This is a genomic window from Ruegeria sp. YTSA226 (assembly GCF_059609905.1).
The window spans coordinates 1-224524 of the sequence record NZ_JBXWMQ010000004.1; the positions used below are offsets into that span (position 1 = coordinate 1).

Consider the following 224524-nt stretch of genomic DNA (forward strand, 5'->3'; position numbering starts at 1 on the left):
CAATGGACGCTTACGAAGAAGCCGCAGAGTAAACAGACGACAACCAGATCAGCCCCCGCAATGGCCAGGGGCTGATCCATCCTGGGTCATATGCCTTTGCCTGTGGCCCAGGCATTTCAGCGGGGGAGACATGAAGCATTGCATCTTCGAAAATGACCTAGCCTATCTGGCTGAGCCAACCTCTGCTGCCTTCGTGCGAACCCACAACATCGATGTGATCGTGCGCGATAGTAGTGCATTTGCCTCGGCCGAGATGATCAGGGAATTTTATCATGCCCTGAGCGATCTGACCGGCGACCATTCCTATGTCGTTAATCTGCGTTTGGCTGGTGCGGGGTCTGTAGGAGGACCGCAGTACTGGACCGGAAGAGCGGCTGTTTTCTGGGGCGATTTTTCGGATTGTTGGACGTTGTCCGACGCCGAAAGAACATGGGTCTCACAAGTTCTGAACCTTTCGCCACGGACCGTTCTTGTCGGTGGTGCCGTGCTTGTGCTGGCCCAGATTAGATTGTCGGAAAAAACAGTCGCGGCCATTCACCCCAACTTCGATGCAGCAGCGCGTGAAGCAGGTTTGACCAACTGTGGTACAGGCACATATCTGGCGGCGCGCGGGCGCACGCATAGCGCGACGACACGTCTGAGTACGCTGCGTTTGTTGGCGGATTTTGTTTCGTTGGACCATGGTGAGAACATGGCAGATAACCTGCGCGGGTTTATCGGCCTGTCCGAACCCAAGCGGGACTGCGAAAGCCAGCTTGCCAATCGCTTGATCCATCGTGCGGGCGGGGATCACCTGGTTATGTCAGCGGTTGAGGCAATGCTGAACCATGTCGAAGAGCCACTCAGGATCACGGATCTTTCGAACATGGTCGGCACTTCAACCCGGCAGCTTCAGAGACGGTTTCTGAACAAGACGGGGGCAAAACTTTTGGCCACATACCGAGAATTGCGTCTGGAACGTGCGCATAGCCTGCTGCGGTTTACGGATTTGCCACAAATCGAGATTGCCACCGCCACAGGGTTTTCGTCTACAACGTCACTGAAACGTGCTTTTCGAGACCAGTACAAGACAATGCCGGAAGATATCCGCAGCCTCCGCTTTGCCGGTGGAATGGCGGATCGGGGGCTGGTGAACTGACAGCTCGCGCAGTGTGCCGATTAAGGCTCACGCATTTGAAATTTAAGTCCGCTTTGATTGGCGAATCGAAAAAACCCTGATCAGACCGAATGCAGGGCAGACCGACATTCGGGCTCAGTATGATCCTTTAAGTCTTTGAAACGCGGATTTCTGCATCCGGATTCTGATTCTGTTCTGCAACATTCTCGTGATTGCTGCAATTCCGTCCCTTTTCTGCCGGAATCGTCACTGATAAACCCTTGGCCATCGGGCAGTGATTTGTTGAGGGGTACGGGCGGTAAAATGAATACCGGGGTAAACGGTCGTGTTGCCATTTCATGGTCGCAGACAGAGATTGATGGATTAGAGGCGGCACCTCTGGCATTTTTAAATGTAGGGTCGGCCTGGTCCTGGCGCGGTCAGGCATCGATGCTAGCAGGCAGCGCTGAAGTTGTCGGGCGTAAAAACGCATTTGCATCAGGTACAATCGGGCGCGTTATTTCTGCCACGACTTTTTCGGATAATGTCGTCGGAACGCTCGAGCTTATGAACGGGGCGCAACGGTTTTCAGCGTTACTGGTCGTTTCCGATGATGATGAAAGCCCGTCGCTGGTGTTTGAAAGCGGCTGTCCTTCACGCGATCAGGAATTCTGGATCAGCGCATATACTCAGATCAAGCATCAGAGTGGTGAAGTTGCAGAGCAGGACGGAACTGTCGTCGCGTTTCATCGCAAGGCCACTCAGTTCCAGTACACTGGTGTCGCGAACCTACGCGCAACTGTAAACGGTGCCACTATAGCGGACTAAATCCCGTTAGTGGTGCCGTCTTTGAATCGAATTTCAGAAAGTTTCGGTTCCTTCCGTTCGGCATGTTGACTCTGCCAGCGCTGCGGATATAAGCGCGGCTTCATTGGTGTTGGTGGCCCCCGCAAGGGGAGGCCTGTCATGAGGGTAACCTCAAGAGGACAACGCCCTTCATAGTGGCCTATTAGGGCCTCGACCTTAAGAAGGAGATCAGCCGTGACTAAACGCACGTCTGCCAAGTACAAAATCGACCGCCGGATGGGCGAAAACATCTGGGGTCGTCCGAAATCCCCGGTCAACCGTCGTGAATACGGCCCTGGTCAGCACGGTCAGCGCCGGAAAGGCAAACTATCTGACTTCGGTCTGCAGCTGCGCGCCAAGCAGAAGCTGAAGGGCTACTATGGCGACCTGACCGAAAAGCAGTTCCGCCGCATCTATGCCGAAGCTGTTCGTGTCAACGGCGATACCGGTGAAAACCTGATTGGTCTGCTGGAACGCCGTCTGGACGCCGTCGTCTATCGCGCCAAATTCGTCGCGACCGTGTTCGCCGCGCGTCAGTTCGTGAACCACGGCCACGTCACAGTGAACGGCAAGCGGGTCAACATCCCCAGCTACCGTGTCAAAGAAGGCGACGTCATCGAAGTACGTGACAAGTCCAAGCAACTGGCCGTTGTTCTTGAAGCTGCTGCTCTGGCCGAGCGTGACGTTCCTGATTACATCGACGCCGACCACTCGAAAATGACCGCGACTTTCGTGCGCGCACCGGGTCTGGGCGATGTGCCTTACCCTGTCATGATGGAACCGAACCTGGTTGTCGAATTCTACGCGAAGAACTAATCTTCGCCGAAATCGAAATTCGAAAGGCCGCGCGGTTGCGCGGCCTTTTTCGTTTTAGGGGGCTCTGCCCCCAATCACGACCAGCCGCGATGCCCCCCGAGCAATTTTTTTGACCAAATAAAGAGCGGATCAGATTGGCAAGGGTCGTCCTTCTGCAATTGCCTCCATCGCGAAATATGAAGTTACGCTGTCCAGCTCGACTTTTTCGATGAGGCGTTGATAGACCTTGTCGTACGAAGCCATATCCTGCGTAACAACCTTGAGCTGATAGTCGTAGTCGCCGCCAATGCGGTGGAAGTCCACGACCTCTGGTATCGTCAGAACATGCCTGCGAAAGGCCTGTAACCACTCGGCCGAGTGGTGCCGCGTACGCAGCATGACGAAGACCACAAGGCTCAGCCCTAGTTTTTCGCGCGCGATTTGCGCTGTCGATCCGATGATGACGCCCTGATCATTCAGGGCCTTCAGCCGACGCCAGCAGGCGTTTTGCGACAGCCCGATGCGGTCGGCCAGTTCACGTTGGGACAGCGTAGCGTCGGTTTGCAGTTCACGCAGCAGGCGGTGGTCAATATGATCTAGATTTTTGGACATTCCAAATCATATGACGCAAGATTTATGAAAACCATCTAAAAATATGCATTATATACACAACACATATCAATCATATTTGTTGGGAAACTTCGGAGTCCGTATAATGACACTTTCCCAATTTCGTTCTGACATTGAAGCTGCTGTTCGTAGCGACACGTTGCGCGATGGCTTAATCGGCGAGAATGTTATGATCCCGGGGCTGCGCGGGGACATACCTTTGGTTTACGCGGATTATGTCGCGTCGGGTCGCGCATTGAAGCAGGTCGAGGATTTTGTGGCCGCGCATGTGTTGCCGTTTTATGCCAACAGCCACACCGAGGCGTCTTATTGCGGGGCCTACATGACCCGACTGCGCCGCGAGGCCCGTGCGGAAATCTCCCGGATTGTTGGCGCCGGGGAAAATGATGCGGTGATCTTTACGGGATCGGGCGCTACAGCGGGTCTCAACCGGCTGGTCAATCTGTTGGGGATCGAGGCTGCTGCACGACCAGTGGTAATGATCGGCCCATATGAGCACCATTCGAACATCCTGCCGTGGCGGGAAAGCAAAGCGCTGGTGATTGAAATCCCCGAAGCACCCGAAGGGGGTGTCGATCTGTCGGCTTTAGAGCGTGCCTTGGTTGAAAACGCGGATGCGGATCTGATCGTCGGATCATTTTCGGCCGCTTCGAATGTGACGGGCATAATCACTGATCCCGACCCGGTTACGCGGCTGCTTAAGGCTAATGGTGCTGTAGCGGTTTGGGATTATGCGGGCGGTGGGCCTTATCTGCCAATGGGAATGGGCCCCGCGGATGCGCGCAAGGATGCGATCGTGGTCTCTCCTCATAAATTTGCCGGTGGACCCGGCGCGTCTGGTGTATTGATCGTCAATCAAAACGTTGTGCAGCGCACATGCCCCAGCTGGCCCGGTGGTGGCACTGTGAGTTTCGTGTCCCCTTGGGGGCATGACTACAGCGCCGATCTTGCAACGCGCGAAGAGGCGGGAACGCCGAATGTCATAGGTGACATCCGTGCCGCGTTGGCTTTCATGGTCAAAGATGCAGTTGGCGCAGACGAAATCGCAAGGCGCGAGGCGCTTTACAACCAGATGGCATTGGAAGGGTGGGGAGATAACCCAGGTCTGACCTTGTTGGGCGCGGACAATCCACATCGGTTGCCGGTTTTTTCCTTTCTTGTTCATGACAGTAAAGGTCAGCCGGTGCACCAGCAGTTATTCACCCGGATGCTGAGTGATGTTTATGGCATTCAAGCCCGGGGTGGGTGTGCTTGTGCCGGGCCCTATGCCCATCGGTTGCTGGGTATTGATCGTGCAGCCTCGGAGCAGTTGCATGCGGCGCTTGGTGCTGGAGAAGAGTTGAAAAAACCCGGTTGGGTGCGTCTGAACTTTTCATATCTGATGTCCCAAGAGACTGTCCGCTTCATCATCGACAGCGTCAATGACCTGTCCCGGCGGACCGAAGAGTTTACTCCCTTTTACGACGCCGACCCGGCGACAGCCCGCTTCAAGGCGGCATAAGGGAATTGCCGCTTTTCTCAACGCTTTGAGACGGGTATGAGGGGCTTCTAAATACGGAGCCTCTTATGACCCAGATCACCCCTCAACCCGGCATTATGGACATCGCGCTTTATCAGGGCGGCCAGTCGAAGGTGGCGGGGGTCGACCATGTGATCAAGTTGAGCTCGAACGAAAACCCCTTTGGCCCCAGCCCCAAAGCGATCGAGGCAGTACGGGACAGTGCGGCCACCCTGAATCGGTATCCCAGTACAGATCACGCCAGTCTGCGTAAGGCCATTGGCGAACGCCACGGGCTGGACCCAGTGCGCATTATCTGCGGCGTGGGCAGTGACGAGGTGCTGCAATTCGTGGCACAGGCTTATGCCGGTCCGGGGGATGAGGTTATCTATACCGAACACGGATTTTCGATGTACCCGATCATCGCTCGGATGGCGGGGGCAACTCCGGTGATGGTGCCTGAAACCGATCGTCACGTGGATGTGGACAACATTCTTGCCGCTGTGACTGACCAGACCCGGATCGTGTTCGTGACCAATCCGGGCAATCCGACATCGACCATGATCCCCGAGGCTGATCTTATCCGACTGGCCGAAAGCTTGCCGCAGACTTGTCTGATGGTGATTGATGGCGCCTATGCCGAGTTTGTCGAAGGGTTCGACGGAGGCCGCGCTCTGGTGGATCGGTTCGAGAATGTGATCATGACGCGGACCTTTTCCAAGATCTATGGACTGGGCGGGATGCGGGTCGGTTGGGGCTATGCGGCGCAAGAGATCATTGATGTGCTGAACCGGGTGCGCCAGCCCTTCAACCTGTCGCTGACTGCGTTGGCCGCTGCCGAAGCCGCCATAAAGGACGAAGAGTACCTGACCTTTTGCCACAGCGAAAATGCACGCTTGCGGGTTTGGCTTTCGGCCCAGTTGTCCAAAATCGGCGTATCTTCGGATGCGTCCAGCACCAATTTTATTCTCGCCCGCTTTAAGGATCAGGCCGAGGCCGAAGCGTGCGACGATTACCTCAAGACACAGGGTTTGATCGTGCGCCGCGTCGCGGGATATAACCTGCCAAATGCTCTTCGGATCACGGTTGGGGACGAGGAGGCTTGTCGCCGTGTCGTTGCGGCCATAACCGCTTTCAAAGGGGGCGCCGCATGAGCCAGGTTTATGACCGCGTTGCGCTGATCGGGTTGGGCCTGATCGCATCGTCGATGTTCTGGGCGATTAAACGTGCTGGATTGGCCGCCGAAGTAACCGGCTATGCCCGGTCCGAGGCCACGCGCGACACCGCGCGCAAGATTGGCCTATGCGACCGGATCTGCGACACCGCGCAAGAGGCCGTTGAGGGCGCAGACCTTGTGGTTCTATGCGTGCCGGTCGGAGCGATGGGCGCAGTTGCGCAAGAGATTGCCCCTGTCCTGAAACCGGGCGCGACCGTCTCAGACGTGGGCTCGGTCAAGCGGCATGTCATTCAGGATGTCTCGCCTCATATCCCGCAGGGTGTACATTTTATCCCAGCGCATCCGCTGGCCGGGACCGAGCATTCCGGCCCTGAATCCGGATTTGCCGAGCTGTTCGACAATCGGTGGTGCCTCTTGGTCCCGGTTGAGGGCTCGGACCCGGAGGCCGTCGCGCGCCTGCGCTCATTGTGGACGGGGTTGGGGTCGAATGTTGATGAGATGGATGCCGACCACCATGATCTGGTTCTGGCGGTTACATCCCATGCGCCACACCTTATCGCCTATACGATGGTCGGCGTAGCGGATGATCTGCGCCGTGTGACCGATAGCGAGGTCATCAAATACTCGGCCGCGGGCTTTCGGGATTTCACCCGGATCGCGGCCTCGGACCCGACTATGTGGCGCGATGTGTTTCTGACCAACAAGGATGCGACGCTAGAGATATTGGGGCGTTTCACTGAAGAACTGTTTGCGCTGCAGCGGGCCATTCGTACAGGTGACGGCGATCAGCTGTTCGATTATTTTACCCGCACACGTGCGATCCGGCGCGGGATCATTGATGCCGGGCAGGATACGGACGCGCCGGATTTTGGTCGCGGGAAAACCAACCCATGAGGCGCGGCTGGAGCGTTCTGTCGATTGGGTGGTTGGTACTTGGTGCCACAATGGGGAATGCAACGCCATCTGAACACCTGTTGACCCCCGATGACCAACCGGTTCTGGCCTTTGCCGCTCCGGTCGGGATGCAGCCAGAGTTGCAACCGAATACGCTGGTACAGCAGGTGCTGTTCAAAAAGCGTAAGCTGCGCAAAACATCGGTCTGCGGGAATATCGAAATTCAGGGCAAGCCGGTGGGTAATGTTCCCGGCAAGATCAAAGCCTGCGGGATCAAGGAAGCGGTACAGATCACCTCAGTTTCTGGTGTGGCGCTTAGCCGTCCGTCCACCATGGATTGCGGCACAGCAATTGCGCTGAACCAATGGGTCGAGAAAAGCGTGAAGCCCACCTTCAAAAGGCGCGGTCCCGTTGTCGAACTGCAGGTCGCAGCCCACTACGCATGCCGAACGCGTAACAACCACAAGGGTGCGCGGATATCGGAACACGGTAAGGGCCGGGCCATAGACATTTCAGGTTTCAAGATGGCGAATGGCGAGGTTGTGACCGTTCTGAACGGTTGGCGCAAGAACCCGTCAAAGAAGCAACTGACCAAGATCTGGCGCGCCGCCTGCGGGCCGTTCGGAACGGTACTTGGCCCGAATGCGGACCGGTATCACCGGGATCATTTTCACTTGGACACAGCCCGGTATCGCCGTGGCCCGTACTGCCGTTAACGCAGGATCAACCGCGGGGCCGGACCAAGGGGTAGCGGGCCAAGCGCCACATAGCCCTCACGGAAGTTCAACTGCAGATCCAGCGCATCGGGATTGCCCCCCAAGCCAGCCATGAATTTCAGGGCACGTGTAACAGGGTCTACCGCCTGATCGGGCAGGGCCCCTGCCGCGTTGGCCATGGCAACCATCTCACGCCAATTTTCGGCCTTGATCGAAATCTCTCCGGTAGGAATACCCTGATCGTCCACGTCCAGCTCTCCGGCAGCGAACAGGCGCAAAGCACCCCATTTCATCTCAGCCAGACGCAGGTCGATCCGGGTGGGCTGAGGTCGGCTTTGTTCCAGTGCAGATCGGTCCCACGGTTTGTCAAAGGTGGCGACCATATCCATTTCCAGCGCATCGAATGTCTGGGGCAGTGTGGTGGCGGAATGCATCATGGCGCGCAGATCATCGCCGGGGGAAAAGCCATCGATCCGCGCGCTGATCGCATAGGCTTGAGGATTTTCGGTTTGCTCCATCACCAGACCAAGCGTGGTTCCCGCTGCTAGCAAATCAGCATCATTGGCAACGGACCATGGTCCGGCAGTCAGAGACATTTTCTCTAGCACCAGCGCGACACCAGGTTGCAACTGCAGCTCGGCCTGCAGGTCAGCTGCAACGATGGTCGACGTTTGATCGAAATAGGACAGCAGCTGCGGCGTTTCCGCGAAACGCAGAACCTGTCGACCCGGCCAGATCGCGGGGCTTTGGAATTCGATCCAGTCGGCGCTCCAGGCGGTGCCGTTGACCGGGTCGGCCAGTGCGGGGCTGTTCAGTCGGGTGACGTGGCTGAACGGATAGCCTGCTGTTGCTACATCCGAAAAATCGGCCAGCCAGCCTCTTTCTTGTTGGTTGTCGAACCATGTTGTGATCGCGTTGCGCAATCCATATCCGGCGACGAACCAATAGGCGCTCCAGATCGCAGTGATAAAAATGACTACTCGTATCAGCCCACGCATTGCTAATGGCCCTTTTTCCCGCCTTGAAATTGATGTTTATAGGCGCAAACGGGCAAGGACCAGTGCTATGACGATGTGGGTTTTCGGATATGGGTCGTTGCTGTGGAATCCCGGCTTTCCCGTGTCCCGCAGCGAACGCGCAACCCTGAATGGATATGCGCGGTCTTTCTGCATGAGTTCGATTCATCACCGCGGAACCGAAGAGAAACCCGGCCTTGTTCTGGCGTTGGATGAACAGCGTGACACCCTGTGCAAAGGTCTGGCCCTCGCCGTCGAAGCAGGCCACGAAGAGCGTACCTTGCATGAACTGCGCGAGCGCGAGCTGATCTCGTCGGCCTATGTCGAAAAGATGCTGGATGTGCATTTGGAAACGGACGAGGTCGTAACGGCTGTCACCTATGTTATCGACGCAGATCACGTGCAGTATTGCGGGGGCATGCCGTTGGAAGACCAGGCGCAGATCATTGCCCATGCTGTCGGCGGGCGTGGTCCAAATACCGAATACCTTTATAACACAGCTGAACATCTGACCGAGATTGGTCTGCGTGATCCCGATCTTGAGTGGTTAGCGCAACGGGTGCGAAGCATTACCTCATAAACCCTTGGCGTCACCGGCAGATATTAGGTAGATTCGCGTCAGAGCAGAAAAGAACCGGGAAAAACGCGCATGGCGCAGGCACAACAGGGCGCGAGACCGCATTTCTCGCAACCCATTCGTCAGATCGTAACGATGCTTGTGGCGATCGGCCTGGCTGGTATGGGCATCTTCATGGCGCTGCCTTACGTTTTGCCGGTTTTCTATGCAAACCCGTATCTGAACGGTTTTATCCTTCTGGTATTTTTCGTTGGCGTAATTGCCTGTTTTTATCAGGTGACACAGTTGATCGGTTCGGTGCGCTGGATCGAATCCTTCGTTGGTGGCGTTGTTCATGAGGACGCGCGGACGCCTCAGCTTTTGGCACCGCTGGCTTCGCTGCTGCGGGACCGGGGTGCGCGGTCGCAGATCAGTTCCAGTTCGACCCGGTCTATTTTGGATTCGGTGGCCGAACGGGTCGAGGAAGAGCGTGAGATCACGCGTTATATCACCAATGTTCTGATCTATCTTGGGCTTTTGGGAACGTTTTTTGGCTTGGCCACGACGGTCCCCGCTATTGTCGACACGATCCGCAGTCTCAATCCGCAGGATGGCGAAGAAGGGCTGGCGGTGTTCAATCGCCTGATGGTTGGCCTTGAAACCCAACTGCAGGGAATGGGCGTGGCCTTTGGGTCTTCGTTGCTGGGCCTTGCCGGATCGCTGATTGTGGGGTTGCTGGAACTGTTCGCGGGCCACGGGCAGAACCGGTTTTATCGAGAGCTCGAAGAATGGTTGTCCTCGATCACCCGTGTCGGCTTTGCAGCAGGCGATGACGGCAGCAGCACCGAACTGGCGGTTCTGACACCGGTTCTGGATGCAATGTCCGAACAGATGAACGCCCTGCAGGACCTGTTTTCGGCGCAGGAAGCCGACCGGGCCGAGCTGTCGGGCAAGCTGGGGCATCTTGTCGGCGCAATCGGAGATATGAACCAGCGTCAGTCTGAGACCGAGAATGTCACCGCTGCGCTGGAACGTGTCGCACTGGGGCAGGACGCTCTGCTGGATCATCTGCGGGAACAGGGGACCAGCGAAGGAATAGACGCAGAAAGCCGCATGCGCCTGCGCTCGATGGATGTTCAGTTGCTGCGTATCCTCGAAGAAATTTCTGCAGGCCGCCAAGAAAGCATGAGCGAGCTGCGCAAGGACATCGAACTTTTGGTCAAAGCTCTTACATTGCCCCGAGGCGCCGTTCGAACCGCTCCGGAAGGAGAGTAATCCATGGCTCTGTCCCGTCGCACAGGTCAGCGGTTTCAGGGGTCGGTCTGGCCGGGTTTCGTGGATGCGATGACTGGGCTGTTGATGGTGCTGACCTTTGTGTTGACCATCTTCATGGTGGTGCAATTCGTGCTGCGCGAGACGATTTCGGGGCAAGAGGATGAACTGACCGCCCTGTCCGGCGAAGTGGCGGCCCTTGCCGGTGCTCTTGGGTTGGAAGAAAGGGAAAACAGCCGCCTTCAGGCCCGGTTAGGAGCGCTGAATGCGACCCTGACGCAGGCCGAGGAAGATCTGGCGCAGGCGGAAACCAGGATCACGTCATTCGAAGCACAGGTCGCATCTCTGTTGGCCGATCAGGAGCGGTCGCTGGGGGTTATCGCCTCACTGGAATCTGCGCGTTCGGAATTGCTGAATGAACAAGAGGCCCTGAACCTGGCCCTTGCCCAAAGCCGTGCCGAGGTCGATGCCCAGGCCGAGGCCGCCCGGCTTGATGCTGCCCGCCGCGAAGCGCTTGAAGCGTTGGTGGCGGATCTGGAACAAAATGAGGCCGCGCAGGCCGCATTGGTCACCGAGCTTGAAGGCCAGCTTGACGCCGAAGAGGCCGCGCGCCTGGCCGAAGCTGCGGCTGCCGAAAACCTGCGCAATCGTCTGCAGGACGCGGATGCGGAACTGACCGCTATGACGCTGGCTCTGGAAGCGCAACGCAAGCAAGCCGAAGAAACCCTGACCCTGTTGGCCGCTGCGCAAGCTGCCAAGGCTGAGCTCGAGCGGCAATTTGGTGAACTTGATAGTCAGGAGTTGCAGGCCCAGCTGCAAGCGGCATTGGCCGCCCAAACCGACGCTCTGACAGCGGAGCAGATACAGCGTACATTGGCCGAAGAACGCGCAGCCTTGCTGGCCGTTGCGCGTGAGGCAATCTCTGCCGAGAAAGCCGTTTCAGCAAAGGCGCAGCGTCAGACTGCCTTGCTAAACCAGCAGATGGCAGCCCTGCGCGAGCAGTTGGGTGGATTGCAGGCCTTGCTGGACGATTACGAAGACCGCAACGCCGCCGCTGATATTCGTATTCAAACATTGGGTCAGGATCTGAACGCCGCACTCGCCCGCGCCGCTTCGGAAGAGCGTCGTCGTCGTTTGTTGGAAGAGGCCGAGCGCGCCCGGCTTGAGGCCGAGGCCGAAGCCCTTTCGGGCCAGAACCAAGAACTTACGGCGCAGGCCGAGGATCTTCAGCGATATCGCTCGGAATTCTTCGGTCGGTTGCGCGATGTGCTGGGTAATCAGGTAGGCGTTCGGATCGAAGGCGATCGGTTTGTGTTCTCGTCCGAAGTACTGTTCGATACAGGATCAGCAGTGCTGTCGCCCAAGGGTCAGCTTGAGATCGCCAAGGTAGCCAATATACTGCGCAGTGTCGCGGCTGAAATTCCCGAAGGCCTGAACTGGGTTATTCGCGTGGACGGCCATACCGACAATGTCCCGCTGGCCGGAACTGGCCGCTATCGGGACAACTGGGAGCTTAGCCAGGGACGCGCCTTGTCGGTTGTCCGTTATATGGTCGATGCGTTGGGTATTCCACCGCAACGTCTGGCGGCCAATGGCTTTGGTGAATTCCAACCCTTCAACCCCGCAAACACCCCAGAAGCGCGCGCTCAGAATCGCCGGATCGAATTGAAGCTGACAGAGCGCTGATTGCAGCAAGGGAGGCCCATTGTCAGAGTTGGGTGGTTTTCCGGGCGCCCCTGAGATTTTCTTTTGAGACAGGTGACTCGGCTCGGGCAAGAAAAAAGCCCGGCGTAGAAGCCGGGCTTTGATTTGATGCGCTGCTTTTAATCTGCAGTCAGAAGCGGGGGTTTGTCGCCAGGGATGCGCGGTTGATCGGGGCCAAAAATGTCCAGATCCAGCTCTCCCTTCTTGACCGAGACGCGAACGACACCGCCCTTGGCCAGCTTGCCGAACAGCAGCTCCTCGGCCAGAGGTTTCTTGATGTGTTCCTGAATGACGCGTCCCAATGGGCGTGCGCCCATCTTGTCGTCATAGCCTTTGTCGGCCAGCCATTCGGCGGCTTTTGGCGTCAGGTCGATGGTCACATTGCGGTCCAGTAGCTGTGCTTCAAGCTGCAGCACGAACTTCTCGACCACCTGCAGGATGACCTCTTTCGGCAGCGGCGCGAAGGAAATGACAGCATCCAGACGGTTGCGGAATTCCGGTGTGAACATACGTTCGATCGCGGCGGTATCCTCACCTTCGCGGCGGTCGCGGGCAAAGCCGATGGCCGCCTTTGCCTGTTCTTGCGCCCCTGCATTCGAGGTCATGATCAGCACCACGTTGCGGAAGTTCACCGTGCGACCATTGTGGTCGGTCAGCTCTCCGTGGTCCATCACTTGCAGCAGGATGTTGAACACGTCCGGGTGGGCTTTTTCAATCTCATCCAGCAGCAGAACGCAATGCGGATGCTGGTCGACGCCATCAGTCAGCAAACCGCCTTGGTCGAACCCGACATAGCCCGGAGGCGCACCGATCAGGCGGCTGACCGCGTGTTTCTCCATGTATTCCGACATATCAAAACGCAGCAGTTCCACTCCCAGCGTATCCGCCAGCTGTTTCGCGACTTCGGTCTTTCCCACACCGGTTGGGCCAGCAAATAGATAGTTGCCGATGGGCTTTTCCGGCTCGCGCAGACCGGCGCGCGCCAGTTTGATGGCGCTGGACAGCGCCTCAATCGCCACGTCTTGTCCGAAGACCACCCGTTTGAGCGACTTTTCAAGGTCTTTCAGAACCTCGGCATCGTCCTTGGTGACGTTCTTGGGTGGAATGCGGGCGATCTTGGCAACAACGGCCTCAATCTCTTTGACGCCGATGGTCTTGCGGCGCTTGCTTTCAGCAACTAGATGCTGGGCTGCACCGGCTTCGTCAATCACGTCGATCGCCTTGTCGGGCAGCTTGCGGTCATTGATGTAGCGTGCTGACAACTCGACCGCGGTTTTAATCGCGTCGGCTGTATATTTGATCTCGTGATGCTTTTCGAAATAGGGCTTCAGACCGCGCAGGATTTTTACGCTGTCCTCGACCGAAGGTTCGTTCACGTCAATCTTCTGGAACCGGCGGCTGAGCGCGCGATCCTTTTCGAAATGCTGGCGAAACTCTTTGTAGGTGGTCGAACCCATAGTGCGCAGTTTTCCACCCTGAAGGGCCGGTTTCAGCAGGTTCGAGGCATCCATTGCCCCGCCCGAGGTAGCACCGGCACCGATGACGGTGTGGATTTCATCAATGAACAAAACCGCGTCTGGGTGATCCTCAAGCTCGGTCACGACCGCTTTCAGGCGTTCTTCGAAATCACCGCGATAGCGGGTGCCCGCCAGCAATGCACCCATATCCAGCGAATAGATGGTGGTTTCTGACAGGACATCGGGGGCCTCGCCAGAGATGATCTTAAATGCCAGTCCCTCTGCGATTGCGGTTTTGCCAACGCCCGGATCACCGACCAGAAGCGGGTTGTTCTTGCGCCGGCGGCATAGCACCTGAATGCAGCGCTCAACCTCATCGGCACGACCGATCAGCGGGTCGATATCGCCCGCGCGCGATTTCGCGTTCAGGTCGATGCAGTATTTCCCCAGCGCGCTTTCTTTTTGCTCGCCATCGGCGGTGCTGGCCGGAGTTTCCTCTTCTGCCTGATCCGCGCCCGATACCGAACGGCTTTCGCCGTAGGCCGGGTCCTTGGCCACACCATGGGCGATGAAATTCACCGCATCGTACCGGGTCATATCCTGTTCCTGCAGGAAATAGGCTGCGTTGCTTTCGCGTTCGGCAAAGATCGCGACCAGAACATTCGCCCCGGTCACTTCGGTCCGGCCCGAACTTTGAACATGGATCGCAGCGCGCTGGATCACACGCTGGAAAGCGGCTGTCGGTACAGCCTCGGACCCGTCAATATCGGTGACAAGGTTCGACAGGTCTTCGTCGATGAATTCCACCAGAGTGCTGCGCAATTCGTCAAGATCGACGCTGCAGGCTTTCATCACGCGGATCGCATCGGGCTCTTCCAACAATGCCAGAAGCAGATGCTCCAGCGTTGCGAATTCATGTCGCCGTTCATTCGCAGCCGCCAGGGCCGCGTGGATGGCTTGTTCTAGTGTGCTCGAGAATGAAGGCACGCGGGTGCTCCTCTGTCTTGGGTCAGAAGGGGGCGGGCTGAAGGCCGGATCCCCATCCCAACCATGTCCTCATACTATTAGAGTTTGGTTGATCGGAGCCCGGCTTCAAGGGTTTTCTTGCTCTTGACAGTCACATTTGTTGTGACCGTGGCTGTGAAGTAGGTGAAATAGGTATCAAAACCGATCTTTTCTAGCCCTGATTTCAGCAAAAATTTTGGCTGGTTCGGCGCCTGCCATACCCAGATGTGCCTGAATCGCCGGGTCAGCAGCGCGCAGGAAGGGGTTAGTGGCCTTTTCCAACGCCAGAGTGGAGGGAACCGTAGGCTGTTGGGCGGCTCGGGTGCTGTCAATTTCTGCGACGCGTATCTGCAGCGCAGAATTTCCTGGATCGACGGTGAGAGCGAATTTGGCGTTGGACTGCGTGTATTCGTGCCCTGAACAAACCAGCGTGTCATCCGGCAAGGCGCTCAGTTTACACAGCGATTCCCACATCTGCGGTGCGGTGCCTTCAAACAGGCGTCCACAACCCATTGCCATCAGGCTGTCGGCGGTAAAGACCACCGCGCTTTGCGGCATGTGAAAGGCGATGTGACCAAGAGTATGCCCCGAAACGTCCAGAACAAGGACGGGTTCCCCGCCGATTTCAAAACTGTCGCCGTCATTGACCTGTTGATCCAAAGGTGGCAGGCGATGTGCGTCGGCTGCCGCGCCGATCACCGTCGCCGGGTGCTGTTCCAAAATGGCCGGCAACCCGTCTACGTGGTCGAAATGGTGATGCGTGAGCAACACATGAGACAAGCCCCAGCCACGTCGTTCCAGTTCTGACAGAATCGGGTCGCTTTCGGGCGCGTCGATTAATGCGGTGTTGCCGCTAACCGCGTCATGCGCCAGAAATGCGTAGTTATCGCTGAGACATGGGATGGTGACGATCTCAAGAGGCATGGCCTTTTGCCCTTTCGTTGCTAGACTGCGCTCAGCTAATCCGATTGGCCAGGTGTCCGCAATGCATCTTGATGTGCAGGATCTGAGGAATTTCTACTACCGCAGCACTCTTGGTCGTGCAGCGCAGGCGGCCATTCGTGGGCGAATGATTGATCTGTGGCCCGAGGCCAAGGGTCAAACCGTCGTAGGGTTTGGCTTTGCTGTGCCGTTGTTGCGGCCCTACCTGAAAGATGCGCGCCGCGTCATCGGGCTGATGCCCGGGCCGCAGGGGGTGATGCCCTGGCCTGCGGGAATGCCCAACGTATCTGTTTTGACGGAAGAGACCTTGTGGCCGATTGAAACGGGTCATGTGGACAAGCTGGTGGTGATGCATGGGCTTGAAACGTCACAACGTCCCGCCGAATTGCTGGCGGAATGCTGGCGTGTGCTTGGTCCCGGTGGACGGGCGCTTTTTATCGTACCGAACCGTGCGGGGCTGTGGTCACGGACCGATCGAACGCCATTTGGATTCGGGCGCCCTTATTCTGCCTCGCAGTTGGAAAGTCAGCTTAGAGCGCATCACTTTATGACGGATAGCTATCGTTCCGCCTTGTATTTGCCTCCGTCCTTCCGTCGGTTCTGGTTGAAATCCGGCAGCCTGATAGAGAAAACTGGCCAGCGTTTGCCGACGATCATGGCAGGCGGCGTTCTGATGGTTGAGGCGACAAAGCAAATCAGACCGCCCAGCGGAACCGTCACCAAAGCGACAGGGCGCCGTCAGATCAAGGCGCTGGATGGCCTGCTCAAGCCAGCCTAGCGCAACGCCTGTACTAGCTTCCATCATAACGCCGAAACACGCGAAAATGGCTGCAGGAATCGCAAAACCTTGCGGTTTGGTAACATTTTTCACCCTCATCAGTCGTATAAAAGGGTCGCACCCAAGCTAAGTATCTGAAATAGAACGCTTTGTGGATAAGGTGCCCATGGTGATAATATGTTGCTAGCTGGGTTTACCTCTGCTACATCCCCGTTGATTTTGATCCCCGGCCTTATGGACGGGGTTTCTTCACGCCCCCGGGTAGCTGCCGCAACGCGAATTCGGGGCCCAAAATATCGGAAGGGTGGACGTGTCCGAACCAGCTTCGATTTCCACAGGCATCGCCGAGCGCTATGCCACAGCGATTTTTGAGATCGCTAAAGAGAATAAAGACCTCGCAGGTCTGGAAACCGGAATCAACGATCTGGCAGCAGCATTGGGCGACAGTGCCGATCTGCGCGACCTGATCGCCTCGCCTCTGGTTTCGCGCGCTGAACAAGAAGGCGCGATTACAGCGATTGCCGACAAGATGGGTCTGAACGCCATCCTGCGCAACACGCTGGGTCTGATGGCGCAGAAACGCCGTCTGTTCGTTGTGCCGCAACTGGTGCAGGTTCTGCGCGACATGCTGGCCGAAGAGCGTGGCGAAGTGACCGCCGATGTCGCCTCGGCCAAGGCGCTGACTAAGACACAGATGGATAAACTGTCCAAAACGCTGTCCGAGCGTGTGGGCAAGACCGTGACAATAAATGCGACCGTTGATGGAAGCCTCATCGGCGGTCTTGTCGTTAAAGTGGGCTCGAAGATGATCGACAGCTCGATCCGCTCCAAGCTCAACTCCCTACAGAATGCAATGAAAGAGGTCGGATAAATGGGAATCCAAGCTGCAGAGATTTCTGCAATCCTGAAGGACCAGATCAAGAATTTTGGTCAGGAAGCCGAAGTGGCCGAAATCGGTCGCGTGCTGAGCGTCGGTGACGGGATTGCCCGTGTATACGGCCTGGACAATGTGCAAGCCGGTGAGATGGTCGAATTCCCCGGTGGCATCATGGGCATGGCGCTGAACCTGGAAAGCGACAACGTCGGTGTTGTTATCTTTGGTTCTGACCGTGACATCAAAGAAGGTGACACTGTTAAGCGCACCAACTCGATCGTGGACGTGCCAATCGGCAACGGTCTGCTGGGTCGTGTTGTTGACGGCCTGGGCAACCCGCTGGACGGCAAGGGCCCGATCGAATCCACCGAGCGCGGCGTTGCAGACGTCAAAGCGCCGGGCATCATCCCGCGTAAATCGGTTCACGAGCCGATGGCAACCGGCCTGAAATCGGTCGACGCGATGATCCCGATTGGCCGTGGCCAGCGAGAGTTGATCATTGGTGACCGTCAGACCGGTAAAACTGCCGTTGCTCTGGACGCGATCCTTAACCAGAAAGTGTACAACGAAGCAGCAGGCGACGACGAGTCCAAGAAGCTGTACTGCGTTTATGTGGCCATCGGCCAAAAGCGTTCGACCGTTGCTCAGCTGGTGAAGAAACTGGAAGAATCCGGTGCGATTGAATATTCGATTGTTGTGGCCGCAACCGCGTCCGACCCGGCGCCGATGCAGTTCCTGGCACCTTATGCCGCGACCGCGATGGCCGAATTCTTCCGTGACAATGGCCGCCATGCGCTGATCATCTATGATGACCTGTCGAAACAGGCCGTGTCCTATCGTCAGATGTCGCTGCTGCTGCGCCGTCCACCCGGACGTGAAGCCTATCCTGGCGACGTTTTCTATCTCCACTCCCGCCTGCTGGAGCGTTCGGCGAAGCTGAACGAAGATTTTGGCGCGGGCTCGCTGACGGCTCTGCCGGTTATCGAAACCCAGGGTGGCGACGTTTCGGCGTTTATTCCGACCAACGTGATCTCGATCACCGACGGTCAGATCTTCTTGGAAACCGAGCTGTTCTATCAGGGTATCCGTCCTGCTGTGAATACCGGTCTGTCGGTTTCGCGTGTGGGCTCTTCGGCTCAGACCAACTCGATGAAGTCGGTTGCCGGCCCGGTTAAGCTGGAACTGGCTCAGTACCGTGAAATGGCTGCCTTCGCGCAGTTCGGTTCCGACCTTGACGCCGCAACCCAGCAGCTGCTGAACCGTGGTGCGCGTCTGACCGAGCTGATGAAACAGCCGCAGTACTCACCGCTGACCAACGCTGAAATCGTATGCGTCATCTTCGCCGGCACCAACGGTTACCTCGACAAAATCGACGTCACCGATGTTGGCCGCTATGAAGCTGGCCTGCTGGCGCATCTGCGTGGCAAGCACGCGGATCTGCTTCAGTGGATCACGGACGAAGATCCCAAGATCAAGGGTGATGCTTCCGACAAGATCAAGGCTGCGCTGGACGAATACGCCGCAACCTTCGCTTAAGGGAGAGGCGGGCACATGCCAAATCTTAAGGATCTAAAAAACAGGATCGAGTCGGTCAAATCGACCCGCAAGATCACCAAGGCCATGCAGATGGTCGCGGCCGCAAAACTGCGCCGCGCCCAGGAATCTGCCGAAGCCTCGCGCCCCTATGCCGCACGGTTCAATGCCGTGATGGCGGGGCTGGCGGCATCGGTCGGGGGCAGCGACAGCGCCCCCAAGCTGCTCCGGGGTACGGGCAGTGATGATGTCCATCTGCTGGTTGTCATGACAGCTGAACGCGGCCTGTGTGGCGGCTTCAATTCGAACATCGCCAAGCTGGCCCGCGCCAAAGCATATGAGCTGAAGGCCAAGGGCAAAACGGTCAAGATTCTGACCGTTGGCAAGAAAGGTCGCGACGCAATCAAGCGCGACTTTGGCGATCTGTTCGTGGGCCATGTCGATCTGAGCGAGGTCAAGCGTTTGGGCTATTCCAACGCGCAGGACATCGCAAAAGACGTCCTGTCCCGTTTCGACGCGGGTGAGTTCGACGTAGCCACGATCTTCTACTCGAAGTTCGTCAACGTCGTAAGCCAGACCCCGACGGCACAACAGATCATCCCTGCCTCGTTCGAGGATGTCGAAGGGGACGACAGCGGCGCGGTCTTTGATTATGAGCCCAGCGAAGAGGCCATCCTGGCCGATCTGCTGCCCAAGGCGGTTGCGACTGCGATCTTCTCGGGACTGCTCGAAAACGGGGCCTCGGAACAGGGTGCACGGATGTCCGCGATGGACAACGCGACACGCAACGCGGGTGAGATGATCGACAAGCTGACGATCCAGTTCAACCGTTCGCGTCAGGCCGTGATCACCAACGAGCTGATTGAAATTATTTCCGGCGCCGAAGCGCTGTAGAGACAAACCGGAGACGAAACATGGCGAATGCAAAAGGCAAAGTCACTCAGATTATCGGGGCCGTCGTCGACGTGCAGTTCGATGACGCACTGCCTGAAATTCTGAACGCGCTGGACACCACCAACAACGGCAAGAAGCTGGTTTTGGAAGTGGCTCAGCACCTGGGCGAAAACACAGTCCGCACCATCGCGATGGACGCGACAGAAGGTCTTGTACGTGGTGCCGAAGTCACGGACACCGGCGCACCGATTGCGGTTCCAGTCGGCAACGCGACCCTGGGCCGTATCCTGAACGTTGTGGGCGAGCCCATCGACGAAAAAGGTCCCGTGGAAACCACCGAAACGCGCTCCATCCACCAGGACGCGCCGGATTTCGCGGATCAGGCCACTGAATCCGAAGTTTTGGTGACCGGCATCAAGGTTGTTGACCTGCTGGCCCCTTACGCCAAAGGCGGTAAGATCGGCCTGTTCGGCGGCGCCGGAGTTGGCAAAACCGTTCTGATCATGGAATTGATCAACAACATCGCCAAAGTGCACTCGGGCGTGTCCGTGTTTGCGGGCGTTGGTGAGCGGACCCGTGAAGGCAACGACCTGTATCACGAGATGATTGAATCCGGCGTTATCGTTCCCGACAAGCTGGAAGACTCGAAAATCGCGCTGGTTTACGGCCAGATGAACGAGCCTCCGGGAGCCCGTATGCGGATCGCTCTGTCGGGTCTGACCCTGGCGGAACAGTTCCGTGATGCAACCGGTGCCGACGTTCTGTTCTTTGTCGACAACATCTTCCGCTTTACGCAGGCGGGTTCCGAGGTTTCGGCTCTGCTGGGTCGTATTCCTTCGGCTGTGGGTTACCAGCCGACACTGGCGACCGACATGGGCGCGATGCAGGAACGCATCACCTCGACCAAGTCCGGCTCGATCACCTCGGTTCAGGCCGTCTATGTTCCTGCGGATGACTTGACCGACCCTGCGCCGGCCACCTCGTTCGCACACTTGGATGCGACCACCGTTCTGAACCGTGCGATCTCGGAAAAGGGTATCTACCCTGCCGTTGACCCGCTCGACTCGACCTCGCGTCTGCTCGACCCGGCCATCGTCGGTGAAGAGCATTATACCGTTGCGACCGACGTTCAGCAGATCCTCCAGCGCTATAAGTCGCTGCAGGACATCATCGCGATCCTCGGCATGGACGAACTGTCGGAAGAAGACAAACTGACCGTGGCCCGTGCCCGTAAGATTGAACGCTTCCTGTCGCAGCCGTTTGACGTGGCCGAAGTCTTCACTGGCTCGCCTGGTGTTCAGGTTCCTCTGGATGTCACCATCGCGTCGTTCAAGGCCGTTGTGGCCGGCGAATACGATCACCTGCCCGAGGCAGCCTTCCTGATGGTTGGCGGCATCGATGAAGTGATCGCCAAAGCGGAAAAGATGGCCGCAGAAGCCGCCTAAGGAGCACACCTGATGGCAAACACGATGCACTTTGACCTCGTCAGCCCCGAGCGGAGCCTTGCTTCGCTCGCGGTGACTGCGGTCCAGCTTCCCGGCGCGGACGGGGACATGACGGCGATGCCCGATCATGCCCCCACCATCACCACGTTGCGCCCCGGTCTGCTAAAGGTCGAGGCACCCGAAGGGTCCAGCGAATACCTGGTCACCGGCGGGTTTGCCCAGATCAATGGCGACAGCATGTCGGTTCTGGCCGAAAAGGCCATTCCGGTCTCTGAAGTGACCCGCGCGCATCTGGACGATCTGATCGCCGAGGCACGTGCGTCGCATGACGCGGCCAAAGGCGGCGACGATCAATCAGTCGTCGACGATGCGGCCAAGCTGCTGGCCGATATGGAAGCTCTTGGGACACATATGAGCCTGTAAGTTTCAGGACATGTAGATTTAGAAACGGCCCTGCCTGTGCGGGGCCGTTTTTTTGTGGTGATTTTGGATGAAGGGCGGTCTAAGGTTCCGTAATTCTTTATAAAAGACGACAAAATGCAGACTTTTAGTACCCATCCGATTGGTATCGACCAAGGCGAAGTTGTGCTGTTCTCCGACTTCGCAGATGGCGGTGACATGTGGACAGGCGAGGGGCCGCGCGAACGACGGTCGGACATAGAATTCAGCCAGCCATTCCGTTCCGCGCCTGTTGTGCAGATCAGCGTGTCACTGTGGGATGTTGATACATCTTCGGCATTGCGCGCCGAGGTCAAGGCCGAGGACATCACGCCCGAGGGATTTGCTGCGGTGTTCCGTACCTGGTCGGATACCCGCATCGCGCGCATCCGAATATCTTGGACAGCGTTCGGCGAGGTGCCGCATGAGGATGACTGGGATATTCTGTGAAGCCAGCCTTGGGTTTAGGACTCGTCCAATGCCTCTATCATGGCGACCCGGTGTGCATGCCGTCCGCCTTCGAATTCGGCTGACAGGAACGCATCCACTATATCCAGCGCCTGACCCTCACCCACGACCCGGGCGCCGACAGACAGCATGTTGGCGTCGTTATGCTGGCGGATCATGCGTGCGGAAAAGGCATCCGAGCAGACACCGCAGCGAATGCCGGGGACCTTGTTGGCCGCCATCATGATACCTTGACCCGTTCCACACAGAACGATGCCAAGCTGACAATCCCCGGAAGCCACTGCTTGGGCGGCGGCCTTGCCATGAACAGGGTAATGGGTGCTCTCAGGTGTCTTGGGGCCGATATCGACGACGTCCCATCCCTGGGCCGCAATATGAGAGGCAACCGCCTGGCGTAATTCGATAGCTGCGTGGTCGCTGGATAGAACAATGCGTTTTGAGGCTGTCACGGTAAACTCCGACCTGTATTGCAGAAAGAAAAGAGGCGGCCCCCGGGCCGCCGCGTTCGATCAATCCCTATGATACATCGACTCGTAGATCGGCGTCAGGGTCTTATCCTCGAACAGTGACGATACACTGGTGCCGTTCCAGATATTCAGGATAGCCTGCGTAAAGATCGGGGCTGTGGGCACGATGCGGATGTTCTTGGCCTTGGTTATTTCTTCTGTCGGCTGGATCGTGTCGGTCAGCACCAGAGATTTCATCACCGAATTGGTCACGCGTTCGACCGCAGGGCCGCTCATGACGCCGTGTGTGATGTAGGAATGAACTTCTTTCGCACCATTATCCAGCAGTACTTGCGCCGCTTTGCAAAGAGTACCGGCCGTGTCGCACATGTCGTCCACGATCAAACAGATCTTGTCTCTGACATCGCCAATTACGGTCATCTCAGCGACTTCGCCGGCTTTTTCGCGGCGTTTGTCCACGATCGACAGCGGGGCGTTGATCCGCTTGGCCAACTCGCGCGCCCGGGCCACGCCGCCCACATCGGGCGAAACGACCATAATCTCGTCGAGGCTGTCCTTGAACTGATGTTTCACATCCAGCGCAAAGATCGGCGAGGCATAAAGGTTGTCGACAGGCATGTCGAAGAACCCCTGAATCTGCGCTGCGTGCAGATCCATGGTCAGGATGCGCTCGATCCCGGCGCCAGTCAGCATGTTGGCCACCAGCTTGGCGCTGATCGGTGTGCGGGCCTTGGTGCGGCGGTCCTGGCGGGCATAGCCGAAATAGGGGATCACGGCGGTAATCCGTTGGGCCGACGAACGGCGCAGCGCATCAGCAATGATGAGCAGCTCCATCAGATTGTCATTGGCCGGGTTCGAGGTGGGCTGGACGATGAACATATCTTCGCCGCGCACGTTCTCGAACACTTCGACAAAGATTTCACCGTCGTTAAACCGTTCGACCCGGGCATCGACCAGACCCTGATCGACGCCGCGATACAGGCTCATTCGGCGTGCAATGGATTCGGCAAGCGGAAGATTAGCGTTCCCAGCGATTAACTTGGGTTCGTGAAGTGTCGGCATCGGCTGAGGTCCCCGGGCAGCAATGGCAAATGTGACAGATTCGTGATGTTGACACCGCTTAGCATGGCCTTACCGTCCAGCAAAGATAACGCTGCGGAGAAAGTGAACATGGCCCAAATTGACTACTATTTTGCGACACTCTCGCCATACACCTACCTGGCGGGACTGCGCCTGGAGGAGATTGCGGCCAAACATGGTGCGACAATCAACTACAAGCCGCTTGATATCGTCGCCCTGTTCGGACGTACGGGAGGTGTTCCGCCCAAGGACCGCCATATCTCGCGCATCGAATACCGGACGCAAGAAATGCAGCGACAGTCAAAAAAGCTGAGTATGGCGTTCAACCTGCAACCGGCCCATTGGCCCACCAATGCGGCGCCGTCCTCATACGCGATCATCGCCGCCATTCAGGACGAGTCAGGGGATGTGGGGCAGCTGGTGCATTCCTTTGTGCGCGCCTGCTGGGCCGAGGAAAAGGACATCGCGCAAGACGACGTGATCCGCGCTTGCCTGGCTGACGCTGGGTTTTCCCCGGATCTGGCCGATAGCGGCTTGCTGCTCGGGGCTGAGACCTATACCGCCAATCTGGAAGAAGCCGTGGAACGCGGAGTTTTTGGAGCTCCGTTCTATATAACGGAAGACGATCAGCGGTTCTGGGGCCAAGACAGGTTGGACGATCTGGACAGGCATCTGGCCGGGCTGAAGGGATAGGACAACATAATGGCCGTTGCGCAGAACCTGCATGTCACGCAGTTGGGGCAGGGTGATCGCCCTGTGCTGGCCTTGCATTGCACCATTGCTCATTCCGGGGTCTGGGCAGGCCTAGCCGCGGCGATGAAAGGGCAGGCAAGTTTTATTGCACCGGATATGCTGTCCCATGGGCGCAGCCCGGACTGGGATCGCCAGGGGGATCTGTATGACCGGCTGACCGAAGCCACACTTGAACATCTGACCGAGCCGATGGATCTGATCGGGCATTCCTTTGGCGCGGCGATAGCCTTGCGGCTGGCGGTCGAGCACCCAACATTGGTGCGCAGTGTCGTACTGATCGAACCGGTGTATTTTGCCGTGGCACAGCAGGATGCCCCGGACCTTGTGGCGGAATACGCGCATGTTGCCCAACCCTGTATGGACGCGCTTGCATCAGGCGACGAACCTTTGGCGGCAAGGCTGTTCAACCGGTTGTGGGCCGGAGATAGGGGACCGCGTTGGTCAGACATGCCCGAAACTGCATGGGCGGGGATGGTGCGTGGAATTCATCTGGTATCCGAGGTCGAAAACGAACTGATAATGGATTCCAAAGGCTTGCTACGGCCCGAGCGGATCGCACACGCCAATATGCCGGTATTGCTGCTGCATGGCGCGCTCACCCACCCAGTGATGGTCGCGATAAACTCTGGATTGAAATCCCGTCTTCCAATGGCCGAAAGCGCCGTGATCGAAGGGGCAGGGCATATGGCTCCGATCTCTCACCCGACAGAGACCGGCGCTCTGATCGAGGCTTTTTGGAACAGACTGCCTGCCACTGCCTGAAGCTTCGGGCGCGTCGTTACAAGAGCGAGATGAACCGATCAATTTGCGCAGGCTCGATGGACCAGTCACAAACCAGCCGACAGGCCAGAATTTCGCTGTCATCTGCCCCGTCCAGCTCTGCCCCCCACAGGTGGTAAACAGCACCTGCGGCATGCAGTTGCTTGTGTTGGGCGCGTGAAAACTGGGCAAAAATCATATTCGCCTGCGGCGCGTGCAGGAAAGAGGCACCTTTGGCCCGCAATCCCTCGGTCAGACGGGCGCAGTTGTTATTGGCCTGACGGGCCAGTGTCAGCCACAGATCATCCTGCAGATACGCCGCCATTTGAGCGGACAGATAGCGGTGCTTGGAGAACAGGTGCGCCCCGCGCTTGCGGCGCAATTCGAATTCCCAGGCTTTGCTTTCATCAAAGAAGACAACGGCTTCGACGCCCATTAGCCCGTTTTTGGTCCCGCCAAAACTGACCGCATCCACGCCTGCTTTCCACGTCATCTCGGCGGGTGAGCAGTTCAACGCAACGAGGGCGTTGGAAAAACGCGCACCGTCCAAATGGACTGGCAGCCCATACTCTTTGGCCACGGCGCAGAGCGCCTGCAATTCTGACAGGGTGTAAACAGACCCTCGTTCGGTCACCTGCGTAATGGATACAGGTCCGCGCTGCGGTCCATGCACGCCGCGTGTTTCTTCGGCCAGAATCGAGCCGCGCAGCGCGTCCGGCGCCATCTTGTCCGCGCCCGGAACCAGCGTCAGCTTGGCGCCGCTGTAAAACTCGGGCGCGTTGCACTCATCCTCGTGGATATGTGCCACGGGTGAGCAGAACACCGTCTCCCACGGCTGCGCCAGCGTCGCCAACGCCAGCGAATTCGCGGCCGTCCCGGTGGCCACCAGATACACGGCGGCGCCAGGTGCCTCGAACACCCCGCGAATGCGATCCCGGACCTCATTCATCAAGGTGTCGGTTCCATAGGCCATCTGATAGCCCTGATTGGCAGCATTCAGCGCTTCCATGACCGCCGGGTGAACCGGCCCCGAATTGTCAGAGGCAAAGTACATTAGCTGGGCTCCTCGATGATATGATCTTCCCACTCCTCCAGCGGAGTTTCGAATTCGGACACGGTCCGCCCCTGCACCGAGACTCCGGCGGCATGAACGCTGTCCGGTGTGCCCGAAATCAACGGGTGCCAATCGTGTAGGGGTTTGCCCTCCCACAACAGGCGATAGGCACAGGTCTGTGGCAGCCAATAGGCGTGATCGTTGATATTGCCCGGCGTCATCACGATACATTCCGGCACAAATTGGTGGCGGATATCGTATTGGGTGCAGCGGCAACTTTCGTCATCCAGCAGACGGCAGGCGACGCAGGTCAGGGCAACCTCGCCGGTGTCTTCATCTTCCAGTTTGTTCAGACAACATTTGCCGCAGCCATCGCACAAAGCTTCCCATTCGGCTTGGTTCATGCGGGTTAGCGGTTTTCGTTCCCAGAACCTGGGGGCCAGGCCGGTGCGGTCGATCGGATCCGTTGTCATCGGTCCGCCAGCAGGCCGCGGGCCTTGTCGCAATCGGCATCCATCTGCGCGATCAGGCCGTCCAGACCTTCAAAGGTCATCTCGGGGCGCATGTATTCTACCAGACCTACCGACAGGGTCGCGCCATAAAGGTCACCCGAGAAGTCGAACAGGAAGGTTTCGATATTGGGGACCTCACCATTGAACATCGGTCGCGTCCCAACCGAGGCTGCGCCCCGATAGCTGCCCAGATGAGGTCCATCCAGAACATCGACCAGAACGGCATAGACGCCGAATCTTGGCGGATGCAGCCCCTCAATGGACATGTTTGCGGTGGGAAATCCCAGTTCACGGCCCCGTTGTTCTCCTCCGATCACCTCGCCTTCGATCCGGTGCCAGTGACCCAGCATGGTAGCGGCATCCTGCGGGCGGCCCTCGGTCAGTGCAGTACGGATCGCAGTGGAAGAAACGACATTTTCGGACCGCTCCATCAACGGAGCGATGGTGACACCGAACCCCATCTCTTGCCCAAAGAGCACCAAGTCATCAGCGGTGCCGCTGCGGCCTTTGCCGAAACAGAAATCGGCACCGACGACGACATGCGACAGGCCGAGCCCGTCGCAGATCACGTTGCGGGCGAATTCCCTGGGCGTCAGGCCAGCCAATGCGGCGTTGAACGGCAGCTCATACAGCTTTTCGACCCCCAGTTTTGCTAACCGGTGCGCGCGGGCATTGCCGCGCATCAGGCGAAAGGGCGGGGTGTCCGGGGCGAAATATTCTCTGGGATGCGGCTCGAATGTCAGTACGCCCAAAGGTGCACTCGGCGCGGCGCTGAGGGCCAGTTCAATCACAGATTGGTGGCCGATATGAACGCCGTCGAAATTCCCGATCGCCACGCTGGCGCCGCGATCTTGGGGTTCGATGAATTGGAGGTCACGAATGATGCGCATAGCGACTGCCTAGCGGGACAGGCGCGCTTGTTCAAGGGTCTGAGACCCCCGGAAACGCTCAGTCGAATTTGCGCGACGGGGCCAGCACCATGGCTTCGCCGACCAGCACCTTCTTGCCATCCACTGCGCAGTGACAATCGAGCTTGACCCGACGCTTGGCAAAATCAATGTCGATCACCTTGACCTCGGCATAGACCATGTCACCCGGGCGAACAGGAGCGAGAAACTTCAGCGATTGCCCCATGTAAACTGTGCCGTGGCCCGGCAACTGCTCGCCGATCACGGCCGAGATCAGACCCGCGGTCAGCATCCCATGCGCGATGCGCCCCTCGAAGATCGTGTCGCGGGCGTAATCGTCGTCCAGATGTACGGGGTTTCTGTCGGTCGACACCTGAGCAAACATTTCGATATCCTCGTCCGTCACCACTTTGCGAAGGTGACGGGACATGCCCATCTCGATGTCTTCAATACAGATCGTGCCGCGTGGAAGATTATCCAACATGTTGCCCTCACTCGAATTCATCGGGCAACAAAAAAATCAAAGTCACCCCTGTTGGGAAACTTTATTACTTTGCAACTGCAGAAAATCAAGCCTTTTTTGACTATCTAAGGCGGCCGATCGTATAGGTCGGATTTATCTTTTCCTTTTGAATATAATCAGTTAGGGATTCATGATGCGGATGTGCCTCGGTTTTTGTCTCGGCCGCGGCTAGCCCGCCCGAGATGAAAAGAGAATCAATGCCTTCCCCCATTCCCCCCAGAATGTCGGTGTGCGGACCGTCTCCGATGACAAGAATGTCCCCATCGGGGAAGTCGTGGCCAAGTTCCTGCAACCTGCGGCGGGCAAGATCATAGATCGGCGGATGAGGCTTTCCGAAATATAGGCTTTCGCCACCCATTTCCGTATAAAGCCTGGCTAACGCACCAGCGCACCACTCCCGAACCTCGCCGCGGTCCACCACAATATCGGGATTGGCACAAAGCAGCTTCAGCCCCTTTTGTTTGGCGTACAGGAAATCAGCACGGTTCACGGACGGATCGGCCATAGGATCGAAGGGGCCGCAACAAGCAATGCCCTCTGCCTCGGCCAGCGGCACGCGCTCGATATGAATCGGGTGGTCCAACAACTTCAGCGGTTCAAAGAATCCCGCGTCCCGCTGCCATTCGCCCATGAAATAGACCTTTTCGCCCACTGCGCCCCGGAACATGGCCGACCGGGCCGAATCTCCGCTGGTTGCAATCGTGTCATAGGCGTCGTCTGGGACATTGAATTGCGCCAGCTGGGTGGCGACGCCAGCACGCGGTTTGGGTGAGTTTGTCACCAGGACAACAATGCCACCCTGCGCGCGATAGGCCTGCAGGGCCGCAACCGCTTCGGGGTAAGCGGTGATGCCATTGTGAACACAGCCCCAAAGATCGACGAACAGGGCCTTATACCGGCTGGAAACCTCGGGCAATGCGTGGATGATCTGCGTCATGATGGGCCCCCATTGATCTGGAAAGAGTGTCGTTTGAGCCTAAGACAGTGCGTGTGGTGTTTGGCCAGTAAGGGCAATGCCTAGCAAAAAAGGCGCCCGATCAAGGCGCCTTTGGTGATTTTGGAATCAGACCTTGAGGTTCGGAATGATCTGTTTCTTACGGCTCATGATCCCGGGCAGAACGACCACGTCGCCATCAACCGAGGCGTCAAAGCTTTTCTCGGCCACGGCTTTGACCAGATCGTTGGGAACCAGCAGGGTGGCTTCTTCGTTCAGAATATCGACCACGAACAGCAATACCTGATCGACACCGTCCTCTTTGGCTACGTCGGCCATCGAGCCCGCAAGGCTGTCTTTGCGGTCCAGCACGACACCCGGTGCTGTGGTTTCCAGAACCGAAACGCGGAATTTGGTGCCGTCGACTTCGTATTCCTTGCTGTCCATCCGGATCAGCTCAGCGTCCGAGAATGAGGACACATCTGATTTGGCCGCGAACATTTCTGCAGCATAGGCCGAGACGTCCAGACCCAGATCCGCGGCCAGTTTTTCGGCCACCGCGCGGTCATGCGCGGTTGTGGTGGGCGAGCGGAATTCCAACGTGTCCGACAGGATGCAAGTCAGCGCCGCGCCTTTGATGGCATCGGGCATTTTGGCGGCATCGTCGCCGATCATGTCAACCATGATAGTGGCGGTGCAGGCCAGCGGCCGCACGGTGATGTCGATCGGGCCTTTGGTTTCCAGACCGCCGACCAGTTTATGGTGGTCGATAATGGCGCGGATATCGGCGCCGTTGATACTGGCGGGCAGCTCGGCGGGGTTGTTCGTGTCGACAATAACAACCGGTGCGTCAGCCTCTACGTCTGTGATGATGCGCGGCTTGGGCAGGTCCCAGTGCTGCAGCATAAAGGCTGCTTCAGTGTTGGGTTCGCCCAGCAGGACAGGCTCGGCCTGTTCGCCTTTGATTTCGTTCATGTACCACGACCACAGGATCGGCGAACCGGTGGAATCAGTGTCGGGGGATTTATGTCCAAATACGAGGGTTGTCATTTCAGCGTCCTGAGGAGAGTAGATTTGGGCGCCTTATAGGGTGGTCTGGCACACTTGTCACCCGCCCCTGCGTAAACAGCGACGAAGGGTAAGGCCGGGCCTAAAAAGCGGCACGTTTCAGCGTGTATCCAGCCTGTTCCAACTGGTTCAACAGACCATGGTCATCGCCCAAATGTCCGGCGCCCACAGCAATGACCACCGTTTGGTCCTGAATGGCCAATATGTGCTGCATCCAGTTGTTGTTGCGCCCGACTAGAAGTTGCTGTTCGAAACTAGACCACTCTTCGTCGAAGACCTCTTGTGACAGACCGGATGTTTCAAGCCCTTGTAGTCTGGCAAATTGGATGATCTCTGCGTGCTTTTCTTCCAGATAGGCATTGACCATAGTCGCCAGCTGATCCTCGCTGCTTTCAAAGGCACTGGCCATGCGGATCAGTGATTGCACCTGCTTTTCGATCGGGTGCTGGTCAAACATCGCCATCAGATCGTCAATCTGCTCTAAAGAGTACTGGGGGATGTCATGGGCTTCGGCCATGTCGGTCAGGCGCGCGTCCATTCCATAGCTGGCTTCCGGATTCTCGGTCATGCATGGGGGGACACCCAGCATCATGCTCAGAAACCAGGGGCGCATTTTTGCAGCCATCCAACTGGGGATGCCACGCTCTGCCAGGCCGCTGGACAGGGCGGCCCAGTCCTCTTCCGGCATCAGCTCAATCAGGGTGGGACCTGAGGTTATCAGAACAGGGCTGAGGTCTTTGGCCAATTCCTGTTCAAATGCAGTCATTTCGTCCTGGGTCACTTCGAAATAGAACGCATCCGCCTGGCTGAGTGTCGGTTCCAGCCTTTCTGTGACGGCGTCCATACGCGGGTCGTTTGTGTGCAGCGTTCCTATCAGATGCAGAACTGTATCGCCTTTTGTCGCGATCCAGTGATTTCCTTCCGGGTACGGGAAGTCGGCCAAAGCCTGCTGCAAATCAGCTTGCGCCTCTGGACTTAGGTCAGACCTCAGGTCGCGCCCCTCGCAGGCCGCTTGGGCCGAGAAAGGTACCAGCAGACAAGCCAAAAAGATCAAAAAACGCATCGTACCATCCTGGTTGGATCAATCCCTATATGGGGTGCGACCTTGCCGGGGCCAAGGCCGGTGTTCAACCTGCCTGGATGGACACTGACCTGATCTGTGTCTGGCATTCCACAGTAATTCGAATAGCATGAGCCACATGGACCGCGAGCAGGATCTCTACCCCCCAATCAAGGCGCTGTTAGAGCGTCAGGGCTATACCGTCAAAGGCGAGGTCGGTGCGGTCGATGTCATGGCTGTTCGTGAGGGTGAAGAGCCTGTGATTGTAGAGTTGAAGTTGCGTTTCTCATTGGCGCTGTTTCACCAGGCAATCACCCGACTGAAGGTTACTGAAAATGTCTATATCTGTGTTCTCAAGCCCCGCGGACGCACGGCCAGGCGGGCGTTGAAGGACAACACGGCGCTATGTCGAAGGTTGGGCCTTGGCCTGATAACTGTTCGGGCGGATGGCGTTGTCGAGGTGCATTGTGATCCTGGGCCCTACGCCCCGCGAAAAGACAAGGCCAAAACAGCGCGGCTGCTGCGCGAGTTTGACAGGCTTGAAGGTGATCCGAACGCAGGCGGCGCCACACGCCACGGCCTCGTCACCGCCTATCGTCAGGATGCTTTGCGCTGTGCGGCGCATCTTGCAGAATGTGGTGCCACAAAAGGGGCAGATGTTGCTAAGGCAACCGGTGTTTCGATTGCGACCCGGCTGATGCGCGAAAACCATTATGGCTGGTTCGACAAAATTGCAAAAGGTGTCTACGCCTTGTCGGAATCCGGACAAGAGGGTCTGAAGCACTGGGCCTATAGCTGGGATCAGCCTGACTGAGTCCCAAGGATAAAAAATTCTTCACGCTTGTTGACTCAGGGATTTCGACCCCCTAGCTATACGCCGTTATCACTCGCAAGGGTCGAGTGCTAACGCCTCACCGCAAGGTGAGGGGAGGATAAATAAACTTTGAGCCCAAGGAGCTGCAAAGATGGCATTGAAACCGCTTCATGACCGCGTGTTGGTTCGCCGTACCGAAAGCGATGAGAAAACCGCTGGTGGTCTGATCATTCCAGACAGCGCAAAAGAAAAGCCCAGCGAAGGCGAAGTTGTTGCGACCGGCGAAGGCGCACGCAAGGACAGCGGCGAGCTGATCGCAATGGCTGTAAAAGCTGGCGACAAGATCCTGTTCGGCAAATGGTCGGGCACTGAGGTTCAGGTCAACGGCGAAGAGCTGCTGATGATGAAAGAAAGCGACATCATGGGGATCATCGAGTAAGCCCACGCGCTTCCTCTGATCTTCATCCCAATACATTTTCTCAAGGAGAAACGACATGGCTGCTAAGGACGTCAAGTTCGACACCGATGCCCGTAACCGCATGCTGGCAGGTGTGAACATCCTGGCCGACGCTGTCAAAGTGACCCTGGGCCCCAAAGGCCGCAACGTGGTTCTGGACAAATCTTTCGGCGCACCGCGCATCACCAAAGACGGTGTTTCGGTTGCCAAGGAAATCGAACTGGAAGACAAGTTCGAAAACATGGGCGCGCAGATGGTGAAAGAAGTCGCCAGCCGCACCAATGACGAGGCCGGCGACGGCACCACCACCGCAACCGTTCTGGCTCAGTCCATCGTCAAAGAAGGTCTGAAGCAGGTTGCAGCGGGCCTGAACCCGATGGACCTGAAGCGCGGCATCGACCTGGCAACTGCCAAGGTTGTTGAAGGCATCAAGAACGCCTCGCGTGAAGTCAAGGACTCGGCTGAAGTTGCTCAGGTTGGCACCATTTCTTCCAACGGTGAAACCGAGATCGGCCAGCAAATCGCAGACGCGATGCAGAAGGTCGGCAACGAAGGTGTTATCACCGTCGAAGAAAACAAAGGCCTGGAAACCCAGACCGATGTTGTCGAAGGCATGCAGTTCGACCGCGGCTACCTGTCGCCTTACTTTGTCACCAACGCTGACAAGATGGTTGCAGACCTCGAAGACTGCATGATCCTGTTGCACGAAAAGAAACTGTCCTCGCTTCAGCCGATGGTTCCGCTGCTCGAGCAAGTGATCCAGTCGCAAAAGCCGCTGCTGATCATTGCAGAAGACGTTGAAGGCGAAGCGCTGGCAACTCTGGTTGTAAACAAACTGCGCGGCGGCCTGAAAATTGCTGCTGTCAAAGCACCGGGCTTCGGCGATCGCCGTAAGGCCATGCTGCAGGACATCGCAATCCTGACCGGCGGTCAGGTCATCAGCGAAGATCTGGGCATGAAGCTTGAGTCCGTGACCATGGACATGCTGGGCACTGCCAAGAAAATCGAAATCACCAAAGACGAAACCACCATCGTCGACGGTGCTGGCGAAAAAGCCGAGATCGAAGCGCGTGTTGCTCAGATCCGCACCCAGATCGAAGAAACCTCGTCGGACTACGACCGTGAAAAGCTGCAAGAGCGCGTTGCCAAACTGGCAGGCGGTGTTGCTGTTATCCGCGTCGGCGGCATGACCGAAGTTGAAGTGAAAGAGCGTAAGGACCGTGTGGACGATGCTCTGAACGCGACCCGCGCTGCTGTTCAAGAAGGCGTTGTCGTGGGCGGCGGTGTTGCTCTGGTTCAGGCCGGTAAAGCACTGGACACTCTGCAAGGCGCAAACGCTGATCAGGACGCAGGCATCAACATCGTTCGTAAGGCAATCGAAGCGCCTCTGCGCCAGATCGCTGAAAACGCAGGTGTCGACGGTGCGGTTGTTGCGGGCAAAGTTCGCGAAAGCGACGATGTGGCATTTGGCTTCAATGCGCAGACTGAAGAATATGGTGACATGTTCGCATTCGGCGTGATTGACCCGGCCAAAGTTGTCCGTACCGCATTGGAAGATGCAGCGTCGGTTGCCGGCTTGCTGATCACTACCGAAGCAATGGTTGCTGACAAGCCGCAGAAAGATGGACCTGCTGGCGGCGGCATGCCCGACATGGGCGGCATGGGCGGCATGATGTAAAACGTCGAATTCGCTTAGGCGAATTCCGGCGGCCCCACAGGCGCTTGGCAGTATAGCCAAACTGCCCAGAGGGGAGCTGCAGAGCTAAGGAACGGGGTCGCCTTCGGGCGGCCCCGTTTCGTTTTGGCACGCCGCTTATAACTGAAACTGTGGCTCAAACTGTTCCGAGGTCGACGGTCTAACCGGTCCCTTCAGGAAAGTGAGTACCCAAACCGGTGTGAAACCGATATCGGGTTGATATGCGACTGTTCCTTCTGACCGCCCTCACCATGTGCGCCTTTGCAGCGAACTCCATTCTGAACCGGATGGCCGTTGAAGGCGGCGATAGCGACCCGGCGGGGTTTGCGGTTATGCGCGTTCTGGCAGGGGCGCTGATGCTGGCGGTGCTGGTTTTGATACGTGGCGGCAGCCTGCCGTTGCGCAGCCCTCGCCGGTTCATTGGCGCTGGCGCCTTGTCGCTTTACATGATCGGGTTCTCGATCGCCTATCTTACACTGGATGCCGGGCTGGGCGCCTTGATCCTGTTTGGGGTAGTGCAAATCACGATGTTCGTGGCCACTGCCGTGACTGGAAATTCACCGACACGACAGCAACTTCTGGGGGCGGCGATTGCATTGGGTGGCCTCGCCTATGTGCTTTGGCCGTCGGGCACGGTTCGCGTGGACCCGGTCGGAGCCGCTCTGATGTGCGCTGCCGGGATTGGCTGGGCAGCATATTCTCTGGCGGGACGGTCCGAGCCAAATGCGCTTGCCGGGACGGCGGCGAATTTCGTTATTGCCCTTCCGGTGACGGCCGGAGCTTTGCTGTTGCTCGGCGGAGGTTGGCAGATGACGGGCACCGGTTTGTTGCTGTCGGCAATATCCGGGGCGGTCACTTCGGGGCTGGGATATGCGTTGTGGTACCGTGTTTTGCCACAACTGGCACCGACCGTTGCAGCTGTAGTGCAGTTGAGCGTGCCCGTGATTGCTATTCTGGGCGGTGTCCTCTTGCTGAGCGAAACAGCAGAGGCCCGGCTTTTGATTGGCGCAGCGCTGGTGTTGGGCGGCATTGCGCTGGCGGTGCTGCGACGTCAGCGGGGGTAGGGCTTTCATCAGCGGCGCTAAGGCATTATCTGGCGCTTATGAAAATTTTGATCACCCTGCTTATCTTTCTGCTTCCTGCCGCGGCCAGCGCGAAATGCGTGGTCTTGTTGCATGGTCTTGCGCGGACCGAGGCCTCTTTCACCGTGATGGAGCAGCTGTTCAAGTCACATGACTATTCGGTTGTGCGCCCGGGCTATCCCTCGACCGAGATCGGTATTCCCGAACTGGCCGAACAAACCATTCCTGATTCCTTTGCGTCTTGTGGCGATGACACTGTCAATGTGGTGGCACATTCGATGGGCGGCATTTTGTTGCGCTATTGGCTCAAGGATCATAGCCCGGAAAACCTGGGTCGTGTCGTCATGCTGGGGCCGCCCAATCAGGGCAGCCAACTGGTCGATGAACTTAGCGCGTGGGAGGTGTTCGGCTATCTCAACGGACCTGCGGGCCTTCAACTGGGCACAGGCGCCGAAGGGATTCCGGGTCGTCTACCGCCGGTGGATTTTGAACTGGGTGTTATCGCAGGCGAGAACTCATTAAACCCGGTGTTTTCTTCACTGATTGATGGGCCTGATGACGGTAAGGTTTCGGTTGAAAGCACCAAGGTCGAAGGAATGACTGATCACCTGGTTCTGCCGGTGACGCATACGTTCATGATGAACAATCCGCGGGTCATAGCTCAGGCCCTGCACTTCATTGAATTCGGCCAGTTCGACCCGCAGATCACCTGGCTTGACGGGGTGATGGAAGCTATTGACGAGATCTGCATCAGACAGGATTGCTCGGAACCTGACTCGGAGTCCACGCAATGACCGCATTAAGCCTGACTCTGACCGGTGCAGAGGTTCTTCTGCCCGGCGAGGGGCTGACGGATGTCGATCTGACCATTGCCGATGGCGTGGTTCAGACAGGCCCTGCCGGGCAGCAGATCGACCTGTCAGGATATCTGGTTCTGCCCGGTATTATCGACCTGCATGGTGATGGGTTTGAACGGCACATCGCGCCCCGTCGCGGTGCCATGAAGCAGATGAACGAAGGGATCCTCTCGGTCGAGGCTGAACTGGCGGCCAATGGCATCACCACAGCCGTTCTGGCCCAGTTTTACAGTTGGGAAGGTGGGGTGCGCGGGCCTGAGTTCGCAGGGCAGGTGTTTGATGCCATTGCGGCAGTCAAGGACCACACCGTCACCGATCTGATGCCCCAGCTTCGGTTCGAAACGCATATGCTGGACGATTACGCCGGACTGGCAGAAAAGATTGCGGCTTGGCAGGTGCCCTATGTCGTGTTCAACGACCACCTGCCGCATGACCGTCTGGCTGAGGGGCGTAAGCCCCCGCGTCTGACCGGACAGGCGCTCAAGGCCGGTCGCAATCCCGAGGTGCATTTCGAAATGCTGCTGTCGATGCATGCTCGCCGGGATGAGGTGTCTACCGCACTGGATGTACTCTGTGCTGAATTGACAAAGCAGGGCGTCCGGATGGGCAGCCACGATGACGCCAAAGCCCAAACTCGTGCCGAATGGCGCGCGCGGGGCGCGCGGATTTCAGAGTTCCCCGAAACGCTGGAAGCCGCCGAGGCAGCCCGCACCGCCGGGGATCACATCATCCTGGGGGCGCCCAATGTAGTACGCGGCGGGTCGCATAAAGGGAATGTTAGCGCGCTGGACCTAATTGCGATGGGGCTGTGCGATGCGCTGGCCTCGGATTATCACTATCCCAGCCCGCGCCGGGCAGCCTTGATGCTGGCCAAATCCGGCCTTCTGGACATGGCGGGCGCATGGGCGCTGGTGTCGTCAGGGCCAGCCCGCGTACTTGGGTTGCAAGATCGCGGCACGCTCACCCCCGGGCAGCGTGCCGATCTGGTCATTCTGGAGGCAGATACAAACCGTGTCGCGGCAACGCTGGCTGCCGGGCGCGTCAGCTATATGGCCGGGGATATCGCCGCGCGGTTTGTCGGCTGATTTACCGCGTGATGCGGTTAAAATGACCCATCTTGCGGCCTGCCTTCACCTCGGCCTTGCCATAAAGATGCAGCGCAACATCACGTTCGGTCGCGAGTTCAGGTACGCGGTCCATATCGTCGCCGATCAGGTTCTCCATCACCACGTCTGAATGACGCTGCCCGTCGCCCAGAGGCCAGCCTGCCACGGCACGGATATGTTGCTCGAATTGATCCACCGCGCAGCCATTCTGTGTCCAATGGCCCGAGTTATGCACGCGCGGTGCGATCTCGTTCACGATCAGACCCTGCGGGGTCACGAACAACTCGACCCCCATGACGCCGACATAGTCCAAGGCGTTCAGGATATTTGCCGCCAACAGGATCGCATCTGTGCGCTTTGCTGCGGGCAGGCGGGCAGGGACGGAGGTGGTATGCAAAATGCCATCGCGATGCACGTTCTCACCGGGGTCGAAACAGGCGACCTGACCATCCAATCCGCGCGCGGCAATGATCGAAACCTCATGGCTGAAATCGACAAAGCCTTCCAGGATCGCAGGCGCACCCGCCATGTCTGCCAGAGCAGTTTCAGCGTCATCGGGGCTGCGTAGCCGGGCCTGTCCCTTGCCGTCATAGCCAAATCGGCGGGTCTTCAGGATGGCAGGGGTGCCGATCTGGTCAATCGCAGCCTTCAGGCTGTCCAGATCCGTGATATCGGCGAAGGGTGCGGTATTCAGGCCCAGACCTTGCAAGAAAGCCTTTTCGTTCAGTCGATCCTGACTGACCCGCAGCGCCTCGCGCCCCGGGCGGATGGGGCGGTGGACTTCCAGAATGTCCAGTGCTTCGGTGGGGATGTTCTCGAACTCATAGGTGATGACATCGACTGCTTCGGCAAAGGCCTTGAGGGCCTCGGCATCATCATAAGAGGCGGTGGTCACACGATCCGCCACATGACCCGCAGGCGGGGTCGCACCGGGTTCATAAATATGCGACACAAAACCCAGCCGGGCTGCAGCAACGGACAGCATACGGCCCAGTTGACCGCCGCCCAAAATCCCGATTGTCGCGCCGGGGGCAAGCATTTCCACCATTCTCAACTCTCCAAACGTTTGCCAATAGCGCCAAGTGCTGCGTGCAATGCCTTGTGCGCGCCCTGATCTTGCAGGGTCTGTGTCATTTGCAGGCTCAGCGTGCCGTCAGTGGCCAGCGCATCGCGTTCGGCCTCTAGGCGGCCTGCGGCCTTCTTATCCATCGCGTGCAGAAAGCCCGATACCAACTGGGTGGTGTAGAATTCGGCCCCGGCTGCGTCTCCGGTTGTGTCTCCCAGCCAAGTTGCTCCGGTCGCCATCAGGTCCAGAAGGCCGGGAACCATGGCGCAAATGGCGAAATGGGCGTTCAGTGCCGCCTCATCTGCGACCTTGATCACCGGGTTTTCCGGTGCGAACAAATCGGCCAGCAGTTGATCGTTGCCGAAAGCGACCAGCGGGCAGCCACCGGCTTCCAAAAATCCCAGCGGAATGGTTTGCACGATTGCCGGCGCCGGAGAGCAGAGCTCGGTTAGTTCATCTTTCGAAACTGCTGCCATGACCGAGACGATCTGATGGTCGGATCGAAACGTTAAGGCGGCCAGAACGTCCGCAGCGATATGTGGGCGCAGGCACAGGAACACGATCTCGGATGCATCAATCACGGCCTGTGGCGTCGTGACAGACACACCCAGTTCAGCCTTTAGCGCGGTTGAAACCTGGTCATTGCGTTCTGTCACGGAGATCTCGTGCCCTTTACGGGCCAAAAAACGCACCATCGGGGCCGCAATATGGCCCGTGCCGATGAATCCGATCCGGCTCATCCCTCGGGTTCTTCGGGGATTGAGGCCGATAGCGCGTCGCGCCAGGCATCCAGCCGGTCGGCCAGAGCGTTATCCTGCAGCGCCAGAATGCCAGCGGCCATCAATCCCGCATTGGCACCGCCTGCCGACCCGATCGCCATAGTCGCAACCGGAAACCCTTTGGGCATCTGAACAATGGAATAGAGCGAATCGACGCCAGACAGTGCCCGCGTCTGCACCGGAACGCCGATCACAGGAACGCGTGTTTTCGAGGCCATCATACCCGGTAAATGCGCGGCCCCGCCGGCCCCTGCAATGATCACCTGCAATCCGCGCGAGACAGCAGTCTTGCCATAGTCCCACAAGCGATCTGGGGTGCGGTGCGCTGAAACGATGCGTTTTTCATAGGCTACGCCCAGCTCATCCAGAATATCTGCGGCTTCTTTCATCGTGGACCAGTCTGACTGGCTTCCCATGATGATCCCCACTTTAACGTCGCTCATCCGCTTGCGTCCCTGCCTTCCGAAAGAGCGCGAACTATAGCCAAATCCGCCTTTGTGGCAATGCGGTTCAGATGTCTCAGGCGATGATATCCGGGGTCAGGCGGTCTTCGATCAGGCGAATGATGTCTTTCAGGCGCAGTTTCTGCTTTTTCAACCGTTTGATCGTCAGTTGATCCGAGGTGCCAGTGGCCTGAAGCGCCTCGATTGCTTCGTCAAGATCACGGTGTTGACGGCGGAAAACTTCCAGCTCTACCCGCAGAACCTCATCAGTTTTCATCGAAAGATCGGTGGGCGCGTTCATTGGCGACTCAGAGTTGTTGTGGTGCTTGTCACACAAGATAGTGTGTCAGGCTTGATCCGGCCAGACCTTGTGGACATCGCTGTATATTCCCATATTCTATTATACGCGGTTGCCAGAATGGGGCCGCACAACACGTCGCTTTGGCAATAAAGGACGAAAATACGTGTCTAAACTTACTCTGGGCTCATACCCGCATCTTTTGGGGTTCGAGCAGTTGGAACGCCTTCTGGAGCGGTCTGCAAAGGCCGGAAATGAGGGGTATCCGCCCTATAATATTGAACAGACCTCGAATTTTTCCTACCGCATTACCTTGGCCGTGGCCGGGTTTGCAGAAGAGGACCTGTCGATTACCATCGAAGATCGACAGTTGGTGATCCGGGGACGTCAGCGCGACGACAGCGAAGGACGTATCTTTCTACACCGTGGGATCGCGGCACGCCAGTTTCAGCGCATGTTCGTGTTGGCCGATGGGGTCGAGGTTGGCGAGGCGATCATTGAAAATGGTCTGCTGCATGTGGATCTGACCCGCGCCGTGCCCGAAACCGTGGTGCAAACGATCAACATAAGGAAGGGGTAAGAGCAATGAATACACCGTTTGAAATCAACGCCGAAGGTGATCGGATCGTCTATGTCAAAACAGTTGAAGTCGCTGATCTACCTCGGGAAGTTCGCGACCAGGCCGGAGATCTGAGCCTGCTATATGCGGTACACGATGCCGATGGCCAGCAACTGGCACTGGTTGCTGATCGCAAGCTGGCGTTTAACCTGGCGCGCGAGCATGATTTTTCACCGGTGGCCGTGCACTAAAGCGGCCTCCGTACGTTTTCCTCGTGACATCCATGGCCTGTCGGGCGAGACAGTCGAACCTATGATGGTTCGAATATCGGAGTGCACGACACATGAATTGGTTGGACTTTGACTGGGTAGACGCCTTCAGCGATCGCGCCTTTGGTGGCAATGGGTGCGCTGTTGTTCATGGTGGGGCAGCTCTGTCCGAAGACGTCTGCATGGCCTATGTGCGCGAGACGTCCTTGGTTGAATGCACCTTTACTGGCCCGTCCGATGTGGCCGATTTCCGGGTTCGTTATTTTCTGGCCAGTCGCGAAATCCCCTTTGCCGGGCATCCTACGATCGCCACCGTAGCTGCAATGCAGTCCAGAGGAATGCTGCAAGGCAATACCCTGACGCTTGAAACCGGCGCAGGGATTGTTTCGATCTGCATCAGCGGTGATGAAATCGAGATGACGCAGATTGCACCACAATTCGGCGCCTATGTTCCCGCCGAGCTGGTCGCCTCTGCCATCAGCCTGCCCAAAGAGGCGATCATCTCGCCACCGCAATTTGTTTCTACCGGGCTGCCCTTCTGTGTCACTGTTCTTCGTGATCACGACGCCCTGCGCGCAGCAACACTGGTCGAAAGGCCTTTGCGCGAGATTGCCGAAAAGGCGGGCTTTTCCGGCTCCGATATGGCCGAACCTTTTCTTGTAACGCTCAAAGGCGCGACCAAAGCGGGCGATACATTCTCGAGATTGCTGTTGGCCCCGCCCAGCCCGCCCGAGGATCCGTTTACCGGATCTGCCACAGGTGCGATGGCGGCGTATCTCTGGAAACATGGGCTGATGCCAAAGGACGTTTTTATTGCCGAGCAAGGCCATGATATGGGGCGCCCCGGTCAGGCGACTGTTACCCGAGCTGGCCCATCGGATGCGATGACAGGCATCAAGGTCGCCGGTCGCGGGCATATCCTTATGCGGGGTCAGGTTAATTTACCAGATGCCGGATGATGACAGAACCTGCAATCGCCATACTGCCCTATGGGCATCGGTTGGGGCCGAAACTGGCCACGGTTCCTTTGTCGGAACTGACTTGGCCCGAAGGTTGCCCGGATCGTCTGATCGGAAAAACAGTGGGCGATCTTGCGCACACGGACCATCTGATCATGTACCCCAATTCCACGGTACATCTGCGTCTTCGTCGGGGAACACGTGCGCGGATATCTTTGATGATGGGAGAGCCTTCGGCCATCCATGCCAAACATGATCGCATGTTGCGCTATACTTGGCGGCGGTTCTTCCGGGTGCTGACCTTTCATGATGTTTTGCTGCAAGGTATCCCAAACGCCGTGTTTCTGCCTTATGGCGTGACGATGGTGCCTGATTGGCGAGAACTTTTGGTTGAGAAATCTAAATCCTGTTCTCTGATCGCTTCGGCCAAACGTGATCTCGAAGGACATCAGCTGCGCCATTCCGTGATCGACTGGGTGCGAGAATCCGGAGCAGATGTCGATATTATGGGGCGTGGCTATACTCCGTTTGACCTGAAGTCTGACGGGCTGGCCCCATATCGCTATTCGGTGGTGATCGAGAATGTGCGGGAGCGGAATTACTTTTCGGAAAAGCTGACAGACACGATCTTGTGCTCGACTGTGCCGATCTATTGGGGCTGTCCCAATATTGGTGATTTCTTCGACACATCCGGGATGGTCCTGTGCGATTCCGAGGCCGACATTCGGAGTGCGATTCAAGCCGCTTCGGTCGATGACTATGCCGCGTGTCTAGATGCCCTGCGGGCCAGCCAGTCCAAAGCGGCGGAATTTGGTGATTTCGAAGGACGCGCTGTCGCCGCCATTCGGGCAGAACTATAATCCAACAGAAAAAGGCCCCCGGAAACCGAGGGCCTTTTGCTTGATTCTTTGCGCAGGTTACGATCCGGCGATCAAACCCATGCTTTCCAGCTTGAGCAGAACCTGGTGGGCACAGTTGTCTACGTCCACATTCTCGGTCTCGACGCTCAACTCAGGATTGGCAGGTACGTCGTAGGGATCGGAAATTCCGGTGAATTCCTTGATCTTGCCTTCACGCGCCAGCTTGTACAGGCCCTTGCGGTCGCGACGTTCGCATTCTTCGATGCTGGTGGCCACGTGAACCTCGCAGAAAGCGCCAAACGCTTCGACATCTTCGCGGACGGCGCGGCGGGTCGTGGCGTAGGGTGCGATTGGGGCACAGATAGCGATGCCGCCGTTCTTGGTGATCTCGCTGGCCACATAGCCGATGCGGCGGATGTTCAGGTCGCGGTGCTCTTTCGAGAAGCCCAGTTCCGATGACAGGTTCTTACGAACAATGTCACCATCCAGCAGGGTCACCGGACGACCGCCCATCTCCATCAGCTTTATCATAAGCGCGTTGGCGATGGTCGATTTGCCCGAGCCGGAGAAACCGGTGAAGAATACGGTGAAACCCTGCTGACTGCGCGGCGGTTTGGTCTTGCGCAGCTCGGTCACAACCTCAGGGAAGCTGAACCATTCTGGGATTTCCAGGCCTTCGGCCAGACGGCGGCGCAGTTCTGTGCCCGAGATGTTCAGGATCGTGACGCTGTCTTTGTCGGCGATCTCGTCATTCGGTTCGTATTGAGCGCGTTCCTGCACAAAGACCATGTGCTTGAAATCGACCATTTCGACGCCGATTTCATCCTGGAACTGGCGGAACAAATCCTGTGCGTCGTAGGGGCCATAGAAATCTTCGCCGGCTGAGTTCTTGCCGGGGCCTGCGTGGTCACGGCCGACAATGAAATGCGTGCAACCGTGGTTGGCGCGGATCAACCCGTGCCACACCGCCTCGCGCGGGCCTGCCATACGCATCGCCAGGTTCAGCAGTGACATCGAAGTTGTCGAGGCCGGGTACTTGTCCAGAACAGCTTCATAGCAACGCACGCGGGTAAAGTGGTCCACGTCGCCCGGCTTGGTCATACCAACAACCGGATGGATCAGCAGGTTGGCCTGCGCCTCTTTGGCGGCGCGGAAGGTCAGTTCCTGATGCGCGCGGTGCAGCGGGTTGCGGGTTTGGAACGCAACAATACGGCGCCAACCCAGTTTGCGGAAATAGGCGCGCAGCTCGTTCGGCGTATCGCGGCGGGCACGGAAGTCATAGTGAACGGGCTGTTGGATACCAACAACAGGGCCGCCCAAGTAAACCTTGCCCGCAGTGTTGTGCAGGTAGTTGACCGCCGGGTGGGCATCGTCATCTGCACCAAAGACCTTTTCCGCCTCACGTGCCTTGTTCGGCGTCCAGCGGTCGGTCACAGTCATGGTGCCCAAAATGACACCTTCCTGGTCGCGCAGTGCAATGTCCTGACCCAGTTCGATGCCCTCAGCGAAGTCTTCGCTGACATCCAACGTGATTGGCATCGGCCAAAGGGTGCCGTTGGCCAGGCGCATGTTTTCGACGACATTGTCGTAATCGGCCTCGCTTAGGAACCCTTTCAGCGGGTTGAACCCGCCATTCATCAGCAGTTCCAGATCACAGATCTGACGAGGGCTCAGGTCCCAGCTTGTCAGGTCGGCAGCTTCTACTTTCAGTTTCTGTGCGGACTCGTACGAAACATAAAGTTCAGAGATCGGCGCCAGATTGCTTAACATCGTCATGGGAATTCTCTTGTCGAAGGATGGATTGGCCAGTGATTCAGGGGCGTTTGCCGGGCATGTGCCCCGGCGGTCGGGTGAAGTCCAGATGGATTTATGAAACAAAGGACGATATGCGCGGTTTTTCTCCGGATTGGAAGGATTTTCCACATTTTGACGCGAAACCCGACGACAATCCCTTGGATCAAGGCCAAATAGACCGGTTTGAATGAGTGTGTTCTCAGGCGGCAATCTTGGGGGTGAGGTTGGATGCACGTTCGACCGGCAGGGCAGAAATTGGCCTTGTTACCCCACGCAACTGGAAGGGGCGCAGATCGTTCTGCCAACTCTCATGCCCCGCTGCCTTCAGCAGATCGCCCGAAACCAAAAGCTCGACACCCAACCCCTTGGTCTCGGCCTCCAATCGGCTGGCGACATTCACGGCGTCGCCGATAATCGTGCGGCTTGCAGTGCCCACGGCGCCGATTTCGCCCAGAACCAGATCGCCCAGATGTAACCCCATTCCAATGCGGATAAGCGGGCTGCCCTCGGTTTCGAGTTGTTCGTTGAACCGTTGCAATGCGCGGCTGACATTGGCTGCAGCTTTCATCCCGGCCCGTGCTGAACTTGCAGCATCGGCGGTTTCAAACACTGCCAGCAGCCCGTCACCCATATACTTGTCGACCACACCCCCATCCGAGGTGATGGCTGGTACGATGGCGTCAAAGAACCGGTTGAGCAGGAAAACGATGTCATAGGGCAACTGCCCGGTGGTCAGTGCCGTGAACCCGCGCATGTCCAGAAACAGCACCGCCAGTTTACGTTCCTGCCCCTGACTGGCATGGGCGCGATTGCGACCGCTACCGGGATTGTACATCCGAAAGGCCGTGATTGGCTCGGTCGGGCGGATCTGACAGGCCAGGCGTGCACCTTCGGGTGCTTTCACGGCAGCCAAGCTGCGGGCCTCGATCTCACTGGGGACGGGGAGCTGATCTGCACCATTCTCGACAATAACGCGACAGGTGGTGCAGCGCCCCTTGCCACCACATAGCGCAGTGTGGGGAATGCCGTTGGCCTGAGAAATCTCAAGCAGAGTCATGCCTTTTTCGGCCACAATTTCGGGGCCTTCCACATATTTGATGCGCACCGAATGCCGGCGTCGCAAAATTTTGCGCACCAGAAACACAAGCAATGTAGCGCCAACCGCCAGCCCGAATGCAAGCAGCGTATCTTGCCTCACACCCATCAGAGCCTGAAATGCCTCAGGCGATGGCCAGTTGTAATGTTCGATATACTGATCGCGCAGAAACGGGTCGGCGAAATCAGCCCAGATGCGTCGGCCCTCTGTCAAAAGACCTGCCAGAGCGAAAGACGGAATGAACACGGCGAGCCCGATCAAATAAGGCAGCGTCCTTTGCCACCAGGTTGTCAGGCGCAGCCACATGTGAAGACCGATGCAACTGTGGACCCAGACCACCAGCAAAAGCAGACTTTGAGTCCAGATTGCATAGCTGGGCCACATTAGCGCGATGATATAACCCATCTCATCATTAACCCCGAAAACTGCATGTGCGTATCGGGTGTGAACAAGGTGCGAGATCAGTTGCAGTGGAATCACAAATCCAAGCACCACCTGTAGCCCCAGACTGAAAGGCATTCGCATGGTTCTGCGCTGAGCTAACGAATACAGCGCCAGCCCAAAATGCACGAGCAAGGCCAGATATAGAATCGCGCTGCCGATGTTGTTGCGCGTAATGACATGGCGGCCTTTCTGCATTCCGTGGAGATAATCAGTATGAAACAGTCCCAGACCGATATTGATGAAGTGAAAGAAGGCAAAGATGAACAGGATCAGGCCGCTCATGATCCTCAGCCGGGTAGCCCACCCGCCTTGCCATAGTACGCTTTTCACTCGGTTCACCTGTGTTCGTTTTGCTCGCATCTCAGAGTCTGTAACGGCGCAGAGCGGGGGTCAAGCGAAGCCTCTATGCCCCGGCAACCAGGGATGCGGATCCCCATCCAGGCACACTACCTCTGGCGAGGTGCTAAACAAAACCGCATGACTGAGTTCTGGGCGGGATCGCGAGCTGTATAGCAAGCCGTCGGCGCCTTTGGCGCGGGCGTCATCCGAAAATAGCCAGGTGGGTGAGGCGCCTTCTTTTTCGTGGGTATCCTGCCATACGACCGAGGCTTCGCTGCGCCCCCGCAGATCTACCAGCCGAGCGCCGGTGATCCGGCATTTTTGAAGAATGCGTGGTGGATCGGATGGGCAGACATAGCGTTTGATGGCTATTTCGGCACCCTCAGCGCTCAGCGAAGAATAAAGCGCGAATTGGCCCGCATAATGAAAACGCCCCTCTGGCGCCCGTGCTGGGGCCAAAGGGGCGTCTATCTGTGACAGGAACAGAATTCTCCAGATCGGGCCGGAGAATTCGATCACCAGATTAATCCTGCTCGGCCAGGAACCGTTCAGCATCCAGCGCGGCCATACAGCCCATCCCGGCGCTGGTAACGGCTTGACGGTAGATGTGATCTGTCAGGTCTCCGGCAGCAAAGACACCTGGAATGGAGGTTTCTGTGGAGCCCGGTTTGGTGATCACATAGCCGCCCATATGGGTTTCCAGCGAGTCCTTGACCAGCTCATTCGCGGGCGCGTGGCCGATGGCGATGAAAACACCTTTGCAGGGGATTTCGCGAATCTCACCGGTTTTCACATTCTTGACGCGCACGCCTTCGACACCCAAAGGCGCGTCGGTTCCGGTGACCTCGTCCAGTTCGTGGAACCACAGGGGCTCGATCTTGTCGTTCTTCATCAGCCGATCCTGCAGAATCTTTTCGGCGCGCAATTCATCGCGGCGATGGATCAAGGTGACTTTGCTGGCAAAGTTGGTCAGAAACAGCGCCTCTTCCACGGCGGTATTGCCGCCGCCGATTACAACGATCTCCTGCCCGCGATAGAAGAACCCGTCGCATGTGGCGCAGGCGGAAACGCCAAAGCCTTTGAACTTCTCTTCCGAGGGCAATCCCAGCCATTTCGCGCGCGCGCCAGTGGCCAGAATGACCGCATCGGCAGTGTAGATGGTGCCGCTGTCGCCCTTGGCGGTGAATGGGCGTTTCGAGACATCCAGATCGCTGATGATGTCGCCGATGATTTCGCACCCCATCGCGGCGGCGTGCTCCTGCATCTTGATCATCAGATCAGGCCCCTGGACTTCGGTAAAACCGGGATAGTTCTCGACCTCGGTGGTGGTCGTCAGCTGTCCGCCCGGCTCGATGCCCTGAACCAGGATTGGTTCCAGCATCGCACGGCTGGCATAGACGCCCGCAGTATAACCGGCAGGTCCTGATCCGATTATCAGAACCCTGGTGTGTTTTGTTTCGGCCATGATACCCCCGACTCGATCTGCCTGATACGGGCCTGCGGCCCCTTGGCGAATGGATATAGCGACCCCCTTGAGGCGCTTAAAGCCCCTTCGTGCCGTATCGGAGAATCCGTTTCACAACTCGCGCTAGAAAAATACCTGGAAAACCAAAGAATATTGCGCAAACGCGAAACATTATTGCGCATCCCTTGGGTGCTGATATAACAACCGAAAATTCAGGAGCTTTTTATGGTCGCGACACGGCTGGACGAGATTGACCGCAAGATTCTGGCAGAATTGCAGGCAGACGGTCGCATGACCAATGTAGAGCTCGCGAAACGTGTGGGAATTTCCGCGCCTCCGTGCCTGCGGCGCGTGCGCACATTGGAGGACTCGGGCCTTATCCGCGGATACCACGCGGAAGTGAATGCGCGTGAGCTGGGTTTTGAGGTTCAGGTCTTTGCAAGCGTCGGACTGGAAAGCCAAGCCGAAGCCGAACTCAGCGCATTCGAGGAACGCTGCCGCGAGTGGCCACTTGTCCGTGAATGCCACATGTTGAACGGCGAAGTGGATTTTATTCTGAAATGCGTCGCTCCGGATCTCAGCAGCTTTCAGCAGTTTTTAACAGGCGAGTTGCTGACCACGCCAAACGTAGCCAGCGTTAAAACCTCACTTGTGATACGCGGCGCTAAGGACGAGCCCGGTGTACCGTTTGACGTCCTGGAAGAACGAATGAACCGGACGGCGTAAAGCGCATCCTTTTGTGACGGCTGGTGCACGGCGGCAGAATCGCCGTGACAACCAGAAACAAAACCCAACTAATTAAAATCTGCATAAAGCCCCCACTTTGCAGTACTGGTTAAAACTCAGGCAGTGATTGCGTCCACCTCTCCATCTCCGGCACGCGGTAACTGCAGCGGGCCAAAGTCATTTAGCGATTCGACATGCTCGAACAAGTTCAAATAGATTGAGCGAAGCGAATGGCTGATCATCCGAACCGCATTTACGCCTGGATGATATGATTCAAACTGTAATCCGTCTACCTTGATAACCGAATGGCGTTTCAGACAGATGTGAAACAATTCGATTGGGGTAGGCGGTAGCATCTCGATGACGCCCATCCCGTCTTGGAACTCGTGTGCGGGCGTCAAAACAGGAGATCCGCCATACAAGTGCCGCAGATGTGCTGGGGTGCCTAACAGGCGCGCAGCCGGACCGACAGTCACGCCTGACATCGGTTTTTGCATTCCGAAGGTATCCGCCATGATGCGTGTCAGCGGGCGCGTGCGACCACGCGAGTCTTCGCGACCGGGGATCAAAGTAACCGAGCCCTTCCAGACCACGGTTTCCGAAGTTCCATTCTGGGTCAAAACCGTATCGCCAGGTAAAAGATCTTCGATCGCTATCGGCCCGTTTTCGGTTTCGACAAGCGAACCCCGCGTAAAGGCACAAAACGCATCCTCGAACATGGGCAGCGCTGGCGCGATGTGGCGGGTTTGGGATACCTCGCCATTGCTCAACAATGAACTGACCTCATAGCGCCGCAGCTGCGCTTTTTGTTTTGTTGTATTTCTTGGAATCTCGCGCAGCATTGTCGACGTATCGACGGCGTTTCTTGCGGCGCGGGCCAAAGAATGTGGAATAGTCATACTAATTCCGTCCCCTCAAACATCCGCTCAGGAAGGCTGAACCCCCGTACAGGCCCACCTGATCGGTTTTCTTTGTCTTGAATGCTATGGCGACTTCGAGACGTCGGCTGTAACGGCCGCGCGGTGCGATGGAATTTCGCAAACTCTTGGTCAACACATTGACCCCCCAGACAAACTCACAACTCGCAGACGAAAATTGTCTACGCACACAAACTCCTAAACACATTCACAGAAAGCGTCTGTGAAGCGCCACACACCGGATCGGAGCACCCCCGCTGTGTGTCTTGACCCTCAAAGCCGGCAGAATGGCTTTGGTAGGCCTGTCTAATCAGCGTCGCGAAGCCAAACGGCGCGCCACACTGGCAGAACGGCTGGAAACCCGCTTCCACGGCATCTCCAGTTTTTGCTCTCTGGACGCTTTCAGAACAGCGCTGAGAAAGCGGGATCTTTGTTTCATCCTGTTGTCCTACTCGTTCAAGGCTTAGTGCCTAACGACCCAATCTGAGCCTAACGTGTCGCCATATTGAGGCGGCCATAAGGCTGACGCGGGTTGAATCTGGGACAAAAGAAAGTTGGTTGTTTCCTTTTCTTAATCTAGCCGCGCTCACATTCGGAAATATGCAGATAACCATCTGAGAGAGGGCAATAAAACCTAATTTTGGCGACTCATATAGACACAACAAATGTGGCGAAAAAGCGGCGATTTCGCCACAATCAGGGCGCGCGTCACAGTTTGATTGCGGAAATCAGGCGGCCGTAGTCGGCTTCTTTTGCATGAACCGATCGGCGGTACGAATAGAATCTGTTCGGGTCCGAATAGGTGCAATGACGAATCCACTCTGCATGCCCGACACCAGCCTGACGTAACCGGTGCAGCCCATAGGACGGGAGGTCAAATTGCATCCGATCACCCGTTCCATTTGCGAAGAATCGCAGGTTTTCTGATGATTCAGTGGCAAATTCTTCTAGGAACTCGGGTCCGACCTCATACGCAGTTTGAGAGATTGTGGGCCCTATGACAGCCACTGTATTCTCGCGCCGTGCTCCTAGCGCCTCCATGGAGTCCAACGTGGCCTCAAGCACACCGTCTAGCGCGCCGCGCCAACCCGCATGTGCAGCTCCTATCACTTTTGCGTGGGTGTCGGCAAAAAGAACAGGTTGGCAATCCGCCGTGAGGATGGTCAGCGCCAGCCCGGGATAGGCCGTAACCAACGCGTCTGCTTTAGGCTTTTCCCCGTCGATTGGACCATCAACAGTTATGACCGTCGGTGAATGCACCTGATGCACCCCGATAAGGGATCCGGGATCGACCTCCATCGCATCCGCTACGCGGTTACGGTTTATCGCGACAGCCTCGGTCTGGTCAGATGATCCATGACCGCAGTTGAGCCCTGCAAATATCCCGGATGAGGCCCCGCCTCGGCGGCAGAAAAAACCATGGCGTACGGATGACAAGAGATCCGAAGTCAGAATTTCCAGCGTCATGATTCCAGTCCCGGTGGTAATGCGGCATAAGATGGGTACAGGCCCAGTACTTTGAACAGGTTTCCCATTTCCTCTGGATGCGTCAACCGGCGATGTGCGGCTATCAACGCCTCAAGCTTGGACCCGCTGAGTGGTTTCGCCAATGCTTGCGCCCGCGCAGTGATGCCCAGCCGTTCCAGAAAAACGCCTTGGGGTGTCAGGCGCGAATGGGCGCAGCCCGCAGCTCGCGCTGCGCTCGCCAGAGGTTCGAAGTCCACATGGGCGGTCAGATCAGCTTGTCCGGGGCTGGAAAGCGGGTCTATCGGCTTGTGGGCATGTAGCGCTTGAAACGTATCCCCAAGCGAATGCCAGTCGCCATAATCCAGGATCAGTCCGGCTCCGCCATGGGTCGCGATCCGTCCGGCGATCACAGTGATGACCGGTATGGCCGAAGGGCAAAGCTCGACCAGATCCCCATCCTGCGTGTCCTCAAGCCGGTTCTTCAAAGCGATCTGTGGTGACCGCGGCCCCAGGCCAAAAGCCAGTGATTCGTCCTTCATCCCGATCAAACGTTCCCGCCAATCGCTGTCATCGCGGATGAATTGGCGAATGGGCAGAGCGTCAAAGAACTCGTTTGCCACCAGCAAAAGCGGGGAATCGGGTAGATCGGTGACCGATGTAATCCAGCGTGGAGCATAGGCATCCAGCGTCTTTGCCTGAATGGTGCGCAGGGTTGGTGAGGCCTCAAGCAGAACAATATCTGCCGCCGCGTGAAAGCCATCCACGCCCTGTGTTGCACGCAGTATGTCAGCCATCAGCGTTCCGCGCCCGGGACCCAGCTCCGCTAGCGTGAAACGGCCCGGACGCCCCTGGTCAATCCAGCATTGCGCAAGGCTGAGCCCGATCAGTTCGCCAAACATCTGGCTGATTTCCGGGGCGGTGATGAAATCGCCCTGCGGGCCAAGGGGGTCGCGGGTGGAGTAATATCCCAGTGTCGGGTGCAGCAGGCATTCGGTCATATAGTCGGCTACACTCATCGGGCCGTCTTGTGCGATACGTGCCTGTAAGAGGTTGGCGAGGGTCATCACTTGGCCTTAGCGCGTGATGCCAGCCAAAGGCCAAAGGCAATCATTGGCAAAGACAGTAACTGGCCCATGGTCAGGCCGTAGCCGCCCATTTGCCACGCAAGTCCAAGCGGATTTCCGGCCGAAACAAACTGTGCATCGGGTTGCCGGAAAAACTCGACAATGAAACGCGATGCGCCATAGCCCGCCATAAACACGCCTGTGACCAGACCGGGCCGTAGGAAAGCGTGGCGCCGATAGGCCAGCCACAAGAGCAAGGCACCCAGCAGCAACCCCTCAAGCGCGGCTTCGTAAAGCTGAGAGGGGTGGCGGGCGCAAAGACCAATAACCTCCGGGCAGTTTTGGGCGGCGGCACCGGGGAATACAAAGGCCCAGGGCAGGTCGCTGGGCCTTCCCCACAGTTCGGCGTTGATGAAATTCGCAACACGACCCAATAACAGCCCAGGCGGCACGGTATGCGCGATCAGATCAGCAAGCGGCAAAATCGAAATTTGGTGACGTCTTGCATAGATATATGAGGCCACGACGACGCCTAGCAATCCACCGTGGAAGGCCATGCCGCCCTGCCAGACCATCAGAATTTCGATCGGGTTCGAAAGGTAATAGGCTGGTTGATAAAACAGCACGAACCCAAGTCGCCCGCCCAGAATAACGCCCAGAATGATCCAGGTGATCAGATCCTCAAGCTGGGCGGGTTGCATAGGTGGCGCCTTGTCGGGCCACAGGGCGGGGCGCTTTAGGGCGATCACCCCCAGGCGCCATGCAATCACAATCCCAGCGATATAGGCGAGGGCGTACCATCTAAGTGCGAACTCCATCCCGAACAGCGAGATCGAGAAAAGTTCGGGCGACAGATCGGGGAAATTCAGAACAGCCTGCATGTGCGTCTCATTGCCCGGGCTTTGAGGGTTAAGTCAACCTTGAGCCTGCGCCAATCATTCCCCATATAGAGACCAACCGCCAAATCGGAGGATAACCATGCAAACCCGCAACAAGATTCTGGATGATGTTTCCCAACTCATGACCAACGCCATGGGTGTTGCCCAAGGCGCAAAGGACGAGGCGGAGAACGCCATGAAGTCGATGATTGACCGTTGGCTGGCTGATCGCGATTTCGTCACACGCGAAGAATTCGACGCTGTCCGTGCCATGGCTCAGAAAGCGCGCGAGGAAAACACAGCGCTCGAGGCGCGCATTGCAGCGTTGGAAGCCAAGCTGGGCGAATAATCCCCCGCGAAATTTTGGAAAAAGACAAACGCCGCGCAATCCGGTTCTGGGTTGTGCGGTGTTGTGCATCATGCCGTCTTGCGGGAATTAATCAAGACAAAGCTGCATCTGATGCCAATATTTTGATCCCCGTTGCCAGCTATCCACAACTTATTGCTGTTATCCCCAAAAATGGGGGTTGTCAGGCCACCACACACAGCGCACCATATTTAGTACAGGCCTATGGGGGAAGCCCGGCTTGTAGAGCAGGCAACTAGCGCTGGGGCGCTGCCAGCCCCGAAATGCTAGAAATTAGTGAGGTGGCATTATGGCCCTTTCCGAGCAGTTTCTTGAAGAAGACCTTCATCCGATCGACATTGTTGAACATCTTGCCGAACATCACGATTGGGACTTTGATCGGATCGGGGATGATCAGATCGCAATGGCTGTCGAAGGACAGTGGCGCACCTACTCAATTACGCTGGCTTGGTCGAATTATGACGAAACGCTGCGTATGGTGTGCTCGTTCGAGATGGAGCCACCTGAGGCGCGCGAGGCCGAGCTTTATGAACTGCTGAACAAGATGAACGATCAGTGCTGGGCCGGGGCCTTCACATACTGGGCCAATCAGAAGCTGATGGTTTACCGCTACGGTCTGGTTCTTGCGGGTGGTCAGATGGCCAGCCCGGAACAGATTGATACGATGATCACTGCAGCGGTCCTGAGCGCCGAGCGTTATTATCCCGCGATCCAACTGGTCACATGGGGCAACCGTACCCCGGAAGACGCGATGCAAGTCGCCATTGCAGAGGCCTACGGCCGCGCGTAAAGCTTTGCCCCGAGCCAAATAAGCGGAGGGGCAATCATGGACATGTCACGCGTCGCCGAACAGGGGCTGGTGCTTTTGGGATGCGGAAAGATGGGATCGGCCATGCTTGCCGGGTGGTTAGGGCATGGCCTTCCTGCCTCGTCAGTCTGGGTGATTGATCCTTTCCCGTCGGATTGGCTGAAATCGTCGGGCGTCAACATCAATACCCCGCTACCCGAAGCGCCTGCGGTAGTGCTGGTCGCGGTAAAGCCACAGATGATGGGCGATGCACTGCCCGCAATTACAGCCCTGGGCGGTGGGCGCAGCCTGTTCGTGTCGGTGGCGGCGGGCACCTCGATCTCCACATTCGAAGAGGTGTTGGGCCAGAAAACACCAATCGTGCGTGCCATGCCGAACACCCCGGCGGCGATCCGACAGGGAATTACGGCGTTGATTGGAAATTCTGCTGTTTCGGATGCGGATCTGGCCCTAGCCGAAAACCTGCTATCTGCGGTCGGTGAGACGGTCAGATTGCAGGATGAGGCGCAGATTGATGCCGTTACCGGGCTGAGCGGGTCCGGCCCTGCCTATGTATTCCACCTTATAGAAACGCTCGCTGCTGCGGGTCAGGCTCAGGGCCTGCCACATGATTTGGCGATGAGGCTGGCCAAGTCCACGGTCGCCGGGGCAGGGGCCTTGGCCATGGCGTCTGACGAGGACCCTTCGCAACTGCGCGTCAATGTCACTTCGCCTAATGGAACCACGCAGGCCGCGCTTGAGGTCCTGATGCACGACGAATTCGGTTTTCCCGACCTGCTGCACCGCGCTGTTAAAGCCGCAACTGATCGGTCCAAGGAGCTGTCTCGTGAGTGAAATTACATTCGACGATTTTCTCAAGGTCGACATTCGCGTCGGCGAGGTTATCCGCGCCGAGCCCTTCCCCGAAGCGCGCAAGCCAGCGATCAAGATGTGGATCGATTTTGGACGAGATATCGGCGAGCGGAAAACCTCGGCCCAGATCACTGCGCATTATGATCCCGCCTCATTGGTGGGCAAGCAGGTGATGGCGGTGATAAATTTCCCTCCGCGCCAGATCGGCAAGTTCATGTCCGAAGTGCTTGTGTTGGGATTGCCCGATGAAACTGGTGAGATCGTCCTGATCGGGCCGGATGGCAAGGTTCCAACCGGTGGGCGGATGCATTGATGCGTGTGTTCATTGCCCGACCGATGACCGCCTCTGTCGCAGCACGTGCACGCGCGGAGTTCGACGCAGAGATGCGCAGTGAAACCTTGCCGATGTCACTCAAGGAAATGGGGCATGCGCTGTCCGAATTCGATGTGGTGGTGCCGACCTTGGGCGACCTGTTCTCGGCCCAGATATTTGCTGAGGTGCCGGAACCGCGGTGCAAACTGCTGGCAAACTTTGGGGTTGGGTATAATCACATAGATGTGGAGGCGGCCCGTCAGGCCGGAATCGCGGTGACCAATACGCCTGGCGCTGTCACTGACGCTACGGCCGATATTGCCATGACATTGCTGCTGTCCACGGCCCGCCGCGCCGGAGAAGGCGAACGGCTGGTACGTTCAAACCTTTGGCAGGGCTGGCACCCGACACAGATGTTGGGCCATCACGTAACCGGCAAACGGGTCGGCATTGTGGGCATGGGGCGCATTGGGCAAGCCATCGCGCGACGTTGCCAATATGGGTTTGGTATGCACGTCGCCTATCAATCGCGCAGTCCAAAGGAGTTAGAGTTTCCGGCGGATTATGTCTCAGACCTCAAAGCTTTGGCTGCCGGTGTCGATTTCCTGATCCTGGCTGTGCCGGGCGGTGCCGAAACCCGGCATCTGATCAATGCGCAGGTGCTGCAGGCGATGAACGCTGCTGCCATCCTGATCAATATTTCTCGGGGAGAGGTATTGGATGAATCGGCCCTGATTTCGGCGTTGCAAGAAAAGCAAATCGCGGGTGCGGGTCTGGATGTCTACGAATTCGAACCCGCAGTGCCGCAAGCTCTGATAGATTTGCAGAACGTGACCCTGTTGCCCCACCTGGGTACCGCGACTGAGGAGGTCCGCAGCGCTATGGGGCACATGGCGCTAGATAATGTTGCGGCCTTTGTTCAGGGGCGCCCGCTGCCAAATCCGGTTTAGGTGCCCACGGCCTCGCGCCAATGCCTGCGGCACAGCGAGACATAGGTTTCGTTGCCACCAATTTGGACCTGAGCACCTTGGGTGATGGGATTTCCATTCTCGTCCTGACGAATCACCATTGTTGCCTTGCGGCCGCATTCGCAGATCGTGCGAACCTCACGCATCTCATCCGCCAGCGCCAGCAAGGCGGCCGATCCGGGAAATAGCCGGCCCTGAAAATCGACCCGCAACCCATAAGCCAGCACCGGCACGTTCAGGTCATCTACGGCGCGGGCCAGTTGCCAGACCTGATCTTCGGTCAGGAACTGGGCTTCGTCGATAAAGACACATGCAATTTTGCCTTGCGCCAGACGGGCTTCGATCATGGCGAAAACATCATCATCGGTGTCAAAAGTATCAGCCTCGGATGATATCCCAATCCGCGAGGCAATTTTCCCAGCACCGGCGCGCCCATCCAATGCAGCCGTCATCAGGTAAGTATCCATGCCGCGCTCGCGATAATTATGCGAGGCCTGCAGCAACACGGTCGATTTGCCCGCGTTCATAGTCGAGTAGTTGAAGTAAAGTTTTGCCATGGCTCGGGTCTAATTCGCCAGCCCCGCCTGGGCAAGCCATCTCATGTGGCGAAATGAGCGACGCCGCCGTTGTCCAGTTAGGGGATGAGCTCACGCTCTTTGGGGATGGAGCCCCTGCACTCACAACAGCGACGCCTTCGGCCTATAAGCGGCCTAAACGAAGCGGGGCTAATATGTGCCCCGCTATCACTCGCTACCGGCATTATTGCCGCCACTCACTCACAAAACCCTCGCATATCTGAGGGATAGCCAACATATCGCATTTCAATTATGAATCAGGTATGGGAAATTTCATTTCCCTTTCCCCCGCAATGGCAGATGTAGTGGGGAAGGCAGGTAGCAAAGGTAAAAACATGGCAGATATCGGGGCCTATCTCAAAAAGCACACCGAAGCGTTGGTCAAGGACGTTGGAATTGAGTCCGCGTGCGAGATCACGGGTAAATCCAAAGCCACGCTTGGCCGATATTATTCAGATAATGCAGAGCATGCTGATCGGTTCATGCCGGTTGATGCAGTTGCGCGCCTTGAAGCAGTGGCCAACTTTCCGCATGTGACGTCGGCTTTGGCCGACCTCAAGAACATTACGCTGTCATATGATGGCCGCAACACGGACGCTCCTCGCACCGGAGGTGTGAATTCGGATGTCATCGCGTTGAGCCAACGCTTTGCCATGCTTATGACCGAATACCAGTCTGCTATCGAAGACGGTATTATCACGGTGAACGAGGCCAAACGCCTGTTGAAGGAAACCAGCCTGCTGCAGCATGTTCTGATCGAGATGAAGCTGCACCTGGAAGAAGAAAGCGTGAGCTGAGGCAAGGGAAGCTGGGTGTCTTGATCCAGTTTGGTGTACGTACCGATACTCATGACATGCTAGGTCAAGCTTGACCCGATCTGAACGCTCGCATGCTGGGGCTTTTGCCGCTTGCCGCCGGACGGGGTGATGCCAGTACTGAAACAAGGATCAAACAACCAAGCCGGGTCGGATGAGCCCGGCTTTCTTGTACGAATTTGTGGTTGCGCGGAGTGTTGTCTTAACCGTGCCGTTTCACGATTACCGAACCCACGGAATACCCTGCTCCGAAGGAACAGATAAGGCCGATCTCGCCATCGGTGAAATCGTCCGAGTATTTCGAAAATGCGATGATCGACCCTGCCGAGGACGTGTTCGCATAGTCTTGCAGGATGTTTGGCTGCTCTCCGGGGGCGGGTTCGCGGCCCATGACTTTTTTACCGATGAAATCATTCATCGTTTTATTCGCCTGATGCAGCCAAAGACGTTTGAGATCGGCGTTGCTGATCCCTTCGGCGTCCATGTGATCGGCAATGTGTTTGCTGACCATTGGAAGAACCTCTTTGAACACTTTACGGCCGTTTTGCATGAACTGCATATCGCGGCGGTCGGTCAATCCCTCTGGCCGAGTGCGACGCAGGAAGCCATTATTGTTTCGGATGTTGTTGGAAAAATCCGTGGCGCAGCTGGTCGACAAAATCTCGAAATGCGGTCCGGTCGCATCCTCGATCCGTTCGATCACGGTGGCCGTTGCCACGTCACCAAAAATAAAGTGGCAATCTCGGTCACGCCATTCCAGGTGGCCCGTGCAAATCTCGGGGTTTACCACAAGCGCACATTTTACCGAACCGGACCTGACCATATCCGCCGCCGCCTGAATGCCGAACGTGGCCGAAGAACAGGCAACGTTCATGTCGAATCCGAACCCTTTGCATCCCAGCGCCTGCTGGATCTCGATCGCGATTGCAGGATAAGCCCGTTCATGGTTCGAAGCCGCGCAGATTACCAGATCAACATCGTCCCCGTTGCGCCCAGCCTGTGCCAGCGCTTTCTTGCAGGCGTCAACGGCCATTTCGGTCATGATGCCAGGTTCATCGTCAGAGCGCTGACGAAACAGCGGGTGCATCACGTCGGGATCCAGAACGCCCGCTTTGTCCATCACATAGCGGTTTTCGATTCCGGAGGCCTTCAGAATGAACTCTTCAGACGAATGCTGCATCGGTTCAACGTCACCAGCGGCAATCGCCTCTGCGTTCTGGGTGTTCATCTTGTCGGCATATGCATTGAAGGCCGAAACGAGCTCGGCATTCGTAATGACATTATCTGGCGTGAAAACACCCGAGCCGGTGATTGCTGGCGTATACATGTTGGGTCCTGGATTTCTGGATTCACCCAAAATGCCGTTATGATTGGTATTGTTCAAGAGAGATTGACCCCAGGGAATGTTAAGCTTGGTTGGAAATTGAGCTTCAGTTCTTGAATAGTTCGTTTTTCGAAGTATATACGCGTCAAATTCTGCAAGGAATCATCCCATGGCCCATGATCATAACACTCTGTTGCATCGCTTAAGCCACGAGATGCAGGCGATGATGGGTGTGTATGCGCTCTATTGGAAGCTCGAGGAGAGCTTCGATGCCATCGAAATAGAGCTGAGCCATCAGGAATGCCATATGGTGATCAAATTGGATCAGCCCAGGCGCATGGGCGTTTTAGCGGCTGACATGCTGTCAGTTCCTTCGACAATCACGTCGACCGCCGATGCCTTGGAAAAAGCGGGCTATCTGAGGCGCGAACGCGACCCTGAGGACCGCCGTGCATGGCTTTTGGTTTTGACCGAAAAAGGCACAGAAACACGCCAGATGCTTGTGGCCCAAGCGGGCGCCCTGTTTCAGCGCGCGTCCGGACTGACCAAAGATGAAACGGCAGAATTCGCAAGACTGGCCCGGAAGATCCGGGAAAACATACTGAAAACTGGAATTCCCGAGGGACTGAAGAAATGAAACTGATCTCTGCTTTGGGCGTGGCCCTGACCATTCTCTCCAGCTCAATCATGGCTGAAGAAGCTGCCAAGCCGGTAAAGCTGATGGTGGTAAAGGAAACCACACCTGGGTTCACACGTCAGTTCTTTGGTCGCGTCGCTGCGCGGCAAACGGTTGATCTGGCCTTTCAGGTGGCTGGACAGATCATTGAAATGCCAGTGGCTGAAGGATTTGTCATCCCCAAGGGTGAGCTGATCGCCGAGCTGGATCGCGAGCCGTTCCAGCGCCGCTATGATCGTGCCGTTCTGCAGAAAGATCAGGCGGATCGGACCCTGGCCCGCCTGTCTCGGCTGCGGGGAACTGCGGCCAGCCAAGTGGCTGTGGACGACTCTGAGACTGCGGCGCAACTGGCTGATATCGCTGTGCGTGACGCGCTATACGACCTGGAACAGGCGACATTGACGGCACCGTTTAACGCGCTGGTGTCCAGCCGGGCGGTCGAGGCCTTTACCACTGTTTCCGCAGGTACCCCGATCGTGCGCATCCATGATATGTCCGAACTTCGGATTGAGGTCGACGTACCCGAAATTTTGTTTCAACGGTCAGGCCAGCAGGATGACATCACCATCACCGCGAAATTTCCGGTGAGCGACGAAGTCTTCCCGCTTCAGATCCGCGAATTCGATGCTGAATCTTCAAGTGTCGGTCAAACCTTCCGCATCCAATTTGGCCTGACACCGCCTGAAGGGCTGCAAATTCTGCCTGGTTCGTCGGCTACTGTGACCGTTCGGGTCAAGGACCAGAAACGGGGGATCTTTGTTCCGCCTACAGCCATTGTGGCCGATGTCGAAGGGGCGCTGGGCGTAATGGTGTTTTCTCCGACTGGGGCTGACCAAGGGACACTGCGCCGCGTCCCCGTTACCATCGAGCCCACGGAAACTGGTGATGTCAACGTACTGGACGGCCTAAGTGACGGGGAAGAAATCGTTGTCGCCGGCGGCGACGTTTTGATTGACGGTCAGGTGGTGCGCCGCTTTACCGGCCTTGCCAACTAAGGGGCGGATTGATGAACATCGCACGCGCATCCATTGATCGCCCTATCTATACATGGCTGGTCATCCTGATCGCCTTGTTCGGCGGCATCTGGGGATTTCTGTCGCTTGGCCGTCTGGAAGATCCAGCCTTCACAATCAAAAACGCCGTCATCGCTACCCAGTATCCGGGGGCAACGGCTGAACAAGTGGCGCTGGAGGTTTCAGAGCCACTGGAATCCGCCATCCAGCAGATGGGCGAGGTCAAGACAATCACATCAATGAACCAGCCCGGTTTTTCGCTGATCGAGGTCGAGATTAACTCAGCCTATGATGGGACCGAGCTACCGGAGATCTGGACCAAATTGCGCGCCAAAGTCCGTGACGCCTCACGGGAGCTGCCATCGGGGGTGGGTGAACCGCTGGTCAATGACGGGTTTGGCGATGTGTTTGGCTTGTTTTATGCGGTCACGGCCGAGGGCTTCTCGGACGCTGAAAAACATGAGCTTTCCACATTTCTTCGGCGCGAACTACTGACGGTTGACGGTGTCGCGGATGTCGAGGTGATGGGGCTGCCGCAAGAGGCGATCTTTATCGAACCCGACCTGTCTATTTCGGTGAACCAGAACGTGCCTCTGCAGGCGCTTACCGACGCGATTACAAATGCGGACTCGGTAAACTCGTCGGGGTCATTGCGATCAGAAGATGGCCGGACCGCGATATTAACCGCCGAAGGGTCCGATACGGTTTCCGCCATAGCTGGCCTTTCTGTTGGATCGCAGGGCCAGGTTATCAACCTGTTCGATATGTCGAATGTACATCGTGGTCGCCTAACCGATCCCAATGTCATCATCCGGTTCAACGGGACCGAAGCCTTCACTCTGGGTATCGCTGGGCTTTCGACTGATAATATCGTTGAGGTCGGCAAGCGTGCTGACGCGAAATTTGCCGAGTTGGATTCTCAGATCCCCTATGGTGTCGAAATCCTGCCGATTTACCAGCAGCACGTTGTTGTTGAGCAGGCATCGAACGATTTTCTGGTGAACCTCGCGCTGTCGGTCTCTATTGTTGTTGCGGTTTTGGCGCTGTTCATGGGTTGGCGCGCGGCTGTGGTTGTGGGAACAACTCTGTTGCTGACCGTGGTTGGCACGTTGTTGTTCATGGCATTGTTCTCGATCGAGATGGAACGAATTTCGCTGGGCGCTTTGATCATCGCGATGGGTATGTTGGTGGACAACGCCATTGTGGTGGCCGAAGGAATGCAGATTGCAATGCTGCGCGGCAAGAATTCGCGCGATGCGGCGGATGAGGCTGCGGCCAAAACGCAAATCCCGCTGTTGGGAGCAACGGTGATTGGCATCATGGCTTTTGCCGGGATTGGTCTTAGCCCTGATGCGACGGGTGAGTTCTTGTTTTCGCTATTTGCTGTTATCGGGATATCGCTGCTGCTGAGCTGGACCCTGGCGCTGACGGTGACTCCGATGCTTGGGCACTATTTCTTCAAGCAGGGCAAAGAAGGTGAAATTGATGCCTATGGCGGGATCATGTTCCGTGTTTATGGCGCGATCCTAAACTGGGCGCTGCGGTTCCGTTGGATGGTGATTGCAATGCTGGTGGGCATTACGGTGGTCTGTTTCGCAGGATTTGGCTTGGTCAAACAACAGTTCTTTCCAGACTCGAATACACCGCTGTTTTTCGTGCATTACAACCTGCCGCAGGGCACACCCATTGCGCGCACCGCCGAGGATATGGCTGTTTTCGAAAACTGGCTGGCGGATCGGGACGATGTGGTATCTGTCACGACATTTGTTGGGCAAGGAGCAACTCGTTTTTTGTTGACCTACTCTTCGGAAAAACCGAACCCCAGCTACGGTCACATGATCATCCGGACGGAAACATTGGATGACATTCCGGCTTTGCGGGCGGATCTCGAGGCGTTTGGCTCGGCGCAGTTCCCCGAAGGCAAGTTCCGCACCAAGCGGCTGGTCTTTGGTCCTGGCGGCGGTGATCCAATTCAGGCCCGTTTCTCGGGAAGCGATCCGGCGGTGCTTCGGCAACTTGCGAATGAGGCTGTGCAGACGATGCGCGCGGCCTCGCCCAATGCGCTGAACGTCTATCACGACTGGCGCGAACAAGGGCTGGCTGTCCAGCCAATTTATGCGACCGAACGGGCGCAGACCGCTGGGGTGTCGCGCGAAGATATCGCGGCGACTCTGCAATTCTCGACCGATGGGATCACCGGTGGTGTGTTCCGCGAGCGCGACCGCCTGATTCCGATCATCTTGCGCCGCCCGGTGGACGGGGATTATTCGATCGTGGATCAGGTTGTATTCTCGGACCAGTCGCAGAAATTCGTACCGATCGAGCAGATGGTCGACAGGTTCGAATATAAGGCACTCAATACGCTGGTTCACCGCCGGGATCGTGTGCTGACCATTACGGTAGGGGCCGACATCCCGCCGGATTTGACAGCTGCGCAGGTTCATTCCGAAGTCCGCACAGCCATCGAAAGCATGGAGCTGCCAGCGGGCTATCGACTGGAATGGGGTGGAGAGTTCGAGAATGCTGGCGATGCAAATAAAAGCCTGGGTCGTCAGTTGCCGTTGAGCCTGTTGATCATGGTTCTGATTTCGGTGCTGATATTCAACGCCATTCGTCAGCCGATCATTATCTGGCTGTTGGTACCGATGTCGGTAAACGGAGTGGTGATCGGTCTGCTGGGCACGGGTCTGCCGTTCACATTTACGGCGCTACTGGGACTGCTTAGCCTATCGGGGATGCTGATCAAGAATGGTATCGTTTTGGTCGAAGAGATCGATTTGGTACGTGCAACCGGGCAGGGGCTGCGTGAATCGATCATCGAGGCTTCGGTCTCGCGTTTGCGCCCGGTGATGCTGGCCGCAATCACGACGATTTTGGGTATGGCTCCGTTGTTGACGGATGCGTTCTTCAGGTCGATGGCGGTGACCATCATGGGTGGTCTGGCCTTTGCCACGGTCCTTACCATGGTGGCGGCCCCCGTGTTCTACATGGTGTTCTTCCTGCCGGAGGAACGGCGCAAGAAACCACCGCAGCCGGTTGTCTAAATGAAAAACCCCCGGTCATGGACCGGGGGTTTTGCTTTATTCTGGTGTAGTGGGAGAAGGTCAGCCTTGCAGGGACCTGACCTCGACATCACCCTCGGCCTGCGCCTTTATCGCCAACGCGGCAGCGTGGCTGGCGGCGGCGGTGGTGAAATATGGGATCTTGTCATAGAGCGCGATGGACCGGATGGCCTTGCTGTCCTCGACCGCCTGTGCACCTTCGGTGGTATTCATCACCAACTGTACCTGACCATCTTTAAGCATGTCAGCCACGTCGGGGCGACCTTCGTAGACCTTGTTGACCAGATCACAGGCAATACCGTGCTCGGCCAGCCAGCTTTGCGTTCCGCGGGTGGCGACAAGGGCAAAGCCCTGTGCGGCCAGAACCTGTGCGGCCTCAAGCATGGCAGGCGTCTTGTCGGCATCCTTGATCGAAATAAACGCACGTCCCGAGGATGGCAGCACCATTCCCGCACCCATCTGTGCTTTGAGGAAGGCGCGGGGGAAGTCGCGGTCCCAGCCCATGACTTCTCCGGTCGAGCGCATCTCAGGCCCCAGAATAGTGTCGACGCCGGGGAACCGGGCGAAGGGCAGCACCGCCTCTTTCACCGAGAACCACGGCATATCCGGGTCTGCCAGTGTCATCTGGTCGGCGATCTTGGTGTCGTCCACGGTCTTGTAAGCCGGGCGCAACGGGAAATCCGCGAGCTTCTCGCCGGCCATCACACGCGCGGCGATGGAGGCAATGGCGCTGTCCGTGGCTTTGGCCACAAATGGCACGGTGCGTGAGGCGCGCGGGTTGACTTCGATCAGGTAGATATCGTCATCCTTGATCGCAAATTGTACATTCATCAGGCCGACAACGTTCAACGCCTTGGCCAGCTTGAAAGTCTGATCCTTGATCCGGCCAATGACCTCTTTCGACAGCGAGTAGGGCGGCAGCGAACAGGCGCTATCGCCCGAATGCACGCCAGCCTCTTCGATATGCTGCATGATGCCCGCGACATGTACATCCGTGCCGTCGCACAGGGCGTCGACATCCAGTTCAACCGCGCCCGCCAAATAGCTGTCCAGCAGCACGGGGCTGTCGCCCGAGACCACCACGGCCTCGTTGATATAGCGCCGAAGCTGGTCCATATCGCGCACGATTTCCATCGCGCGGCCACCCAGTACATAGGACGGGCGGATCACCAGCGGGAAGCCGATATCCTCGGCGATTTTCAGCGCCTGCTCGTCGGTCGAGGCAATGCCGTTATTGGGCTGTTTCAGGCCCAGATCGTTGACTAGCGCCTGGAAGCGTTCACGGTCTTCGGCCAGATCGATGGCGTCCGGCGTGGTGCCGAGGATCGGGATGCCTTCCTCTTCCAGCGCATTTGCCAGTTTCAGCGGGGTCTGACCGCCGAACTGCACGATTACTCCGTGCAACGTGCCGTTTTCTTGTTCCTTCGTCAGGATTTCCATCACGTGCTCGAAGGTCAGAGGCTCGAAATACAACCGATCCGAGGTGTCGTAGTCGGTCGACACGGTCTCGGGGTTGCAGTTTATCATGATAGTTTCATAGCCCGCTTCAGTCAGTGCGAAGCAGGCGTGACAACAGCAATAGTCGAATTCGATCCCCTGACCGATCCGGTTGGGTCCGCCGCCCAGGATAACAACCTTCTTGCGATCACTCGGGCGCGCCTCGCACTCAACATCACCCATCATAGGGGCTTCGTAGGTCGAGTACATATAGGGCGTCTGCGCCTCAAACTCGGCGGCACAGGTGTCGATGCGTTTGAACACTGCGTTAACACCCAGATTGCGGCGGGCGCGGCGTACATTGCCTTCGTCACGGCCTGTCAGGTTGCCCAGGCGCGCATCGGTAAAGCCAAGCATTTTCAGCCTGCGGATGCCTTCTTCGGTCACCGGCAGGCCGTCTTTGCGCAACTGACGCTCGGCCTCGATGATCTCGCGGATGCGGGCCAGGAACCATGGGTCAAATTTGGTGACCCCAAAAATCTCATCATCGGTCAAACCGTGACGCATGGCCTGCGCGATGGTGCGCAGACGGTCGGGGGTTTGCTTGCTGATCGCTTTGATCACCGCGACTTTGTCACTGACCTCGTCCCAGACACCAACGTTCAGGCCGGGGATTTCCACTTCATCAAAGCCAGTCAGGCCGGATTCCATCGAGGCCAGCGCCTTTTGCATCGATTCGTGGATCGTGCGGCCAATGGACATGGCCTCACCCACCGATTTCATCGCCGTGGTCAGGTAAGGTTCAGAGCCGGGGAACTTTTCGAACGCAAATTTCGGAATTTTTGTCACGACATAGTCGATGGTTGGTTCGAAGGAGGCGGGCGTGACCTTGGTGATGTCATTGTCCAGCTCGTCCAGCGTATAGCCAACAGCCAGTTTGGCCGCGATCTTCGCAATCGGGAACCCGGTCGCCTTGGACGCCAGCGCGGACGAACGCGACACGCGGGGGTTCATCTCGATCACGACCATTCGGCCGTCTTCGGGGTTGATCGCCCATTGTACGTTCGAACCGCCAGTCTCGACCCCAATCTCGCGCAGAACGGCGATGGAGCCGTTGCGCATGATCTGGTATTCTTTGTCGGTCAGTGTCAGGGCAGGGGCCACAGTGATCGAGTCGCCGGTATGCACACCCATCGGATCGATATTCTCAATGGAACAGACGATGATGGCGTTGTCGGCCGTGTCGCGTACCACCTCCATCTCATACTCTTTCCAACCCAGCAGGCTCTCATCGACGAGGATTTGGTTTACCGGCGAGGCATCCATGCCCGAGCGGCAGAAGTGAATATAATCCTCGCGGTTATAAGCCACACCGCCGCCGGTGCCGCCCATGGTAAAGGCGGGGCGAATGATGGCAGGCAGGCCGATGTCTTCCAGATCGCCCAAGGCAATCTGGACGCCAGCATCAAGATCGGTGGAGCCGTCGTCGCGCTTGGGGGCGGTAACAATGGTGGCCTTGGGGTTTTCGATGCCCAGCCGATCCATCGCTTCGCGGAATAGTTTGCGGTCTTCGGCCATTTCGATGGCGTCGCGGGTCGCACCGATCATCTCGACACCGAACTCGTCCAGTACGCCCATCTCTTCCAGTGCAAGTGAGGTGTTCAGTCCGGTCTGCCCACCCATTGTGGGCAACAAGGCGTCGGGGCGTTCCTTCTCGATGATCTTGGCGACAACTTCGGGCGTGATCGGCTCGATATAAGTGGCATCAGCCAGACCGGGATCGGTCATGATTGTCGCCGGGTTTGAGTTTACCAGAATGACCCGGTATCCTTCTTCGCGCAGGGCTTTACAGGCCTGTGCGCCTGAATAGTCGAATTCGCAGGCCTGACCGATGACAATGGGGCCCGCCCCGATGATCATGATCGACTGGATGTCGGTTCTTCTCGGCATAGCCTGTTTCCTTCGGTTAACTGCGAGTCAGGGCACCGCCCGCGTGCCCAAATTGTTCTGCGTTATAGGGACCGCGCCAAAAGGTTCAAGAGGTATCGGAAACAGGGGCGAAATTGCCGCTTTCCCCTCTTTCCCTTACCGCCGTATTGTCTATACCGCGCAGCACGACAAATGAGGATGCACGTGCGTATTCGTTTTGATCAGGGGCCGGCCGGATCGGGAACTTATTTCGAACGGCCAGACCGGGTGATCCGCGCAGACAAAGCGGAAGACGTGCCACAGGCTTTGGCGGCGCTGGATGAGGCACGCGCGGATGGGGCCTGGCTGGCCGGTTATGCAAGCTATGAGCTTGGATATGCGTTGGAATCCCGCCTGTTGGACCGGATGCCTGCTGACCGCCGTCTGCCACTGCTGTGTTTCGGCGCCTATGATGCGCCAGGCCAGTGCGATCTGCCCGCACCGCTGGGCGGTGTTGCCGAATTCACGCCGCGCTGGGACGAGGCAAGATATGCACGTGCCTTTCAGCAGGTCCACGATGCGATCGGGGCCGGGGATATCTATCAGGCCAACCTGACGTTCCCCATTGACCTGACATTGCAAGGGGATAGCGCCACGCTTTATGCCGCACTGGCAGCAGGCCAGCCGGTCGGTCACGGAGTGCTGGTTCAACAGGATGGTTTGCCCGATTTGCTCAGCCGCTCGCCAGAGTTGTTTTTTCGCACCGGTGCAGATCGGACGATCGAAACCCGCCCGATGAAGGGCACACAACCCCGCAGCGAAGACATGGCCGAGGACGCGCGCCGCCGCGATTTCTTGTCGAGAGACGAGAAGAACCGCGCTGAAAACCTAATGATCGTTGACCTTCTGCGCAATGACATCAGCCGGGTTGCGCTGCCGGGGTCCGTGAAGGTACCCGAGCTATTCAAGGTCGAAACATATGCAACCGTGCATCAGATGATCTCGCTGGTGCAGGCGCAGCTGCATCTTGGGGCTGAACTTTCCGATATCCTAAACGCGTTATTTCCCTGCGGCTCGATCACAGGCGCGCCCAAAATTCGCGCGATGGAGATTTTGACCGATCTCGAACCCTGGCCACGCGATATCTATTGTGGTGCTATCGGCTGGGCCGCGCCAGACGGGCGATCCGAGTTCAACGTGGCTATTCGTACGCTGATGGTCGACGGCAACAAGGCCACGCTGAATGTGGGTGGGGGCGTCGTCTGGGACAGCACAGCCCCATCCGAATATGAGGAAGCGCTATGGAAGGCACGTTTCGCCCACCAGCTGACCCTGACTTCCGTCTGATCGAAACGCTGGCATTCCGGCCAGAGAGCGGGTTTGTGCGTGTTGGAAAACACCTGGCCCGGATGGAGCGTTCGGCACGGGCATTGGGGCTTCCTTTCGATGCAGGGCGCGCGATTGCAACGCTTGACCAAGTTGCGGGTTCAACCTCGTTGCGCTGTCGATTGACGATGGACATCAGTGGCGGGTTTGGCGTGACAACTGGTGCACTGGCGGATAACCCGTCCGTCTGGCGGGTCGCAGTTTCCAATACGAGGCTTGCCGCCTCTGATATCTGGTTGCAGCACAAGACGACGCAGCGCGATGTTTATGACCGGGCCCGGGCGGCACTGCCCGAGGGCGTAGATGAGTGGCTGTTTCTGAATGAGCGTGACGAAGTGTGCGAGGGCACCATTACTAACATCTTTCTGGACATGCCCGATGGTCGTTGCCTGACGCCGCCCTTGTCCTCCGGCTTGCTTCCCGGAATTTTGCGCGAAGACTTGCTGGAAAATAATAAAGTCAGCGAGGCGGTGCTGACCATGACCGACCTGCAAAGCGCGGAATGGTTCTGGATGGGCAATTCCTTGCGAGGCCTGATCTGGGCAGAATTGGCGGTACTGTGAACAGGCAAACCGATTGGGCTGAAGCCGCAGCACCTTCCCGTTGGTTGCGACTGGAATTCGGTTTGTTCTTCATCGCCGTACCTGTGCTGATTGCCGTACTTTTCCCGCCCAACTGGATGTTTCCATCGCTGTTTACCTTTACGGCCATCGGGATCGTGTTGTTGCATTTCACGCACGGATTTGCCTGGGCGGAATTGCGATATAGCTGGCGCAACTGGTCCTGGCCCGAAGTCGCCGGCTTTGCTGTGGGAATGACACTGTTTTGTGTTGCGCTAGTACGAGTGGCCCGTCCCGAAGCTGCCTTTTTCCTGTTGCACAACCAACCCGAGCTGCTGGCGATGATTTGGGTGTTTTACCCATTCGTTTCCGCCCTGCCGCAAGAGCTGCTGTTCCGGTCGCTGTTCTTTCGTCGTTACCACACGATCCTGCCCAATGGACGCACAGCTTATTTACTGAATGCATCGCTCTTTTCGCTTGCGCATTTGATGTATTGGAGCTGGATCGTAGCTCTGATGACATTTGCCGGAGGGTTGCTGTTCACCTGGGCCTATCGCAAACGCGGATCGTTTTTCTATGCGGTTCTGCTGCATGCCATCGCGGGGAACATCATCTTTGCGGTGGGTCTGGGCATCTATTTCTACTCAGGCAACGTGCAAAGGCCGTTTTGACGGTGCGACTTGCCTTGACTTTCCCAGTCTGACGCGGTGTATCGGCCCGACCAATTCTGCGCCCGAAGGGATATGATCCATGCACGCCTATCGCAGCCACACCTGCGCCGCTCTGACCGCCGCCAATGTCGGTGAAACCGTTCGCCTGTCTGGCTGGGTGCATCGGGTCCGAGATCACGGCGGCGTTCTATTCATCGACCTGCGCGATCATTTCGGCGTCACACAGGTTTTGTGCGACGGCGACAGCGCGGCATTCGCCGAACTGGAAAAAGTCCGCTCGGAATGGTGTATCCGTATTGATGGCACAGTCAAAGCGCGCGCCGCTGATCTGGTGAACGCGAAATTGCCCACGGGCGAGATCGAAGTTTACGTGCGCGAGTTGGAAGTACTGGGCGCCGCTGACGAGCTGCCGCTGATGGTGTTCGGCGATCAGGAATACCCTGAGGAAACGCGCCTGCGCTATCGCTATCTGGACCTGCGCCGCGAAGTGATGCAGCAGAATATGACCTTGCGCTCGGACGTTGTTGCCTCGATGCGCCGCCGGATGTGGGATCAGGGCTTCCGCGAGTATCAGACGCCAATCATCACGGCGTCCTCGCCTGAAGGCGCGCGCGATTTCCTCGTTCCGTCACGTCTTCACCCGGGCAAGTTCTACGCGCTGCCGCAGGCCCCACAGCAGTTCAAACAGCTGATCATGGTGTCGGGCTTCGACAAGTATTTTCAGATCGCGCCCTGCTTCCGGGACGAAGACCCGCGCGCCGACCGCTCACCCACCGATTTCTACCAGCTTGACCTTGAGATGTCGTTTGTCGAGCAGCAGGACGTATTCGACACGATTCAGCCCGTTCTGACCGGCGTGTTCGAAGAGTTCGGCGGCGGCCGTAAAGTCGATCAGGACTGGCCGCAGATTTCCTACAAGGACGCGGCCTTGTGGTATGGCAGCGACAAGCCCGACCTGCGGAATCCTATTAAAATGCAAGTGGTCTCCGACCACTTCCGCGGGTCTGGGTTCGCGATTTTCGCGAAGCTGTTGGAGCAGGATGGCACCGAAATCCGCGCTATTCCTGCGCCGACGGGTGGCAGCCGCAAGTTCTGCGACCGCATGAACGCCTTTGCCCAGAAAGAGGGTCTGCCCGGTATGGGCTATATCTTCTGGCGCGATCAGGGCGAAGGGATGGAGGCCGCCGGTCCACTGGCCAAAAACATTGGCCCTGAACGGACCGAGGCGATCCGCCAGCAACTGGGTCTGGGCGTCGGAGACGCGGCGTTCTTCCTGGGCGGCAAACCGAAAGCCTTTGAAAAGGTGGCCGGCAGGGCGCGCGATGTGATCGGTGATGAACTGAACCTGACCGAGAAAGACCGCTTTGCCTTTGCCTGGATCGTCGATTTTCCGATCTATGAGCAAGACGAAGAAACCGGTGCGATCGACTTTGAACACAACCCCTTCTCGATGCCGCAGGGCGGGATGGAGGCGCTGAACGGCAATCCTCTGGACGTGCGCGGTTATCAATATGACTTGGCCTGTAACGGATACGAGCTGGTCTCGGGCGCGATCCGGAACCACAAGCCCGAGATCATGCTGAAGGCCTTTGAGCTGGCTGGCTATGGCGCGGATGAGGTGAAATCCCGCTTTGGCGCGCTGTTCAACGCCTTCCACTATGGCGCCCCGCCGCACGGTGGCTGTGCAGCTGGTATCGACCGGATCGTGATGCTTTTGGCCGATGAAGCCAATATCCGCGAGGTCATGATGTTCCCGATGAACCAGCGTGCCGAGGATCTGATGATGCAGGCACCGTCCGACCCGGCCTCGGACCAGCTGATGGAGTTGGGCCTGCGGATTATCCCTCAGGACTGATAGAAAACCCGCCACAGTCGTCTGTGGCGGTTTTTTTCTGTTTTCAACCCATTCCCAATTCTCTGATAGCGGGTTTACAGGAAATGGTCCTTTTTCCTCTCACGGCTGTTCCGAATGTCACGCGCGCTGACGCGTGTCTGTCTGTATGCCCACAGACAAAGGAGCGATGCGGTAATTAGATATGCGGTTGTCACTTCAGATAGCCTCGCGCTGTTCCAGACGGGCCTGCACTATTCCCGCAACTTGGGCTGTCAGAGCGGTGATGGGCATACCTGCGGCGCGTGAGGCTGCCAACTGTTGGGCGGCTTCGGCCAGAACCGTATCTTCCGCATCACGGGCAACGCCGCGCAGGAATTGGGCCGCATAGTCCAGTGACCAATGGTCATTCGGTCCGGCCAGAACATCTGCGATATGTGCCATGTCGTCCTGATAGGCCATAGGATCGGGGCATATCACCTCATCCTGAACGGCGTGGAGTGTGCAGGGGCGGCGGTCTTCAGGTAGACAATTCAGAATAGACGACTGGAAATAGGATAGTGAGTTAAGCGGTTTGGCAAGAAACCCGTCCGCGCCAACCTCTGTCGCAAGGGTTTCTGAATTGTCGTCTCCTGACATGCCCAGGATCGCTCCGATCCGGGGCGTAGTCATGGCCAATTCGGCAATCAGATCAGCACCAGAGCCATCTGGCAGCCCCATATCCACCAAGATCACCGAAGGTCGATAGATCTGAAGATGGCGCCGGGCGGACTTCAGGCAATCGGCCCGCCTGATCCGCGCACCCGAATGCAAACACATTAACCGGATAGCGTCGCAGGCATAGCGGCTGTCTTCAACAACCAAAATGGTTTGTCCCAGCAGCGGCCGCGTGGCCGTTGGCTGTGCGGGTGCGGTGAAGGGGCTCGAATCGTCCATGGCAGAACTCCTATTCAGCAGATGCTTCACGCTAGGAACTTCTGGCTAACACGGGGTTAACGGCAATTTGGCGCACTTGTCCTTTGCCTGATCTGTCCCCATAACCGCTGCAACTCAGAAGGTAGGAGAGTTCCATGATTGGCCGCTTAAACCACGTTGCCATTGCCGTCCCTGATCTTATGGCGGCGTCTGAACAGTACCGCAGCGCTTTAGGTGCCAAGGTTGGCACGCCGCAGGATGAACCTGATCACGGCGTTACTGTGGTGTTCATTGAATTGCCCAACACCAAGATCGAGTTGCTTTATCCTTTGGGCGATGACAGCCCGATCAATGGTTTTCTAGAGAAGAACCCCGCCGGCGGAATCCATCATGTCTGCTATGAGGTGGAGGATATCATTGCCGCGCGTGATCACCTGAAAGAAACCGGCGCCCGGGTGCTGGGTAGCGGTGAACCCAAGATCGGCGCGCACGGGAAACCGGTTCTTTTCCTGCATCCCAAAGATTTCAACGGCTGTCTGGTCGAGTTGGAACAAGTATAAACACCGGAGGTGTACACATGACGATCACTGCAGGACTGGTTCTGTTTGCCGTCATCTGGTTCATGACGCTTTTGGTGATTCTGCCGATCCGCATCAAGACCCAGGGTGATTTGGGCGAGGTCGTTCCCGGCACCCATTCAGGGGCCCCGGAAGTGCATCACATGAAGAAAAAGCTATGGATCACCACCGGGGTGTCGGTCGTGCTCTGGGCTATCATTGCAGGGATCATTATTTCGGGCGTGATTTCGGTACGGGATTTCGATTGGCTAAATCAAATGGAACCGCGAAACTAAGCTTCAGGGCGTTGGCCCTGACAGCTTATGAAAGATATGCGTGAATGTAGCAGCTCCGATAATCGGGATCACAAGATTCACCAGCGGAATAGACAGTGGGATGGCCATCAACGTGCCCGCAAGCCAAATTGTTGACGAATGTTGTGCCCGCAGTTTTCGCGCGCCCTCACGCCCGATACGGCGCATGGCTGCCAGCGTAAAATACTCACGCCCCAGCAGAAATCCGTTCATCGCCCAAAAGATAAACGGGGCCAGTGGCGTGAAGATCGCATAAAGGATCAGCGCCAGAAGGTTGGCCACAATCAGCACACCCATAAAACCAAGCGCGTCAGTGATCGCATCGCCTATCGGGATGCGTGGAACCGCGGGCAGGCTCGGATAATGCCTGTCCTCTACAGCTTGCGCGACATCGTCCAGAAACACAGACGTGATGGCTGAGGCGACGGGAATCATCAAAAACACTGGCAGGATCAGCACCAGGAAAATGCCGGAATAGCTAAGGACGTCATTCAGCCAGGGAACTGCACCAATGAATGGCAGCGATATCTCGTCCCCTGACAGCCGGTTGATCAGCCAAATTGCACCGGCGCAGGCTGCGATCAGCATCAGGATGGTCAGGCCGATACCTCGCAGCAGAACCCCGCGGAATTTCGGGTCTCCGATCTGACCAAGCGCTGAAAAAAAGGCGTTGAGGATGATCATTCTGTGACCCATTCGGTCAGGGCATCAACATCCGGGCGGGGGCGTTCGGGCGGGGTCGAGCCCTCGGTCGCGATATGAATCAGACCGGCAACCCGTTCGTTATCCTGCAATTCAAACGCCTTGCGACAGAATTCCGGATCGTGGGTTTGCCAGCCAGACAACCAATTCGCGCCCCATCCTGCGGTCAAAGCAGCGTTCAGCAAAGCAAGGCAAACAGCCCCAGCTGAATAGGTCTGCTCGATGGCTGGAATCTTTTCCGAAGGCTTCTGAACCTCGATCACAGCGACGGCGAGATGGCCTAAATCAAACTGTCCGCGCGCTTTTTCAATGTCTTGAGGGGATTTGCCAAGCGCCTCACCGCATTCCTGCGTTAGCCCCGACAGGCGCCCCATAGCGCCTTTTTCAAGCACGATGAACCGCCAGGGTTCCAGTTTTCCGTGATCCGGGCTGCGGGCTGCTGCGGTTAGCAGGGGCATCAGCTGCTCACGGTCGGGGGCTGGTTCAATCAACGTTTTGGCTGGGCGCGACCGACGGGTCTGCAGAAACTCAAAAGCGGCCGGATTCTTCAAGGACATATGTTAACTTCCTTTACATAGGCTGTCTGTATCTGGTTGAACGTCTGGCGAGTTTCAAGTGCAATCGGCTGGACCAGTTGGATCAATTTCATTCCCCGCCCAACCGTGCAAGGGTCTTTGTTAACAGAAGGTGCCAATGGGAAAACCGAAACTAAGAAATCTTCCAGACCTGAGCGACCGTGTTGCACCGAATGCTGAGATTGCGGTCAGGGTTACCCCGAAAGCCGCAGCAGACAGGATTTTGGTTCAGGACGGAACGATCAGAATATATATCACTGCACCGCCCGAAAACGGCAGGGCAAATGAAGCCACACGTGAGCTTCTGGCGGTGGCGCTGGGGGTTGCTCCGTCCGCACTGATCCTGAAGCGCGGCCAGACATTGCGCGAGAAAGTCTTTGTGTGTCAGGCCTGATCGGGGGTTTCGCGAATTTGGTAAACACCTTCGGGCAGATCCAGTGCCGCAGCCAGATCACGAACCTGTTCGGGCGAAAGCGTAATCTTCTGAACCTGGTCAGTGCGCGGATCCAGTTGTTCCAGCGTTACGCATTCTGCAAAATTGTTAATAACCACATCCTCGTTCAAAGGCTTTTCGCCTTCGTCCACCAAGGTTATGACCGTCGAGTCGAATTCATGCTCAATCGAAAACATGTGTCCAGCTTGCCGGGCGGAACATTGCAATGCAACCCGTTCTTGGGAAATCGTCCGGTGGCGAACCGCCTTGTGTCGGGCTATGTTCGACGAAAAGGCATGACCGGACCAAAGGAAATAGTATGCGTCGCCTGATCTTGATGATATTTGGTCTGGTTCTGTCGGCCTGTGACACCGGTTCGTTACGCGTTCAGCCGGTAGAGGAATGGCAACAACCTTCAACTGATTTTCAGGTCGATGTGCTGACCTTTCGCGAAATCAGTCAAAGGGTCGGGGATGTGGCGCGCGCAGAGTGCAAGCGGCGCAGTAATGTCAGCAACTGCGATTTTTCGATCGTGGTTGATCTGAACCCTCGCGCACCAGCAAATGCTTTTCAAACCTTGGATGACGACAATCAACCAGTCATAATCTTCACCCGCGCGATGATTCAATCGGTGGAAAACGCCGATGAACTGGCCTTTGTGATGGGGCATGAATCTGCTCATCACATCCTGCGCCATATTCCCCGCCAGTCCGAAAACTCACGAGAAAGCGCCGCGATTTTTGGCGAGCTTGCACGCATAGCGGGGGCAAATGACGCCGATCTTGAACAGGCGCAGAAGCTGGGCGCGCAGGTGGGTGCCCAGATATATGTCAAGGACTTTGAACTGGAAGCGGACCGGTTGGGAACGATCATCACGCACCGGGCAGGTTATAATCCCTTGTTAGGAGCCCGCTATTTTGCCCGAATTCCTGACCCGGGCGATCGTTTTCTAGGCACCCATCCACCGAATGCTCAGCGCGTCGAAATTGTTTTGGAAACCTCACGGCAGCTTGGGCTGACACAATGACGGGACTGAAACGGTTGGGGGTTGTCTTGACGGACCGCGGATCGAAATATGCCGTGTCCGGCGCTTTGGTCAGTTCCCGGGACGAGGTGGCAGCTGTCCTGCAGGACCTGAAATCTGACAAAAGCTATGCCAAGGCCACGCACAATACCTGGGCCGCAATCCTGCCTACTGGTGCGCTCAAGGCGGATGACGGGGAAAGCGGTGCCGGAATGGTGATTCTGCGCATGCTGGAAAGGGCCGAACTGAGCGGTCATATCGTCATTGTCACTCGATGGTATGGCGGAAAAAAGCTGGGCGGTGATCGATTCCGACGGGTGCAGGATGCAACACGGGCTTATCTGGACGAACTGGAATTGGGACTTTGACCTGCGTCAAGGCTTGGGCTGTTTCGTATTGCTAGTCTGATCGGACAAAGCGAAACGGAAAGGAATGCCAATGCCCGATCGCGAAACGCTTAGGCATCATGCTGGTCTTTTTGACCGTATGGCTGGCAAGCTGGGGGTGGATCTGCAGGAATCTGCAATCGCTGGACATATATCGGTGGATCAGATTACCGATGCGGTTCTGCGATGCACCGATTGCCCGAACCCGGGCCATTGCCAATCATTTTTGAATCAACCGGTTCTGGCAGCGCAGACCCCCGAATATTGCCGGAACCAGGATTTGTTAAGCAAGTTGATCCCTTAGGGGGGCCGCAATGCCGCGCCTTGGACACCTCATGACCCATTTGCGCCTTGTGTTGAGGATGGGGCAAGCGACGGGTACGGATATTGTGCGGGCCCACAATAAAGGTCGGCTAAGTCAGGAAGACTGGGCTGAAATGATCCGCCTGTGTCAGGGATGTGGCTGGGCGGCTGCCTGCCCGGATTGGATGGAAAGACATCCAGATGTTGCAGGAGCACCGCAAACCTGCCCGAACAAACATCAATTCGCCGCGTTGAAAGTAATACAAATGCAGGAATTGGGATGAAACACGCTGTACTGGGCGACGTGGAAAAGCACTTTTGGCTAACTCGATCCGTTGCCCGATGCCTTAAGATCTCGTTGACCGAAGCCATGTCCGACGGGCGGTTGAGCCCGGATGAATACGCCGAGATGGTAACGCGTTGCCGGGCCTCGGACTGTCACGAGAAATGCACGATATGGCTGGCGGCGCAGCAATCTGATCCCCGTTCAGCGCCCGGGTTCTGCGTAAATAGCCAGGTTTTCAACCGGCTGAAGTGATCAGATCTTGGAATGTGTCCCGTCGCAAAACGGAGGGTTAGCGCAGTTTTTACAGCCGCAGAAGAAGAGTTTCTTGCTGGTATCAGCCGTGAACTTGACCGGTTCAAAGCCGGTTCCTTTGTGAGATCCATCACAAAATGGCTGCCGATTGGACCGGCCGCACGAGCACCAGAAATAGCTTTTTCCTTCGGTTACTTCGATTGGATAGGGCGCTTTTTGCGCAATGACTGGACCTTCTGGCATCTGGTTTCTCCGTTCGCTGACTTTCCCCAGTCTATCGCCTGAACAGATGTGCCGAAAGCAGTAGCTGCCACGCGGCACCCATTCCATAGGCAATCCCCCCGGCATGGTTTTGCCTGCTTTCGCAAACGCGCTGTTGATTTTATTGCAAAATTACCAACCACACCGTATTGTGAAGTCGGCCCCATGTTCAGGGCAATAACAGAAATTAATTAGAGGAATGACGGACATGAAACTCAAATTTGCTGCCGTTAGTGCGTTTGCCCTGGTTCTGGCTGCTTGCTCGCAACAGGAAGAGCCGACACCGGTATACATTACCCCAGATTATGACAAATACGGCACGCCGAGCTGCCCGGCAGGGACAGATCTGGCGACGACCGAAGCAGGTCAGACCGTATGTAATCCGACTGCTCAATAAGATTTTCGCGGGCGGATTCCGACATAGCCGCCCGCACAATCGAACAAAAAAGCCGCCCTATGGGTGGCTTTTTTATTGCCTGTCATACGGTGTTCGGGTTTCTGTTTGACCTATTGAATTACCGAGGTCGCATGAGAAAACTTGTCACCCATCTAAAGGACCGCATCCGCTGGAGCTGGCAGGGATTGGCTGCCACTTGGCACGGTGAATACTCGTTCCGGGCTTGGGTCTGCGCTAATCTTGTTTCTGCGGGTCTGGCCCTGTGGCTGCCCCTGAGCGATGGCGTTCGGGCTCTGATACTGGTGATCGGTCTGTTGGTTCTGGTGGCCGAACTGTTCAACACGGCGATCGAACGGGCGGTGGATCATACTTCGACCGAACACAATCTATTGGCCGGGCAAGCCAAAGACGCCGCCAGCGCTGCGGTGGCACTGACTGCTTTGGCTGGCGGATTGGCCTGGGTTATCGGGCTGTTGAGCCTTTTCTGACTGCCGCTGGGTCGGTCAATTCAGTTAGATGTGGTTAGCGAAGCTTGCCCCATAGATCATATTCCCCGGCCTCGTCCACCTCGACCGAGACAATGTCGCCCGGTTTCAGGGCCTCATACCCTTCGTCGATGAACAGGTTGCCGTCGATCTCGGGCGCGTCGGCGGTGGTGCGGCAGGTCGCGGCCTCATCATCGATCTCATCCACGATGACCTGCAGGGTCTGGCCGACCTTTGCGGCCAGTTTGGCCTCGGAAATCGCCTGAGCCTTTTCCATGAACCTCTCCCAGCGGTCCTGTTTGACCTCGGCGGGCACATGGTCAGGAAGATCGTTAGAGCGGGCTCCGTCGACGTTTTCGTACTGAAAACAACCGACGCGATCCAACTGCGCCTCATCCATCCAGTCCAGCAGGGTCTGGAACTCGGCCTCGGTCTCGCCGGGGTAGCCCACGATAAAGGTGGAACGAAGCGTGATATCAGGACAGGTCGCGCGCCAGGCGGCAATCTCGTCCAGCGTTCTGGCGGCCGCAGCAGGGCGGGCCATGCGTTTCAAAACATCCGGGTGTGCGTGCTGGAAGGGAATGTCCAGATAGGGCAGGACGTTACTGCCCGCATCCGCCGTCAGGGGGATCAGCTCACGCACATGCGGGTAGGGATAGACATAGTGCAGGCGAATCCACGCATCCAGCTGTCCCAATTCGCGCGCAAGATCGGTGATATGGCTGCGGACCTCACGGTCTTTCCAGGGGTTCACATCGTATTTCCGGTCCAACCCATAGGCCGAGGTGTCCTGCGAAATCACCAGCAATTCGCGCACACCGTTATCGACCAGCTTTTCCGCCTCGCGCAGAACAGCATGCGCCGGACGGCTGGCCAGTTTGCCGCGCATGTCCGGGATGATGCAGAACTTGCATTTGTGGTTACAGCCCTCGGATATCTTGAGATAGCTGTAGTGGCGCGGCGTCAGCTGAACGTTGGCCGCAGGCAGCAGATCCACGAAGGGGTCGGGATCAGGTGGCACGGCCTTGTGTACCGCATCCAGCACCTGCTCGTACTGATGTGGTCCGGTGACGGCCATGATGCGGGGGTGATGCTCGCGGATGTAATCGGGTTCGGCCCCTAGACATCCGGTTACGATAACCTTGCCGTTTTCCACCAAAGCCTCGCCGATGGCATCCAGAGACTCCGCCTTGGCGCTGTCCAGAAATCCGCAGGTATTCACAATCACGGCATCCGCGCCTGAATAGTCCGGCGAGATGCCGTATCCTTCGGCCCTCAGGCGCGTCAGAATCCGCTCGCTGTCGACCAAAGCCTTGGGGCAACCCAGCGATACCATGCCGATGGTCGGCTGGTTCGGACGTGGTGTATCAGTGATCCGGGCAGCAGGTGCCAGGTCGGGGCGGAGGTTTGGCGGGTTTGTGGTCATGGCGCGGCATATAGTGGGGAAAGCTTCCCCTTGCAAATGCGCTGCCGTCTTTGAATGATCTTTTTATAGCGTGCCAAATAAGTCGGAGAGCAGAAAATGAAATGGCTAATGCGCATCCTGTTCCTTTTGGTGGCTGTGGTCGGTCTTGTCATCGGCGCGTTGCTGCTGATGCCGGGCGACAAGTTGGCGACCATTCTGGCCGAGCAGGTCAAGGCACAAACCGGGCGTGATCTGAAACTGTCGGGGGGCGTTAAGCTGTCCTTCTGGCCTGTGCTGGGCATGGAAACCGGGGCGGTTTCCTTCGGAAATGCCTCGTGGGCGGGGTCTGAGCCGATGCTGAGCGCCGAAAGCCTGGCGGTTGGGGTCGATACCTTGGCCATTTTGTCCGGCGATGTGCTGATCAAACGGATTATTGCCGAGAATCCGACCCTCAGACTCGAACTGTCAGACGGGCGCGGAAACTGGGAGTTTGACACGGCCGTCGCCCCGACAGCCAGCGGCTCGGGTGGATCAAAACCGGCCGATGCATCGCGTGCGGTGACACTGGAGCATCTGAAACTGACTCAGGCGCGTCTGATCTTTGTTGAAAATGGATCGGCCCGATTTGATGTCGCAGATGTGGATTTGTCTGCCAGTTGGCCAGCAGTCTCGGCCCCCATGGTTCTGGATGCACAAATGCCGGTTCCGGGCGGTGAGGCCCGCGTGGATATCAAGATACCCGACTTGCCGGCCTATGCCACGGGCGCGGCATCCGACATTGAACTTGCACTTGCGGCCCCTGGTGGTGACATCGGATTTGACGGGCGCGTCAACCTTGCCGGAGAGATGGACGGCAAGCTGCAGTTGAAAACCAAAGACACGGAAAAAATGCTGGCCGCGTTCGGTCAGGAGGGCGTTGGAGTGCCGCACGGGTTAGGCCGCGCTGCGAATGTGTCGGGGCAGATGACTTATACCAGAGATGGCCGCATATCTGTGCGCGATCTGGTGGCTTCACTCGACAGTAACCGTTTTACAGGTGAAGTTGATATTGTAATTTCCAACCCTCCACAGATCACTGCTCGGTTGGATGCCAGTGATCTTGATCTTTCTCGCTATAATCAAAGTGGTCAGACGGTCTCGTCCAGTTCCGGCGGTTCCGGCGCGGGTGCTGCCTTGGAGGGGTGGTCAAGGGAACCGATCGACGCCTCGGCGCTGGCTTTGGCCAATGGTGAAATTCGACTGACAGCCAAATCTATCGCGATGCCCGAGCTGACGCTTGGCCCCAGCGACCTGACAATGCGGCTGGACCGGTCTCGGGCTGCATTGGAGATGAACCCGGCAACCTTGTTTTCCGGAACGCTGAACGGGCAGGTGGTGGCCAATAATCGGAATGGGTTGTCCGTTGGCGGCAAGATAAAGGCCAAGGGCATTGACCTCAAACAAGCTCTGACAGCCTTGGTCGGGGTCGAGCGGCTGTCCGGGACCGGGTCAGGATCATTCGAGTTTCTGGGCGTTGGCCAGAACGAGAATCAGATCATGCGTTCTCTCAGCGGTAAGGGCAGCTTGGATGTAGGAAAGGGGTTGATATCGGGCTTTGACCTTGATCGTCTCATGGGACGAGGCAAAGGATCGGGTGGCACCACCGTGTTCAACAGCCTGACGGCTAGCTTCACCATTGATAAGGGCGTTTTGCAGAACAACGATCTGTTGATGTCGCTGGACAATTTCCGCGCGGATGGCAAAGGAAAAGTCGGGATCGGAGCGCGCAATATCGACTATCTGTTCACGCCGGTCGCTCTGCGTGCGAATTCGGGAGAGGGCCTGTCGGTTCCGGTGCGTATCGTTGGACCATGGAGCAATCCGTCGATCAAGCCGGACCTGACCAAGGTGATCGAAGCGGCCGCCGGAGGAAAGGTCAAAGAGCTTGAGGATGATGTCAAAAAGAAAGTCATCGACAAGATAGGCGGCGATACCGGTACGGCCGGGACTGACGGGGACAGCGTCGAGGATGCGCTGAAGAACAAGCTTGAGGACGAGGCCAAGAAAGGACTGCTTAAGCTGTTTGGCGGAAATTGAAGTGTCGGGGCCAGCGCCCCGACACCAACGCTCAGATGGTCTGGTCGTAATCTCCGACACCCGGTTCGGTTCGGATAACCGCGTCGATATCCGCAAAAATGGCACGCATCTCTTCTTTGCTTTCGCTGCTTTCGCAGACGACCACCAGATTGGGCGTATTCGACGAGGCGCGCACCAACCCCCAGCTGCCATTGTCCAGAATGACTCGGGCACCGTTGACAGTGACCACTTCTTTGATCGGGCGACCTGCAAGCGTCTCTCCGGCTTCGGATTTGGCGACCAGCTTTGCGACCAAGCGGTCGAGTATGTCGTATTTTTCGGTATCCGCTGCATAGGGGGACATGGTCGGTGTCGACCATGTTTTCGGTAGCGCCTTTCGCAGGTCGGACATGCTTTGGTCCGGGTTGCGGTCCATCAGTTTACAGATCTCAACCGCGACGCGCATGCCGCAATCATAACCACGTCCAATCGGTTCGGCCAAAAAGTAATGCCCCGACTTTTCGAACCCGGCCAGCGCGTTGATCTCTTTGACTCGCCGCTTCATGTGGCTGTGGCCGGTTTTCCAGTAATCTGCCTTGACCCCGCGGGCCTTCAACTCAGGGTCGCTGGCAAAAAGGCCGGTTGATTTCACGTCGGCGACAAAGGTGGCATTGGGGTAAATCTTGGCCAGATCGCGGGCCATGATCACGCCGACCTTATCAGCAAAAATCTCCTCCCCCTCGTCATCCACAACGCCACAGCGGTCACCGTCACCATCGAACCCCAGCGCCATGTCGGCACCGCTGGCTTTCACGGTATCGGACATGTCGTGCAGCATTTCCATCGCTTCTGGGTTCGGGTTGTAATGCGGGAAAGTATAGTCCAGCTGGTTATGGCTGGGCACGACTTCTACCCCCATGCGTTCAAAGATTTCCGGGGCAAAGGCGGATGCGGTGCCGTTCCCTGTGGCACAGACCACTTTGAGAGGTCGGGATATTCTGAAATCGCCGACCAGATCGTCGATATAGGCCTCTTTCACGCCATCAACGAATTCGTAGGACCCGCCAGGGTGGGTCTGCCCTTCGCCATTCAGAACAATGTCTCGCAGCTCTGACATCTCGTCCAGGCCATGGGTCAGGGGACGTTCGAACCCCATCTTGACCCCGGTCCAGCCATTTGGATTGTGGCTGGCCGTGACCATGGCCACGGCTGGAACGTCCAGATGGAACTGAGCGAAATAGGCCATCGGGCTAAGCGCCGGACCGATATCCTTTACCTGAATTCCCGCCTGCATCAGGCCCAGGATCAGGGCATTTTTGATGGCCAGAGAATAGTCACGATAATCATTGGCTACAGCAATCACGGGTTCAATCCCACGCTTGCGCATCTGTGTGCCCAGACCCAACCCCAGTGCGGTCATGCCCGGCAGGTTGATCTCTTCTGGATATTTCCAGCGGGCATCATATTCGCGAAAGCCGGTTGGCTTGATCATTGCGTCGCGCAGAAAGCTCCAGGTGTTCGGAGTCACCTCGGGGTTGGGTTTGGTCATGGGAATACTCTTGTTCAGATCTGGATAGGGTTGGCCTTGGCCAACGCATCAAAACGCATCAATGTATCGATGAGCTGCGGCATCTGGTCCAATGGGATCATATTGGGACCGTCGGAAGGTGCAGTATCAGGGTCCTGATGGGTTTCGATAAAAACCGCACCGATGCCAAGCGAAACCGCAGCGCGGGCCATCACAGGCGCGAATTCTCGCTGCCCACCAGTAGAACCACCTTTGCCGCCAGGCTGCTGTACCGAGTGTGTGGCATCCATTACGACCGGGTATCCCGTTTTGGCCATCTGCGGCAGGCCGCGCATGTCAGCGACCAACGTATTATATCCAAACGAAGTTCCGCGTTCTGTCAGCAGGATGTTTGTGTTCCCAGTGCTTTCGACCTTGCTCACGATGTTGCCCATCTCCCATGGGGCCAAAAACTGTCCTTTTTTGACATTAACCGCCTTGCCGGTTTCGCCAGCTGCGAGCAGCATATCTGTTTGTCGGCATAGAAAGGCAGGGATTTGCAGCACGTCCACAGCCTCGGCCGCAATCGCGCACTGGGCTTCGGTATGTACATCTGTCAGCACTGGAATGCCCAAGGTTTTGCGGATGTCATCCAGAACCTTGAGCCCTGTGTCTATTCCCATACCACGCGCACCCGACAGAGAAGTCCGGTTCGCCTTGTCGTACGAGGCTTTAAAGACGTACTGCGCCCCGGCGGCGTCGCAGGCCTCTTTCATTTTTCCTGCGATCATTTGGGCATGATCGGCAGTTTCCAGTTGGCAGGGACCGGCGATGATCGTCAGGGGAAGATCATTGCCGACCGTGAGATCGGAGATTTTTACATGTTTCATGTGTCTTACGAAGATACCTGTTCACGAAGGACCGACGCGGTAAGCGAGATCATCAGGTAGATACCAGCAAACAACAGGAAAGCCAAAATCGTATTTTCGAACTTGCGCGGATAGCTGGGTTCCTGACTGGGAACAGGATTGACGGAAACCGTCAGATACCGAACCTGACGATTGGCTTCGGTCCTGGTTGTCTCCATATGCTGCATAGCTGATTGCAGGATCATATCCCTAGCGGCCAGATCGGCCTGTGCCATCTGAATCCGAACACTCAGCCTGGCCAGCGAATTCTCGCCGGCAGAGACATCCAGCATTTCGGCGTTCAATTCCTCCAGCACAACCGTAAGCCGTGCGATGTCGGCCTGTGCGCCATCCACCTTGGCTTTGTTTGGGCGGCGATTGTCCAACAAGGCTGCAAGCTGCAGTTCTTTGTCCTGAATAAGCGTCTCGATTTCGTTTATGCGGCCCCGCAACCCGGCAATGACGCTTTCAGGGTCAAGGATTGCGCCTTGCAGCTGAAGCTCGATCAGGTCTTCCTGAGCTTTCTTGCGTTCTTCCTGAGCGCTTACAAACCCTTCCCGGGCATCTTTCATCTGGTCTTCGCGTTTCTTTTCGGTCAGCGCGTTTACCCGTTGCTCGGCATAGGAAATCAGTTCTCGTGAAAACGCGGCCGAAGTCTGGGGGTCAGGTGTCGCCACCTCCATCCGGATCAGGCCATCGGTCGGGTCATATCCGACCGTGATCATGCGTTTGTACAGCTTGTAAGCCTCTTCGAGACTGGCGTCCGGGGACAATCGCTGAATGGGGTCGATCCAGTCCTGTTTGAACACATCAGCGAAACCGGCCTCTGTGTCCAAAAGTTCAAGCGCATCTTTCGATTCTAGAAACTCCTGGGTGGCAACCGAATCCTGCGTGGTCGCAAATTGGGTCCCTGCCAGAAGCCCTCCGATAGAGCCCGCGCCCCCGTCCGCCTGAAGGATCAGAAAGGCAGAGTTGCTGGCGTACATTGGGGTCGCGATCCGATAGAAATAGAGACCCACGACAAAGGTAGGTAGCAGGACAAAGGCCGCAAGCCGTGCAAACAGAGCGAACAGTTTGCGACGGCGGCGGCGGGCGATGTCCCTCTGAATCTGTCCGATTTCACGTTCACGCCGCTCGGCCGGGCTCATCTCCGGTCCGGGCAAGTTCTCCGGTGCATCTTTCACGGTCTGGGGCAGGTGGATCGTGATGCGATCATTCGTCTGCTCGTCCGAAGTTTTCTTTTCCGAGGCAAGGTTCAGCAGACTGGAGCGTTCAAACGGATCAATTCCCTTTTTGCGCAACAACCGAACTGCATCATAGTCCGAAGTCGCCGCAAGACCGTTTTTCTGGGCAAGACGACGTGCCACCCGCAGTTGGCGGCCGGTCAGTCCTTCGCGTTTGATAGCGTCGATCTCGGTCCCTACTGGCGGTTCATTTTCTGGGCCGGGCGCCTTTGTGGCCTGGCGAATACGCGAGATCGCGTCTTCGCGCGTTTCGGCATTTCCCGCAGACCGCCGTTTGCGGCGCCAGTTGTATTTATCAGCCCTGGGTTTGGTAGTCATATAACTGCTTTGCCTCTTCCAAGGTTTCGAACAAGTGAAGCTGACCATCCACTAATACCGCCGCCTGACGCGCGAATTTTTCAAGCAGGGCCGGGTTGTGAGAGACGATGACCAGTGTTGTCGTGCGCAGCCGTTCCTGCAGAATGTCGCCTGCCTTTTTGTTGAATTCAACATCCGTTGTGGCCGGCATCCCTTCGTCGATGAGGTACATGTCGAAATCCAGAGCCAGCATCAACGCGAATGTGAACCGCGACCGCATACCGGATGAATAGGTCGCCAGCGGTTGATTGAAATATTCACCCAGGCCACACAGCCAACTGCAATATGCCTCGACATAGTCCGGGTCCATACCATAGATCTTGGCGATATAGCGCGAGTTCTCCAGAGCCGACAGCTTGTTTGAAACTCCGCCGGTAAATCCCATCGGAAAAGAGACGCGGCAGGATTTGCGAATGACCCCTTCGTCGGGTTTCTCTAGTCCGGCCATCATGTTGATCAGGGTGGTTTTCCCGGTACCGTTCGGGGCCAGAATACCGATGGATGTGCCAAGTTCGACGCGAAAAGACACTCTGTCCAGAATCACCTTTCGGCGCGTCCCGGTCCAAAAGGACTTGCTGACATTTTCAAACTCAAGCATCCAAGGCCTGCGGGTTTATCTTGTTGTTGCGCCGTTCGGATCGGCGAAAGAACGGTACCTCTACGGCGCCATATAGGCCACATTATGTCGAATTATGAAACAAATGATCAATGCGTTCCGGGGGTCGTTTTTGGTAATGTGACTTTTGCATCTGTTGGCGTCTGGATGTGTGTTACCTATCTTGCTTTCAGAACACCAACCATCTGATGCGGCACTGATTGCGATCTCATGAACCCACTCGAAAAAGAAATAGAGGCCTGCCGTATTTGTGCTGACCGATTTGCGGCAACTGAAACCGCGCATGAACCAAGACCCATTGTCTGGTTCCGCAAAGACACGCCCATTTTAGTCTGTGGTCAGGCTCCGGGGGCACGAGTGCATGTGTCGGGTCGCCCTTTTACCGACCCTTCCGGTGATCGGCTTCGGGCGTGGTTGGGTGTTGATGAGGAGCTGTTTTATGACCGTTCACGTGTCTCGATCGTTCCAATGGCGTTTTGCTTTCCCGGCTATGATGCGCGCAAGGCAGATTTGCCTCCTCCGCCAGTATGCGGTCAGACTTGGCATGATCGGGTCATGGCGGATCTTGGGCCTGTGCCGTTGACCATTCTTGTCGGGGGGCACGCCCATAGATATCACCTGAAGTCACGTGGGTCAGTCACCGAAACCGTCCGCAACTGGCGGGACTATGCGCCGCGGATCTTTGCCTTGCCTCATCCGTCCTGGCGGAATACGGCATGGATGAAGAAAAATCCGTGGTTCGAAGCCGATCTGTTGCCGGTTTTGCGTGCACGGGTGCAAGAGGTTCTGAATGACTGAGATTTCGGCTCTGGACGCCGCCCATGCCGCGGCTGAGGCCGCTCCGCAGGATGATGCGGCCCGTCTGCGTTTCTTTGAGCGGCTGGCTGACAGTGAGCTGTTCCTGATGCTGACGGAAGAGGCAAAGAACGAGAATATTTCGCCCGAATTGTTCGACGTGGCAGACGGGCGTTTTGTGCTGGCATTCGATCGCGAAGACCGGCTGGCCCGCTTCGCAGACCGCCCGGTGCCCTATGTTGCGCTGTCGGGGCGGGTTTTATCGTCTATGTTGTCGGGGCAGGGGATCGGGCTGGGGTTGAACCTTGAAGTTGCCCCGTCCTCGATGTTGATCCCGCCCGAGGCATTGGGCTGGTTGGTGGAAACTTTGCAGCATGGTCCCGAAGAGGTGCAACAGCACCTGTCCGAGTTCCTGGCTCCATCGGGGTTGCCCGACGAACTGCTGACAGCTTTGGACGCCAAGCTGGCTACGGCCATTGGGTTGGCGCAAGCCGCCTATCTGGTCAGCACCAAAACGGCTGAAGGTGGTTTCGGGCATTTGCTGGGATTTGTCGATGCCGTCGAAGGGGCAGAGGCAGCTCTGGCTAAGGCCGCGTCTGAAGCGCTTACCTTTTCCGGGGTCGAAGCTGGGGCAATGGACGTAGGTTTTTTCAAATCAAGTGACACGGCCGCAGCGTCTTTGGCGCGGGTGGGTTTGCGGTACGATCTGCCGCAGCCTGAGGCACGTGTGAATGCGCATATCGCTCCTGGGCGCGATCCGGACAAACCGCCTTTGCTTAAGTAATGGCAGAATGGGGCTTCGCAGATTGATCCGCGAAGCCCGGTTTGTTTATTCGGCTGCCGGCTCCAGCTTGTCCTGTGTACGCGTTTCAAAGTCGCCGGCCTCGTGGCGTTCGTGAAGCTGTGTATGCTTTTCGCCGAAGGCACGATTGACCATGCGACCGCGTTTTACGGCGGGACGGGCGTCAATCTCCTTGGCCCAGCGCATGACGTTCTTGTAGGATTCGACGTCCAGGAACTCGGCTGCGCTGTACAGGCGCCCAAGAACCAGTTGTCCGTACCAGGGCCAGATCGCGATATCGGCGATAGAGTAATCCTCGCCTGCGATATAGGTTTTCTCGGACAGCTCCCGATCCAGAACATCCAGCTGCCGCTTGGTTTCCATGGCAAAGCGGTTGATGGGATATTCCCATTTCTCGGGCGCATAGGCGTAGAAATGGCCAAACCCGCCACCCAGATATGGTGCACTGCCCATTTGCCAGAAAACCCAGTTCATCACCTCTGTCCGTTCGGGCCCGGATTCGGGTAGGAAAGCGTTGAACCTTTCAGCCAGGTGAAACAGAATCGAGGCACTTTCGAACACGCGCACAGGTTTTTCACCGGACCGATCCCACAGGGCAGGGATCTTCGAGTTCGGGTTGGCCTCTACAAAGCCCGAACTAAACTGATCTCCCTCGCCGATGTTGATCAGCCAGGCGTTATACTCGGCCTCTTCATGGCCTAGCGCCAGAAGCTCTTCCAGCATGACGGTTACTTTTACCCCGTTCGGAGTAGCAAGCGAATAGAGCTGCAGAGGATGGCGCCCAGCAGGCAAATCCTTGTCATGAGTTGCCCCCGCAATCGGGCGGTTGATATTAGCGAATTGTCCGCCGTTTTGGCTGTCCCATGTCCAGACCATAGGGGGCGTATAGGTCGATTGCTCGCTCATTTATTGCCTTTCTCAGCAAAGTTCGGGTGAATTATCCGTTCGCTTCAACAGCTAATATTGCAAAGGGCAAAGTCCAACCCTGCCTGTTGGGAAGATTTTGTAACATTCAGTGCAAAGACTTCACGTTTTCTCATTCGATGTCACAGCGACGCGAGCGGGACTGCGTTCGATCGAGGAATCACCTATTCTCTGCACAGCCCCGTATTCCGGGCCGATCATCCATCCAATAAAAAAGGACCGCCCTTATGAAACGACTTGCCTGGACCTTAGTTGCGACCTTGGCATTTGCCATGCCTGCCCTTGCAGGAGATCAGTATGTGGACGCCACCGGCTATGCGGTGTCGGGATATGACGTGGTTGCCTATCGCAGTCTGGATCAGGTTGCTGTCGGTCAATCACAGCCCGAAGCCGTCCGCGGAAGGTCAGATATTACGGCCGAATACAACGGCGTTACCTGGGCATTCTCGACCGAAGAGAACCGGGACAAGTTCATGGAAAACCCTGCTTATTATGCGCCGCAATATGACGGTCACTGCGCCTATGGCGTGTCACGCGGCGGCAAGGTGCCTGCGAACCCGAACCTGTGGCGGATTGTTGATGACAAGCTGTATCTGAACATTACCGATGTGGTTGTCGGGTTCTTTGAAGAAGATATTCCCGGCAATATCAATCTGGCTGAAGGAAACTGGCCGGGCATCGAGGCCGACGGGGCCTCCAGCAGCGTGATCCCGAAGTTTACCTCCGAAGGCCCGGTCGCAAACTGAGAGTTCTGCAACGGATGCAAAGCCCGGCATTGATTTGCCGGGCTTTTTGTTTGTCATCCGGCCAACCAGTACTCATCCTGCGTTTGCTGGTCGGCGTTGAATCTGATCCGCACGCTGCGGGCGCCCGGAAATTTCTTGGTCGCAAGCGCAACGGGTACGACAACTTCGCCAGTGCCCGCATCTTTGGACTGAAAGCTCAGAATCTCTGTCTTGACGCGCTTGGAGCCAGCGAGAACACTCGTCGGCAATGCGACGCGGTTAGCACCTTCGCAGACAGGTGCGGAAATGAAATAAGTCAGGTTGCGGCCATGCAAGCCGACAGCGTCCGGAATGTGGTCAGCATCTTGCAGGCGATCCGCATCTTGACTGTCCACCGGGGTGTCCTGCAAGTGGGGCAGCGCCGTATTCAGCATTGCACGACAGGCATCAATATCTTGGGTTTCCAGCTGAATAACGCGTTTGCGCAATCGGGGGCGGCGTGGTTTCCCCGCCGCCGAGCCCGCCAGACCTTTCCCGGCCAGCCCCTCGCTGCGCAGCAAATCATAGGCCGCCTTGGCGTTGGCCAAGGCCGCACCGTCTCCGCCATTCTTATCGGGGTGGGCTTCGAATGCGATGTTGCGCCAGGCTTCTCGAATGTCATCTGAACTGGCGCTTTGAGCCAGACCAAGTGTGCCGAAGGCATTGGCGCGGGCACTAACCTTGTCAAAAGGTTCCATACTAAATTCACTCATAAACAAACTATACGGCCCCACAATGAATGGGCGGTTGCTAAAGTCAAATTTGTAACAGAATTGAACGGTTTATCGCGACAATGATTAAGGCTTCAGTTGGATTGTTCAAGTGGCCCAGTCAGGCAGGGTAATCCCAACTTATTCCGCAAAAACACCCGGGGTTTTCGCCTCGGGTGCACAGTCTGAAACAAGCGGATATCAAGCGACGTTCTGAAGCTCGGCCTTTGGTGTGACTCCAAGGGCAAAGCACACATCCCGGGTCAGTTCCGGCCGGTTCAAGGTGTAAAAGTGGAGCTTGTCCACTCCGCCCTCGATCAGGTCTGAACAAAGTTCTGTGCACAATGCGGTGGCCAGCAGGTCTTCGCGGTCGTCACGAATGGCCTTCTCAAAGGCATTCTCGATCCAATCCGGAATATGTGTCCCGCATCTGCGGGCAAAGTTGCGCGCCCCTTTCCAGTTTTCGATCGGCAGGATGCCCGGAACGATGGGCTTGTCGATCCCTGCCTTTTCACAGGCATCGCGGAAACGGAAAAATGTCTCGGCCTCAAAGAAGAACTGAGTCAGGGCTTCGTCGGCCCCAGCGTCCAGCTTAGCCTTTAACCAATCGACATCGGCGGAAAAATCCCGCGCTTCGGGGTGTTTGTCTGGATAGGCGCCAACACGGATGCTGAACATCTCGGTTTCTGCCAGCGCTTCGATCAATTCGACCGAGTCCGCGAACCCTTCCGGGTGCGGCACGAACCGATCCTGACCCTTGGGCGGATCGCCGCGCAAGGCGACGATGTTCTCCACGCCCGCCCGAGCAAAGGTATCTGCGATTTCCAGTGTTTCCTGACGTGACGCATCCACACAAGTCAGATGTGCAGCAACAGGCAGGCCAGAGGACTTGTGCAATGTGGCCACCGCATCGCGCGTCAGCTCGCGCGTGGTGCCCCCCGCGCCATAGGTGACAGAAACAAAGCGCGGTTCAAGCGGTGCCAGAGTTTGCACCGTATCCCAAAGGCGGAATGAAGCCTCAAGCGTCTGTGGCGGGAAAAATTCAAATGAAACTTCTGGTCTTGTCATCTCGGCCTCACGGGTGAAATCTCTGACCCTTGTGCCAGCTAACGCATTGTGAGACAAACTCATATTATTCAAGAACAACATGAGTTCCACGCAATGCATATCGAATTCCGCCACCTGCGTACGATCAAGGCGATCCATGAATGTGGCGGGCTTGCCCGTGCCGCAGATCAACTGAACATCACTCAATCCGCGTTGAGCCATCAAATCAAAGGCCTAGAGGATCAGGCCGGGGTCGAATTGTTCTTGCGCCGGTCCAAACCGATGAAACTTTCGGCGGCCGGTTTGCGGCTGTTACGCCTGGCCGAGCAGATCCTGCCGCAGGTCGAGGCGACACAGCAGGAGTTCTCTTCTTTGCGCGACGGGCGCACGGGCCGTATGCATATCGCCATTGAATGCCACGCCTGTTTTGAGTGGCTGTTCCCGGTGCTGGAATCCTTTCGTAAATCCTGGGGCGATGTGGATGTCGATATCCGCCCCGGCCTAGCCTTTGATGCCTTGCCGGCTTTGCAAAAAGAAGAGGTCGATCTGGTTGTTTCCTCGGACCCAGAAGATCTGCCCGGTGTCGAATTCATCGAACTCTTTGACTATGACGCGGTGTTTGTCGCGGCTTCGACACACCCGCTTGCCCAGAAAGAGTTCATTGAGGCCGAAGATTTTCGCGGCCAGACCCTGATCACCTACCCGGTCGAACGCACACGGCTGGATGTGTTCAGCCAGTTGCTGATCCCCGCGCGGGTCGAACCGGCCGCGATCCGACAGGTTGAGCTGACCGCAGTGATCCTGTTGCTGGTCGCATCGAACCGGGGGATATCTGTGCTGCCGGACTGGGTTGTGCGTGAGGTGAAGTATAATTCCGACTATGTTACCCGCCCGCTGACCAAGGCGGGCATTAAACGTCGCCTTTATGCTGCAGTGCGCACCGAGGACCTTGAGAAACCCTTTGTGCAAGAGCTGATCAAGCTGGCCAAAACCGAGGCGCGCAAGCTGCAGGAGCAATAGGCACAAAACGCGGGTCTGCTATGCGTATCATTCCTCTTGGCAAGGGCGCATTGCCCCAGTATACGCGCGGTTTGACCGGACAGGAGCCTTTGGACAATGGTTGGCAGTGCAAACCTCAACATCATGATCAAAGCCGCGCGCAAAGCGGGGCGTTCACTGGTCAAGGATTTTCGTGAAGTCGAGAACCTTCAGGTGTCGATGAAAGGCGCCGGGGATTTTGTGTCCAAGGCAGACATTGCAGCCGAGGCGATCCTGAAAGAGGAACTGCTTGGCGCGCGCCCGACCTATGGCTGGCTGGCCGAAGAGGGCGGCGAGATTGCCGGCGAAGATCCCACCCGCCGCTGGATTGTGGATCCGCTGGATGGCACCACGAATTTTCTGCACGGCCTGCCGCACTGGGCGATCTCGATCGCGTTGGAACATAAAGGCAAAATTGTTGCCGGTGTGATCTATGACGCCGCCAAGGACGAGATGTTCTTTGCAGAAAATGGCGAAGGCGCATGGATGAACGACACCCGTATCCGCGTTTCGGGTCGTCACCGCATGATCGAGTCGATCTTTTCGACCGGGCTGCCTTTTGGCGGACGGTCTGACTTGCCTGCGACCCTGCAGGATCTGGCACGTCTGATGCCAGTCTGCGCCGGTGTACGTCGGTGGGGCGCAGCAGCGCTGGACATGGCTTATGTTGCTGCTGGCCGGTATGAAGGCTTTTGGGAACGCCGTCTGAATGCCTGGGATGTTGCCGCCGGGATCATCATCGTGAAAGAGGCCGGTGGCTTTGTGCAGGCTTTGAACCCGGAAGGTAACGTGCTGGAGGACGGCGAGGTCATCTGTTCCAACGAGCCCATCTTTGATCAGTTTTCCAAGGTCATCCGGGGCTGAGCCACCAACAGGCAGGTTAAGCAAGCGCGCCCGATTGAGGCGCGCTTTTTCGTTTCAGAGGGTCGCGCGCTGGGCTAGATCCGCCTCTTCAGCCAATCGTGCAGCGACTGAGGCGACTGCAAGATCCTGCAACCCGACCCCGGTTCCATCAAACAGAGTGATCTGATCGTCGCTTGTCCGACCGGGGTGGTCACCATTGATGACGGCGCCGATGGGCGCGATTGCATCCTCGGTCAAGGCGCCAAGGCTGATGGCATGTTGGGCCTCGCCGATTGTCACGGACTGGGCGACCTCGTCGGTAAAGACAGTCGCCGCAGCGACGAGATCCGCGTCAACCTCCTGTTTGCCTTTGGTGTCGGTGCCCATGCAAGCCAGATGTGTGCCGGGCTTGATCCAGTCTTTCATCAAGAGCGGCTCAAAAGCCGAGGTGATGGTGATGATCACATCCGCCTGTGCGCCCAGCTCCTGTTGGCTGACGGCCTCGAATTCCAACCCAACCTCAGTGGCCACAGCTGCAAGGCGGGGCAGCATGTCGGGATGCGGGTTCCAGGCAACGACCTTTTCGAAGTCGCGCTGTTCCGCCGCCGCCCGCAGCTGGAAAGTTGACTGATGTCCGGCCCCGACCATGCCAAGTACTCTTGCGTCTTGCCGCGCCAGATGCGCGATCGAAACCGCCGAAGAGGCCGCTGTGCGCACCGCTGTCAGGTAATTGCCCCCGACAAGCGCGGACAATCGCCCGGTATCGGGGTCGAACAGAAACACTGTGGATTGGTGGTTGGTCAGGCCCTTCGCCGCATTGCCCGGCCAGTATCCACCGGATTTGAGGCCCAGCACCTGACCGTCGCGGTCAAATCCCGATTTGAACCCATAGAGAGCCTCGGCATGGCCCAAAGCCTCGCGGATAACGGGAAAGTTCCACGCGCCACCTTTAGCCATCGCACCGAACACAGCCTGTACAGCGTCAAAGGCCTGCTGGCGTCCTACCAGTTTCTCGCACAGATCTTCGCCTACAATCAGCAGGCCGTCGCTTTTCATAACATCCCTCATCTCAATAGGCTTTCCCGCGGGCCGAGACCGGCCACAGGGCTTCGACTTTGCCGCCCCGTACGCCCACATACCAATCATGGACATTGCAGGTGGGGTCACAGTGGCCCGGCACCAACCGCAGCTTGTCATTGACCTTCAGTACGCCGTCTGGATCCCCGATAACCCCATGCTCGTCCGAGCACTTGAGGTATTCGACATCATCACGCCCAAACACAAAGGGCAGGCCGCTATCGACCGATTGCGCCTTGAGGCCGGCGTCGCAGATGGCCTTGTCTGCTTTGGCATGGCTCATGATGCTGGTCAGGATGAACAGCGCATTTTCCCATTCTCCCTGATCAATCCGCTGGCCGTTCTGATCCAGAATCCGCCCATAATCCGCGTCCATGAAGGCGTAAGAGCCGCATTGCAATTCGTTGTAAACGCCCGAGTTACTTTCGAAGTAATAGGAACCGGTGCCGCCGCCCGAAACCAGTTCGCACTCGATCCCTTCTGCTTTCAACCCGGCGACAGCGTCTTCGACCATGGCAATGGCAACATCCAGCTTCTCTTTACGGGCCTCATAGGTGTCGAGATGTTGCATCGCACCCTGATAGGCCTGAATGCCGGTGAATTTCAGATTTGGCGCTGCTTGCACAGCTTTGGCAATCTCGATGACCGCCGGTGTCGTGGTTACACCACAGCGCCCTGCGCCGCAGTCGATCTCGATGAACACTTCCAGTTCTGTACCGTGACGCGAAGCGGCAGCCGAAAGGTCGGAGATATTGTCGATATCGTCCACGCAGACAATGATACGTGCGCCGAAATTGGGCAGCCGTGCCAGTCGGTCAATCTTGACCGGGTCGCGCACCTGGTTGGATACAAGGATGTCCGTAATGCCGCCACGGGCAAATACCTCGGCTTCCGACACTTTCTGACAGCAGACGCCGACCGAACCGCCCAACCGTTCCTGCAGCTTGGCCACATCGACCGATTTGTGCATCTTGCCATGAACACGATGGCGCATCCCATGGGCCTTTGCGAAATCGCCCATCTTTCGGATGTTGCTCTCTAGCGCGTCCAGATCAAGGATCAGGCAAGGCGTCTGTATCTCGCTTTCGTCCATGCCGATCGCGGCAGGGATGTCGAAGCCGACCTCGAGGTCTTCAAAATTTACGGTCTTGTTCATGTTGTTTCTCCTTACCCTTTCAGCCAGGGCAGTTTGTCCAGGTCTACATTGCCACCGGTCACGATGACCCCAATGCGCTTGCCTTGGAAAACCTCTGGGTTCTTCAAAATGGTTGCCAGAGGAACCGCCGAAGACGGCTCCATCACCACGCGCAGGTGCTTCCAGGTCAGTTTCATCGCTTCGATGATTTCCTCTTCCGAGGCGGTAAAAATATCGGTCACGTGGTTGGATACGAAATGCCAGGTGTTTTCTTTCAGGGGCACCAGCAGCCCATCCGCAACTGTCTTGGGTGCGTCGTCTGCGATGATATGACCGGCCTTGAATGACCGGTAAGCGTCATCCGCCTGTTCCGGTTCCGCTGCATAAATTGCGGTCTCGGGCGCAAGGTTCGAAACCGTCAGACAGGTGCCTGAAATCATGCCGCCACCGCCGATGGGCGCGATAACGGCGTCCATACCACCAGTCTGTTCCAGCAGTTCGGCGGAGCAGGTGGCCTGACCGGTAATCACACGCGGGTCGTTATAGGGGTGAACAAATTCGCCACCGGTTCGGGCCTGAACCTCGGCAAATGTTGCTTCGCGCGAGCTTGTCGAAGGGTCACATTCGGTGATTGTACCGCCATATCGGCGAACTGCATCCTTCTTGGCCTGCGGGGCTGTGCGCGGCATGACCACGTTGCACGGAATACCGCGGCGGCCGGCCGCATAAGACAAAGACAAGGCGTGGTTGCCGCTGGAATGCGTGCAGACACCCTTGGGCATCAAATGGTCTGCAAGGCCGAATACAGCGTTGCAGGCCCCACGCACCTTAAAGGCCCCGGCTTCTTGGAAATTTTCGCATTTGAAGAACAGCTGCGCGCCGGTCAGGTCATTCAGGTGGTCCGAAACCATGACCGGAGTTCGGCGGATATGCGGTTTGATCCGATCATGCGCGACACGCATGTCCTCGATCGTCAGATCCGCGGCAGAGGGGTGATCCAACATTGTCATTCTCCTTACGCCGCGGCCTCGGTTCGGTTGCCGGGTGTGGCGCGAAAGTGTTCCTGGGCTGCGGCGACGCCAGAGCCCAACGTGATCGGATAGCTTAGATCGGCCATTGCCATCTCGATCGTACAGAGTCCGGACAGGACCATCGCATCTGTCAGACTGCCCAGATGCCCGATACGGAACGCCCTGCCGTGCAACTGGCCCAGGCCAACACCAAAGGACATCCCGTAGGTGTTAAAGGCATGGTCGGTCAGAATGTTGCTGTCGAACCCTTCGGGCACGTAGATTGCGCTGACCGTGTCCGAGTAAAGGTCTGGCGATTGAGCAACCAGTTCCAGCCCCCAAGTATCGACGGCGCGCCGGACACCCTCGGCAAGCCGATGATGACGGGCGTAAACATTAGGTAAGCCTTCTTCAAACAGCATCTTCAGGCTTTCACGCAGCCCGTAGATCAGTTGCAGAGGTGGTGTATAGGGAAACCCTCCGGTCGCATTGGCCGCCATCATATCCCGGAAATCGAAAAAGGTCCGGTGCAGCTCTGCGGTTTCCATCGCGTCCAGCGCTTTCTGGCTGACGCAAAGGATGGCCATGCCAGTGGCCAACATGAATCCCTTCTGCGATCCCGAAACCGCGATGTCGACGCCCCAGCGGTCGAACTCGAACGGTACAGAGGCCAAAGAGCTGACGCAGTCCACCATCAAAAGCGCCGGGTGATTGGCGGCATCCATCGCCCGCCTTACAGCCCCGATATCCGAAAGCACCCCTGTCGCCGTTTCATTATGAGTGACCAGAACGGCGCGAATTTCATGCGCTTTGTCCCCAGTCAGAACCGTCTGAAATTGGTCGGCGGGGGCGCCGCTGCCCCAAGGGCAGTCGATGACCTGAACGTCAAGTCCGTGACGTGTACACAGATCAATCCAGCGGTGGCTGAAAACGCCATAGCGCGCAATCAGGACCTTATCACCGGGGCTGAGCGTGTTGGTGATTGCAGCCTCCCATCCACCTGTGCCGCTGGCGGGAAAGGTAACGATCTGGGCCGTAGCGGTATCAAAGACCTTCTTTGTGTCTTCCAGTACGGGTGCAAATGTCTGGACAAAGTCCGGCGCGCGATGATCCTGCGTCTGGACCTGCATGGCCAGGCGCAATCTATCAGGTATGTTGGTCGGGCCGGGAATGAAAACCGGGTTTTGGTTCGACATGGCTTGTTCCTCTGCTTTGGAGATAAGTGTCCGGGAAAAAGCTGCATTACGCAATTTTCTTGAAAAATATTTTCATTTATTGAAGGTAAATATTAAGCTACTGATATATTGAACTTTTCCGTTTTTCATTTTTACATACAAGAAATCCGGACGCGAGAAACTTTGGACAGCTGAAAGGAAATGCCTGGGATGGAAACGCAGAAAAGGCCACGCGGCAGACCAAAATCGCTGTTCAAGGAAAGCTCGGCCGGGACCATGCAATCGCTGGATCGGGCGCTTAGCGTTTTGACCACAGTAGCCAGTCTGGAACGCGCAGCACTCAGCGATTTGGCGCGCGAAGTTGATGTGCCCACGGCCACAACACACCGAATTCTGGTGACGCTGCAGAAGCACGGTTTCGTCGCCTTTGATGAAGAGCGTCAAGAATGGATGATCGGGATCGAGACCTATCGCACCGGAGCGTCCTTTCTACGCCGTAATGGTGTTATCGAAATCGGAAGGCCCATTTTACGCCGGCTGATGCAGGATAGCGGCGAAACGGCGAATCTGGCCGTTCCGGACGGGGCCGAAGTGGTGTTTGTGGGGCAGGTCGAAACGGCCAATCCGATCCGGGCTTTTTTTCCACCGGGCGCGCGGACACCGATGTATGCCTCGGGCACCGGTAAGGCGATCTTGGCCGCGTTGAACGAGGCTGCATTGATCAAAGCGCTGGGCACGTTGGACACAAAGGTCTTCACGCCTCAAACACTGGTGCCCGGCGATGCACTGCAAAGCGATCTGGATCAGACCCGGGCCCGCGGGTGGTCGCATGATCGGGAGGAACGATACGAGGGGATGTCATGCATCGGTGCGGCCATCTTCAACGACCGGGGGGAACCCTGTGCGGGCATTTCCGTATCTGGCCCTACCGCCCGGTTCAGCACTGAACGCGCGCCGGAATTAGGCCGATTGGTACAAGCCGCCGCGCAAGAGGTTACCTTGCTCAGCGGTGGGCGCTTACCGGCGCGGGATGCGGGGGATGCGGGATTGTGACAGCTTGTATTCGTGCTCTGGATGGGGCGGATGCCCATGGGTGCGGTTCCAATAGTCACTCGCGCCGCGCCGCAACCAAAGGGGTATGCACAAGAGCAAACCAACAAGGAAGCCCCCGGTATGGGCCCAATAGGCGACGCCGCCCTCGTCGGGGTTGCTGGACAGGCTTCCAATGAACTGCATACCCAGCCACACGCCTAGCATGACAAACGCCGGGATCGAGAAGACACGGAAATAGATCACCAGAACAAGCAGGATGTCCACGCGCGCTTTGGGGAACATCAACAAATAGCCACCCATGACGCCAGCTATTGCGCCAGACGCACCAATCGTAGGGACCAGAGATTGTGGCGCTGTGACGACGTGGATCAGACCGGCCCCGATACCGGCGGCAAGATAGAACAGCAGAAAGGGCAGGTGGCCCATCTCGTCTTCGAGGTTGTCGCCGAAGATCCACAGGAACAGCATGTTTCCTGCCAGATGCATCCAGCCGCCATGCAGGAACATCGAGGTCACGAGGGTCTCAAGCGTATAGCCGTCCGTAATCCGGGCGGGCACCACCGCATAGTCGGTATACAGCTGGGTGATCAGCCGCTGGTTCTCCATGCTTCCCGCATAGCTGAGGAAAATCAGGATATTTGCAGCCATCAACAGATAGATGACATACGGTGTGCGTCCCGAAGGGTTATGGTCACGAATTGGAAACATGGTGCGACGCTGGGCGGTTGGCTGCCCAGCGTCAAGGCCTGTTTAGGCCGCACCCCCCAGCAATGCGGCATTCCCACCCGCAGCAGTGGTGTCGACACAGACATGTCGTTCTCCCAGAACGCGGGTGCGATCTGGCTGGCCGGGGATCAGAGGGATGATCGGGCCTGCACGCCGGGACAGATGACGCTCGATTTCCTGACCGGTTGCGTCGTCGCCCCACCACAATACGCCCGAGAAGCCAGTCAGGTTTTCAAGCCGGTGCAGGTCTAACGCGCCGATAGCAGTGATAGCCCGCCCGCCCAGTGCTTTGACCGCGTTGGCCTGTGCTTGTGCGGCTTCAACTCCGGGACCCATACACAATAGCGGTGCGCGTGAGAATTCACTCAGGCGGTTCGATTCACCCGTCGGACCGGGCAGCAACCGCGCCTTGATCTCAGCAGATTTTCCTTCTGGCAATGGTAGATCGGTCATATCGGTGGACCATTGCTCGGGACTGACCTGCCGGTCCGGGGCGCAGAAACGGGTCAGGTAGTTCGGCCCGCCCGCCTTTGGGCCGGTCCCCGACAGACCCTCGCCGCCAAAGGGTTGCGATCCAACTATGGCGCCGATCTGGTTGCGATTGACGTAGATGTTTCCGGCATGAACAGCTTCGGTGATGTGCTGAACGCGGTCGTCGATCCGTGTGTGCAGGCCAAAGGTCAGCCCATATCCTGTGGCGTTGATATCGGCGATGATCTGATCCAACTCCGAGGAATTGAACCGCACTACATGCAGGACGGGGCCAAACACCTCGCGCTCCAACTCGGCAATGCCGGGGATTTCGATAAGGGTTGGGGCGATGAACGTGCCGTCGCCGGGGACGGACATCTCTTTCAGGACACGCCCTTCGGACCGTGCCAATGCGATGTGATCAGCGATACCAAGGCGTGCATCTTCGTCGATCACGGGACCGCAATCGGTTGAAATCAACCAGGGATCGCCAACCAGCAGCGCGTCCATGGCCCCTGTCAGCATAGTCAGAAGATCATCGGCAATGTCTTCTTGGACATAAAGACAGCGCAACGCCGAGCACCTTTGTCCCGCTGATTGGAATGCGCTTTCGATGATCGACTGAACCGCCTGTTCGGGCAGGGCGGTGCTGTCCACGATCATCGCATTCAGACCACCGGTTTCCGCGATCAGAGGCGTTCCCGGTCGCAAGTTTCCGGCCATGGCTGCACGGATTTTCAGGGCGGTCCCGGTCGAGCCGGTAAAGGCCACTCCCGACACCCTCGGGTCCGAGGTCAGGGCTGCGCCCACCGATGGACCGCCCGGCAGCAACTGTAGCGCGCTGCGTGGCACTCCGGCCTCGTGCAGCAATTCAACGGCGCGATGCGCGATCAATGGTGTCTGCGGTGCGGGCTTTGCCAATACCGCATTCCCAGTGGCCAAAGCGGCGGATATTTGACCGGTAAAAATGGCCAGCGGAAAGTTCCACGGGCTGATGCAGGTGAACACACCCGCTGGTTTTGCGTCGGGTATATTCGCCGCATAATAGCGCAGGAAATCTACCGCCTCGCGCAGTTCGGCGACTGCATCGGGCAGGGACTTACCAGCCTCACGGGCCAGCAGGGCGAAAAGCTCACCGAAATGGGTCTCGTAAAGGTCGGCGGCGGCATTCAGAACCTGCGAGCGTTGATCTGCCACTACCTGCCAGGGGGTGGCTGCAGTCAAAGCAAGCTCGACATCTTGTGCGCTGGCCGGAGCAACGGCACCGGGGCGATCCCGCGACTGTGCGGGGTTGACGATGGGCTGATCGTCATCGGGCCGCGCATCGCCGGACAACAACGGGCGCGCATACCAGTGATGCGTCCGAAACGCGTCCCGCGCGGCATTGACCCGGTCCAAAGTGGGAATGTGCCGCAAGTCAAACCCCTGCGAATTGGGCCGCTCGGGTTGAAACAGTTCGGGTCCGGTTGGAATGGCGCGTGCCGGTTCGAGGAGAGTGAGAAACGGATCGGCTGCAACCTCCTCCGGGGGAACAGTATCATCCACGATTTGGTTCACGAATGAAGAGTTTGCACCATTCTCAAGCAGTCGCCGCACCAGGTAGGCCAGCAAGTCACGATGGGCCCCGACAGGCGCATATATGCGGCAGCGCGTGTTGTTTGCGTTCTTAACCAGATGGTGCAGGGTTTCTCCCATCCCGTGCAGCCGCTGAAATTCGAAAGGCTGATCAGTTGCCATTTGCAGAATTGCACTGACCGTATGGGCGTTATGGGTGGCAAACTGCGGATAGATCCTGTCGGTCATGCCCAGCAATTTTCGCGCATTAGCAATATAGGAGACATCGGTCACGGCCTTGCTGGTAAACACCGGAAAACCCTCTACGCCTTCAACCTGAGCGCGCTTGATTTCGGTATCCCAATAGGCGCCTTTGACCAGCCGCACCATCAGTTTGCGGTCATAGCGCTCGGCCATTCCATAGAGCGCGTCCAGAGCGATTCCAGCACGCGGACCATAGGCCTGAACCACAATTCCGAACCCGTCCCATTCTGCGAGTGCAGGCTCGGCCATCACCGCTTCGATGACCTGCAGGGACAGCGACAGGCGGTCGGCCTCTTCGGCGTCGATGTTCAGGCCCATGCCAGCGGCTTTGGCCAAAAGGCACAGAGCGCGCAGGCGCGGGACAAGCTCGGCCATCACTCGCTGTTCCTGGGCCAACTCATACCGGGGGTGCAGTGCTGACAGCTTTACCGAGATGCCTGGATTGGCGCGAATGTCATCATGGGTGCAGGCCTCTGCAATGGCGGTGATGGCACGGGAATAAGACAAATGATATCGGGCCGCGTCGGCCTCGGTCCGTGCGGCTTCACCCAGCATATCGTAGGAATAGGTATAGCCCTTGGCCTCCATCCCGCTGGCACGTTCCATGGCCGACTGGATGGTCTCGCCCAGCACGAACTGACGACCCATTTCCTTCATTGCGCGCCCGACGGCCGTGCGGATAACCGGTTCACCCAGTCTTTTGATCGCACCTCGCAGGGCACTGACAGGCGAGGGCTTGCCGTCGTCGAGGACTTTACCGGTCAGCATCAGCGCCCAAGTCGAGGCATTCACCAGCGGCGAGGAGGATTGCCCAAGATGCTTGCCCCAGTCGGACGGCGCGATCTTGTCTTCGATGAGAGCATCGATCGTGTCGGCATCCGGCACGCGCAGCAGCGCTTCGGCCAGACACATCAGCGCCACGCCCTCATCGGTAGACAGGCCATATTCGGCCAGAAACACCTCCATCATGCCCGGCGATGTACTGGATCGAATATCACGCACAAGCTGGGCGGCTGCCGCACAGATTTGGGCGCGATCAGTTTCAGACAGCGCGGCATGATCGATAAGATTGTCGAGAACGGCGGTTTGATCAGCGTAGGTTTGGCTGTCGATATGGGTGCTCAGGCTGTGTGACATGAATCCTCCAGGCTTTTGTTGAATATAATGTCGATTTCTCAGGACGATTGCCGTATTTTTTAATTCATCTGGTCGGATGGACTGTTTTTAGGGGATAATGCCGTGCAAATGAGCTTTCCGGATTTGGATCGGTTTGATCGAGCGATCTTGGCGATTCTCTCAGAGGATGGGCGCATATCAGTTGCCGACCTAGCGCGGCGGATCGGGCTGTCGAAATCCCCAACCCAGGCACGTCTAAAGCGACTTGAGGCTAGCGGGGTGATCACCGGGTATCGCGCCTTACTGGACCCGATCCGACTGGGGCTGGACCATGTGGCTTTTGTCGAGGTGCGCCTGACCGACACAAGAGAGAAGGCACTGGCCGAGTTTAACGCCGCAGTCCGCAAGGTGCCCGAAATCGAGCAAGCCCATATGATCGCGTCGAATTTCGACTATCTGCTGAAAATCCGCACTGGTTCAATGTCGGAATACCGCGCCGTTTTGGCTGAGAAGATATCCTCGCTTCCGCATGTGGCGAATACCTCGACCTTTGTGGCGATGGAGGCAGTTAAGGAAACCGTTGTTTCAGGCGCTTTGGACAGGGTGGGTTGACGAATTGCGCAAGCGCGTCACCATACGCGTATGAAGCGTTTTGTGTTCCCTCTGCTAGTATTGGCGGCCCCTCCGGGTGTCGCCTGGTCTGAAGAATGCCCGTCCTCGCCGGATCATACCGAAAGCATCTCGGCCGTAATCGCGCAAATTCAGGATGTTGGAAACGAGGCCGAAGCCCAGACATTTTCCAATCAATTATGGGAGTTCTGGACCGATGCGCCCGACGCTGTTGCGCAGGCCGTTCTGGACCGGGGCATGACCCGCCGCAGTGGCTGGGACCTTCGGGGCGCCATCGAGGAGTTTGACAAGCTCATCGAATACTGCCCGCACTATGCCGAGGGGTACAATCAGCGCGCCTTTGCATATTATCTTAGCCAGGATTTCGCATCTGCACTGCCGGATCTGGACAAGGCGATCGAGCTGTCTCCGAACCATGTCGCGGCGATCAGCGGGCGCGCCCTGACACTGCTTGGCTTGCATCGGATTGATGAAGCCCGTGCGGCACTGTCACATGCCTTGGAGCTTAACCCCTGGCTGTCCGAGCGCCACCTGATGGCTCCGGGCGGACCGTTGGAGCCGCCGGGTAAGGATATCTGAGGAATAGACGTCCCCGATCCATAGGACCGGGGACAATCTGGAACAGCTTAACCGACCAGCCCGTTATCGGTGCGCTTGATCGTGATCACCGATGAGCGCGGCGTGCCTCCATCCGGCCATTCGCTGCCGGGATGCTGAATGCCGACAAACATGGTGCGCAGATCGCTGGACCAAGCCAGCCCCGTGACCTCACACCCGTTTGGACCGGTCATGAAGCGGGCGATTTCGCCCGTGACCGGATCACCGACCAGCATCTGGTTGTTGCCGTGGCCTGCAAAGTCTTCTTCGTTGTCGTCATTGCCGTCGGTCTGGATCCAGACCAGACCAGTCGAGTCAATGGTCATTCCGTCGGGTGAGTTGAACAGGTTGCCCTCGTTCACATTGGCCGATCCGGCGCGGGCGTCAGAATGCACTGTCGGATTACCCGCCATGACATAGAGATCCCAAACGAACGCGTCGGCTGCGTGGTCGTCGTTGTCCGGTTTCCAGCGAACGATCTGGCCATATTTATTGGCCTCACGCGGGTTGGGGCCATTGGTCGACGTGTCGTCTCCCCCGGCATTTGGTTTCACGCCGCGGTTCTTGTTGTTGGTTAGGCAGCAATAGGCTTCGACCGCTACCGGGCTGGACGCCACCCATTCAGGGCGATCCATGGTCGTGCCACCCGCCTTGGATGCCGCCAATCGGGTGAAGATCGCAATATCCGCCGCATCCATGCCGGTTGCATCCGGCGTCAGCGGCAGCCAGGTGCCTGTCATGTCGTCATCGAATTTCGCCACATAAAGCGTGCCGTCGTTCAACAGATTCTGGGTTTCGCCGCCGGGCTGATAGGTGCCGTTCGAGACGAATTTGTACAGATACTCGCCCCGCTCATCATCACCCATATAGACAACCACGCGGCCATCAGCGGCCAGAGTCACCTCGGCATTCTCATGCTTGAAACGGCCAAGACCGGTGTGTTTGACCGGGGTGCTGTCCGGTTTGGTCGGGTCGATTTCGACGATCCAGCCCACCCGGTGCGGCTCGTTTGGGTTTTTGGAGGTGTCGAACCGCGGATCGAACAGTTCGTAGCCATTCCAGCTTTCGGCTTTGACGCCATAGCGCTTGAAGCCGTCCGCGACCTTTTGATAGTAGCTGGCGTTTTTGTCGCTGGACCCGAAATAGCCGTTAAAGTTCTCTTCGCAGGTCAGATACGTGCCCCAGGGCGTCTTGCCTGCACCACAGTTGTTCATGGTGCCCAGCGAGGTTGTGCCGGTCGGGTCGGCCTCGGTCTTCAGCAGGTCGTGGCCGGCAGCGGGGCCGACGATGTTCATCTCAGTGTTGTGGTGGATGCGCCGGTTGAACGGGCTGTCCTTGACTACCGACCAACCTTCGGGGCCTTCGGTGATTTCCATTACGGTCACGCCTTGCAGGTTCTGCAGTTTGCGCACGTCGTCAGCACTGGCCGGAACACCTTCCTGCGCGGCTGGCAGGTTGATTTTACCGTTCGGATATTCGTGATTGATCGCAATCAGCTCATGACCCTGGAAGGTAAAGGTCTCCATGCCGTCGGTATTCTCGCCAAAGATGCGGTCCGAGTTCTCGACCGGGCCGCCCTCGGCGAGGTCATAGCCATCGGCATCCGAAAACAGCGGATCGCCCCAGCGCATCAAGATCTTCCACTCAAACCCTTCAGGCACATGGACGGTGCCATCAGTTTGTGCGGCAATCGGGGTGAAAGCGAACCGGGATGCTGCTTGTGCCTGCGCCGAGGTCGAGCCAAGCAGGCCGGTTCCCAACGCAGCCGCGCCAGAGCCGAAGGCCACGACGCCGGACAGAAATCCACGGCGGGAAATGGCGCTTTCGACGACACGGTCAAAGTCGTTTTCTTCAGGGCGGGGGAAATGCAGCTCGTCCCAGTCGTCGGCGGAAAGTGTGGTAGGGTCAACGTCTTTCATGGATTGCTCCTGGCTGTCGGTGAAAAGTCGATGAAACGCATTTAGGGGGCATTTGTGACAGGGTAATAACAGCACCATTAACGATGGCGCCGGGATACTCAGGAAACAGATAAACTTTGGATGCGTTAGGATACGCCGATTGGATCAGTCCGTCAAAACGGGCTGATGACATCTTGTTTTTATTGGTTTTTTGCCAGGAAAAGCGGTCAGGTAAGGCGCTCACCGTCCGCAGTGAACCGATAGGCCTTGTCCGGAGAATAGGCGAAACGCAATTCCTGCCCTTCGGATATCGCATGCTGGCCAAACAGCCGGGCGGTTATGGCGTGTTCATTGATCTGCGCGATGACATTTGTGTCTCCGCCCAACTTTTCGACATGGCTGACACGCGCGGTGAGTGGTCCGTCATCTGCAACAAACAGGTCCTCGGGCCGGATGCCAATCGTGTTCTGACCGCTTTCGTTCAGCAACCCCTGCGGCAGGAAATTCATTGACGGAGAGCCGAGGAACCCTGCTACGAACTGGTTCGCGGGATTGTTATACAGTTCCATCGGGCTGCCGATCTGTTCTACCCGGCCGTCACGCAGAACAACGATCTTGTCGGCCAGGGTCATGGCTTCGGTCTGGTCGTGGGTAACATAGATCATCGAGGCGTCCAGTGCTCGGTGCAGGTTGGCGATCTCGATTCGCGTATTCATGCGAAGCGCGGCATCCAGATTGGACAGTGGCTCATCAAACAGGAACAGTTTGGGTTCGCGCACGATGGCGCGGCCAATGGCAACCCGCTGACGCTGACCGCCTGACAGTTCGGACGGGAAGCGGTCCAGATAGGGTTCCAGGTTCAGCATCCGGCTGGCTTTGGCCACGCGGCCTTCGATTTCCGATTTGGGCTGCTTTTCCTGCTTCAGTGCAAGGGTCATATTGCCCCGAACGCTGAGGTGGGGATAGAGCGCATAGCTTTGGAATACCATCGCAATGCCGCGCTTGGATGGCGGCACCAGATTGACCTGCTGCCCGCCAATGTTGATCTCACCGGACGATGCATCCTCGAGCCCCGCAATCACCCGCAACAGGGTGGATTTGCCACAGCCCGAAGGGCCGACAAAGACGACAAACTCGCCGTCTTCGACTTCAAGCGTGATGTCTTTTAGGACATGCACATTGCCGAAGGATTTATTGATTTTGTTCAGCGTCAGGGCGGTCATGTCGCTTGCTCCTCAAAGGAAACGGGCTGGCCAGTGCGGATGCTTTCATCTGCGGCCAGGCAAATGGCAAGGGATTGGACAGCGTCATTCATATGACGCGTCAGGTCTATGTCTTTGGCGATGGCGCGCAGCATATAGCCCTGTTCGGCATCGCAGAGTTCCTGGTGACCGGGTTCACCGGGCATGTCGATTGTGTGGTCGCCTTGCGGTGTGTGGACTAGCAGACCGCCAACCTTTGTGTGGCCGTCGATATCCGCCGAGGCGCCCTTGTTCCCGTCGGTGATCGAGACCGAACCGTTGGGCGACACTATATCTTTCACGAAGAACGCGGTTTCCGACATCATCGGGCCCCAGCCGGCCTCATACCAGCCGACCGAGCCGTCATTGAAAACCACCTGAAACTGCCCGTAATTGTACATGTCGGGCGCGATCTCATCGGATAGGCGCAGACCCATTCCGTGGACACGGACGGGCCGGGCATCGGTGATCTGGCACATCACATCGACATAGTGAACGCCGCAATCCACGATGGGCGAGGTGGTCTGCATCAACGCTTTATGCGTCTCCCATTCCGCGCCGCTGGATTGCTGGTTCAGGTTCAGTCGGAATACATAAGGCCCACCCAGGTTGCGGGCCTCGGCAATCAGCCGCACCCACGAGGGGTGGTGGCGCAGGATGTAGCCAACAACCAGCTTGCGGTTCAGCCGGGTGGCGGTTTCGACCACGCGGCGCGCATCAGCGACATTGGTGGCCAGCGGTTTCTCTACAAAGACATGCGCCCCGGCTTCCATCGCCGCACAGGCATAATCCGCATGGCTGTCGGAATAGGTGGCGATCACGACCAGATCCGGGTTTGTTTCGGCCAGCGCGGTTTCGAAATCGGAATAGGCCGGGTATTCGGCAAGATCAGGGTACTCAACGTGCCCCGAGCGGTTCACCAACGCCACGATCTGGGCGTCGGGGTGATGGTGATGGGCCAGCGCGTGGCTGAACCCCATATTGCCAAGACCTGCGATCAGAACACGTGTCATTTGACAGCCCCTGACGTGATGCCGCGGATCAGCTGGCGTGAGAATATGACATAGAGAACCAGGACCGGCAGGATTGCCATCGACAAGGCTGACAGGACCGCGTTCCAGTCGGTGACAAATTGACCGATAAAGACCTGGCTGCCCAGCGTCAGGGTCTTGGTCTCCTCAGCCGGGGCCAGGATCAGCGGGAACCACAGATCGTTCCAGATCGGGATCATGTTGAACACGGCCACCGTCGCCATCGCTGGCCGAACCAGCGGCAGAACCAACCGAAAGAAGATCGTGTATTCCGACAGCCCGTCGATGCGCCCGGCGTTTTTCAGGTCATCACTGACCTGCCGCATGAATTCAGACAGGATAAACACCGCCAGCGGCAAACCCTGTGCCGTATAGACCAGGATCAGCGCCCAAAGTGAGTTCACCAACCCGGTCGCCACCATCATCTCAAGGATTGCGACGGTGCCGATGCGGATCGGGATCATGATCCCCAGTGCCAGATATAGGCCCATCAGCAGGTTGCCTTTGAACTGGTACTCGGACAGCGCATAAGCCGCCATGGCACCGAACAGCAGGATAAAGAACAGGGACGCCACGGTGACGATCATCGAGTTCTGAAAGTAGAGGAAGAAATCCCCCTGCTTCATCACCGTCTCATAGCCGATCAGCGAAAAACTGTCTGCGTTGGGCAGGGCCAGCGGTTCGCGAAAGATCGATCGGCGGGTTTTGAAGCTGTTGATCAGGATCACAAAGACCGGGAACAGAGCGATCAGTGTATACAGGATCAGCCCAGCGTGCATCGCTACGGTGTTGAGGGGGTTATGGCGTGCTTTGTTCATCACTTGGCCCTCACAGTTGATACCGGCGCATCCGGGTCTGGATGCCGAACAGATAGATACAGACGCCCACCAGGATGATTGCGAACATGGCCCCGGCGATGGCCGATCCCATATGCGGGTCGCCTAGTTGCAACTGGAAGCCGAAGAATGTGCGATACATGAAAGTACCTAGAATATCGGTTGAGAAATCCGGCCCCGCCAGCGCGCCTTGTGAGGCATAGATCAGGTCGAATGCGTTGAAATTGCCCACAAAGGTCAGGATCGAGATGATCCCGATCGACGGCAGGATCAGCGGTAGTTTGATCTTCCAGAAGGCCGAGGCCCCGGTGATGCCGTCGATCTCTCCGGCCTCAAGGATTTCTTCGGGGATGGTCAGCAGGGCGGCATAGATCAGCATCATCGGGATGCCTACGAACTGCCAGACCGAGATCAGCGCCAGCGTGGTCAGTGCGTATTCCTCTTTGCCCAACCACGGTGCAAAGAGGGACTTAAGCCCAACAGCATCCAGCATCGAAGGCGCAATGCCCCAGATCGGCGACAGGATCAGTTTCCAGGCAAAGCCCACGATCACAAAGCTGAGGATTGTAGGAATAAAGATCGCCGAGCGATACAGGGCGGCAAACCGTAGGCGGGGGTGGCTGAGAAGGGCGGCCAGCGCGATGCCGATCGGGTTCTGAACCAACATATGGATCAGGAAGAACCAAAAATTATTACCCAGAGCATTCCAGAATTGATCCGACCAGTTGGGATCGAAAAACAGGGTCCGGAAATTCTGCAATCCGACAAACACGCGAGCCTGATCAACCTCTGTATACAGTGCAAGGCGCAGTGTGTTGAACAGCGGGAAAATCATCACAGCGGTATAGACGAGTACGGCAGGTGCCAGAAATACAACGATATGCCAGCGGATGCGGGGGCGGGTCATGGGATTGCTTTCAATGGGGTGTCGAAGTTACCCGGGCGGTCGGCACCGCCCGGGTATAGATCAGCTTATTGATGCGGAGCGTACCAGGAGGCCAGGCCTTCCTGCAGTTCGACACCCAGTTCCTCGGGGGATTTTGCACCTTTGATGGCAGCAACAGAAGCGCCCCAGGTATCGTTTTCAAGGTTCGGCGTGCCACGCGACAGGATTTGATAGGTCGAGCGGATGGTCGATTCACACTCTTCGCGCCAGCCTACGATTTCCTTGGCCAGCGGGTCCTGCAGCTCGACCGGAGTGTTCGAGAGCGGGAAGAAGCCAGGCAGGGCGTTGCCGAAGATTTCGGCGAATTCCGGGCTTGCGACCCAGGCCAGGAACGTCTCGGCAGCTTCGGGATTCGCGGTGGCCGCATTCATACCAATGCCAATGTCGGTGTGGTCCGAGATATAGCAGGTATCGCCCGCATTCTGGACTGGCGGCTTAAAGGCGCCCATTTCGAAATCGGCCTGCGCATTGAAGCCCGAAATTTCCCAGGATCCCGCAGGGTAGACGGCTGCGCGACCCAGGGTAAAGATGTTCTGGCTGTCGGGATAAGTCTGCGCCTCATATCCGTCACCCAGATAAGCGCCCCAACGGGCCAGGGTGGCATAGGGGGCGGTCCAGGCTTCATCGGTCAGCTTTTGCTCGCCCGCGATCAGCGCTTGGCGGCCCTCTTCGCCTTTCCAATAGTTCGGACCGATGTTGTTATAGCCCATAGTGGCGGCTTCCCACTGGTCGTTGGTGCCCATCGCCATCGGGATATAAGTGCCGTCTTCCTTGATCTTGTCGAGGGCGGCAAAGAACTCGTCCTCGGTTGTGGGAACTTCGATACCCAGCTCGGCAAACGCGTCCTTGTTATAGATGAACCCGTGGATCACCGACGCCATCGGAACGCAGAAACTGGCCGAGCCGTCATCCGTTTGCCAGGCCGACTTGGCGACATCCGAGAAGTTGTTCATCGCTTCGACACCGGACAGGTCGCTCAGGTGGCCGGCCTCATAGAGGGCCAGTGATGCATCGAAAGGACGGCAGGTGATCAGATCGCCAGCCGAGCCCGCATCCAGTTTCGAGTTCAGGACAGCGTTGTATTCCGCTGGGGCCGAGGGTGTGAATTGCACTTTGATGCCGGGGTGTTTGGCCTCAAACGCAGGGATGATCTGGTCCTGCCATAGCGTCAGGTCGTCATTTCGCCAGCTTTCGATGGTCAGGGTCACATCTTCCGCATAGGCAGCCGACGCCATCAGCGTCGTGCCCAGCAGAGCAAGTTTCAAGCTATTCTTGGTCATCCATATTCTCCCGATTGATGGTTATTATTCTATGGCCAGTGCGGCCGTTAGGATTCCGTCTGATGTTCGTAGGCGTTCGGTGGCTTCGGATGCCGAAACACCTTTTGCGGCGACAAGCACGGCGGGCTTCACATCACCGCGCGTTGCTTCCAGTGCGCGCTTTGCAGCGCCTGTGTCCACCTCGGCAATGCGGGTGACGATTCCGGCCGCGCGGGCGCGCAGTTTGTCATTGTCGGCGCGCAGGTTGACCATCATGCCGCCATGTACGTGGCCAAGGTCCAGCGCCATCAGCGACGACAGCATATTCAAGGCGATCTTTTGTGCCGTTCCCGCGCCCATCCGAGTTGATCCAGAGATCAATTCGGGCGGTGTGGCAAGCAGGATCGGGATGTTGGCCTGTATCAGCAGGGGGCTGTTGGCGTTATTGGCGATGCCGATCAAGGTCGCGCCTTTTGCACGGGCGATGCCTGCGGCTGTCATCGTGTAGGGGGTCGACCCGCTTGCGGATACGGCGATCACCGTGTCCTGGGCTGACAAACTGTTCAGCGCTTCACGCAGGTCACCGTCGGCGTCTTCGGAATCACCCGGCATCTCGACACCCGTCGGAAGACCACCAGCCATATGGATTCGCAACTGGTCTGGCGTGATCGAGAATGTTCCGCCCAGCTCTTGCGCGTCAGCCGCCGCCATCAAACCGGACGAGCCTGCCGCAACATAGTGCAACATGCCGCCCGACCGGAGCGTCCTGGCCATCGCAGCGGCGCCCAATGCAATAGCCTGTGTGGCCGAGCGCACCGCCGCTGCCGCAGCGATCTGCCCCTCGGCCAGCAACAGCGCCGACCCTGTCAGGTCTTCGCGGCTCAGGCTGGCGGCGTCGCGGTGCAGTTGTTCGGTTGACGGCAGCGTCAAGAGAATCCCCTCCCAGGTTTCCCGATTACAATACCTATTTAATACCACCTGTCCAACATTTTCTTTTCGGTATTATTTGGGTGCTGATTTTAAAGGAAAAATCGAGATATTGGCGAAAATAGCATAAAACGAGGCTTTTCTAATCGAAATAGGTATTGTATTGGTATTGTCATGACTGAGTCCCTGAATAATGCTGTGCTGGCCATTGATGGCGGTGGAACGCGCTGTCGTGTGGCCTGTGAAGTTGCTGGAATCGCTCACAGCGTTGAAGTTGGCGCTGCAAACGTCTCGACTGATTTTCAGGCTGGCGTTTCACAGATAAAGCTGGGGTTAGACCGGCTGTCTGGCAAGCTTGGCATCGGGGTTGAGGGCTTGTTGGCAAGTCCTGCCTTTGTTGGTTTGGCTGGGGTCACGGATCAGGCGATCGCAACTCGTTTGAGGGATGCGCTTGGTCTAAAGCACGCCCGGATAGAGGATGATCGTCCCGCAGCCTTGCGCGGGGCGCTGGGTGCGCAGGACGGGCTGATTGCCCATTGTGGTACAGGCTCATTTCTGGCCAGACAAACTGGTAGAGACATGCGCTTTGCCGGTGGCTGGGGCTCGGTCTTGGGGGATGAAGCCTCGGCCCAGTGGGTTGGAAGGATGGCATTGTCCTTGGCATTGCGTGCGTTTGATGGAACGCAGGCCCGTTCGGACCTTTTGACCACTTTGCTGTCCGAGCATGACGGACCTGCCGGGATCGTTCGCTTTGCGGGGGCTGCAGACCCTGCGCAGTTTGGTGCGATTGCACCAAAAGTGACCATGGCTGCCCAAGATGACGACGTGGTTGCGCAACAAATCATGCGGGCAGGTGCTGCCTATCTGGCGGATACCGCCACGCATTTGGGGTGGAACCCGGGAACCGCGCTGTGCCTGACGGGCGGTATTGGTGGTCAATACGCGTCGTATCTGCCCGAAAACATGCAATCCGACCTGCGCGCGCCGTTAGGAGAACCGCTCGACGGGGCGCTCGCCTTGGCAAAGGAGGTCGAACATGAGCATTGCTGATTTTCTGCGTTCGGATTCCTGGCTGACCGCTGATAATGGGCCGAGATATGTCCAACTGCGGCGAAGGCTGCAGGAGGGCATTGATACGGGTGTTCTGCCCCCCAAATCGTCGCTTCCTTCCGAGAGAGAACTTGTCGAGATCACGGACCTTTCGCGCGTCACCGTGCGAAAGGCGATTCAAGAGCTTGTCCAGGAGGGCGTGATCGAACAGCGTCAGGGCTCGGGCTCGTTCATCCGCGAGCGCATGCCACGGGTCGAACAATCGCTGACGCATCTGACATCCTTCACCGAAGACATGTCCAGCCGTGGAATGAAAACCGCGTCGAAATGGCTGGAGCGGGGGGTCTTTGCGCCGACCCAAGAAGAGATTGCCGCCTTGAGCTTGTCCGAGGGTGAGCAAATCTCTCGTATCTACCGATTGCGCGAAGCCGATGGCCGCCCGCTGGCGCTGGAAAAAGCGGCGTTGCCTTTGGATATCTTGCCCAACCCGATCGAAGTGACCACCTCTCTGTACGAGGTCTTGGATCGGCTGGGCCGCCGTCCTGTTCGGGCGGTTCAGAAGATCTCGGCCCTGAATTTGGCCGCGCGTGAGGCTGAACTGCTTGATGTTCCCGAGGGAGCCGCTGGGCTGAATATTGAACGTGTTTCTTTTCTCAGAAACGGACGCGTCGCCGAACTGACACGCTCGCTTTATCGCGGCGATGCGTATGATTTTGTTGCTGAATTGCGGTTGTAACCGGAAAGGACGGAACTAGATGTCCGTAGAACTCTCTAAGATGCGTCAGGAAATACTGGAAATTCCTGATGCCGTAGACCGATTGCTAAGCAATGGGGCTGACAATATCCGCCACGCTGCCCAGTTGGCGCGCGACGCAGACCCGCGTTTTCTGGTCTCGGTGGCGCGAGGATCTTCGGATCACGCCTGCACCTATCTGAAATATGCATGCGAACTGTTGCTGAATCTTCCTGTTGCCTCGGTCGGGCCTTCGGTCAACTCGATCTATGGTGCCGAGCTTCGGGCGCAGGGTGCATTGAGCATATCGGTGTCGCAATCTGGACAAAGCCCGGACATCGTTGGCATGACGCGCGCGCTGAAACGATCTGGTGCCGTGACGGTCGCCATTACGAACAATACGGAATCCCACCTTGCAGATGCCACGGATGCCGTCCTGCCTCTTCATGCGGGACCGGAATTGAGTGTGGCAGCAACTAAGACCTTTGTGACGTCTCTGGTGGCGGGGCTGTGGTTGCTGGCGGAAATCGCGGATGAGGCAGAGCTGAAGCAGGCCATATGGTCACTGCCCGGGTATCTTGGGAAGGCTGCCCAATGCGACTGGACCCCGGCCGCCAATGCGATTTCCGGCCGGTCCCTGTTTACCTTGGGTCGCGGTCCGTCGCTGGCGATCTCGAATGAAGCGGCGCTGAAGATCAAAGAGACCTGCCAGATTCACGCCGAGAGCTATTCGACTGCCGAAGTTCTGCACGGGCCGGTCTCAATCGTTGAAGAAGGGTTTCCAACCATTGTGTTCGCCGCCGGTGATGCCGCTGAACAAACAACGGCAGAAGCGGCTGATGCGTTGGCGGCAAAAGGGGCTACCGTTTTTGCCGCAACCTCGGCGGTGAAACAGGCGCAGCCTCTGCCGGTCGTCAGAACGGACCATTGGCTGACCGATCCCATCAGCACCATCACATCGTTCTACAGCATGGTTGAATCGGTCGCCTGCAATCGCGGAATTGACCCTGATGCCCCGCGTCACCTTAAGAAAGTTACGGAAACTGTATGACCTCTGAGACGGTTGTATTCAGAAACGGCGCCTATTTCGACGGCACACACCTGCTGGAGGGGCAGGCGGTTGTGTTTTGCCAAGGTAAATTGTCCGAGGTCACCCCGGCAGACGGAACCAAAATCGCCGGGCAGCAGGTCGATCTGAACGGTGATATTCTCTGCCCCGGATTTGTGGACCTACAGGTCAATGGCGGCGGAAGTGTCATGTTCAACGATGACCCTTCTGTCGAGACTATCCAGCGCGTTTCTCAAGCGCATAGAAAGCTTGGCGTCGCATCCTTTTTGCCCACCCTGATTACCGACACTGCGGCCAAGACCCAGCAGGCAATAGAGGCCGCGATCAAGGCTGTGGATGTCGGTGTTCCCGGTGTCGCTGGACTGCATCTGGAGGGACCGCATCTTTCGTTGGCGCGAAAAGGGGCGCATGACGCCGCGCTGATCCGCCCGATGGATGAAGAGGATCTGACCACCCTGATAGCCGCGGCCAGCCGATTGCCTTGCCTTAAAGTAACCCTGGCGCCAGAAGCTGTGTCTGAGCGACAGGTTACCTCTTTGGCTGAGGCCGGAATTCTGGTGTCTCTGGGTCATAGCGATGCGGATTTTGCGACCTGTCAACGTTATGCTGCGGCGGGCGCGCGCTGTGTCACACATCTGTTCAACGCCATGAGCCAGCTTGGAAACCGCGAGCCTGGTCTTGTGGGGGCGGCGCTGGCCAATGCGGGTTTGTCTGCGGGTCTGATTGCCGACAGTATACACGTACACCCTGAGGTCATGCGGGCGGCATGGGCGGCAAAGACCGGCCCGGCCCGGATATTTCTGGTCAGCGATGCCATGGCTGTTGCCGGAACAGAGGATGCTGAATTCAACCTTGAAGGGCGCCGTATTACCAGAACGGATGGCCGCCTGACGCTTGAAAATGGAACGCTGGCAGGGGCTGACCTGGATCTGACGACGGCTGTTCGCATCCTTGTCAAAAATGTCGGTGTCCCGCTGAAGGATGCGCTGAGCGCCGCAACGACCTATCCTGCGAAGTTGATTGGCTTGGCCGAATCTTCCAGTAAGAATCTGGCATCCATGATCCGTATTTCGGCGGATCTTGAAACTTGCGAATGGGCGAATGCCGCGCGTTGAATAAGCCGCGCGCTGCCGAAACGACCCCGGGATTACCGATGCGCCGGGGTCCGTCCCCGGGTGTCATATGATTTTGAATTTCGCGTGCGAACTGTGCTTGACGACACCTTGGGCATGGCATAAACCAGCCACCGCTGAGCGGGCGTCGTATACTGGCTATTACCTCAGCCTTCCAAGCTGATGAAGCGGGTTCGATTCCCGCCGCCCGCTCCAAATCAGCCCCAAAAGTCTGCGTCAAATAGCCTTTCGTTTGGGCCATTCGGCTGCACCGCTTGACCCGGCGAGTTGTAGACGCCAAGAAGCGGGATACCGGAATTCGAACACGATGTAAGGGCCTGACATGGCAAAACCCGTCTCAGCCAGTCCAGCAGCAAAACCCGCACCCGGTGCGGCTGAGGAACGGGCCAGGTCCAGGAAGATCGGTGTTCTGGCTTCGCTCTGGCCATTCATGAAGCCTTATCGATTGCAAATGATTGGGGCCTCTTTGGCCTTGGTTCTGACCGCCAGCATGACGCTGACATTGCCTTTGGCTGTCCGCCGTGTGGTCGACAACTTTCGGATCGAAGACGGAGAGCTACTGGATTGGTACTTTCTGGCGGCGCTGGGCATCGCCGCGATTCTGGCCGTCGGAACAGGTATCCGCTACGCGCTTGTTACGCGCCTGGGCGAACGCGTTGTCGCCGATATCCGCAAAGCCGTTTTTGATCGCGTCATCGGGATGAGCCCCGAATTCTATGAACGTATCATGACGGGTGAGGTGCTGAGCCGGATCACGACCGACACCACGCTGATTCAATCCGTGCTGGGCTCGTCAGTCTCGATCGCTCTACGCAATATGTTGATGTTTCTGGGCGGGCTTGTGCTGATGCTGCTGACCTCGGCCAAGCTGACCGGGATGGTCTTGCTGCTGATTCCGCTGGTTGTAGTTCCGATACTGGTATTGGGGCGGCGCCTGCGGGTTATTAGCCGGGAAAACCAAGACTGGATCGCAGCCTCATCGGGCAACGCCGGTGAAGCGCTGAGCGCAGTTCAAACCGTTCAGGCCTTTACCCATGAGCAGGCCAGCCGAAATCAGTTCGGTGAGATGACCGAAACGTCCTATACTGTCTCGCTGCGCCGAATTCAGACCCGGGCCGTGCTGACCGTCATCGTTATATTCCTGGTGTTTTCCGGAATCGTGGGCGTGTTGTGGATGGGGGCGAATGATGTCCGCAACGGTGTCATGACCGAGGGCGTTCTGATCCAGTTCGTGATCTATTCGATCATCATGGCCGGTTCGGTTGCGGCCCTGTCCGAAATCTGGAGCGAATTGCAGCGTGCGGCCGGTGCGACCGAGCGGTTGGTCGAGCTGTTGAATGCTCAGGACACCGTGAACGATCCCGGCCAGGCGCAAGCTTTCCCCGCGCCCGTGCGCGGCGAGATTCAGTTCGACGATGTGACTTTCCGCTACCCGGCGCGTCCGGATGTCGTGGCGTTGAATGAACTGTCGCTGACAGTCAACCCCGGGGAAACCGTCGCATTTGTCGGCCCCTCGGGGGCCGGAAAAACAACCGTTATCCAGATGATTCAGCGATTCTATGATCCTGACTCGGGACGCGTTTGTTTGGATGGCATTGACCTGCGAGATTTGGATCGTTCCAATTTCCGCCGTCATATGGCACTTGTGCCTCAGGATCCCACGATATTCGCAGCATCGGCGCGCGAAAATATCCGATTTGGGCGGCTCGATGCGACGGATGCCGAGGTTGAAGACGCAGCCCGCGCAGCTGCGGCCCACGAATTCATCTCGACGCTGCCCGAAGGCTATGACAGCTTTGTAGGAGAGCGAGGCGTCATGCTGTCCGGGGGACAAAAACAGCGGATCGCCATCGCCCGCGCCATTTTGCGCGATGCTCCGATCCTGTTGTTGGATGAGGCGACATCGGCATTGGACGCTGAAAGCGAGCGCGCTGTGCAAGGGGCTGTCGACAGGTTGCGTGCAGGGCGAACGACGCTGATTGTTGCGCACAGATTGGCAACCGTGAAAAAAGCCGACCGCATCATCGTCCTGGAGAACGGACAGATCGTTGCGCAGGGAACGCATGACGATCTGGTATCGCAGGATGGGCTGTACGCGCGTTTGGCACGGTTGCAATTTACCGATGGTGTTGCAGCAGAGTAACCTGATGGCGAGATATTTTGTTTTGCGCCCCAGCGTCATTCTACATTCTGGGTTGTTCTGCCGTTAAGCCCTTACTTGCACATGAGCGGGTTTTACTTTCATCCTAGATGAGAGCCTGCGCGTGACGCAGTAAAAGTACAGGGAGGAACTAATGGCATTCGCGGGATTAGACGATAAGGCAAGAATAGAAAATGAAATGCCGTGGGAGGATCGAGACGTACCGGTAACCTTTCATCAGTTACTTTCTCGAACGGCGGCCAAGTTCCCCGACCACAAGGCCATTAGCTTTCAACTGTTTTCCGGCCCAACCGATAAGGCCGAGACACTGACGTGGTCTGATCTGCTGGGTAAGGTCAATCAGGCCGCCAATCTTTTCAGATCTCTGGGTATCGGTGAAAACGATGTGGTGGCCTATGTGCTGCCCAACTGCAACGAAACGCTAGTGACCCTTATGGGAGGGGCCGTCGCAGGGATCGTGAACCCGATCAACCCGTTGTTGGAGCCCGAGCAAATCGCAGCAATTTTGCGCGAGACGAAAGCCAAGGTTGTTGTGACGCTAAAGTCATTTCCCAAAGCCGATGTTGCACAGAAGGTGGAAGAGGCCGTACGCCACGCGCCCGGTGTGAACACAATTCTGGAAATCGACCTGAATCGCTATCTGACGCCTCCGAAATCGTGGATCGTGCCCCTTGTGCGTCCCAAAATGGGCGACAAGGCTAAATTGGCTCATGCGGACTATTTGAATTTCAGCAAAGAGCTGGCGAAACAGCCCAAGACACTGACATTCGAAGACAGTAAATCAGACCGTGTTGCGTGCTATTTCCATACTGGTGGTACAACCGGCATGCCCAAGGTTGCACAACACAAATATTCCGGCCTGATCTATAATGGCTGGTGTGGTGGCACCTTGTTGTTCGACGAAAACGATGTGGTCATGTGCCCACTGCCCATGTTCCACGTCTTTGCTGTGCATGTGATCGTCATGGCTGCAGTGAGTTCGGGTGCGCATGTGGTCTTCCCGACGCCTCAAGGATATCGCGGGGATGGCGTTTTCGACAATTTCTGGAAACTGATCGAGCGTTGGAAAGTCAGCTTTATCATCACGGTTCCGACAGCGATCTCTGCCAAAATGCAGCGCCCTGTCGACGCCGATATCTCGTCAGTGAAAACGGCCTTCTCGGGCTCGGCTCCTTTGCCGGTTGAACTGTTCCGTCGCTTTGAAGAGGCCACCGGCGTCACTATAGTCGAAGGCTATGGCCTGACCGAAGCCACCTGCCTAGTGTCGTGCAACCCGGTGGATGGCGAAAAGAAGATCGGTTCGATTGGCGTTCCGTTCCCTTATACGGATGTGAAAATCCTGCAGGATGGGCCCGACGGTCCGACCGAATGTGGCACTGATCAGATTGGTGAGATCTGTATCTCGAACCCCGGCGTATTTGCGGGCAACACGTATACAGAGGTCGAAAAGAACGTGGGCCTGTTCCACTATGACAAATATCTGCGCACCGGTGATTTGGGCCGGTTTGACGATGATGGCTATTTGTGGATCACCGGTCGTGCCAAGGATTTGATCATTCGCGGCGGGCACAATATCGACCCGGCCGAGATCGAAGAGGCGCTGTTGGGGCATGAGGCCGTGGCATTTGCCGGTGCGATCGGTCAACCAGACGCCCATGCGGGCGAAGTGCCCTGTGCCTTTGTCGAATTGGTCTCTGGGGCCAGTGTGACAGAGCAGGAGCTTATGGAATACTGCAGAGTTCACGTTCACGAGCGTGCCGCGCAACCTAAGCACATGACAATTCTGGACGAACTGCCCAAGACGGCAGTGGGCAAAGTCTTTAAGCCCGAGCTACGTAAGCAGGCGATCACACGCATCTACAATGGTGCGCTTGAAGACGCAGGCGTTGCTGCGCGTGTGGTTTCGGTTCTGGATGATAAAAAGCGCGGACTTGTCGCGCAGCTTGACGCCAACGGTTCCTCGGACGACGATGTCAGCAAAGTGCTGGGATCGTTCACCCGGCCATGGGAGTGGGCTGCCTGATCGCGGAGGGGCTATGGACTATGAACGTCTGATTGATGAAGAAACCTGGGCGTTCATAAGACGAACGGCTGAAAGCTATCCTGATGACGCGGTCGAATTGTCGATCGAAGATCAGCGCGGCGTCTATGACGTAATGTGCAAGGATTTTCGCCAGCCTCGCCCAATGGGTGTTGAAACAGAAGACAGGCGCGCTGATGGCGTGCCTGTTCGCATTTACACCGCAGGCAATCCAAGCCGGACGGTGATCTATTTCCACGGAGGCGGGTTTGTCGTCGGCGGGCTGGACAGTCACGACGATGTCTGTGCCGAACTTTGTGCACAAACTGGGTATCGGGTGATTGCCGTGGATTACCGCCTGTGCCCGGAACATGCTCATCCTGCTCAGTTTCACGATAGTTGGGCGGCAACCAACTGGGCGGTGCAAGAGTTCCAGGACCCTTTCGTTCTGGCGGGCGACAGCGCTGGTGGAAATCTGGCCGCCGCAGTTTCACAGCACGGACGGACGCAGTTTGACAATCTTCTTGGTCAGGTCCTCATCTATCCAGGCTTGGGCGGAGATTCGTCCCGTGGTTCCTATAAGGAACATGCCCATGCGCCTTTGCTGACGCTGGAGGATGTAAGTTTTTACGAGAAGGTACGCTGTGGTGGAGATGTGCCGGAAAACGACCCGACATTCGCTCCATTGCATGACACGGATTTCTCGGGGCTGCCCCCAACCGTGGTGGTAACTGCAGATTGTGATCCCTTACGTGATGATGGTGCGATCTATTGCGAGCAGATCAGGGCTGCAGGTGGGCAGGCTCATTGCATCAATGAACCCGGCCTTGTGCACGGCTATCTGCGGGCGCGCACCATGGTCAAACGTGCGGCGGACAGCTTCGAGAGGATCTCGGTGGCGATAGAGGCGTTGGGCCAGCAGATCTGGCCCTACGACTGATCCCCTACTTCAAGAAGGGCTGACCCTTCATGGTCTCGGCAATAGGGGCACCCAAACGGTCCAGAATCGTGGGCGCCAGCTGTAGCTGGTCGATCACAGCATTCGCATCGGGGCCTTCGACGTCACCGAAGTAATACAGCGCGGTTTCCTGCTGCAATGCGCCACGCCCACCGTGATGGCCACGATCGTCCTGGCCGTGATCTGCGGTGACGATGACGTCGTAACCCAACTGCCGCCAGCGCGGGATAAACGGGGCCAGCATTTCGTCCATCACGAAACAGGCATGGTCCATCTCTTCACATTCATGAAAGAACCTATGACCCATGCTGTCCAAAGTGCTGGTATGCAGCAATCCATAGTCCAAGCCATGGCGTAGGCAGAGATTGGTCAGCGTTGCGAACAGATCGACGTCACAGGGCGTCATCTGGTTTGCTTTGCCATAGCCTGTCATCGTGTGGAACCGACCATGATTGATCGTTTTGCTGTTGGGCTCGTCATATTCAACATCGCGGACATAGTCGAATGGATGGCGATTAAAGAATTGCGACCAGAAGCTGTGGGCCACAGCCCCAGTCACGCCGCCGGCTTCGCGCACTTGGCTGAAGATGTCCTTCTGACTCAGGCGGAACACGTTGCCATTGCCGGTACAGCCATGCTCCTGCGGTGTTACACCGGTATGGATCGAGGCATAGCAGCTTGCCGAGATTGACGGTAGCACAGCGCGCTTCTTCCAAACGCGCGCCTCGCCGGTGTCGACCCAGCCTTCAAGATTGCCGAACAAGCGACGGAAATTGCGCCATGGAACACCGTCCAGAATGATGAGGAGAAGTTTGCGGTCCATGCTCTGACCCTTTTTCAGATTGCTTCAGCCGACCCTAAAAGATTCGGTGCGGTCTGGCTGCCTGATCCCGCCCCGAATGGCAAAATCCCGACACCTTGATCGAATGGCGCCGGGATTTCATAAACTTACGGGAAGGGCCGGGATCAGTTCCCGGCGCTTTCCATTTTGCGGTGGGCGACGACCTCTTCCAGCCAGCCCAGATGCATTTCGGGGACAGAGCTGAGCAGTAGGTCGGTATAGTCATCAAACGGTGGGCTCAGCACCTGCGACTTGGGGCCGTAGCGGACGACTCGGCCCTGATACATCACCGCAATACTGTCGCTGATCGCGCGCACTGTTGCCAGATCGTGGGTGATGAACAGATAGGCCACATCCTCGATCTTTTGCAGGTCCAGCAGCAGTTTGAGGATACCATCCGCCACCAGCGGATCGAGCGCCGAGGTGACCTCATCACAGATGATCATCTTGGGCTTGGCCGCCAGTGAGCGTGCAATGCAAACACGCTGTTTCTGGCCGCCAGACAGTTCCGCCGGATAGCGGTCCATGTATTTTTCGCCCAGCTCGATCTCATCCAGCAGTTCCACGATCCGCTTGCGTTTTTCCGCGCCGCGCATACCGAAGTAGAACTCCAGCGGGCGCCCGATGATAGTGCCGACGGTCTGACGCGGGTTCATCGCCACGTCTGCCATCTGATAGATCATCTGCAACTCACGCAGGTCTTCACGGCTGCGGCCCTTCAGATCGCCACTGAGCTTGCGTCCGGCGAAATTGATCTCGCCATCGCGCGGCGGAAGCAGCCCGGTGATCACCCGCGCCAGCGTGGACTTGCCAGAACCGGATTCGCCCACAACTGCCAGCGTCTGCCCCGGATGAAGCTCGACATTGACGTTGTGCAGCACGTCGAAATTCAGCCCCTTATAGCGCGCAGTGATCCCGTCAACTGTCAGCACTGGTTCGGATGTTGGCTTCTTTTCTTCATGTTCGATGGAGCGGACCGAGACCAGCGCCTTGGTATACTCTTCCTGCGGGTTGTTGATGATCTGATCGGTGTTGCCGTACTCGACCGTGTTACCCATGCGCAGAACCATGATGTCGTCGCTGACTTGCGCAACGACTGCCAGATCGTGGGTGATATAGAGCGCGGCAACGCCGGTATCACGAATGGCTTCCTTAATGGCCATCAGAACATCGATCTGGGTGGTCACATCCAGCGCAGTTGTCGGTTCGTCGAACACCACCAGATCAGGCTCAGGACAAAGCGCCAGTGCTGTCATACACCGCTGTAGCTGACCGCCCGAAACTTGGTGCGGATAGCGATCACCAATATTGTCCGGATCGGGAAGCCCCAGTTTGGCGAACAGTTCCCGCGCGCGGGCTTCGGCCTCTTTACGAGAGAACTTCTTGTGCTCCACCGCGGCTTCGATCACCTGATCCATGATCTTCTTGGCTGGGTTGAACGATGCTGCGGCGGATTGCGAAACATATGCTACTTCGCCTCCGCGCAGATTACGGATATCGCTATGCGGGGTTTTCAGGATATCGCGCCCGTTAACCCAAACTTCTCCGCCGGTGAGTTCAACACCACCACGGCCATAGGCCATTGAGGCCAGACCAATGGTGGATTTACCGGCCCCGGATTCACCGATCAAACCCAGCACCTTGCCGCGTTCAAGGTCAAAGCTGACCCCGTGCACGATTTCGATATCATGGGGTTTTTCTCCCGGCGGGTAAACGGTCGCGCCGATTTTGAGGTCGCGGACCTTGAGAAGGGTATCACTCATCCCCGGCCTCCTTTCAGCGATGTGGTACGGTTCAGGACCCAGTCAGCAACAAGGTTGACCGAGATGGCGAGGGTCGCGATGGCAACAGCCGGATATAGCGCCGCGCCGATGCCATAGACGATACCGTCTTTGTTTTCCTTCACGATTCCACCCCAATCCGCCAGCGGCGGTTGGACGCCCAGACCCAGGAACGAGAGGGTCGAGATAAACAGAACCATAAAGATGAACCGCAATCCGAACTCGGCCACCAGAGGCGACAGAGCATTGGGCAGGATTTCCCGGAAGATGATCCAGATACGACCCTCACCGCGCAGCTTGGCAGCCTCAACATAGTCCATCACATTGATATCCACAGCGACTGATCGCGACAGGCGATAGGGGCGTGTGGCATCCAGCAGGCCCATCACCAGGATCAGGATCGGGACAGTCACCGGGACAATCGCCAGAATGACCAGCGCCAGGATCAGTGTCGGGATCGACATGACCAGGTCAACCGCTCGGCTGAGGACCTGATCGGCCCAGCCACCAAGAACAGCGGCCAGCAAGCCCAGCGTGGTGCCGGTGGCAAAGCTGAGGATTGTGGCAGCAGCAGCGATAAAGATGGTCGTGCGCCCGCCATAGATCATGCGAGTTAGCAGATCGCGCCCGATATTGTCCGTACCCAACAGGTGTTTGGCACTGGACGGTTCCCAGACATCACCGACCACCTCAGCCATGCCGTAAGGAGCGATCAGGGGTGCCGCGAGCGCCACGAAAAAGTACAGCCCGGTGAAAAACAGACCGATCATGGCCGAAATAGGAAGATTCTTCATCATTTCGGGTGCCTCAGTCTTGGATTGGCAAGGATGGACACGATATCGGCAACCATGTTCAGCCCGATATAGACCGCAGCGAAGACAACGCCGCAGGCCAGAACCACAGGCACGTCACGCTTGGTCACCGAGTCCACAAGATATTGCCCCATGCCAGGGTAAACGAACACCACTTCGACCACGACGACGCCCACGACCAGATAGGCCAGGTTCAGCATAACAACGTTGACAATGGGCGAAATCGCGTTGGGGAAGGCATGTCGCGCGATGACCTGAAAACTGGACAAACCTTTCAGCTCAGCCGTTTCGATATAGGCCGACTGCATCAGGTTTAGGATTGCGGCGCGGGTCATCCGCATCATCTGTGCCAATACCACCAGCGTCAGCACAAAGGCCGGCAAGGCGATTGCATAGAGCTTTTCACCGAAGGACATCGAATCGTTGATCATCGCAAGCGAGGAAAACCAGCCCAGTTTTACGGAAACGAAATAGATAATCACGTAGCCGATCAGGAATTCGGGGATCGAAACCGTGGTCAAGGTCACAGCCGAGATCAATTTGTCCGGCATACGGTTGCGATAGCGGACGGCCAACAAGCCAAGGAAGATAGCGAGTGGTACGGAGACGACGGCGGCGGCACAAGCCAGGAACAGCGTGTTGCCCAGGCGCTTGCCGATGCTTTCAGCGATATCCAGTTTGTTGGTCATCGATTGGCCCAGATCGCCTTGAACGATCCCGCCCAGCCATTCGGCGTATCGGGTCAGGGCAGGGCGGTTCAGCCCCATTTCCTCACGTAAGTTAGCAAGAGCCTCAGGAGTTGCGGACTGTCCCAGGACGGCTTGCGCGGCGTCTCCGGGCAGGGCTTCGGTCAGGCCAAAAATCAGGGCCGAAGCGCCAAACAGCAATAGGAGTCCCAGCGCAAGGCGCTGGGAAACCAATTTGATGATAGGATGCATGATCCGTGGTCCTTATCAGGAGAACCACATCTTGCGGGACATGTTGCCGTTCATCATCTCTTGGGTCGGGTCGCTTTCCCAACCTTCCAGCTGATTGCTGACACCTTCGACGAAATCATTGAACATCGGGCAGATTACGCCGCCTTCGTCGCGGACCATCATGCCCATCTGTTTGTAGATGTCTTTGCGCTTGTCATTGTCCAGCTCGGCGCGGGCTGCAAACAGCATCTCGTCAAAGGCCGGAACCTTGAACCGCGTGTCGTTCCAGTCTGCGGTCGACAGATACGCGGTCGAATACATCTGGTCCTGCACCGGACGGCCACCCCAGTACGAGGCGCAGAACGGCTGTACGTTCCAAACCTCGGACCAGTAACCATCGTTGGGTTCACGCTTGATTTCCAGCGGGATACCAGCCTGAGCCGCGGTCTGCTGGAACAGGGCGGCCGCGTCCACCGCACCAGGGAAGGCGCCATCAGCGACCTGCAGAATGATTGGTGAGCCGTCATGACCCGACTTCTTGTAATGCTCAGCTGCTTTTTCGATGCTGAATTCACGCTGCGGGATCGAACCGTCAAACAGCGGGTAGGCCGCGTTGATCGGCATGTCATTCCCAATCGAGCCATAGCCACGCAGAACCTTGTCGACCAGATCCTGACGGTTAATCGCGTGTTTCAGGGCCAAACGCAGTTCATTGTTATCAAACGGTGCCGTGTCGCAATGCATGATAAACACATAGTGGCCACGGCCTGCGGTTGAATGCACAGTCAGGTTCGGTGCGCGACCCAGCAGATCAGCAATCTTGGGCTCAACCCGGTTGATCGCGTGGACCTGACCGGATTGCAGCGCGGCGGTCCGGGCGGTTGCGTCATTGATAACAACCACTTCGACGCTGTCGAAATTGCCGTAATCGCTCCAGTGGTTGGCGAATTTCTTGAACACGTGGCGCACGCCGGGTTCGTTGACTTCCACTTGGTAAGGGCCGGTGCCAACCCCTGCGCCCGGATCTTCCATGCCGCCATCCGGCTGGATGATCAGGTGATAGTCCGCCATCAGATAGGGCAGGTCGGCATTTGGTTCATTCAGCGTAACCTGGAAATTGTCGCCATCAGCCTTCATCGATTCGATGCCGCGCATGATGCCCAGAGCACCGGACTGGGAATCCTCGTTCGAGTGACGCTCCATGGTTTTCAGCACGTCTTCGCTGGTCATGGTCTTGCCGTTGTGGAATTCCACGCCCTGACGCAGTTTGAAGGTCCAGACCCTGGCATCCGCGCTGCCTTCGACGCTTTCTGCAAGGCGCGGTTCGATCGATCCATCGGGCGCAACCTCGACCAGTTGGTCGCCGAACTGCTTGCCGTTCTGGAACGGAACCGAGCTGGCATAGGTGGCCGGGTCAAGCGAGTTGGTGGATTCCCCGCCCTGCAGGCCAAATTTCAGATCACCGCCCTTTTTCGGGCCAGCCGCGCGTGCAGCATCGGCAAACATTGTGCTGGCCATCGCAGCAGACACACCAAGTGCTGCAGCTTTCCCCATAAATTCGCGGCGGGTCAGCTTGCCAGCTGTAACCTGCTTGGCCATGTGAGTGATTTGTTCGTTCATTCAGATATCTCCCAGTGATTTATCTCGTCAGCCCCTGACGGGTTTTTTTATTGACGCGCCAGTCAAGTTAGGCGCAATTCGGTTGGTCGAGCAAGAAAAAAGTCCGGCTCAGACCTGCTTGAATTTCACATATGATTACGCGGTACGGTATCCTCCTTAGTCTTTGAAAATACCAAACTGCCGTTTTCAAATGCCTTGAGTTCAGCACAGAGGTAGAAGTTTCCGGCGTCTGACCACATTTCGCAAGATGTTTCTGTACGCAGCTCTGTGCCGTCACGGATTATCTCTTGTGTCCAATGGCAATATCCGCGCGCAGATAAGGGGTCATCAGGGCGAATCGACCAACGTTCAAAGGCTGTTCCGCCATGTGTCAGGCCGTGGTGGTTGTCCGTAACAAGGCCAAAGTCATCTTCGATAATCAGATGAGTTTCCCCCGAATTCATGTCAGTTTCGACCTGTCGAGAGTTCCGGCTGTCTCGGACAGTCGTGATGTCGTGTGCGGCCTCGGCATCCGGGGGAGGGAATACATATGCCTCGCTAGCCGCGTGACGGATGGGCAGCTTGATTTGGCCCTCGGTCAGATGCAGTTCTGCAGACTCGGGCGAAGGCCAGATCAGCGGCCAATAGGCGCTGGATACCGCAATCCGCAAGCGGTGTCCCCTTGGCACCCGATAAGCGATATGGTCCAGATTCAGCGTGACCTCGTATACCTTGCCTGGGACCAATTCGGTCGGTTGCGAATGGGTATCGCGATGGCACAGGTTAAGGACACCGTATGTTATGCGTGTTGTTGCCCCATCGGGATGGACGTGATTCAAGCGCACTGCCATCTGGGCATGGGGACGGTCGGCACTGATGTGCAGGCATATTTGCGGCGCGCCCACGATGTTCAGATCATTGGCCAGTGGGGCGCTGTCGAAACAGGCCGAAAATGCATCATCCACACGCTGATCGCCCGGCATATCCGGCCCCAACCAGATGGCGCAGTATTCTCCGCCTTCCATCCCGCAGGTCTGGGGGGATCGGATGCACGTGTCCAGCGGTCCGGGTTGGTCCAGCCCAACATTAGAAATATTCAGAGTTTGAATAGGAAGATGCGAGGTCGCGCCTTTATCCTCGGTTATCCAGCAACCGGGCCGTTCCTTGTACCAGCGCTGGGGGCGTACCCCATCCATAAGATAGGCGCGATAGTCGGGTTCCTGGTCGACGCCAGTATCCTGGCCTTTCAACCAATGATCCCACCAACGCAGGGCCTCTTGCAGAAATCCGATTCGGGGCTCCGGAACAGCAAAATGCGGATACTTGTGAACCCATGGTCCGACGATCCCCTTGACCGGAGAATCAAGCTGTTCAACCAATAAAGGCACCGTATTCTTATAGGCATCGCCCCAGCCGCCAACAGCCAAAGTCGCCGCCCGGATAGCGCTGAAATCCTCGCAGACTGACCCGTGACGCCAATAGGCATCCCGAGTCTGATGGCGCAACCAGACAGAGGGCAGAAAGGGCTCGTTCTCAAGGCGGTCCAGCCACAGCTCGCGCCAGTTCGGACGCAGGGCCGGATCGGGAGCGCGCGATGAATAAGACCACATGGTCGCGCCCCAGCCGAGATTTTCGTTCAGCAGGCAGCCACCCTTGTAGTGGATGTCGTCCGCATACCGGTCGGCGGTCGAGCACAGCGTGATAATCGCCTTCAGCGCCTCTGGCTGTAGTGCCGCCACCTGCAAAGCATTGAAACCGCCCCAACTGATCCCCATCATTCCTACAGAACCAGAGCACCACGGTTGCTGCGCCAGCCACTCGATAGTTGCAACTGCATCGTCCAGTTCCTGCTGGGTATACTCATCCTCCATCAGCCCTTCGCTGTCACCATTGCCGCGCATGTCCACGCGGATGCAGGCATAACCGCGCTTGGCAAACCAAGGATGGGTCAGGGCGTCTCGTGTCGCAGTGCCGTCGCGCTTGCGATAGGGCAGGAACTCCAGAATGGCAGGTACAGGGTGGCTTTCTGCATGCGACGGCTTCCATATCCGGGCTGAAAGCCGGCACCCATCCGGCATGTGAATGCCGACATCTGGCAGGTCTTCGATGTCGAGTAGCGAATTGTCGGCTGGATTCATTCGGTCAGTCTCGGGGCCAAAAGGGATTTGGTGCAGGTGAAAATCGTCAAATCAGCCTCGGATTGCGACAATAAGGTCCATTACGTTGGTTCCGGTCGGTCCGGTGACGAAAAGAGCATTTGCGCGTTCCAGATAGCTGCTGCTGTCAGCATCCCGCAGCGCCTTTTCCGCACCATCGCCCCAGGTGGTCCCGTCAACAATCGCCCCCGCGGCCTGGGTTGGCCCGTCGGTGCCGTCGGTGCCCCCGACAAGCAGCGTCAGCCCAGCAATACCCGCGATTTCTCTGGCCAACGCTAAAGCGAGGGCCTGATTGCGCCCACCCTTGCCTGGATTTCTGGGCAGCACGACAGTTGGCTCTCCACCGAAAACCATGACGCCCTCGGGCATATCGCGCAGCCGTGGCCCCAAACGGGCTGCTATGCTTTTCAGGTCATCGTGCAGGCATTCCTCATTCGCTAGAACGGGTGCGCCCTCGGCCATGGCCTGTCGGACGGCGGCAGCACGGGCATGCTTGTTCGATGCAATGATGTGCGCAACTCCCTGAAAATCGCGCGGCTCAGGAAGTGCGCCAATGCCCGATCCGATAACGTTCAGGTCATCACCGGGCACATCGGAAATCGCCAGAACAGTCGCCTTCGCTCCTTTGAACTGGGCCAACAGGCCAGACCCTTTGATTTGGGACAGTTTGCGCCGTTCGGCGTTCATTTCAGAGATATTCAACCCTTCCGACAGCAGTTTTCGGTTTAACTGCTCCAGATTCGCCAGCGTTTTGCCGGGTACAAGGTCCTCAGCCAAAGACGAGGCCCCGCCCGAAGCCAGCAGCAGCAAATGCGAAGATGATCCCATCGACTGGACCATCTCACGCAGTGCGCGGCCCGCTTGCAGACTGCGGATATCAGGAACGGGATGAGAGGCCTCGATCACCCTGACATGGTCAGGCAGGGCGTCCCCGTGGCCATCCTTGGTGACAACTAGCGCGGGGAGGGGGCCGAAATGGTCCAGCGCTGCGCGGGTCATCGCCGCCGCAGCTTTGCCGACAGCCAGAATTTGGTTGGGTTGCTCTACATCGTTCAAGGCGGATAACGTCGCCGCATATCCACCAACCGCGTCAACCCCGGCCTGCCATATTCGGGTTGCCGTTTGCCTTTGCTCCATCAGCTTTCGACCCAGATCGTGACCGGGCCGTCATTGACCAGTTCGACGGCCATATCCGCCCCGAATTGACCGGTTTCGACAGGGACGCCAAGACCACTTAGCCGATGCGCGAAAACCTCATACAAGCGTTTTCCAACCTCTGGCGGTGCCGCTTCAGAAAACCCCGGGCGGTTCCCGCGCGAGGTATCAGCGGCAAGTGTGAACTGGCTGATTACTAGGGCCGAGCCGCCCGTATCCAGAACCGACCTGTTCATCTTGCCGGCCTCATCCTTGAATATTCGCAGCTTTGAGACCTTGGCAGCAAGCTGTTCGGCCTTTTGGTCGTCATCCCCCTGCATCGCGCAAACCAGTATCAGCAGGCCCGGACCGGTTTGTCCGATCACCGTACCCTCGACCGAGACTTTTGCCAGCGAGACCCTCTGCAACAGCGCACGCATTTGGTTCCTCCATTTGATGGTCAGTCGACCCACTCGACAAACGCGTCGGGCGCGGCGCGACTGGTTCTAAACCTGTTGGCCGGGTGGTCTTTGTCTGCATAGCCGAAAGAGATCGCACATAGGATCAGACGGTCATCCGGGATGTTGAAATATCGGTGCAGAAAAGGGCCATAGCTGGCCACTGCGGCCTGCGGAATTGTCGCTATGCCCAGAGCCTGCGCCGCCAGGGTGAAGGCCGTAACAAAGCCACCACAATCCATCGCGCCATAAGCGCCGAGTTCCGTTGGGCTGGATATGATTGCACAATGGGGCGCTCCGAAAAGGGCGAAATTCTCCATCATCTGCCGGGTGGACCCGGCGCGATCTCCGCGTTCAACGCCAACGGCTTCGTAAAGGGCCCAGCCGCATTCACGGCGGCGTTCCTGGTAGATGCCCGAATAGGAGGCAGGAAAGGGCAGGTCCGGGGATGGCGTGTCCGCGGTTACCTCATCCTGCAGAGCCTTCCGAAACTTATCGGTCTCTGGCCCGCTGGTGATGGTCACGTTCCAGGGCTGCGCATTGCACCAGCTTGGAACGCGGGCTGCGCTGGTCAGGATCTGATTAATCTGATCCTTTGGCACCGGGTCAGACAGGAAGGCGCGGCAGGAATGCCGTTGATCCAGTAGACTGTTCAGAGCGGATAGTGTCACACAGGCCTCCCCATCGGCGTTGACAGGGCGCAGGATGAGGTCAGACTGGCGGATGTTCAAGTGCTGATGCCGTTAGCCGGTCACGTCATTGCTGACCGGTTGCCACCATGTAACCAACACCGGCAGCTACCAAAAGGCCAAGGCACACGGCGACAGAGATCTTGAGCGCTGACCAGGGACGTTCCCCCTGAACGCGCCCGGTGCGGCCGTTTACTACAAACCTGTACGTCTGCCCCCGATATTTGTAGGCGGCCATCCAGATCGGCAGGAGGACATGCTTGAAGGTCACATCCCGCACATCGGTCTCAACCGCATGAACGCGCTGCCGATCGCCACCAATATCAAAGCGTACATCCCGTTCTATCACGCGGGACATATGTGTGCGGGCTTCGGTGTAGCCGTCATTCAATTCGACTGTATAGGCCTCGGCCCGAAAACCGGCGAGGTACTCAGGCTGATACGGTTCCAACGCGGGTAAATCCCAGGGTTCCAGCGCGTCGGTGTACTTCTTGGGCAAAGACTGGGATGCCAAAACCAGAACGTCATCAAAGAACCGTGCGACCCGGCCCGATTTCGGGGACCATCTCACCTTGGCGACCCTTTGCTGTACACGCTTGCCATCGCGCATGACGCTGCGTGTTTCATAGTAAACTATGCCGCGCTCGCCCCGATATGTGGATTTCGTATCCGCATCGAAGGTCCAGTATGGAACATAGATACCCTGCATCTTGCGCCCTTTGCGGGCATAATCCTTCAACCCGTTTGGGGCGAACCATAACCGTCCCAGCCAGTCTCCCATCGCCTTATGCGCAGTGCGTTCATCCAGCGCAAAGGGCAGCACGCCGCGGGGTTTGATGTGACGGCTGATGCCGGTATCCGTCACTACTGGGGTTGCGCAAAAGGGGCATTCGGCTGCGTGCGTGGCCGGGTCAAATTCAACTTGAGCCGCACAGTTGGGGCAGGTCAGAACACGCGTTTCCTCGATCTCATCGTCAGGCAGCTGATCCGAAAGCGCACTGTTGAAATCCAGCTCTTTCAGGCTGGAACCGCCCCACGGTCCGGCGCCAATTGCCTCTGAGTGACCGCAATGGTCACAGGTGAGCGTACCATCACCGGGATTGAACCGATAATCCGCCCCGCATTGATCGCAGGGAAAGCGGTGTTCGTCTACAATGTTAGGGTCGGTAGGGGCCATTGAAGTCTCGAATTTGCGTTATCGGCCAGAGGACAGGCGCATCCGGTTCAGCACCCCGTCCCGTTTGATGAAATGATGCCAGATGGCAAAGGCAGCGTGACCTAATGCGACGAACAACAGGGCATTGCCCACGGTTTCGTGGACCTCACCAGCAACATGGATACCCCCGAACCAGGCCAACATGCCGAAGATTGGCACCGCGACCATCAGCGCATAAAGCAAGAGATGTCCCAACTTTGCTGCGGTCGCCATCAGGGCCGAGCTCTCCTCAACCGGGGCAGGCGCGCCCTGTCGCCACCGAAGAAGGATGCGGACCAGGATCAGCGCAAAGACGATGCAGCCAAGCCAGACATGAGGGGTGGCCCCTTCTGTCCAGACCGTGTTGCCCTCGAGCCGGGCGTGCAGGGCCCGTCCCATGCCATCGCTGCTGATCCATTCGCCGATGATGATCACAGCGATCAGCCAGTGCAATACGATTTGGGGCTTTGAGTAGCGGTCCAAAGTAGACATTCGTTTGCTCTTTCAGAGAGGTTGCGGATACGCGTTAAACGTTGCTGCCTAAGCTTTCCGTCACTTCAGGCTCCGGGCGGGGGCGGCGGCAAGATCGTGAACAACTGCGCCAGTTCCTGTACCTCACCCGCCTTTTTCCAGCCGTCCTGACCGGCGGTCCAGACATGGGTGTCTCGTGTGATCTCTCCGTCTGTCGCCATGCGGCCCATCTTGGCCTTGGAAAATGGCCCGCTGGTTTGCCCGTCAACGGCGATATGCCAGACATGTTCCACTGGCGGTGGCGGCGGAGGCGCCGTATGCGCCGCAGGTTGCTGGGCAGCGGGGGCGGAACCGCCCCACGGACCGCTCGGCTGACCCGCTGCCATGTTCGACATCTGCTGTGCCATGGCCATGCCCATTCCCATGCCAAGGCCAGCGCCCATGCCACCGCCCTGACCGGGATTGTTGGCCGCGGCTGTCATCGCCTCAGCGGCTGAATACTGGGTGAATTTACCCAGATCACCAGCCAGCCCCATCGATGTCCGCTTGTCCAGCGCCGCTTCAACTGCGGGTGGCAGTGAGATGTTCTCGATGTAAAATTCAGGCATCTCCAGCCCGTACCCGTCCAAGACCGGGGTCACTTCTGCCGCGATCAACTTGCCCAGATCGGCGGTATTGGCGGCCATGTCCAGAACCGGAATGCCTGATCCTGCGATGACCCGGCTGAATTCCTGAACGATGATATTGCGCACCTGAAAGCTGATCTCGTCCATCGTGAACTCACCATCGGTGCCGACGATTTCGATCATGAATTTTGCTGGGTCTTTGACCCGGGTTGTATAAGTACCGAAAGCGCGAATGCGGGTCGGTCCGAATTCCGGATCGCGCAGCATGATCGGGTTCTTGGTGCCCCATTTCAGGTCATTGAAGCGAGTCGTGTTGACGAAATAAATCTCGGATTTGAACGGAGACTGAAAGCCATGGTCCCAATGCTGCAGTGTCGTCAGGATCGGCATATTGTTGGTCTCAAGCATATAGAGACCGGGAGTGAAAACATCCGCCAGCTGCCCCTCATGCACGAAAACGGCCGCCTGGCCTTCGCGCACGGTCAGTTTGGCGCCGTATTTGATCGCATGGCCCTCGCGTTCGAACCGCCAGACCATCGTATCGCGGGTGTCGTCGACCCAGTGGATGACGTCGATGAACTCGCCGGTCAGAAAATCGAAAATACCCATTTGGGGTCTCCTTATCTTGGGCTCACAGCTGCTGGCCCATCAGTTCGCGCGCAATGATCCGCACCACGGGACGCGCGTCTTCGACAGCCACGCCAGGCTCAAGACGCGGGTCATAGAGCATTGTCAGTAATTTCTCGTCATGGCTGGTCAGCAGCGCAAATTCATCGTCATCATTAAAGATGGATGGTCGCGCAGCGTTGCTGTCATTGGAGAGTCCCAGCCCCTGCGCCATTTCTTCGTGGATGCAACTGCGCCGCAGCATATCAGGCAATTCAGCACGGATCAGCACCACCGCCCGAACAAACCGGTGCAGGGACCGGTTGGTCGGAGACGCGATGACAAAACAGTCAATATTTGAACGCGGGTTTGCAACCAGGTCAAGCAATGGCTGATCGATACCCGGCACAAGCTGTTTCAGGCGGGAGACCACGTATGCACTGTCATCCTTTCCCGCGAAAAAGACATGGAAATTTGCCTTGCGGGTAACGACAGACATCGGATGACCGGTCACTTTGGACAGCCGCGCGGTAAAGGTCTCGACCTGTTTGGCATCCTTTGCCCGCATTTCGGGGGACACGGACGGGGCGAATTCTGTCTGAACACGGATGGGGGCGGACCATCGGCTAAGCTGGCCCTCGGTCGAGTATGTGGTCGCGGTGACGGCGTGATCTGGATACTCGTTGAAAAAGGCAATCGTCTCGAAATTGCGCTCCAGATCGCTGGCATCATAGGGTGTGTCCGGCCCGCCGCCATCGCTGCGCAGCATACCACGCGTCAGCAGGTCACGTTCTACCCGCTGATAGAACCGCGCAAGATCCTGACTGGCCGCAGATGGAGGTACATAGGCATTAGGGGCAGGCGCTGGGGGGGCTACGGGGCGCGGTTGAGGGGCAACCGAAGACGTCAGGGCCTCGTCGCAGTTGGCCAGCGCCAGCAATGCGACCAGACCCAATACAGGCTTCAGATATCCCTGTGACCGCACCTTCAATCCACCATTAGCCCGGAACAGCTGTTCCGGCGTTGTCACCGATACCGTCCTTGCGCGCTTTGGCTGCGGCCAAAGTGTCGCGCAGTTCGGTTTCCATCTTCTGCAGCTCTTGCTCGGCAGCGGCGCGTTTGGCCTTGCCTTCATCCGCAATCTCCAGGCTTTCATTGATGGTTCCGATCAGATCGGCATTGGCCTGTTTTACGGCCTCGATATCAAAGACACCGCGCTCCATTTCCTGACGGATCACCTTGTTCGACTCGCGCAGGTTGGCGGCATTCGCAGTCAGAAGGTCGTTGGTTAGGTCATTCGCATCGCGCACGGCGGCGGCGGCCTCGGCGCTGCGCTGAATGGTGACGGCTTGAGCCAGCTGGGTTTCCCAGAGCGGCACGGTGTTCACTAGGGTCGAGTTGATCTTGGTCACCAGGGATTTGTCATTTTCCTGAACCAGACGGATCGAGGGCAGCGACTGCATGGTGACCTGTCGCGTCAGCTTCAGATCATGCACCCGGCGTTCCAGATCATCGCGCGCAGCACGCAAATCGCGCAGCTCCTGCGCTTTCATCACCTGATCCTCTTCGGGCGCGGCCTGAACCTCGGCCTCTTTCTGAGGAATGTCCCGGCTGTCCAGTTCGTTCAACTTCTCTTCGCCGGCTGCGATGTAAAGCGCCAGCTCATCATAAAAGCCCAAGGTTTTTTCATACAGGATGTCCAGGGACTTGATGTCCTTCAACAGCGTATGTTCATGCGAAAGCAAGTCATCCGTGATCCGGTCGATCTGGCCTTGAACCTGTTCGTATTGGGCGGTGAACTTGGCGAACGGGGCGGCCTTGCCCAACAGTTTTTCCCACCAGCTACGCTCGCGCCGCACGTCGAGTTCGCTGACCGAGAATCCACGGATCGTGGTCACGATATTACGCAGGCTGTCACCTGCCGGACCGACATCCTTGTTGCGGACATCCGCCAGCATCGCCTGGCTGATTTCCTGCAACTCGGCCTGCGCACCCGAGCCGAAGGACACGATGGAATTCGTGTTCCCCATGTCGATCTCGCCCATGCGTTTACGAATTTCAGCACCTACAGGCTCGTCGGCCTCTTTCAGAAGGACAACTTCCGCCGTGGGGTCGGGCAGGGCTACGGCGGTCACTTCCTGTACCAGCGTTTCGGCTTCGACTGCCTTGTTCTTTACTTCCTCGGACATGGGGTAATCCTCTCTGTATACTTTGGGCCGGTCAGTCCAACCGAACGCCTTCGCGCTGCAACCGTTCGCGCAGCACGTCAATTTCAACCGTCAGATCGCTGCGGTCATCCAATAGCATCTTACGGGTCCTGGCAGAGAAATTCTGTTCCAGGTCATCCAGTAGAGACGAGTAATTCTGCAGCGACTGTGCATCACGTGTTCTGGCATAAACATCCGAGAATTTGACCGTCGCGTCACGGGCACCCTGCAGATAGACGGTCAGGTATTTTCTTGCTCCGGCCAGATCGCGCGGGTCTTCTTCGACGGTGCGAAACAAATCGCGGGCAGTTTCCTGAAATCGCTCGACCCGCGCTTCGATCCGGCGGTCCCCAGCACGTTTGATGGCGTCGGTCATTTCGGTCAGATGCGCCTCAGCGTCTTCGACTACCCGTGCGACACGGTCCTGCTGAAAGGTATCGATGCCTTCCATGCCTTTGTCTGACATAGGGTCCAGGCCGAAGGAAACGGAATGCAACACAGCAGCGGCGGTGCCGAATAAAACTGGGGCGATGAGGCTGGCGTCAGACACGGTTGCCGCATCGAGAAACTCGGATCGGTATGAGGCCAATCCAGCCCCAAGGCCGGTCAGAACGCTGGAAAATATCTTGCGGGGAATTGCCGGGCGCCGGGCTGTGCGCCGCGCGTTATAGGCCGCTTCGGCCCGCAACCCTTCGCGCAGCAGAAAGGCCGCCCCGGTCAGCAAACCAGCGGCAACAAGTCCAATGGTCATCCCGATTGCACCGTCGTTCAGCGACAGAAACACCAATGGAACAGCCGGGATAAACAGTATATTAGCTCGCGCGCCAGCCGGTTCTACGCGCGCGCCATCAAACTGACCGCGCGCCGGTTGATCTGTCGACGAATCTGAGTCGTGTGGGCTGTATTTGCCGCCAAAGCGTTTGGCCATGTGCTTACAGCCCTCCCAGTAACCCGGTGCAGACGCCGAACAACAGAACCAATAAGGCCACGTAGGCCAGTTTTTGTACTCCGGACCCGGACATGATGCTCCCTGAGTTTCTCTTTGCGGAAAACTTAGGGGATGCGCGGCCCCGGCGCTAGGGGGAAGGTTACCTAACCCTTATCATTTGCGAGATTTCTTGCCGATCGGAGGCCGTTTGCGCTGTGGTCGTGCAGGGCGTTTGGCCGGAGCCTCGGGCTCAGCCTCAAGACCAAGCTGATCACGCATGACCCGGCGGCGAATTTCCTCGACCTCTCCGGGTTTCAGTTTGCCCAACTGAAACGGGCCGTACGAGACGCGCAGCAACCGGTTCACGGCAAAGCCGATATCCTCGATCGCGCGGCGGATTTCGCGATTTTTACCTTCGCGCAGGCCAATGGTCAGCCAGGCGTTTGCGCCCTGTTGCCGATCGAGTGTTACTTCCATCGGTTGGAACCGTTCACCCTCGATCACCAGCCCCTTTCGGAGCGGCGCGAAATCCTCGTCTTTTGGACGCCCGTTTACACGGACGCGGTATCTGCGCAGCCATCCGGTGGCAGGCAGTTCCAGCTTGCGCTTGATGCCGCCATCATTTGTCAGCAACAGCAACCCTTCCGAGTTCAGGTCAAGCCGCCCGACGCTCATGACGCGGGGCATGTCCTCGGGCAACTTGTCGAAGATCGTCGCGCGGCCTTTTTCGTCCTTCGTCGTCGTAACCAGACCGGGTGGCTTGTGGTACAGCCAAAGACGTGACGGTTCCGGCTCGGACACCGGCTTGCCGTCGACGGTGATCTTGTCTTTGGCGGTAACGTTCAGCGCGGGGCTGTCGATGGTCTTGCCGTTCACAACCACACGACCTGCTTCGATCATGCGTTCCGCTTCCCGGCGCGAGGCGACGCCAGCGCGGGCAAGGACTTTGGCGATCCGGTCGCCTGGAGGAGGGGTATTAGTCATTTGCAGCCCATAGCGCATCCCGCCGCCTTGCGAAAGGCAGGTTTCTGATGCAGTCAGAGGCATGGAGTTCAAATCGTACATGGATATCGCGCTTGAGCAGGCGCGCGAAGCCGGTGAACGCGGCGAAGTTCCGGTAGGGGCTGCTATCGTGCTGGGCGACCGGGTTGTCGCCGTGGCAGGGAATCAGACACGCGAGTTGCACGACCCAACCGCACATGCCGAGATTCTGGCCCTGCGCGCCGCCTGTGCTGCGACCGGATCGGAACGCCTGATTGACCACGACATCTATGTCACACTGGAACCCTGCGCGATGTGCGCCGCGGCTTTGGCCGCCGCTCGTGTTCGGCGGATCTATTACGGGGCCTCTGATCCCAAATCGGGTGGGGTAGCTCACGGGGCGCGGGTGTTTTCCCATCCACAGTCGCACCATAAACCCGAAGTGTTTGACGGTATTGCCGCCAAGGATTGCGAAGCCCTGCTGCGCGAATTCTTCACCAAAAAGAGGGACAGTAAATAATCTGGGTTGGGACCGGCCTGCGGTGCTAGGGTTTGGCCCAGTCCACGCGATAGACCGTCTGTGGCCCACCGAACCCCTTTAGTTGAGCGGAAATCGGAGCGCTGAACTGTAGCCCGGCGGTCGCGCCCAGCAGCAATCGGGTAACGTCGGTGACAAGAATTTCATTCGCGCCACAAAGGCCAGTCACCCGTGCGGCCTTATTGACCACCGATCCAAAGAAATCCTCGTCCCGCTGAATGACATCGCCGGTATGAATGCCAACCCGAAGACCCAAGGGTATATCCGACTGTAGGGCCGCATTTTCCCTTTGGAATTCGGTCGCCGCTTGGATCGCGTCGTGGACAGAGGAGAAGATCGACATCGTGCCATCCCCAAGTGATTTGACCAGTCGGCCGCCATGGGTGTGAATTAGATTTTCAGCCAGATCGAAATGGCTGGATATGAGCGCGGTCCATTTGTGATCTCCGACCTGACGCGTGATTTCAGAAGAACCCGCGATATCAGTAAACATGACCGAAGCCGCGCCCTCTTGTTGATCCTGAGTGAATTCCTGCCGAGCTGCCGCGATCAATGCGTTCAGCGCTTCATGCTCGATCCCGATTTTCTCCATGTTCGAAGTCGGGTTGGAGACATGCATCTGGATCATCTTCCAGACACCGTTTTCCAGATGCAATACAAAGGTGAACCTATGGAGCGTGGCTTTGCCGTTTGATGTGAATGCAAGTGTTGCTTCGCAATGGGCCCATCCTATGTCACCGCATTCAAACGCCTCGAGCGAATGTTCGTCCCAGCTGAAATCCGGAATTTCACGGGTGTGGTCGGCAAAGCCCCGGCGGAACACCTGTCCGGACCAGCTTTCGCCATCTGCCGACCCCTGATACCGCAGATGTTCAGATGACGAGAGCAGGTTCATCAGCGCGGCGCGATCCTTGAGGCGAACCGCATCATTCCAGCGCCGTATGACGGCGACCAGTTCTGGAGAGGGTGTTACCGCGTTACTCATCAAGCGGCTACAGCTTGATGGCTTGCATCAGCTGCGGTTCGATCACCTCGACACCCGGCAAACCGTCCGCCAGCACCTGCGCGGATTGTTCCAGAATCGGGAAGGTCTTGTAATGGCAGGGAATCACGGTTTTGAAATTGAAATAGCGCTTTGCAGCATAGGCGGCGCCTTTCATGTCCATGGTAAAGTGGCCCCCTGCGGACAGGATACCTATATCGGGTTTATAGTAATCCCCCATCCAGTCCATATCGGCCATGATATCGGTGTCGCCCGAAACATAGAGCATGTGCCCCTCGGATGAGATCATGAAACCGACCTCGCTGCCGCCGGTGCGCAGCCCGTCTGGGGTTGAAAATGTCGAGCTGTGCGAGGCGGGTACCATCGAGACCATAACACCGTTCAGGTTGACCGTGCCGCCTTTGTTGAAGCCGACTGTTTCCAGACCTTCAGCTTCGCTCCAGTACCCCATCAGGTCATACTGACCGACCACGGGGACGTTCAGATGTTTGGCCAATGAGACAATGTCAACGACATGATCGAAATGCGTGTGTGTCAGCAGGATATGTGTCGCGCCTTCCAAAGCAGCGTCATGCTGATCTTCAGGCAAAACGGGGTTGCCGGTCAGCCAAGGGTCGATCAGCAGAACCTGTCCTGCTGTTTCAATGCGAAAGCTGCCATGCCCAAGCCAGATGATATTCATGAAAAGCACTCCCAAATGAACTGTTGGCAGCAGACTAGCATCGGGTATGTAAAATTTCATGGATTGGTTTCGGGAAATTGACAGCTATTGTGAGCGTTTATCGCCTGCCTATTGGGCAGAGCCGATAAATGCGGTTACGAATACCGCCTTTTTGATTGCGGCTTTCATTATGTGGCGGCGGGTGCGCGGGCCGGGGATGCCATTGGCAAAAATGCTTGTGGTTATCCTGGTCGGCATCGGAATTGGCAGTTATTTGTTTCACACCCATGCACAGGTCTGGTCCGCGTTGGCGGATACTGCACCCATCCTGCTTTTTATTCTGACCTATATTTTTGCAATGAATCGCGACGTCTGGCAGTTGCGGCCGCTTTACGCGGGGATCGGCGCGGCCCTGTTTGTGCCATATGCCGCTTTGACGATTCCGGTGTTCCAACTGATTCCGGGTCTGGGCGGATCGGCCGCCTATGCTCCGGTGCCGCTATTGATCCTGATTTACGCAATCCTGTTGTCGAAACGCCGGCCTGATACCGCCCGCGGGCTGGCGACCGGCGCAGTGATCCTGATCGTGTCGATTACCTTTCGCGCTTTGGACGCACCGATTTGCACGCAATTCCCGACTGGTACGCATTTTCTGTGGCACATCCTGAACGCCACGATGTTGGGCTGGATGATCGAAGTCTACCGCAGGCACCTAAGCCGTGCGTCTCAGGCCTGAAACGCAGCAGCCAGTTCTGCGGGCAGGTCAAATTCGGCCAGAACCCTGGTGCGTGCATCGGATGACATCTTACGCGCGGTTTTCTCGACAATGCTGAGGATTTTTTCCTGCGAGTGCTTTGCGGCGAAGGGAGCGAAATACCATTTGAGGAACACAAAACAGGCCACATCTTCCAGCGCCTGCACCTCGTTGTCACGTTTGATACCCTGCTTGCGCACCATGCGTCCGGCGTCTTGGATTTCGTTCTCTTCAAATCCGCACTGCTTCATCAAGGTCATGACGGTTTGCGCATGGTGTTCGCCCTGCGCCTTGCGCCAAGCCAGATACCCGGCGCGCCCTTCGGGATATTCACTTCGGGCCAGCTTCCAGCGTTCAACATGTTGCCCGCGTGCGGCGATCTCAAGCGAGTTCGATGCATCGGGAAAAAGCCTGGCCAGTTCAGCGCTCATGCGTTGTCCGTAAAGCAACGCTGCGGGTTGGCCGTTCTCTAAGGTTGGATCTTGGGTGTTGGCTGCGTCGATTGCGTCCAGGACTGCCTGTTTTCGCGCGCTCATTCTATGCTCCGTGGGCTTGCCGGAAATCCGGCGGTGTGTTCGGACGCATCGTAGCGAGTCGGCAAATCAAACGCAGCAGTCAAATGCGAAATTCCGGGTCGGAGAGGGGGATCCGACCCGGACGAAGTTGTGGCGTCAGTTACCCAGCTTCGTTTTGTCCTGTGTAACTGGTTCGGAAACCTGATCGGGGAAAGACAGGTCGCGGGTTAGCGAACCCATGGTGGGTCCGAATGCCTGAGCTTGCGTAGCAAGAACAGTAGTGGCCAACACAAATGCGGTCATGAGCGTTTTCATCATCTTACTCCAGTTAGTGGCTGTGCCATGCTGTAAGAAGTGAACGGCGCAGTTCACTTTTTCAAGGCGGATTCTGAACTAATTGGTTTACTTTTGTGCATAGGCGCTATGCATTTTTGTATGGCTGTCGCCGCCTCCTTGCATAGAAGGGGCAGAACAACCGCCTGCTACCCTTGCGACCGAGGCATCAGACAGGTAAATGCCCCCTGACGCATATGAGGTTTTCCGATGTCGATTGACCAAAGCACCGCCGCAAAGGTGGCCAAACTGGCCCGGATCAAGGTCGAGGATGACGCGCTGCCTGCGCTGGCATCCGAGTTCAACACCATTCTTGGGTTCATCGAACAGTTGAATGAAGTGGATGTCGACGGTGTAGAGCCGATGGTTTCGGTCGAACCGATGCGCCTGAAGCGCCGCCAGGATGTGGTCACCGACGGCAACCAGCAGGACAAGGTTCTGGCCAATGCCCCCGACGCACGCGAAGGTTTTTTCGCAGTCCCCAAAGTGGTGGAGTAAGACATGAGCGATCTGAACAAACTGGGCCTGGCCGAAGCCCGCGACGCGCTGCGTGCCGGTGATGTCACCTCGGTCGAGCTGACCGAAGCCTGCTTGACCGCCATTGATGCAGCAGATGCGCTGAACGCTTTTGTTCATAAAACCCCCGAGATCGCGATAGAACGTGCCAAGGCAGCGGACGCGCGCATCAAAGCGGGTGATGCGCCGTCGATGTGTGGTCTGCCGATCGGCATCAAGGACCTATTCTGCACCAAGGGCGTGCCCTCGCAGGCAGCCTCAAAGATTCTTGAAGGCTTCAAACCTGAATACGAATCTACCGTTTCGCAGCAACTGGCCGACGCGGGTGCCGTGATGCTGGGCAAGCTGAACATGGACGAGTTTGCCATGGGCAGCAGCAACGAAACTTCGGTCTATGGCAATGCGGTCAGCCCGTGGCGCCGTGGCAATGACGACGCACAGCTGACACCGGGCGGGTCCTCCGGCGGATCGGCTTCGGCGGTGTCAGCTGATCTGTGTCTGGCCGCCACTGGCACCGATACTGGCGGCTCGATCCGTCAACCAGCGGCTTTTGTCGGGATTACTGGCATCAAGCCGACCTATGGCCGGTGTTCGCGCTGGGGCATCGTGGCCTTTGCATCCTCACTGGATCAGGCCGGACCGATGACCAAGAATGTCCGCGACGCGGCGATCATGCTGGAAACCATGTGCGGTCATGACCCCAAGGATTCCACCAGCGCCGAGTTGGCCGTCCCGAATTTCGAGGCCATGCTGACCGGCGACATCAAGGGTAAGAAGATCGGTATCCCCAAGGAATACCGGATGGACGGCATGCCCGCCGAGATCGAAAAACTCTGGGCAGATGGCGCGGCGATGCTGAAGGACGCAGGGGCCGAGATCGTCGACATCTCTCTGCCGCATACCAAATACGCGCTGCCCGCCTATTACGTGATTGCGCCTGCCGAGGCGTCCTCGAACCTGGCGCGCTATGATGGTGTCCGCTATGGCCGCCGCGCGCAGATAGGGCAGGGCGACGGCATCACCGAGATGTACGAAAAGACCCGCGCCGAAGGCTTCGGGCACGAGGTGCAGCGCCGGGTGATGGTCGGGACATATGTTCTGTCGGCGGGTTTCTATGACGCCTATTATAACCGCGCCCGCAAGGTCCGTACCCTGATCAAGAAAGATTTCGAGGACGTCTTCGCCGCCGGTGTCGACGCCATCCTGACCCCGGCCACGCCGTCGGCGTCGTTCGGACTGGGCGAAATGACCGAGGCGGATCCGGTTCAGATGTATCTGAACGACGTCTTTACCGTGACGGTCAACCTTGCTGGTTTGCCGGGCATTTCGGTTCCTGCAGGTCTTGATTCTCAGGGTTTGCCGCTTGGTCTGCAGCTGATTGGCCGTCCATGGGACGAAGGCGATTTGCTGAACACGGCCTATGCGCTGGAAAGCGCTGCGGGCTTTGTGGCCAAGCCGGGGAAATGGTGGTAATCCTCTGATCAACAAGACAACGTAGAACGGAGCAGCTGGATGCGCTTTTCGATTCTGATCCCCGCAATCGGGTTGATGGCCGCCTGTAACACGGTGGCCCCGGTTCAGGGTACAGGGTTCAACACCCCGACTTATCAGGCGCAAAGAGAAGCTGAGCTGGCAGGGCAGGGCGGCACCGGAAGCCCTCTGCCGGAACCCTATGAGGTCTCGCAACAACCTCTGGGGTCGCCCACATCGGGCGCGGATGGTGCTGACCTGGCCACGGCCACTGCTGCAGCGCTTGCAAGCACCTCGACGCAGGCGACCGCCGCTTCAGCATCGGTGCGGACTGCGAGCAACAGCGGCATCTCTGACGAACAGGATTTTGCTGCGGTTTCTGAACGTCGCAGTATCGAAACCGATGCTGCTCGAATCGAACAGAACAGCCAAACCTATGAGGTTGTCGCCCCAACCGCGGTTCCGCAACGCGGAGCGGATGGTCAGCCAAACATCGTCCAATACGCGCTGAGCACATCCAATCCGGTCGGTGCCCAGCTTTACAGCCGTGCAGGGTTCAACCTGCAGGCCAAGGCACAGCGGAATTGCGCGAAATTCCCATCGGCGGACCAGGCGCAGATCGAGTTCCTGTCAAATGGCGGTCCCCAGAAGGACCGCAAGGGGCTGGACCCTGATGGCGACGGATATGCTTGCGGCTGGGACCCCAGCCCGTTCCGCAGTGCCGTCAACAACTGATCCAAAGCCCATCTGGCACCCATCCCCCAATTTCGGAGATCGCCGGGATGGGCTGACGCCGTCATTGATCGTTTTGCACTACACCGCAATGGACAGTGCACAGGCTGCGCTGGATCGCTTGTGTGACCCGGCCTTCGAAGTCTCTGCGCATTACCTGATCGGTTCCGATGGCACGCTTTGGCAATTGGTGCGCGAAGAGGACCGGGCCTGGCACGCCGGGGCAGGGGAATGGCGCGGGCGAACTGATATCAATTCGCGTTCGATTGGGATCGAGCTGGACAATCTTGGCACCCATCCTTTTCCCGAACCTCAGATGACCACGCTTGAGTGGCTTCTGGCCCGTATCATGGCCCGATGGGCGATTGCACCGGACGGGGTTATCGGCCATTCCGACATGGCTCCGGGGCGCAAGGTCGACCCCGGCCCGCGCTTTCCCTGGCAACGGCTCGAACATCTCAATTTTGCTGGCCAACGTGGCCAGGATGACGGCCCGCAAGAGGCCTCGATGCCGCTGTTCCGTGCGTTGGCGCAACAGATGGGCTTTTCGCCCGAAACGGACGACGACACACTGCTTGCCACCGTGCGTCTCAGATACCGCCCTTGGGCCAAAGGCCCGTTGGAACCTGCGGATTTCACCCCGCTCGGCCATGCGGCGCTCTGGACCTGATCGGCTTTTCATCTGGCCAAAAATATCTCGGGGCTGAATTGACCGCAGGCCAAGAAGGGGCTGCCCCTTAACGCCCTATCGGCCCTTGACGCGGCCTGACACTGCGCATACCCACGTCTCCGCGCGGAGGGCCGGATGGCCGCTGGGGTGCAAGCCCGAGAGGAAAGTCCGGACTCCACAAGACAACGGTGCCGGGTAACGCCCGGGCGGGGCAACCCGACGGAAAGCGCCACAGAAATCAGACCGCCACGACGTGTCGAAGGTTCGCCTCCGGCAAAACGTGGTAAGGGTGAAACGGTGGGGTAAGAGCCCACCGCGCCCCTGGCAACAGGGGTGGCACGGCAAGCCCCACTGGGAGCAATGCCAAATAGGGTCCCCACGCGGGCAGGTCGGCGTCCGCCGATACCGCCGCTAAGTGCGTCTTGGCCGAGAGGGACCGGGTTGGCAGCTTGAGCCGTGCAGCAATGCACGGCCTAGAGGAATGGTCATCGAAGGGGGCAACCCTGGAACAAGATCCGGCTTACAGGCCCTCCGCGCGTTAATATTGCTAAGACGAATCGCGTTGTTCCACAGGTGGGTCACGGCTGGAGTCATCCTTTGATACAGGTCTTGCTGTGGCTGCTGAGCTGGCATCCCTTGTGGCCGAAATGGCCGCGTTAAGGTCTGCGATAAGCTGGGGGCAGGGACGATCTTGTGTTTTGATGAAATCTGCGCCGATCTACCCGAATTCAGGTTGACTCGGCTGCATGACCGGGTAAAAGCGCACGCTCATAGGAATTCAACCGAAAGGCCCCTGCCTTTTCGGACGCAGGAGATAACCATGGCGAAGCCGACGACAATCAAGATCCGTCTGAACTCGACCGCGGGCACGGGCCACTTCTATGTGACCAAAAAGAACGCGCGCACCATGACCGAGAAAATGACCGTTCGTAAATACGACCCGGTCGTTCGGAAGCATGTCGAGTACAAGGAAGGCAAGATCAAGTAATCTGCCGTCCTGCTTGGACAGAATGACAAGGGTCCTGTTTCGACAGGGCCTTTTTCGTTTGCGCGACGATGTTTCATACCTGAATCTATCGGCTCAAGGCAGCCGGAGCGCGCTTGGAGGCCGTTGCAGCTAAGCATCAGCAGCCGAGGCATTCGTTTGCCCGCTGGGTTGCTTTTTGGAATGTATTGCAACTACGCTTGAGCTAACCGTTCCAAAATGTTGGCCGTCATGAAAAAAATCTTGTTATCCACAGCAACTATTCTGGCTCTCGCAGCCTGTGAAGACCCCTATAACCGCGAGGGTGTTGGCTTTACGGGCATTGATGGTGAGCCGCGGAGCATCAGCGAAGTGCCGGGTGCGGCGGCGTTTGTTCCAGAGTCCACCAATGTTCCGGCCGAGTTGGCAGAGCTACCCCCGGTCCGAGTTTCAACGGACGAGACCGATCCGGGTAAAATTGCACGTGTTGCAATAGAAAATGGCGCGCGCAGCGATACCAGCGCAGTAGTCGTTTCTGGCTCAGATACAAACCTGTTCCTGAGCACTGTTGAAGTGAACGGAACGCTTTTCGGCGTCGTGCGTACCGAAAATAGCCGCACCAGGGTTCCGAATACGATTGGTGCAAACTTTGGTACTGGCGCCGAACAATTCACTGGCTGCTTGCCTGTCGGCGACGTTTATCGCAAAGGTTCAGAAAAGCGCAGTTCCGGATTTGCTGTTCAGTTGAACTGCAGCTAAAGTTCCGTTCGCTTTCAATTCCAAGGCCTCGTCATCAGGACGGGGCCTTTCTTTTTGGGAGCACGTGGCGAGGAGCTGACCGCAGGGCGACCTGCTGCAGGCCGCAAAAGAAAAGGGCGGGTCGTTTCGGACCCGCCCTGTTTATTTGCTGCTGTAATGCGGTGTGCTACTCTTGTTGCCCCATGAACATCAGCAAGAACTGGAACATGTTCAGAAACGAGATATAGAGGCTCAGCGCGCCGTCTATAGCCGCTTTGTTCAGCCATTCCTGGTCACCATGTGTTGCATGCGCAACGTAGGTGTTTTTGATGTCCTGTGTGTAGAACGCCGTCAGGCCAGCAAAGATAATCACTCCGATTGCCGAGATCGCGAACATCATCGCAGGCGATTGCAGGAACATATTTATGACCATCGCCACCAGCAGGCCGATCACACCCATAATCAGGAATGTGCCCATGCCGCTTAGATTGCGCTTGGTGGTGTAGCCAAACAGGCTCAGACCAGCAAAGGCAATCGAGGTCACAATGAACGTCTGCGCGATCGAGTAAGGAGTGTAGATCATGAACACCGAGCTCATCGAAACGCCCATAACGGCCGCGAATACGAAGAAACCCAGTTGCACCGCCGCAGCCGACCCGCGCCGCATCAGCGCGCCCCAGCCAAAGATCAGGAATGCCAGCGGTGAGAACATCACTATCCATTTCAGCGGCGACAGGAACAGGGTGCCGCCCAGGCTGGTCAGATAACGATCAGCGCCGATCTGAGCAACTGCGTTGCTTGGATCTGAGGTCACGGCAAGACCAGCAATAGCCCAGGCCGCGAGTGCCGTAATCAGCATGCCCACGGACATTGTGCCGTAGACTTTGTTCATATGGGCGCGCAGGCCCTCGTCAATCTGGACAGCGCGCGTACCGGTCGCCGTCCGGATCGTGTCAAATTGTGCCATTAAAAGGTCTCCCTCCACATATTCTTTTTGCGTCCCGATGTCAGGCCGCGCTCCTCGCAAATATCGTCAAGTGCGGGCTGTGTTTCAAGGGTTTAACGTGGGAAACAGGCTAAAACACGCAACAAAAATGGCGGCTTCGAGGTGTCAGCCGCCATTCAGTGGTAAAAGTAGTGGATTAGGTTCATTTTTGCCAGAATTCCGGAGCATCCCATATGCGGCGTTTTGCTTCGGCTTCGGCTTCTTCACGGGTAATGCCGATATCGAGAAGGGCGCGGTCGTCCAATCTGGTGAGCTGACAGCGTTGGCGCCGTAGCGATAGCGCATCCAGAACAGAAGTGAGCTTAAAGCGCTGCCGTGGCTTGCAATATGTTGAAGCTGTGATTTGCGTCATAGCCTTGTCCTTTCGGTTTTACTGATGTGTTGTGCCTATTGCATCAACTTCCTTGATTTATATGGAGGGCTGTGACACATTTTGAAAATGAATATTATTGAACACATCCATAAGGAATCGTGAAGATGCGAAATCTGGACATCACCACTCTCCGCTCCTTTGTGGCAGTTGCCGATCAGGGTGGCGTGACGCGGGCAGCCGGTTTCCTGCACCTGACACAATCTGCCGTATCGATGCAGCTAAAGCGGTTGGAGGAGCTTTTAGGTCTGGAGCTGCTGGACCGAAGTGGCAGAACCATCGCGCTGACAGCGTCGGGAGAACAGCTTTTGGCCTATGCCAGACGCATGATCTCGTTGAATGACGAGGTGATGTCCAAGCTGACGGATCAGGCCTATGAGGGCGAGGTCGTTCTTGGTGTGCCGCATGATATCGTCTATCCGGCGATTCCCCGGGTGCTGCAGCGATTCAACGCGGATTTCCCACGCGTCCGTGTGCAGCTTATCTCCTCCTATTCGCTGCAACTGAAGGATATGTTTAAGCGCGGAGACTGCGATTTGATCCTAACGACCGAGGCGACAGTGGGGCAGGGGGCCGAGACGATTGCCGAGCTTCCTTTGCGCTGGATTGGTGCGCCGGGCGGGTCTGCCTGGCGAAAACGCCCCATTCCGCTAGCGCTTGGGCGTCGGTGTCTGTTCAGGCCGCAGGTCATTGCTGCGCTGGATGCGGCTGGAATTCCCTGGGAGCTTTCGGTGGAAACCGAAAACGACCGTACTATCGAGGCAACGGTCAGCGCCGATTTGGCGGTTCATGCCATGCTCGAAGGGACAGAGGCCGCACATCTTGCCCAGATCGATTCGGGTGGCGTCCTGCCCGAGCTTCCTGCGCATATGATAAATCTGTATGGCGGCGAAACTGGCCGCGGGGCCGTGGTTGAGGCGTTGGCGACGCTGGTGCGCCAGAACTTTCGTTTGCTTGGGGGGGTGCCGCTCAAAGCCGTTGTCGGTTGATTATCCCTCAGGGGGTTATGACGACTTTCCCGGTGGCCGTCCTGTCGCGCAGCATGGCCAGTCCGCGTTCGGCTTCGGACAGGGGCAGGACATGGCTGATATGCGGTTTGATGCGGCCCTCGCTATGCCAGCGAAACAGCGTTTCAAAGCTGTCCGTCACAATCTGAGGTCGAAACTTCAAGTAGCCTCCGATGTAGAGCCCGATGACTGTCAGGTTCTTGACCAGTAGATGGTTGGCCGGAATTTGCGGCACCTCACCGCCCGCAAAGCCAATGGGCAAGATGCGACCTTCGGGGTTGGTCGCGCGAAAGGCGGCTTTAAATACATCGCCGCCGATCGCGTCATATACGACATCCGCGCCTCCTAATGCCTGGACACGGACGCGGAGATCTTCGGATGCGTCGATCAGATGATCGGCCCCGGCCCTCTGTGCCACCTTGAGTTTCTCACTGCCGCGCGCCTGCGCAATAACCGTGGCGCCCATAAGCTTGCCGATCTCTACCGCCGTCAGGCCGACGCCACCTGCCGCACCGGTCACCAGCAGGGTTTCGCCGGGCCTGAGCCGCGCACGATGATCCAAGGCAATATGGCTGGTGCCATATGTGATCTGAATTGCGGCGGCGTCTTCAAAGCTCATAGAGTCAGGGATTGCGATTGCACGATCGGCGTCGAACACTCCGAATTCAGCGAGGCCACCCTGGCCGGAATAGACAGCGACACGGTCACCCGGGTTCAGGTGGCGTACATTGTTTCCAATTTCGCGAACAATCCCTGCGACTTCCATGCCCAAGGAAAAGGGCGCCACCGGGGTGTCCTGATACGTCCCCTTCTGCATAAGGAGATCCGCAAAATTCAAACCGCAGGCTTTGATTTGAATGCAGACCTGGCTGTCGCCGGGTTCTGTCAGGTCAATATTGCAAAGCTGGGCCTTGGCCCCGTTGGTCTGGATATGAAACGCCAGCATGATTTGGCTCCGTCTTTTCGGGCATAGGTCAGTGCTGTCGTGGTCTTGTCAATCTGTTACCCTGCTGAAGACCCCGTTAATCCGGTGTTGATCAGGTGATTGTTTTCAGATCGGAATCAACGTGTGCGCGGTATTCACAACACAACTATAAACCATTGTTTGTGGAATCAGATTCAACCTTCTTGAAAAAAGCGCCAAAAAACGTAATAGTGCGCTATGGTGCTGATTTGGGGGGCATGTTCCAAATTAGGGAGTGGTTAAGTCGGGCTCGCTAATGTTGCGGTAACAAAGCATGTTGCGCACCCGTATCAGTTGTGTGTGTAAGGGAGGATAGTACCAATGACCCATCACGTCGATGTCCATGTGGGCAAACGCGTCAGGCATCGCCGCTGGCTGATTGGCATGACCCAACAGCAGTTGGCACAGCAAGTTGGTATCAAGTTTCAGCAAATCCAGAAATATGAAACCGGTGCCAATCGAATCAGCGCGTCTCGTCTTTGGGACATTGCCGAGGCATTGGATGTTCCCGTCAGTTTCTTCTTTGAAGGCCTGGAAGAGGTCGAGAAAGGAAGCTCGGATAAGAAATCGGTTCCTGCAGACCTTATGGGCGACAAAGAGGCCCTGGATCTCGTCCGCTCTTACTATGCCATACCGGAAAACCAGCGTCGCCGCCTGTTCGAGCTTGCGCGCGTTCTGAGTGATGTTGCCTGATTTCACGGGTTGACTCTGATCCTGACGAAACGCACGGGTAGCGTATGGATAAGATGTCGCTGAGTGATCTTGAAGTAGCTGAAGAAATGGCCGACGCGGCGCGTGCGGCCATTCTTCCTTTTTTCAGGAAGTCTAATCTTGAGACTTCGAATAAGCTGGATCAGGGATTTGATCCGGTCACTGTCGCCGACCGCGCAGCCGAAAAAGCCATGCGCGCGGTTTTAGCCCGACATCGGCCCCAAGATGGAATATTTGGCGAGGAATATGGGCAGCACGAGGGGCAAAGTGGCCGCACCTGGGTTCTGGATCCGATCGACGGCACCCGAGGGTTTATCAGCGGGACACCGACATGGGGGGTTCTGATTGCGCTTAGCACGCAGGACGGGCCAACCATGGGGATCATCGACCAGCCGTATATCGGGGAACGCTTCATCGGCTCGGCGGATATCGCGCGAAGCCATGGTCCTACGGGCGATATGTCCCTGAAGACCCGTTCAACACCTTCTCTGGACCAGGCGATTCTGTTCACGACCTTCCCCGAGGTCGGCGCGTCGGAAGATCGTGCCGGGTTTGAGGCTGTGTCACAGCACGTACGCCTGACCCGCTATGGAATGGATTGCTATGCTTATGCTCTGCTTGCAGCGGGTCAGGTGGATTTGGTGATCGAAGCAGGTCTGAACGCCTATGACATTCAGGCGCCAATCGCCGTGATTCATGCGGCTGGCGGTATCGTCACAGACTGGCAAGGCGGCCCCGCCCATAATGGCGGTCGGGCTCTGGCGGCGGCAAACCCGGATATTCACGCAGCTGCGCTGGAAATTCTGCGCAACTTCTGAAAATTGTTGCGGCGACCCGGCGAGCGGATTAACCTTGAGCCGGCTGGTTCTTGTGCCCGTTTTCCGCCAGCTTTTGCACTCCATGCATGAAACGGGCGATGCAAGGAGAGCAAGATGACTGATATCCTCATCATAAATGCAGACACGATCCTGACCATGGATGACCAGCGCCGAGAACTTTCTGGCGCGGATATTCTGATCCGAGATGGACAGATTGAACAGATCGGCCATGGGTTGCAGGCGAGCGCTGAGATCCATGATGCAAGCGGATGTGTGGTTACGCCCGGCCTCGTGAACACGCACCACCATCTGTACCAGACCCTGACCCGCGCCGTTCCTGGCGGACAGGATGCGCTTTTGTTCGGATGGCTGAAAACGCTCTATCCGATCTGGTCGCGATTTGGCCCCGAAGAGATGTTCGTATCCGCCCAGATCGGTTTAGCCGAGCTGGCGTTGACGGGATGCACGCTCAGTTCCGACCACTTGTATCTATATCCGAACGGTGCGCGTCTGGATGACACCATTGCTGCGGCTGCCGAGGTTGGCCTGCGGTTCCACCCAACACGTGGCGCTATGAGTATTGGTGAAAGCGATGGTGGCTTGCCGCCGGATTCACTGGTCGAGGCCGAAGCAGCTATTCTCGAAGACATGATGCGTGTGGTCGACGCCTTTCATGACCCGTCAGAGGGTGCAATGTGTCGGGTCGGGCTGGCACCTTGCTCGCCGTTCTCTGTCAGTCGCGACTTGATGCGAGACACGGCCAATCTGGCCCGTGACAAAGGCGTCATGCTGCATACCCATCTGGCCGAGAATGACGAGGATATCGCCTATTCGCAGGAACAATTCGGCTGCCGCCCCGGTCAATATGCCGAGGATTTGGGCTGGACCGGCTCAGATGTCTGGCACGCCCATTGCGTGAAACTGGACGGGGCAGAGATTGATCTGTTTGCACGGTCCCGCACAGGCGTGGCGCACTGTCCCTGTTCGAACTGCCGGTTGGGCTCGGGGATTGCCCCTGTACGGTCGATGCGAGATCGCGGCGTGCCTGTGGGTCTGGGCGTCGATGGGTCGGCCAGTAATGACAGCGGCAATCTGATCCTCGAGGCGCGGCAGGCTATGTTGTTGCAGCGCGTCGCAAGCGGTGCCGATGCCATGTCCTCACGTGAGGCGCTTGAAATTGCCACGCGGGGTGGGGCGGATGTCTTGAATCGGCCCGATTGCGGTCGGCTGGAGCCCGGAAAACGTGCTGACATAGCCATATGGGATACGCGCGGTATTGAAAGCGCGGGCAGTTGGGATCCAGCCGCCCTGTTGCTTGCCGGACCGGCGCGGGTGAAGCACCTGTTTGTCGAAGGTCGCCAGATCGTGCGGGACGGGCAGATCGCAACGCTGGATCTGCCCCGGGTGATTGAGCGACAGAACCGATTGGCCCGCGCTTTGCAACCTTAGGTTTGGACAGGCTGACCCGCGATCCAGACCTCGGCAATCGCCCTGTCATCGCCCATCATGATGGTGGGAAAGAGGGCCTCCCACAGGTCATCGGCGCAGGCCTCGCGCTGAGCTATGGCCGGGGTTGAGGCGAGGTCGAGCACGATCAGGTCGGCCTCCATTCCCGGGGCGATATTGCCGATGCTGTCGTCCAGCCTCAACGTGCGGGCCGACCCTACGGTGCCCAGCCACAGCAGTTGCGCGGCGTGCAGCGGCGTTCCGCGCAGTTGTCCGATCTCATAGGCCGATGCCATCGTGCGCAGCATCGAGAAACTTGAACCGCCACCAGTATCCGTTGCCAGACCAACCCGGTGTCCGTCGCGCATCAACCCTGCCATGTCGAACAGGCCTGACCCGATAAAGGTGTTTGAGGTCGGACAATGGATCAACGCAGCGTCGACCTCACGCAGTCGGTCGCGTTCACGTGCCTCAAGGTGGATGACGTGGCCATACAGGCCGTTGGGACCAAGCAGGCCGAACTTTTCATAGGTGTCCAGATAATCGCGGGCGTCGGGGAACAGGTCGCGTACCCAGGCAATTTCATCAGTCTGTTCGCTGAGATGGGTTTGCATCAGGCAATGGGGATGCTCTGCCCATAATGCGCCCATGGCCTCTAACTGTTCGGGTGTGGAGGTGGGTGAGAAACGCGGCGTAATCGCATAGGACAGGCGGTCGACCCCGTGCCATTTCTCAAGCAAAATCTGGGATTGGTCATAGGCAGTTTGCACGGTATCTCTCAGGCCATCGGGTGCGTTGCGATCCATGCAGGTTTTGCCCGCAACCACACGTTGACCGCGTTGTTTGGCCGCAATGAAAAAGGCATCAACACTCTCGGGATGGATGGTGCAATAGCTGCACATCGTGGTGGTGCCATGTGCCGCTGTCAGGTCCAGATACCTGTTGGCAATCTCAGCGGCATAGGCTGCATCGCCGAATTTCATCTCTTCAGGAAAGGTATAGGTGTTCAGCCAGTCGATCAGGCGTTTGCCCCAACTAGCGATCATGGCGGTCTGCGGATAATGCACATGCGCATCAACAAATCCTGCAAGGATCACGTGCTGACCATGATCCACGACTTTTGCCTCGGGGTGGGCATTGTGCAGACTGTCGGCATCCGATACGCTGGAAATCCGACCGTTTTCGATCAGAACCGCTTCGCTGATTTTGACAGCCTCGGTCGGTTCGCCCTCGAACGGGGTGCCAGTGAAACTCAGGACACGCCCTTTCAGCAGCGTTTTTTGCGCCATACTCATTCATCTCCGCCTGTCTGGGACTGCGAAACAGCATAGGGGCAGGAAAGTTGTCGGTAAATCGGCGCATTGTCATTGTTTTCCGGTAGCTGCTTCTTCTATTTAGGGGCCAATGGGCGAACAGAGCGGGGGCAGATATGACAACAGGTATTAACGAACCCGTAAGTGAACCGACTTCTGATGATGACGCCTATGCGCTGGATCGTCGAACGGTAGCATCCATTCTGTATGCAGTTGATGTCGATGACCGCGACAAGCTGGTCGAATTGATGGACCCGCTGCACGCTGCCGACATCGCCGACCTTCTGGAACAGATCAACCCCTATGACCGCGCCCGGTTGATCCGTCTGTATGACAAAGAGTTCGACGGCGATATTCTGTCTGAACTGGACGAAGGTGTCAGGGAAGAAGTTATTGAAGTCCTGCGTCCCGATGTTCTGGCGGATGCCGTACGCGACATGGAAAGCGACGATGTCGTCGATCTGCTGGAAGACCTTGAAGAGCCGCAGCAAGAAGCCATCCTGGGTGCGCTGGAGGATTCCGAACGGATCGCGGCCGAACAGGCGTTATCCTACCCGGAAAACTCGGCCGGACGGCTTATGCAACGCGAAGTCGTCATGGCGCCCGAGCATTGGACAGTTGGGCAGGCCATTGACTTTATGCGTGCCAATGACGGACTGCCAGAACAATTCTACCATTTGGTTCTTGTTGATCCGCGGCTGAAGCCAACAGCACAGGTAACACTGGGCAAACTCATGGCCACCCGGCGCGAGGTGCCTCTGCACGAAATTGCCGAAGAAGAGTTCTATACCATTCCCGTCGATCAGGATGAAGAGGACGTGGCCTATGCGTTCAATCAGTATCACCTGATCTCGGCCCCGGTGGTGGATGGTGACGGACGGCTGGTCGGGGTGATCACCATTGATGACGCGATGGTGGTTCTGGATGAGGAATACGAAGAGGACATGTTGCGTCTTGCCGGCGTCAGCAACGAAAGCTCGCTGTCCGACAGTGTGGCCGCGACCAGCAGGCGACGCCTGCCGTGGTTGGCGGTCAACCTGTGTACTTCGATCTGCGCCTCGCTGGTGATTTCCCAGTTCGAGGCGGCGATTGATCAGTTGGTGGCGTTGGCCATTCTGATGCCGATTGTGGCCTCGATGGGGGGCAATGCGGGGACACAATCGCTGACTGTCGCAGTGCGAGCCCTGGCAACGCGCGACCTGACCGGTGCGAACGTGATGCGGGTGATCCGACGGGAACTGCTGGTGGGCATGTTGAACGGGCTGTGTTTTGCCACCGTTCTGGGCGTGGTGGGAATGTATTGGTTCGGCTCGCCGTTGCTGGGTGTCGTGATTGGCTCCGCTCTGGTCGTGAACATGGTGATCGCAGGCTTTGCAGGTACGGTAGTACCGGTCGTGCTAGACCGGATGGGTATTGACCCGGCGCTGGCGTCAGGAACCTTTGTGACGACAACGACGGATGTCATGGGATTCTTTATCTTTCTTGGGCTTGCCAGCGTGGTGCTATTGTGACCGATCTGACCGAAATCAAAGCAACCGCGCGCAAGGCGGCCTTTGCCCGGCGCAAATCTGCGTTTGATGCAAATCCGCCCGGTGCCGCCGGGCGACTGTCTGAAATTCTGGCCGGGCACCGCGGAGTACCCCTGTCGGGTTATATGCCCATCCGGACCGAGAGTGACCCGCTGCCCGCCATGGCCGAGGCGTCCGCTTACGGCCCGGTGGGCGTACCGGTTATTCAGGCGGCCGGACAGCCGCTGAAATTCTCTCGTTGGACGCCCGAAGGCAGGCTGAAGGATGGCCCGTTTGGCGCCAAAGTGCCCGAGGTCGATGACTATTTCGATCCCGAAATTCTGATCGTTCCGCTGGTGGCATTCGATGCAAATGGAGGGCGTCTGGGTTATGGGGGCGGGTTCTATGACCGGACATTGGAAGGGCTGCGCGCGAAACGCCCGACTCTGGCCATCGGTTTTGCCTACGATGCGCAAGAAGCAGACGGGCTGCCGCTGGAATCGACGGATCAGCCGCTTGATATGGTAGTAACTGAAAGCCGAGTGTTGACCTTTTAACGAAGGTATCAGCCCTGGTTTTTAGCGCGAAAATACTCCCAGGCATTTTTTTCGGTGCCATCAGGCAATATGCACACGCCGGTCTGGCCATTCTCTCCGTCCCGAATTTCATACCTCCCACCGCTATCGATGCAATAGATGGCCGAGGGGTTTGGCAGCTGTGGGTTTGAGTTGACCGCTTGCTCTTCCGAGCAGGCAGCAAGCGTGGCACAGACACCAAAGGTCAGACCGATCCGAAACATAAAGAATCTCCTAAATAAAGAGTTTTGCCGTTCATTGGGTCAGCTTAACGGCTTGTACTTGCGAATTGCCACACTTAGACGGTTTCTATGAGGATACTTTTTCTGGGTGACGTTATGGGCCGCGCTGGACGCGCGGCTGTTCAGCAACATCTGCCACGTCTGCGCGACGAATGGCGGCTGGATTTCGTGGTGATCAATGGTGAGAATGCCTCGAACGGAATGGGTTTGACCGGGGATCATGCCAAGCTGCTGTTAGATGCAGGGGCGGATTGCCTGACGCTGGGCGACCACGCTTTCGACCAGAAGGACATGTTGCAATTCATCGAGAGCGAACCGCGCATTGTGCGCCCTGTTAACTTTGCCAAGGGTGCTCCGGGACGCGGGCATCGTCTTTATACCGCCCCTGGCGGGCGCAAGGTTTTGGTCGTACAGGTGCTGGGGCAGGTCTTTATGAAGCGGCCCTTCGATGATCCGTTTTCGGCGATCGAGCCAATTCTGAAGTCGCACCCGCGCGGCGGTCAGGCCCAGGCGATCATCGTTGACATGCATTGCGAAGCCACATCCGAGAAGATGGCGATGGGGCATTACTGCGACAAGCGCGCCAGCCTTGTGGTCGGGACGCATACGCATGTGCCGACCGCAGATGCTCAGATCCTTCCGGGGGGAACAGCCTATCTGACCGATGCCGGGATGTGCGGGGATTACGATTCTGTCATTGGTATGGAAAAGCTGGAACCGATGCGCCGGTTCATCACCGGCATGCCCAAGGCGCGGTTTACGCCTGCAAATGGCGAAGCAACGCTAAGCGGTGTGTTCGTGGAAACCGATGATCGCAATGGTCAGGCAAAATCCGTGCAAATGGTGCGCGTTGGGGGTCGCTTGCAACGAGCCGGGCCGCAATAGCGCGACGTTGGGCTTGCCCTGCTGCCCGCAATACGGGAAACTGCCCGACGGGCGCGCAAGCTGGGCCAGGGTTCGGACTGAATACCACGAATGCAATTTCTTCAACTGACAGAAACGGGCAGCGCGATCGTGGCGCTATTGGTTGTCGCAGGCATGTTTGTCATGTTCCTGCGCGAGGCTTACCCGACCGAGGTTGTCGCCATCGCGGGCGTTGCCCTGATGCTGGTGACCGGTATCCTGCCCTATCAAAGTGCGTTGGCAGTTCTGTCCAATCCTGCGCCGTGGACGATTGCGGCCATGTTCATCATCATGGGGGCCTTGGTCAGAACCGGGGCGCTGGATTCCTTTACCGCGACTGCGCAGAAACAGGCGCAGGTTAACCCGCGTATCGCGATTGCCATGCTGATGGGGTTTGTGGTTCTGGCCTCGGCGGTGGTGTCAAACACACCCGTGGTCGTCGTGATGATCCCGGTTTTTGTACAGATTGCCCGCACGTTGAACGTGCCGGCCTCGAAACTGCTGATCCCGCTCAGCTATGCTGCCATCATGGGGGGGACGCTGACACTGATCGGCACCTCGACCAACCTGCTTGTGGATGGTGTCGCGCGATCTCAGGGTCTGGCTGCATTCACGATTTTCGAAGTCACGCCCTTGGGCATCGCAGTGGTGATCTACGGCATGATCTATCTGCGCTTTGTTGCGCCGCGCCTGCTGCCTGAACGCGATAGCATGGCCTCGCTTCTGAGTGACCGGTCCAAGATGAAATTCTTCACCGAGGCCGTCATCCCGCCTGACAGCAACCTGATCGGGCGCGAAGTGACAGGAGTGCAACTGTTCAAGCGTCCCGGCGTACGCCTGATTGACGTGGTCCGCGGGGACGAGTCTTTGCGGCGCAACCTCAAAGGGGTGACGCTTGAAGTTGGGGATCGCGTGGTCCTGCGGACCGAGATGACCGAGTTGCTGAGCCTGCAAAGCAACAAAGAGTTAAAGCGTGTTGATCAGGTTTCTGCGGTCGAGACCAAAACGGTCGAAGTGCTGATCACACCGGGGTGCCGTATGGTTGGCCGAACGCTGGGCGTGATGCGCCTGCGCCGCCGCTATGGTGTCTACGTTCTGGCGGTACATCGGCGGAACCAGAATATCGGTCGTCAACTAGACGACCTCGTGGTGCGAGTCGGGGATACTCTGCTGTTGGAGGGATCACCTGCCGATATCCAGAAGCTTGCCGCTGATATGGATATGGTCGACGTGACACAGCCCTCAGCGCGGGCGTTCCGCCGCAATCACGCTCCGGTGGCGATTGGCGCATTGATCGGGATCGTTGTATTGGCCGCATTGGGTGTGGCGCCAATTCTGTTGCTCTCCATTCTTGCGGTCGCTCTGGTTCTGGTCACCCGCTGCATAGACGCGGATGAGGCGTTTTCCTTTATCGAGGGGCGGCTTCTGGCGCTGATATTCTCGATGCTGGCCATCGGGGCCGCGCTTGATAAGTCTGGGGCGGTTTCCTTGATCGTCGATGCAATCGCACCTGGGCTAAGTGCGCTGCCACCGTTCCTGATCGTTTGGGCCATCTATGTTTTGACCTCGGTGCTTACCGAACTCGTCTCCAACAACGCCGTTGCGGTAGTGGTCACGCCAATCGCAATCGGGTTGGCGCAGGCCGTCGGCGTAGACCCAAGGCCGCTGGTAGTTGCGGTGATGTTGGCGGCATCTGCATCCTTTGCGACACCAATCGGATATCAGACCAACATGATGGTCTATGGTCCGGGGGGATATCGGTTTGTCGATTTCATGAAGGTTGGCATCCCCTTGAACCTGACGGTTGGGCTGCTTGCTTCGTTGCTTATTCCGATCATCTGGCCGTTGTGACACCGGCGCGAACCCGCCGGTTTTGCGCTGACGGTCTTGTAAAGGCTGATCCAGACACAATCTTTTCCTCTAGAACTTGGACGAAAGGACGGGATTATGCCTTTTCCAAAATTTGGTCAGTTGATCGTAATGGGTGCGATTATGGTGGCGCTGATTGGCAGCGATGTATCGGCTGGTTCGGTGACCGGTACCGCCTCCTACCGCGAACGGATTGCCGTGCCTGAAGACGCGACGCTATATATCGAGCTGCAGGATATATCGCTTGCGGATGCGCCAGCGGTAACGCTGGCTGCGCAGCGCTACGTGCTGAGTGGCGTGCCTGCCGAGTTTGAACTGACCTATGATGATGCTCTGATCCGTGACGGGATGACCTATGCGGTGCGGGGGGCAATATATCGTGGGTCACAACTGCTGTTTACGACCGACACGGTGTATCCGGTCCTGACCAATGGTGCGCCGGATACAGCCGACCTTTTGTTGGTCAAGACTGGCGGCCCCACGTCGGCGGGGCTGGAAAACACAAGCTGGACGGCGATTGGTGTGGATGGGGCCGTGCTGAACAGCGAACGCGCACCGCAACTTGATTTTGCGCAAGGCGGTGCCTTTAGCGGCTCAGGCGGTTGCAACCGTTTCACAGGGCAGGCCGAAATTTCCGGAAATTCGCTTACGTTTCCAGACAATATTGCGGCCACTTTGATGGCCTGCCCACCCGAGATGGAGCAGGTCGAGGATCAGTTCTTTGCCGCGCTGCAAAACGTGGTGTCCTATGCGGTGGCGGGCGATAGCCTTGCGCTGCTGGACAGCGCAGGCGACCCGGTTCTGAAATTCATACGCACGCATTAATCAGGCCACAGCGCGCGACCGTCCTGCGTTGCGCCCGGAAAAGATGCAGCCGCCCAGAAATGTGCCTTCCAGTGCGTTGTATCCGTGATAGCCGCCGCCGCCGAAACCGGCGACCTCTCCTGCGGCGAACAACCCGGGAACGACCTGACCGTTTGGACCGATCATCTGACTGTCGAGGTTGGTCTGCAAACCGCCCAGCGTTTTGCGCGTCAGCATGTGAAGTTTGACCGCGATTAGCGGCCCATTGGCAGGATCAAGGAACTTGTGTGGTTTGGCGGTGCGGATCAACCTGTCACCCCGATAGTTGCGGGCCGTCAGAATAGCCGCCATCTGCGCGTCCTTGGTAAACGGGTTGTCGACCTGTGAGTCCCGGGCTTCGATCTGGGCGCGCAAATGCGCCTCATTGATCAGATCGCCACCCAGTTGGTTCATGCCGCTGACCAGTTCGGTCAGAGTGTTGGCAACGATGAAATCTTCCCCGTGTTGTTTGAAGGCCTCGACCGGCGCGGTGGCTTGCGATCCTGACAAAATGCGCTGACGGATAACCTCTTTCCAACTGCCCGAGGTGAAATCCGGGTTCTGTTCCGACCCGGAGAGCGCAAATTCTTTTTTGATGACTTTCTGCGTCAGTACAAACCAGCTGTATTCATAACCGGTCTTCAGGATCTCTTTCAGCGTGCCCAACGTGTCGAACCCCGGCAAACAAGGGGGCAACAGACGATTGCCGCGCGCGTCAAACCACATAGAGCTTGGGCCGGGCAGGATACGAATTCCGTGCGATGGCCAGATCGGGTTCCAGTTTTTGACGCCCTCGGTGTAATGCCACATCCGGTCGCCGTTGATCACATGTCCACCGGCCTTTTCGCTGATGGGGATCATGCGGCCGTCAACGTGGAACGGCACGCCCGCGATCATGTCTTTGGGTGGTTCGCCCAGGCGGTCGCGCGGCCAGTTCTTGCGCACCATTTCGAAATTGCCACCAATACCGCCCGAACTGACGATGACCGAAGGAGCATAGACCTCGAATTCCCCAACCTCTTCCCGGTTGGTCTTGGCGCCATGCGCGGCTGCGTCCTCAGCCAAGACCTCTCCCGAGACGCCTTTGGCACAGCCGTTTTGCATAATGATATGGCTGACTTGGTGGCGGAACTTCAGCTGGATCAGGCCTGTGCTGACATGTTCGCGCACGCGACGGATGAAATGTTCCAGAACACCAGGGCCGGTGCCCCATGTGATGTGGAACCGAGGTACCGAATTGCCATGCCCATCGGCATAAGAACCGCCACGTTCGGCCCATCCAACCACAGGAAACCATCGCAGCCCCATATCGTGCAGCCAGGGCCGCATTTCACCGGCGGCGAATTCGACGTAAGCCTCGGCCCATTTGCGGGGCCAAGCGTCTTCTTCGCGGTCAAACTGCGCGCTGCCCTGCCAGTCACGCAAGGCCAGTTCGTGGCTGTCCCTGATGCCCATCCTGCGCTGTTCCGGCGTGTCGACCATGAACAGTCCACCGAGGCTCCAGAACGCCTGACCGCCGAGGAAATGACCGGGTTCCTGATCCAGTATGATCACCTTTTTTCCGCGGTCGCCTAGCTCGGCCGCGGCCGCAAGCCCGGCCAGCCCAGCCCCAACGACAATGGCATCTGCGGTGTTATTGGACATGTTTTTTCCTCTCAGCTGCGGCGCAGCCAGGCGATAAATGGCAGGGCGACGACATACATCAAGATACCATAGACGGCCGATGGCAGAGCAAGAGGGCTTAGCCCGTTTTCCGTGCTGGTAATCAGCGCTGCCAATGTGATGCCAAGAGTCGAGTTTTGAATGCCAGTTTCGATCGAGATTGTCTTGCTCTCGTTCCATGACAGGTTCACGGCGCGGGCCAGTCCCAGCCCGATCAGCAGCAGCGCAATGTTCAGGGTGATCAGCGCCGACCCCATCAGCCCCAAATTTTCGACGAACATTTCCCAGTTCCCGGCCAGCGCGGCGAGAACGATCAGGACGAAAAGAATCGAAGCCAGTTTGGACAATGGGGCATCGACACGTTCTGCGAATCCTTTTGCGAAATGCCGTATACTGACGCCGATGGCAACGGGCAGGGTGGTGATCAGGAACATCGCTATGGCCAGCCCGGTGATCGAAACCTCGGGTGCGTCCTCGCCCATGAAGTGATTGATCGACCATGCGGCCAATACGGGTACCGTCACCATCGACAGCAAGCTGATGATGGCTGTCAGGCTGACGGAAAGAGCGACATCACCCTTGGCCAGTTTAGTCAGGATATTGCTGGTAACACCGCCGGGGCAAAAGCTGAGGAGCATAACACCGACTGCTATTTCCGGTGGCAGTGCAAAGAGTTTGACCGCCGTAAATGCAGCAATGGGAAGCAAGATCACCTGGCAGAACGCCCCTATCGCAAAAGGGTATCGTCTGCTGACAACCCGGCGGAAATCGGCGATCTCAAGCCCGACACCCAAGGACAGCATGATTATGGCCAACGATAGTGGCAGGCCGACATTAATAAGCAGATCCAACTACAACTCCTCCCAAAGCCGTTCGGACCAGCGTAAGCGAGGGTCAAAGCCGCAGGCAACCGCGCCGTAGGGTCAGCCGTAGCGTTGGGCGAACCTGCGCAGGATTTCACCGGGCAGAGTGACATTGGCGGCGTGGCAAATGTCGATCAGACGCTGCGCATCTTCGGGCGGGAAATAGCCGTGGTGTTTGTAGATGGTGATACGTTCTTCAAAGTCGCGGGCATCAGCCTCGGGGTGGAACTGTGTGGCATAGACATTCTGGCCCCAGCGGATCATCTGGAACGGGCAAGGGTCCGAGGCAAGCAGATGCACGCACCCTTCTGGCAGGGATTGCACAGCCTCTTTATGGCCCACAAAAGCATCAAAACTCTGACCCAGCCCCGAGATCAGTGGATCGGTCGCACCGTCCTCTGTCACGTGGCAGGTTGAGGGGCCGACGGGCTCTCCGAACTGGTCTTTACTGACATCGCCACCCAGATGCGCGGTAAGAATACCCAGCCCATAGCAGCACCCCATGAACGGATGATCGCGCGCGGTGATCTGCGGCATCAGGCCCATGATGGCGGCTTCGGTGCGGGCATCCGTCGGCGATTTTGTCGCCGGATCGTCGCTGACACAGCCGGGGCCGCCGCCGACGATCACTCCGGCATAGTCGGTCACGTCCAAGCCGTCGGGCAGGTCTTCACAATCCAACCGGATGCGATGGGTCTGTTCAGAACTCAGGCCGGTCTTGTCCAAAATCGAGGCATATTCGGCATCGGACGCATCGGTTTCCGGGCGTAACTGCAGGATCAGAAATTGTTTCATGGAACGGCTCTTACCCGTCACAGCGGCCAGAACACAAGGATCGCGGGTATCGAAACCGCAATGATCAGGATTTCCAGCGGCAGGCCCATGCGCCAGTAGTCTCCGAACCGATAGCCACCAGGACCCAGAACCAGCGTGTTGTTCTTATGCCCGATAGGCGTCAGGAACGCAGCCGAGGCTGCAACGGCGACCGTCATCAGAAACGGGTCGGGGGAAACCTCAAGCGTGCGGGCCATCTGAATGCCGACCGGGGCCGCCACAATCGCCGTGGCGGTGTTGTTCAACACGTCCGACAGGGTCATGGTGACCACCATCAGAACGGTCAGAATAGCCCATGCAGGCAGGCCGTCAGTTAACTGGATCAGCGCATTGGCGATCAGTTCGGTGCCGCCCGAGGTTTCCAGTGCGCTGCCCAGGGGGATCATCGAGCCCAGCAAAACGACCACCGGCCATTCGATGTGAGTATAGAGATCTGCGATTGGCATGATCTTGGTCAGCACATAGGCAACCACAACCAGCCCCAATGCGACCGGCAGGTAGGTCAGCCCAACACTGGCTGCCAGTACCGCGGTGGCAAACAGGCCAATCGCAAGCCAGGCCTTTTCATTGGCGGTGACGTTCAGACCGCGTTGGGCCAGCGGTAGGCATCCCAGCCATTCGGTCACATCGGCGCTGCGATCACGCGGGCACAGCAACAACAGGATGTCGCCAGCCTCAACCTCGGTTTTGCGGACCTGTTCGGTGATGCTGCGGCCCTGGCGCGAAATGCCCATCAAAACGGTGCTCTGCCGCCATGCCAATCCCAACCCCTGCGCCGTACGCCCGGCGATGCGGGCGTTTTCGGTCACGACAACCTCGACGACTTCCAGCCCGTCGCCTTCAGCGGTCAGAAGCTCCTGTCGACGTGTGTCCGAAAAATCCAGCTTCAGCGCCGCGCGGAATTCATCCAGCGCCTCGGGGCGGGCTTCAAGCACCAGCGCGTCACCCTGATTCAGTGTTGCATGGGCCGACCGGCCATAGCGGCGCTTGCCGTCGCGGATCATGCCGATGATGGCGACGTCGGATTTCTCGGCATCTTCATAAAGCTCGCTGACCCGTTTGCCGATCAACGGCGATTCCGGTGGGACGGTCAGTTCTGCGATATATTCGGCCAGCGCCTCAGAGGTTTCGGTTTGCGGTCCCCGGTTCGGGATCAATCGCCAGCCCACCAGTGAGACAAAGGCTAGCCCGGCAAACGCAGCAATGCCACCCACAGGGGCGAAATCGAACATACGAAAGGGCTCGCCCAGAGTTTCTGCGCGGATTGAGGCGATGATGATGTTCGGTGGCGTGCCAATCAGGGTCGCCATCCCTCCCAGAATTGTTGCAAAGCTGAGCGGCATTAGGGTCAGGCCGACGGCTCGTCCGGCTTTTCGTGCGGTCTGAATGTCGACCGGCATCAACAGGGCCAAGGCAGCGACGTTATTCATGAAGGCGGACAGAACCGCCCCGATACCGCCCATCAAGGCGATATGGGCCCCAAGGCCGCGTGACGCGTCAACCAGGGATCGCGTGATCAGGAATACCGCACCGGACCGGACCAGCCCGGCCGAAACGACCAGAACCAGCGCGACGATGATGGTCGCCGAGTGACCAAAACCGGCAAAAGCGTCATCGACGGGTACTACACCCAACACCACTCCGATCAGAAGCGCGGAAAACGCAACAAGATCATAGCGAAACCGCCCCCAAAGCAGCATTCCGAATACAGTGGCAAAGAGAGCGAAAAGTATGATCTGATCTGTCGTCATACCGCCAACATACTCGCAGAAGAAGCCGTCGCAAGCCGGTCTCTTGATCCCATGGCCCGCAAACGTCTATATGGGCGCCAAATACGCAATCACTATCACGAGGACGCACCATGGCAGGCCACTCCAAATGGGCCAATATCCAGCACCGCAAGGGACGTCAGGACGCCGCGCGGTCCAAACTGTTTTCCAAGCTGTCAAAAGAGATCACCGTTGCCGCTAAGATGGGCGACCCCGATCCCGACAAGAACCCGCGTCTGCGTCTGGCGGTGAAAGAGGCTAAGTCGAACTCGGTCCCCAAAGACGTGATCGACCGTGCGATCAAGAAATCGCAGGCAGGCGACGGCGACGAATACGAAGAAATCCGGTATGAAGGCTATGGCCCCAACGGCGTGGCCGTCATCGTCGAGACGATGACCGACAACCGGAACCGGACCGCATCGACCGTGCGCTCGACCTTTTCCAAGAATGGCGGCAATCTTGGCGAGACCGGTTCCGTCGGCTTTATGTTCGAACGCAAGGGTGAAGTGGTCTATCCGGATACGGTTGGTGATGCCGACACCGTGTTCGAAGCGGCCATTGAGGCAGGCGCGGAAGATGTTGAAAGCTCGGACGAAGGTCATATCATCTGGTGCGCCGACACCGATCTGAACGACGTCTCGAACGCGCTCGAGGCCGCGCTGGGTGAAACGGAATCCACCAAACTGGTTTGGAAGCCAAGCACCACGACCGAGCTGGGGCTTGAGGATATGCAAAAGCTGATGAAGCTGGTCGATGCGCTGGAAGATGATGATGACGTTCAGCGCGTCACAACCAATTTCGAAGCCTCGGATGAGGTGATGGCGCAGCTTTGATCTGCCCCGCATCTTGAGATTTGGAAACCCGGCCGTCAGGCCGGGTTTTTTGTTGGTTGGAGGATAGGGCTATTGGCCGATCAGGTTCGAACCCATAGGCTGGGTCGAATAGCTGAAGCAGTGAGTCAAAGAGCAGATGACCGAACCTCAATTTGATTTGGCCAAACGCAATGTGCCTGTTTTGACCGGGCAGAGTATTCTGTCCCAGGTCGCCTGGACCCTTGGCAGCCCGTCCATTGTCTTGCCGTTTCTTGCGGTTTCGCTGGAACTCCCGATGTTCATCGCCGGCGCGCTGGTTTCAATCCGCATGGTCGGCAGCATGATCGCCGACGTGTTTCTGGCCCAGGTCATTGCGCTGCGCGAACAGAAGAAACGCAGCATCGCGATGACCGAAGTATTGATCGGGGCCTGCCTTGTCATGGCTCTGGCGGCGGCCGCGACGGGCAGTCTCGTGTTCACGGCCACAGCCTTTATCGCCGCATTTTTTTTGATCGGTCTCGTGGGTGAGATCCAGACATTGCTGCTTACTGACCTGCTGGGCGCGCACGTTCAGTCCAGGTCACGGATGATCATGCGATATCTGCAGTTAGGCGCCGGCGGATTGGGCGCAATCGGTCTTGTTCTGTTGGTCCATCAAATCACGCTGGGCAACCCTCCGTTTGCGCGCCATTCGGTTGTGATCGGAGTTGCAGTGGTGTTTTTTCTGTTGTCTGGCCTATCAATCCTGGCGATGTCCGAAGTTCCGCATCAGAAAATTTCCACAGCGCCTGAGGACGAAAGCAAAAGACATTGGTCCGAGTATTTCACCGATATTCTGGCGATGTTCAACCAGACCTGGTTCCGGCGCTATATGGTCATGCGCCTTCCGATTGTGGTTGTCAGTCTATCGGTTCCGTTCTTTGCCCTGATGGCGGCCGAGGCACATCACAGTTCGGCCAAAGGTCTTACCGCAATGATCATTTCGTCGGCCTCTGGATATCTGGTCTCTGCGCCTTTGTGGCAGTTTGTTAACCTGAAATCCCACCGGGCGGTCATGGTATCCGGAACTCTGATGGTGGCCTTGACCGGAGCAGGGCTGCTGACGGTCCATTACCTCCATATCGGTCATCAGGTGCACACTCATGCGGTTGCCCTGTTTGTGGTGACCGTGGCGGTAACAGGCATCAGCAGTGCCCGAAAGTTGTATTTTCTGGATATCGCCCCGTTTGATCAGCGGGTCAAAGGGGCGGCAGCGGTGAAAAGCATCTCGCGGATTGTTGCGGTCATCGTGTCGGCGGCACTGGCTGGTCTGGCACATATGCAAGAGGTCTCGGCGGCGGTTTTGATCGTTGTCTTGGTCAGCCTGATCGCAGCTTTTGCCTGTTACCGGGTGGTGACGCCGATTCCTAAAGCGCCCGAGCCATCCTGATCGGCCAATCCTGTCTATCGTTGAATAAGCGCGTCGACAGCCGCGCGCTTTACAGCGGCGGTCAGCGGCGAAAGGGCCGAGGATAAGACACGCCCGACCTGCCAGGTCAGCGGAACATCAAGGGGCTTGTCTGGTATCAAGGGGCACAACAGGCCATCTGCCAAAGGCTTTTGTACCAACTCAATCGGGTTCATTCCCCACCCGATGCCGGCGATCGCTGCATCCACAAACCCGTGTGAGGATGGCAGGAAATGCGATGGCGGGGAAATGTGGTGCCCGAACTCTCTCGCAAACCAGGCTTTCTGAAGACCGTCCTTTTGATTGAAGGTCAGGCACGGTGCCATGGCAAGGCTGCTTTTGGTTACACCTTCCCGGAACCATTTATGCATAAAACCTGGGCTGGCCGTTGGAATATACCTGAAATCCCCAAGTGGATGGGCATCGCAGCCAGAGACCGGTTGCCCTCCGGTGGTAACAGCCGCGCTGACCTCACCGCGGCGCAACCAATCGGCCGAATGGTCCTGATCATCAATTACCAGATCGAACAGCAACTCATCTGTTTGGGCCATCGCAGCGATGAACCATGTGGCCAAACTGTCTGCGGGAATTGCAATGCGCACCTGGGTGGGGCCAGAGGTTCCCTCCAACGCAAGTTCACGGGCCAGCTGTGCCTCAAGCAGCCCGATATCCTCGGCGTATCTGGCAATGCGCAAGCCGGCGGGTGTCGCTGTGCAGGGCGCACCACGAGTGATCAGAGCGGCGCCTATCCGATCCTCTAATGACTTGATCCGCTGCGATATCGCCGAAGGCGTCACCGACAGCTCTGAGGCGGCGGCGTCAAAGCTTCCGTGGCGTAGAATGGCCGAAAGTGCGGCAAGGTGATTGGGATCCAGCAACATTAGCAGAGCTTAACCAGGTGTAACTTCTTTAATTTGATAAATCGACTGACTGGCTCTAGTCAATCAAATCGAACACAGGAGGTTTCATGTCCGCATCTCTGATTTCCGGATTCGCTCTGGGCTTTAGTCTGATTTTGGCCATTGGTGCGCAGAACGCCTTTGTCCTGCGTCAAGGGCTGCGCCGCGAACATGTTTTTGCCCTATGCCTGACCTGCGCCGTATCGGATGCCATTCTGATTGCGGCAGGGGTTGCCGGGTTCGGAACGCTTGCTCAGACTGCTCCTTGGTTCGAGCCGGTCATGCGCTATGGCGGGGCTGTGTTTCTGACCTGGTACGGGTTGCGCAGCCTGCTATCGGCCTGGCGCGGCGGGTCTTCCATGGATGTCAGTGAAGGGACACGTTCAAGTCTGAGGTCTGTCCTGCTGACCGTGCTGGCCTTCACCTGGTTGAATCCGCATGTCTATCTGGACACGGTGGTTCTGATCGGGTCGATATCTGCACAATATGATGACCGGTTGGCCTTTGCTATTGGAGCGATGCTGTCCAGCTTTGTCTTCTTCTTCTCGTTGGGCTACGGGGCAAGGATTCTGTCGCCGGTCTTTGCCCGCCCAAGGGCATGGCAGGTGCTGGATGTTGTTATCGGTTTTGTCATGCTGGCGATTGCGGCCAAGCTGGTGGCGATCTGAGGTCTTGTTCCCGCCTGTGTTTCGGTGTTGAACCGTTAACATGACAACTCAACCTAACACCTATCGGCCATTGGCGGGAATGTTCTGGATGTTTTCCGCCGGTCTGTCCTTTGTTGTCATGACTGCGCTCGTCAAATCTCTGGGCACCTCCATGGACCCGATACAGGCCGCATTTCTGCGCTTTGTCTTTGGGTTGGTGTTCCTACTGCCAGCGTTACGGCTGATCGTTACGACACCTCTGACACGTAGGCATCTGACACTGTTCGGCATCCGCGGGGTGGTTCACGCCATTGCCGTGATGCTGTGGTTCTTTTCCATGACCCGAATTCCGTTGGCCGAAGTCACGGCCATGAACTACATGACGCCGGTCTATGTCACATTGGGTGCTGTGCTGTTTCTAGGCGAGAAACTAGCCTTCCGCCGGATTGCCGCCATTGGTGTCGCATTGATCGGTGTAGCAATTATTCTCCGACCTGGGTTTCGGGATATCTCGGTTGGTCACGTGACCATGTTGGGGACTTCGTTGACGCTTGGTGCGTCCTACCTGCTGGCCAAGATGCTGGTGCGAGATCTGCCGCCCTCGGTCGTGGTTGCACATATGTCCATATGGGTGACGACGGCGCTGATACCTTTCGCCATTGCCGTGTGGTCCCCTCCAAGTCTCCATGATTTGGGTGTGCTGTTTCTGGTTGCCTGTTTTGCCACACTTGGACACTATCTGATGACCTTGGCCCTGCAGGCCGCCCCCGTTGCAGTGACGCAGCCCGTCACATTCTTACAGCTGATCTGGGCCACGCTGGTTGGGGCGTTGGTTTTCCACGAAAGCGTAGATTTGTGGGTGGTCGCGGGGGGCACGCTGATTCTGTTGGCAGTCAGTTTTATTGCCTGGCGCGAGGCCGTGTTGAACCGCAGCAGCCTGACGACCCCCAGTATTGCACCTAAACTTTAGCCGGTTTCTGCCGAAAAAACGTTATTAATTGACGAGTCAATAAAAATCTCCTAGCGTTTTTCTATCAAAAGCAGTTGAGGGGTACGGATGCCGAAACTCGGAATGGAGCCAATCCGCCGTGATGCGATCGTTAAGGCAACGATTGCTGAGCTCGGGTCGAAAAAATCCCTCGATGTAACCGTCAGCCAGATCGCTAAGCGGGCTGGCATGTCCAGCGCGCTGGCACATCACTATTTCGGCGGTAAAGATCAGATTTTTCTGGCAGCGATGCGCCGCATCCTGTCGGATTTCGGGGCAGAGGTCCGGTCAGAACTGAAAGCAGCCACGCCAAGTGGACGCGCGCAGGCGATCATCCGGGCATGCTTTGCCCCATCCTGTTTCACGCCGGATGTGACGGCAGCGTGGATGACATTCTACGTTCTTGCGCAGACCAATGACGACGCCCTGCGATTGTGGCAGATTTATCAGGCCCGTATCCGGTCGAACCTGGTTTATGCGCTGCGCCCGCATTTGGCCGATCCGGTTGAGGCGGCCGGCAACATGATCGCCTTGATCGACGGACTTTATATCCACGCCGCGCTGAGCGCCCCGGAAGAACCGCAACTGGCTGTAAACCACGCGATGCGCGTGCTCAGCACCTTGCTCGAGGCCGAGAAATGACAAAACCTAATATTCTGATCCTGATGGTGGATCAGTTGAACGGGACCCTTTTTCCTGACGGTCCTGTCGACTGGCTGCATGCGCCAAACCTGAAAAAGCTGGCCGAACGATCCACGCGATTTGCGAATGCCTATACGGCGTCGCCCTTGTGTGCGCCGGGTCGGGCCAGTTTTATGTCCGGTCAGTTGCCGTCGCGCACTGGTGTCTATGACAATGCCGCCGAGTTTGGCAGTGATATTCCGACCTATGCCCACCATCTGCGCCGTGCAGGGTACTATACCTGTCTGTCGGGCAAGATGCATTTCGTCGGGCCTGATCAGTTGCACGGGTTTGAAGATCGCCTAACCACCGACATCTACCCCGCCGATTTCGGCTGGACCCCGGACTACCGTAAACCAGGCGAGCGGATTGACTGGTGGTATCACAATATGGGTTCGGTCACGGGCGCAGGTGTAGCCGAGATTTCCAACCAAATGGAATATGATGACGAGGTGGCCTATAACGCCAAGTCCAAGCTATACGATCTGGCCCGTGGCAAGGACGACCGTCCATGGTGCCTGACTGTAAGCTTTACCCACCCGCATGATCCCTATGTTGCACGTCGCAAATACTGGGACCTGTACGAAGATTGCGAGCACCTTCTGCCCGAGATTGCCGACCTTGGTTATGATAATCAGGACCCGCATTCGAAACGGATTTTTGACGCCAATGACTGGCGCAGCTTTGACATCACTCAAGAAGATACCCGCAAATCACGCCGCGCCTATTTCGCCAATATCTCTTATCTGGACGACAAGGTCGGAGAAATCCTCGAGGTGTTAGAGACCACGCGGCAAGAGGCGATCATCCTGTTCGTTTCGGATCATGGCGATATGCTTGGTGAACGCGGATTGTGGTTCAAGATGACCTTCTATGAAGGGTCATCCCGCGTCCCGCTGATGATCTGTGCGCCCGATCTGCCAGCGGGCCGGATCGACGCTCCGGTTTCGACCATAGATGTGACGCCGACCTTGGGTGCTCTTGCCGGTGTCGATATGGCAGAGATCGCGCCGTGGACAGATGGCGAAAACCTAGTGCCGCTGGCCATGGGGCACGAGCGCAGCGCGCCGGTCGCGATGGAATATGCGGCCGAGGCCTCTTATGCGCCACTGGTGTCCTTGCGCTATGGCAAATGGAAATACAACCGATGTGCGCTAGACCCTGATCAACTGTTCGACCTCGAGGCGGACCCTTCCGAGTTGGAGAACCTCGCAGACCGGCCAGAGCATGCAGGAACGTTGCAGACCTTGCGTGCCAAGTCCGATGCTCGCTGGGATCTGGATCGGTTCGACGCCGAAGTTCGCGCCAGCCAGGCGCGTCGCTGGGTCGTGTACGAGGCGTTGCGCCAGGGCGGGTATTATCCTTGGGACTACCAGCCCCTGCAGAAAGCATCTGAGCGGTACATGCGTAACCACATGGATCTGAATATCGTCGAGGAAAGCCAACGCTTTCCACGCGGAGAGTAACAACCCGAATTAACAAGACCCTCTCCGGTCAGGCAGAGATTTTTCGATGAAAAATCTTGGCTCCGGTTGAGAATGGAGACCCGAAAATGGAAGCAGATTTCGTCATCGTCGGCGCAGGTTCCGCAGGCTGCGCGATGGCATATCGTTTGAGTGAGGCCGGTGCCTCGGTTCTGGTGATCGAGCATGGCGGTACCGACATGGGCCCGTTCATCCAGATGCCCGCCGCGCTAAGCTATCCGATGAACATGTCGCGCTATGACTGGGGCTATCAATCCGAGCCTGAGCCGCATCTGAATAACCGTCGTCTGGCCTGCCCGCGAGGGAAGGTGATTGGTGGGTCATCTTCGATCAACGGAATGGTTTATGTGCGCGGCCACGCCCGGGACTTCGATACCTGGGCCGAGATGGGCGCGGATGGCTGGTCTTATGCGGATGTGCTGCCGTATTACAAACGGATGGAGACCTGGCATGACGGCGGTCATGGTGGTGATTCCGCGTGGCGGGGCACTGACGGGCCGCTGCATGTGTCGCGGGGCCCGCGTGCGAACCCGCTGTTCCAGGCCTTTGTCGATGCGGGCCAGCAAGCCGGGTATGAAGTCACGGGCGACTATAACGGTGAAAAGCAAGAAGGCTTCGGCCCGATGGAGCAGACCGTCTGGAAAGGGCGGCGCTGGTCGGCGGCAAATGCCTATCTGCGGCCTGCGCTCAAGCGCGAGAACTGTGATATCGTGCGCGGTCTTGCGACCCGGATTGTTCTGGAAAACGGAAGTGCTGTTGGTGTTGAACTGATCCGTGGCGGCAAGACAGAGGTGATCCGCGCGCGCCGCGAAGTGGTCATCGCAGCCTCGTCCATCAATTCGCCGAAACTTTTGATGCTGTCTGGAATCGGCCCGGCTGCGCATTTGGCTGAGCAGGGGATCGGAGTTGTTGCAGACCGTCCGGGGGTTGGCGCAAATCTACAGGACCATTTGGAGCTGTATATCCAGCAAGCCTCGCTTCAGCCGATCACGCTCTACAAACACTGGAACCTGGTCAGCAAAGGCCTGATCGGGGCGCAATGGCTGTTCACCAAGACCGGCCTTGGTGCCTCGAACCAGTTCGAAAGCGCGGCCTTCATCCGATCAAGGCCGGGTGTCGAATACCCCGACATCCAGTACCACTTCCTGCCGATGGCGGTGCGCTATGACGGGCAGGCTGCGGCCGAGGGGCACGGGTTCCAAGCACATGTGGGTCCGATGCGATCGGAATCACGGGGTGCTGTGACATTGCGCTCGGCTCGACCCGAGGACGCACCTGTTATCCGGTTCAATTACATGAGCCAGGAAAAAGACTGGGAGGAGTTCCGCACCTGTATCCGCCTGACGCGAGAGATTTTCGGGCAAGATGCGTTCAGACCCTTTGCCGGGAAAGAGATTCAGCCCGGTGCTGCGGTACAAACAGATGAAGAGTTGAACGCCTTTATCGCTGAGCATGCCGAAAGTGCCTATCATCCCTGCGGCACCTGCAGGATGGGACGGGTGGATGACCAGAACGCGGTTGTCGACTCCGAAGGCCGGGTGATCGGCGTGGATCGGCTGCGTGTGGCGGACAGTTCGATCTTTCCGCAAATCACCAACGGAAACCTTAATGCGCCGTCGATCATGGTGGGCGAGAAAGTCTCGGATCATCTGCTGGGCAAAGATCCGTTGCCCAAAGCCAATGATCAGCCTTGGATTCATCCGCAATGGGCCTCGGCGCAGCGCTGATTTGATCCGCGTCAAAGCGGGGGGAGTGGGACCAATATAGACCTGAATCGCAACGCATTTTCTAAGGAGCGAACAGGAATGTCCCACACCCCGCACGAATTGGCCGAAGAGTTTCCCGACAAAGTCGAATTGATCAGTCAGCTTAAACAGTCCGATGCGCATTTTTCTCGGCTGGCCGAAGAGTATCATGAGGTCAATCGTATCGTGCACCGCGCGGAAACCAACGTCGAGCCGATGGAGGATCTCGCCGAAGGCGAGCTGCGCAAGAAACGCGCAGCACTGAAGGATGAGATCTGGGCGATTTTGTCGAACGCTTAAGGGTTGGGCGGGGGCATTGCCCCCGTTTCGGCTGGCCGTGGTTTTAGGCCGGGTAAAGCTCAGGTGACTTCATAGGGTAAGGTTCCGCGGGTATGAGTGTCGATGGACAGGCGACGTTCCAGCGGAGGAACTGACCGTTGGTGGCAGTTCTGGCGTTCGCAGATCCGGCACGAGATACCTATGGGCTCGTAGGCACTGGCGTTTGAGATATCCAGATTGTCGGCATAAACCAACGCTTCGGCGTGGCGGACCTCGCATCCAAGCGCAATCGCATAGCGCCGGACAGGCGCTCCGTACGAACCGCCCGATTTCGAAACATCCCGCGCCAGCGAGATATAGCGGACCCCGTCCGGGGTTTCGGCAAGCTGCCGCAGGAAGTGACCCGGAGTTTCAAAGGCGCGGTGCACATTCCACAACGGGCAGGCACCGCCAAAGCGTGCAAATTGCAGGCGCGTGGCGGAGTGGCGTTTTGTGATCGTTCCAGCCTGATCCACCCGAACAAAGAAGAATGGTATCCCCTTTGCACCGGGGCGCTGCAGCGTCGAAAGCCTGTGGGCCACCTGTTCGATGGATGCTCCAAAACGATTGCTGAGCAATTCCAAATCATGGCGGTAAAGCTGGGCTGCACTGAGAAATTCGCCATAGGGCATCAGAGAGGCGCCAGCGAAATAATTCGCCAAGCCGATCTTCGCAATCGCGCGCGCCTCATCACTGTGAAATTTGGCGAAATCCAGTGTCGCTTCAAGCAGCTTGTCCTGATTGATTAGGGATACCTGCAAGAGCAGCTGAAACACTTGTGTTTGCGGTGCAATCCGTGATGACAGCAGCAATGTTTTGCTATCCGCATCGTATTTCCGGGTTTCTTCGATATCCGGGAACTGAACGCGAATACCATTTTCACCCAAGCTTTCGATTGCGGCGGCGCGAATTCCGCCTTTGTCCTGGGCGCGGCCAGAAAATCGTTCCGCAGCCCGGTCAACCGCGTCAATGTAGTTGTCGCAATAATGGAAAAAGTCTCGCACTTCTTCCCAGGGGCTGGCCTGAATCTGTGCGTCTTCACGTCCCAGGGCCTCGTCCAGCGAGGCCAGCCTTTCATGCGTCTGGCGATACGTGCGGTGCAGGGCGATAAACGCTCGGGCCATTGCGGGGGCGTTTGAAGCTGTTAGGCGCAGATCAGCGAGCGGTGGCATGGCGTCATCAAACACGGGGTCCGCCAGCGCCTCGCGCAGGTCTGAGACCAGACGTTCGCTGTCGCCAGTGCTAAGTTCGGTCACGTCCATGCCGAATTCCTGCGCCAGAGCCAGAACAACCGTGGTCGAGATCGGGCGGTTGTTATTCTCCATCTGGTTCAGATAGGGAAGCGAAACCCCCAGTTTGGCTGCGAATTCCTTTTGTGTCAGCGTCAGGCGCGTGCGCATTTCACGCAGTTTTGCACCAGCATAGAGCTTTTGGGTCGCCATGGCGTACCTTTGCAACTTTTCTAATCTTGAACGCTAGCTTTGCAAACCGTCCTGCGCAAGGCGTGTTACAGGCCCAAATACCGTTCGCGCCGGATCACGATGGCAATAGCAACGATGGCAAATGTTGCAGAGGCCAACATCAGCCACAGCAGCGGCATCGCGCCTGTTTCATGGGTTAGTATTGCGCCCGTGAGCGCGCTCAGGCCAGCTCCGCCGCCCAGCATGATGGCCCCGCTCAGCCCAGATGCTGTCGCGGCCAGGTGCGGGCGGACGGACAGTGCGCCTGAAGTTGCGTTTGGAATGGTCATACCATTGCCCACACCAACAATGGTCATGAACCCAAAGAAGCTGAGAACCGAGCCGAAGCCCGTAAGGAACACGATAGTCGACAGTGCAACGCCGGTTGCGTTCATCCAGCACCCCCAAAGAACCATCCGGTTCACGCCAAAGCGGACAGAGAACCTGCCGCTGAAGAAGTTGCCGAAGAAATAACCCACCGCAGGGGCGCCGAAGTAAATGCCCAGTTCTGACGCTGTTAGGCCGAACAGTTCAGTCCCGACGAAAGGCGCGCCGCCCAGATAGGCGAAAAAAGCGCCCGACGACAGGGCTGAGGCCATGGAATAGCCCCAGAACCGAGGGGATCTGAGCAATTCCGGGTATTCACGAAACTGCTGCAGCAAGGTCAGCCCGCTTTTGCGGGATGTTTCTCCGAAGTCGGAATAGGTCAGCATTAGCGCCAGTAGGCCCAACCCGAAAGGAAGCCAGAAATTTGCCTTCCAGCCAAAGCTCTCTTCCAGAAAGCCGCCGATGGCAGGGCCGATCATTGGAACAATGGCCATTCCCATGGTGACATAGCCGATCATTGAAGCGGCTTGATCTGCTTCGTAAAGGTCTCGCACCGCTGCGCGGCTAAGGACCATTCCAACAGCTACGACCGCTTGAAACATCCTGAAGGCCAGAAATACTTCGGCGTTCGGGGAGTAGATGCAACCCAGTGTCGCAATCAGAAACAGAACCAATCCCCAGAGAATAACCGGCCTGCGGCCCACCTTATCTGCGATGGGGCCGATCAGAATTTGGATTACTGCGCTGATCATCAGATACAGAGCGATCGACAACTGCATGACTTTGTAGTCTGCGTCAAAATACGCGGCCATATTGGGCAGGCTGGGAAGGAAAAGATTCAAGCTCAGTGCTGACAGCCCGGATAGCATCACAAGTGTGGCAATGGTGGGGGGCGAACGACGCGCTGGCGAAAAAGTAAACTGCATGGTTCACATGTATAGTGACGGTTTTTGGGATTGCCATCCGTGACCGTGTCTCAGTGCGAAACTTTGCATGTTTACAATTACCCGGAACTGTATTTTCAAAGATTTGCAAATTTGCCGAATGAGGCTTTGGTCTGAACGAAACTAGGTATAGTGTCGCGCCAAATTTCAAAGGGGATCATCGTTATGAAAGACATCCTTTCCGAGCTTGAAGGCCGCCGCAACGATGCACGGCTGGGGGGTGGGCAAAAACGTATTGATGCGCAGCATGCGCGGGGAAAGCTGACCGCACGCGAACGCATAGAGCTGTTAGTGGATGAAGGCAGTTTCGAAGAATTCGACATGTTTGTCAGCCATCGCTGCACGGATTTCGGGATGGAAAATCAAAAGCCTGCAGGCGATGGTGTCGTCACCGGATGGGGCACAATCAACGGTCGTATGGTCTATGTCTTTAGCCAGGATTTCACCGTTTTCGGCGGGTCTCTGTCGGAAACCCACGCGCAGAAAATCTGCAAGATCATGGACATGGCAATCCAGAATGGTGCTCCGGTGATCGGCATCAACGATTCGGGTGGTGCGCGAATCCAGGAAGGTGTGGCCTCGCTTGCGGGTTATGCCGAGGTGTTCCAGCGTAACATCATGGCCTCGGGCGTGGTTCCGCAGATCAGTGTGATCATGGGCCCCTGCGCCGGTGGCGCCGTCTACAGTCCGGCGATGACCGACTTTATCTTTATGGTCAAAGACACCTCGTACATGTTTGTGACGGGCCCCGATGTCGTCAAGACAGTCACCAATGAGGTTGTAACCGCCGAAGAGCTGGGCGGTGCATCGACCCACACCAAGAAATCTTCGGTTGCCGACGGTGCATTCGAAAATGATGTCGAAGCACTGGCCGAAGTGCGCCGTCTTGTCGATTTCCTACCGTTGAACAACAAGGAAAAACCGCCCGTTCGTCCCTTCTTTGACGAGCCGGGCCGGATTGAGGCTTCGCTGGATACGTTGATTCCGGACAACCCGAACACGCCTTATGACATGAAAGAACTCATTGCCAAAGTGGCGGACGAGGGTGATTTTTACGAAATTCAAGAAGATTACGCCAAGAACATCATCACGGGCTTTATCCGTCTGGAAGGTCAGACCGTAGGTGTTGTAGCCAACCAGCCGATGGTGCTGGCCGGCTGTCTGGATATCGACAGCAGCCGAAAAGCCGCGCGCTTCGTCCGGTTCTGTGATTGCTTTGAAATTCCGATTTTGACACTGGTCGACGTGCCGGGCTTTTTGCCGGGAACCTCGCAGGAATATGGCGGTGTGATCAAACATGGCGCAAAACTGCTGTTTGCCTATGGCGAGGCGACCGTTCCGAAGGTCACAGTGATCACCCGAAAGGCCTATGGCGGTGCCTATGACGTGATGGCATCCAAACATCTGCGTGGCGATTTCAACTATGCTTGGCCAACCGCCGAGATCGCGGTGATGGGGGCCAAGGGCGCGACCGAAATCATCCACCGTGCGGATCTGGGCGATGCCGACAAAATCGCACAGCACGCTCAGGACTATGAGGACCGGTTTGCCAACCCGTTTGTGGCTGCGGAACGTGGATTCATTGATGAGGTGATCATGCCGCATTCGACCCGCCGCCGCGTATCGCGAGCTTTTGCCAGCTTGCGTAACAAGCAACTGAAAAACCCCTGGAAAAAGCACGATAACATTCCGCTGTAAGCTGACGGTCGCGGGGCAGGCGCTCTGGTGTGCCTGCCTCTCGGTACGTTGGTGGAAAGACCCCCAAACGGCGAATTTGACTTTGAGAGCAAAGCTGCTAAATGAAATGCCTTATTGGACATAGAAAAGCGCGGGCCAGTAGGCATGCGCGCGCGATCCCGGAGAGAGGAGCTCGCCTTTGGTGGGTCTGGGATCGCGCCTTATGTCTGGCAATTCTCTGTCTTGGTTCGCCTACCTTCGCTGAAGCATTGGTGCCGGTGCCCTCTGGGCAGCCTGTACATCTGAACGACGTCCTGCTGGACAACAATCCGGGCGAGTTATGGCTGCGCTTTCGCTTCATCGCGCCAAAGATCGGCTCGGATGTGGGACGCATTGGATATGATGTCGCCACGATCGACATGGAGCACCTGTGTCAGACGCTGGCCGTGGCCTATGTCGAGCACCACAAGCTGGAACCGGCGCGAGTGGTGATTTCCCTGTCGAACAAGCCGATAGATTTTGGCCATACCGCGCCGGATGCCACGCAGTTCTTCGAAGCGTATCTTCTGCAGGATTCCCAATGTGTCTGGGACGGAGGGATTTGAGAATGGTTGTCAATTACCACAATTTCTGTGCATTCCCCTTCGCCTCAAAGGACCTTAGCGAAGAGGCGCTGAAATGTTGAAACATCGCGGATTTCCCGGCCGTCTGACCGGGACGGATTATCAATTCACTATCAGACGGGCCAACCCAAAGGGTGTTACCCCACTGACAACGCGTGAACGGTTCCGGGATCGTAAACCTGCTGATCGTCGCGCGGATGCAGCGTTTATCGAGGCCTTGTGGGAGCATTTTGGCGACCAGCCATTCGAACGTGGCAATCTGGATGCCGGTCGCCTGAGCTGGTTTTTCGGGCGTGAGGTCATTCCGGCGGAGGATCCGTTTGACCCCGCCAGCTATGATGCATTGCTGGTCATTGATCCGAGCGTGGCCAGAGCCTCGTTTCCTGACATTTTCGGCGGGGATAGCTGAAGGTGATCGACGTCGTCGCACATAAACGCCTTGAAAATTCCAACAGGGTTTCTTTGCCCCGGTTGGGCCAAGAAGGATATGTGCGCTGTGCAGATCGGGCGCGTGGCAATCGCGCAAAATACCTGAGGGAAAGGGCGCAAACTACTGATTCTATGGCGTGTATCACCCGTGGCTTGGTGGCGGGAGAACCATCAAGGCTTGGGCAGGAAAAAGGCCAGTCGGCGGGGGTTGGCCGCGGCGACTTAGGATCAAATTCTTCAGGTCATGTGATCTCAGGTAGTGTTGATAAAACAAAGGTTTGCGTAACTGTCGGGGCGCGAATTTCACCCTGCTCAACCAAAGTTCACGCGAGCGGAATCGGCGCGTTTCTGCGCGATATTTCGCTGAATGGGCAGATTCTGGCCGGAAATTTCACCACTGGCCAATCCCGGTTTGCAGGTGCAACCGGGCCGTGCATGGTGAGCGGGTCGTGCGGCTCTACTTTGCCTGCGTCGCACGCGCACCTACTATTCCGTACCCCTTCCTTCCGCGGGCAGGCTTGTGGTTTTCACAATGTCCTGCCCGCGTTTTTCTTTGTGCAAATTTCAGTCATTGGATGGCATAAAACTGCGCAAATGGGCATTTCGGTACGCTCGTTATTGAATAACAGTGGCGATTTCCCGCATCTGGCTCTGAAATTGTTAAAAAACCAAAAAGGGCAGACATCATGCGAATCTCGAAAGTCATTCTTGCAATGGCGACCTGTGCAGGGCTCGCGGCGTGCGGAGACTCGACCGGCGAGCAGGCGTTGCTTGGCGGCGGAGCCGGCGCCGTTGGCGCGGCAGTCGTCAGTGCCGACCCGCTGTTGGGTGCCGTGGTCGGCGCGGCAGGCAACGTGCTTTACTGCAAGACCCAGAACAACTGTAGATAACGAAATCTTCGGGGCCCCCGTCGCCCCGACCGTCATCGCGCGACACGCCGTCGTGGGGCCATTGCCCCGCGGCGGCGTTTTGCGTTTCCAGAACTTCAAGACAGAGGACGTTCCATGTTCAACAAGATCCTGATCGCCAACCGGGGCGAGATCGCCTGCCGGGTTATCAAAACCGCCCGCAAGATGGGCATCGGCACGGTCGCCATCTATTCTGACGCGGACAAGAACGCCCTGCATGTATCGATGGCGGATGAGGCGGTGCATATTGGCCCACCGCCTGCAAACCAGTCCTATATCGTCATCGACCGGGTGATGGAGGCAATCCGTCAGAGCGGCGCGCAGGCGGTTCACCCGGGGTATGGTTTTCTGTCGGAAAACTCGAGATTCGCCCAAGCTCTGGATGCCGAAGGCGTGGCCTTTATCGGCCCTCCGGTCGGTGCGATTGAAAGCATGGGTGACAAGATCACCTCTAAAAAGATCGCGCAAGAGGCCGGCGTCTCTACGGTTCCGGGCTATATGGGCCTGATCGAAGACGCCGACGAGGCCGTCAAGATTTCGAATGAGATCGGATATCCGGTCATGATCAAGGCCAGTGCTGGCGGCGGTGGCAAGGGTATGCGGATCGCATGGACCGACGACGAGGCGCGCGAAGGGTTCCAGTCCTCCAAGAACGAGGCCGCGAATTCCTTTGGAGATGACCGGATTTTCATCGAGAAATTCGTGACCCAACCCCGTCACATCGAGATTCAGGTTCTGTGCGACAGCCATGGTAATGGCATCTATCTGGGCGAACGCGAATGCTCGATTCAGCGCCGAAACCAGAAGGTTGTGGAAGAGGCGCCATCGCCTTTCCTGGACGAGGCGACACGCAAGGCGATGGGCGAACAGGCGGTGGCCTTGGCCAAGGCTGTGGATTATGCGAGCGCTGGCACGGTCGAGTTTATTGTTGATGGTGACAAGAACTTCTATTTTCTGGAAATGAACACACGCCTGCAGGTGGAACACCCGGTGACCGAACTGATCACCGGTGTCGATCTGGTCGAACAGATGATCCGCGTCGCGGCCGGTGAGAAGCTGTCGATCTCGCAGGACGATGTCACACTGACCGGCTGGGCGATTGAAAACCGTTTGTATGCCGAAGATCCTTATCGTGGCTTCTTGCCGTCCATTGGTCGTTTGACGCGCTACCGCCCGCCTCAGGAAACTGCCGCTGGTCCGCTGTTGGTTAATGACAAATGGCAGGGTGAGGCCCCCAGCGGAGAGGCCGCCGTTCGCAATGATACCGGCGTCTATGAAGGCGGCGAGATCAGTATGTATTACGATCCGATGATCGCCAAATTGTGCACCTGGGCCCCGACCCGTGATCAAGCGATCGAGGCGATGCGGGTGGCGCTGGACAGTTTCGAGGTCGAAGGCATCGGGCACAATCTGCCGTTCCTGTCGGCAGTGATGGATCACCCGATCTTCATCAAGGGCGAGATGACTACCGCGTTCATCGAAGAACAGTACCCCGATGGGTTCCAGGGCGTAGAGCTGCCCGAGGCTGACCTGCGCCAGATCGCAGCCTCTTGCGCCGCCATGCACCGGGTGGCCGAGATTCGCCGCACCCGTGTATCGGGCCGGATGGACAACCATGAACGCAAGGTCGGCAAACGCTGGGTCGTGACCCTGCAGGGCCAGGAATACGCAGTTCAGGTGAATGCCGATAAAGAGGGCGCGACGGTCAAATTCGAAGACGGCGCGACATTGCGCGTGGCCTCGGAGTGGACGCCGGGCGACCAGCTGGCGGTGCTGGACGTAGACGGTAGCCCGCTGGTTCTGAAGGCCGACAAAATCTCGGGCGGGTTCCGGATCCGCAACCGGGGCGCGGATATGAAGGTGCATGTGCGCCGTCCGCGTCAGGCGGAACTGGCCAAGCTGATGCCCGAGAAACTGCCGCCGGATACGTCGAAACTGCTGCTCTGCCCGATGCCTGGCCTGATCGTAAAGGTCGATGTCGAAGTGGGCCAAGAAGTGCAGGAAGGTCAGGCGCTGTGCACCATCGAGGCGATGAAGATGGAAAACATCCTGCGCGCCGAGAAAAAAGGCACCGTTGCCAAGATCAACGCAGGCCCCGGCGACAGCCTCGCCGTGGATGATGTGATCATCGAGTTTGAATGATCATGACCGTGCGTTTGACATATCCTGCAAGGGAACCGGCGGTCGCCGCCGGGGCCGTCGGGTATGGGAAACGCGTTCAGCCGCCCTCGCGCCGTTCACGGATTTCGCGTTGGCGCAGGGGGGTCTTGTCGATGGAGCGACCGATTTCACGCACGCTCCAAGGGGAAGGTTTGCGCAGTTTGACCACGCCGTCCTTGTCGACAAACACCATCTGGAACCCGCGCGGGCGCAGTTTTGACCGGATGGGCGAGCGGGCGTCAGGGTCAGTGTCGATCAGAACGACCACATCGCGGTCGCGCATGACGTCCTCCCCTTCCAAAAGCATGTCGACCTGCTGCTGGAATCGCGGGTCAGCAGGTGTATCGGCGAAGACAACAATGGGCCGCTTGATCCACAGATATTCGCTGAGCTCGCTATCCCCCACAGGGCGGACAAATTCATCGTCAGCCGGGGCTACCCCGTCAGCTGCAAGCGCCGCCAGTGGAAATAGCGCCGAAAAAACAAAGGCTAGCGTTCGTATCATTGGGCCTCCTGTTGGATTGAATATAGTCCCTGTGCGCACGAATGCGACCAGCGAAATGCACGCAGCCCATAAAATATTGCGTCCCACCCAATTCGAATGGGCGCAACCACGGATGATAACGCGCAGGCCACGCCCTTGCGCGACCCGAATTGAGAAAAGGATATCGCAATGACCAATAGGAAAGACTGGCAGGCGCTGGCCGAGAAAGAGCTGCGCGGTCGCCCGTTGGACGACCTGACTAGAGAGACGCTCGAAGGCATCGCCGTCAAGCCACTCTATACGCAGGAAGATACGGCTGATCTGCCGCATATGGGCTCCATGCCCGGGTTTGGGCCGTTCACGCGCGGGGTAAAGGCGACAATGTATGCCGGTCGTCCCTGGACGATCCGCCAATATGCGGGGTTTTCCACCGCCGAAGAATCGAATGCCTTCTACCGTCGCAATCTGGCGGCGGGTCAGCAGGGGGTCTCGGTGGCTTTCGATCTGGCCACGCACCGCGGATATGACAGCGACCACCCACGCGTTGTCGGCGATGTGGGCAAGGCCGGTGTGGCCATCGACAGCGTAGAGGACATGAAGATTCTGTTCGACGGCATCCCGTTGGACAAGGTCTCGGTCTCGATGACCATGAACGGTGCCGTGGTTCCTATCCTGGCAAGTTTCATTGTAGCGGGTGAGGAACAGGGCCACGACAAATCCGTCCTGTCCGGCACTATTCAGAATGACATTCTGAAAGAATTCATGGTGCGTAACACCTATATCTACCCGCCTGAGCCTTCGATGAAGATCATCTCGGACATCATCGAATATACGTCGAATGATATGCCCAAATTCAACTCGATCTCAATCTCGGGCTATCACATGCAAGAGGCCGGCGCGAACCTGGTGCAGGAGCTGGCCTATACGCTTGCTGACGGGCGCGAATACGTTCGTGCAGCGACGCAGGCCGGAATGGATGTCGACAAATTCGCTGGTCGCTTGTCGTTCTTTTTTGCCATTGGCATGAATTTCTTCATGGAAATTGCCAAGCTGCGTGCGGCCCGTACCCTTTGGCATCGGGTGATGACCGATTTCGGCGCGAAATCCGAGCGCTCTAAGATGCTGCGGACCCATTGCCAGACCTCAGGCGTGTCGCTGCAAGAACAAGACCCCTATAACAACGTGATCCGCACCGCCTATGAGGCGATGAGCGCGGTTCTGGGCGGCACCCAATCGCTGCATACTAACGCCTTGGACGAGGCGATTGCGCTGCCCACCGATTTCTCTGCTCGCATTGCACGGAACACTCAGTTGGTGCTGCAAGAGGAAACCGGGGTGACCGATGTGGTCGATCCGCTGGCCGGGTCTTACTATATCGAAAGCCTGACCAATGAGCTGGTCGAAAAAGCCTGGGCTCTTATGGAAGAGGTCGAGGAAATGGGCGGCATGACCAAGGCCGTTGCATCCGGCATGCCAAAGCTTCGGATAGAAGAAAGCGCCGCCCGACGGCAGGCGATGATCGACCGGGGTGACGAGGTAATCGTCGGCGTCAACAAGTACCGCAAGGAACGGGAAGACCCGATAGACATTCTGGATGTCGACAACGTGGCTGTCCGCGAGGCGCAGGTGGCACGTCTGGAACGCATCCGTGCCACGCGCGATGAGGCTGCCTGCCAAAAGGCGCTGGACACCCTGACGACCACCGCCCGCGATGGCGGCAACCTGCTGGCCGCTGCTGTCGAAGCCGCCCGTGCCCGCGCATCCGTAGGAGAGATCAGCATGGCAATGGAAAAGGAATTTGGTCGCCACCGCGCCGAGGTCAAAACGCTGGCCGGTGTTTATGGGGCCGCCTATGAGGGCGACGAAGGCTTTGCCGCCATCCAGAAGTCCATTGAGGATTTTGCTGAGGCCGAAGGCCGTCGCCCGCGCCTGCTGGTCGTCAAGATGGGGCAGGACGGGCATGACCGGGGAGCCAAGGTGATCGCCACAGCCTTTGCCGATATCGGCTTTGACGTGGACGTTGGCCCGCTGTTCCAAACGCCGGCCGAGGCAGCACAAGACGCGGTGGACAATGACGTCCATGTCGTCGGCATTTCGTCTCAGGCAGCCGGGCACAAGACGCTGGCCCCGCAGCTGGTCGAAGAACTGAAAAAGGCCGGGGCTGAGGATATCATCGTCATCTGCGGAGGTGTCATCCCACAACAGGATTATAAGTTCCTCTATGATCACGGGGTTAAGGCGATCTTTGGTCCGGGTACGAACATCCCAGAGGCGGCACAAGATATCCTGAGTTTGATCGGCGAAGCCAAAGATTGACCCGGCGCAGAGGTTTTTCGTCGAAAAATCTTGTGATCCAGCGCCTTTGAGGAAAACATACGGCCAGACCCTTGCGGTCTGGCCGTTTGTCATCTGGGGGGCTCATCCGTGTTACTTGATCACTTGGCGGTAGCTGGCGAAACGCTTGAACAGGCTTCGGCTCATGTCGAACAGGCGCTGGGCGTACCCTTGCAGGACGGCGGCAAGCACGAGAAATTCGGAACTCATAACCGGTTGTTGGGCCTGCGGGACGGTTTGTATCTGGAAGCCATCGCGATTGACCCCGATGCACCCAATCCGCAAATAACCCGCTGGTTCGATCTAGATCGGTTTCAGGGCGCTCCCCGCCTGACCAACTGGATTTGCCAGGTTCCGGATATCGAGACCTCACTGATGGTCTTTCCTGACGGAGTCGGCCAACCGATCGACCTAAACCGTGGCGCGCTGCGTTGGCGCATGGCGGTGCCTCCCAATGGGCGCCTGCCGTTTGATAATCTTTTCCCGGCGCTCATCCAGTGGCAGGGTGACCTTCACCCGGCAAACATGCTGAACGACAGTGGCTGCCAGCTGCGCCGCCTAGTCGTCTATCACCCTGATGCGCTGGATCTCGCCAAAGCGGTTGGGCCGTTGGGGCAAGTTGAGTTCGACAGCGGTCCGGCGGCGTTGCGCGCGGAAATTGACACGCCGCACGGGGTGCGGGTGCTGGAATGAATATCCGGCAAGCCAGTTCAGACGACGCGCCCGCCGTTGCGGCGATCTGGAATGCGATCATCCGCGACACGCTGGTGACCTTCACCACCGAATTGCGCAGCGATGACGCCGTTGCATTGGATATCAAATCCAGAGGGGCGGCGTTTCTGGTGGCCAAGCGTGACGGCGTTGTTCTGGGCTTCGCAACCTATGGTGCGTTTCGGTCAGGGCCGGGCTATGCCCATACGCGTGAACATTCGATCCTGTTGACACCGCAGGCGCGGGGCCAGGGGATAGGCCGCGCATTGTTGCAGGCCTTGGAAGCCCGCGCACAGATGGACAATGTTCATGTTTTGATTGCGGGCATTTCCTCGGCCAACCCTGCGGCCATCGCTTTCCATACGGCTGCCGGATTTACACAAGTGGGCCTGATGCCCGAGGTGGGGTTTAAATGCGGTCAGTGGTTGGATCTTGTGCTGATGCAGAAAATTCTTGCCCCGCAGTGATCTGTCGCACCTGACAGTCGCGACGGAGCGGGTTAGGGTGCGCTCATGTCGATTTGGAGCCGTATATCCGATGCGCTAAGCGCGCTTGCACAGGGCGAAAGCCTGACGGCCGTGTTCGAGAAACTGCGCACGCCGCCGGAACGCTCGGTCGCCTTTGCGATTGCGGTCATCGCCCTGGGGGCCAAGATGGCCAAGGCCGACGGGCAGGTCACGCGAGACGAGGTTACTGCCTTTCGGGATGTATTTCAGATCGCACGCGAAGATGAGGCCGGTGCAGCTCGAGTCTTTGACATGGCGCGCACCGATGTCGCCGGGTATCAGGAATATGCCAGCAAAATTGCCTATATGTTCGCAGAAGACAGCACCACCTTGTGCGACCTGATGGAGGGGCTGTTTCATATCGCAATGGCCGACGGGTTTTATCATCCCAACGAAAATAAGTTTCTGGAAGATGTCAGCCGGATATTCGGTCAGACCGATGCTCAGTTTCTGGCCTTACGCGCACGGTTTGTACCGGATGCACCAAAGGATCCTTATACGGTGCTGGGTGTGCCGCGGAATATGCCTCTGCCCGACATTCGTAAGGTCTGGCGGCAACTTGTACGCGACACTCATCCCGACGCCATGATGTCACGAGGCGTTCCGGAAGAGGCCATTCGTCTGGCCGAAAAAAAGATGATCGACATCAATCGCGCCTGGGATGAAATCAAAGGCGCGCAGGCCTGAACCGATGCGATTGGCAACCTACAATATTGAATGGTTCGCCAATCTCTTCGACCGGCAAGACCGTTTGATCGTAGATGACAGCTGGTCCGGCAGATACAATGTCACCAAAGCTGAACAGATCGAGGCCATCGCAAAAGTGCTGACGGCAATCGACGCGGATGCCGTACTGATTGTTGAAGCTCCGAATACTGGTAAGACGCAGAACACCGTGCGTGCGCTGCAAGGGTTTGCCGAAGCGTTCGATCTCCGCATAGGAAACGCGATCATGGGGTTTCCGAACGATACCCATCAGGAACTTGCGTTTCTTTTCGATCCTCAGATCCTGTCATTGCGCCATGATCCCAAAGGAAACAAGGAGGGAAAAGGGGCTGCCCCTCGTTTTGATGGCGTGTTCAAGATCGACCTGGATATTGATGCAACCGAGGATCATGTGCGCTTTTCCAAGCCGCCAATGGAGTTGTCAGCGCAGACGTCAGGCGGGGCGACGTTTCGACTGATCGGAGCGCATCTGAAATCCAAAGCCCCGCATGGGGCAGAAAGCCGCGATGAGGCGATCCGGATATCCATCGCCAATCGACGCAAACAGCTTGCACAGGCTGTCTGGTTAGGGCGGCGAGTACAGGCACATATTGCGGCTGACGAGCATGTCATCCTTTTGGGCGATCTCAACGACGGGCCGGGCTTGGATGAGTTTGAAAACCTGTTCGGACGCTCATCTGTCGAAATCCTGTTGCAGACCGGTCTGTTCGATCCGCATGCGGTGATGGCAAACGAGGCTGAACCCGAAATCTTACCCTCGTCCGCGCGCTTTGTTCGCCGCGACAGGGCTGATCATCTTGAGGCGCTGTTGGACTATGTCATGATCAGCGAAGGGCTGCGTGTTAAGCGCCCGAAATGGCGCATATGGCATCCTTTCCAGGACCCTGCATGCTATGCCTCGCGGGACCTGCACGAGGCGCTGCTGACAGCCTCGGATCATTTCCCTGTCACGCTGGATATTGATCTGTGACCTTTCATCACCGGCGTGGGCGACTTATATCTGAAGCATGAAAAAGTTCATTTCAATATGCGTGGTCACAGCGGCCATGGGCGTTCCGGCACAGGCAGAGGACGACACAGGCAAATCCTTGATGGAACAAGGGGCTGAGTTGTTCTTTGAAGGGCTGCGTCAGGAAATGGAGCCCGCGCTTGAAGATTTGTTGGGGCTGGCAGATCAATTCGGCCCCGCGATGCAGTCGTTTTTTGAGGAAATGGGACCGGCCCTGGCGGAACTGGCCGCCGAAGTACAGGACTGGAGTGTTTATGAGGCTCCGGAAATCCTGCCGAACGGGGATATCATTATCCGCAAAAAGCCGCCCGAGCCCGAGCTTGAGCCGGAAAAACCCGAAAATGAACCCGAAGGCGAGATTGATATCTGAGGGTCAGCCTTTGATGATCAAGCGGGGTTCGGATTTCAGCGTGCTTGCCAATGAGTTCAGTCGTGCTTCGGCCACTTCGCTAAAGAGAGGGGCTGCGGCTTCTGGCAAAATCAGCTCTAGCTGACGTTTTTTAGGGTACAGCCGAAGCGTGCCCATCGTGGCTTCGTTCTGCATCCACAGCATTGCACCAAAGCGCATGGCTTTGCCCAGAATCTCGGCCTGTTCCTGATCTTTTTCGCCCAACAAGTCATAGAGAGGGGTAAACCGGTTGCCTTCACGCTTGTTGCGATACCTGTGCTGCAGGGCCAGCCCGATATAAACCCGTTCGGAATGCTTTAAACCGCCCAAGTTGGCGCGAGTTACGTAATCAAAGCAGGTTTCAGCCCGGTAATCCGGATGGGCGCGCCAACTGACATCGTGCAAAAGACACGCAGCCTTGATCAGCCTGACCCGCGCGGGCGGCGCGGATTTGAACAGAGGCATGACGAATTCGAACAGATGTTTGCCAAACCCGGGCAGGCGGGCATCTTTGGCTTCGGAAAAATAGCTGGCTTCGATCAGAGGGTCACGATCGCGCAGGATTTGTGGCATCTGTTCGTAAAGCAGGCCTTCGCGGATGCCATAGCTGGAAACGGCAATGTCCTTGGGTTTGAACGTTCGCACCAGTCGCGCAAGCACATCCATCGCATAAGGGATCAGCGCCATCCGAGAACCCGAGACGCCTGCCAGACTGCGCAGTTTTTCCGGGTCACCCTTTTCGATGAATTTGATGGTCTGATGCACCTGCTTTGTCGTCATCCGATATTCATGCAGCACGTTCAGGGGATATCCCCGGCGCAGCATGTCGAGCCTTGCAAAGGCCCGCCAGCTTCCGCCCACCAGAAACAGACGATCGCGCTGAGGGCCCATCTGGTCGCGCAGGTTTTCCATCGTCTCCTTGATTTGCGCCTTGCGCGCGCGACGACCGCCCTTGATATCCCGCAGCTTCAGCGGACCTAGGGCCGACGACAGGCGACGACCAACGTCTCCGCCACCGATCTCGGCCAGCTCCATCGAGGACCCGCCGATATCACAGATCAGACCATATGCACCGGGCCAGCCCAGTAAAACGCCCTGAGCGGACAGGCGTGCCTCTTCCCCGCCGTCGATGACCGAGACCGTCAACCCGGTTAGCGCGTGAACTTCGGCGCAGAAATCCGGGCCATCCTTGGCCTCTCGCACGGCGGCGGTGGCCACGACGTGCAGCCCCGGCAGACCCAGATCGTCTGACAGCCGGGAAAAACGCTTCAACGCAGCCAGGGCACGTATCCTGCCAAGCGGGTTCAGGCGGCCGGTCTCGGACAGGCCCGCGCCAAGCTCGCACATGACTTTTTCATTGTAGAAATAGGCAGGCGATCGCGCCGCACCATCAAAGATCACCATCCTGACCGAGTTTGACCCTACATCAACAACGCCGACGCGCGACAGGGCGCGGGCCTCGGGGTTGTCAAACAACGGCTTTCCGAAAGGTCCCCAGTCGGGAATGTTGGTATCTACGGCTTGATCCATATCTCGTCCAGATATTCCAGGCTTAAGATGCGAAATCACCGGGGACGGGTCAATCGCTGGTTTCGGCATCTTCCAGTTCCGCACTCAGTACTCGTACGGCCAGAGCCCGCGTGATGTCTCGTTTCTCAGACAGCGCCAGTTGATCCAGCAGCGCCACAGTGCTGGCGGCGGTTTCGAAACGGCGATCCATATGTTTGACGAGGTAAGCGATGACCTCGGGTCCGGGGTTCAGCTGTCGGTCTACGAACAGTTTGGCCAGCACGGCGCCCAGTAGCGCGTCATCGGGCGGGTCCAGCGCAACGTGATGTGCGCCTTCGATCCTGCTTTGCAGGTCAGGCAAGGGCAACTGCCAGAAATTTGGCGCCAGGCGCCCGGTCATCAACAGGGCGTGGCCTTCTGCCAACACAAGATTGTGCAAATGGAATAGGGTTTTCTGCTGGTCGATATCGCCAGCAATCATGGGGACATCTTCCACTGCGATCGGTGTTTGGGCGAGGTCAGGAACCTCGTCGTGCTTAATCTGCGAGGCTTGCACAATGCGACCACCGGTCTCGGCCGCCCACACATGGGCCAGATGTGTCTTGCCCGCGCCTGCAGGACCGCTGAGCACCAGTTTATTCCCCGGCCATGAGGTAGCCGAGATCATGGCCACGGCCAGCGCATTTGCGGGCGAGACGAAAAAATCCTCGCGCCCCAGCGCAGTCTTGGCCGGTAGATCAAAGCTCAGCTGTAGGGCCATTCAATCGTCTTCCTGGTCCAAACCCACAAGGCCAGTATACAGACGGCTATCCAAATAGATCGACGTGGCAAAGCGCGCCAGAACGCCAAGTGCTGCAGCGACCGGCACCGCGATCAGCATCCCGACAAATCCGAACAGGGCGCCAAAGACCGACAATGCCAGCAACAGCCAGACCGGGTGCAACCCGACCGAGCTGCCGACGAGCTTTGGCGTCAGAAAATTGCCCTCGGCCACCTGACCCAATGCAAAGACCGCTGCGACCAGCCCAATTTGCGTCCAGTCTCCCCAGAACTGGAACAGTGCCAAACCAATGGCCAGTGAGCCCCCGATCAGGGCGCCCAGATAAGGGATAAACGTGACTAAGCCGGCGATAAATCCAACGACCAGCCCGAACTGCAGTCCGACGGCCATCAGCGCGACGGCGTAATAGGTGCCCAGGATCAGGCAGACTGTGCCCATTCCACGTACAAAAGAGGCCAGAACGCTGTCAATCTCACCAGCCAGTCGCTTGATGGTGGGGGCGTGGTCGCGGGGCAAAAGCTCTGCGATACGAGCAATCATGCGGTCCCAGTCCAACAGCATGTAGACGGTGACTACTGGGACAATCACCAGCAAAACCACCACGTTGATGGCTGATCCAAGCGACGCAGCGACAGATTGCAGGACATCACCAGTTTTGGACTGAAGCGTCTCACCCAAGGACACCAGAAACTGGTGCGTGTTGGATTCGCGGTCCAAAAGCGACGGGAATTGCTGTTCGATAAACCCTCTTAGCTGCTTGAGAAGGCTGGGCATAACCTCGACCAGGTCGATCAACTGGGTGATCAGCGCCGGAACGACCATCAGGATAAGCAGTACGAAACCCAAAACGCCGACAACCGTGATTACCCCGGTAGCGGCCATGCGGGACAGGCCCAGCTTTTCAAGCCTATCCGCAACAGGATCAAGGAAATAGGCAATCGCGCCACCGATTACAAAGGGCAGCAATACATCGCCAAGTGCCCACAACAGCAGTACAATAACCACTGCGGCGATGCCCCAGTACCTGAGTTGATCTCTTACCGGCAAAGCCATGGCTGTCCCCTTGTTTCGGCACGTCCAAATGTTCTTGGCGTATGCGGCCCTACGATGCAAGCGCTTCATGACCCGCCAGAATCGCGCGGGGCTAGTCGCTTAACGTGCCCAGTTCAGGGGTGGCGTCATGCGCTGTTTCATCGGGCCAATTGGTGCGCCAGATTTCAGCCGACCAATGGCCGCAATGCACGGATGGCCTGTCAAAGCCGGGCAGGGGCGGTAAAAGCGGTTCGACAACCACATCATGACGCGGCACCGCGAAATACGGGAAGGAATAGCGTTCTTTTCCCGACCGGTTGACCACCCGGTGCGGCGTGGATTTCAAGCGCCCACCTGACCAAAGCTCCAGCATGTCACCGATATTGACGACGAACCCACCCGGCGGGCAGTCGGGGGTTATCCAGCCTCCGTCACGGGTCTGAACCTCAAGCCCGCCGACTGGGTCCGGGGCGATGATGGTCAGCGCATCCGTGTCTTTATGCGGGTGGATGCCGTACCCGGCCTCGTCCGGGGCCTGAGGGGGGTAGTGCAACAAGGTCATATTGGTCATGGGGTCGCGGAACGCAGCGCGCAGCTGGTTCGCAGGTAGCTTCAATCCCATCTCCAGCGCGCCCAGCAGCATATGCGCGACACCGTCCAGCTTTGACCAGTAATCCAGAATCACTGCCTGTGCCCGTGGAACATGGCGGGGCCAGATATTGGGGCCATAGAGGGCACAATCTCGGCGGATGGGCGCATCCAGGTCCACCTGATAATGCAGCTTGTAGCCTTCGTATTTATCCGCTTTGCCCGACCCGTCATTCGGGGTGAAAAACCCCATCGGGATAAAACCGCGATAATTCTCGCGTGTGATCGCCTGATCCCATTTCGCATCATCGTCGATGTCGAAAATCGCCCGGACGCAAGTGCGCATGTTGTTGACGGTGTCCCGCGAAACGCCGGTGCCGGTAATCGACAGGAACCCAATCCGGGTGCAGGCATCCATGACTGCCTGAACGGTTGCGTTGAAATCGGTGTGGCTGGCATCACCCAGCGGAGCAATGTCGATTGTTGGGATGTGGTCCATCAGCGTATCCTCACGCCTTGCCGTGCCAGTTCTTTATGCACCGGGGCAAGGTTCAATTTATCGAGGTCTTGGTTGCTTTTGAGTGAAAGCGCCGCAGCAATCCCCGCGCCCTGACCCATGACCGCACAGCAAGCCATGTTGCGCGTCGCCGCATGGGCAACCCGGTCCGCCCCATGTGACCGGCCCGCGACCAGCAGGCCCTTGATCCCTTTGGGCAGCATCGACCGATAGGGGATATGCATGTACCGACCAGTCGTGGGCAGGATCAAAATGCCATAGCCGTCGATGAATTCGGGGTAGATGCCGATTGTGTCTTCGAACCGGCCCTGATGGCGGGCATCATCCTCGGTCATGTTGTACACCGCGTCGATCTTGCGGGTGTCGCGAATGCCGATGGTCATCCCGAAATTCCGCAGCCGGGCGTTCTCACACCCGGGCATGAACCGGCGCAGCGCCTCGATGGCGAGCATTGACTGACGCCGCCCTTCGATCTCACCGCGGGTCATGCTGTCGGGATCGGTGCCATCGATCTCGGCCAGATGAATAAGGTTCATATAGGTCAGCTCACCGGTGTCATGCATCGCGCCCCAAGTGCCCGCGATGGTGTTCAGATGTGCTGGGATCAGCCCCTGATCAATCGCTTGCTGGAACGGTTTGTGCACAAAGGGCGAGTACATGTCGTCCTCTTTACCGCTGGTCTCAATGTTCCATTCGCCACCACCGCCCCAGTCCTTATAGGTCTGGGGGTCGGCCTTTACGCCTTCGATAAAGGCGCGCTTGTCGACGCCCGCCAGATGGAACATGACCGAGGCCGCCATCATGTCTTCGCGTGCGGTCTTGTGCGTGGGCGCACCGGCGCGATGGGCGACATCTGCGTCCCCGGTAGCGTCAATGACAACCTTCGCCAGTATCGCCTCGCGCCCGGCTTTGGATTCGGTGATGATGCCGGTGATCCGCTCGCCGTCCATGATCGGAGCCACGAATTGCCGGTGCAGCATCGGATGCACACCGGCCTCTTCGATCAGTTTGTCGGCGACCAATTTGAACCCTTCGCTGTCCAACTCATAACTCAGCGACTGACTTTCTGGCACCGCCGCACCCATTTCCTTGGCGCGGGTTTCGAACTCCATGCCGATGCCGCCAGCCTCAACCGTTTGTTCGTGGCGATACCAGGCAAAGCCTTCAACGCCGACAGCGGTGATATTGCCGCCCATGCAGCCGAAGCGGTCGACCAGCGACACTTCGGCTCCGGCTCGTGCGGCCGCCAGCGCTGCGGCCAGACCTGCAGGCCCGGAGCCAACAACCAGAACGTCCGTGGAATGGACAACGGGGATCTGACGGGCGGGTTCTTGAATGGTCTGCATGGGCGCCTCGGTGACACTACATTGCCGCCACATTTGACGCAGCTAACTGGCGGGTCAATCAAAAAACCGACAGGCCCGTGGTCGTAAAACCCCAATGCGTGATTGCCCCCGGCGGGGCTTTGGCATAATCACCTTTGAAGTCGAATTTTACCTCTAAAGGTCAAGCCATGCGCCTCAGCCGTTACTTTCTGCCCGTTCTCAAGGAAAACCCCTCCGAGGCTCAGATCGTCAGCCACCGGCTGATGCTGCGCGCGGGCATGATCAAGCAGGCCGCTGCTGGGATCTATTCCTGGCTCCCGCTGGGGTTCAAAGTTCTGCGCAAGCTGGAAAACATCGTGCACGAAGAACAGGCGCGGGCGGGCCACATCGCCATTCAGATGCCTGTCATGCAATCGGCAGATCTGTGGCGCGAATCCGGACGTTATGACGACTACGGCCAGGAAATGTTGCGCATGAAAGACCGGCATGACCGGGACATGCTTTTTACCCCGACTGCAGAGGAACTGGTGACTGACATTTTTCGGGGTCATGTCAGTAGCTACAAGGACCTGCCGCTGACGCTCTATCAGATCCAGTGGAAATTCCGCGATGAAATCCGTCCGCGTTTCGGCGTGATGCGGGGCCGCGAGTTCTATATGAAGGACGGTTATAATTTCGACCTGACCAAAGAGGATGCGTTGCACGCCTATAACCGCCACCTGGTTACATATCTGCGCACCTATGAGCGCATGGGCTTGCAGGCGATCCCGATGCGCGCCGATTCCGGCCCAATCGGTGGCGACGATACGCATGAATTCCTGGTTTTGGCTGAAACCGGCGAGTCTGAGGTATTCTATGACAGCGCCGTCACCGACCTGACTTTTGGCGACCGTCAGATTGACTATGACGACCGTGGTCAATGTCAGTCCATTCTGGAAGAGTTCACTTCAAAATACGCCCGCACCGACGAGACGCATGACGAGGCGCTGTTCAATCAGGTGCCGGAAGATCGGCGCCGCGTGGCGCGCGGGATCGAAGTTGGCCAGATCTTTTATTTCGGCACAAAATATTCCGAACCTCTTGGGGCAACCGTTCAAGGCCCCGATGGCAAACCGGTTCCGGTCCATATGGGTAGCCACGGCATCGGTGTCAGCCGCTTGGTTGGCGCGATCATTGAAGCCAGCCATGACGACAAGGGCATCATCTGGCCCGAGGGCGTGACCCCGTTCCATTGCGGTATCGTGAACCTGAAACAAGGCGATGACGAAGCGGACGCAGCCTGTGAAAAACTCTATGCCGCGCTGACCGTGCTGGGGTTGGAGCCACTTTATGATGACCGTAACGAACGGGCAGGCGGTAAATTCGCCACGATGGATTTGATCGGCCTGCCTTGGCGGATCACGGTCGGCCCGCGCGGCCTGAAGAACGGTGTGGTGGAACTGACTTGCCGCCGCACAGGCGAAAGCGAAGAGTTGAGCCCCGAAGCCGCCGTCACCAAGATCGCCGAGATCTATGAGCGCATCGCCTGAAACCGACACGCCGCTGATCTCGGTCATCACGGCGACATATAACCTTCTGTCCCAAGGGCGGCAGGACAGTTTCCGCGAAGTCATAGCCTGTATGGCCCGGCAGAGTTGCGACCGGGCCGAACATATCATTCAGGATGGCGCATCGGATGACGGCACGGTGGCGTTTCTGGAAGAGCTGACGGCAGGTGCACCACGAACGCGCGTGATCAGCGCGCCTGATACTGGCCTGTATGATGCCATGAACAAAGGCGCCGAGGCTGCACAGGGTGATTATCTGCTGTTCCTGAACTCGGATGACTCGCTGGCATCGGATGACATTTTGAACACCCTTGCCGACCGGCTTGCGGAATCTCGACCGGATTTCCTGTATGGCTCGACCCTGCGCAAATACGCGGACGGTTCGGAAAGTCGGGAAAAGCGCATGTCGCTCAAAGCGATCCTGCAGCGGATGCCGTTCTGCCATAATTCGGTGTTGCTGCGGCGGGATGTGTTTCAGGCGCTTGGCGGGCATGACACGCAGTTTCGGGTGGCTGCGGATTATGACCTGATGCTGAGGCTTGTCGCTGCCGGATATCAGGGCGAGCGCACGGATGAGCCTGTTTCCATGTTCTGGGGCAGGGGCGTAACCAGCGACATTGTCAAAACCGCCGAGGATTATGCCCGCGTCTGGGTTCAATTCTATTCAGGTTTCAATGCAGCGCGGACCCTGACCCAACAGGATTTCTTCCGGTTCTACCGCCGCGGACACATGCCTGCCAATCTGATGATCGAATTACTGCGGCGCCCAGATACCCCGGAGGGGATCAAACTGGCGGCACGCCATAGCCTATGGAAAACGGCCCGCCGATCCGTACAGTTTTGGCGGCGCTATTAGTGACCTGCCGCAGTCGGTCGGACGGATAGCAGATCGCCATCAGCCTCGGATCCGCGTGGAACAACGATCGGACGGCCCAAGCGATTGACTAGGTCCTTAAATTCGAACCCCAAAAAGCGTATTCCGCAAACACGGTCGCCAGTCATGCGATCGGTGATACATAACCGCCCCTGTCGAAACGCCAAATGGTACCCTTTATCTTTCAGGATATCCGTCAGATTGCCCCAGCTTGCGGCACCGGAAAATATCGGGCGTATCGCCGCGCGCAGCAGTGCTGCGGTCTCGCAATCAATTTCTGTAGATAGTTTCCGGGCCGAAATTGCGCCCGGTTGTTCTGTTTCAGTACGAATATTCATGAGCGACCCCCGCTCTGGAAATGAATTCCCCCTCAAAGTAGGGTGACAAAGTTTCTTTAAATAATCAAAAAGCGAAATAATATTGCGCCTAAAATGTTGCATTTTGAGTGCAGTTTCACCCTGAATGCTCACATTGACTTCATAGCTGAAACAATGCGGTGCTGTCTGTGAAGGGCTTCACAACCAAGGGTATAATGCGGCATGTGGAAATCATCCGTATTTTGAAAAACCCCGACCTGATTCGCCGATGGTTGAATTTCTTGCGGAATTGGATCACCTGGAATTTGCTGATACACGGGCCGAAAATCACAAAAGGATCCACGGTTTGCTGAGCTTCACAACCGTCGTCTATTCCAAAGATTTCCCCTTGCTTGAATTGCAGGCATTGTCTTTCGCCCGATTTGTTGACCCTGATCAGGTCGGCTCGATCCGGGTGATCATGAACGATGTGGACGAACCGGCACTGCGCGCGATGGTGGAACCGATTTTGGCTTCTTACGGTCCATTGCGACCCAAAGTTGAAGTCCTGAGCGGCGATGACGTTTTGCTGGCTCCTGGGCAATGCGCGCGCCGGTCGATCTCGGACAGGATATTGGTCGAAAACCGATACCGCATTCCGGGCGCGCGCAAGGGTGGATGGCGTGGCAACAACGGATACCGGACACAGCAAGTTTTGAAATTGGGATCTGCTCGGGCTGCCTCGACAGAAAACATTGTAATACTGGACACCAAGAACCTGTTTCTGCGCCCCTTTCAGGAGGCCGAGTTTTTCTCGGACAGTGGTGCGGCGCGGATTCCGTTTATCGGTGTGAACAGCGATTATCATAGACGCTGGCTGGAACAGAGCTTTGATGCGCTGGGCGCGTCGATCCCGGAAACGGACGGCATTCAGACAACAAATTTCGCAACGCCGTATCCTGTGCGCCGGTCGCTGATCCTGGATCTGCTGCAAGAGATAAATGCGCGCCACGGATCGGTTCAGTCGCTATTTGCCTCTCGCAGGCGCCCGTCTGAGTTTATGTTGTTGAATGCATTTTGTCTGAAATCCGAAGCCGGTTTTGCGCCTTGGTTCGAACCCTCGGGAAACACTAGCATAGGGCTGTGGCCATCCTTTTCGGCGCAGAAACTGACTGATGAGCTTTCCCGGCTGGACGATCCGGAAACTCTGACCCTAGGCTTGCATAACAGAGCGCTTTACAAGCTGCCCGCCGACATTCGAAACCGGGTGTTTCACGAGCTGGAAAGCCGCGGTATCTGCGATCGTTCCATCGCCGAGGCCGCCTTGAACAGAACCGCTGCTTTGACCGGGCAAGTCGAAGTGGGCGGATAACCGGCTTGACCCCCGGTCGAATTGCCGAGAGGGTCGCCACAAAACAAAACCAGCGGAGCAGACATGGCCAAGACACCACCGCCATTTGCGCTTTTTGAGTGGAAAATCGCTTGGCGATACCTGCGTGCGCGCCGTGCTGAAGGTGGCGTCAGCGTGATGACATGGATTTCGCTGATCGGGATTACCCTGGCAGTGTTTGCGCTGATCGCCACATTGGCCGTCAGATCCGGTTTCCGGTCCGAATTTGTCGGAACCATTCTGGGGGCTAACGCCCATGTGACCGTGTATTCATCGGGTGAGTTCACTGCGCAGGGGCAGGTAGATCGCACTATTGCGGATTATACGGACATGGCCGACCGGATCGCTCAGGTTCCAGGCGTTCAGCGTGCAGCACCTTTGGTGAAAGGTCAGGTTCTGATCACCAATCGCGACCGCAGCAGCGGGGTTGAGGTATTTGGCATCCAGCCCGAAGATTTGCTGGAGCTGCCCGGTGTCGCCGAAAGCGAACAGGCGGTTGGTGATCTGTCGATGTTTCAGAACGGCCAGGACGTCATTGCCATAGGTTCAGGCGTCGCGCGCAGCATCGGGGCGACGGTGGGCGATACCATCAAGCTGACCTCGCCCAATGGGGTGAAGACCGCGTTTGGCACCTCTCCCCGAGTGAATGCCTACCAGGTGGTTTATGTGTTTTCTGCTGGGCGTTATGACATCGACCGGACGCGGGTCTATATGCCCTTCGAACAGGCGCAGGGTTTTTTCAACCGCGAGGGCGTGGCTGATGAGATCGAAGTTATGGTTGACCGCCCTGAAGAGCTGACGCCGATCCTGATCCCGATCCTTGAAGCCGCAGGCGAGCGCAGCCAGATCTGGACATGGCAGGATGCCTCGGGCGGGTTCCTCCGCGCGCTTGAAGTGGAAGACAACGTCATGTTCATCATCCTGTCGATCCTGGTTCTGATCGCGGCGATGAACATCGTCTCGGGTCTGATCATGCTGGTGAAAAATAAGGGCCGAGACATCGGCATCTTACGCACCATCGGGCTAAGCGAAGGCTCGATCCTGCGCGTGTTCTTCATCTGCGGGGCATTTACGGGGATCATCGGCACTGCGTTGGGCGTGGTGCTGGGCTGTCTCTTTGCGATCTATATCGACCCAATCTTCAGTTTTGTGAACTTTGTGATGGGGGGCGGGGTTTGGGATCCGTCCATCCGCGGCATCTATGCGCTGCCTGCGGAGCTGCATCTGTCGGATGTGCTCAAGGCTGTTGGTCTTTCACTTGGGCTGTCCTTCCTGGTCACCTATTTCCCCGCCCGTCGCGCGGCGCGGCTGAACCCTGTTGAGGCGCTGCGCTATGAGTGATGTAATGATGCGATTGGCCGGTCTAACCAAGACTTATCTCAAAGGTAAGCCGGGTGAGGTTCAGGTATTGCGCGGTGTCGATTTGGACCTGCGTGCGGGCGAGGCCGTGGCTCTTGTGGCGCCCTCTGGTGCCGGTAAGTCGACGCTGTTGCATATTGCCGGATTGTTGGACACACCCGACACAGGATCGGTTGAGATTGCAGGCCAGAACGTGACCGGGAAAGGTGATCGCACGCGTACTGCCTTGCGGCGGCAGGATGTCGGCTTTGTCTATCAGTTCCACCATCTGTTGCCGGAATTCACCGCGCTGGAAAATATCACACTGCCGCAGCTGGCCAATGGCGTGTCCGAAAGGGCAGCCCAGGAACGGGCGATGTCCCTTCTGGATCATGTCGGCGTCGCCGCGCGCGCCGATCACCGGCCGGCCGCCCTGTCTGGCGGTGAGCAGCAACGCGTGGCCTTCTGCCGCGCATTGGCCAACAAACCTCGGGTTCTTCTTGCGGATGAGCCGACAGGCAATTTGGACCCTGAAACCTCGGATCAGGTTTTTGACGCATTGATGGCTTTGGTGCGGGACGAGGGGCTCTCGGCTCTGATCGCCACACATAACATGCAGCTTGCCGCCCGGATGGACCGAACACTGAGGCTGGACGGAGGCGCGCTTAGGCCAGTTGAGTGATGGCAACGCCTGCAGCCATCACTGCGATACCGCTTGCGCGAACCCATGTCAGCGGGGTGACCTGCGCGCCAAACAAGCCGAAGTGGTCGATGGCTGCAGTGCTGACGAGTTGCCCAAGAAGGACAAAGAACACCGCGTTGCCGACCCCAAAATGTGGCGCAACATGGGTGATTGACAGAACATAAAAGGCGACAAGCACACCGGCCAGAAGCAGGTGCTTGGGGGCATCGGCAATTTTTGAAAGGGCTCCAAAGCCGGGAAAAACCACCATCAACGCTGCACTTGATGCAAAGGCTATCGCAAACAGGACCACAGCCGCTGTTGTTGGCGACCCGATCAATTTGCCCAATGCGGCATTCAATGCGGCAAGGATCGGAACCCCAATTCCAGCCACAAGCATAATAGCAGCATATTGTGTCATGCGGTTTTCCTATTGGCTCGTTGATCTGGATCATTGCGCCAAGCCCAGGCACGGGCAAGCCTGAAAATGTCAAATCTGACAGGAGGATGTGATGATAAGACAGGCAATGGGGGCGCTATCGATAGCGGCGTTTGTGACGGCGTCTCAGGTCAGCGCGCAGGATACAGATACCGGCGCCGAGCTGTACCAGCATTATTGTGCAACCTGCCACGGGATCGACGCGACGGGATACGGTCCAATGGCAGGCGTCCTTGTTATTCAGCCAACTGACCTGACGCGGCTTGCAAGCAGCGAAGGGGTATTCCCGACCGCTCGTGTTGTGGCGCGCATAGATGGACGAGACCCGCTGGTCAGCCATGGCAGCCCGATGCCAGTCTATGGACCGTATTTCGAAGGGCAGGATACGGCGATGAAAACACCAGATGGGCAGCCGATCCTGACCAGCCAGCCGATCGTGGATCTGGTGGCTTATCTGCAGACGCTGCAGGCCAACTGAACCTCACCGACAGATTCCTTCGGTCTCGGCATCGGCCCAGGGGATGACCACTGCGCTTTCACGCTTGTCACCACGTAGCGGAGCCAGATCGAAATGTGCGCCCAGCATCTCGTGCAGACGTCTGGTGCGGGGCGCCGACGGGTCCAGCGCCCGGCAGCATATGTATTCCTCGACAATGGCCCCCTGCTGTTCGTACCCATAGGACAGGAAATCAGGCGAGCTCTCCAGATCGAATTGGTAGGGGTCGCTATTGCCGCCATGCTCGGCTGCGGCGCGCAGCGGGTGATATCCGGTTTTCTTGCGGTTTTGCCATTGCCAGACATGGGTCAGTTCATGACCCAACAGCATCGCCGCGATCAGGTTCATCCGATCCGGGAATTCGGACATGTAGTCGTCCAGATACCAGTCCCGCGTGAAATAGACTTTGTTGAATAGGGCCACCGCTGCGGGTTTTGCGGTCACGATACCTTCCTGCGGGGCGGGCAAAATGCGTTCGCGGCAAGCAAGGCGTGACCGATCTTTACGATAGAAAGTTATTGGCGCAACTGGTGCGCCTTCGACCAACCGCACTTTGTTGAGTTTCAGCGTATCACCCTGAAGTGTGCGGGTAAAAGCAGCCTCCTGATCAGTCAGGGGGCGACCGCAAGCGGTGAATACCAAAAGGGACGTCATCAAAATGAGGCGCAACATGACCAAAAATCTATTCTGGCAGCACTCGTGTGCAAATGGTTTTTTTACAGGCTCATTGCCAGGACGCGGCTGATTTCCGTCAGAGATCGCCCAGACTGTTCCATCCATGTGTTGAATGCCGCTTGAACCGAGGCCATGGCCTTTTTCGATGTCGGCGGCTTATCGACCACGCCCTCGGCCACCAGCCGTGCGGTCACATCCTGTGACAGGATGAAACTATCACGCCCCGCAAATCGCATTGCATATTGCGCCGATGCGCCACCCAGACGCGACCCTCGCTTGCTCAGCATGTTCAGCAAACCGACATAGTCATCCGAAGGCCACCCTCCCAGAATCTTTCCGACGCCACCTTCTTGGTGCAGTTCCAGCAAAAAGGCGGCATTGTCGCGGACCGTGGCGATCTTGGTGCCATTGCGCACGATCCGAGTGTCCTGCAACAGAGCATCGAATTTTTCGTCGTCCATAAAGGCGCAGCGTCCAATGTCGAACCCGTCAAAAGCGGTTTCGAACCCGTCCCATTTGTTTTCGATGACCTTCCAGTTAAACCCGGCCTGAAAGATGCATTTCGTGATAATCGACAGCCAGCGATCTTTGGGCATTTCAGCCAGTTCCGCAGGGCTTTTGGGTTTGGAAAGCTTGTTGCTCAGGGCATCTGTCCCGCCGTGACGGCTGGCGGCTATGGCGAAAATCTCGTCGAAATGGCGCATCTGCAGAATCCTCCAAACCTAGCGTCGCGTTTTGCGGTCGGTGTTGCAAGGTGGCCCGGGACACATGCCTGCCAAGGTAAAAAAACATCCCAAGCCCAAAAGAAATGCTCGACAAAGTGGGTGATTCTGGTTTGTGATTGACTCGTCAATCAATATCCGCACCGCAATGCTGGGGAAATGCAGTGGGCGAGGCGCCTAGCATGATGCTGAAAGAGGGGAAACACTTGGGCAAAGGGGCGAGTTATTCAGTGCCGCGCCGAACTGTCTGCTTCCCTTCTTCGCCAGTTTTTGTGCATGTTGCGAAATGGATTTGTCACATGACAAGCCGACTGGCGCGTAACAACGCGCCGGACCGGGCAAAACGAATATTGCAGGGAGAAAATCAATGAAAAAACTGAGTGTAAGCCTGATGGCGCTGACCGTTGCAGGCTCTGCCTATGCCGCCGAGATGGGGGCCGTGGATCAGCCGATCAAACTGGCGATCAACGAATGGACTGGCCAGCACGTGACCACCCATGTCGCGGGTGAGATGCTGAAAGCTGCCGGATACAATGTGGAATATGTGACCGCAGGCATGATGAATCAGTTCCAGGCGCTGGCCGATGGTGACATCGACGCGACCCTGGAAATCTGGTCGTCCAACGTATCGGATGAATATGCCAAGAAGATTGACGAAGGCACCGTCGTTGAAATCGGCGATCTGGGCCTCGACGCCAAAGAAGGCATCGCCTATCCCGCGCATGTGGCTGATCTGTGTCCCGGCCTGCCCGCATGGGAAGCGCTGAAGGACTGCGCGCAGGTATTTGCGACGGCCGAAACGCTGCCCGGGGGCCGTCTGGTCGATTACCCGGCTGATTGGGGTACGCCCGGCGCTGACCGTATGGTGGGCCTGGATCTGCCGTTCAAAGCGGTTCCCGCAGGTTCCGAGGGGGCTTTGATAGCCGAGCTTCGGGCCTCGACCGAGCGCAACTCGCCGCTGCTGATCACCTTCTGGCAGCCGCATTGGGCTATGTCGGCCTATGATGTGCAATTCGTCGAACTGCCAGCCGGGGAAGACGCCTGTTTCACCGATCCCGCTTGGGGCCCGAACCCGAACGCTGTGAACGATTGCGATTTCTCGCCGTCGCGCATCTTCAAGGCGGGTTGGAGCGGTATGGAAGACAAATGGCCCGCAGCCTATGAAATCCTGACCAACTATCAGCTGGCGGTCGAAGATCAGCAGCCGATGATGGGTGCGATCGACGTTGATGGTGGTTCCGTCGAAGAGGTCGTCGCCGCTTGGATGGCTGAAAACGAAGGCAAATGGCGCCCTGTTGTTGACGCGGCAACGCAGTGAGCTGACATCAGTGACTGACGCAAATTCGCCAGCCATCGCCTGCCAGAATCTCTGGCAGGTGTTTGGCCCCGGCGCTGACAAAGCCCTGACCGACGCGCTGTCTCGGTCAGGGAATGACGCTGACAAAGCCGCAGCCGATCTGCGGGAAAACGGGTTCATCCCCGCCGTTCAGGATGCCAATTTCGAGGTCAAGGAGGGCGAGCTGTTTGTGATCATGGGCCTGTCCGGTTCGGGCAAGTCCACTTTGATCCGCTGTATCTCGCAGCTTTTGCCGGGCACGGGTGGCGAAATCCGTGTGGATGGCGAGAACGTCATCGGCGCGTCAAAGAAAGCCATGACCGAGCTGCGCCGCAAAAAGCTGGGCATGGTATTTCAGCATTTCGGCCTGTTCCCGCATATGACCGTTGCCGAAAACGTCGCCTATCCGCTGCGTGTTCAGGGTGTTAGCCGCAAAGAGCGGATGGCCCGTGCGCAGGAGGTAATCTCGTTGGTCGGTCTGGAGGGGCGCGAAGACAGCTTCCCGCGTCAGCTTTCGGGTGGTCAGCGACAGCGTGTCGGGATTGCCCGGTCTCTGGCCGTGAACCCCGATATCTGGTTTTTGGACGAACCGTTCTCGGCCCTCGATCCCTTGATCCGCCGTCAGTTGCAGGATGAATTCCTGCGCATTCAGGCGACGCTGCAGAAATCCATCGTCTTCATCACCCACGATATTCAAGAGGCGCTGAAACTGGCCGACCGGATTGCCATCATGCGCGACGGCAAGATAGTCCAGATCGGTACACCCACCGATATCGTACTGCGCCCGGTGGATGATTACGTGCGAGAGTTTTCAAAGGATGTCGCCAAGGGTCAGCATGCCAAGGTCGCATCGGTCATGCGCCAAGACGGAGAGCGGGGACCAGATGACCCTGGCCTGACAACCTCGATGACATTGGACGCTGCATTGGCGCATTGCATGGAGTTATATGAACCGGTGCCCGTCAGGGATGCCGATGGTAACATCGTCGGAACGGTTCATCCGTCCGATCTGGCCGCCGCCCTGCAGGTTGATGAAACATGACTGTAGCGACGGAAGTTTCTGTGCCGCAGGCGCGCCTGAGCATTGGCGCGCGCGCCGCACTGTTCACAGTCATCGTCGGTGCGTTGTGTCTGGCGCTGGAAGGCGTCGCGCCCTGGCTGGTCAAATGGCCCGCAGGCTGGGAACTGCCTGCAACGCAATGGGTAGGCACGTTTCTGGACTGGTTCCTGAACGGGATCAAACCGGTGGCGCGGCTGTTTTCCGATCTCATGGCCTATCCCATGAACTGGGCCAACTTTGTGCTCGGCAATACGCCATGGCCCATCCTGATCGGTCTGGTGACTGCGCTGGGTTGGTATCTGGGCGGCTTGCCGATGGCGGCGCTGGGCTTTGTGGGCCTTAGCTTTGTGTTGGCATCGGGCTATTGGGCCGAAAGTATGAACACCCTAGCGTTAGTGGCCGTTTCCGTGCCAGTTGCGCTGATCATGGGCGGAGCTATCGGTATCCTTGCCAACGAAGTTCCGCGCGTGAAGTCATTTGTGCAGGCCGTGCTGGACGTGATGCAGACCGTGCCGACATTCGCTTATCTGACGCCGCTGCTGCTGCTGTTTGGTTTCGGTCCTGTGGTTGGGCTGATCGCCTCGGCCATCTATGCGGCCCCTCCGATGGCGCGCAACGTGATGTTGGGGCTGGAGCGGGTCGAACCGGAAATCAAAGAGGCTGCCATCATGTCCGGCGGCACGCGGTTTCAACAGCTGTTTCAGGTCGAGATCCCGGCTGCAGCCACGCAGATCATGGTCGGTGTGAACCAGTGCCTAATGGCTGCGCTGTCGATGGTTATCATCGCAGCCGTCATTGGCGGCTTCAACGATATCGGTTGGGAGGTTCTTCTGACCATGCGCAAGGCACAGTTCGGCGAAGCCTTGATGGCCGGTCTGGTGATCGTGGTCTTTGCCGTCGTCATCGACCGGATGAGCGGGACGCTGGCGACCGAACGTAAACGCTATGACCAGCGTGTCGCCTGGGCAGTAATTGGCGTTGCCGTGCTGTTCACCGCTGTCTTCTGGACCAGGCTGCCGAACCCGTCCGAACTGACCATTCTCGACCCGCTGGCCGGGGTGATTGACGGCGGGCTGACGGCGTTTACCCAGGCTAATGGGCCTTGGCTTGACGCGCTCAAGAACAACTCTTTGTTCTATGTGCTGCTGCCGCTTCGGATTGGTTTGGACCAGGCCGTGCTGCCGTTCACATGGGGTTTTCAGTGGACGCCCGTGATGAGCTATGGCCTGTTCGCCGCCGCCGCAGCGATTGCTGTGCTAATGGCATGGCGCGGACATCTGACCGGCGGGCTGGTGATGCTGATCCTGATCGGGATGCTGGAAACCGGCATTGCCAATCTGCCCTGGCCTTTCGTTCTGACTGCCGCCGCCGCGTTGGGTTGGGTGGCAGGGGGCTGGCGATTGGCGGCGCTTTCGGTCGGATTGCTCTGTACCATTCTTGTCTCGGGCCTGTGGGAACGCGCGCTGTTATCGCTGTATCTGAGCGGTGCTGCGGTGTTTTCCTGTGCCGTAGTCGGCGGTGTGATTGGTCTGGCCAGTGCGGTCTGGTTGCCTGTTTGGAAAGTGGTCCGCCCTGTCTGTGACATGTTGCAGACGATCCCACTGTTCGTGTTCCTGATTCCTGTGCTGATGGTGTTTCAGATCGGCGAGTTTTCGGCCTTTCTGGCAATCTGCGCCTATGCCGTTGTTCCGATGATCCGCTACACACGGCACGGGCTGGTCAATACACCGGATGAGATGATGGAGGCCGCCATCTCTAGTGGCGCGACCGAGTGGCAGATCATGCGTGACGTACGCGCGCCTTATGCTGCGCCGACTATCTTACTGGGTCTGAACCAGACCATCCTTTACGCCTTTGCCATGCTGGTGATCGCTGCGCTGATCGGAACCACCGGTCTGGGCCAGTCGATCTACCTTGCGCTGGGCCAGGCGGATGTGGGGTTGGGGATTTCAGCAGGGGCGGCGATGGCTATCCTTGCGCTGATAGCTGACCGCATCGTGCAGGGCTTTGCCGAGGAACGTCGCAAGGCGCTGGGCCTGTAAACATCGGCAGAAAGGCGGAACAACCGCCTCTCTGCCTCATTTGATTTCGGGCAAGGACGTTCCGGCGCCGGTGATTAAACCTGGCGCAAATGATCGGAGACTACCATGGCAGGCTGGCCCCTATTCTTTGCTGCACTGATAGCGTTTCTGGCGACCCATGCGATACCAGCGCGCCCCGCTGTGCGCGATCGTCTGATCACTACGTTCGGACGGCGCGGGTATTTCGTGGCTTATTCCATCTTGTCTCTGCTGGTTCTGGGTTGGTTGATCATCGCTGCAGCGCAAGCCCCGTATGTCGAGGTGATCCCACCCATTTGGATATTCCGCTGGATTCCCGTTCTGATGATGCCCGTTGTGTGCTGGCTCGCGGTTGCGGGCTTGACGATCCAGAACCCGTTTTCATTTGGTGGCTTGGGCCAGCGCCCGTTCGATCCGGAAAAGCCCGGCATTCTGCGCACCACGCGCCACCCGGTTTTGGTGGCGCTGTTGGTGTGGGCTGTCGCTCATCTGCTGGCCAATGGCAGCCTGTCCCACGTGATTTTGTTCGGTTTGTTTGCGGTATTTGCTGCGATGGGGCTGCCGCTGATTGATCGACGCAAGTCCCGTCAGATGGGTGCTGAATGGGGTCGGCTATCGCGCAACACTGCAAGGTTTTCTTTGCGTGCGCCACGCCCTTGGCCGCCTGTTTGGATCGGGTTTGTAGCGCTGGCGGCATTTGCAATCCTGCTTCACCTACACGAACCGGTGATCGGATTGTCTCCGCTGCCATAAGCTGAGTGGTGGTCGGGGCGGGTCGTGCGTGCTATTTGATGTTTCGAATTGTTGCGACAAGGGGATTTGCATGTACCTCGCCTATGTTACGACCACCGACCGCGGTGCAACTGACCGTCTGCTGAGCGCGGCTGCGGATCGCCTTTTGGCGGTAGATGCGCAGTTGGCGGGTGTGGTGCAAACCAACACCGAATGCGCCGACAGCAGCAAATGCGACATGGACGTCCGTGTCCTGCCCGAGGGCGAGACCATCCGGATTTCGCAGTCTTTGGGTACTCAGTCGCGCGGCTGCCGTCTCGACCCTGCTGCACTTGAGCGGGCAGTTGGATATGTGACGGCATCGCTGGCAGAGAATCCCCAATTGCTGATCGTTAACAAGTTCGGCAAGCACGAGGCAGATGGGCGCGGTTTTCGCCCGGTCATCGCTGAAGCACTGGCGCAGGACATTCCGGTTCTTGTCGGGGTGAACGGTTTGAACACGGCCAAATTCGAAGAATTTACGGGCGGCGGTGCCGAGCAGATTGAGCCCGACCTTGAGGCGATCTTGGCCTGGTTTGACCGGGTCACTGCGCAACGTGAAGCTGCCGCCTGACAGAACGGTCATAAGGCGGGGCCATTGGTCCTGCCAATTTCTGCATGGTGCGGTGTGATCAGCCATCCATCACCCGCGCTGGCAAAGCTTGCTGGATGTCTGGAAGAAAATGGTGGGCGACCCTGGAATCGAACCAGGCGTGCGTCTCCGCGAGGGAGTTACAGTCCCCTGCCACACCTTGCGGCCTGTCGCCCACTGTCAGGCGTTGCACCTGACGTGGAGGCGTGATTACTAGCGCTCTAAAGGAGCGTCAACAGGAAAATACTGCTTTGACGCAGGAAACCGAATTCGCGGCCCGGAGGCCAAAGAAATGAAGAAACCCAAGTGGGTCGTCGAAAAAGAACAGGCGCGCAAAGCTGCCGCATCCGAAACTGTTTGGCTGTTTGGTCTGCATGCGGTGCGGGATGCGCTGATGAACCCAAACCGCACAAAATTGCACCTGATTGTGACACGGAATGCGCGGGACAAGCTGGTGGAAGCCATTGAATTTGCAGGTATTGAGCCCGAGATGGTTGATCCACGCAAATTTACCGCTCCGATCGACCCGGGGTCGGTTCATCAGGGCGCGGCCCTTGAGGTTAAGCCTTTGGAATGGGGTGGTCTGGCGGAAAACTGCATCGGGCGCGAACACCCGCGCGTCATTTTGTTAGACCGCGTGACCGACCCCCATAATGTCGGAGCGATTCTACGGTCAGCTGAGGTTCTTGGAGCCAGCGCTGTAGTCGGTATGCGCCATCACGCGGCGCCGGAAACTGGCGCGCTGGCTAAGACCGCCAGCGGTGCACTGGAACGTCAACCCTATCTGCGGGTGCGTAACCTGGCTGATGCCATTGTCGAGTTGCAGGGAATGGGGTTTCTGGTCCTAGGACTGGACGGCGAGGCGGACGACACGATCGAGGCCGCCTTGGGAGGTAACCCGGACCAGCCAGTGGCATTGGTGTTAGGCGCAGAGGGACCGGGCCTGAGGCAAAAAACCAAAGAAACCGTCGACAAGTTGGTCAAAATTGACGCTGTGGGCGGGTTTGGTTCTCTCAATGTCTCAAATGCGGCGGCGATTGCCCTATATGCTTCTAGGCAAAGATAACGACAGGAGAACGCCATTTCCACGCCATCCAAAATTGCGACCTGCTGTTATTGTGGGACCCGGGCAGCGCTTGTTCTAAAAGGCACGCAGCGCCAAGAGCTCAGTTGTTCAAGCTGCGGTGCCCCGTTGCATAACCTCAAGATGATGCCAAAGCGCAAACTGGACGATGCCAAGGCGAACCGTCAAACAGCCAAGCAGGATCGTCCCTACAAAGGCAAAAAGAAGAAGAAAAAAGGCGTTTTCTCACGGGTGCTGGATGAAGCCTGGGATGTGATCGAGGACATTTTCGACTAAAGGCTGGCTTTGCCGGTTCGAATGTTCACAAGCGCGTTAAAAGGGGTTTCAGTTGCGATAATAAATTGCATCTTGATACCCTGAGTTTCTATTTGTGATCCGATGACCATGAACAGACGTTTCCTTTTTAGCGCGATTGCCGCCTGTGTGATTGCTCTTCCTGCGTTTGCGCAGGATCTGCCCGTCTTCTATCGGACGGACGGTGCAGCTATGGCCGGATATGATGCGGTGTCCTATTTCAATGGCGAAACACCTGTTCGGGGTCAGCCTGAATACGCGGTTATGTGGAAAGGCGCTGAATGGCACTTTGCCACAGCTGAGAATCGGGATGCGTTTGAGATGAATCCGCGTGCCTATGCACCTCAGTTCGGCGGGTACTGCGCCTTCGCAATGGCGCAAGGAGAGCTTGTCAGCACCGATCCGACTATTTGGCAGGTGATTGACGGTCGGCTATATCTAACCCACTCGCCAGAAATCGAGCGCATCTGGCAACGCGATACTGCCGCTTATATCCGCGAGGCCGAGGCGCATTGGCCAAGCGTTCTGTATGAATAACAGGGTGGCGGTCGTTTTTTTCTGATCTGTCATCACAAAATTGCGCGCTACCTCTTTTTTTCTCTGAACTCATGCTTAAATGTCACAGTGACCGCGGAACGGAACTGCCGCGGGTCATTTCACTGTCCCTCGTTCCAACAACTGGCGCTCAGGTATTCCTGGGCGCTTTTTTCTTTTGGAAAGGGCGACTAGGGTGCGCAAATGACTGAATATTCCGATGATTTCCTGACCCAGATTCTAAAGCGTACCAAGACCATTGCGGTGGCGGGCGTGTCGATGAATCCGGTGCGACCCAGCTATTATGTGGCGCGGTATTTGTCACTCAGGGGATACAAAGTGATCCCTGTTAACCCCGGCCATGCGGGCAAGATGCTGTTTGGCCAGACAATCCGTACGTCGCTATCCGAGATTTCGGAACCGGTAGACATGGTCGATATCTTTCGCCGATCCGAAGCTGTACCACCCATAGTGGACGAGGCGCTTGAGGCGTTTCCCAATCTGCGCACAATCTGGATGCAGATTGGAATAGAACATGCCACGGCTGCGGCCACAGCGCAGGCGCGCGGGGTGGATGTCGTGATGAACCGCTGTCCGAAGATCGAATATCAGCGTTTGTTTGGCGAATTGCGCATGGGTGGTTTTGCCACCGGAATGATTTCGTCGAAACTCTGAGCGGTTATTCACCGAGATATGGTTGGAGTTCGCCGAATTGTTCCAAACGCCGCTTTTCCAGAACCACTTCGCGCGGAACCCAGTCATAGCGCGTGTCTTGTGGTAAGGGCGTCCAGTACAGCACGCCGCCATAGCGCCAGGGGTCCAGCACAACACCGTCATACATTGTCTCGCCTTTGCGACTGATGATTGCCGTGCTGTGGTCGATCCGGAACGGGTTGTCGGCATTAGCGATGGCGCGGTGCATTTCCAGCGTCTGGAAGTTTTCCTGATCCAGCCGCCGTTCGATATCCTCGGCCCAGTGCCAACACAGTCCTCGCGGCTTCAGGCCCTTGTTGACTTTGGCATTGTGGATCAGTGGCGGGTCGGTGATCTGATATTCCTGAGCCAGTTGATCGGTGTAGGCATAGGCAATGCGCGCGGCGCGGTTGGCCTCTTCAGGGTCGATGTCAGGCCCGAGGTTGCGGATTTCAGACGCCAGGCGCTGAACTTCATCACTGGTGGACGGCGGGGCAATTGCGCAGGACCCCAGAACGGCTAGCGCCAGTCCAAATACCAAAGCTCTGATCATCTGCGCGCCCTTTGACCTGCGAACCTGTCAGGATCAGAATAAAGGATCGACAACACCTGCGTCACCCCTTGGGTCGCGCGGCCTTTTCCGCGATGCCGCTGGTGCCCTGACGCCGGACCAGTTCGGCCAACACATCATCCAGCGCCACATCGCGCGCGGCCAGCATGACCAGCAGGTGATACAGTACATCCGCCGCCTCTGAGGTCAGCTTGGCCTGGTCGCCCTTGACCGCCTCAATGATGGCCTCAACCGCTTCTTCGCCGAATTTCTCGGCACATTTCTCGGGGCCATTGGCCAACAGCTTGGCGGTCCAGCTGCCTTCAGGATCCGTCCCTTTGCGGGCCTCAATCGTTTGGGCCAGGTCGTGCAGAATGCTCATGTCAGCCTCATCGGGATGCCAGCGGCAGCCATGTGTTCCTTGGCCTCGCGGATGGTGAATTCGCCGAAGTGAAAGATCGATGCGGCAAGGACAGCGCTGGCACCGCCTTCGGTGACGCCTTCGACCAGATGATCCAGAGTTCCAACCCCGCCCGAGGCGATCACTGGAACATTCACAGCATCCGAAATGGCGCGTGTCAGCGGCAAGTTGAACCCGGCTTTGGTACCATCGCGATCCATCGAAGTCAGCAGAATCTCACCCGCGCCCTTGGCGACGACAGTTTTGGCGAACTCAACCGCGTCGATGCCGGTGGGCTTGCGTCCGCCATGAGTGAAAATTTCCCACTTGCCGGGGCTGACGGTCTTGGCGTCGATGGCACAGACGATGCACTGGCTGCCGAATTGATCGGCGGCGTGGGCGATCACATCCGGGTTTGCCACTGCCGCCGAGTTGAAGCTGACCTTGTCTGCACCGGCCAGCAACAGAGCGCGCACGTCTTCCTTGGTCCGCACGCCGCCGCCAACGGTCAGGGGTACAAAGCACTGTTCCGCTGTGCGCTGCACCACATCGAACATGGTCCCGCGGTTTTCATGGGTGGCATGGATGTCCAGAAAGCAAATCTCGTCAGCGCCTGCCGCGTCATAGGCCTTGGCGGATTCCACCGGGTCACCCGCATCGCGCAGGCCAACAAAGTTAACACCTTTGACAACGCGGCCATCGGCGACATCCAGACAGGGTATGATACGGGTTTTCAGCATCTCTCGTCCTTTGTTGGCGCACCTCTAACGGCAAAGCCCCGCCGATGCCAGACTTGTGATTGTCACAACTCTGGAACCTGTGAAAACTGTCCCCAATTCATCAGGAGATCAATGAGATGCGTAGACTCTTTTTAGCAACCACTTTCATTTTCGCAGGAGCAGCTGCCGCAATGGCTGACGATATCATCAAGATGAAGACCGACAAATCGGTGACCCAGGCGCTGGACGCGCTTGAGACGGCGATTGGCAACGCTGGTGCAACGGTTTTTGCGCGGGTTGACCACGCGGCCGGGGCCGAAAAGATCGGAACGCCAATACCACCCAATCAGGTGCTGATCTTCGGCAATCCTGCGCTGGGTACGCCTGCAATGCAGATCGACCCGCGTGCCGGACTGTTCCTGCCGCTCAAGGTGCAAGCGTATGAAGATGCCGACGGTCAGGTTTGGCTGCTCTATGAAGATCCAAAAGAGACGATGGATGAGTTCGACGCGGTCGAAAACTCTCCCACCATCGAGAAAATGCGCGGGGCGCTTGCAAAGCTGACTGCGGCTGCAGCGCAGTAAATCAGGACAGGGCGCGAATGGCCTCTGCCAGGTCAATCGCGCCGTCATACAGCGCCCGGCCGGAAATCGCGCCGTTCAATTCCACACCGCAATCACGCAGAGCGATCAGATCATCCAATGAGCTGACGCCGCCTGAAGCGATCACCGGGATCGATACGGCACGGGCCAAGTCCGCGGTGGCCTCAATGTTAGGGCCCTGCATCGCGCCATCGCGGTTGATATCGGTATAGATGATTGCAGCAACGCCGGCATCCTCGAAGCTGCGCGCCAGATCAGTGACCTGCACATTCGTCTCTTCAGCCCAGCCTTTGGTCGCGACCATGCCGTTGCGGGCATCAATGCCAACGGCAACTTTGCCGGGAAAGGCTTTGGCCGCCTTGCGCACCAGATCCGGGTTCTCGACCGCGATTGTGCCCAGAATCACTCGGGCCAGACCTTTGTCGATCCAGGTTTCAATGGTGGCCATGTCGCGGATACCGCCGCCAAGCTGGGCGGGAACGTTGCATTCCTTCAGAATTGCCTCGACTGGGGCGGCGTTGACCGGCTCACCGGCAAAGGCACCGTTCAGGTCAACCAGATGTAGCCATTCGCACCCCGCGTCGACAAAGGCACGGGCCTGGGCGGCGGGGTCTTCATTGAACACGGTCGCTTTGTCCATTTCTCCGCGCAGCAGGCGCACGGCCTGTCCGTCTTTGAGGTCGATGGCAGGATAGAGGATCATGTTGTCAGGCCTTGAATCGCTGTTTTCCCGGCGGGATATCGCACAGGCAGGGCAGGGGATGCAACGCGACGCAAAGTCAATCTTGCCCCACGTCCACCAGCGCGCCAGACTGCTGGTCAAATAGGGAGGATTTTATGAAGAAAACAACTTTTGCAGCAGCCTTGGGGCTGGCATCTCTGATTTCGGGAGCGGCGATGGCCGACCCGGTTGACGGTCTTTGGAAAACCCAGCCCGGAGACACCGGCGGGTATCTGCATGTTTCGATCGCCGAATGCGGCAGCGCGATTTGCGGTACCATCGATACCGCTTTTGACAAAGACGGGAATGAACAGTTGGAATATGAAAACCTCGGCAAGCAGATCATCTGGGATATGGTGCCCGATGGCGACGGCACCTATGGCGGGGGCAAGATCTGGGCTCCGGACAGAGACAAGACCTACAGCTCGAAAATGACCTTGGACAGCCAGAACAAGCTGACCGTCAAAGGTTGTGTTGCGGGTGGATTGGTGTGTCGCGGGCAGGACTGGACACGGGTTCAGTAACCGCTCAGGGCGTCCAGGTCAGGAAATTCCCGATCATGCGCAGGCCCACATCCTGGCTTTTCTCAGGATGGAACTGCATCCCGACCATAGTGTCACGGCCAATTACGGCCGTGACGTCCTGACCGTAATCCACATAGGCCAGACGTTGTGCCGGATCGCTGACCCGGAAATGGTATGAGTGGACGAAATAGGCGTGATCGCCTGACTTGACCCCGGCAAAAACCGGGTGGTCGCTTTCCAACACCAGATCGTTCCAGCCCATATGGGGCACTTTCAGCGATCGGTCTGACGGCGCAATCTGCACCACATCCCCAGCAATCCAGTCCAACCCATCGGTGTCAGTGTACTCATGACCTTTCGAGGCCATCAGCTGCATACCCACGCAGATACCCAGAAATGGGCGGGCTTTCTGCTCGACGGCTTCGACCATCGCGTCATAGATACCCTTGTGCCCGCGCAGCTCGGCCGCGCAGGCAGGGAAAGCGCCGTCGCCGGGCAGCACCAGCCGGTCGGCGCGCGCCACGACATCCGCGTCGGATGTGACCACGACCTCGCCGGCGTCCAGTTCCCGCGCCATGCGCTGAAACGCCTTTTCAGCGGAATGCAGATTGCCGCTTTCATAGTCGATAATGGCGGTGAGCATTTACAACGCGCCCTTGGTCGACGGAATCGCATCTGCTTTGCGCGCATCGGTCTCAACCGCGTCGCGCAATGCGCGCGCGACAGCTTTGAACGCCGCTTCTGCGATGTGGTGGCTGTTGAACCCGTGCAACTGGTCGATATGCAGCGTGATGCCGCCATGAGTGGCCAGCGCCTGAAAGAACTCGCGCACCAGTTCAGTGTCGAAGGTGCCAATCTTGGGTGTCGGCAGGTCTACGTTCCAGATCAGAAACGGTCGCCCTGACAGATCCAGCGCACAGCGCACCTGTGCATCGTCCATCGGCAGGTGACATTCGCCATACCGCCGGATGCCCTTTTTGTCGCCCAAGGCCTGTGTCAACGCTTGCCCCAGTGCGATTCCGGTATCCTCGACCGTGTGGTGGTCGTCGATGTGGTAATCGCCCTTGGCGCGGATCGTCATGTCGATCAGAGAATGGCGCGCTAACTGATCCAGCATGTGGTCAAAGAAACCGACGCCGGTCTGATTGTCATACTGGCCAGTCCCATCCAGATTGACCTCGACCGTGATCTCGGTTTCGGCGGTCTGACGGCTGATCTTTGCGCTGCGCATGGGCGAATTCCTTTTACTACAGGCGTGCTTATAGACGGGGTAGGGCGGGTTGATCCAGACCATCCGTCGCAATCGCCGCAAACTGTTGCAGGGGATTGCGCCCGGGCGCAGCCCATGTCAGCCTGCGGCCAACTCAACCAACAAGGCCCGGCCCATGTCCACCTGTGTTTTCATCCAGATCCGCTGCAAACCCGGCACCACTTACAAGGTGGCTGAAGAGATCGCGTTGCGCGAAATCCACTCGGAGCTCTACTCTACCAGCGGCGAATATGACCTGCTGCTGAAGCTTTACATCCCCGAGGCCGAGGATGTGGGACATTTCATCAATGAAAATCTGCTGGTGATCTCGGGTATAGAACGCTCGCTGACCACAATGACGTTCAAGGCCTTCTAGCCCTGCTCAAACGTTGTCACGCGGAAGATTCGGTCCGGGTCGTGATCGGAGTACTTCGGCGCGGTGTCAAAGACGTTCTTATGCGCCGTCCGCGCGGCCAATGTGAAGGTGGCTTTGTTCGGTTGCGGCATATGAACATATACGCGGGTCATGCTTTTTCAGCAGGCCGCGCCATAAGAAAACAGCGTTGAGTGAGAGGGTTTGTATCTGGAGCGGGCGAGGCGATTCGAACGCCCGACCCTAACCTTGGCAAGGTTATGCTCTACCCCTGAGCTACGCCCGCATCAGATACATATTTGGTCCGGAGACCTCTCAATGGAGCGGGCGAGGCGATTCGAACGCCCGACCCTAACCTTGGCAAGGTTATGCTCTACCCCTGAGCTACGCCCGCGCCGTTGAGTGAGGCGTGAAGTATTAATTCTGGCGGAAAGCTGCAAGGGGAAAAACGCGACTTTTGCAAAAAATCTTCTCGTGCGGAGGAAATCCAGACAGACTTGACCTCGCGTAGCAGCAGCCCGGTTCAACTGGACCGGTCGAGATTCCGCGTTAAGCTTTGCCCAGAGCTTAGGAATATTAATAGACGGAGCCACCCATGCTGACAATTACACCGGTTTATGCGGCATTAGCCGCCTTTTTGTATCTGGCGCTGAGCCTTCGGGTCATTGGCCACCGACAGGGCGAAAAGGTTTCCTACGGGGATGGTGGCAAGGGGCAAATGATCAAGGCGATCCGAACTCATGGCAATTTCGCGGAATACGCGCCGTTTGCGCTGTTATTGATGGCGATGGTTGAATTGCAGGGCGCCAGCGGGTTGCTGTTGAACCTGTTGGGATTGGCCTTGCTGGGTGGTCGCCTGCTTCATGCATATGGGTTTGGCAGGTCTCCGCAGATCGTTATCCTCAGGCAAACCGGAATGCTGCTGACATTTGGTTCAATCTTCGTAGCTGCAATAGCCAATATTGTGCTGGCGGTGTGAGCGCGGTGGGTCGCACACGCCGAAAAAAGCCACCATTTTACCCAAATTCAATTATTAACTAACTGTCAACGTTAACTCAGGTGCTTGATTTTGTGGTATCTGCTGCCACTGCTCAAGAAGGACAGGTGAATAATATGAAACGGTTCTTGTTACTTTCGCGTGTAGTTGCGACCTCATTTCTGCTGCTTGGCGCTGTAAGCTTTTTGGCGGTTGTTGCCGCACCTGATATGGCCATCGCCAAAAATGGTGGCGGCAATGGCAATGGTGGCGGCAATGGCGGTGGTAAAGGCAATGGTAGTGGAAATGGGAACGGCGCGGATAAGTCTGGCGACAAGTCCTCACAGGTGAAAGGTGGCAAGTCCTCGGGCAAAAAGGGGACAGGCAAAGGGTTGCTCGCCAGTCTTGGCCTGAAAAAGCAAAAAACTGCCAAAACGGGCGCTACGTCTCAAAAGAAAAACGGGCTGGTCGCTTCGATTGGTAATCTGGTCAAGGGCAATAAGAAACCTGCCAAGATGACCAAAGTTACCACTGCTGTCGTTGATGAGGAGCCGGTTCACCCCAACAAGCACGGCAAAATTGCATCGGAGCTTAAAGGTCTGAACGCAGCCCATGCCAGCCAAACGGCTCTTATGAATGCGTCCCCGAACAGTATGCCAGGAAAACTGTACTCTTATCAGCAGAGCATTCTTGGTCATACCGATGCGGCGACAGATCTGCAGGATAAGAACGACGAGCTGGAAGACCTGCAGGAACTGACCGCAGAAGAGATCGAAGAGGCCTATGAGCCGACCGAGGACGAGCTTACCGAGGGCATCACCGCTCAGGACAAGTACGACGACGCGGTCGAAGAGGCTGCGCTGGCCGTAGAGGAGGCCGAGACAAACCTGGCCGGATCTTCTGACCCGCAAGAGGCTCTGGATACTCTGACCGGCGGTCGCGAGTTGTCTGACGACGCCCTGAACGAGCTGCACGACCTGCTGGGTCTGCCGGCGCTTGCGGATTATGATGTTTCTAATGATGAAACAGAAAAGGCATTGGTCGAAGATGAGGTTGAAGAAGAAACCGTAGACGGCTGAACCTTAACCCAATGAAATGGAAAAGGCGCGCCCCAGAGGCGCGCCTTATTTTTTTGCTATTCCAGCTCGATCAGCAGGTCCTTGGCGTCAATTTGGCCGCCTGGCTGAACGTGGATGGCTTTGACTACGGCGTCCCTTTCGGCGTGAATGCCAGTTTCCATCTTCATGGCCTCGATGGTCAAAAGCATATCGCCTTCTTTGACCTCTTGTCCCGCAGTAACCGCAACGGTTGCCACGACACCCGGCATCGGTGCGCCGATATGTGCGAGGTTGCCGATTTCCGCTTTGGGTCGGGCCTGCGTGGTTGACGTCACCAGACGGTTTGGCACCCGGATCACACGGGGCTGACCGTTCAGTTCAAAGAACACTTTGACCTCACCATTTTCATCGGTTTCACCGATGGCCTGACAGCGAATTTCCAGAGTCTTGCCGGGATCGATTTCCGCGGCGATCTCTTCGCCGGGCTCCATTCCATAGAAGAATGTGCGCGTGGGCAGGGTGCGGACGGGGCCATAGATCCGGTGGCGACCCATGTAATCAAGGAACACCTTGGGATACATCAGGTATCCGTTCAGATCCTCGTCGTCGACCTCTTTGCCGTCCAGTTGTTTGGATAGCTCGGCGCGCGTTTCCTCCAGATCGACCGGGGGTACGTCTTTGCCGGGGCGGTCAGTGTTGGGGCTTTCGCCCTTAAGCGCCTTGCTGATGATCGCATCAGGGAACCCGCCCGGAGGCTGCCCCAGATTGCCGCGCATCATGTCGATGACCGAATCCGGGAAGGCCACATCCGAGTCCGGGTTTTCGACATCGGCGCGCGTCAGCCCCTGGCTGACCATCATCAGCGCCATATCGCCAACCACTTTTGACGAAGGCGTGACTTTGACGATATCGCCGAACATCTGGTTCACGTCCGCATACATCTGCGCCACTTCATGCCAACGCTCTTCCAGGCCAAGGCTGCGCGCCTGAGCCTTGAGGTTGGTGAACTGGCCACCAGGCATCTCGTGCAGATATACCTCGGATGCGGGGGCCTGCAGGCTGGATTCAAAGGCCGCATACTGGCCTCGGACCACCTCGAAATAGTCGCTGATTTCGCGGATGGCCTTGATGTCCAAACCGGTGTCGCGTTCCGTATGGCGCAGCGCTTCGACCACAGTGCCCAATGTCGCCTGAGAAGTGTTGCCACTGAAGCTGTCCATTGCGCAATCTACTGCGTCCACACCCGCTTCGGAGGCGGCCAGAATGGTGGCGCTGGCGATACCGGCAGTGTCGTGCGTGTGGAAGTGGATTGGCAACCCGACCTCTTCTTTCAGCGCACGGATCAAAATCTTGGCCGAGGCTGGTTTCAGCAGGCCGGCCATGTCTTTCAGGCCCAGAATATGAGCCCCGGCATCGCGCAGCTCTTTCGCCATGCCGACATAGTATTTTAGGTCATATTTGGCACGGTTCGGGTCCAGAATATCGCCAGTATAGCAAACGGTGCCTTCACAGATTTTACCGTTCTCGACCACCGCATCCATCGCGACACGCATATTTTCGACCCAGTTGAGAGAGTCGAAGACGCGGAACACGTCGATATTTTCTGACGCCTGACGAACGAATTCCTGCACCACGTTGTCGGGGTAATTGGTGTATCCAACCCCGTTTGCGCCGCGCAAAAGCATCTGGGTCATCAGGTTCGGCATCACCTCGCGCAGGTCACGCAGACGTTGCCACGGACATTCCTGCAAGAACCGATAAGCCACATCGAATGTGGCGCCGCCCCAGCATTCGACGCTGAACAGCTGCGGCAGGTTGGCCGCATAGCTCGGGGCTATTTTGATCATGTCGATCGACCGCATCCGCGTCGCCAGCAGCGACTGGTGCCCGTCGCGCATCGTGGTGTCGGTGATCAGCAACTGGCGCTGAGCCTTCATCCAATCGGCCACCGCCTGCGGGCCCTTTTGTTCTAGCAGATTGCGGGTGCCCATCTGCGGCTCACTTTTCAGAGCCGGGGCCTTGGCCTCTTTCAGATCGGTACGCGGTTCGGGACGATCCTTGGTTTCAGGATGCCCATTCACGGTGATATCCGCAATATAGGTCAGAACCTTGGTGCCCCTGTCACGGCGTCGTTTAAAGGTGAACAGCTCGGGCGTCGTGTCGATGAACTTGGTGGTGTATTCATTCGACAGGAAGGTCGGGTGTTTCAGCAGGTTGATGACAAAGTCGATATTGGTGCTGACGCCACGAATACGGAACTCGCGCAGCGCTCGGTCCATTCGCGAAATCGCGGCCTGTGGCGTCGGGGCCCAGGCCGTGACCTTGGTCAGCAGCGAGTCGTAGTACCGCGTGATTACACCACCCGCATAGGCCGTGCCGCCATCTAGGCGAATACCCATGCCAGTAGCTGAGCGGTATGCGGTGATGCGACCGTAGTCGGGAATAAAGTTGTTCTGTGGGTCTTCGGTTGTGATCCGGGTCTGAAGGGCATGACCGTTCAGGTGCACATCCGCTTGGCTGGCGGCGCCGGTGGCTTCGGCCAACGATTTGCCCTCGGCGATCAGGATCTGTGCCTGCACAATGTCGATACCTGTGACTTCCTCGGTGACGGTATGTTCCACCTGAACGCGCGGGTTCACCTCGATGAAGTAGAACTTGCTGGTTTCCATATCCATCAGGAACTCGACGGTGCCTGCGCATTCATAATTTACATGGGCGCAAATCTTGCGGCCCAGTTCGCAGATTTCCGCGCGTTGTTCTTCGCTGAGATACGGGGCAGGCGCGCGTTCCACGACTTTCTGATTACGGCGCTGGACCGAGCAGTCGCGCTCATACAGGTGGTAAATTTCGCCATGTTTGTCGCCCAGAATCTGCACCTCGACATGGCGGGCGCGGATAATCATCTTTTCCAAATAGCCCTCGCCATTGCCAAAGGCAGCCTCGGCTTCGCGGCGGCCTTCCAGGACTTTTTCTTCCAGTTCGTCCTCGGATTCGATTGGGCGCATGCCGCGGCCACCTCCGCCCCAGGATGCTTTGAGCATCAGGGGATATCCGATCTCTTTGGCTTGTGACCGGATCGCGTCCATATCGTCACCCAGCACTTCGGTCGCAGGGATTACCGGAACTCCGGCGGCGATGGCCACGCGGCGGGCGCTGGCCTTGTCGCCCAAGGCGCGCATGGTTTCGGCCTTTGGTCCGATGAAGGTGATCCCGTTCTGGACGCAGGCATCCACGAAATCTGGGTTTTCCGACAACAAGCCATAGCCCGGGTGGATGGCATCCGCACCACATTCCTTGGCCACGCGAATGATCTCGTCAATGCTGAGGTAAGCGGCAACCGGCCCCATCCCCTCGCCGATGCGATAGGCCTCGTCCGCCTTGAAACGGTGCAAGCCAAGCTTGTCCTCTTCCGCATATACGGCGACTGTGCGTTTGCCCATCTCATTCGCTGCGCGCATCACGCGAATAGCAATCTCGCCGCGGTTGGCGATCAGGATCTTGTCGAAATGTGTCATATCAGGTCCCGGTCCTGTTTGTTTGGCGAACTTCTAGGCGAACAATACGCGCAGGTATATCGGTGATTTGGGTAGAACCGGCATGTTAACGCTCGCAAACGCCTCCTGTTGGTGAATGCTTGATAGCCTTGCTGCGCTGCGGCATCAAGACTGGTGAATTGCGGCGTGATTTGGCGTGTTCATTATGAACTTTTTGGCCACGGTCGGCAGGTGCTTTGCCAAGTTTCGACTAGCAGGCAAGTTGCGCGCATGGTCGTGCCGGGTGCCGAGCCGATTGACTTCAAGCACGTTGGGAATGAAAGGCCTGACCGCGCCCGGTTTTCGTGGATGTGCAGCCCTGAGAGGTTTCGGGCAGATCGTTTGCGTGCTGCTTGCCTCAAATCATTGCGTTACTTCTTTATCCGATCCTCTGAAAGATCACCGACCGTTTAAGAGTCTAGGGATTGTGCCGCTCAAAGGCGATAGGGCTGGCTAGGACGGTTGGCAAGATCGCGATGTGGCCAAGATCTTGGAGAAAGCTAACAAGTATAGAAGTGGCTACCTTGCCCGCGCAATCAGGCGCCGGGTAAGTGAAGTTTTTGCTAAGTATTAGCAAGAGCTTCACGCCGCCGCGACTGGGCCTGAAGTCCGAACCTTTTGGCCGTTGCTATCAGCGGACCCGGTTTCGGTTGGCGTTCCCTTGGCGACTTGCACCTGATTGCGCCCTTTGTCTTTTGCCATATACAGCGCGTCATCGGCGGCGCGCATCAAATCTTGCGGCATGGTGCCGTGCGCCGGGTAATGCGATACACCAACCGAAATCGTTATTCGCGGCAGCGACTTGTCACCGTATCGGACCGAAACCGCTTCGACCGACTGCCGTAATTTCTCGGCACGGCTCACCGCGTCATCCGGGGTGTTGTCCGGCAAGATCAGCATGAATTCCTCACCACCAATACGGCAGGCAACCTCGTCCCGGTCACAGCCCTGTTCCAAGGCGGCTCCGACTGCGCGCAGCACCATGTCGCCTGCATCATGGCCATGAGTGTCGTTGAACTTCTTGAAATGATCGACATCAACGGCGATCAGGCTCAGCGGTACACCGGTCTGTTGACTGCGTGAAATAGACTTGCGCAGGGTTTCCGTCATATGACGACGGTTGAACAGTCCGGTCAAAGGATCACGCACGGACTGGTCGTGCAGCTGATCGCGCATCCTCACATTTGCAATGGCCATGCTGATCTGTTCAGCGCAGAGCTGCGCCAGTTTCCTGCTGACGTGAAACTCTTCTTCGCAGTTTTCATGTGCCCGAAGATGCAACAATCCAACCGTCTCGCCATGAGCCAGAATCGGAAAACAGAAATATTGGCGCCCGTCATGCGGTTCCGCA

At 57.5% G+C, this 224524-nt stretch carries 230 protein-coding genes, 4 tRNA genes, 1 other RNA gene and 1 pseudogene (1 of these 236 cut by a window edge); 128 read left to right on the forward strand and 108 right to left on the reverse strand.

Annotated elements, in window-relative coordinates; translation table 11 throughout:
- The first annotated feature begins 130 nt into the window (after nt 1-130).
- The 3 genes from AC2FFF_RS07015 (at nt 131) to rpsD (ending at nt 2758) form a co-directional block, all read left to right on the forward strand.
- Nucleotides 131-1138 (forward strand): helix-turn-helix domain-containing protein, encoded by a 1008-nt coding sequence (locus AC2FFF_RS07015; protein WP_281972643.1) that lies wholly within the window; start codon nt 131-133, stop codon nt 1136-1138.
- Nucleotides 1139-1420: 282 nt separating this feature from the next.
- Complete coding sequence (locus tag AC2FFF_RS07020; RefSeq protein WP_281972644.1) at nt 1421-1924, forward strand: hypothetical protein; 504 nt, start codon at nt 1421-1423, stop codon at nt 1922-1924.
- A gap of 213 nt (nt 1925-2137) precedes the next feature.
- The gene (gene rpsD / locus AC2FFF_RS07025; RefSeq protein ID WP_058279997.1) at nt 2138-2758 is read left to right on the forward strand and encodes a 30S ribosomal protein S4; all 621 of its coding nucleotides are present in this window, start codon (nt 2138-2140) and stop codon (nt 2756-2758) included.
- Nucleotides 2759-2887: 129 nt separating this feature from the next.
- Here rpsD and AC2FFF_RS07030 read toward each other — a convergent pair whose 3' ends face one another.
- Nucleotides 2888-3349, reverse strand: a complete 462-nt coding sequence (locus tag AC2FFF_RS07030) for an Lrp/AsnC family transcriptional regulator (RefSeq protein WP_142636466.1) — start codon at nt 3347-3349, stop codon at nt 2888-2890.
- 103 nt (nt 3350-3452) lie between these two features.
- On the opposite strand from AC2FFF_RS07030, the gene AC2FFF_RS07035 reads away from it, so the two are divergent.
- From AC2FFF_RS07035 to AC2FFF_RS07050, 4 genes are all read left to right on the forward strand, one after another.
- Entirely contained in the window at nt 3453-4868 is a 1416-nt protein-coding gene (locus tag AC2FFF_RS07035; RefSeq protein ID WP_496882901.1) for an aminotransferase class V-fold PLP-dependent enzyme, read from the forward strand.
- Nucleotides 4869-4933: 65 nt separating this feature from the next.
- Nucleotides 4934-6019: a histidinol-phosphate transaminase gene (hisC, locus tag AC2FFF_RS07040; RefSeq protein ID WP_271949150.1), complete on the forward strand. Its 1086-nt coding sequence runs from the start codon at nt 4934-4936 to the stop codon at nt 6017-6019.
- Complete coding sequence (locus tag AC2FFF_RS07045) at nt 6016-6936, forward strand: prephenate/arogenate dehydrogenase family protein (protein WP_271949152.1); 921 nt, start codon at nt 6016-6018, stop codon at nt 6934-6936. Before hisC ends, AC2FFF_RS07045 begins: the two co-directional genes overlap by 4 nt.
- Nucleotides 6933-7652, forward strand: coding sequence for an extensin-like domain-containing protein (locus AC2FFF_RS07050; RefSeq protein ID WP_281972646.1), 720 nt, complete (start codon nt 6933-6935; stop codon nt 7650-7652). The genes AC2FFF_RS07045 and AC2FFF_RS07050 overlap by 4 nt, the downstream gene beginning before the upstream one ends.
- Here AC2FFF_RS07050 and AC2FFF_RS07055 read toward each other — a convergent pair.
- Entirely contained in the window at nt 7649-8650 is a 1002-nt protein-coding gene (locus AC2FFF_RS07055) for a DUF2125 domain-containing protein (protein ID WP_281972647.1), read from the reverse strand. The two genes, AC2FFF_RS07050 and AC2FFF_RS07055, sit on opposite strands and share 4 nt — an antisense overlap.
- A gap of 67 nt (nt 8651-8717) precedes the next feature.
- On the opposite strand from AC2FFF_RS07055, the gene AC2FFF_RS07060 reads away from it, so the two are divergent.
- From AC2FFF_RS07060 to AC2FFF_RS07070, 3 genes are all read left to right on the forward strand, one after another.
- Nucleotides 8718-9248, forward strand: a complete 531-nt coding sequence (locus tag AC2FFF_RS07060) for a gamma-glutamylcyclotransferase (protein WP_142636477.1) — start codon at nt 8718-8720, stop codon at nt 9246-9248.
- Between the two features lie 69 nt (nt 9249-9317).
- Nucleotides 9318-10499 (forward strand): biopolymer transporter ExbB, encoded by a 1182-nt coding sequence (locus AC2FFF_RS07065; RefSeq protein WP_142636479.1) that lies wholly within the window; start codon nt 9318-9320, stop codon nt 10497-10499.
- A gap of 3 nt (nt 10500-10502) precedes the next feature.
- Complete coding sequence (locus tag AC2FFF_RS07070) at nt 10503-12182, forward strand: peptidoglycan -binding protein (protein ID WP_496751897.1); 1680 nt, start codon at nt 10503-10505, stop codon at nt 12180-12182.
- 137 nt (nt 12183-12319) lie between these two features.
- Here the strand turns inward: AC2FFF_RS07070 and clpA are convergent, their stop codons facing one another.
- Both clpA and gloB read right to left on the reverse strand, forming a co-directional pair.
- Nucleotides 12320-14644 carry an ATP-dependent Clp protease ATP-binding subunit ClpA gene (gene clpA, locus AC2FFF_RS07075; protein WP_142636483.1) on the reverse strand — a complete coding sequence of 775 codons (2325 nt, stop codon included), beginning with the start codon at nt 14642-14644 and terminating at the stop codon, nt 12320-12322.
- A 174-nt stretch (nt 14645-14818) separates the two neighbouring features.
- Complete coding sequence (gene gloB, locus AC2FFF_RS07080) at nt 14819-15586, reverse strand: hydroxyacylglutathione hydrolase (RefSeq protein ID WP_281972649.1); 768 nt, start codon at nt 15584-15586, stop codon at nt 14819-14821.
- 61 nt (nt 15587-15647) lie between these two features.
- Between gloB and AC2FFF_RS07085 the strand changes: the two genes are divergently transcribed.
- The 7 genes from AC2FFF_RS07085 to AC2FFF_RS07115 all read left to right on the forward strand — a co-directional run bounded on the left by AC2FFF_RS07085 (nt 15648) and on the right by AC2FFF_RS07115 (nt 22016).
- Nucleotides 15648-16382: a class I SAM-dependent methyltransferase gene (locus tag AC2FFF_RS07085; RefSeq protein ID WP_496882902.1), complete on the forward strand. Its 735-nt coding sequence runs from the start codon at nt 15648-15650 to the stop codon at nt 16380-16382.
- Between the two features lie 310 nt (nt 16383-16692).
- Nucleotides 16693-17253, forward strand: a complete 561-nt coding sequence (locus AC2FFF_RS07090) for a F0F1 ATP synthase subunit delta (protein WP_496750697.1) — start codon at nt 16693-16695, stop codon at nt 17251-17253.
- A complete protein-coding gene (gene atpA / locus AC2FFF_RS07095) occupies nt 17254-18792 on the forward strand; it encodes a F0F1 ATP synthase subunit alpha (RefSeq protein ID WP_142636491.1) in 1539 nt (512 codons plus the stop codon).
- Nucleotides 18793-18807: 15 nt separating this feature from the next.
- Nucleotides 18808-19683, forward strand: coding sequence for a F0F1 ATP synthase subunit gamma (locus AC2FFF_RS07100; protein WP_142636493.1), 876 nt, complete (start codon nt 18808-18810; stop codon nt 19681-19683).
- A gap of 20 nt (nt 19684-19703) precedes the next feature.
- Entirely contained in the window at nt 19704-21128 is a 1425-nt protein-coding gene (gene atpD / locus AC2FFF_RS07105) for a F0F1 ATP synthase subunit beta (protein ID WP_142636495.1), read from the forward strand.
- A 12-nt stretch (nt 21129-21140) separates the two neighbouring features.
- On the forward strand, nt 21141-21551 hold the full coding sequence (locus AC2FFF_RS07110) for a F0F1 ATP synthase subunit epsilon (protein WP_142636498.1): 411 nt from the start codon (nt 21141-21143) through the stop codon (nt 21549-21551).
- Nucleotides 21552-21665: 114 nt separating this feature from the next.
- Nucleotides 21666-22016, forward strand: coding sequence for an H-type lectin domain-containing protein (locus AC2FFF_RS07115; RefSeq protein ID WP_142636499.1), 351 nt, complete (start codon nt 21666-21668; stop codon nt 22014-22016).
- Nucleotides 22017-22030: 14 nt separating this feature from the next.
- Here AC2FFF_RS07115 and rpiB read toward each other — a convergent pair whose 3' ends face one another.
- Entirely contained in the window at nt 22031-22483 is a 453-nt protein-coding gene (gene rpiB / locus AC2FFF_RS07120; RefSeq protein ID WP_281972651.1) for a ribose 5-phosphate isomerase B, read from the reverse strand.
- Nucleotides 22484-22543: 60 nt separating this feature from the next.
- Nucleotides 22544-23563: a ribose-phosphate pyrophosphokinase gene (locus AC2FFF_RS07125; protein ID WP_142636504.1), complete on the reverse strand. Its 1020-nt coding sequence runs from the start codon at nt 23561-23563 to the stop codon at nt 22544-22546.
- A gap of 108 nt (nt 23564-23671) precedes the next feature.
- Between AC2FFF_RS07125 and AC2FFF_RS07130 the strand changes: the two genes are divergently transcribed.
- A complete protein-coding gene (locus tag AC2FFF_RS07130) occupies nt 23672-24274 on the forward strand; it encodes a 2-hydroxychromene-2-carboxylate isomerase (protein WP_282021531.1) in 603 nt (200 codons plus the stop codon).
- Nucleotides 24275-24283: 9 nt separating this feature from the next.
- Nucleotides 24284-25096: an alpha/beta fold hydrolase gene (locus AC2FFF_RS07135; protein WP_496750695.1), complete on the forward strand. Its 813-nt coding sequence runs from the start codon at nt 24284-24286 to the stop codon at nt 25094-25096.
- Between the two features lie 16 nt (nt 25097-25112).
- On the opposite strand, the gene AC2FFF_RS07140 is transcribed toward AC2FFF_RS07135, so the two are convergent.
- The 7 genes from AC2FFF_RS07140 to AC2FFF_RS07170 all read right to left on the reverse strand — a co-directional run bounded on the left by AC2FFF_RS07140 (nt 25113) and on the right by AC2FFF_RS07170 (nt 31155).
- Nucleotides 25113-26147, reverse strand: a complete 1035-nt coding sequence (locus AC2FFF_RS07140) for a threonine aldolase family protein (protein WP_271949172.1) — start codon at nt 26145-26147, stop codon at nt 25113-25115.
- The gene (locus tag AC2FFF_RS07145; protein ID WP_142636512.1) at nt 26147-26620 is read right to left on the reverse strand and encodes a YcgN family cysteine cluster protein; all 474 of its coding nucleotides are present in this window, start codon (nt 26618-26620) and stop codon (nt 26147-26149) included. The genes AC2FFF_RS07140 and AC2FFF_RS07145 overlap by 1 nt, the downstream gene beginning before the upstream one ends.
- On the reverse strand, nt 26617-27549 hold the full coding sequence (locus tag AC2FFF_RS07150; protein ID WP_496882903.1) for a bifunctional riboflavin kinase/FAD synthetase: 933 nt from the start codon (nt 27547-27549) through the stop codon (nt 26617-26619). The genes AC2FFF_RS07145 and AC2FFF_RS07150 overlap by 4 nt, the downstream gene beginning before the upstream one ends.
- Before the next feature lie 58 nt (nt 27550-27607).
- The gene (locus AC2FFF_RS07155; protein WP_074736482.1) at nt 27608-28051 is read right to left on the reverse strand and encodes a MaoC family dehydratase; all 444 of its coding nucleotides are present in this window, start codon (nt 28049-28051) and stop codon (nt 27608-27610) included.
- A gap of 100 nt (nt 28052-28151) precedes the next feature.
- The gene (locus AC2FFF_RS07160; RefSeq protein ID WP_496785736.1) at nt 28152-29027 is read right to left on the reverse strand and encodes an HAD family hydrolase; all 876 of its coding nucleotides are present in this window, start codon (nt 29025-29027) and stop codon (nt 28152-28154) included.
- Between the two features lie 126 nt (nt 29028-29153).
- Complete coding sequence (locus AC2FFF_RS07165; protein WP_496882904.1) at nt 29154-30074, reverse strand: manganese-dependent inorganic pyrophosphatase; 921 nt, start codon at nt 30072-30074, stop codon at nt 29154-29156.
- Nucleotides 30075-30174: 100 nt separating this feature from the next.
- The gene (locus AC2FFF_RS07170; RefSeq protein ID WP_271949178.1) at nt 30175-31155 is read right to left on the reverse strand and encodes a TraB/GumN family protein; all 981 of its coding nucleotides are present in this window, start codon (nt 31153-31155) and stop codon (nt 30175-30177) included.
- A gap of 136 nt (nt 31156-31291) precedes the next feature.
- On the opposite strand from AC2FFF_RS07170, the gene AC2FFF_RS07175 reads away from it, so the two are divergent.
- The 6 genes from AC2FFF_RS07175 to AC2FFF_RS07200 all read left to right on the forward strand — a co-directional run bounded on the left by AC2FFF_RS07175 (nt 31292) and on the right by AC2FFF_RS07200 (nt 37143).
- Nucleotides 31292-31966 carry a DUF2161 domain-containing phosphodiesterase gene (locus tag AC2FFF_RS07175; protein ID WP_142636525.1) on the forward strand — a complete coding sequence of 225 codons (675 nt, stop codon included), beginning with the start codon at nt 31292-31294 and terminating at the stop codon, nt 31964-31966.
- Nucleotides 31967-32117: 151 nt separating this feature from the next.
- Nucleotides 32118-32405 carry a co-chaperone GroES gene (locus AC2FFF_RS07180; RefSeq protein ID WP_120632017.1) on the forward strand — a complete coding sequence of 96 codons (288 nt, stop codon included), beginning with the start codon at nt 32118-32120 and terminating at the stop codon, nt 32403-32405.
- 55 nt (nt 32406-32460) lie between these two features.
- The gene (gene groL, locus AC2FFF_RS07185; protein WP_142636527.1) at nt 32461-34101 is read left to right on the forward strand and encodes a chaperonin GroEL; all 1641 of its coding nucleotides are present in this window, start codon (nt 32461-32463) and stop codon (nt 34099-34101) included.
- Nucleotides 34102-34340: 239 nt separating this feature from the next.
- On the forward strand, nt 34341-35183 hold the full coding sequence (locus AC2FFF_RS07190; protein WP_281972653.1) for a DMT family transporter: 843 nt from the start codon (nt 34341-34343) through the stop codon (nt 35181-35183).
- 38 nt (nt 35184-35221) lie between these two features.
- Nucleotides 35222-35995 carry an alpha/beta fold hydrolase gene (locus AC2FFF_RS07195; RefSeq protein ID WP_496750691.1) on the forward strand — a complete coding sequence of 258 codons (774 nt, stop codon included), beginning with the start codon at nt 35222-35224 and terminating at the stop codon, nt 35993-35995.
- Nucleotides 35992-37143: an alpha-D-ribose 1-methylphosphonate 5-triphosphate diphosphatase gene (locus AC2FFF_RS07200; protein ID WP_281972655.1), complete on the forward strand. Its 1152-nt coding sequence runs from the start codon at nt 35992-35994 to the stop codon at nt 37141-37143. Before AC2FFF_RS07195 ends, AC2FFF_RS07200 begins: the two co-directional genes overlap by 4 nt.
- A 1-nt stretch (nt 37144) precedes the next feature.
- Here the strand turns inward: AC2FFF_RS07200 and AC2FFF_RS07205 are convergent, their stop codons facing one another.
- From AC2FFF_RS07205 to AC2FFF_RS07220, 4 genes are all read right to left on the reverse strand, one after another.
- A complete protein-coding gene (locus tag AC2FFF_RS07205) occupies nt 37145-38212 on the reverse strand; it encodes a 5-(carboxyamino)imidazole ribonucleotide synthase (protein WP_142636535.1) in 1068 nt (355 codons plus the stop codon).
- Between the two features lie 2 nt (nt 38213-38214).
- The gene (locus tag AC2FFF_RS07210) at nt 38215-38970 is read right to left on the reverse strand and encodes an NAD(P)-binding domain-containing protein (RefSeq protein ID WP_281972656.1); all 756 of its coding nucleotides are present in this window, start codon (nt 38968-38970) and stop codon (nt 38215-38217) included.
- Nucleotides 38967-39452, reverse strand: a complete 486-nt coding sequence (gene purE, locus AC2FFF_RS07215; RefSeq protein WP_271949196.1) for a 5-(carboxyamino)imidazole ribonucleotide mutase — start codon at nt 39450-39452, stop codon at nt 38967-38969. The genes AC2FFF_RS07210 and purE overlap by 4 nt, the downstream gene beginning before the upstream one ends.
- A 76-nt stretch (nt 39453-39528) precedes the next feature.
- Nucleotides 39529-39753, reverse strand: a complete 225-nt coding sequence (locus AC2FFF_RS07220) for a YdcH family protein (RefSeq protein WP_037308505.1) — start codon at nt 39751-39753, stop codon at nt 39529-39531.
- Between the two features lie 163 nt (nt 39754-39916).
- Between AC2FFF_RS07220 and AC2FFF_RS07225 the strand changes: the two genes are divergently transcribed.
- The 4 genes from AC2FFF_RS07225 to AC2FFF_RS07240 all read left to right on the forward strand — a co-directional run bounded on the left by AC2FFF_RS07225 (nt 39917) and on the right by AC2FFF_RS07240 (nt 42397).
- Nucleotides 39917-40330, forward strand: coding sequence for an Hsp20 family protein (locus tag AC2FFF_RS07225; RefSeq protein ID WP_142636541.1), 414 nt, complete (start codon nt 39917-39919; stop codon nt 40328-40330).
- Nucleotides 40331-40335: 5 nt separating this feature from the next.
- Complete coding sequence (locus tag AC2FFF_RS07230; protein WP_281972657.1) at nt 40336-40560, forward strand: DUF1150 family protein; 225 nt, start codon at nt 40336-40338, stop codon at nt 40558-40560.
- 92 nt (nt 40561-40652) lie between these two features.
- Nucleotides 40653-41537 carry a PhzF family phenazine biosynthesis protein gene (locus AC2FFF_RS07235; protein WP_281972658.1) on the forward strand — a complete coding sequence of 295 codons (885 nt, stop codon included), beginning with the start codon at nt 40653-40655 and terminating at the stop codon, nt 41535-41537.
- Nucleotides 41537-42397, forward strand: a complete 861-nt coding sequence (locus AC2FFF_RS07240) for a hypothetical protein (RefSeq protein WP_281972659.1) — start codon at nt 41537-41539, stop codon at nt 42395-42397. Before AC2FFF_RS07235 ends, AC2FFF_RS07240 begins: the two co-directional genes overlap by 1 nt.
- A gap of 57 nt (nt 42398-42454) precedes the next feature.
- Here AC2FFF_RS07240 and AC2FFF_RS07245 read toward each other — a convergent pair whose 3' ends face one another.
- The 4 genes from AC2FFF_RS07245 to trxB all read right to left on the reverse strand — a co-directional run bounded on the left by AC2FFF_RS07245 (nt 42455) and on the right by trxB (nt 47535).
- On the reverse strand, nt 42455-44173 hold the full coding sequence (locus tag AC2FFF_RS07245; protein ID WP_281972660.1) for a bifunctional sulfate adenylyltransferase/adenylylsulfate kinase: 1719 nt from the start codon (nt 44171-44173) through the stop codon (nt 42455-42457).
- Between the two features lie 217 nt (nt 44174-44390).
- Complete coding sequence (locus AC2FFF_RS07250) at nt 44391-46061, reverse strand: adenylate/guanylate cyclase domain-containing protein (protein WP_496882905.1); 1671 nt, start codon at nt 46059-46061, stop codon at nt 44391-44393.
- Nucleotides 46062-46121: 60 nt separating this feature from the next.
- Nucleotides 46122-46589, reverse strand: a complete 468-nt coding sequence (locus tag AC2FFF_RS07255) for an RES family NAD+ phosphorylase (RefSeq protein ID WP_282021516.1) — start codon at nt 46587-46589, stop codon at nt 46122-46124.
- Nucleotides 46590-46593: 4 nt separating this feature from the next.
- Nucleotides 46594-47535 carry a thioredoxin-disulfide reductase gene (trxB, locus tag AC2FFF_RS07260; protein WP_282021515.1) on the reverse strand — a complete coding sequence of 314 codons (942 nt, stop codon included), beginning with the start codon at nt 47533-47535 and terminating at the stop codon, nt 46594-46596.
- Between the two features lie 225 nt (nt 47536-47760).
- Between trxB and AC2FFF_RS07265 the strand changes: the two genes are divergently transcribed.
- Nucleotides 47761-48261 (forward strand): Lrp/AsnC family transcriptional regulator, encoded by a 501-nt coding sequence (locus tag AC2FFF_RS07265; RefSeq protein ID WP_142636556.1) that lies wholly within the window; start codon nt 47761-47763, stop codon nt 48259-48261.
- 116 nt (nt 48262-48377) lie between these two features.
- On the opposite strand, the gene AC2FFF_RS07270 is transcribed toward AC2FFF_RS07265, so the two are convergent.
- Nucleotides 48378-49160, reverse strand: a complete 783-nt coding sequence (locus AC2FFF_RS07270; protein ID WP_271949219.1) for a Hint domain-containing protein — start codon at nt 49158-49160, stop codon at nt 48378-48380.
- Between the two features lie 305 nt (nt 49161-49465).
- Between AC2FFF_RS07270 and AC2FFF_RS07275 the strand changes: the two genes are divergently transcribed.
- On the forward strand, nt 49466-49645 hold the full coding sequence (locus AC2FFF_RS07275) for a hypothetical protein (RefSeq protein WP_185956677.1): 180 nt from the start codon (nt 49466-49468) through the stop codon (nt 49643-49645).
- Nucleotides 49646-49886: 241 nt separating this feature from the next.
- On the opposite strand, the gene pgeF is transcribed toward AC2FFF_RS07275, so the two are convergent.
- The 3 genes from pgeF to lgt are packed head-to-tail and all read right to left on the reverse strand — an operon-like array spanning nt 49887 to nt 52590.
- Nucleotides 49887-50645, reverse strand: coding sequence for a peptidoglycan editing factor PgeF (gene pgeF, locus AC2FFF_RS07280; protein WP_271949221.1), 759 nt, complete (start codon nt 50643-50645; stop codon nt 49887-49889).
- On the reverse strand, nt 50642-51709 hold the full coding sequence (locus tag AC2FFF_RS07285) for a class I SAM-dependent methyltransferase (RefSeq protein WP_281972664.1): 1068 nt from the start codon (nt 51707-51709) through the stop codon (nt 50642-50644). The genes pgeF and AC2FFF_RS07285 overlap by 4 nt, the downstream gene beginning before the upstream one ends.
- A complete protein-coding gene (gene lgt / locus AC2FFF_RS07290; RefSeq protein ID WP_281972665.1) occupies nt 51709-52590 on the reverse strand; it encodes a prolipoprotein diacylglyceryl transferase in 882 nt (293 codons plus the stop codon). Before lgt ends, AC2FFF_RS07285 begins: the two co-directional genes overlap by 1 nt.
- A 97-nt stretch (nt 52591-52687) precedes the next feature.
- On the opposite strand from lgt, the gene AC2FFF_RS07295 reads away from it, so the two are divergent.
- The 5 genes from AC2FFF_RS07295 (at nt 52688) to AC2FFF_RS07315 (ending at nt 55877) form a co-directional block, all read left to right on the forward strand.
- A complete protein-coding gene (locus AC2FFF_RS07295) occupies nt 52688-52936 on the forward strand; it encodes an accessory factor UbiK family protein (RefSeq protein WP_142636566.1) in 249 nt (82 codons plus the stop codon).
- 307 nt (nt 52937-53243) lie between these two features.
- Nucleotides 53244-53744, forward strand: coding sequence for a type III secretion system chaperone family protein (locus tag AC2FFF_RS07300; RefSeq protein WP_281972666.1), 501 nt, complete (start codon nt 53244-53246; stop codon nt 53742-53744).
- Nucleotides 53745-53780: 36 nt separating this feature from the next.
- Complete coding sequence (gene proC / locus AC2FFF_RS07305; RefSeq protein WP_281972667.1) at nt 53781-54596, forward strand: pyrroline-5-carboxylate reductase; 816 nt, start codon at nt 53781-53783, stop codon at nt 54594-54596.
- A complete protein-coding gene (locus AC2FFF_RS07310; RefSeq protein ID WP_142636572.1) occupies nt 54589-54927 on the forward strand; it encodes a tRNA-binding protein in 339 nt (112 codons plus the stop codon). The genes proC and AC2FFF_RS07310 overlap by 8 nt, the downstream gene beginning before the upstream one ends.
- A complete protein-coding gene (locus AC2FFF_RS07315) occupies nt 54927-55877 on the forward strand; it encodes a 2-hydroxyacid dehydrogenase (RefSeq protein WP_281972668.1) in 951 nt (316 codons plus the stop codon). Before AC2FFF_RS07310 ends, AC2FFF_RS07315 begins: the two co-directional genes overlap by 1 nt.
- On the opposite strand, the gene AC2FFF_RS07320 is transcribed toward AC2FFF_RS07315, so the two are convergent.
- Nucleotides 55874-56452: a thymidine kinase gene (locus tag AC2FFF_RS07320; protein ID WP_142636576.1), complete on the reverse strand. Its 579-nt coding sequence runs from the start codon at nt 56450-56452 to the stop codon at nt 55874-55876. The genes AC2FFF_RS07315 and AC2FFF_RS07320 overlap by 4 nt on opposite strands.
- 353 nt (nt 56453-56805) lie before the next feature.
- Between AC2FFF_RS07320 and AC2FFF_RS07325 the strand changes: the two genes are divergently transcribed.
- The gene (locus AC2FFF_RS07325; RefSeq protein WP_142636888.1) at nt 56806-57267 is read left to right on the forward strand and encodes a hypothetical protein; all 462 of its coding nucleotides are present in this window, start codon (nt 56806-56808) and stop codon (nt 57265-57267) included.
- 220 nt (nt 57268-57487) lie between these two features.
- Here the strand turns inward: AC2FFF_RS07325 and AC2FFF_RS07330 are convergent, their stop codons facing one another.
- A complete protein-coding gene (locus AC2FFF_RS07330) occupies nt 57488-58612 on the reverse strand; it encodes a beta-ketoacyl-ACP synthase III (protein WP_281972669.1) in 1125 nt (374 codons plus the stop codon).
- 166 nt (nt 58613-58778) lie between these two features.
- Between AC2FFF_RS07330 and AC2FFF_RS07335 the strand changes: the two genes are divergently transcribed.
- Genes AC2FFF_RS07335 through AC2FFF_RS07345 form a run of 3 tightly spaced genes read left to right on the forward strand, consistent with a single transcriptional unit; the run spans nt 58779 to nt 63342 of the window.
- The gene (locus tag AC2FFF_RS07335) at nt 58779-59246 is read left to right on the forward strand and encodes a MarR family winged helix-turn-helix transcriptional regulator (protein ID WP_281972670.1); all 468 of its coding nucleotides are present in this window, start codon (nt 58779-58781) and stop codon (nt 59244-59246) included.
- Complete coding sequence (locus tag AC2FFF_RS07340) at nt 59243-60280, forward strand: efflux RND transporter periplasmic adaptor subunit (RefSeq protein ID WP_281972671.1); 1038 nt, start codon at nt 59243-59245, stop codon at nt 60278-60280. The genes AC2FFF_RS07335 and AC2FFF_RS07340 overlap by 4 nt, the downstream gene beginning before the upstream one ends.
- 11 nt (nt 60281-60291) lie before the next feature.
- Nucleotides 60292-63342, forward strand: a complete 3051-nt coding sequence (locus AC2FFF_RS07345; protein ID WP_281972672.1) for an efflux RND transporter permease subunit — start codon at nt 60292-60294, stop codon at nt 63340-63342.
- Between the two features lie 60 nt (nt 63343-63402).
- On the opposite strand, the gene carB is transcribed toward AC2FFF_RS07345, so the two are convergent.
- Nucleotides 63403-66747: a carbamoyl-phosphate synthase large subunit gene (carB, locus tag AC2FFF_RS07350; RefSeq protein WP_281972673.1), complete on the reverse strand. Its 3345-nt coding sequence runs from the start codon at nt 66745-66747 to the stop codon at nt 63403-63405.
- Between the two features lie 177 nt (nt 66748-66924).
- Between carB and AC2FFF_RS07355 the strand changes: the two genes are divergently transcribed.
- The 4 genes from AC2FFF_RS07355 to aspS all read left to right on the forward strand — a co-directional run bounded on the left by AC2FFF_RS07355 (nt 66925) and on the right by aspS (nt 71177).
- Nucleotides 66925-68052, forward strand: coding sequence for an aminodeoxychorismate synthase component I (locus tag AC2FFF_RS07355; protein ID WP_281972674.1), 1128 nt, complete (start codon nt 66925-66927; stop codon nt 68050-68052).
- The gene (locus tag AC2FFF_RS07360) at nt 68007-68654 is read left to right on the forward strand and encodes an aminotransferase class IV family protein (RefSeq protein ID WP_142636588.1); all 648 of its coding nucleotides are present in this window, start codon (nt 68007-68009) and stop codon (nt 68652-68654) included. Before AC2FFF_RS07355 ends, AC2FFF_RS07360 begins: the two co-directional genes overlap by 46 nt.
- Complete coding sequence (locus AC2FFF_RS07365; RefSeq protein ID WP_496882906.1) at nt 68651-69322, forward strand: CPBP family intramembrane glutamic endopeptidase; 672 nt, start codon at nt 68651-68653, stop codon at nt 69320-69322. The genes AC2FFF_RS07360 and AC2FFF_RS07365 overlap by 4 nt, the downstream gene beginning before the upstream one ends.
- A gap of 79 nt (nt 69323-69401) precedes the next feature.
- The gene (gene aspS, locus AC2FFF_RS07370) at nt 69402-71177 is read left to right on the forward strand and encodes an aspartate--tRNA ligase (RefSeq protein ID WP_142636592.1); all 1776 of its coding nucleotides are present in this window, start codon (nt 69402-69404) and stop codon (nt 71175-71177) included.
- 195 nt (nt 71178-71372) lie between these two features.
- Here the strand turns inward: aspS and AC2FFF_RS07375 are convergent, their stop codons facing one another.
- Complete coding sequence (locus AC2FFF_RS07375; RefSeq protein WP_281972676.1) at nt 71373-72089, reverse strand: response regulator; 717 nt, start codon at nt 72087-72089, stop codon at nt 71373-71375.
- Between the two features lie 134 nt (nt 72090-72223).
- Between AC2FFF_RS07375 and mce the strand changes: the two genes are divergently transcribed.
- Nucleotides 72224-72628, forward strand: a complete 405-nt coding sequence (gene mce, locus AC2FFF_RS07380; protein WP_281972677.1) for a methylmalonyl-CoA epimerase — start codon at nt 72224-72226, stop codon at nt 72626-72628.
- Nucleotides 72629-72645: 17 nt separating this feature from the next.
- The gene (locus tag AC2FFF_RS07385) at nt 72646-72921 is read left to right on the forward strand and encodes a DUF1467 family protein (protein ID WP_142636598.1); all 276 of its coding nucleotides are present in this window, start codon (nt 72646-72648) and stop codon (nt 72919-72921) included.
- Nucleotides 72922-72924: 3 nt separating this feature from the next.
- Here the strand turns inward: AC2FFF_RS07385 and AC2FFF_RS07390 are convergent, their stop codons facing one another.
- Both AC2FFF_RS07390 and AC2FFF_RS07395 read right to left on the reverse strand, forming a co-directional pair.
- Nucleotides 72925-73623, reverse strand: coding sequence for an EI24 domain-containing protein (locus AC2FFF_RS07390; RefSeq protein ID WP_185956679.1), 699 nt, complete (start codon nt 73621-73623; stop codon nt 72925-72927).
- Entirely contained in the window at nt 73620-74198 is a 579-nt protein-coding gene (locus tag AC2FFF_RS07395) for a nitroreductase family protein (protein WP_281972678.1), read from the reverse strand. Before AC2FFF_RS07395 ends, AC2FFF_RS07390 begins: the two co-directional genes overlap by 4 nt.
- A 136-nt stretch (nt 74199-74334) precedes the next feature.
- Between AC2FFF_RS07395 and AC2FFF_RS07400 the strand changes: the two genes are divergently transcribed.
- A complete protein-coding gene (locus tag AC2FFF_RS07400; protein WP_281972679.1) occupies nt 74335-74610 on the forward strand; it encodes a DUF167 domain-containing protein in 276 nt (91 codons plus the stop codon).
- On the opposite strand, the gene AC2FFF_RS07405 is transcribed toward AC2FFF_RS07400, so the two are convergent.
- Nucleotides 74601-74846: a DUF8831 family protein gene (locus AC2FFF_RS07405; RefSeq protein WP_271949269.1), complete on the reverse strand. Its 246-nt coding sequence runs from the start codon at nt 74844-74846 to the stop codon at nt 74601-74603. The two genes, AC2FFF_RS07400 and AC2FFF_RS07405, sit on opposite strands and share 10 nt — an antisense overlap.
- A gap of 122 nt (nt 74847-74968) precedes the next feature.
- Between AC2FFF_RS07405 and AC2FFF_RS07410 the strand changes: the two genes are divergently transcribed.
- From AC2FFF_RS07410 to AC2FFF_RS07430, 5 genes are all read left to right on the forward strand, one after another.
- Nucleotides 74969-75676, forward strand: coding sequence for a M48 family metallopeptidase (locus tag AC2FFF_RS07410; protein WP_271949271.1), 708 nt, complete (start codon nt 74969-74971; stop codon nt 75674-75676).
- On the forward strand, nt 75673-76041 hold the full coding sequence (locus AC2FFF_RS07415; protein WP_142636608.1) for a YigZ family protein: 369 nt from the start codon (nt 75673-75675) through the stop codon (nt 76039-76041). The genes AC2FFF_RS07410 and AC2FFF_RS07415 overlap by 4 nt, the downstream gene beginning before the upstream one ends.
- A 70-nt stretch (nt 76042-76111) precedes the next feature.
- Entirely contained in the window at nt 76112-76363 is a 252-nt protein-coding gene (locus AC2FFF_RS07420; RefSeq protein WP_271949274.1) for a DUF6455 family protein, read from the forward strand.
- A gap of 10 nt (nt 76364-76373) precedes the next feature.
- Nucleotides 76374-76646 (forward strand): DUF6455 family protein, encoded by a 273-nt coding sequence (locus tag AC2FFF_RS07425; RefSeq protein ID WP_271949276.1) that lies wholly within the window; start codon nt 76374-76376, stop codon nt 76644-76646.
- Nucleotides 76643-76900: a DUF6455 family protein gene (locus AC2FFF_RS07430; protein WP_271949278.1), complete on the forward strand. Its 258-nt coding sequence runs from the start codon at nt 76643-76645 to the stop codon at nt 76898-76900. The genes AC2FFF_RS07425 and AC2FFF_RS07430 overlap by 4 nt, the downstream gene beginning before the upstream one ends.
- Here AC2FFF_RS07430 and AC2FFF_RS07435 read toward each other — a convergent pair whose 3' ends face one another.
- Nucleotides 76901-77143 (reverse strand): CDGSH iron-sulfur domain-containing protein, encoded by a 243-nt coding sequence (locus AC2FFF_RS07435; protein ID WP_142636614.1) that lies wholly within the window; start codon nt 77141-77143, stop codon nt 76901-76903.
- A 226-nt stretch (nt 77144-77369) separates the two neighbouring features.
- Between AC2FFF_RS07435 and AC2FFF_RS07440 the strand changes: the two genes are divergently transcribed.
- The gene (locus AC2FFF_RS07440) at nt 77370-77558 is read left to right on the forward strand and encodes a hypothetical protein (RefSeq protein ID WP_142636616.1); all 189 of its coding nucleotides are present in this window, start codon (nt 77370-77372) and stop codon (nt 77556-77558) included.
- Between the two features lie 131 nt (nt 77559-77689).
- Nucleotides 77690-78046: a diacylglycerol kinase gene (locus AC2FFF_RS07445; protein ID WP_271949280.1), complete on the forward strand. Its 357-nt coding sequence runs from the start codon at nt 77690-77692 to the stop codon at nt 78044-78046.
- A gap of 34 nt (nt 78047-78080) precedes the next feature.
- Here AC2FFF_RS07445 and rimO read toward each other — a convergent pair whose 3' ends face one another.
- Nucleotides 78081-79469: a 30S ribosomal protein S12 methylthiotransferase RimO gene (gene rimO / locus AC2FFF_RS07450; RefSeq protein WP_281972681.1), complete on the reverse strand. Its 1389-nt coding sequence runs from the start codon at nt 79467-79469 to the stop codon at nt 78081-78083.
- Nucleotides 79470-79565: 96 nt separating this feature from the next.
- Between rimO and AC2FFF_RS07455 the strand changes: the two genes are divergently transcribed.
- Nucleotides 79566-81524 (forward strand): AsmA family protein, encoded by a 1959-nt coding sequence (locus AC2FFF_RS07455; RefSeq protein ID WP_281972682.1) that lies wholly within the window; start codon nt 79566-79568, stop codon nt 81522-81524.
- Between the two features lie 31 nt (nt 81525-81555).
- On the opposite strand, the gene AC2FFF_RS07460 is transcribed toward AC2FFF_RS07455, so the two are convergent.
- From AC2FFF_RS07460 to AC2FFF_RS07475, 4 genes are read right to left on the reverse strand one after another with little or no spacing between them, the layout of a single operon-like run.
- A complete protein-coding gene (locus tag AC2FFF_RS07460; RefSeq protein ID WP_496882907.1) occupies nt 81556-83052 on the reverse strand; it encodes a phosphomannomutase/phosphoglucomutase in 1497 nt (498 codons plus the stop codon).
- 14 nt (nt 83053-83066) lie between these two features.
- Nucleotides 83067-83900 (reverse strand): 3-deoxy-8-phosphooctulonate synthase, encoded by an 834-nt coding sequence (kdsA, locus tag AC2FFF_RS07465; protein ID WP_142636626.1) that lies wholly within the window; start codon nt 83898-83900, stop codon nt 83067-83069.
- A gap of 5 nt (nt 83901-83905) precedes the next feature.
- Nucleotides 83906-85480 carry a KpsE/RkpR family capsule polysaccharide export protein gene (locus tag AC2FFF_RS07470; RefSeq protein WP_271949292.1) on the reverse strand — a complete coding sequence of 525 codons (1575 nt, stop codon included), beginning with the start codon at nt 85478-85480 and terminating at the stop codon, nt 83906-83908.
- A complete protein-coding gene (locus AC2FFF_RS07475; protein ID WP_142636630.1) occupies nt 85458-86117 on the reverse strand; it encodes an ABC transporter ATP-binding protein in 660 nt (219 codons plus the stop codon). The genes AC2FFF_RS07470 and AC2FFF_RS07475 overlap by 23 nt, the downstream gene beginning before the upstream one ends.
- A 228-nt stretch (nt 86118-86345) precedes the next feature.
- Here AC2FFF_RS07475 and AC2FFF_RS07480 point away from each other — a divergent pair, with 228 nt between their 5' ends.
- Nucleotides 86346-86933, forward strand: a complete 588-nt coding sequence (locus AC2FFF_RS07480; RefSeq protein WP_496882908.1) for a uracil-DNA glycosylase family protein — start codon at nt 86346-86348, stop codon at nt 86931-86933.
- Nucleotides 86926-87714, forward strand: coding sequence for an SseB family protein (locus AC2FFF_RS07485; RefSeq protein WP_281972684.1), 789 nt, complete (start codon nt 86926-86928; stop codon nt 87712-87714). The genes AC2FFF_RS07480 and AC2FFF_RS07485 overlap by 8 nt, the downstream gene beginning before the upstream one ends.
- Before the next feature lie 45 nt (nt 87715-87759).
- Here the strand turns inward: AC2FFF_RS07485 and yghU are convergent, their stop codons facing one another.
- Nucleotides 87760-88638, reverse strand: coding sequence for a glutathione-dependent disulfide-bond oxidoreductase (gene yghU / locus AC2FFF_RS07490; RefSeq protein ID WP_271949300.1), 879 nt, complete (start codon nt 88636-88638; stop codon nt 87760-87762).
- Nucleotides 88639-88883: 245 nt separating this feature from the next.
- Between yghU and AC2FFF_RS07495 the strand changes: the two genes are divergently transcribed.
- On the forward strand, nt 88884-89402 hold the full coding sequence (locus tag AC2FFF_RS07495) for a YHS domain-containing (seleno)protein (RefSeq protein ID WP_281972685.1): 519 nt from the start codon (nt 88884-88886) through the stop codon (nt 89400-89402).
- Nucleotides 89403-89455: 53 nt separating this feature from the next.
- Here the strand turns inward: AC2FFF_RS07495 and AC2FFF_RS07500 are convergent, their stop codons facing one another.
- Complete coding sequence (locus AC2FFF_RS07500) at nt 89456-90133, reverse strand: J domain-containing protein (protein WP_246097226.1); 678 nt, start codon at nt 90131-90133, stop codon at nt 89456-89458.
- Nucleotides 90134-90331: 198 nt separating this feature from the next.
- Nucleotides 90332-91198 (reverse strand): methylenetetrahydrofolate reductase [NAD(P)H], encoded by an 867-nt coding sequence (gene metF / locus AC2FFF_RS07505; RefSeq protein ID WP_142636642.1) that lies wholly within the window; start codon nt 91196-91198, stop codon nt 90332-90334.
- Between the two features lie 93 nt (nt 91199-91291).
- Here metF and AC2FFF_RS07510 point away from each other — a divergent pair, with 93 nt between their 5' ends.
- Nucleotides 91292-92197 carry a LysR family transcriptional regulator gene (locus tag AC2FFF_RS07510; RefSeq protein ID WP_281972686.1) on the forward strand — a complete coding sequence of 302 codons (906 nt, stop codon included), beginning with the start codon at nt 91292-91294 and terminating at the stop codon, nt 92195-92197.
- A gap of 96 nt (nt 92198-92293) precedes the next feature.
- Entirely contained in the window at nt 92294-93079 is a 786-nt protein-coding gene (locus tag AC2FFF_RS07515) for an inositol monophosphatase family protein (protein WP_142636646.1), read from the forward strand.
- Between the two features lie 54 nt (nt 93080-93133).
- On the opposite strand, the gene bhcD is transcribed toward AC2FFF_RS07515, so the two are convergent.
- Genes bhcD through bhcA form a run of 4 tightly spaced genes read right to left on the reverse strand, consistent with a single transcriptional unit; the run spans nt 93134 to nt 97476 of the window.
- Entirely contained in the window at nt 93134-94114 is a 981-nt protein-coding gene (gene bhcD / locus AC2FFF_RS07520; protein ID WP_281972687.1) for an iminosuccinate reductase BhcD, read from the reverse strand.
- Nucleotides 94115-94127: 13 nt separating this feature from the next.
- Nucleotides 94128-95291 (reverse strand): 3-hydroxy-D-aspartate aldolase BhcC, encoded by a 1164-nt coding sequence (gene bhcC / locus AC2FFF_RS07525; protein WP_281972688.1) that lies wholly within the window; start codon nt 95289-95291, stop codon nt 94128-94130.
- 11 nt (nt 95292-95302) lie between these two features.
- Nucleotides 95303-96274, reverse strand: a complete 972-nt coding sequence (gene bhcB / locus AC2FFF_RS07530; protein WP_281972689.1) for a beta-hydroxyaspartate dehydratase BhcB — start codon at nt 96272-96274, stop codon at nt 95303-95305.
- Nucleotides 96275-96285: 11 nt separating this feature from the next.
- Nucleotides 96286-97476: an L-aspartate--glyoxylate aminotransferase BhcA gene (gene bhcA, locus AC2FFF_RS07535; protein WP_281972690.1), complete on the reverse strand. Its 1191-nt coding sequence runs from the start codon at nt 97474-97476 to the stop codon at nt 96286-96288.
- A 189-nt stretch (nt 97477-97665) separates the two neighbouring features.
- On the opposite strand from bhcA, the gene AC2FFF_RS07540 reads away from it, so the two are divergent.
- Nucleotides 97666-98508 carry an IclR family transcriptional regulator gene (locus tag AC2FFF_RS07540; protein WP_281972691.1) on the forward strand — a complete coding sequence of 281 codons (843 nt, stop codon included), beginning with the start codon at nt 97666-97668 and terminating at the stop codon, nt 98506-98508.
- On the opposite strand, the gene AC2FFF_RS07545 is transcribed toward AC2FFF_RS07540, so the two are convergent.
- Nucleotides 98473-99216 carry a rhomboid family intramembrane serine protease gene (locus AC2FFF_RS07545; RefSeq protein WP_281972692.1) on the reverse strand — a complete coding sequence of 248 codons (744 nt, stop codon included), beginning with the start codon at nt 99214-99216 and terminating at the stop codon, nt 98473-98475. The two genes, AC2FFF_RS07540 and AC2FFF_RS07545, sit on opposite strands and share 36 nt — an antisense overlap.
- A gap of 42 nt (nt 99217-99258) precedes the next feature.
- Entirely contained in the window at nt 99259-102660 is a 3402-nt protein-coding gene (gene putA, locus AC2FFF_RS07550; RefSeq protein WP_281972693.1) for a bifunctional proline dehydrogenase/L-glutamate gamma-semialdehyde dehydrogenase PutA, read from the reverse strand.
- A 108-nt stretch (nt 102661-102768) separates the two neighbouring features.
- Here putA and AC2FFF_RS07555 point away from each other — a divergent pair, with 108 nt between their 5' ends.
- Nucleotides 102769-103251 carry an Lrp/AsnC family transcriptional regulator gene (locus tag AC2FFF_RS07555; protein WP_142636662.1) on the forward strand — a complete coding sequence of 161 codons (483 nt, stop codon included), beginning with the start codon at nt 102769-102771 and terminating at the stop codon, nt 103249-103251.
- 30 nt (nt 103252-103281) lie between these two features.
- Entirely contained in the window at nt 103282-103848 is a 567-nt protein-coding gene (locus AC2FFF_RS07560; RefSeq protein WP_271949329.1) for a tetratricopeptide repeat protein, read from the forward strand.
- 47 nt (nt 103849-103895) lie between these two features.
- On the opposite strand, the gene AC2FFF_RS07565 is transcribed toward AC2FFF_RS07560, so the two are convergent.
- The 7 genes from AC2FFF_RS07565 to AC2FFF_RS07595 form a co-directional block, all read right to left on the reverse strand.
- Nucleotides 103896-105785, reverse strand: coding sequence for a PhoX family protein (locus AC2FFF_RS07565; RefSeq protein ID WP_281972694.1), 1890 nt, complete (start codon nt 105783-105785; stop codon nt 103896-103898).
- A 206-nt stretch (nt 105786-105991) separates the two neighbouring features.
- Nucleotides 105992-106987 carry an ABC transporter ATP-binding protein gene (locus AC2FFF_RS07570; protein WP_281972695.1) on the reverse strand — a complete coding sequence of 332 codons (996 nt, stop codon included), beginning with the start codon at nt 106985-106987 and terminating at the stop codon, nt 105992-105994.
- Nucleotides 106984-108018 carry a Gfo/Idh/MocA family protein gene (locus AC2FFF_RS07575; RefSeq protein ID WP_281972696.1) on the reverse strand — a complete coding sequence of 345 codons (1035 nt, stop codon included), beginning with the start codon at nt 108016-108018 and terminating at the stop codon, nt 106984-106986. Before AC2FFF_RS07575 ends, AC2FFF_RS07570 begins: the two co-directional genes overlap by 4 nt.
- Nucleotides 108015-108854, reverse strand: a complete 840-nt coding sequence (locus tag AC2FFF_RS07580; RefSeq protein WP_271949335.1) for a carbohydrate ABC transporter permease — start codon at nt 108852-108854, stop codon at nt 108015-108017. Before AC2FFF_RS07580 ends, AC2FFF_RS07575 begins: the two co-directional genes overlap by 4 nt.
- 10 nt (nt 108855-108864) lie before the next feature.
- The gene (locus AC2FFF_RS07585; protein ID WP_142636674.1) at nt 108865-109779 is read right to left on the reverse strand and encodes a carbohydrate ABC transporter permease; all 915 of its coding nucleotides are present in this window, start codon (nt 109777-109779) and stop codon (nt 108865-108867) included.
- A 65-nt stretch (nt 109780-109844) separates the two neighbouring features.
- A complete protein-coding gene (locus tag AC2FFF_RS07590; RefSeq protein ID WP_281994953.1) occupies nt 109845-111098 on the reverse strand; it encodes an ABC transporter substrate-binding protein in 1254 nt (417 codons plus the stop codon).
- A 24-nt stretch (nt 111099-111122) separates the two neighbouring features.
- Nucleotides 111123-112007 carry an N-acetylmuramic acid 6-phosphate etherase gene (locus tag AC2FFF_RS07595; RefSeq protein WP_142636678.1) on the reverse strand — a complete coding sequence of 295 codons (885 nt, stop codon included), beginning with the start codon at nt 112005-112007 and terminating at the stop codon, nt 111123-111125.
- A 171-nt stretch (nt 112008-112178) separates the two neighbouring features.
- Between AC2FFF_RS07595 and AC2FFF_RS07600 the strand changes: the two genes are divergently transcribed.
- From AC2FFF_RS07600 to AC2FFF_RS07635, 8 genes are all read left to right on the forward strand, one after another.
- Nucleotides 112179-113054: a glucosamine kinase nucleotide-binding domain-containing protein gene (locus AC2FFF_RS07600; protein ID WP_281972697.1), complete on the forward strand. Its 876-nt coding sequence runs from the start codon at nt 112179-112181 to the stop codon at nt 113052-113054.
- Nucleotides 113041-113790, forward strand: coding sequence for a GntR family transcriptional regulator (locus AC2FFF_RS07605; protein WP_281972698.1), 750 nt, complete (start codon nt 113041-113043; stop codon nt 113788-113790). Before AC2FFF_RS07600 ends, AC2FFF_RS07605 begins: the two co-directional genes overlap by 14 nt.
- Before the next feature lie 19 nt (nt 113791-113809).
- Nucleotides 113810-114838, forward strand: a complete 1029-nt coding sequence (locus AC2FFF_RS07610; protein WP_281972699.1) for an SIS domain-containing protein — start codon at nt 113810-113812, stop codon at nt 114836-114838.
- Entirely contained in the window at nt 114835-115971 is a 1137-nt protein-coding gene (nagA, locus tag AC2FFF_RS07615) for an N-acetylglucosamine-6-phosphate deacetylase (protein ID WP_281972700.1), read from the forward strand. Before AC2FFF_RS07610 ends, nagA begins: the two co-directional genes overlap by 4 nt.
- A 138-nt stretch (nt 115972-116109) precedes the next feature.
- Nucleotides 116110-116184, forward strand: a tRNA-Gly gene (locus AC2FFF_RS07620).
- Nucleotides 116185-116311: 127 nt separating this feature from the next.
- Nucleotides 116312-118132 (forward strand): ABC transporter transmembrane domain-containing protein, encoded by a 1821-nt coding sequence (locus AC2FFF_RS07625; RefSeq protein WP_281972701.1) that lies wholly within the window; start codon nt 116312-116314, stop codon nt 118130-118132.
- Between the two features lie 151 nt (nt 118133-118283).
- Nucleotides 118284-120173 carry an acyl-CoA synthetase gene (locus AC2FFF_RS07630; protein WP_142636690.1) on the forward strand — a complete coding sequence of 630 codons (1890 nt, stop codon included), beginning with the start codon at nt 118284-118286 and terminating at the stop codon, nt 120171-120173.
- A 13-nt stretch (nt 120174-120186) separates the two neighbouring features.
- Nucleotides 120187-121110, forward strand: coding sequence for an alpha/beta hydrolase (locus AC2FFF_RS07635; RefSeq protein WP_281972702.1), 924 nt, complete (start codon nt 120187-120189; stop codon nt 121108-121110).
- A 4-nt stretch (nt 121111-121114) separates the two neighbouring features.
- On the opposite strand, the gene AC2FFF_RS07640 is transcribed toward AC2FFF_RS07635, so the two are convergent.
- The 16 genes and pseudogenes from AC2FFF_RS07640 to AC2FFF_RS07715 all read right to left on the reverse strand — a co-directional run.
- Nucleotides 121115-121951, reverse strand: coding sequence for an alkaline phosphatase family protein (locus tag AC2FFF_RS07640; protein WP_281972703.1), 837 nt, complete (start codon nt 121949-121951; stop codon nt 121115-121117).
- 143 nt (nt 121952-122094) lie between these two features.
- Nucleotides 122095-123732 carry an ABC transporter ATP-binding protein gene (locus AC2FFF_RS07645; RefSeq protein ID WP_496677699.1) on the reverse strand — a complete coding sequence of 546 codons (1638 nt, stop codon included), beginning with the start codon at nt 123730-123732 and terminating at the stop codon, nt 122095-122097.
- The gene (locus tag AC2FFF_RS07650) at nt 123729-124544 is read right to left on the reverse strand and encodes an ABC transporter permease (protein ID WP_142636698.1); all 816 of its coding nucleotides are present in this window, start codon (nt 124542-124544) and stop codon (nt 123729-123731) included. Before AC2FFF_RS07650 ends, AC2FFF_RS07645 begins: the two co-directional genes overlap by 4 nt.
- The gene (locus tag AC2FFF_RS07655) at nt 124544-125500 is read right to left on the reverse strand and encodes an ABC transporter permease (RefSeq protein ID WP_142636701.1); all 957 of its coding nucleotides are present in this window, start codon (nt 125498-125500) and stop codon (nt 124544-124546) included. Before AC2FFF_RS07655 ends, AC2FFF_RS07650 begins: the two co-directional genes overlap by 1 nt.
- Nucleotides 125501-125515: 15 nt before the next feature.
- Nucleotides 125516-127099: an ABC transporter substrate-binding protein gene (locus AC2FFF_RS07660; RefSeq protein WP_142636703.1), complete on the reverse strand. Its 1584-nt coding sequence runs from the start codon at nt 127097-127099 to the stop codon at nt 125516-125518.
- Nucleotides 127100-127224: 125 nt separating this feature from the next.
- Complete coding sequence (locus AC2FFF_RS07665) at nt 127225-129216, reverse strand: CocE/NonD family hydrolase (protein WP_281972705.1); 1992 nt, start codon at nt 129214-129216, stop codon at nt 127225-127227.
- A gap of 51 nt (nt 129217-129267) precedes the next feature.
- Nucleotides 129268-130371 carry a glycerate kinase type-2 family protein gene (locus tag AC2FFF_RS07670; protein ID WP_281972706.1) on the reverse strand — a complete coding sequence of 368 codons (1104 nt, stop codon included), beginning with the start codon at nt 130369-130371 and terminating at the stop codon, nt 129268-129270.
- Nucleotides 130371-130808: a D-aminoacyl-tRNA deacylase gene (dtd, locus tag AC2FFF_RS07675; protein ID WP_271949362.1), complete on the reverse strand. Its 438-nt coding sequence runs from the start codon at nt 130806-130808 to the stop codon at nt 130371-130373. Before dtd ends, AC2FFF_RS07670 begins: the two co-directional genes overlap by 1 nt.
- Before the next feature lie 20 nt (nt 130809-130828).
- Entirely contained in the window at nt 130829-131497 is a 669-nt protein-coding gene (locus tag AC2FFF_RS07680; RefSeq protein WP_271949366.1) for a nitroreductase, read from the reverse strand.
- 85 nt (nt 131498-131582) lie between these two features.
- Entirely contained in the window at nt 131583-132692 is a 1110-nt protein-coding gene (locus tag AC2FFF_RS07685) for a TFIIB-type zinc finger domain-containing protein (RefSeq protein ID WP_281972708.1), read from the reverse strand.
- A gap of 18 nt (nt 132693-132710) precedes the next feature.
- Nucleotides 132711-133202: a cytochrome b gene (locus AC2FFF_RS07690; RefSeq protein WP_281994944.1), complete on the reverse strand. Its 492-nt coding sequence runs from the start codon at nt 133200-133202 to the stop codon at nt 132711-132713.
- Between the two features lie 65 nt (nt 133203-133267).
- Entirely contained in the window at nt 133268-134416 is a 1149-nt protein-coding gene (locus AC2FFF_RS07695) for an SPFH domain-containing protein (protein ID WP_281994943.1), read from the reverse strand.
- 22 nt (nt 134417-134438) lie between these two features.
- A complete protein-coding gene (locus AC2FFF_RS07700) occupies nt 134439-135443 on the reverse strand; it encodes a DUF2927 domain-containing protein (RefSeq protein ID WP_271949375.1) in 1005 nt (334 codons plus the stop codon).
- Complete coding sequence (locus AC2FFF_RS07705; RefSeq protein WP_281994942.1) at nt 135412-136602, reverse strand: toxic anion resistance protein; 1191 nt, start codon at nt 136600-136602, stop codon at nt 135412-135414. The genes AC2FFF_RS07700 and AC2FFF_RS07705 overlap by 32 nt, the downstream gene beginning before the upstream one ends.
- 31 nt (nt 136603-136633) lie before the next feature.
- Nucleotides 136634-137548, reverse strand: coding sequence for a 5-bromo-4-chloroindolyl phosphate hydrolysis family protein (locus AC2FFF_RS07710; protein ID WP_281972709.1), 915 nt, complete (start codon nt 137546-137548; stop codon nt 136634-136636).
- A gap of 177 nt (nt 137549-137725) precedes the next feature.
- A pseudogene (locus AC2FFF_RS07715) lies at nt 137726-138532 on the reverse strand (pseudouridine synthase); the annotation flags it as partial.
- A 61-nt stretch (nt 138533-138593) separates the two neighbouring features.
- On the opposite strand from AC2FFF_RS07715, the gene AC2FFF_RS07720 reads away from it, so the two are divergent.
- On the forward strand, nt 138594-139049 hold the full coding sequence (locus AC2FFF_RS07720) for a nucleoside deaminase (protein WP_281972711.1): 456 nt from the start codon (nt 138594-138596) through the stop codon (nt 139047-139049).
- 25 nt (nt 139050-139074) lie between these two features.
- Here AC2FFF_RS07720 and AC2FFF_RS07725 read toward each other — a convergent pair whose 3' ends face one another.
- On the reverse strand, nt 139075-140052 hold the full coding sequence (locus AC2FFF_RS07725) for a nuclear transport factor 2 family protein (RefSeq protein ID WP_281972712.1): 978 nt from the start codon (nt 140050-140052) through the stop codon (nt 139075-139077).
- Nucleotides 140053-140059: 7 nt separating this feature from the next.
- Entirely contained in the window at nt 140060-140752 is a 693-nt protein-coding gene (locus AC2FFF_RS07730) for a metal-dependent hydrolase (protein ID WP_281972713.1), read from the reverse strand.
- A 58-nt stretch (nt 140753-140810) separates the two neighbouring features.
- On the opposite strand from AC2FFF_RS07730, the gene AC2FFF_RS07735 reads away from it, so the two are divergent.
- Nucleotides 140811-141467, forward strand: a complete 657-nt coding sequence (locus tag AC2FFF_RS07735; protein ID WP_281972714.1) for a ceramidase domain-containing protein — start codon at nt 140811-140813, stop codon at nt 141465-141467.
- Here the strand turns inward: AC2FFF_RS07735 and AC2FFF_RS07740 are convergent.
- A complete protein-coding gene (locus AC2FFF_RS07740; protein WP_281972715.1) occupies nt 141458-142021 on the reverse strand; it encodes a DUF4202 domain-containing protein in 564 nt (187 codons plus the stop codon). The two genes, AC2FFF_RS07735 and AC2FFF_RS07740, sit on opposite strands and share 10 nt — an antisense overlap.
- A gap of 135 nt (nt 142022-142156) precedes the next feature.
- Nucleotides 142157-142315 (reverse strand): hypothetical protein, encoded by a 159-nt coding sequence (locus tag AC2FFF_RS07745; RefSeq protein WP_185956681.1) that lies wholly within the window; start codon nt 142313-142315, stop codon nt 142157-142159.
- Between the two features lie 228 nt (nt 142316-142543).
- On the opposite strand from AC2FFF_RS07745, the gene gatC reads away from it, so the two are divergent.
- The 7 genes from gatC (at nt 142544) to AC2FFF_RS07780 (ending at nt 147444) form a co-directional block, all read left to right on the forward strand.
- Entirely contained in the window at nt 142544-142831 is a 288-nt protein-coding gene (gene gatC, locus AC2FFF_RS07750) for an Asp-tRNA(Asn)/Glu-tRNA(Gln) amidotransferase subunit GatC (protein ID WP_142636734.1), read from the forward strand.
- Between the two features lie 3 nt (nt 142832-142834).
- On the forward strand, nt 142835-144322 hold the full coding sequence (gene gatA / locus AC2FFF_RS07755; RefSeq protein WP_271949391.1) for an Asp-tRNA(Asn)/Glu-tRNA(Gln) amidotransferase subunit GatA: 1488 nt from the start codon (nt 142835-142837) through the stop codon (nt 144320-144322).
- Nucleotides 144323-144361: 39 nt separating this feature from the next.
- Nucleotides 144362-145054, forward strand: coding sequence for a hypothetical protein (locus AC2FFF_RS07760; protein WP_142636737.1), 693 nt, complete (start codon nt 144362-144364; stop codon nt 145052-145054).
- Complete coding sequence (locus tag AC2FFF_RS07765; protein WP_496882922.1) at nt 145005-145721, forward strand: N-acetylmuramoyl-L-alanine amidase; 717 nt, start codon at nt 145005-145007, stop codon at nt 145719-145721. Before AC2FFF_RS07760 ends, AC2FFF_RS07765 begins: the two co-directional genes overlap by 50 nt.
- A 123-nt stretch (nt 145722-145844) precedes the next feature.
- Nucleotides 145845-146260: RNase P RNA component class A (gene rnpB, locus AC2FFF_RS07770), an RNA gene on the forward strand.
- A 281-nt stretch (nt 146261-146541) separates the two neighbouring features.
- A complete protein-coding gene (gene rpmG / locus AC2FFF_RS07775; protein ID WP_007799108.1) occupies nt 146542-146709 on the forward strand; it encodes a 50S ribosomal protein L33 in 168 nt (55 codons plus the stop codon).
- A 216-nt stretch (nt 146710-146925) separates the two neighbouring features.
- On the forward strand, nt 146926-147444 hold the full coding sequence (locus AC2FFF_RS07780; RefSeq protein WP_142636739.1) for a hypothetical protein: 519 nt from the start codon (nt 146926-146928) through the stop codon (nt 147442-147444).
- Nucleotides 147445-147610: 166 nt separating this feature from the next.
- On the opposite strand, the gene AC2FFF_RS07785 is transcribed toward AC2FFF_RS07780, so the two are convergent.
- Nucleotides 147611-148390 carry a Bax inhibitor-1/YccA family protein gene (locus tag AC2FFF_RS07785; protein WP_271949406.1) on the reverse strand — a complete coding sequence of 260 codons (780 nt, stop codon included), beginning with the start codon at nt 148388-148390 and terminating at the stop codon, nt 147611-147613.
- A gap of 181 nt (nt 148391-148571) precedes the next feature.
- Nucleotides 148572-148781, reverse strand: a complete 210-nt coding sequence (locus AC2FFF_RS07790; protein WP_281972718.1) for a DUF1127 domain-containing protein — start codon at nt 148779-148781, stop codon at nt 148572-148574.
- 125 nt (nt 148782-148906) lie between these two features.
- Between AC2FFF_RS07790 and AC2FFF_RS07795 the strand changes: the two genes are divergently transcribed.
- Complete coding sequence (locus AC2FFF_RS07795) at nt 148907-149788, forward strand: LysR family transcriptional regulator (protein ID WP_142636745.1); 882 nt, start codon at nt 148907-148909, stop codon at nt 149786-149788.
- A 7-nt stretch (nt 149789-149795) separates the two neighbouring features.
- Here the strand turns inward: AC2FFF_RS07795 and AC2FFF_RS07800 are convergent, their stop codons facing one another.
- Nucleotides 149796-150752, reverse strand: a complete 957-nt coding sequence (locus AC2FFF_RS07800; RefSeq protein ID WP_281972719.1) for an NADPH:quinone oxidoreductase family protein — start codon at nt 150750-150752, stop codon at nt 149796-149798.
- A gap of 339 nt (nt 150753-151091) precedes the next feature.
- Here AC2FFF_RS07800 and AC2FFF_RS07805 point away from each other — a divergent pair, with 339 nt between their 5' ends.
- The 3 genes from AC2FFF_RS07805 to AC2FFF_RS07815 all read left to right on the forward strand — a co-directional run bounded on the left by AC2FFF_RS07805 (nt 151092) and on the right by AC2FFF_RS07815 (nt 153748).
- A complete protein-coding gene (locus AC2FFF_RS07805; RefSeq protein WP_142636749.1) occupies nt 151092-151463 on the forward strand; it encodes a helix-turn-helix domain-containing protein in 372 nt (123 codons plus the stop codon).
- Nucleotides 151464-151507: 44 nt separating this feature from the next.
- Nucleotides 151508-152299, forward strand: coding sequence for a histidinol-phosphatase (hisN, locus tag AC2FFF_RS07810; protein WP_281972720.1), 792 nt, complete (start codon nt 151508-151510; stop codon nt 152297-152299).
- 114 nt (nt 152300-152413) lie between these two features.
- Entirely contained in the window at nt 152414-153748 is a 1335-nt protein-coding gene (locus AC2FFF_RS07815; protein ID WP_281972721.1) for an 8-oxoguanine deaminase, read from the forward strand.
- On the opposite strand, the gene guaD is transcribed toward AC2FFF_RS07815, so the two are convergent.
- Nucleotides 153745-155034 carry a guanine deaminase gene (gene guaD / locus AC2FFF_RS07820; RefSeq protein ID WP_281972836.1) on the reverse strand — a complete coding sequence of 430 codons (1290 nt, stop codon included), beginning with the start codon at nt 155032-155034 and terminating at the stop codon, nt 153745-153747. The genes AC2FFF_RS07815 and guaD overlap by 4 nt on opposite strands.
- Nucleotides 155035-155174: 140 nt before the next feature.
- Between guaD and mgtE the strand changes: the two genes are divergently transcribed.
- Together mgtE and AC2FFF_RS07830 are read left to right on the forward strand one after the other, a co-directional pair.
- Complete coding sequence (gene mgtE / locus AC2FFF_RS07825; protein WP_142636755.1) at nt 155175-156569, forward strand: magnesium transporter; 1395 nt, start codon at nt 155175-155177, stop codon at nt 156567-156569.
- Complete coding sequence (locus tag AC2FFF_RS07830) at nt 156566-157123, forward strand: 5-formyltetrahydrofolate cyclo-ligase (protein ID WP_281972722.1); 558 nt, start codon at nt 156566-156568, stop codon at nt 157121-157123. Before mgtE ends, AC2FFF_RS07830 begins: the two co-directional genes overlap by 4 nt.
- An 8-nt stretch (nt 157124-157131) precedes the next feature.
- Here the strand turns inward: AC2FFF_RS07830 and AC2FFF_RS07835 are convergent, their stop codons facing one another.
- The gene (locus AC2FFF_RS07835; protein WP_142636759.1) at nt 157132-157365 is read right to left on the reverse strand and encodes a putative hemolysin; all 234 of its coding nucleotides are present in this window, start codon (nt 157363-157365) and stop codon (nt 157132-157134) included.
- Between the two features lie 87 nt (nt 157366-157452).
- Between AC2FFF_RS07835 and AC2FFF_RS07840 the strand changes: the two genes are divergently transcribed.
- From AC2FFF_RS07840 to AC2FFF_RS07850, 3 genes are all read left to right on the forward strand, one after another.
- Nucleotides 157453-158268, forward strand: a complete 816-nt coding sequence (locus AC2FFF_RS07840; RefSeq protein ID WP_281972723.1) for a TIGR00282 family metallophosphoesterase — start codon at nt 157453-157455, stop codon at nt 158266-158268.
- A gap of 90 nt (nt 158269-158358) precedes the next feature.
- Entirely contained in the window at nt 158359-160137 is a 1779-nt protein-coding gene (locus tag AC2FFF_RS07845) for an SLC13 family permease (RefSeq protein ID WP_281972724.1), read from the forward strand.
- A 96-nt stretch (nt 160138-160233) separates the two neighbouring features.
- A complete protein-coding gene (locus AC2FFF_RS07850; RefSeq protein WP_281972725.1) occupies nt 160234-160980 on the forward strand; it encodes a YbaY family lipoprotein in 747 nt (248 codons plus the stop codon).
- Here AC2FFF_RS07850 and AC2FFF_RS07855 read toward each other — a convergent pair whose 3' ends face one another.
- The 4 genes from AC2FFF_RS07855 to AC2FFF_RS07870 form a co-directional block, all read right to left on the reverse strand.
- Nucleotides 160981-162642: an FAD-binding dehydrogenase gene (locus tag AC2FFF_RS07855; protein ID WP_142636767.1), complete on the reverse strand. Its 1662-nt coding sequence runs from the start codon at nt 162640-162642 to the stop codon at nt 160981-160983.
- A gap of 11 nt (nt 162643-162653) precedes the next feature.
- On the reverse strand, nt 162654-163511 hold the full coding sequence (locus AC2FFF_RS07860; RefSeq protein ID WP_281972726.1) for a bile acid:sodium symporter family protein: 858 nt from the start codon (nt 163509-163511) through the stop codon (nt 162654-162656).
- Nucleotides 163512-163583: 72 nt separating this feature from the next.
- Nucleotides 163584-164318 (reverse strand): glutamine amidotransferase, encoded by a 735-nt coding sequence (locus AC2FFF_RS07865; RefSeq protein WP_271949429.1) that lies wholly within the window; start codon nt 164316-164318, stop codon nt 163584-163586.
- Between the two features lie 17 nt (nt 164319-164335).
- Nucleotides 164336-166108: an SLC13 family permease gene (locus tag AC2FFF_RS07870; protein WP_281972727.1), complete on the reverse strand. Its 1773-nt coding sequence runs from the start codon at nt 166106-166108 to the stop codon at nt 164336-164338.
- Nucleotides 166109-166218: 110 nt separating this feature from the next.
- Between AC2FFF_RS07870 and AC2FFF_RS07875 the strand changes: the two genes are divergently transcribed.
- Together AC2FFF_RS07875 and AC2FFF_RS07880 are read left to right on the forward strand one after the other, a co-directional pair.
- A complete protein-coding gene (locus AC2FFF_RS07875; RefSeq protein ID WP_142636775.1) occupies nt 166219-166959 on the forward strand; it encodes a YebC/PmpR family DNA-binding transcriptional regulator in 741 nt (246 codons plus the stop codon).
- Nucleotides 166960-167095: 136 nt separating this feature from the next.
- Nucleotides 167096-168367, forward strand: a complete 1272-nt coding sequence (locus AC2FFF_RS07880) for a permease (RefSeq protein ID WP_281972728.1) — start codon at nt 167096-167098, stop codon at nt 168365-168367.
- A 14-nt stretch (nt 168368-168381) separates the two neighbouring features.
- On the opposite strand, the gene AC2FFF_RS07885 is transcribed toward AC2FFF_RS07880, so the two are convergent.
- A complete protein-coding gene (locus AC2FFF_RS07885; RefSeq protein ID WP_281972729.1) occupies nt 168382-169266 on the reverse strand; it encodes a LysR family transcriptional regulator ArgP in 885 nt (294 codons plus the stop codon).
- 86 nt (nt 169267-169352) lie between these two features.
- Here AC2FFF_RS07885 and AC2FFF_RS07890 point away from each other — a divergent pair, with 86 nt between their 5' ends.
- From AC2FFF_RS07890 to AC2FFF_RS07915, 6 genes are all read left to right on the forward strand, one after another.
- Nucleotides 169353-169952, forward strand: coding sequence for a LysE/ArgO family amino acid transporter (locus AC2FFF_RS07890; protein ID WP_281972730.1), 600 nt, complete (start codon nt 169353-169355; stop codon nt 169950-169952).
- 40 nt (nt 169953-169992) lie between these two features.
- Entirely contained in the window at nt 169993-170901 is a 909-nt protein-coding gene (locus AC2FFF_RS07895) for a DMT family transporter (protein ID WP_281972731.1), read from the forward strand.
- Nucleotides 170902-170988: 87 nt separating this feature from the next.
- Nucleotides 170989-171561 (forward strand): choline-binding transcriptional repressor BetI, encoded by a 573-nt coding sequence (betI, locus tag AC2FFF_RS07900; RefSeq protein ID WP_271949443.1) that lies wholly within the window; start codon nt 170989-170991, stop codon nt 171559-171561.
- Nucleotides 171558-173066: a choline-sulfatase gene (gene betC / locus AC2FFF_RS07905; protein ID WP_142636786.1), complete on the forward strand. Its 1509-nt coding sequence runs from the start codon at nt 171558-171560 to the stop codon at nt 173064-173066. Before betI ends, betC begins: the two co-directional genes overlap by 4 nt.
- 86 nt (nt 173067-173152) lie before the next feature.
- Complete coding sequence (gene betA, locus AC2FFF_RS07910) at nt 173153-174811, forward strand: choline dehydrogenase (RefSeq protein ID WP_496882909.1); 1659 nt, start codon at nt 173153-173155, stop codon at nt 174809-174811.
- Between the two features lie 78 nt (nt 174812-174889).
- Nucleotides 174890-175129 carry an HP1242/YdcH family protein gene (locus AC2FFF_RS07915; RefSeq protein ID WP_142636790.1) on the forward strand — a complete coding sequence of 80 codons (240 nt, stop codon included), beginning with the start codon at nt 174890-174892 and terminating at the stop codon, nt 175127-175129.
- 59 nt (nt 175130-175188) lie between these two features.
- Here the strand turns inward: AC2FFF_RS07915 and AC2FFF_RS07920 are convergent, their stop codons facing one another.
- On the reverse strand, nt 175189-176589 hold the full coding sequence (locus AC2FFF_RS07920) for a helix-turn-helix domain-containing protein (protein ID WP_142636792.1): 1401 nt from the start codon (nt 176587-176589) through the stop codon (nt 175189-175191).
- A 65-nt stretch (nt 176590-176654) separates the two neighbouring features.
- The gene (locus tag AC2FFF_RS07925) at nt 176655-177860 is read right to left on the reverse strand and encodes a multidrug effflux MFS transporter (RefSeq protein ID WP_281972733.1); all 1206 of its coding nucleotides are present in this window, start codon (nt 177858-177860) and stop codon (nt 176655-176657) included.
- 183 nt (nt 177861-178043) lie between these two features.
- Here AC2FFF_RS07925 and AC2FFF_RS07930 point away from each other — a divergent pair, with 183 nt between their 5' ends.
- The 5 genes from AC2FFF_RS07930 (at nt 178044) to AC2FFF_RS07950 (ending at nt 183657) form a co-directional block, all read left to right on the forward strand.
- Nucleotides 178044-179576, forward strand: coding sequence for an acyl-CoA carboxylase subunit beta (locus AC2FFF_RS07930; RefSeq protein ID WP_496677724.1), 1533 nt, complete (start codon nt 178044-178046; stop codon nt 179574-179576).
- A gap of 251 nt (nt 179577-179827) precedes the next feature.
- Complete coding sequence (locus AC2FFF_RS07935) at nt 179828-180160, forward strand: DUF6497 family protein (RefSeq protein WP_282021475.1); 333 nt, start codon at nt 179828-179830, stop codon at nt 180158-180160.
- Between the two features lie 73 nt (nt 180161-180233).
- Nucleotides 180234-180587 carry a hypothetical protein gene (locus AC2FFF_RS07940; protein ID WP_142636799.1) on the forward strand — a complete coding sequence of 118 codons (354 nt, stop codon included), beginning with the start codon at nt 180234-180236 and terminating at the stop codon, nt 180585-180587.
- A 706-nt stretch (nt 180588-181293) separates the two neighbouring features.
- The gene (locus tag AC2FFF_RS07945; protein WP_142636801.1) at nt 181294-181497 is read left to right on the forward strand and encodes a hypothetical protein; all 204 of its coding nucleotides are present in this window, start codon (nt 181294-181296) and stop codon (nt 181495-181497) included.
- 114 nt (nt 181498-181611) lie between these two features.
- Complete coding sequence (locus tag AC2FFF_RS07950; protein WP_281972736.1) at nt 181612-183657, forward strand: acetyl-CoA carboxylase biotin carboxylase subunit; 2046 nt, start codon at nt 181612-181614, stop codon at nt 183655-183657.
- A gap of 76 nt (nt 183658-183733) precedes the next feature.
- Here the strand turns inward: AC2FFF_RS07950 and AC2FFF_RS07955 are convergent, their stop codons facing one another.
- Entirely contained in the window at nt 183734-184180 is a 447-nt protein-coding gene (locus tag AC2FFF_RS07955; protein ID WP_142636805.1) for a DUF4174 domain-containing protein, read from the reverse strand.
- Nucleotides 184181-184348: 168 nt separating this feature from the next.
- Here AC2FFF_RS07955 and scpA point away from each other — a divergent pair, with 168 nt between their 5' ends.
- From scpA to AC2FFF_RS07985, 6 genes are all read left to right on the forward strand, one after another.
- Nucleotides 184349-186475 (forward strand): methylmalonyl-CoA mutase, encoded by a 2127-nt coding sequence (gene scpA / locus AC2FFF_RS07960; RefSeq protein ID WP_281972737.1) that lies wholly within the window; start codon nt 184349-184351, stop codon nt 186473-186475.
- Between the two features lie 108 nt (nt 186476-186583).
- Nucleotides 186584-187186 carry a VOC family protein gene (locus tag AC2FFF_RS07965; protein WP_281972738.1) on the forward strand — a complete coding sequence of 201 codons (603 nt, stop codon included), beginning with the start codon at nt 186584-186586 and terminating at the stop codon, nt 187184-187186.
- On the forward strand, nt 187183-187671 hold the full coding sequence (locus AC2FFF_RS07970; RefSeq protein WP_281972739.1) for a GNAT family N-acetyltransferase: 489 nt from the start codon (nt 187183-187185) through the stop codon (nt 187669-187671). The genes AC2FFF_RS07965 and AC2FFF_RS07970 overlap by 4 nt, the downstream gene beginning before the upstream one ends.
- A gap of 45 nt (nt 187672-187716) precedes the next feature.
- Nucleotides 187717-188397: a molecular chaperone DjiA gene (locus AC2FFF_RS07975; protein WP_281972740.1), complete on the forward strand. Its 681-nt coding sequence runs from the start codon at nt 187717-187719 to the stop codon at nt 188395-188397.
- Between the two features lie 4 nt (nt 188398-188401).
- The gene (locus tag AC2FFF_RS07980; RefSeq protein ID WP_142636815.1) at nt 188402-189406 is read left to right on the forward strand and encodes an endonuclease/exonuclease/phosphatase family protein; all 1005 of its coding nucleotides are present in this window, start codon (nt 188402-188404) and stop codon (nt 189404-189406) included.
- A gap of 37 nt (nt 189407-189443) precedes the next feature.
- Nucleotides 189444-189815, forward strand: a complete 372-nt coding sequence (locus tag AC2FFF_RS07985) for a hypothetical protein (protein ID WP_271949466.1) — start codon at nt 189444-189446, stop codon at nt 189813-189815.
- A gap of 3 nt (nt 189816-189818) precedes the next feature.
- Here AC2FFF_RS07985 and AC2FFF_RS07990 read toward each other — a convergent pair whose 3' ends face one another.
- The 5 genes from AC2FFF_RS07990 to AC2FFF_RS08010 form a co-directional block, all read right to left on the reverse strand.
- Complete coding sequence (locus AC2FFF_RS07990) at nt 189819-191363, reverse strand: Ppx/GppA family phosphatase (RefSeq protein ID WP_271949467.1); 1545 nt, start codon at nt 191361-191363, stop codon at nt 189819-189821.
- 49 nt (nt 191364-191412) lie between these two features.
- A complete protein-coding gene (locus AC2FFF_RS07995) occupies nt 191413-192102 on the reverse strand; it encodes a P-loop NTPase family protein (RefSeq protein WP_281972741.1) in 690 nt (229 codons plus the stop codon).
- On the reverse strand, nt 192103-193176 hold the full coding sequence (locus AC2FFF_RS08000; RefSeq protein ID WP_142636822.1) for an AI-2E family transporter: 1074 nt from the start codon (nt 193174-193176) through the stop codon (nt 192103-192105).
- Between the two features lie 91 nt (nt 193177-193267).
- On the reverse strand, nt 193268-194242 hold the full coding sequence (locus AC2FFF_RS08005) for an isopenicillin N synthase family dioxygenase (RefSeq protein WP_281972742.1): 975 nt from the start codon (nt 194240-194242) through the stop codon (nt 193268-193270).
- Nucleotides 194242-195606: an FAD-dependent oxidoreductase gene (locus AC2FFF_RS08010; RefSeq protein WP_281972743.1), complete on the reverse strand. Its 1365-nt coding sequence runs from the start codon at nt 195604-195606 to the stop codon at nt 194242-194244. The genes AC2FFF_RS08005 and AC2FFF_RS08010 overlap by 1 nt, the downstream gene beginning before the upstream one ends.
- Before the next feature lie 167 nt (nt 195607-195773).
- On the opposite strand from AC2FFF_RS08010, the gene proS reads away from it, so the two are divergent.
- A complete protein-coding gene (proS, locus tag AC2FFF_RS08015; protein WP_271949474.1) occupies nt 195774-197114 on the forward strand; it encodes a proline--tRNA ligase in 1341 nt (446 codons plus the stop codon).
- Nucleotides 197098-197988, forward strand: coding sequence for a glycosyltransferase family 2 protein (locus tag AC2FFF_RS08020; protein ID WP_496882910.1), 891 nt, complete (start codon nt 197098-197100; stop codon nt 197986-197988). Before proS ends, AC2FFF_RS08020 begins: the two co-directional genes overlap by 17 nt.
- Here AC2FFF_RS08020 and AC2FFF_RS08025 read toward each other — a convergent pair.
- Entirely contained in the window at nt 197985-198344 is a 360-nt protein-coding gene (locus AC2FFF_RS08025; protein ID WP_281972745.1) for a hypothetical protein, read from the reverse strand. The genes AC2FFF_RS08020 and AC2FFF_RS08025 overlap by 4 nt on opposite strands.
- Before the next feature lie 247 nt (nt 198345-198591).
- Here AC2FFF_RS08025 and AC2FFF_RS08030 point away from each other — a divergent pair, with 247 nt between their 5' ends.
- The 3 genes from AC2FFF_RS08030 (at nt 198592) to AC2FFF_RS08040 (ending at nt 201712) form a co-directional block, all read left to right on the forward strand.
- Nucleotides 198592-199674, forward strand: coding sequence for a DUF6492 family protein (locus AC2FFF_RS08030; RefSeq protein WP_281972746.1), 1083 nt, complete (start codon nt 198592-198594; stop codon nt 199672-199674).
- A 63-nt stretch (nt 199675-199737) separates the two neighbouring features.
- Entirely contained in the window at nt 199738-201033 is a 1296-nt protein-coding gene (locus AC2FFF_RS08035; protein WP_271949481.1) for a lipoprotein-releasing ABC transporter permease subunit, read from the forward strand.
- Entirely contained in the window at nt 201026-201712 is a 687-nt protein-coding gene (locus AC2FFF_RS08040) for an ABC transporter ATP-binding protein (RefSeq protein WP_281972747.1), read from the forward strand. Before AC2FFF_RS08035 ends, AC2FFF_RS08040 begins: the two co-directional genes overlap by 8 nt.
- On the opposite strand, the gene AC2FFF_RS08045 is transcribed toward AC2FFF_RS08040, so the two are convergent.
- Nucleotides 201696-202133: a DMT family transporter gene (locus AC2FFF_RS08045; protein WP_271949483.1), complete on the reverse strand. Its 438-nt coding sequence runs from the start codon at nt 202131-202133 to the stop codon at nt 201696-201698. The two genes, AC2FFF_RS08040 and AC2FFF_RS08045, sit on opposite strands and share 17 nt — an antisense overlap.
- Before the next feature lie 91 nt (nt 202134-202224).
- Here AC2FFF_RS08045 and AC2FFF_RS08050 point away from each other — a divergent pair, with 91 nt between their 5' ends.
- The gene (locus AC2FFF_RS08050) at nt 202225-202629 is read left to right on the forward strand and encodes a c-type cytochrome (RefSeq protein ID WP_281972748.1); all 405 of its coding nucleotides are present in this window, start codon (nt 202225-202227) and stop codon (nt 202627-202629) included.
- A gap of 3 nt (nt 202630-202632) precedes the next feature.
- Here AC2FFF_RS08050 and AC2FFF_RS08055 read toward each other — a convergent pair whose 3' ends face one another.
- Both AC2FFF_RS08055 and AC2FFF_RS08060 read right to left on the reverse strand, forming a co-directional pair.
- Nucleotides 202633-203319: a hypothetical protein gene (locus tag AC2FFF_RS08055; RefSeq protein ID WP_281972749.1), complete on the reverse strand. Its 687-nt coding sequence runs from the start codon at nt 203317-203319 to the stop codon at nt 202633-202635.
- Nucleotides 203320-203363: 44 nt separating this feature from the next.
- Entirely contained in the window at nt 203364-204026 is a 663-nt protein-coding gene (locus tag AC2FFF_RS08060; protein WP_496882911.1) for a DNA-3-methyladenine glycosylase I, read from the reverse strand.
- 385 nt (nt 204027-204411) lie between these two features.
- On the opposite strand from AC2FFF_RS08060, the gene AC2FFF_RS08065 reads away from it, so the two are divergent.
- The 5 genes from AC2FFF_RS08065 (at nt 204412) to AC2FFF_RS08085 (ending at nt 209845) form a co-directional block, all read left to right on the forward strand.
- On the forward strand, nt 204412-205362 hold the full coding sequence (locus AC2FFF_RS08065) for an ABC transporter substrate-binding protein (RefSeq protein ID WP_142636848.1): 951 nt from the start codon (nt 204412-204414) through the stop codon (nt 205360-205362).
- 10 nt (nt 205363-205372) lie between these two features.
- Nucleotides 205373-206422 (forward strand): quaternary amine ABC transporter ATP-binding protein, encoded by a 1050-nt coding sequence (locus tag AC2FFF_RS08070; RefSeq protein ID WP_496677738.1) that lies wholly within the window; start codon nt 205373-205375, stop codon nt 206420-206422.
- Nucleotides 206419-208482, forward strand: a complete 2064-nt coding sequence (locus tag AC2FFF_RS08075) for an ABC transporter permease (RefSeq protein WP_281972752.1) — start codon at nt 206419-206421, stop codon at nt 208480-208482. Before AC2FFF_RS08070 ends, AC2FFF_RS08075 begins: the two co-directional genes overlap by 4 nt.
- Before the next feature lie 105 nt (nt 208483-208587).
- Complete coding sequence (locus AC2FFF_RS08080; protein ID WP_142636854.1) at nt 208588-209253, forward strand: NnrU family protein; 666 nt, start codon at nt 208588-208590, stop codon at nt 209251-209253.
- Between the two features lie 70 nt (nt 209254-209323).
- Nucleotides 209324-209845, forward strand: a complete 522-nt coding sequence (locus AC2FFF_RS08085) for a DUF2478 domain-containing protein (RefSeq protein ID WP_281972753.1) — start codon at nt 209324-209326, stop codon at nt 209843-209845.
- 110 nt (nt 209846-209955) lie between these two features.
- On the opposite strand, the gene AC2FFF_RS08090 is transcribed toward AC2FFF_RS08085, so the two are convergent.
- Nucleotides 209956-210039, reverse strand: a tRNA-Tyr gene (locus AC2FFF_RS08090).
- A 116-nt stretch (nt 210040-210155) separates the two neighbouring features.
- Between AC2FFF_RS08090 and rlmB the strand changes: the two genes are divergently transcribed.
- The 4 genes from rlmB to AC2FFF_RS08110 all read left to right on the forward strand — a co-directional run bounded on the left by rlmB (nt 210156) and on the right by AC2FFF_RS08110 (nt 212450).
- Nucleotides 210156-210929 (forward strand): 23S rRNA (guanosine(2251)-2'-O)-methyltransferase RlmB, encoded by a 774-nt coding sequence (rlmB, locus tag AC2FFF_RS08095; RefSeq protein WP_142636858.1) that lies wholly within the window; start codon nt 210156-210158, stop codon nt 210927-210929.
- Nucleotides 210930-210944: 15 nt separating this feature from the next.
- A complete protein-coding gene (locus AC2FFF_RS08100; protein ID WP_142636860.1) occupies nt 210945-211223 on the forward strand; it encodes a hypothetical protein in 279 nt (92 codons plus the stop codon).
- A gap of 108 nt (nt 211224-211331) precedes the next feature.
- The gene (locus AC2FFF_RS08105) at nt 211332-211778 is read left to right on the forward strand and encodes a YHS domain-containing (seleno)protein (RefSeq protein WP_281972754.1); all 447 of its coding nucleotides are present in this window, start codon (nt 211332-211334) and stop codon (nt 211776-211778) included.
- Between the two features lie 201 nt (nt 211779-211979).
- Nucleotides 211980-212450, forward strand: a complete 471-nt coding sequence (locus AC2FFF_RS08110; RefSeq protein ID WP_281972755.1) for a CoA-binding protein — start codon at nt 211980-211982, stop codon at nt 212448-212450.
- Nucleotides 212451-212454: 4 nt separating this feature from the next.
- Here AC2FFF_RS08110 and AC2FFF_RS08115 read toward each other — a convergent pair whose 3' ends face one another.
- From AC2FFF_RS08115 to hisF, 3 genes are all read right to left on the reverse strand, one after another.
- Nucleotides 212455-213021, reverse strand: coding sequence for a hypothetical protein (locus tag AC2FFF_RS08115; RefSeq protein WP_142636866.1), 567 nt, complete (start codon nt 213019-213021; stop codon nt 212455-212457).
- 61 nt (nt 213022-213082) lie between these two features.
- Nucleotides 213083-213400: a phosphoribosyl-ATP diphosphatase gene (locus AC2FFF_RS08120; protein WP_271949507.1), complete on the reverse strand. Its 318-nt coding sequence runs from the start codon at nt 213398-213400 to the stop codon at nt 213083-213085.
- The gene (gene hisF / locus AC2FFF_RS08125; RefSeq protein WP_281972756.1) at nt 213397-214158 is read right to left on the reverse strand and encodes an imidazole glycerol phosphate synthase subunit HisF; all 762 of its coding nucleotides are present in this window, start codon (nt 214156-214158) and stop codon (nt 213397-213399) included. Before hisF ends, AC2FFF_RS08120 begins: the two co-directional genes overlap by 4 nt.
- A 170-nt stretch (nt 214159-214328) precedes the next feature.
- Here hisF and AC2FFF_RS08130 point away from each other — a divergent pair, with 170 nt between their 5' ends.
- Nucleotides 214329-214721, forward strand: coding sequence for a DUF302 domain-containing protein (locus AC2FFF_RS08130; RefSeq protein WP_281972757.1), 393 nt, complete (start codon nt 214329-214331; stop codon nt 214719-214721).
- Between the two features lies 1 nt (nt 214722).
- On the opposite strand, the gene hisA is transcribed toward AC2FFF_RS08130, so the two are convergent.
- Nucleotides 214723-215442, reverse strand: a complete 720-nt coding sequence (hisA, locus tag AC2FFF_RS08135) for a 1-(5-phosphoribosyl)-5-[(5-phosphoribosylamino)methylideneamino]imidazole-4-carboxamide isomerase (protein WP_142636874.1) — start codon at nt 215440-215442, stop codon at nt 214723-214725.
- 134 nt (nt 215443-215576) lie between these two features.
- Between hisA and AC2FFF_RS08140 the strand changes: the two genes are divergently transcribed.
- A complete protein-coding gene (locus AC2FFF_RS08140; RefSeq protein WP_142636876.1) occupies nt 215577-215984 on the forward strand; it encodes a DUF2147 domain-containing protein in 408 nt (135 codons plus the stop codon).
- 4 nt (nt 215985-215988) lie between these two features.
- Here AC2FFF_RS08140 and hisH read toward each other — a convergent pair whose 3' ends face one another.
- Together hisH and hisB are read right to left on the reverse strand one after the other, a co-directional pair.
- Nucleotides 215989-216627 carry an imidazole glycerol phosphate synthase subunit HisH gene (gene hisH, locus AC2FFF_RS08145; RefSeq protein WP_271949515.1) on the reverse strand — a complete coding sequence of 213 codons (639 nt, stop codon included), beginning with the start codon at nt 216625-216627 and terminating at the stop codon, nt 215989-215991.
- Nucleotides 216628-217215, reverse strand: a complete 588-nt coding sequence (hisB, locus tag AC2FFF_RS08150; RefSeq protein ID WP_142636880.1) for an imidazoleglycerol-phosphate dehydratase HisB — start codon at nt 217213-217215, stop codon at nt 216628-216630.
- A 154-nt stretch (nt 217216-217369) separates the two neighbouring features.
- Between hisB and AC2FFF_RS08155 the strand changes: the two genes are divergently transcribed.
- On the forward strand, nt 217370-217609 hold the full coding sequence (locus AC2FFF_RS08155; protein WP_142636899.1) for an Lrp/AsnC family transcriptional regulator: 240 nt from the start codon (nt 217370-217372) through the stop codon (nt 217607-217609).
- On the opposite strand, the gene AC2FFF_RS08160 is transcribed toward AC2FFF_RS08155, so the two are convergent.
- The 3 genes from AC2FFF_RS08160 to AC2FFF_RS08170 form a co-directional block, all read right to left on the reverse strand.
- Entirely contained in the window at nt 217606-217761 is a 156-nt protein-coding gene (locus AC2FFF_RS08160; protein ID WP_185956685.1) for a hypothetical protein, read from the reverse strand. The two genes, AC2FFF_RS08155 and AC2FFF_RS08160, sit on opposite strands and share 4 nt — an antisense overlap.
- Before the next feature lie 56 nt (nt 217762-217817).
- Nucleotides 217818-217892: transfer RNA gene (locus AC2FFF_RS08165), tRNA-Gly, on the reverse strand.
- Between the two features lie 33 nt (nt 217893-217925).
- A tRNA-Gly gene (locus tag AC2FFF_RS08170) sits at nt 217926-218000 on the reverse strand.
- Between the two features lie 201 nt (nt 218001-218201).
- Between AC2FFF_RS08170 and AC2FFF_RS08175 the strand changes: the two genes are divergently transcribed.
- A complete protein-coding gene (locus tag AC2FFF_RS08175; protein ID WP_281972758.1) occupies nt 218202-218585 on the forward strand; it encodes an MAPEG family protein in 384 nt (127 codons plus the stop codon).
- Nucleotides 218586-218719: 134 nt separating this feature from the next.
- Nucleotides 218720-219661 (forward strand): hypothetical protein, encoded by a 942-nt coding sequence (locus tag AC2FFF_RS08180; RefSeq protein ID WP_496882912.1) that lies wholly within the window; start codon nt 218720-218722, stop codon nt 219659-219661.
- A gap of 56 nt (nt 219662-219717) precedes the next feature.
- On the opposite strand, the gene AC2FFF_RS08185 is transcribed toward AC2FFF_RS08180, so the two are convergent.
- Both AC2FFF_RS08185 and AC2FFF_RS08190 read right to left on the reverse strand, forming a co-directional pair.
- Nucleotides 219718-223155 carry a pyruvate carboxylase gene (locus AC2FFF_RS08185; protein WP_281972760.1) on the reverse strand — a complete coding sequence of 1146 codons (3438 nt, stop codon included), beginning with the start codon at nt 223153-223155 and terminating at the stop codon, nt 219718-219720.
- 600 nt (nt 223156-223755) lie between these two features.
- Nucleotides 223756-224524: the end of a sensor domain-containing diguanylate cyclase gene (locus AC2FFF_RS08190; protein ID WP_142635191.1), read on the reverse strand. 1019 nt of this gene lie beyond the right edge of the window; 769 of the gene's 1788 nt are visible here — the last part of the coding sequence; its start codon lies beyond the right edge, outside the window; its stop codon occupies nt 223756-223758.

Coding starts and splice junctions, on each gene's coding strand:
- AC2FFF_RS08155 (WP_142636899.1), top strand. CDS start 217,370: ATGTCCACCTGTGTTTTCATCCAGATCCGCTGCAAACCCGGCACCACT.
- yghU (WP_271949300.1), bottom strand. CDS start 88,638: ATGAGCGAGCAATCGACCTATACGCCCCCTATGGTCTGGACATGGGAC.
- rpmG (WP_007799108.1), top strand. CDS start 146,542: ATGGCGAAGCCGACGACAATCAAGATCCGTCTGAACTCGACCGCGGGC.
- AC2FFF_RS07245 (WP_281972660.1), bottom strand. CDS start 44,173: ATGACGATGTTAAGCAATCTGGCGCCGATCTCTGAACTTTATGTTTCG.
- AC2FFF_RS07165 (WP_496882904.1), bottom strand. CDS start 30,074: ATGACAACCCTCGTATTTGGACATAAATCCCCCGACACTGATTCCACC.
- AC2FFF_RS07940 (WP_142636799.1), top strand. CDS start 180,234: ATGTTGAAACATCGCGGATTTCCCGGCCGTCTGACCGGGACGGATTAT.
- AC2FFF_RS07925 (WP_281972733.1), bottom strand. CDS start 177,860: ATGCAGTTTACTTTTTCGCCAGCGCGTCGTTCGCCCCCCACCATTGCC.
- AC2FFF_RS07835 (WP_142636759.1), bottom strand. CDS start 157,365: ATGTTTCGGATCGGTCTGACCTTTGGTGTCTGTGCCACGCTTGCTGCC.
- AC2FFF_RS07285 (WP_281972664.1), bottom strand. CDS start 51,709: ATGACCCTCGCCAACCTCTTACAGGCACGTATCGCACAAGACGGCCCG.
- AC2FFF_RS07145 (WP_142636512.1), bottom strand. CDS start 26,620: ATGACAACGGATCCGATCGACCGCACCGGCCTGGCCCCCAGGTTCTGG.
- AC2FFF_RS07800 (WP_281972719.1), bottom strand. CDS start 150,752: ATGCTGGCGTTTCATATCCAGACCAACGGGGCCAAGGCCCAGCTTTGC.
- AC2FFF_RS07430 (WP_271949278.1), top strand. CDS start 76,643: ATGAAACACGCTGTACTGGGCGACGTGGAAAAGCACTTTTGGCTAACT.
- aspS (WP_142636592.1), top strand. CDS start 69,402: ATGCACGCCTATCGCAGCCACACCTGCGCCGCTCTGACCGCCGCCAAT.
- AC2FFF_RS07315 (WP_281972668.1), top strand. CDS start 54,927: ATGCGTGTGTTCATTGCCCGACCGATGACCGCCTCTGTCGCAGCACGT.
- AC2FFF_RS07240 (WP_281972659.1), top strand. CDS start 41,537: ATGACAGAACCTGCAATCGCCATACTGCCCTATGGGCATCGGTTGGGG.
- AC2FFF_RS07055 (WP_281972647.1), bottom strand. CDS start 8,650: ATGCGTGGGCTGATACGAGTAGTCATTTTTATCACTGCGATCTGGAGC.
- AC2FFF_RS08010 (WP_281972743.1), bottom strand. CDS start 195,606: ATGCAGACCATTCAAGAACCCGCCCGTCAGATCCCCGTTGTCCATTCC.
- proC (WP_281972667.1), top strand. CDS start 53,781: ATGGACATGTCACGCGTCGCCGAACAGGGGCTGGTGCTTTTGGGATGC.
- AC2FFF_RS07265 (WP_142636556.1), top strand. CDS start 47,761: ATGGTCGCGACACGGCTGGACGAGATTGACCGCAAGATTCTGGCAGAA.
- guaD (WP_281972836.1), bottom strand. CDS start 155,034: ATGGCGCAAAAAACGCTGCTGAAAGGGCGTGTCCTGAGTTTCACTGGC.
- AC2FFF_RS08005 (WP_281972742.1), bottom strand. CDS start 194,242: ATGGACCACATCCCAACAATCGACATTGCTCCGCTGGGTGATGCCAGC.
- AC2FFF_RS07510 (WP_281972686.1), top strand. CDS start 91,292: ATGCATATCGAATTCCGCCACCTGCGTACGATCAAGGCGATCCATGAA.
- AC2FFF_RS07085 (WP_496882902.1), top strand. CDS start 15,648: ATGCATCTTGATGTGCAGGATCTGAGGAATTTCTACTACCGCAGCACT.
- AC2FFF_RS07585 (WP_142636674.1), bottom strand. CDS start 109,779: ATGACCCGCCCCCGCATCCGCTGGCATATCGTTGTATTTCTGGCACCT.
- hisN (WP_281972720.1), top strand. CDS start 151,508: ATGGATAAGATGTCGCTGAGTGATCTTGAAGTAGCTGAAGAAATGGCC.
- bhcC (WP_281972688.1), bottom strand. CDS start 95,291: ATGAACAAGACCGTAAATTTTGAAGACCTCGAGGTCGGCTTCGACATC.
- AC2FFF_RS07850 (WP_281972725.1), top strand. CDS start 160,234: ATGCCTTTTCCAAAATTTGGTCAGTTGATCGTAATGGGTGCGATTATG.
- AC2FFF_RS08000 (WP_142636822.1), bottom strand. CDS start 193,176: ATGGCTTTGCCGGTAAGAGATCAACTCAGGTACTGGGGCATCGCCGCA.
- AC2FFF_RS08140 (WP_142636876.1), top strand. CDS start 215,577: ATGAAGAAAACAACTTTTGCAGCAGCCTTGGGGCTGGCATCTCTGATT.
- AC2FFF_RS07815 (WP_281972721.1), top strand. CDS start 152,414: ATGACTGATATCCTCATCATAAATGCAGACACGATCCTGACCATGGAT.
- AC2FFF_RS07670 (WP_281972706.1), bottom strand. CDS start 130,371: ATGGAGCAAAGGCAAACGGCAACCCGAATATGGCAGGCCGGGGTTGAC.
- AC2FFF_RS07795 (WP_142636745.1), top strand. CDS start 148,907: ATGCGAAATCTGGACATCACCACTCTCCGCTCCTTTGTGGCAGTTGCC.
- AC2FFF_RS07765 (WP_496882922.1), top strand. CDS start 145,005: ATGCTTGCGGCTGGGACCCCAGCCCGTTCCGCAGTGCCGTCAACAACT.
- hisH (WP_271949515.1), bottom strand. CDS start 216,627: ATGCTCACCGCCATTATCGACTATGAAAGCGGCAATCTGCATTCCGCT.
- AC2FFF_RS07665 (WP_281972705.1), bottom strand. CDS start 129,216: ATGAATCCAGCCGACAATTCGCTACTCGACATCGAAGACCTGCCAGAT.
- AC2FFF_RS07070 (WP_496751897.1), top strand. CDS start 10,503: ATGGCTCTGTCCCGTCGCACAGGTCAGCGGTTTCAGGGGTCGGTCTGG.
- AC2FFF_RS07420 (WP_271949274.1), top strand. CDS start 76,112: ATGCCCGATCGCGAAACGCTTAGGCATCATGCTGGTCTTTTTGACCGT.
- AC2FFF_RS07785 (WP_271949406.1), bottom strand. CDS start 148,390: ATGGCACAATTTGACACGATCCGGACGGCGACCGGTACGCGCGCTGTC.
- hisF (WP_281972756.1), bottom strand. CDS start 214,158: ATGCTGAAAACCCGTATCATACCCTGTCTGGATGTCGCCGATGGCCGC.
- AC2FFF_RS07865 (WP_271949429.1), bottom strand. CDS start 164,318: ATGAAACAATTTCTGATCCTGCAGTTACGCCCGGAAACCGATGCGTCC.
- AC2FFF_RS07415 (WP_142636608.1), top strand. CDS start 75,673: ATGACGGGACTGAAACGGTTGGGGGTTGTCTTGACGGACCGCGGATCG.
- AC2FFF_RS08055 (WP_281972749.1), bottom strand. CDS start 203,319: ATGTTGCGCCTCATTTTGATGACGTCCCTTTTGGTATTCACCGCTTGC.
- hisC (WP_271949150.1), top strand. CDS start 4,934: ATGACCCAGATCACCCCTCAACCCGGCATTATGGACATCGCGCTTTAT.
- AC2FFF_RS07845 (WP_281972724.1), top strand. CDS start 158,359: ATGCAATTTCTTCAACTGACAGAAACGGGCAGCGCGATCGTGGCGCTA.
- AC2FFF_RS07915 (WP_142636790.1), top strand. CDS start 174,890: ATGTCCCACACCCCGCACGAATTGGCCGAAGAGTTTCCCGACAAAGTC.
- AC2FFF_RS07210 (WP_281972656.1), bottom strand. CDS start 38,970: ATGAGCCGGATCGGATTCATCGGCACGGGCCATATTGCGGCCCCGATG.
- AC2FFF_RS07400 (WP_281972679.1), top strand. CDS start 74,335: ATGGGAAAACCGAAACTAAGAAATCTTCCAGACCTGAGCGACCGTGTT.
- AC2FFF_RS07790 (WP_281972718.1), bottom strand. CDS start 148,781: ATGACGCAAATCACAGCTTCAACATATTGCAAGCCACGGCAGCGCTTT.
- AC2FFF_RS07360 (WP_142636588.1), top strand. CDS start 68,007: ATGGAAGGCACGTTTCGCCCACCAGCTGACCCTGACTTCCGTCTGATC.
- AC2FFF_RS07945 (WP_142636801.1), top strand. CDS start 181,294: ATGCGAATCTCGAAAGTCATTCTTGCAATGGCGACCTGTGCAGGGCTC.
- AC2FFF_RS07410 (WP_271949271.1), top strand. CDS start 74,969: ATGCGTCGCCTGATCTTGATGATATTTGGTCTGGTTCTGTCGGCCTGT.
- AC2FFF_RS07720 (WP_281972711.1), top strand. CDS start 138,594: ATGGAGTTCAAATCGTACATGGATATCGCGCTTGAGCAGGCGCGCGAA.
- AC2FFF_RS08185 (WP_281972760.1), bottom strand. CDS start 223,155: ATGACACATTTCGACAAGATCCTGATCGCCAACCGCGGCGAGATTGCT.
- gatA (WP_271949391.1), top strand. CDS start 142,835: ATGAGCGATCTGAACAAACTGGGCCTGGCCGAAGCCCGCGACGCGCTG.
- AC2FFF_RS07730 (WP_281972713.1), bottom strand. CDS start 140,752: ATGAATATCATCTGGCTTGGGCATGGCAGCTTTCGCATTGAAACAGCA.
- AC2FFF_RS07155 (WP_074736482.1), bottom strand. CDS start 28,051: ATGTTGGATAATCTTCCACGCGGCACGATCTGTATTGAAGACATCGAG.
- AC2FFF_RS07735 (WP_281972714.1), top strand. CDS start 140,811: ATGGATTGGTTTCGGGAAATTGACAGCTATTGTGAGCGTTTATCGCCT.
- putA (WP_281972693.1), bottom strand. CDS start 102,660: ATGTCACACAGCCTGAGCACCCATATCGACAGCCAAACCTACGCTGAT.
- bhcA (WP_281972690.1), bottom strand. CDS start 97,476: ATGTCGAACCAAAACCCGGTTTTCATTCCCGGCCCGACCAACATACCT.
- betI (WP_271949443.1), top strand. CDS start 170,989: ATGCCGAAACTCGGAATGGAGCCAATCCGCCGTGATGCGATCGTTAAG.
- AC2FFF_RS07480 (WP_496882908.1), top strand. CDS start 86,346: ATGAACCCACTCGAAAAAGAAATAGAGGCCTGCCGTATTTGTGCTGAC.
- AC2FFF_RS07050 (WP_281972646.1), top strand. CDS start 6,933: ATGAGGCGCGGCTGGAGCGTTCTGTCGATTGGGTGGTTGGTACTTGGT.
- AC2FFF_RS07470 (WP_271949292.1), bottom strand. CDS start 85,480: ATGACTACCAAACCCAGGGCTGATAAATACAACTGGCGCCGCAAACGG.
- AC2FFF_RS07575 (WP_281972696.1), bottom strand. CDS start 108,018: ATGACACGTGTTCTGATCGCAGGTCTTGGCAATATGGGGTTCAGCCAC.
- betC (WP_142636786.1), top strand. CDS start 171,558: ATGACAAAACCTAATATTCTGATCCTGATGGTGGATCAGTTGAACGGG.
- AC2FFF_RS07780 (WP_142636739.1), top strand. CDS start 146,926: ATGTTGGCCGTCATGAAAAAAATCTTGTTATCCACAGCAACTATTCTG.
- AC2FFF_RS08060 (WP_496882911.1), bottom strand. CDS start 204,026: ATGCGCCATTTCGACGAGATTTTCGCCATAGCCGCCAGCCGTCACGGC.
- AC2FFF_RS07065 (WP_142636479.1), top strand. CDS start 9,318: ATGGCGCAGGCACAACAGGGCGCGAGACCGCATTTCTCGCAACCCATT.
- groL (WP_142636527.1), top strand. CDS start 32,461: ATGGCTGCTAAGGACGTCAAGTTCGACACCGATGCCCGTAACCGCATG.
- AC2FFF_RS07515 (WP_142636646.1), top strand. CDS start 92,294: ATGGTTGGCAGTGCAAACCTCAACATCATGATCAAAGCCGCGCGCAAA.
- pgeF (WP_271949221.1), bottom strand. CDS start 50,645: ATGACGCTGGAAATTCTGACTTCGGATCTCTTGTCATCCGTACGCCAT.
- AC2FFF_RS07015 (WP_281972643.1), top strand. CDS start 131: ATGAAGCATTGCATCTTCGAAAATGACCTAGCCTATCTGGCTGAGCCA.
- AC2FFF_RS07125 (WP_142636504.1), bottom strand. CDS start 23,563: ATGCCGACACTTCACGAACCCAAGTTAATCGCTGGGAACGCTAATCTT.
- mgtE (WP_142636755.1), top strand. CDS start 155,175: ATGACAACAGGTATTAACGAACCCGTAAGTGAACCGACTTCTGATGAT.
- AC2FFF_RS07980 (WP_142636815.1), top strand. CDS start 188,402: ATGCGATTGGCAACCTACAATATTGAATGGTTCGCCAATCTCTTCGAC.
- AC2FFF_RS08075 (WP_281972752.1), top strand. CDS start 206,419: ATGACTGTAGCGACGGAAGTTTCTGTGCCGCAGGCGCGCCTGAGCATT.
- AC2FFF_RS07115 (WP_142636499.1), top strand. CDS start 21,666: ATGCAGACTTTTAGTACCCATCCGATTGGTATCGACCAAGGCGAAGTT.
- AC2FFF_RS07295 (WP_142636566.1), top strand. CDS start 52,688: ATGCAAACCCGCAACAAGATTCTGGATGATGTTTCCCAACTCATGACC.
- AC2FFF_RS08115 (WP_142636866.1), bottom strand. CDS start 213,021: ATGATCAGAGCTTTGGTATTTGGACTGGCGCTAGCCGTTCTGGGGTCC.
- gloB (WP_281972649.1), bottom strand. CDS start 15,586: ATGCCTCTTGAGATCGTCACCATCCCATGTCTCAGCGATAACTACGCA.
- AC2FFF_RS07475 (WP_142636630.1), bottom strand. CDS start 86,117: ATGCTTGAGTTTGAAAATGTCAGCAAGTCCTTTTGGACCGGGACGCGC.
- AC2FFF_RS08035 (WP_271949481.1), top strand. CDS start 199,738: ATGGCCAAGACACCACCGCCATTTGCGCTTTTTGAGTGGAAAATCGCT.
- AC2FFF_RS07330 (WP_281972669.1), bottom strand. CDS start 58,612: ATGTATACGCCAGCAATCACCGGCTCGGGTGTTTTCACGCCAGATAAT.
- hisA (WP_142636874.1), bottom strand. CDS start 215,442: ATGATCCTCTATCCTGCCATCGACCTCAAAGACGGACAGGCCGTGCGC.
- AC2FFF_RS07345 (WP_281972672.1), top strand. CDS start 60,292: ATGAACATCGCACGCGCATCCATTGATCGCCCTATCTATACATGGCTG.
- AC2FFF_RS07635 (WP_281972702.1), top strand. CDS start 120,187: ATGGACTATGAACGTCTGATTGATGAAGAAACCTGGGCGTTCATAAGA.
- AC2FFF_RS07955 (WP_142636805.1), bottom strand. CDS start 184,180: ATGATACGAACGCTAGCCTTTGTTTTTTCGGCGCTATTTCCACTGGCG.
- AC2FFF_RS07645 (WP_496677699.1), bottom strand. CDS start 123,732: ATGAGTGATACCCTTCTCAAGGTCCGCGACCTCAAAATCGGCGCGACC.
- hisB (WP_142636880.1), bottom strand. CDS start 217,215: ATGCGCAGCGCAAAGATCAGCCGTCAGACCGCCGAAACCGAGATCACG.
- AC2FFF_RS07660 (WP_142636703.1), bottom strand. CDS start 127,099: ATGAACGAACAAATCACTCACATGGCCAAGCAGGTTACAGCTGGCAAG.
- AC2FFF_RS07395 (WP_281972678.1), bottom strand. CDS start 74,198: ATGTCCTTGAAGAATCCGGCCGCTTTTGAGTTTCTGCAGACCCGTCGG.
- AC2FFF_RS07725 (WP_281972712.1), bottom strand. CDS start 140,052: ATGAGTAACGCGGTAACACCCTCTCCAGAACTGGTCGCCGTCATACGG.
- AC2FFF_RS07235 (WP_281972658.1), top strand. CDS start 40,653: ATGAATTGGTTGGACTTTGACTGGGTAGACGCCTTCAGCGATCGCGCC.
- AC2FFF_RS07545 (WP_281972692.1), bottom strand. CDS start 99,216: ATGTTTCCAATTCGTGACCATAACCCTTCGGGACGCACACCGTATGTC.
- AC2FFF_RS07390 (WP_185956679.1), bottom strand. CDS start 73,623: ATGATCATCCTCAACGCCTTTTTTTCAGCGCTTGGTCAGATCGGAGAC.
- AC2FFF_RS07605 (WP_281972698.1), top strand. CDS start 113,041: ATGAGCATTGCTGATTTTCTGCGTTCGGATTCCTGGCTGACCGCTGAT.
- AC2FFF_RS07920 (WP_142636792.1), bottom strand. CDS start 176,589: ATGGCGACCCAAAAGCTCTATGCTGGTGCAAAACTGCGTGAAATGCGC.
- AC2FFF_RS07695 (WP_281994943.1), bottom strand. CDS start 134,416: ATGGGTATTTTCGATTTTCTGACCGGCGAGTTCATCGACGTCATCCAC.
- AC2FFF_RS07355 (WP_281972674.1), top strand. CDS start 66,925: ATGCACGTGCGTATTCGTTTTGATCAGGGGCCGGCCGGATCGGGAACT.
- AC2FFF_RS07135 (WP_496750695.1), top strand. CDS start 24,284: ATGGCCGTTGCGCAGAACCTGCATGTCACGCAGTTGGGGCAGGGTGAT.
- AC2FFF_RS07610 (WP_281972699.1), top strand. CDS start 113,810: ATGTCCGTAGAACTCTCTAAGATGCGTCAGGAAATACTGGAAATTCCT.
- mce (WP_281972677.1), top strand. CDS start 72,224: ATGATTGGCCGCTTAAACCACGTTGCCATTGCCGTCCCTGATCTTATG.
- AC2FFF_RS07195 (WP_496750691.1), top strand. CDS start 35,222: ATGAAAATTTTGATCACCCTGCTTATCTTTCTGCTTCCTGCCGCGGCC.
- AC2FFF_RS07100 (WP_142636493.1), top strand. CDS start 18,808: ATGCCAAATCTTAAGGATCTAAAAAACAGGATCGAGTCGGTCAAATCG.
- AC2FFF_RS07970 (WP_281972739.1), top strand. CDS start 187,183: ATGAATATCCGGCAAGCCAGTTCAGACGACGCGCCCGCCGTTGCGGCG.
- AC2FFF_RS07205 (WP_142636535.1), bottom strand. CDS start 38,212: ATGGTGGAAATGCTTGCCCCCGGCGCGACAATCGGGATTTTGGGCGGC.
- AC2FFF_RS07580 (WP_271949335.1), bottom strand. CDS start 108,854: ATGAACAAAGCACGCCATAACCCCCTCAACACCGTAGCGATGCACGCT.
- AC2FFF_RS08065 (WP_142636848.1), top strand. CDS start 204,412: ATGAAAAAACTGAGTGTAAGCCTGATGGCGCTGACCGTTGCAGGCTCT.
- AC2FFF_RS07030 (WP_142636466.1), bottom strand. CDS start 3,349: ATGTCCAAAAATCTAGATCATATTGACCACCGCCTGCTGCGTGAACTG.
- rlmB (WP_142636858.1), top strand. CDS start 210,156: ATGAAGAAACCCAAGTGGGTCGTCGAAAAAGAACAGGCGCGCAAAGCT.
- AC2FFF_RS07705 (WP_281994942.1), bottom strand. CDS start 136,602: ATGTCCGAGGAAGTAAAGAACAAGGCAGTCGAAGCCGAAACGCTGGTA.
- AC2FFF_RS08025 (WP_281972745.1), bottom strand. CDS start 198,344: ATGAATATTCGTACTGAAACAGAACAACCGGGCGCAATTTCGGCCCGG.
- AC2FFF_RS07880 (WP_281972728.1), top strand. CDS start 167,096: ATGACCGAACCTCAATTTGATTTGGCCAAACGCAATGTGCCTGTTTTG.
- AC2FFF_RS07485 (WP_281972684.1), top strand. CDS start 86,926: ATGACTGAGATTTCGGCTCTGGACGCCGCCCATGCCGCGGCTGAGGCC.
- AC2FFF_RS07950 (WP_281972736.1), top strand. CDS start 181,612: ATGTTCAACAAGATCCTGATCGCCAACCGGGGCGAGATCGCCTGCCGG.
- rimO (WP_281972681.1), bottom strand. CDS start 79,469: ATGACCACAAACCCGCCAAACCTCCGCCCCGACCTGGCACCTGCTGCC.
- AC2FFF_RS07460 (WP_496882907.1), bottom strand. CDS start 83,052: ATGACCAAACCCAACCCCGAGGTGACTCCGAACACCTGGAGCTTTCTG.
- AC2FFF_RS07425 (WP_271949276.1), top strand. CDS start 76,374: ATGCCGCGCCTTGGACACCTCATGACCCATTTGCGCCTTGTGTTGAGG.
- AC2FFF_RS07375 (WP_281972676.1), bottom strand. CDS start 72,089: ATGGACGATTCGAGCCCCTTCACCGCACCCGCACAGCCAACGGCCACG.
- AC2FFF_RS07600 (WP_281972697.1), top strand. CDS start 112,179: ATGACTGAGTCCCTGAATAATGCTGTGCTGGCCATTGATGGCGGTGGA.
- AC2FFF_RS07760 (WP_142636737.1), top strand. CDS start 144,362: ATGCGCTTTTCGATTCTGATCCCCGCAATCGGGTTGATGGCCGCCTGT.
- gatC (WP_142636734.1), top strand. CDS start 142,544: ATGTCGATTGACCAAAGCACCGCCGCAAAGGTGGCCAAACTGGCCCGG.
- AC2FFF_RS08160 (WP_185956685.1), bottom strand. CDS start 217,761: ATGACCCGCGTATATGTTCATATGCCGCAACCGAACAAAGCCACCTTC.
- AC2FFF_RS07630 (WP_142636690.1), top strand. CDS start 118,284: ATGGCATTCGCGGGATTAGACGATAAGGCAAGAATAGAAAATGAAATG.
- AC2FFF_RS08120 (WP_271949507.1), bottom strand. CDS start 213,400: ATGAGCATTCTGCACGACCTGGCCCAAACGATTGAGGCCCGCAAAGGG.
- AC2FFF_RS07840 (WP_281972723.1), top strand. CDS start 157,453: ATGAGGATACTTTTTCTGGGTGACGTTATGGGCCGCGCTGGACGCGCG.
- AC2FFF_RS07495 (WP_281972685.1), top strand. CDS start 88,884: ATGAAACGACTTGCCTGGACCTTAGTTGCGACCTTGGCATTTGCCATG.
- AC2FFF_RS08180 (WP_496882912.1), top strand. CDS start 218,720: ATGAAACGGTTCTTGTTACTTTCGCGTGTAGTTGCGACCTCATTTCTG.
- AC2FFF_RS07640 (WP_281972703.1), bottom strand. CDS start 121,951: ATGGACCGCAAACTTCTCCTCATCATTCTGGACGGTGTTCCATGGCGC.
- AC2FFF_RS07275 (WP_185956677.1), top strand. CDS start 49,466: ATGGCTTTGGTAGGCCTGTCTAATCAGCGTCGCGAAGCCAAACGGCGC.
- AC2FFF_RS07160 (WP_496785736.1), bottom strand. CDS start 29,027: ATGACGCAGATCATCCACGCATTGCCCGAGGTTTCCAGCCGGTATAAG.
- AC2FFF_RS07570 (WP_281972695.1), bottom strand. CDS start 106,987: ATGACCGCCCTGACGCTGAACAAAATCAATAAATCCTTCGGCAATGTG.
- AC2FFF_RS07990 (WP_271949467.1), bottom strand. CDS start 191,363: ATGGATCAAGCCGTAGATACCAACATTCCCGACTGGGGACCTTTCGGA.
- AC2FFF_RS08020 (WP_496882910.1), top strand. CDS start 197,098: ATGAGCGCATCGCCTGAAACCGACACGCCGCTGATCTCGGTCATCACG.
- AC2FFF_RS08110 (WP_281972755.1), top strand. CDS start 211,980: ATGACTGAATATTCCGATGATTTCCTGACCCAGATTCTAAAGCGTACC.
- AC2FFF_RS07650 (WP_142636698.1), bottom strand. CDS start 124,544: ATGAAGAATCTTCCTATTTCGGCCATGATCGGTCTGTTTTTCACCGGG.
- AC2FFF_RS07440 (WP_142636616.1), top strand. CDS start 77,370: ATGAAACTCAAATTTGCTGCCGTTAGTGCGTTTGCCCTGGTTCTGGCT.
- AC2FFF_RS07405 (WP_271949269.1), bottom strand. CDS start 74,846: ATGTTTTCGATTGAGCATGAATTCGACTCGACGGTCATAACCTTGGTG.
- carB (WP_281972673.1), bottom strand. CDS start 66,747: ATGCCGAGAAGAACCGACATCCAGTCGATCATGATCATCGGGGCGGGC.
- AC2FFF_RS08050 (WP_281972748.1), top strand. CDS start 202,225: ATGATAAGACAGGCAATGGGGGCGCTATCGATAGCGGCGTTTGTGACG.
- dtd (WP_271949362.1), bottom strand. CDS start 130,808: ATGCGTGCGCTGTTGCAGAGGGTCTCGCTGGCAAAAGTCTCGGTCGAG.
- AC2FFF_RS07590 (WP_281994953.1), bottom strand. CDS start 111,098: ATGACCAAGAATAGCTTGAAACTTGCTCTGCTGGGCACGACGCTGATG.
- AC2FFF_RS07740 (WP_281972715.1), bottom strand. CDS start 142,021: ATGAGCGCGCGAAAACAGGCAGTCCTGGACGCAATCGACGCAGCCAAC.
- AC2FFF_RS07020 (WP_281972644.1), top strand. CDS start 1,421: ATGAATACCGGGGTAAACGGTCGTGTTGCCATTTCATGGTCGCAGACA.
- AC2FFF_RS07690 (WP_281994944.1), bottom strand. CDS start 133,202: ATGTCTACTTTGGACCGCTACTCAAAGCCCCAAATCGTATTGCACTGG.
- AC2FFF_RS07555 (WP_142636662.1), top strand. CDS start 102,769: ATGAGCTTTCCGGATTTGGATCGGTTTGATCGAGCGATCTTGGCGATT.
- AC2FFF_RS07340 (WP_281972671.1), top strand. CDS start 59,243: ATGAAACTGATCTCTGCTTTGGGCGTGGCCCTGACCATTCTCTCCAGC.
- AC2FFF_RS07190 (WP_281972653.1), top strand. CDS start 34,341: ATGCGACTGTTCCTTCTGACCGCCCTCACCATGTGCGCCTTTGCAGCG.
- AC2FFF_RS07300 (WP_281972666.1), top strand. CDS start 53,244: ATGGCCCTTTCCGAGCAGTTTCTTGAAGAAGACCTTCATCCGATCGAC.
- metF (WP_142636642.1), bottom strand. CDS start 91,198: ATGACAAGACCAGAAGTTTCATTTGAATTTTTCCCGCCACAGACGCTT.
- AC2FFF_RS07385 (WP_142636598.1), top strand. CDS start 72,646: ATGACGATCACTGCAGGACTGGTTCTGTTTGCCGTCATCTGGTTCATG.
- AC2FFF_RS07230 (WP_281972657.1), top strand. CDS start 40,336: ATGAATACACCGTTTGAAATCAACGCCGAAGGTGATCGGATCGTCTAT.
- AC2FFF_RS07320 (WP_142636576.1), bottom strand. CDS start 56,452: ATGGCAAAACTTTACTTCAACTACTCGACTATGAACGCGGGCAAATCG.
- AC2FFF_RS07875 (WP_142636775.1), top strand. CDS start 166,219: ATGGCAGGCCACTCCAAATGGGCCAATATCCAGCACCGCAAGGGACGT.
- bhcB (WP_281972689.1), bottom strand. CDS start 96,274: ATGTTGGATCACCCCTCTGCCGCGGATCTGACGATCGAGGACATGCGT.
- AC2FFF_RS07560 (WP_271949329.1), top strand. CDS start 103,282: ATGAAGCGTTTTGTGTTCCCTCTGCTAGTATTGGCGGCCCCTCCGGGT.
- AC2FFF_RS07325 (WP_142636888.1), top strand. CDS start 56,806: ATGGCAGATATCGGGGCCTATCTCAAAAAGCACACCGAAGCGTTGGTC.
- AC2FFF_RS07445 (WP_271949280.1), top strand. CDS start 77,690: ATGAGAAAACTTGTCACCCATCTAAAGGACCGCATCCGCTGGAGCTGG.
- AC2FFF_RS07625 (WP_281972701.1), top strand. CDS start 116,312: ATGGCAAAACCCGTCTCAGCCAGTCCAGCAGCAAAACCCGCACCCGGT.
- AC2FFF_RS07130 (WP_282021531.1), top strand. CDS start 23,672: ATGGCCCAAATTGACTACTATTTTGCGACACTCTCGCCATACACCTAC.
- AC2FFF_RS07175 (WP_142636525.1), top strand. CDS start 31,292: ATGGACCGCGAGCAGGATCTCTACCCCCCAATCAAGGCGCTGTTAGAG.
- AC2FFF_RS07805 (WP_142636749.1), top strand. CDS start 151,092: ATGACCCATCACGTCGATGTCCATGTGGGCAAACGCGTCAGGCATCGC.
- AC2FFF_RS07685 (WP_281972708.1), bottom strand. CDS start 132,692: ATGGCCCCTACCGACCCTAACATTGTAGACGAACACCGCTTTCCCTGC.
- AC2FFF_RS07540 (WP_281972691.1), top strand. CDS start 97,666: ATGGAAACGCAGAAAAGGCCACGCGGCAGACCAAAATCGCTGTTCAAG.
- AC2FFF_RS07855 (WP_142636767.1), bottom strand. CDS start 162,642: ATGTCCAATAACACCGCAGATGCCATTGTCGTTGGGGCTGGGCTGGCC.
- AC2FFF_RS07140 (WP_271949172.1), bottom strand. CDS start 26,147: ATGTACTTTGCCTCTGACAATTCGGGGCCGGTTCACCCGGCGGTCATG.
- AC2FFF_RS07565 (WP_281972694.1), bottom strand. CDS start 105,785: ATGAAAGACGTTGACCCTACCACACTTTCCGCCGACGACTGGGACGAG.
- AC2FFF_RS07200 (WP_281972655.1), top strand. CDS start 35,992: ATGACCGCATTAAGCCTGACTCTGACCGGTGCAGAGGTTCTTCTGCCC.
- AC2FFF_RS07220 (WP_037308505.1), bottom strand. CDS start 39,753: ATGAACGCGCCCACCGATCTTTCGATGAAAACTGATGAGGTTCTGCGG.
- AC2FFF_RS08080 (WP_142636854.1), top strand. CDS start 208,588: ATGGCAGGCTGGCCCCTATTCTTTGCTGCACTGATAGCGTTTCTGGCG.
- AC2FFF_RS07150 (WP_496882903.1), bottom strand. CDS start 27,549: ATGCGCATCATTCGTGACCTCCAATTCATCGAACCCCAAGATCGCGGC.
- AC2FFF_RS07930 (WP_496677724.1), top strand. CDS start 178,044: ATGAAAGACATCCTTTCCGAGCTTGAAGGCCGCCGCAACGATGCACGG.
- lgt (WP_281972665.1), bottom strand. CDS start 52,590: ATGCAGGCTGTTCTGAATTTCCCCGATCTGTCGCCCGAACTTTTCTCG.
- AC2FFF_RS07995 (WP_281972741.1), bottom strand. CDS start 192,102: ATGGCCCTACAGCTGAGCTTTGATCTACCGGCCAAGACTGCGCTGGGG.
- betA (WP_496882909.1), top strand. CDS start 173,153: ATGGAAGCAGATTTCGTCATCGTCGGCGCAGGTTCCGCAGGCTGCGCG.
- AC2FFF_RS07870 (WP_281972727.1), bottom strand. CDS start 166,108: ATGACGACAGATCAGATCATACTTTTCGCTCTCTTTGCCACTGTATTC.
- atpA (WP_142636491.1), top strand. CDS start 17,254: ATGGGAATCCAAGCTGCAGAGATTTCTGCAATCCTGAAGGACCAGATC.
- AC2FFF_RS07035 (WP_496882901.1), top strand. CDS start 3,453: ATGACACTTTCCCAATTTCGTTCTGACATTGAAGCTGCTGTTCGTAGC.
- AC2FFF_RS07335 (WP_281972670.1), top strand. CDS start 58,779: ATGGCCCATGATCATAACACTCTGTTGCATCGCTTAAGCCACGAGATG.
- kdsA (WP_142636626.1), bottom strand. CDS start 83,900: ATGAAACATGTAAAAATCTCCGATCTCACGGTCGGCAATGATCTTCCC.
- AC2FFF_RS07655 (WP_142636701.1), bottom strand. CDS start 125,500: ATGCATCCTATCATCAAATTGGTTTCCCAGCGCCTTGCGCTGGGACTC.
- AC2FFF_RS07045 (WP_271949152.1), top strand. CDS start 6,016: ATGAGCCAGGTTTATGACCGCGTTGCGCTGATCGGGTTGGGCCTGATC.
- AC2FFF_RS07885 (WP_281972729.1), bottom strand. CDS start 169,266: ATGTTGCTGGATCCCAATCACCTTGCCGCACTTTCGGCCATTCTACGC.
- AC2FFF_RS07975 (WP_281972740.1), top strand. CDS start 187,717: ATGTCGATTTGGAGCCGTATATCCGATGCGCTAAGCGCGCTTGCACAG.
- AC2FFF_RS08030 (WP_281972746.1), top strand. CDS start 198,592: ATGGTTGAATTTCTTGCGGAATTGGATCACCTGGAATTTGCTGATACA.
- purE (WP_271949196.1), bottom strand. CDS start 39,452: ATGAGCGACGTTAAAGTGGGGATCATCATGGGAAGCCAGTCAGACTGG.
- scpA (WP_281972737.1), top strand. CDS start 184,349: ATGACCAATAGGAAAGACTGGCAGGCGCTGGCCGAGAAAGAGCTGCGC.
- AC2FFF_RS08130 (WP_281972757.1), top strand. CDS start 214,329: ATGGCTGACGATATCATCAAGATGAAGACCGACAAATCGGTGACCCAG.
- AC2FFF_RS07180 (WP_120632017.1), top strand. CDS start 32,118: ATGGCATTGAAACCGCTTCATGACCGCGTGTTGGTTCGCCGTACCGAA.
- AC2FFF_RS08105 (WP_281972754.1), top strand. CDS start 211,332: ATGAACAGACGTTTCCTTTTTAGCGCGATTGCCGCCTGTGTGATTGCT.
- AC2FFF_RS07985 (WP_271949466.1), top strand. CDS start 189,444: ATGAAAAAGTTCATTTCAATATGCGTGGTCACAGCGGCCATGGGCGTT.
- AC2FFF_RS07890 (WP_281972730.1), top strand. CDS start 169,353: ATGTCCGCATCTCTGATTTCCGGATTCGCTCTGGGCTTTAGTCTGATT.
- nagA (WP_281972700.1), top strand. CDS start 114,835: ATGACCTCTGAGACGGTTGTATTCAGAAACGGCGCCTATTTCGACGGC.
- AC2FFF_RS07710 (WP_281972709.1), bottom strand. CDS start 137,548: ATGGCCAAACGCTTTGGCGGCAAATACAGCCCACACGACTCAGATTCG.
- AC2FFF_RS08040 (WP_281972747.1), top strand. CDS start 201,026: ATGAGTGATGTAATGATGCGATTGGCCGGTCTAACCAAGACTTATCTC.
- trxB (WP_282021515.1), bottom strand. CDS start 47,535: ATGGCCGAAACAAAACACACCAGGGTTCTGATAATCGGATCAGGACCT.
- AC2FFF_RS07435 (WP_142636614.1), bottom strand. CDS start 77,143: ATGCCAGAAGGTCCAGTCATTGCGCAAAAAGCGCCCTATCCAATCGAA.
- AC2FFF_RS08085 (WP_281972753.1), top strand. CDS start 209,324: ATGTACCTCGCCTATGTTACGACCACCGACCGCGGTGCAACTGACCGT.
- AC2FFF_RS07895 (WP_281972731.1), top strand. CDS start 169,993: ATGACAACTCAACCTAACACCTATCGGCCATTGGCGGGAATGTTCTGG.
- AC2FFF_RS07060 (WP_142636477.1), top strand. CDS start 8,718: ATGACGATGTGGGTTTTCGGATATGGGTCGTTGCTGTGGAATCCCGGC.
- AC2FFF_RS07455 (WP_281972682.1), top strand. CDS start 79,566: ATGAAATGGCTAATGCGCATCCTGTTCCTTTTGGTGGCTGTGGTCGGT.
- AC2FFF_RS08045 (WP_271949483.1), bottom strand. CDS start 202,133: ATGACACAATATGCTGCTATTATGCTTGTGGCTGGAATTGGGGTTCCG.
- AC2FFF_RS07745 (WP_185956681.1), bottom strand. CDS start 142,315: ATGAAAACGCTCATGACCGCATTTGTGTTGGCCACTACTGTTCTTGCT.
- AC2FFF_RS07500 (WP_246097226.1), bottom strand. CDS start 90,133: ATGAGTGAATTTAGTATGGAACCTTTTGACAAGGTTAGTGCCCGCGCC.
- AC2FFF_RS08175 (WP_281972758.1), top strand. CDS start 218,202: ATGCTGACAATTACACCGGTTTATGCGGCATTAGCCGCCTTTTTGTAT.
- bhcD (WP_281972687.1), bottom strand. CDS start 94,114: ATGAAAAGCGACGGCCTGCTGATTGTAGGCGAAGATCTGTGCGAGAAA.
- AC2FFF_RS07110 (WP_142636498.1), top strand. CDS start 21,141: ATGGCAAACACGATGCACTTTGACCTCGTCAGCCCCGAGCGGAGCCTT.
- AC2FFF_RS07270 (WP_271949219.1), bottom strand. CDS start 49,160: ATGACTATTCCACATTCTTTGGCCCGCGCCGCAAGAAACGCCGTCGAT.
- AC2FFF_RS07170 (WP_271949178.1), bottom strand. CDS start 31,155: ATGCGTTTTTTGATCTTTTTGGCTTGTCTGCTGGTACCTTTCTCGGCC.
- proS (WP_271949474.1), top strand. CDS start 195,774: ATGCGCCTCAGCCGTTACTTTCTGCCCGTTCTCAAGGAAAACCCCTCC.
- atpD (WP_142636495.1), top strand. CDS start 19,704: ATGGCGAATGCAAAAGGCAAAGTCACTCAGATTATCGGGGCCGTCGTC.